The organism is Streptomyces sp. NPDC041108 (assembly GCF_055592645.1).
In genome coordinates this window covers 229,242-455,170 of the sequence record NZ_JBVIYK010000007.1, presented here as the reverse complement: position 1 = coordinate 455,170, position 225,929 = coordinate 229,242, and the positions used below count along the sequence as shown (strand labels likewise).

Genomic DNA, 225,929 nt, shown 5'->3' with positions numbered 1-225,929 from the left:
AGGACGGCCTCCTCGTGACCGAGCGCGCCGTCGCGGGCCAGGTCGGCCGCCAGGCACACCGAGGCCCGCAGCGGCGGCCGCTGCTGAGCGGACGCGGCGAGCAGGGAGATCTCGTCGTCGCGCACCTCGAAGTCGACGGAGACGGGCGCGTGCAGATGGCGTTCGAGGGTGAGCAGGGAGTGCTCCAGCAGCGCCCTGCCGCCGGCGAGACGGTCCAGCGGTTCCCCGGTGTGCGGTGGCGGGGCGCTGCGCCGCACCCCCCGGAAGAACGAGCCGTGGGGAAGGAGACGGCCGGTCTCGGGATGGCGGCTGACGGCCGTGCCGTGACCCGAGCGGTCGGCCGGGCCGATGCGCAGTGCCTGGACGTGCAGGGCGATTCCCAGCTCCGCGGGCAGCCGCTGTGCCTTGCGGGATCTCCTGGCCCGGGGGGAGTCCCACCGGGCGAGAAGGGCACGGGCGGCCAGGGCGAGCTGCCGGGCCGGGTCGTCGGGGAAGGGCTGTGTTCCGTGCCGGGCGACCAGGGACAGCAGCGCCTCGACCCGGGCCCGCGGCCCGGATGTGTCGAGGAGGGCGTCGTCGAGCACCGCGCCGGGTACGCCGAGGGCGTGCTCGGCGATCATCCGCACGGTGGCCGCCCACACCTCGTACAGGGCGTCCGACCGCCCGATGACGGCGCACAGGGCGTCGGCGCCCGTGGAGGTGACGCCGATACAGGCGAGGTCGGGCGGCAGCCCGGCGATCTCGGTGGGGGCGCTCGCCGACAGGCGCAGCAGCAGGGGGCGGGCCGTGTCGCCGATCCGCCGCCCCGAGAGCTGTTCGACCAGGCCGACGGCGGCTTCGGCGGTGCCGGGTTCGCACAGGGAGGCGGAGGCGCCGGCCGGCACGGTGAGCCCCGGGACGACCGGCAGCCCGAGGGCCACCAGACGGTCCATCGCCGCGCCGTGGGCGCCCAGCTCGGCGGCGTCGAGCCCTCGGCTGCGCCCCTGCCCGTAGGGCACCAGGACCCGGCCGGGTGCCTCGGCCGGGGCGGGCGTCTCGGCCGGGGCGGGCGTCGCGGGCCGTGCGAACGGCCCCGGCTCACGGTCGGTGACGCTCAACCCCGGCTCCCCGTGACCAGTTCCTCTTCCCGGGCCTCGTCCTCGGCCCGGCTGATCCCCAGGACGAGCAGCAGCTCCTGGTGCAGCCGCATCCACACGGTGTGGTACGACTCGCACAGCGGCGAGGCCAGCCACTTGACCGCGCCCTCGTCGAAGTGGTCGAGGGCCTCCTCCAGCTCGGTCAGATACCGCCCGCTGCCCGCGAGGACCCGCTCCAGCCGGCGCAGCACGGGCTGGATGGCCTCGTGCACGTCCTCCAGCGACTCGCGCACCCCCGCGTCGTAGACGCTGTCGGAGTGGTCGTTGACGCTGCCGTCGGGGCGGCACTGCCATGCCGTGCACACCTCGCGGATCTTCCGGTTGACCGGCAGGAACGCCTCGTACGCGGTGGTGATCTGCTGCTCCTCGGCCGATCCCGGCGGGATGCGCAGGATCCGTGCGGCGGTGGACTTGGCCCGCTCGGTCGGCAGCACGAGCGGGCCCTTCACCATCGCCAGCCCGGCGTCGACCAGCGGACGGTGCTCCGACTCGGGCCTGCCACGCCACATGCCCCGCAGAACGAGGTCGACGACCGCTGCGGTGAGCGTCTCGTCGGAAGCGTCCGGAAGGTCCACGGCAGCAGATTGCATCGCCACACCTTTTCCCCGGTTCTGTGGTGACCGGTTCCTCGGTTCTGTGTTGCCCGGAGGTTACGCTCCGACGGGCCTGTTAGTGAAGAGGGATTCAAGAAACACTTTCCGGGTCGCGGGGTCGGGCCCGGCTGTCGCCCGTCCGTGCGCGGTCCCGGGCGGCGAGGAACGACACCATGCGTTCCTGTGCCTCCGGCCGGCCCGCCAGGTCCGCGATCCGCCGCGCCTCCTCGGCGAGACGGGAGGTCAGGGAGCCCTCGTCCCGACCGCGCAGCAGGGCCTTCGCGGAGCGCAGCGCGTCACCGGCGCCGGCGGCCAGCCCGGCGGCGGTGCGATGCGCCGCGGCGTCCAGCTCCGCGTCCTCGACCGTACGGGAGACCAGACCCCACCGCTCGGCGTCGTCCCCGGTCAGGACCCGGTTGGTGAGGATCAGGTCCGCCGCCCGCCGGGGGCCGACCAGGCGTGGCAGGAACCAGGAGGCCCCGCAGTCCGGGGTGAGGCCGACGTCCGTGTACGCCAGCCGGAACCGCGCCGACCGGGCCGCCAGGACGATGTCCCCCACGAGGGCGAGCCCGACACCGCCGCCCGCGGCGGCGCCGCGCACGGCGGTCACCACCGGCACCGGCAGGGCGTGCAGGGCCTGTATCGCGGCGTGGGCGGCTGTCGCCACGGCGTGCACATAGGCACTCGTGCCGTCGCCGAGACCGGCGAAGGCGCGCAGGTCACCGCCGACGCAGAAGGTGCCGCCCGTCGCCCGCAGCAGAACCGCGCCGCCCGGGTCGGCCGCCACCCGGGCCGTCGTGTCCCGCAGTGCCTCGGCCGTCGCCAGGTCCAGGGCGTTGCCCCGCCCGGGATCGTCCAGCCGTACCTCGACGACGCCGTCGGGGTGGCGGACCACCCGGACCGGCTCGGGACTCGCGGAGTCGCTCATGGGACATGTCTCCTGTCGTCTTCCCGTCGCCGGGTTCTCTCGGCAAGATACTGAAGACGCTATACAGTTTCTAGACGCGGCGGGACCCGGTGCCCGTACGCCCTTCGGCGGGAGGCCCCGTGCCCATCCAGTTCGACGTCGACCCGACGGTCGCCCAACTTGCCGCGACCACGTCCGCGTTCGTCCGCGACGTGGTGATCCCCGCCGAACGCGCGTGCGGCGGATCCGTCCACGACGCCCCGGAGGACCTGCGGCAGACCCTGCAGAAAGGCGCCCGTGAGGCGGGCGTGTTCGCTCCGCACGTGCCGACCCGGTGGGGCGGACACGGACTCGACCTGCGCGGCCAGGCGGTGGTGTTCGAAGCCGCGGGCTACTCGCTCCTCGGGCCGCTGGCGCTGAACTGCGCGGCCCCCGACGAGGGAAACACGCATCTGCTGGAGAAGGTGGCCACCGAGGAACAGAAGGAGCGCTATCTGCGCCCGCTCGCCGCCGGCGAGATCCGGTCCTGCTTCGCCATGACCGAACCGGCCCCGGGCGCCGGCGCCGATCCCCGCTCGCTGCGGACCACCGCGACCCGGGTCCCCGGCGGGTGGCGCATCGACGGGCGCAAGTGGTTCATCAGCGGCGCCCGCGGCGCCGGCTTCGGCATCGTCATGGCCCGCACCTCCGGCAGCCCCGGCGACCCCGGCGGCGCCACCATGTTCCTGGTCGACGCCGGCACGCCCGGCATGACCATCGTCCGGGACATCGAGACCCTCGACGAGGCACTCTTCGCCGGCCACAGCGAGATCGTCTTCGACGGCTGCGTGGTGGCGGAGGACCAGGTGCTCGGCGCGGTCGGCGAGGGCTTCGCCGGCGCCCAGGTCCGGCTCGGCCCGGCCCGGATGACGCACTGCATGCGCTGGCTGGGAGCCGCACGGCGCGCCCAGGACGTCGCACTGGAACGGGCGGGCAGCCGGACCGCGTTCGGCTCCGTCCTGGGCGACCTCGGCATGGTGCAGCAGATGCTGGCCGACTCCGAGATCGACATCGAGGCGAGCCGCGCCCTGATCCTGCGCACCGCCTGGGAGCTGGACACCGGCTCGGCCGCCGCCGCCCAACTCACCTCGATCTCCAAGACCTTCGTGGCGGAGGCCGTGAACCGGGTCGTCGACCGGGCGGTGCAGATCTGCGGAGCCCTCGGCATCTCGGCCGCCGACGCCCCGCTGGCCCGGCTGCTCAGGGAGGTGCGCCCGTTCCGGATCTACGACGGCCCGTCGGAGACCCACCGCTTCGCCATCGCGCGCCGCGCGGTGCGGCCGTACCGGCAGCCGAGCGCGGACGCCACCGGCTGACGGCCTCGACGCCGGAAGACCCGCTCACTCGGCGATGTGCCGATGGATCCAGTCGGCGGCGGTCCGGCGGAACAGCCGGCGGCTGTCCGCGCGGAGGAAGTCATGGCCCTCGTCGCGGAGCATCAGCAGTTCGGCCTCCAGACCGCGTTCGCGGGCCGCGCGGACGAACTGCTCGGATTCGCCGAGCGGCACATTGGTGTCGTGCTCCCCGTGCACGGCGAGTACGGGGACACGCAGCGCGTCGACGCGGGTCATCGGGGACAGCGAGCGCAGCAGTTCACGGTCGTGTTCCGGGTGCCCGTACTTGTGCGCGGCCGATTCCGCGATCCACGGCTCGGTGCCGGCGTAGAAGGTCGCGAAGTCGGACATGCCGCAGGCCGCGACGCCGGTGCGGAAGAGGTCCGGGTGCCACACCAGGCAGGCCATCACCAGATAGCCGCCGTACGAGCGGCCCATGACGGCGAGCCGTCGCGGGTCGGCGAGGCCGGTCACGACGACGTGGGCCGCGCAGTCGGCGACGTCCTCGATCGCGGCGAACCTGCCGGTGCCGAGGTCGGCGTCGACGAACGACCGGCCGTGCCCCGACGAGCCGCGCACATCCGGCGCGAAGACGTCCACACCCCGGCCCAGCAGCTCGTGGTAGAGCGGGTTGAAGACCGGGCGCTCCTGTTCCTCCGGGCCGCCGTGCAGATGGAGGACGCAGGGCGCCGGCACCCCGGGCCCCCGGCCCGGCGCCCGGTAGTACCAGCCGTTCAGCGGCAGCCCGTCGCGCGCCGCCAGCCGCAGCGGAACGGGACGTACGGGGGGACGGCCGGGAGGCACGGCGTCCTCGTCTCGGGACGACCACCGCGTGCGCCGCGCCGTGCCGTCGGCGAACCACCACACACCCGGCCGGCGCTGCGAGCCGGACAGGGCCAGCACCAGTCCCGCACGGCCGCCGACCCGCGGGATACGGGTCACCACCTCGTGCGGCAGCGCCACCGTCTGCCGCGGCCCGGTCCGGGCGTCCTCGCCGGCCGTCGCCGAGACGGCGGTGACCTCCAGCTCACTGGCTCCGCGCACGTTCCAGGACAGTGCCGCGGTACGCCCGTCGTGCCCGAAGGCCAGCAGTTCCAGTCCGCAGTCCGCACGCTCCGCGGCGACGGACAGCCCGAGCCGCTCCCCACCGGGGTCCAGGCGCACGGCGAACAGCGCCGCGAACTCGCGGGACGCGTCGCTGCGCAGCCACAGCGTGCCGCCGTCGGGGGAGAACCGGCCGATCCACGGATCGCCGTCGGCGACCGGCAGGGCGAAGGTGGTCCGCAGATCGGTGGTGCGTACGACGAGGGCCTCACGGCGGCCGCGTGGGCCCCGGCGCACCAGGGCCAGGCGTCCGTCCCGGCTGATGTCGCACACGCGCAGGGTGGCGGCGCCGCGCTCGACCGCCAGCAGGGTGGGGGCCGCCACGCCCAGGGGATCGACGAGGTAGGCGGCCAGCCCTCCGCCGCCCGTGTCGGCGGAGGCCGGGTTCGGCCCTGGCGACGGACCGGACCCGGTCGGGTTCGCCGGATCGTGAGCGGCCCCGTCCGCCTCCCCCGCCGGTGCGTCCCCGGCGTGGGCGGCGGGACCGGCGTCGCCGTGGTGCGGGCCGCCCAGCAGCACCGCCCGGCCGCCCCGGGCGGCCCATCCCGGCGGGCGGCGGGCGGTGTACGTCCGGGGGTCGGCGAGGCCGGGCTCCGTGAGGGCCGGCCACTCCTCGGCCTCGCCCTCGCCCGGTGGGGGAACCGGCTCGGCGAACGTGACGGCCACCGCCGAGCCGTCGTGCTGCCAGCAGCCCAGGTACGCGGAGCTGCCGGGCTCGGCACCGGCGAGGATGTGGCGCCCGGTGCCGTCGGGGCGTACGCACAGCACGCGGGTGTGCTCGCCGCCGCCCGGTGCGGTGGTGTAGGCGATCCAGCGGCCGTCGGGCGACCAGGCCACCTCCTTGACCGGATGGGGATCGGAGTCCAGCAGATGGACCTCGTGTCCGCCGACCGGGCCGCTCCACAGCTGCGGCACGCCCCCGCGGTCGCAGATGAAGGCGACGTACCCGCCGCTCGGGTCCACCGACGGATACCAGCAGCCGTGGGACCTCAGCGGCTGTGGTGTGTCCAGCGGGCCGGCGTTGTCGGGCAGGGGGACCTGCGACGGCGCCGGAACCGTGGCGGGCGTCGTCGCGGCCTCGGCCGTCACCCCGACGGCCGAGGCCGCGCCGTGCTCCTCGACCCGCCACGGCACCCCGTCGACGACGTCCTCGCCGACGGGGGCGCGGGAGGGGAGGCCCGGCGGCGGAGGCGACACGGCGTCCGTCGCGGAGTACGGGTCCCTGGCCCCCTGCACGCCGGTCAACTGATTCCGTGCGTCTGCAGCCATATCTCCAGCAGAGCCACCTGCCACAACTGGTTCGCCCCACGCCTGGTGCGGTGCTCGTCCGGCGCCGACAGCAGCCGCTCCACGTACGCGTCCTGGAAGACGCCCCGTGACCTGGCCTCGGGAGCTGTCAGAGCCTCGCGGACCCGGCTCAGTACGGGGCCGGCCATGTGCTTGACGGCGGGCACCGGGAAGTAGCCCTTGGGCTGGTCGACGACCGCGGAGGGCAGGACCCGGCGCCCGGCGGCCCGCAGGACCCCCTTGCCGCCGTCGGCGAGTTTCAGCTCCGGCGGGCAGGCGGCGGCCAGCTCCACCAGCTCGTGGTCGAGGAAGGGGACGCGGGCCTCCAGCCCCCAGTCCATGGTCATGTTGTCGACCCGCTTGACGGGATCGTCGACGAGCATCACCTCGGCGTCGAGCCGCAGCGCCGCGTCGAGCGCGGTCTCGGCACCCGGGCGGGCCATGTGCTCCGCCACGAAGCGGCCGGACACGTCGTGGTCGGGCAGCAGACCGGGCCGGAGGATCCCGGCGAGATCGGTGTGCGAGCGGTCGAAGTACGTCTCGGTGTACGCCTCGTGCGCCCGCTCCCGCTCCACGGCGGCCATGTCCGGGTACCAGTGGTAGCCGGCGAAGACCTCGTCGGCGCCCTGGCCGCTCTGGACGACCTTGACCTCCTTCGCCACCTGCTCCGACAGCAGATGGAAGGCCACCACGTCATGGCTGACCATCGGCTCGCTCATCGCCTCGATCGCCGCGTCCAGCGCCGTCGACACCCGGTCCGAGGGAACCATCAACTGGTGGTGGTCCGTGCCGAAGTGCCGGGCGACCAGGTCGGAGTAGGGGAACTCGTCACCGATCTCGCCGCCCTCGGACTCGAACCCCACGCTGAACGTCGCGAGATCGCGCTGCCCCTCGTCGGCCAGCAGGGCCACGATCAGACTGGAGTCGAGACCGCCCGACAGCAGGACGCCCACGGGCACGTCGGCGACCATGCGCCGGCGTACGGCCGTGCGCAGCGCGTCCAGGACCGCGTCCCGCCAGTCGTCCGCGTCCATCCCCGCGTGCTCGGGGCGACGGGTGTAGGGAGGCCGCCAGTAGCAGAGGTCGCGGTGGCTCCCGTCCGGCTCGATGACGCGCACGGTGGCGGCGGGCAGTCTGCGCACGCCGGTGAGGACGGTCCGGGGCGCGGCGACGGTGGCGTGCCAGCTCATGTACTGGTGCAGCGCGACCGGGTCGAGCGAGGTGTCGACACCGCCGCCCGCCAGGAGGGCCGGCAGCGAGGAGGCGAACCGCAGCCGCCCCGGCGCCTCGGCCAGGTACAGCGGCTTGATGCCCAGCCGGTCACGGGCCAGCACCACGCGCCCGGTGGCCAGTTCGACGATGACGAAGGCGAACATGCCGTAGAAGCGGTCGACGCAGGCGGTTCCCCACTGCTGGTAGGCCTTGAGCACCACCTCGGTGTCGGAGCCGGAGAAGAAGCGGTGGCCGAGGCCGCGCAGTTCCGCGCGCAGCTCCTGGTAGTTGTAGACGCATCCGTTGAAGACACCGGCGATCCGCGCCTCGGGGTCGGTCATCGGCTGGGCACCGCACTCCGACAGATCGATGATCTTCAGCCGACGGTGCCCCAGCGCGACGGGGCCCTGGGACCACAGGCCCCTGCCGTCCGGTCCCCGGGGAGCGAGACGGTCGGTCATGCGCTCCACGGCCGCCAGATCGGGCCGTCCGCCGTCGAAGCGGATCTCTCCGCTCAGGCCGCACATCAGGCCGCACCCCCTCGCAGGGGCCGGCCGCCGGCCTCGCTCGGGGGCGGGCCCACGAGCGCGTACGAGCCGCTCGGATTAGCGTGCGTGTCGGTGTTGCTGCTGGGCATGCGAGCCACTCTCCTTGATCGCGGGCGGCACCGCACCACGGGCGGAGGACGGCCTTTCCGTCCGGTTTCCCCGCTCCGGGGCGTGTCATCGGGGGCGACAGCGGGTGCCTGCCCTTCCTGCATGACCACTCGGGTGTCAGCCGCCGAGGGTCCCCACCGAGAACGGCGCCGGAGCCCCGGGAGGGGCGGTGTCGGCCACCGTGACGGGTCGGCGTACGGCCTTGGCGGCGGGGCTCCGCCCGCGCTCCCCACGGGTCTCGGCGACCAGCGTGGCGACGCAGGCCGGCAGCCCCTGTTCCCCGGCCACGCGGCGCAGTCGGTGCGCCGCGCTGCCCCGGGCCAGGGCCTCCTCCAGGAGGCCGGGCACGGTGTCCCAGTCGCCGAGGGCTTCCAGGGTCGGCCGCAGCCGTCGGAGCATCCCGCGCAGGACGGCCGGCGCGGGCTCGGCGATTCGGGTGACGGGGTCGACCAGGTCGCCCTCCAGGCCGGACCGGGCGGCGCGCCAGACGGCGGACCGCAGCCACTCGTGCCCGCCCTCGCACACCCGTTCCGGTTCCCGCTCCAGCAGGCCGCGGGCGTCCTCGACCAGGGCCCGGAACAGTCCGGTGACGAGCACGACCGTCTCGGGGCGCGGGCTGGCGTCGCAGATGCGCAGCTCCAGGGTTCGCTGGTGCTCGCTCGGCCGGAGGTCGTAGTAGACCATTCCCGAGTCCTTGATCACGCCGGAGCGGATCAGACCCTGGACGGCGGCGTCGTACTCGGCGGCTCCGGCGTAGCAGCCGACCGGCCCGGCGGTGGGCCAGCGCTGCCACAGCATCGTGCGCCAGCTCGCGTACCCCGTGTCCGCGCCCAGCCAGAACGGTGAGCTGGCGGACAGGGCCAGCAGCGGGGGCAGCCAGGGCGAGACGGCGCACATGATCCGTACGGCGGTGTCCCGGTCGGGTACGTCGACGTGGACCTGTGCGCTGCACACCAGGTGCTCGTCCGCGACCCGCCGGTACTCGTCGGCCATGTACCGGTAGCGGAAGTCCGGGGTCGTGTCGCCGGACGTCACCCGCGCCAGCGGTACGGTCCCGGCCGCGACGACGGACAGTCCGAGCCCGGAGGCCGTCGCGGCGAGCCGTCGCCGGGCTCCGGTCAGGTCCGCGTGCAGGGACTCCAGCGAGGCGTGCACCGGGCTGTTCCACTCCACCGCCGACCGCTGCAGCTCGGCCTTGAACTCCGATCTGCGCATCCGGCCGAGAATCGCACCGGCTTCTGGCACCAGCCGCCCGTTTTCCGCGTCCAGAACATGGAACTCTTCCTCTACGCCCACACGAACGGTCACGGTCTCTCCCTCGTCCGTCGCCCGAGGTCGCCCGCCGGGCCGGAGCCCCACCGACGACCTGCGCACCCCGAGTTCCCACCAAATGCTCATATAAGCGTCATCGGTGTACATCTGTTCCGGTGTGCCCGTCCTGGGACACGCCAGGGCGCCGGCCTCTGCCGCCACCCGTGCGGGATGCGGTTTCCTGGGCCCTGCCGGGCCGGATGCAGGGGAGTGGGAGACAGATGCGCGTTCCGATGACGATGGCCGACTTCCTGGACAGGGCGGAGCTGGGGTTCGCCGACAGTCCGGGGGTGATCGACGAGCCGGACCAGCCCGCGGTGCCGGTGGCGCCGTCGACGTACGGGCGGCTGGGGGAGCGGGTGCGGGCCTGGCAGGCGGGGCTGGACGCCCTGGGAGTGGGGGAGGGCGAGCGGGTGGCGGTGGTCAGCCACAACTCGGCCCGGATGCTCGAACTATTGTTCGCCGTACCGATGAGCGGACGTATCTGTGTTCCGGTGAACTTCCGGCTGAAGGCGGAGGAGATCGAGTACGTGGTGCGCCAGAGCGGTGCCTCGGTGCTGCTCGCCGATCCGGAGGTCGAGGACGCGGTCGCCGGTGTCGAGGTGCCCCACCGGTTCACCCTGGGGGAGCGGACGGACGCCGAGCTGATGCGCTTCGGGGTGGAGCCGAGGCCCTGGTCGAGGCCGGACGAGGACGCCACCGCGACGATCAACTACACCTCGGGCACGACGGCACGCCCCAAGGGGGTCCGGCTCACGCACCGCAACATCTGGGTCAACGGACTGACCTTCGGCCTGCACACCAGGGCCTGGGAGCGTGACGTGTACCTGCACACGCTGCCGATGTTCCACTGCAACGGCTGGGGGATGCCGTTCGTGATGGCCGGCCTCGGCGCCAAGCAGGTGGTGCTGCGCAAGGTCGACGGGGCCGAGATCCTGCGCCGGGTGGACGAGCACGGCGTGACGCTGATGTGCGGCGCGCCGGCGGTGTGGAACGCGGTGCTGGACGCGGCGGCGGGCTGCGAGGGCCCGGTGCCGGGACGCGACCGGGTGCGGATCGTGTGCGCGGGAGCGCCGCCGCCCAGCCGCACGATCCAGCGGGTCGAGGAGGAGCTGGGCTGGGAGTTCACCCAGATCTACGGCCTGACGGAGACCTCCCCGCTGCTGACGTTCAACCGCGCGCGGCCCGAGGACGACGCGCTGCGGGGCGAGGAGCGGGCACGGAAGCTGTCGCGGGCGGGGCTGCCGGCGCTCGGTGTGCGGCTGCGCGTGGCGGACTCCGGTGAAGTGCTGGCGCGGTCCAACGTGGTCCTCGACGGGTACTGGGAGAAGCCCGAGGAGACGGCGGCCGTGCTGGAGGACGGCTGGTTCCGCACGGGCGACGGCGGGAGCGTCGACCCGGGGGACGGCCATCTGACGATCTCGGACCGCAAGAAGGACGTCATCATCACCGGCGGCGAGAACGTGTCGTCCATCGAGGTCGAGGACACCGTCTTCGGCCACCCCGGGGTGGCCGAGGTCGCGGTCATCGGCGTACCGGACACGCGCTGGGGCGAGACGGTCAAGGCGCTGGTCGTCCGGGCCGAGGGAGCGACGGTGACCGAGGCGGAGATCATCGCCCACTGCAAGGAGCGGATGGCGGGCTTCAAGGCCCCGACGAGCGTCGAGTTCCGGGACACCATCCCCCGGACGGCGACCGGGAAGATCCAGAAGTTCAAGCTGCGGGAGCCGTACTGGTCCGGGCGTGACCGGGGCGTCGGCTGACGGCGAGAACGCGTCGAGTTTCGTCGGGAAGCGGTGGATCTTCGGGATCGGGTCACCTGCAGCGCCCGCGGCGGCCTATGTTCACGGCGGCAACCGCTGTCGTACCCACCCCGCAGGAGGCCCCCATGCGCCGCACGCTCCGCACCGCCGTCGCCGGGGCGGTGACCGCAGCCGCCCTCGTTGCGGGCGGCACCGCCCACGCCACGCCCGCGGGCCCGGGGGTCTCGGGCCGGGTGATCAGCCGAACCACCGTCCACGGCACCGACTACATCCTGCGGGAGGTCACCATCCCGCCCGGCCAGGCGACCGGCTGGCACTACCACGACGGGCCGCTGTACGGCGTGGTCGAGCGGGGCACCCTCAGCCACTACGACTCCACCTGCGAGACCGACGGCGTCTACCGCACCGGCGACACCATCCAGGAACCGGCCGGAGCGGACTACGTCCACATCGGCCGCAACCTCGGCGACACCCCGCTCGTCCTGCGCGTCCTCTACGTCCTCCCGCACGGCTCCCCGTTCTCCGAGGACGCCCCGAACCCGGGCTGCTCCTTCGAGTGAGCCCCCGCCAGGCGGCCGAATCGCCGTGCAGCACACCGGAGTTCAGGCGCGGCGCCCCACGGCGATGTAGGTGTTGCCGAAGAAACGGAGTCCGGACATGGACCGTTCGGCCGCCCGGAACTCCTCGTCCCAGCGGGCGAGGTCGTCCGCGGTGACCAGACCCTCCGCGAGCAGGGTGTCACGGGCGGCCCAGGCGGGACCCCGCATGCCGGGCGGAGGCGTCATGACGTTGATGTGCCCCTCGTAGGCGCCGACTTCGAGGCCCGCCGCGGTGAGGAGTTCGTCGAGCCGGGTGCCGACGGCCAGGTCGTTGCCCTGACGCCGGTGCAGCGCGAGGTAGCGCTCGCTCATCTCCTCGTACGCCGCGGGCGCGCCCCGCAGCCGGAAGGCGGTCGCGTCGATGTCGACGAGGTACACCGTGCCGCCGCCGGGCCTGGCCAGCTCGGCCAGGTGGTCCACGATCGCCTGCTCCCGGCCGCCGTTGTGGGCGAGGACGTGCCGGAGCATCACCACGTCGAAGGTGCCCTCGGGCAGCGCGGTGGCGTCGGCGGAGCCGGTGGAGGTGTGCACGGGAACGCCGGAGCGTTCGGCGAGCGCGGCGGCGACGGCCAGCGCGCCGGCGTCGCGGTCCACGGCCCAGACGGCGCCCTCGGGGGCGGCGATGTCCGCCAGCCGCACCGAGAGCGCGCCCGGCCCGCACCCCACGTCCGCGATCCGCGCCCCGGACACCACCCCGGCGGCGGTCCACAGCTCGCGTTCCCGCCGCTCGGCGATGTCGGCCATGAGCCGGTAGCGCGCGATCTCCGATTCGTCGAGTGCCAGTGAGTAGTCGGCCACTGAAGGGTCCTTTCCCCTGTGCGTCGGTGGCTCATTGTGGTCCGGGGAGCCGCTGTCGCGGACCATGACGCACAGGACGTACCGCTGGTTGACGGGTGCCGGGGCGCACGGCGTGCCAGGCGCACGGCGTGCCGGGCGGCAGGCGCTCGGGCCGCGTACCGCTGCCGCGCGCGCCCGGTCAGAACATCGACCGGATGATCCCCACCGTGCGCGCCAGATGCGGTTCGGCGCGCTCGGCGCGGTGGGCCACGGCCAGCTCCACGCGCGCGTCGGCCCCGGCCAGCGGCAGGTAGGCCACTCCGTCGAGCGCCAGCGCGGTCACGGGTTCCGGCACCACCGCGACCCCCAGGCCCCCGGCCACGAGCGTGACCAGCGTCGACGTCTCGCCCACCTCGTGGCGGACGTGCGGCTCGACGCCGGCGTCACGCAGGAGTCCGACGACCACGTCGTACATCACCGAACGGCGGTCGGCGGAGTGCACGATCAGATCGGCGCCGTCGAGGTCCGCGACGCGCAGCCGCTTGCGGCGGGCGAGCGGATGGTCGACCGGCACGGCGACGACGAGCCGGTCCCGGCGCAGCGGCCGCACGGTGAGGGACGGGCCGGCCACCGGGGGACGCAGCAACGCCACGTCGATCGCGCCGGTGCGCAGCGCCTCGACCTGGTCGGGCGCCAGCATCTCGCCGCGGAAGGAGAAGTCCACGCCGGGCAGCTCCTCCGCGAGCCGCCGCGAGAGCGTGGGCAGGAGGCTGTACGTCGCCGAGCCCACGCAGCCGATCGCGAGGTGGCCCACCGTGCCGGCGGCGACCCGGCGCGCGTGGTGGGCGGCCTCGTCGACCTCGGCGAGGATCGCGCGCGCCCGCTCCAGGTAGGCCCGGCCGGCCTCGGTGAGGTCGACCCGGCGGGTGGTGCGCTGGAGCAGCTCGACGCCCAGCTCGCTCTCCAGCCGGCGGATCTGCTGGGACAGCGGCGGCTGGGCCATGTGCAGCCGCTCGGCCGCGCGACCGAAGTGACGCTCCTCGGCCACCGCCACGAAGTACCGGAGATGTCGCAGATCCATATGTCGTCCATATCAATCGGTCGGGATATGCGTACTTCAGAATATTGTGGCCGGGCAGTAGCGTCGCTGCCATGAGTGCTTTCCTGTACGCCGCGACCCGGACGCCCTTCGGCCGCTTCAACGGTGCGCTGGCCGGGGTCCGTCCCGACGACCTCGCCGCCGCCGCGATCACCTCGACACTCGCCGGGGTGCCGGGCCTCGACCCCGCCGCGATCGACGACGTGGTCTGGGGCAACGCCAACGGCGCCGGCGAGGACAACCGCAACGTCGGCCGCATGGCGGCGCTGCTCGCCGGGCTCCCGGTGAGCGTGCCCGGCACCACGGTCAACCGGCTGTGCGGCTCCAGCCTCGACGCGGCGATGGCGGCCAGCCGCACGATCGAGTCGGGGGACGCCGACGTGGTGCTGACCGGCGGAGTGGAGTCGATGACCCGGGCGCCGTGGGTACTGCCCAAGTCGGCGAAGCCGTTCCCGGCCGGCGATGTCACCGCGGTCTCGACCACGCTCGGCTGGCGGCTGGTCAACCCGCGGATGCCGAAGGAGTGGACGGTCAGCCTCGGCGAGGCCAACGAGCGGCTCGGGGAACGCTTCGGCATCTCCCGCGAGCGGCAGGACGAGTTCGCCGCCCGCTCCCACCGTCTCGCCCACGAGGCGTGGGAGTCCGGTTTCTACGACGATCTGGTGGTGCCGGTCGAGGGTGCCGACCTGACCCGTGACGAGGGCATCCGGCCCGGATCCACCTCCGAGGTACTGGCCGGGCTCAAGCCGGTCTTCCGTACGCCGGAACAGGGCGGCACCATCACCGCGGGCAACGCCAGCCCGCTCAACGACGGGGCCTCCGCCGTGCTGCTGGGCAGCGAACGGGCCGCGGCCGCCATCGGGGCCGACCCGGTCGCCCGGATCGCCGGCCGGGGCGTGATGGCCCTGGAACCGGAGGCCTTCGGCTACGCACCGGTCGAGGCCGCGAACCGCGCGCTGGCCCGCGCCGGTGTCGGCTGGGACCAGGTGGGCGCGGTCGAGATCAACGAGGCCTTCGCCGTACAGTCGCTCGCCTGCCTCGACGCCTGGAAGATCGACCCCGCCCTCGTCAACCAGAAGGGCGGAGCCATCGCGATCGGCCACCCGCTGGGCGCTTCCGGCGGGCGTGTCCTCGCCACACTGGCCAAGGTGCTGCGCGAGACGGGGCAGCGCTACGGCGTCGCCGCGATCTGTATCGGCGTCGGTCAGGGGCTGGCCGTCGTCCTGGAGAACTGCGACGCGACGGGGGCGGCGGCATGAGCCGGGCGGAGATCGTCGAGAGCGCCGACGCCGCGGTCGCCGGGGTCGAGGACGGCTCCACCGTCCTCGTCGGCGGCTTCGGCATGGCCGGAATGCCGTTCGACCTGATCGACGCGCTCATCCGGCAGGGCGCCAAAGACCTCACCATCGTCTCCAACAACGCCGGCAACGGCGATGTCGGGCTGGCCGCGCTGCTCGCCGCCGGCCGGGTGCGCAAGGTGCTCTGCTCCTTCCCGCGCCAGGCCGACTCCTGGGTCTTCGACGGCCTCTACCGCGAGGGGAAGGTCGAGCTGGAGGTGGTGCCGCAGGGCAACCTCGCCGAGCGGATGCGCGCGGCCGGTGCCGGCATCGGCGCGTTCTACTGCCCGACCGCCGTCGGCACACCGCTGGCCGAGGGCAAGGAGGTCCGGGAGATCGACGGCCGCAAGTACCTGCTGGAGTACCCGATCAAGGGCGACTACGCGCTGATCGGCGCCCACATGGCGGACACCCTGGGCAACCTCGTCTACCGCAGGACCGCGCGCAACTTCGGCCCGGTCATGGCGACGGCCGCGACGACGACCGTCGTCCAGGTGGACCAGGTCGTCGAGGCCGGGAAACTCGACCCCGAGGCCGTCGTCACGCCGTCCATCTACGTCGACCGGGTCGTCCAGGTGGAGGCCCGCCGCTACACCGTGCAGGGGGCCCGATGACCACCACGTCCCACGGACAGGCGTACGCCGGAGTGCCGAGGACCGCCGACCACCGGCTCTCGACGGACGAACTGGCCGCCGTCATCGCCCGCGACATCCCGGCCGGCGCCTTCGTCAACCTCGGTATCGGCCAGCCGACCCGGATCGCCGACCATCTTCCGGCCGACTCCGGGGTGGTGCTGCACACCGAGAACGGCATGCTCAACATGGGGCCGAAGGCCGAGGGCGACGCGATCGACCCGGACCTGACCAACGCCGGCAAGGTGCCGGTGACCGAGCTGCCGGGGGCGGCGTACTTCCACCACGCCGACTCCTTCGCCATGATGCGTGGCGGCCACCTCGACGTCTGCGTCCTCGGCGCCTACCAGGTCGCCTTCGACGGTGACCTGGCCAACTGGCACACCGGCGCCGCCGACGACATCCCCGCCGTCGGCGGTGCCATGGACCTCGCCATCGGTGCCAAGGACGTCTACGTGATGATGACGCTCTTCACCCGTTCCGGAGAGCCGAAGCTCGTACCCCGCTGCACCTACCCGCTCACCGGCGTCGGCTGCGTCAGCCGCGTCTACACCGACCACGGTGTCTTCGACGTCGGCCCCGAGGGCGTGCGCGTCCGGGAGACGTACGGCATCGACGCCCACGAACTCGCGGAGCGCCTCGGCCTCACGCCGGCCTAGGCCGCCGGCTCCCGTCCACCCGACCGCCGGCGCGTGCCCCGCGCCGGCGGTTTTTCGTGTTCTACCGGAAGCGTGTCCCGCTCCCGCACGGCGGAGCGACGTTCGGCGGCGACCGGAGTCACGCCCGACCCGGCAGCGCGCCAACCGCGGTGTCGAGAGTCACGCCTGACTCCGCGTCGGCGGCCACCGCGATGGGGACGGACCGCACGACCCATGTGGTTGAATCGTGGACATCCGGCCAGTGGCTCGAACCCTGTCGGCCGGTCCACCCGCTCTGCCCCGAGGCAGGGCTTTCACGTGGCCCGGTGACAGGTGTCAACCAGGCCGAGGCGCACCGCTCGTGCGTCGGGGGAGAGGTACAGGGGACAGGGGGCGTCTTCAGCCGGCTCTGCGGTCAGGCCCGTTGTCCGGGTGGCCGGCGGGGAGCCGGAAATTCCTGGTACCGCGTCGGCACGGCCCGCGACGTGGCAGACAGGTGCGCCACACCCATGTGCCGGCACACCCGTGCCTCGCCGCCGACTGCCGGCACGCCTGAGAAGGGAACCCGCCTTGAACGCCACCGTCTCCAATTTCTATTACGGCGCAGCGACCCCGGTCGCCGCCTACCTCATGGCATGCCTCGGCGCGGCGCTCGGGCTGCGGTGCACGACGCGGTCGCTGCGGCGACCGCGTCGCAGGGCCGGATGGCTGTGCCTGGGCGCGATCTCGATCGGCTGCGGCATCTGGACCATGCACTTCATCGCCATGATCGGCTTCAGCGTGCAGGGCGCCCTGGTCACCTACGACCTGACCAAGACGCTCCTGAGCCTCACGGTCGCCATCGGTGTCGTCGCCCTCGGCGTGTTCCTCGTGGGCTACCGGGGCGGTTCCCCGACGACCCTGGCGACGGCGGGCACGGTCACCGGCCTCGGCGTCGCGGCCATGCACTACCTGGGCATGGCCGCCGTGCACACCAACGGCACGGTGCACTACGACACCTGGGCGGTCGTCCTGTCCGTCGTCATCGCCGTCGTCGCCGCCACGGCGGCGCTCTGGGCCGCCGTCTCCATCCATACGCTGTGGGCCAGCCTGGGAGCGAGCCTGGTCATGGGCGTCGCCGTCACCGGCATGCACTACACCGGCATGGCCGCCGTCTCCGTCCACCTCACCGGCCGGTCCGCCGTCTCGCAGTCCTCCGCCGACCTGCTGTCGTTCCTGCTGGCGATGCTCGCGGGCCCACTCGTCGTCCTCCTGATCGCCGCGGTCATCGTCATGTTCGACCCCGACATGGTGCTCGGTGACGACGACTGGCGCCGGGCCGCACCCGCGTCCGCACGCGCCCGGCAGGACGGCGGGGACAACGCCTCCGCACAGCGGTCCGTCCCGCCCCACACCCCCTGGTGACCCCCTGGCCGTGAGCGACGCCGACGCCCCCGCCCCTCAGCTCTGGGTGGGCGCCCCGTAGTTGAGGTGCCGGTTGGAGCGCAGGTGCTCCCGCAGGGCCCGTTCGGTGTTGCTCACGTGCAGCAGGGCCGCTGCCTGGCTGAGGCCGGAGTCGCGGGTGACCAGGGCCGCGTAGATCGCCTCGTGCTCGGCGAGGGTCCGGCCCGCCGCCTCGTCGTCGACCAGGCCACGCCAGATCCGGGCGCGCAGCGTACGGCCCGAGACGCTCTCCAGCAGGGTCAGCAGGGTCTCGTTGCCCGTCGCCGCGACCACGGCACGGTGGAAGGCGGCGTCGTGCCGGTTGAGCAGTTCCACGTCGTCGCGGGCGTCACGCATGGCGTCCAGGTGGCCTTTGACCTCGGCCAGCTGATCGTCGCCGATCCGGAGCGCGGCCAGCCCGGTGGCGACGGGTTCGAGGAGCCTGCGCACCTCCATGAGGTCCTGCAGGGCGGCCGAGTCGCCCTGCAGCAGCTCCACCGCGCCGCCCAGCCCCTCCAGAAGCAGGCTCGGCTGCAGGCTGGTGACGTAGGTGCCGTCGCCGCGACGGACCTCCAGGACCCGCGCCACGGCCAGTGCCTTGACCGCCTCCCGCGCGAGGTTGCGGGACAGGCCCAGCTGCGCCGCGAGATCCGGTTCCGGAGGCAGCTTCGATCCCGGAGGCAGCGCACCCGTGCGGATCAGCTCACGGATCTGATCGATGGCCCTGTCCGTCAGAGACACTGCGAACTCCTCGCGCTACCGCCCCTGCCGGGCACGTCCGACCTGATCAGTCCCTGGGCACGGAGGTCGTCCCAGAGACGGTCGGAAATGTGCCGCTGATGGAGTTCCACGTTCCGTCCGACCTGTTCCGCAGTCCGCATACCGAGGGTGACATTGATGATAGTGGGGTGGGTGAGCGGGAAGGCGATCGCTGCCGCGGGCAGGGTCGTCCCGTGGGCCGCGCAGACGTCGGCGATCGCCCGCGCCCGTTCGACCAGGGCGGTCGGCGCGTCCTGGTAGTCGTACTTCATTCCCTCGGCGGGCCGGTCGCGGGAGAGCAGGCCGGAGTTGAAGACGCCGACGGCGACCACGCTCTTGTCGTGCTCCTGTGCGGCGGGTAGCACGTCGTCCAGGGCGGACTGGTCGAGGAGGGTGTAGCGGCCGGCGAGCATGACGACGTCGGCGGCTGTCTCGCGCAGGAAGCGGGCGAGCATGGCGGACTGGTTCATGCCGGCGCCGATGGCGCCGATCACGCCCTGGTCGCGCAGGTCGGCGAGGACGGGCATGGCCTCGTCGGCGGCCTGGCGCCAGTGGTCGTCGGGATCGTGGAGGTAGACGACGTCCAGCCGGTCGAGGCCCGTCCTGCCCAGTGTCTCCTCGACGGACCGCAGCACCCCGTCCCGGCTGAAGTCCCACTGCCGACGCAGATCGTCCCGTACGACGAAACCCTCGGTGTCGACACCCTGGGGCCGCTCGTTGGGGACGAGGAGCCGGCCCACCTTGGAGGAGACGACATACTCGGCGCGGGGGCGCTCGCGCAGCGCGGCTCCCAGGCGCAGCTCGGACAGGCCCAGTCCGTAGTGCGGGGCCGTGTCGAAGTAGCGGATGCCCGCGTCCCAGGCGGTCTCGATCGCGGCGCTCGCGTCCTCGACCGGGGTGACCCGGTACAGGTTGCCGATGACGGAGGCTCCGAAGCCGAGTTCGGTGAGTTCGACCGAGGTGTTCGTGATCTTCCGGCTTCCGATGGTCCGATGCCTCAACTGTGCTCCTGGTGAATACGGCTACGGCTGTTGCAGATGAGCGGGTCAGCGCCTGACGGCGGCCGACGCGCCCGCGACGAGTGCCTCGACCTCGGCGAGCGAGGCCATGGACACGTCTCCGGGGGTGGTCATGGTGAGGGCGCCGTGGGCGGTGCCGTAGGCGAGGGCCTGTTCGAGGGTGGTGCCGGTGAGGAGGCCGTAGACGAGTCCGGCGGCGAAGCCGTCACCGGAGCCGATGCGGTCCAGGACGTGCAGTCCGGGCATGCGGGGGCCGGTGACCAGGCCGGTCCCGGGCGACCAGGCGGCCGAGCTCCAGTCGTTGACACCGGCCGAGGGGACTGCGCGCAGGGTCGTCGCCAGCACCTTGGCGGAGGGCACCCGGGCGGCGACCTCGGCGAGCGCGTCCCCCACCTCGTCGGCGAGGACCTGGGCCGCACCCGGGCGGGGTCCGGCCAGGCCGAGGGCGCCGGTGACGACGTCGGCGTGGCGGGCGAGGCGGAGGTCGGTCTCGCGGGCGCGGTCGGGGCCGCCGCGGCCGGCCCAGAGGCTGGGACGGTAGTTGGGGTCGTAGGAGACGGTCACACCGTGACGGCGCGCGGCTGTCATGGCTTCGTCGGCGACGTCGGTGGTGGTGTCGGACAGGCCGGCGAAGATGCCGCCGGTGTGGAACCAGCGGACTCCGGCCGAGAAGACGGTGTCCCAGTCGATGTCGCCTGCGCGGAGCTGGGAGGCGGCGGTGTGGGCGCGGTCGCTGACGCCGAGGGCGCCGCGGATGCCGTAGCCGCGTTCGACGAAGTTGAGGCCGTTGCGGGCGGTGCGGCCGATGCCGTCGTCGGGGGTCCAGCGGATCAGGGAGGTGTCGACGCCGCCCTGGAGGATGAGGTCCTCGACGAGGCGTCCGACGGCGTTGTCGGCGAGGGCGGTGACGACGGCGGTGCGCAGTCCGAAGCAGCGGCGCAGTCCGCGGACGACGTTGTACTCGCCGCCGCCCTCCCACACCTGGAAGGTGCGGGTGGTGCGGATGCGTCCCTCCCCGGGATCGAGACGCAGCATGACCTCGCCGAGGGCGAGTACGTCGGTCACGAGGTGCTCCGTCGGACGGCTTCGGCGGTCAGGCGGCTGATCTCGGTGTAGTCGGCGTGTTCGAGATGGGCCGGGGTGGCCATCCAGCTGCCGCCCACGGCCAGGACCGGCGGCTCGGCGAGGTAGCCGGTCAGCAGATCGGGGCCGATGCCGCCGGTCGGCATGAAGCGCGCCTGGGGGAACGGGGCGGCCAGTGCGCGCAGGGTTCGCAGGCCACCGATCGCCTCGGCCGGGAACAGCTTGACCGTGCCGATGCCCATCCGCAGGGCGCGCATCAGCTCGGTCGGGGTGGCGATGCCGGGCACCACCGGTACCCTCAGCTCCCGGCATGTGGCGACCACCTCCTCGTCGAGGCCGGGGGAGACGATGAAGCGGGCCCCTGCCGCCACGGCACGTTCGGCCTGGTCGGGCGTGAGGATCGTGCCGGCGCCGACCACCAGCCCGCCGTGCGCTGCCATCGTCTTGAGGACCTGTTCGGCGTCCGATGTGCGGAAGGTGACTTCGGCGCATCGGGCGCCGCCGGTGGTGAGCGCGTCGGCGAGCGGGGCGGCCGTGGCAGGGTCGGGCACGGTCAGTACGGGCACGATCCGGGCACCGGCGAGCAGGTCGGTGATGTCGGTGTTCATCGGCCGAGCCATCCGCCGTCGACGGGCAGGACGGTGCCGTGGATGTAGGCGGCGGCGTCGGAGGCGAGGAAGACGGTGGCTCCGCCGAGGTCGGCGGCGTTGCCCCAGCGTCCGGCGGGGATGCGGTCGAGGATGGCCTTGCTGCGGGTGGGGTCGTCCTGGAGGGCCTGGGTGTTGTCGGTGGCGATGTAGCCGGGGGCGATGGCGTTGACGTTCACGCCGTGCGGGGCCCACTCGTTGGCCAGGGCCTTGGTGAGTCCGGCGATGCCGTGCTTGGCGGCGGTGTAGCCGGGCACGGTGATCCCGCCCTGGAAGCTGAGGAGCGAGGCGGTGAAGATGACCTTGCCGTGCCCCCGGGCGACCATCGTCGCGCCCACCGCCCGGGTGAGCGTGAACTGGGCGGTCAGGTTGACCTGCAGCACCGACGCCCAGTCGTCGTCGGGGTGGTGTGCGGCGGGTGCGCGGCGGATGGTGCCCGCGTTGTTGACGAGGATGTCCACGGGGCGCCGGCGTCCGGCGAGGTCGGCGCCGAGGGCGTGGACGGCGTCGGGGTCGGTGAAGTCGGTGCGGATGGCTTCGAAGGAGCGGCCCGTGGCGAGGACGTCCTTCTCCACGTCGCTGCCGGATTCCTCCAGTGTGGCGCTGACGCCGATGATGTCCGCGCCGGCTTCGGCGAGGGCGCGGGCCATGGCCCGTCCGATGCCGCGCCGGGCGCCGGTGACGACGGCGAGCTTGCCGGTGAGGTCGAAGGCGTTCATATGGCGGCTCCCTGGGCGTCGTCGGTGGTGTCGGTGCAGTCGACGAGGATCTTCATCACGTCTCCGCCGCCTTCCAGGGCCTCGAACGCGGCCGGTGCCTCGGTGAGGGGCACGACCTTGCTGATCAGCCGGTCGGCCGGGACGGTGCCGTCCGCCACCAGCACCACCGCCTTCTCGAAGTCGGCGCGGTCGTACAACCGGGCCCCGACGAGGGTGAGTTCACGCCAGAAGAAGCGGTGCAGGCTGATCTCACGGGGCCGGGGGTGGATGGCGACCAGACACAGCCGGCCCCGCACTCCCAGCACCTCCACGGCCGTGTCCACGCCACCCGCCGCACCGGACACCTCGAAGGCGACCTCCGCGCCCGCACCACCGGTCCACTCACCGACCAGTGCGGCCACGTCCTCGACGGTCGGGTCCCAGGTGATCAGGCCCAGTTCCTCGGCGAGTGCCCGCCGGTGCGCGCTCAGTTCCACCACGCGCACCTCGGCGCCGGCGGCCCGTGCGACCAGCGCGATGAGGATGCCGACGGGGCCGCCGCCGACCACCACGGTCTTCTCGCCCTCGCGGACGGCGGCCCGGCCCACGTCGTGGACGGCGACCGCGGTGGGCTCGACCAGTGCGGCCCGGTCGAGCGGTAGGGCATCGGGCAGTCGGATCAGGGTGGAGGCGGGTACGGTCCAGCGTTGCTGCATCGCGCCCGGGGAGTCGATGCCGATGAAGTCGAGGTTGTGGCAGATGTGCCGGTTGCCGGTCCGGCAGGCGGGGCAGGTGTCGTCCCAGCGCAGGGGCATCACGGTGACCGCGTCACCGGGCACCCAGCCCTCCACGCCCGGTCCGACCCGGACGATCCGGCCGGACATCTCGTGACCCAGGACCGCGGGCGCGGCGACCCGGGCGTCCATGTCGCCGTGGAAGATGTGCAGATCGGTCCCGCAGATCCCGACGTAGGCGGGGGCCAGCTCCACCTCACCGGGGCCCGGCGGCACATCGAGCGCCGGAGCCGTGTCCAACGTGCGGGCGGCCGTGTAACGGACAGCGAGGGTCATCGTGTTCTCAGGGTCCCTTCAGCGCGGACACCGACGGTCAGCAGCAGGTTGGCGTAGGTGCGGGTGTCGGCGGTGACGATCGCCAGCGCCAGATCGGGGGAGCGGGCGGCGTCGTAGAACGCGAAGCGGTCGAGCGTGCCGACCGGGACGGGTGCCAGACGGGCGCGGTACTCGGCGATGGCCGGTGGCTCCGGTTCGCCCTCCGGGGGAACCATCACCTGGGCGGACTCGACGGGCAGGGCACTGAGCAGGACGTCGAGCACGGTGGTGACGTCCAGCAGACCGGGGGCCAGGTTGAGGTGGACGGTCCGGGCGCGGTCGCCGGTGGCGGTGCTCGCGGGGTAGTGGCCGTCGGCGAGCAGGACGCGGGCGCCGTGGCCGGCTCCGGCGAGGGCTTCGAGGATGCCGGGATGCAGCAGGTCGGTCAGGAGCACGGTGTTTCCACCCTCCTCTCAGAAGCAGGGAAAAGACTCAACGGGTCCTCGTGGATGGGGAGTTCAGCCGGTAGAACTCTGTCGCGGTGCCGGTGAGGACCGCCTCGGTCTCGGCGGCGGAGCATGCGTTGAGCAGCTCCTCGACGGTGGCGGCCCACCGGTTCCAGCCGCCCGCGAGGACGCAGACCGGCCAGTCCGAGCCGAACATCAGCCGGTCGGCACCGAAGGCGGAGAGCAGGACGTGCCACACCGGACGGATGTCGTCCGTGGTCCACGTCCGGTGGTCGGCCTCCGTGACCAGCCCCGACACCTTGCAGCGCACCTGGCGATGGCCGGCCAGTCGCCGCAACTCCTTCTCCCAGGAGACCGGTTCACCCGAGGCGATGGGTGGCTTGCCGGCGTGGTCGAGGACGAGCGGCAGATCGGGGAAGCGTTCGGCGAGCCGGACCGCCTGGCCGAGCTGGTGGTGGCGCACCAGCACGTCGTACGCCAGCCCGCGATCGGCCACGGCCCGCAACCCCCGTTCCACGGACGGGCGTTGCAGCCAGCCGGGGTCCGGTTCGCCCTGGACGAGGTGCCGTACGGCCCGCAGGTGTCCGCCGCCGGGACCGGCCCGCAGCTCGTCGAGCACGTCGCCGATCGCGGGGGAGGTCAGGTCGGCCCAGCCGACGACCGCCCCGATCAGGGGATCACGCTCGGCGAGGGCGAGGAGTTCGCGGGTCTCCGGCACGGAGGTGACGCACTGGACGACGACGGTGCTGCCCAGTGACCGCCCGGCGACCTGCCGGGTCGCGGCCGTGCGCAGGTCGTCCGTGCCGAAGGTGCGGCGGATCGGTTCGTGGCCGGGCTCGTCCAGCCAGGGCTGTGGCCGGCGGGCGAGGTCCCACACATGATGGTGGGCGTCCACCAGCCGCGCGGTGTCAGACACGGGAGGACCAGACCGGGCCGTCGGGGTACGTGTACTTCTTGAGGGACTCGGGGTGCATCTCCGCGCTCAGGCCGGGGCGCTCGGGCGCCAGGTAGTGGCCGGCGGCGATGCGTACCGGGTCGACGAAGTGCTCGTGCAGGTGGTCGACGTACTCGATGACGCGGTCCTCGGTCGTGCCGGAGACGGCGACGTAGTCGAACATCGACAGGTGCTGGACCATCTCGCACAGGCCGACCCCGCCCGCGTGCGGGCAGACCGGCACGCCGAACTTCGCTGCGAGCAGCAGGATCGCGAGGTTCTCGTTGACGCCGCCGACCCGCGCGGAGTCGATCTGCACGATGTCCACCGCGCCGGCCTGGAGGAGCTGCTTGAAGACGACCCGGTTGGCGATGTGCTCGCCGGTGGCGACCTTGATGGGGGTCACCGCCCGGCGGACGGCGGCGTGGCCGAGGATGTCGTCGGGTGAGGTGGGCTCCTCGATCCAGTACGGGTCGTAGGGGGCCAGCGCCCGCATCCAGTCGATGGCGGGCTGGACGTCCCACCTCTGGTTGGCGTCGACCGCGATGCGGACGGAGTCGCCGACGGTCGCGCGGGCCGTGCGCATGCGGCGTACGTCGTCCTCCAGGTCCGCGCCGACCTTCAGCTTGATCTGGGTGAAGCCGTCGGCGACGGCCTCACGGGCGAGGCGGGCCAGCTTCTCGTCGGAGTAGCCGAGCCAGCCGGGCGTGGTGGTGTAGGCGGGGTAGCCGCGCTCCAGCAGGCGGGCGATGCGCTCCTCGCGGCCCTGTTCGGCACCGCGCAGGATCTCCCGTGCCTCCTCGGGCGTGAGGGCGTCGGACAGCCAGCGGAAGTCGATCTGGGCGACCAGCTCCTCGGGCGACATCTCGGCCAGGAAGCGCCAGACGGGCTTGCCGGCGCGCTTGGCGGCGAGGTCCCAGGCGGCGTTGACGACGGCCCCGGTGGCCATGTGGATGGCACCCTTCTCCGGTCCCAGCCAGCGCAGTTGGGGGTCGTGGACCAGGGAACGGGAGAACGCGCCGAGATCGCCGCAGACCTCGTCGACGGACAGGCCGACCACATGGGGGGCGAGGGCCGCGATGGCGGCGGCCTGTACGTCGTTGCCGCGTCCGGTGGTGAAGGCCAGGGCATGGCCCTCCAGTCCGTCTCCGGCGTCGGTGCGCAGGACGACGTAGGCGGCCGAGTAGTCGGGTTCGGGGTTCATCGCGTCCGACCCGTCCAGATGCTCGGACGTGGGGAAGCGTACGTCGAGGACGTCCAGGGCGGTGATACGGGGGGAGACTGACTCAGCGGAGGACATGGCAACTCCTGTGCGAGCAGGGGACGGAGGGCCCCTGCGACGAGATGGGGAAGACCGGGGCGCGGCGGCGTTGCCGGCATCGTGGTTCCGGGCTACTGCCGCCCGGCGTCACTCCTGGACCTTGCCGCCCGTGATGCGGGAGATCATGAGCGCGACCAGGATGATCAGGCCGTTGAGGGCGCCGATCCACTGGGCGGGGACGCCGGCCAGGGTGAGCACGTTCTGGATCATGAACAGCAGCAGGATGCCGCTGAAGGCGCCGAACATCGTGCCCTTGCCGCCGTTGAGGCTGATTCCGCCGATCACGGCGGCGGCGAAGACGGTGAAGATGTAGCCGTTGCCCTGTGCGGAGGCGACGGAGGCGAGCCGGCCGGAGAGCAGCAGTCCGGCGAGGGCGGCCAGCAGGCTGCCGGTGACGATGACGATCCACAGCACCCGGTCGGTACGGATGCCGGCCGCCTTCGCCGCGTCGACGTTGCCGCCGATGGCGTACAGGGAGCGGCCGAAGCTGGTCCAGCCGAGGACGACGACGGCGACCGCGAACAGGGTGAGGCAGAGCCAGATGGAGGCGGGCACCCCCAGCCACTGGGCCGTGCCGAGGTAGAGCATCGACTCCGGCAGCTGGAAGAAGGTCTGGCCGCCGGAGATCCCGGTCAGGACGCCGCGCAGGACGATCAGCATGCCGAGGGTGACGATGAAGCCGTTGAGGCCGAAGCGGATGATCAGCAGGGCGTTGATCACGCCGATCAGCGCGCCCACGGCGAGGGTGACGGGGATGGCCCAGGCGCCGGGCAGGAGCCCGAGTCCGTGTCCGGCGCCGGTCGGTACGACCAGCCAGGCCGCGACGCCGGGCGCGAGGCCCATGGTCGACTCCAGGGACAGGTCCATCTTCTTGACGATCAGGATCATCGTCTGGGCGAGGACCAGCAGGGCGATCTCGGACATGGTCTGCAGGACGTTGATGAGGTTGTCGCCCTGCAGGAAGACCGGGTTGACGATCTGGCCGACGACCGCGATGACCACGATCGCGGGGACCAGCGCGAGGTCGCGCAGCCGGGCCAGGGGGATGCGGCCGCCGAACAGCGCGGTCCCCTTGGCCCGGGGCCCGGTGGCCTTGGGGGCAGGTGTGTCCGCGAGGACGGTTTCAGGCATTGATGTCCACTCCTTCCATCGCGGCCACGAGGTCGTGGTCGTGCCAGCCGCGGGCGATCTCTGAGGTCACTCGGCCCTGGAACATCACCAGGATCCGGTCGCACATGCGCAGGTCGTCGAGTTCGTCGGAGGCGATGAGCACTCCGGTGCCGGTGGCCGCGGTCTCCTCGACCTTGCCGAGGAGGAACTCCTTGGAGCGCACGTCCACGCCCGCGGTCGGGTTGATCAGGACCAGCAGCCGGGGGTCGTCGGCGAGGGCGCGGGCCATGACGACCTTCTGCTGGTTGCCGCCCGACAGGGAGGAGACGGGGAGTTCGGGGCCGGGGGTCTTGATCGCCAGCTTCTCGATCATGCCCTCCGCGAGCCGGTCGCGGGTGCGGCCGCTGAGGAATCCGTTGTGCCCGAGCCGGTGCGGTACGGACAGCGTGGCGTTGTCCGCGACGGACATGTCGGGGACGTAGCCCTGGTGGTGCCGGTCCTGCGGGACGAACCCGGCGCCCGCGGCGAGCGCGGCGGGGACGCTTCCCGGACGGGGGCGCGTTCCGGCGATCTCGACCCGGCCGCCGTCGGCGGTCCGCAGCCCCACCACGGTCTCGGCGACCTCGGTACGGCCGCTGCCGGCCGCCCCCGCGAGGCCGACGATCTCCCCGGCGCGCACCTGGAGGGTGACCCCCTGATAGGCGTCGCCGTCCAGGTCGCTGATGTCCAGGGCCGAGGTGGTCCGCGTGTTCAGCGAACTCGGCCGTTCCTGGCGGCGGTCGGCGGCCGCCTCGCCGGTCATGGCGGCGACGAGTTCGGTGCGGGGGAGTTCGGTGACCGGCGCGGTCAGGATGTGCCGGGCGTCCCGGAACACCGTGACCATGTCGCAGATCTCGTAGATCTCCTGGAGGTGGTGGCTGATGAACAGGAAGGTGACGCCCTGGCGTTGCAGGTCGCGGATGCGGCCGAAGAGCCGGTTGATCGCCGCGCCGTCGAGCTGCGCGGTCGGTTCGTCGAGGATGATGAACCGGGCGCCGAAGGACAGGGCGCGGGCGATCTCGACGAACTGGCGCTGTTCCACGTCGAGTTCGCCGGCCGGTGTCTGCGGGTCCACGTCCACCGACCAGGTCGACAGCAGTTCCTGGGCGCGGCCGCGTACCCCCTGCCAGCTGATCAGCCGGTGCCGGCCGTGGTCGTGCCGGTTCAGGAAGAGGTTCTCGGCGACGGTCAGCGTGGGGATGATCGTCGACTTCTGGTAGACGCAGGCCACGCGCTGCCGCCAGGCGTCCCGGTCCGCGAGGCGGGGGGCCGGGGCACCGCCGAAGGTGACCGTGCCCTCGTCGGGTGCCTGGAGTCCGGTGAGGACGGAGACCAGGGTCGACTTGCCGGCGCCGTTGCGGCCGACGAGCGCGTGGGTCTCGCCGGGCCTGATGGTGATCCGGGCGCCGTTCAGGGCCACCGTCGGACCGAATCGTTTGACTATGCCCGTCGCCTCGACGACGGCCGGACCCGCCGGGGCCCGTCCGTCGTCCGCCGGGGCGGGCGCGGGAGTGACTGTCCGCTCCCCGTCGCTCATCTCAACCGCCTTGTGTTCGTGAGCCGTCGCGTTGCCTGACGATCCATCAGCCGAGGTTGTTGCCCCACAGGGAGGTGTCGTCGCTCTTGACGCTGGGCACGCCGCCGTAGGTGCCGCCGTCGGCGGTCACGAGCGGTGCGGAGAGCTGGTCCTCCAGCAGACCGTCCCGGACCTGGATGATCGTGCTGTCGTGGTCGGTCTTGCCGGGCTTGAACTTCTTCCCGTCGATCGCGGCCTTCAGGTAGTACAGGGCGTACTTGGCGTAGAGGTCGGCCGGCTGGGAGACGGTGGCGTCGATCTTGCCCGCCGCTATCGACTTCAGCTCCTCGGGGATGCCGTCGTTGGAGACGACGAACACATGCTTCTTGTTCTTCGGGTCGACCAGCAGGCCCTTCTGCTTGAGGACCTGGAGGGTGCCGGACAGGGCGAAGCTGGACTGCATGTAGATGCCCTTGATGTCCGGGTTGGCGGTCAGGTCCGTCTGCAGCTTCTGCGCGGCGACGGCGCCGTCCCAGTTGGTGGCCTCACCGAACACCTTGATGCCCGGGTAGTCCTTCTTCATGCACTCGTTGAACGCCTCGGTGCGGTCACGGCCGTTGATGGAGTCGAGGCCGCCCTGGAGCATGACGACCTTGCCCTTGCCGCCGAGCTTCGTGCCGAGGTACTGGCACGCCTTCTCCCCGTACGCGCGGTTGTCGGCGCGCACGACCATGTAGACCTTGCCGCTGTCGGGGCGGGTGTCGACGGTGACGACCGGGATCTTCTTGGCCCCCAGCTGCGCCAGGGTGGGCGCGATGGCGGCGGTGTCCTGCGGGGCCATCGCCAGGCCCTTGACGCCCTGGCTGATGAAGGTCTGGGCGTTGGCGGTGAGCTTGGCGACGTCGTTCTGCGAGTTGGTGGTCTTCAGGGAGAGGCCCAGTTCCTTGGCGTACTCCGGCGTGTACTTGATGTACGAGTTCCAGAAGTCGGTGTCGGAGCGCGGGTAGTCGACGCCGACCAGCGGCTCGGAGTCGCTCGACGCGGTGGTGCTGCCGGAGCCGCCGCAGGCGGTCAGCAGCGCCAGGGCGGAGAGGGCGGAGGCGGCGGAACAGAGGGCGGTTCTGACTCTCATCGATGATTCCTCACGCTGGTCCCGGAGCGGGAGATGTTTCGGGCGGGTGGCGACTGCGTGTCGCTACCAGGGAGAGATGGGATGTATTTTTAGGCCGGGATCGATCCCATGTCTAGCCCCTTGTGTGTTTCGCCTGTAAATGCCGGTTGATCGCCTGCTGCTTCACCGAGAAGGCCGCAGGAGGCGAATAAATCCATCCCATTAATCATGGCCGGTTCGTGATGTGGCCGAAACGAGCGGGCCCGTCGGCACGTGCGATGCCCCGACGAGACGAACGCGAGCAGAAGGCACGGGTCAACGCGAGCAGAAGGCAGTGGTCAAGGGGGCATGGCGGCGGCGACGCAGGCGCGTACCTCTGAGGCTCGCGCTCCCGCCGTCGACCCCCATTCGCTCGTGTCACGCCGGCCCCTCGGCGCGCGTGCGTGTCGGCGGTCCGGGCGGGGGAGAATGGGGGCCGAACCCTACGGTCGGCCATTGCGGAGGAGCGGGACATGCAGGACGCGCGAGCAGGGCAGGTCGCCGGACCCGAGGATCTCGTCGATGTGGCCCGCCTGGTCACGGCGTACTACGCACTCCACCCCGACCCGGCCGAGCCCGGGCAACGGGTCGCCTTCGGCACCTCGGGACATCGCGGTTCGTCCCTCGCTGCCGCGTTCAACGACGACCACATCGCCGCCACCAGCCAGGCCATCTGCGAGTACCGCACCGCGCAGGGCACCGACGGCCCTCTCTTCCTCGGCGCCGACACCCATGCCCTGTCCGAGCCCGCCCGGATCACGGCGCTGGAGGTGTTCGCCGCCAACGACGTGGCCGTCCTCATCGACCAGGCCGACGGCTACACGCCCACCCCGGCGGTCTCGCACGCCATCCTCGCCCACAACCGCGGCCGTACGTCCGGCCTCGCCGACGGTGTGGTGGTCACCCCCTCGCACAACCCGCCCGCCGACGGCGGCTTCAAGTACAACCCGCCGAGCGGCGGCCCTGCCGGCTCCGAGGCGACCTCGTGGATCCAGGACCGGGCCAACGAGATCATCACCGGTGGCCTGAAGGACGTACGGCGCATCCCGTACACCCGCGCCCTGGCCGCGCCCGGCACCGGCCGCCACGACTTCCTCGGCGCCTACACGGCCGACCTGCCGAACGTCCTGGACCTGGACGCGATCCGGTCCGCCGGCGTGCGCATCGGTGCCGATCCGCTGGGCGGCGCCTCCGTCGCCTACTGGGGCCGGATCGCCGAGCAGCACCGGATCGACCTGACGGTGGTGAACCCGCTCACCGACCCCACCTGGCGGTTCATGACGCTGGACTGGGACGGCAAGATCCGCATGGACTGCTCCTCGCCGCACGCCATGGCCTCGCTCATCGAGCGGCGCGACCGGTTCGACATCTCCACCGGCAACGACGCCGACGCCGACCGGCACGGCATCGTCACGCGGGACGGGGGCCTGATGAACCCCAACCACTATCTGGCGGTGGCGATCTCCTACCTCTTCGCGCACCGATCCCGGTGGCCCGAGGCCGCCGGGATCGGCAAGACCCTGGTGTCCTCCTCCATGATCGACCGGGTCGCCGCCGACGTCGGCCGGCGACTGGTCGAAGTCCCCGTCGGCTTCAAGTGGTTCGTCGACGGCCTGTCCGGCGGGACGCTCGGATTCGGCGGCGAGGAGTCGGCCGGCGCGTCCTTCCTGCGCCGCGACGGCTCGGTGTGGACCACCGACAAGGACGGCATCATCCTGGCGCTGCTCGCCTCCGAGATCACGGCCGTCACCGGCAAGACCCCCTCGCAGCACTACACCGCGCTCACCCACCGCTTCGGCGCCCCCGCCTACGCGCGCGTCGACGCCCCCGCCTCCCGTGAGGAGAAGGCGCTGCTCGCCAGGCTCTCGCCGCGCCAGGTCACCGCCGACACCCTCGCCGGTGAGCGGGTCACCTCGGTCCTCACCGAGGCCCCGGGCAACGGCGCCGCCCTCGGCGGCATCAAGGTCGGCACCGACAACGCCTGGTTCGCGGCCCGCCCTTCGGGCACGGAGGACGTCTACAAGATCTACGCGGAGTCCTTCCTCGGCCCCGACCACCTGCGCCGCGTCCAAGAGGAGGCCAGGTCCGTGGTGCTCGCCGCGCTCAGCGCGTGACGAGGACGGCTCCTCCGGCGCGGGGCGCCGCCGCCGGGCGCAGGTTGACATTCTTTCAAATACCGTCATTCACAAGGCTGTTGGCGGTCATGTTCCCGCGGTGAACGGGCACGCGCACGCCCCCCGGCGGTGTAGCTTCTACCCGTCAGTAGAGGCTTGAGCAAGGGTGGACGTGTGGGTGCCTCTCCGCATGCGGAAAAGTTTGCCGCCTGCCTTCGGATGCTGAAGGACCGCAGTGGCCGGGGCTACGACCGCCTCGGCAAGGAGGCCGGTGTCAGCGGCTCCAGCCTGCACCGGTACTGCTCCGGCCTGAGCGTGCCGACGGACTACCGGGTGGTGCACGCCTTCGCCAAGGTGTGCGGCGCCGGCGCGGAGGAACTGCGCGAACTCCACCGGCTGTGGGCGCTGGCGGACACCGACCGGGACACGCCGCCCGCGACGGCGGAGGCGAGCCCCGGCCCCGAGGCGCCCGCAGAACGCGGGCCGGTCCCGGACGCCACCACCGCACCGGAGATCATCGCCGGCGAGGCCGGGCGGCCGCGCCGGTTCCAGGTCACCGGGAAGCTCACCTCCCGTTTCGCGCTCCTGGCCGCCGTGGTCGTGGTGACACTGGTGGCCGGCCTGGTGTGGTGGCCGGCGGGGGCTCCGGCCGGAGCCTCACCGAAGGCCGACGACAGGCTGCTGTACTCGCCCGCCTGCGAGTCGGTGAGGATGGGGCAGCACGACGCGTGCGTACGCGAGGTGCAGGTCCTGCTGACGCGGGCGAAGGGCCGTCTCGCCGTCGACGGGGACTTCGGTCCGGAGACCCTGCGCCGGGTGACCGCGTTCCAGGTGCTGGCGGGCGTGCCGGCCAGAAGCGTCGTCGACGACGCCACGAAGAAGGCGCTCTACGCGGGAAAGGTCAGCATGGCGAGCTGGTCGCCGGCCGAGGTGACGAAGCGGATCCGTGAGGTGTTCGTCGAGGATCCCGACACCGCCGTGGCGATCGCCCGCTGCTCGTCGTTCCTCGACCCCCTGTGGGTGCTGCCCAACACCAACGGCAGCCGCAACTGGGGCGTGTTCCAGATCTCCGACGCCAGTCTGCGGGAGCTGGACGGCACACCGCGGCGGGCCTTCGACCCGGAGTGGAACATCGAGGCGGCCCACCGTCTGTGGAGCGTGCGGCGCGATTTCCACGACTGGCCCGCCTGCGAGGCCGCGCTGAAGGACACCCCCAAGAGCTGAGGCCCGGGAGGGCCGGCCACCGCCGCGGCGGTACCCGGCCCTCCCGGTCCGGTCGTCCGGGGAGGCGTCAGACCGTGCCGCTCTCCCACCACCAGTCGCGGCCGAGGTCCGCCCGGCTGTCGACGTGCTGGTGATCGACGGTGTACCGCTCCAGCCCGGAGAACCCGCAGGTCTCCGCCTTCTGGTAGACGGTCTTGGTGGCGACGCCGGGCACGTCGAGGTCGGCCGCGGTGCCGTACAGGTGCATGCTGTCACTGGCCCCGCCGATCTCGGCGTTGTGCGCGATGCTGCGGAAGCCGGAGTTGACCGTGATCGGCTTGTCGCCCAGCTTCTTGCGCAGCGCCTCCAGCTTGTACATGCAGCGGCGGGCGTTCTCCTTCACCTGCGCCGCGCTCGCCTTGCCCCCGTTGAAGGTGCCGCTCGACTGGTCCACGAACTCGCTCCAGTTGAAGTGGGCCGTGGAACCGTCCGACTGCTCCAGCGCGTTGAGCTTCGCCTGGGTGTTGGGGCCGGCGATGCCGTCGGCGGTGAGACCGTACGCGGCCTGGAATCTGCGCACGGCCGCGGCCGTGCCGGGGCCGAAGTCCCCGTCGATGCCGACCCGGCTGTGGCTGGGGCTGTCGGCGGCCCAGCCCGCGACCCTGATCTGCAGTTCGGTCACGTCGGCGCCCTTGTCGCCCTGGTTCATGGTGCGTGACCACGCATAGGCCTGTGCGGTGCCCGAGAACAGCAGCGGTCCGAACGCGATGCCGGCGCCGGCGGCCACGGTGCCCCGCAGCAGGGCACGACGGTCGAACGGGCGGAAGGAGGAGGTCATCTGGGTCGTACCTTTCGGGAACGGTGGTGAACGGTCGTGCGGTGGGGAACTCGGCAGGCTCAGTAGGCGATCTGGAACGTGACGTTCTGCGCGTCGGTGTCGTAGGCGTGCACGCGCAGGACGAAGTGGGTGCCGTCCCTCACATCGGTGGCGACGGTCGCCCAGTTGGTGCCCTGGGTGGAATAGGTGTCGCCGTGGTTGCACCTGGTGGTGTGGTCGACGAACACCACACAGGCGTCCAGGTACACCCCCGGCCGGTCGGTGACGAGACGCATGTTGATGTCGCCGCACCGCGAGGAGGTGGTGTAGGTGCCGTACTCCCTGGCCGCCGCGGAGTAGCGGTACGTCAGCGTCTTCGCACCGCCGTAGCAGCTGACGGCGGCGGCCGAGGACTGCGCGGAGGCGGGTGCGACGCCCGCGCCGAGCAGCGCGGCGGTGGTGAGCAGAGCCGAGGCGAACGCCTTGGTCCGGATCATGGTGGGTCTCCGTTCGGTGGGAGTGTCAGAAGGCGATCTGCAGGACGGCGTCGTCGCCCTCCAGGGGCACACCGGCGACGACCGTGAACCCGCTGCCGTCCAGGACGTCGGTGGCGATGGTCGTCCAGTTGCGGCCGACCCTGGTCACGCGGTTGCAGGTGCCGGTCCTCACGAACTTCACGCAGGCGTTCACGTGGTCGGCGGTTCCGCCGGTGACGCGCAGGTTGATGTCCTGGCAGCGGCTGGTGGTCCGGTAGGGGCCGAATTCGAGCGCGTCCCCGTAGCGCACGGTCACGGCACCGCCGTAGCAGGTGGTCGCCGCGGCGGCAGAGGCGGGAGCGGGCACGGTCGGACCCAGGGCCACGAGGACCGCGACGGGGAGCGCGCGGGCGAGACGGAGGGGCATACGGGTTCTCCTGTGAACGGTCGTGATCAACGATTGGCCAGCCGGTCCAGGTCGGCCTGCGTGCCGTTGAACACGTCCGCGGTGGCCGGGGCCTTGATGCCGGGGAAGATCGCGGCGTCGGTGTACTGCCACATCGCCCAGGTCGTCGAGCCCTTCGGCAGAGGCGGCTGGGTGATCGACTGGCGGTAGTCCGCGAGTTGCAGCGGATAGCGGGCGAAGGCGGTGGTCGAGCCCAGGCAGTCGTCCAGGAAGGACTTCTGCGTGTAGATCATCGGAGTGCGGCCGAAGGCAGCCTCCACCCGGTCGAGCCAGGCCTTGGCGTCGCCCACGGTGCCGTACGTGGGACAGCGGCCGCTGCCGTCGTCCATGCGCTCCAGGTCGAAGATCGGGGGCAGGTCGCCCGCCCGCTGCCCGGTGTAGCCGGTAGCCCGCACGGCGGCGATGAACCGGTCGGCCTGCGCGCCACCCGTGTCGGGCGCCGTGCCCGTGTAGAAGTGGTAGGGCGCGACGGCCAGCCCCGCCGCCCTGGCCCCCTGGAGGTCGGCCGTGAGGTATTCGTCCGTGACGTTCAGGCCCCGGGTGGCCTTGACCGTCGCGAACTCCACCCCCGAGGCCCGTACGGCCTTCCAGTCGATCGGCGCGCCGCCCGGGTGCTGGTACTTCGCCGTGTCCAGGCCGTCGATCGGGTAGCCGGCGGGGCGGGGCGGTGTGCAGTACGTGTCACGGCTGGACCAGTCCACCAGTTTCGCCCAGGTGTTCGGGCCCACGACGCCGTCGGCGCCGAGGCCGGCGCAGTGCTGGAACTCGATGACCCGGGACTCGGTCCCGCCCCCGAAGTCGCCGTCGATCGACAACGGCGGATGGTGGAAGGGTTCCATGGCCAGGTTCAGCCGGCACTGCACCTCCTCCACCTCGGTGCCCTTCGCGCCCTTCCGCAGCGACGGGCGCGTGTCGGTGTGGCCGCACACGGCCGTCTGCGCGGTGCCCGGGGTGCCCCGGTCGGCGCAGGCGCGCGGTTGCTCGGCCCAGGTGTTGAGGGCGGCCCAGGTGTCGGGGCCCAGCACGCCGTCCACGCTGAGCCCGGCACACCGCTGGAAGTCCCTGACGCGCGCCTCCGTCGCCGCCCCGTACGAGCCGTCCGCCGCGATCGGCGTGTACCGGCTCGGTTTCGTCGCGAGGTTCAGCTCGCACTGCGCCTCGGACGTCGCGTCACCTGTCGATCCCCGCTGCAGCGTGGGCTGTGCGCTGGTGTGCCCGCAGACCGCGACCGCGGTGACTGCGGACGGCGCCGCCTGCACCGCCGTGTGCCCGTACAGGGGCAGGACCGCTGCCACGGCGAGGGTCAGGCCCCGCAGAAGCGTCCTCTGTCCCATCTGGTGTTCCCCCTCTGGTGAGAGGCCGGTGGTCTCCGGCCGCCGGCCATGCTGGCAGGGGTCGCCCCGTGGCAGGACCCTCGGCCGACGGGCTGGGACGCCGGGACGGTCACGCGTCCCTGACCTGCGGCGACGAGGGACCGCTGGGACGCACGCGGGACACGGGCACCGGATCCCGGGTGCCGGGCGGGGAGCGGGACCGTCCGCGCGGCACCGCTTCCGGCGGCATTCGACGTCCGCCGGTGAACCGTGTCACCGCCGGGGACGTACTTCCGGGCGAGCGGATGGCCTCGATCTTCCGGCGCGGGCGTTGAGCACGGAGCCGCGGACGGCCGTATCGACCGTACGGAACAGGGAGGGGACCCAATTCATGGATGGTGCTCCCGTGGTGGCGGCTGCGAACAGCGGACCAGAGGGTGTGGCGCCCGGGGAGGACGTCGGCCACGAGCCCGCCGCGCCTCCGGAGTTCGCGCACGCGCAGTTCGCGCACGCGGAGTCCGTGGAGGCCGGGCGCGGAGCCGGGGTGCCCCCGGCCGGTGGCCTGCCGGCACTGCACGGCGCGTCGGTCCTGCGGTACGCGTCCCTGTGCGCGGAGCAGGACCGGGGCGCGGAGCAGAACCGGGGCGTTGCCGAGCGGCTGGCCGGTCTGGCCTTCCGGACCACCTATGGCGACGTGGCGGCCCATGCCGGAGCGGACTTCCCGTGGCGGCCGCGGCTGCTCTCCGCGGTCCTCGACGCCGCCCGGGAGTGGAACGCGGACGACCGGCGCTCCTCCCTCCACCCCGACCTGCGGGACGACGTGGCCGACGACGCCCGCCGGTCCCTGCCCGGCACCGACCGGGGCAGCGGTGCCAGGGGCCTGGTCCTGCGCGCCTTCCACAACCTGCCGCACCGCGCTCAGACGCTGCTGTGGCACACCGTCGTCGAGGCCGAGGACATCGAGGCGGTCGCCGCCATGGTCGGCACGGAACCCGCCCTGCTGAACCCCGAACGCGCCCGCACCCTGCTGCGCGACGAGTGCGTACGGCTCCACCTCGACCGCGCTCGCGACGAGCGCTGCCGCCGCCTCCACCGGCTCATCGACGTCCACGCCCGCCGGGGAGCCACGGAGACGATGGCGGAGGTACGCGACCACCTCGACGGCTGCTCCTACTGCCGCGCGGCCGTGGACCAGCTCGACCAGTCCCCCGAACGGCTCCCCACCCTGCTCGCGGAGGCGGTACTGGCATTCCGTGCGGCGGACTACCTCGCGACCCGGCCCGGCCGTCAGGAGCGGCCGGGACCGTCGGCCGACACCCTCAACCGGACATCGGCCGACGGACGGCCGGAGCCCGCCGCGCGGTCCGTGCGGGCGGAGGCCCGGCCCTCGGAGGGGGACCGTCCCGCGCCGCGGTGGCGCCGGTGGCCGCTGCCGGCCGCCCTGGGGGTGCTGCTGTGCGGGGTGATCGCGGCGTCTCCGATGGCCCTCGGCGGAGCCGGCGGCGACAGCGAGGCGGTGGGCGGTTCGGTGGCCGTGCCGACGGCGAGCCCGTCCCCGACCGCTTCCGCGCCGTCCGCCGTGGCTCCGGCCCCCGCAACATCTCCGTCCTCAGGCGCATCCCCCTCCTCAGGCACGTCACTCGCCCCGGGGGCGACCGAGGCCCCGGTGACGCGGCTGCGCAACGTGCGGACGGGGCTCTGCCTCGACCTGCGCGCTTCGGCCGTGGTGCCGGGCACTCCCGCGGTGACGGCCCGGTGCGAAGAGTCGGCGAGCCAGTTGTGGCGCTGGGACCGGAAGGGACGCCTGCGCAACCAGGCGGCTCCCGAACTGTGTCTGAACGCCGAGCCGCAGGGCACCGTCGCCCTGCGGCCGTGCGCGGCCGCGCGGGACGGCGAGGGGTCGGCGGACACACGCTACGACCTGGCGTCCGACGGCCTCCTCACGCTCGTCGCCGAGCCCGGTGTGGCCGTGACGCCGGTGCGCCGGGCCGAGGGGGCGATCATCCTCCTGGAGCCCGTCCCGCAGGACCGGGTCCGCAGGTCCCAACGCTGGCTCACCGACGAGGGGTTCCCCGACGCGGTCTCATGAGCGCCGACGCCGCTCGCCCCGTGCCCCGCTGATTGACGGATTCACCTCCGTCGCACGGGGCATGGACCCAATAATGTCATGAGCACGACTACCCCTTCCCCCACGAGGAGGTCGATCATGCACGTCCGCACGCTGACCGGTGCCCTGACCGCGGCGCTGGTGGTGTCCCTGTCCCTGACCGGTGGCCAGGCCGTGGCCGCTTCCGCCGACACGGCCGATGTCTCCGCGGCCGCCCGTGTCTTCACCTACGACGCCAGTGGTTCGGCGGAGTTCAGAAGCGCGGTCGACCGGGGCGCGGCGATCTGGAACGAGAGTGTCGACGCCGTCGAACTGCGGCCGGTCGCCACCGGGCAACGCGCGAACATCCGGGTCCTCGCCGACAACGGCTGGCCGCGCGCCCTGCCCACGACCCTGGGCAACGGCACCGTCTACATCGGGCGCCAGGCCGTCGACCAGGGCTACAACACGATCCGTATCTCCGCCCACGAACTCGGGCACATCCTCGGTCTGCCCGACCGCAAGCCCGGACCGTGTTCGAGCCTGATGTCCGGCTCCACGGGTGGCATCGCGTGCACGAACCCGTATCCCAACGCCGCGGAGAAGTCGGAGGTCGAGGGCAACTTCGGCGGCCTGCTCGTCGGGCGGGCCCCGGCGGCGCGCACCGAGGTGATCGTCGACTGACGCGTGCCGCACCGCGGGTGAGCACCGCCCGGCGCCCGTCGGCGCCGGGCGGACCCGCGCCGAACGCCCGCCCGGTGTGCCCGGCGGGCGTTCACGCGCCGGGCACACCGGGGGCGCGCATCACGCGGAGCGGCACCGCCGGGCCCGTCGCCCCCGCCTCGGTGCCGGGCGCCCCGGTGCCGGGCGCGTTCCGTGGCCGCTCAGCGGGCGAACACGTCCGCGAACTTGCGGCCCGCCACCACCGGGTAGCCGAAGTCCGTCGCGTTGAACGAGGTCGCCGACGTGGTCGTCAGGCCGGACGCCGAGCCCCGCAGCACCCAGGCCGCTCCGTCGTCGTAGCCGTTCGGCAGGATGTCCTCGCCGTCCGCGCCGATCGCCAGATCGGCCTTGCCGTTGCCGTTGATGTCGCGCAGGCGGAGCGAGGAGCCGAAGTGGTCCCCCGCCTCGGCCGCGCCCGGTACTCCCGCCGTGGCCTGGTGGAAGGACTGGGCGCCGGTCGTGGTCAGGCCGTTCGGGCCGCCCTTGAGGAGCACGACGTTGCCGACGTAGCGCTTGCCGTCCACGGTCTCGTCCGGGGCGCCGACCGCGAGGTCCGCGCGGCCGTCGCCCGTCACGTCGCCCAGGGCGAGCGCCGCGCCGAACCTGTCGTAGACCTCGTCGGTGCCCGGGACGCCGGGGGTGTCCTGGTGGTATGTGCTGCCCTTGTGCGGCAGACCGGACGCCGAGCCGTACCGCACCATGATCGAGCCGCCCTTGGCGCCCGCCTCGTCGGCGGTGACCAGGTCCTCGTATCCGTCGCCGTTGATGTCGCCCGTCGCGACGGCCGCCGACCGCCACGCGGCGGAGCCGGTCGTCCCGTCGTCGCTGAGGATGGCGTGGACGGAGCCGACGTCGCCGGGGCCACCGCGCAGTACGCCCACGTAGCCGGGCAGTGGGAAGCCGTCCTCGTCGTACCGGCGGCCGTGCAGGACGTACTCGTAGCCGTTGCCGCCGTCCTTGGAGGAGAAGTGGCCGGCCACGATGCCGTCGAGCTGGACGCCGTCCGGCAGGAAGTCCATCTCGGGGGCGAGCGCGCCGTCCTGCGTGGGCCCGCCGTCGCCGTACCACCAGAACGTGTCGCTGCCGACGACGGCCAGCTGCGGGCTGCCGTCCCCGTCGAGGTCGGCGAAGGCCGCGCTCTCGCCGAAGCCGTCCGCCTCGGCGGTGGGCGCGGTCAGCACCATGCCGCCGGAGGTGAACGGCTTCGCGCCGCCCCAGACGATCGTCACCGAGCCGCGCGGCTTGCCGGTGACCTCCTCGCCGGGCGCCCCGACGATCAGATCGGCGTAACCGTCGTGGTTCACATCGCCGCTGGTGACGTTCTCGCCGAACCTGTCCACGCTCTCCGAGGCACCGGGTACGCCCGGGGTGTTCTGGGTGACGTTCACCGACCGGCTCGGGCTGACGCCGGCGGCGGAGCCGAAGAGGACGGTGACCGTGCCGCCGCTCGCCTTCGGCGTACCGATGGCGAGGTCGCGGTAGCCGTCGCCGTCGAAGTCGTCCGCCAGACCGGAGGGTGCCGCGACGGCCGCGGGGACGCCGAGCCCGGTGACGGCGAGGGCGAGGGCGGCGGTGGCCGTGGCCACGGTCAGGGTGCGTCTGCGCAACGTACTGCTCCTGTCTGAGAATCCGACGCCCGTACGACCTTCTGGGTGCACAAACGGTTGTACGGGGCGGAGGACGAGGTCAGAGGGAGAGGGTGTCAGTGGTAGGCGTGGACCACGGCGTGGCCCCTGCCGCGTCCGATCATCCACTTGTTCACGGGCGTGGTGATCAGGAAGGCGACCGCGAACCCGCCCAGGAGCGCCGACCAGAAGAGACCGTCGTCGAGATGGGCGTCCATGGCTCCCGGGGTGAGGGCGATGATCGCGTTGTCGACCAGCTCCATCACGGCGATCGAGACGGTGTCGGCGGCCAGGGCCACCTTCAGCGCGCTCTTCCAGCCCAGTCCGGCCCGGCGCACCGCGAACAGGGTGAACGAATAGCCGAACACGAACGCGAGCGCGATGGCCAGCACCATGGTCGGCACATTGCCCCACAGCAGGGCCGTGCCGACCACCATGCCGAGGATCTCGCCGAGGGCGCACCCGGTCAGGCAGTGCAGCGTCGCCTTCGCCGCCATCGCCCAGGATGCGCCGCCGTGCCCCGGCTCATGGGGTGCCCCGTGGGCGGAGTGGCCCTGGTGGTGCTCGCCGGCGGTGTGGTCATGCCCGGCGCCGTCGTGGTGAGCGCTGTGGTCCATGCCCGTTCATCCCCTTCTCGTCCGTGTGGTCCTGTCCCTCGGTCGTCGCCAGAGTATACCCCTGGGGGGTATATGGCGAGGCCTGCTCGGCCCTTCCTTCCGAAACGTCACACCCGCCCCGGTGAGCCGGAACACCGATCAGTACGTACTAAGCAGATACGTAGTGGCCGACGAACGGAGCGGTGAGCCGGAATCCCCGGTGCCGCGAAGGAGTGGTGACATGACGGGAGACCTGCTCGGCTGGACGCTGACGACGCTGGGCGCCGGGGTGGCCGTGGGGAACCTCGTACGCACGGCACTGGTCGGCGGCCGGGCCCGGTTCGAGGCGGGGGCCGAGGCCGTGATGGGCGGGGGGATGGCCGTGATGGCGGCACCTCCGACGGCGGTCCTCTACGGGACGTACGGCATGTGGTGGGCGGCGGTGTTCGCCGCGCTCTGCCTCGGGGGTGTGGCGGTGTCCGTACGGCAGGCCGCCCGGAGCGGCGTGCGGCACCTCGGGCATACCGCCCATGTGGTGATCGGCAGCGCGGCCATGGTGCTGATGACGCTCGCCATGCCCGGTGCCGCCTCGGGCCCCACGCTCGCCCTGGCGGGCTCGTCGGGGCACGGGCACGGGCACGGAGCCGCGGCCGGGACGGCGGACGCGAGCGCCCACGGCGTGACCGAGGCCGCGGCCATGTCCGGTTCCGCGCTCGTGTGGCGCGCCGTCTTCTGGGCGCTGGCCGCCTACTTCGTGGCCGTCGTGGCCCTGGCCGTACGTGCCCGGACACGGCACTCGGGCGGACCGTCCGCTCCGCCCGCCGCGAAGGCCCGCCACCGCCGAGCCACCCGGACGCCCGCGGTGTTCTCCGCGCCGAACGCGCGCCTGGCCGGACATGTCGGCATGGGCGGCTCCATGGCGACGATGCTGCTGATGATGGCCGCGTGACCGTGCCCACGTGACCGTGCCCGTGTGACCGTGCCCGCGCGGGCCGGGGCCCATCACCCGAACCGCGTCCGCACCCCTCAGCCGACGCCGAGCGGGCAGGCGAACAGCAGGGGCAACAGCGGTACGGCGGCGGTCGCGGCCGCCATGGCGCCCCGGAGGGCGGGGTGCGGAGCGGTGCGCGGCCCGAGCACCCGCCGCATCCGGATCAGGACCGTCCGGCCACCCGCCGCGAACGCGTCCTGCGGCGTCCGGGCCGCCGCCATCGTGTACATCGCCGTCGCCAGGGCCCCGTCGGAGTGGGTTCGCAGGGCCCGGTCGTCGGCGATCATCTCCAGCAGGAGTGCGGTCTGTTCGCGGACCTGGCGGGCCAGGGGGAGCAGGGGGAAGACCGAGTGGAACGCCGCCGCGCCGGCGAGCGCCAGATGATGGCGGCCGGCGATGTGGGCCCGCTCGTGCGCCAGTACGGCCGCGAGCTGCTCCGGCGCCAGCTCCCGTACGGCCGCCTCACTGACCACGATCCTGGGCCGGCGGCCGGGCAGGCAGTAGGCGGCCGGGACGTCGTACGGCAGCACGGTGGCGCCCAGCCGGACCGAACGGCGGCCCACCAGGTCCACCGCCTCCCGGTGCCGGGTCCGCGCCAGCCTGGCTCGTGCGACATGGAAGGCGAAGCCGGCCGCGAGGGCGATCCCCGGTGCGGAGGGAAGCGCGACGGAGAGGCGTCCCGCGATGTCAGGGCCGGGACCGCCCACGCCCATGTCGAACCCGCAGGAATGCAGCAGCCCCGACAGCCCCTCGTGCGCGTGCTCCATGGGCATGAACAGGTGGTACGCGGTCAGTGCGGTCCCGAGCGCGAAGGAGAGCGCCAGGGCGTGCCAGACCGTCAGGGCCAGGACAGGTGCCCGGTGCGGCCAGCCCGACCGCAGAAGGAGGCGCGGGGCCACGAAGCCCACGAGGAGCGTGTAGGTGCCGAGAGCGAGGGCCGCGTTCACGGCTTCGCCTGCCGTCCCACCGCGCGCAACGCCTTGCGCAGGGCGGCCTGCTCCTCCTCGGTCATGTTCTCGACGAAGTGGACGAGGGCGGCCGGACGGTCCTTGCTCGCGCCCAGGCCGTCCTCCATCAGGGCGGCGGCATACGCCTCACGGCTGCGCACCGGTGAGTACAGCCAGGCGCGACCTTGCTTGCCCCGCAGCAACCAGCCCTTGTTGTAGAGGATGTTGGTGACGGTCATCACGGTGGTGTAGGCGACCGGACGGGTCCTGTTGAGATCGTCCACGACCTCGCGCACCGTGGCCGGACGGTTCCACGTCCACAGGCGGTCCATGATCTCCGCCTCCAGTTCCCCCAGCCGTCGCACGACCCCGACTCCCTTTCGCCGCCCACGCGCAGTGAATACGCAAGGGCATGGTAGATGGCGTCCCGGAGCGGTGAGCGAGTCGGCCGGCCCGCCGCTGCGGCGCGAGCCGACCGGGTCGGCTCGCGCCAGGGGTCCGTCAGAGCCGGTCGAGGATGTCCTTCAGCCGCTCGACCTCGGCGGACTGGCCCTTCACGATGTCACCGGCCAGGGCCGTCGCGTCGGTGTTCTCGCCGTCCTGCTGCTCCTCCCGGGCCATGGCGATGGCACCGTTGTGATGCTCGATCATCATCTCGGCGAACATCGCGTCGAACTCGGCGTCCTTCGCCCCCTTGAGGTGCTCCATGTCCGAGTCGGCCATCATGCCGTCCCCGTCACCGTGCTCCATACCGGGCATGGACGCGGCGTCGGTCGGCTCGTTCCAGGACTTCAGCCATCCCTTCATCGTCCTGATCTCGGGGTCCTGGGCCTTCTCGATCGTTCCGGCGATCTCCTTGATCTCCGCGTCGGACGCCCGGTCCTCGGCCAGCCGGGCCATCTCCAGAGCCTGTTCGTGGTGGGGGATCATCATCTGCGCGAACGCGACGTCGGCCTCGTTGAAGCCGGTGGACGCGGCCTCGCCGGTCGGGGACGCCGTCGTCGACGCGGAGGCCTTGCCGCTGCCGTGGTCCATGCCGTTCATGTCGTTGCCGCAGGCGGTCAGGAGCAGGGTCCCGGCTGCGACGATGCCGGCGGCGACGGCGCGTCGTACGTGCCGGAGGCGCGGGGTGTGCGGGAGTGCGGTCATGTGGGTTCACCTCGTGATGTGGGTTCATCGGCTGTTCGAGAGCAGGCGAAGCCGCGGGTCCGCGCATGTCGCGCGCCCGCGAGAGCGGTTCGGCCTACAGCCGCAGAACGGACAGACGGGTGAGATCGGGTCCGCGGGGTGGGGGGTTCGGCCGCGCGGCGGCGGCGACCCGTGCGAGAAGCCGGGCCGACCACGTCCGGCAGCGCGTGAGCGCCGACGCGAGCAGCGCGGAGAGCACCCAGCCGCCGAGCAGCACCGCCACACAGAGCGACAGCATGTCCATCGCCATGGCGGGCCCGTGCGAGGACGACGGATCCGGCGCGTCGGCGCCATGGCCGCCGGTGCCCCCGCCCACGGCCGCCCCCACCGGTTCGTGATGCGCAGCGGACACGCCGGACGGGTCCGTCGCGGCCATGGTGGACGCGCTGCCCGTGGTGGAGTGCGCCGACTCCCCGGGATGACCCATGCCGTGCATCGCGAAGACCCCCAGCGCGAGCACGACGACGAGCAACAGCTGCCCCAGGGCACCTCCTGCGCGCACGCACCTGCCGGCCCGCATACGGGACTCCTCAGCGACGGTTCGACATCTCCCGGTCCGACGGTATCCAAAGGGAGCCGTCTCTGCCGGAGGAGAGGGCGATTTCTACTGATCTACTAAGCGGTTTAGTGACGAAGCCCACTGGCCGACGGTGCCGCACCGGTCGCCCGGACCGGGCGCCCGCCCCCCGCGCCCTCGCCCGGCCGGTTCGGTGGGCAGGGACCGGCCCTCGACACCCCTGACCGGCCAAAACGGACGCACCATGTGATTCCGTGGAGTCTCGGGGAAGAAGTTGCGGCAACCGACGGGAGGTTGTCGTGGAGGGTGGAGATCTGGAGCTGGGTGAGTTGTTGGCCGCCGCGGAGGCGGCCCCGCCCGGTGAGTCTGTCGATGTGGTGGCACACGACCTGCAGAAGCGGTTCGGTGCGGAGCGTGTGTCCTTCCTGTTCGTCGACCTCATCGGTCAACAACTGGTACGGCTTGTCGCGGCCGGCGAAGAGACGGCGGACGGCGCCGGGCCCATACCTCTGCGGGGCAGCATCTACGACAGCGTCCTGCGCGCTCAGCGCCAGTTCGTGGAGGACGACGGCCAGGGCGGACTACGGGTCGTCACACCGGTCAGCAACCGCGGTGACTGCATCGGCCTCCTGGAAGTGACCCTGCAGTCCGCCGACGAGGCCGTGCTCCACCAGGTCCGTGACGCGGCGCACGCGCTGGCCTACATCATCGTCACCGACGGTCGTTTCACCGACCTCTACCACCTGAGCCGGCGCACCACCGATACCAGCCTGGCCGCCGAGATCCAGCACCAGTTGCTCCCCTCGGCCTCCTGCTGCGAGGCGCCGCAGTTCACCCTCGCCGCCGGGCTGGTTCCCGCCGACGACATCGGCGGAGACACCTACGACTACACACTCGACCGCGACCTGCTCCATCTGTCCATCACCGACGCCATGGGGCACGACACCAACTCCGCCCTGCTGGCCACGCTGTTGGTCGGCGCACTGAGACGCGCGCGGCGCAGCGGCTGTGACGCCCTCAAACAGGCCGACCACGCCCATCAGGCCCTGCTGCGGCACAGCCGGGGCCTGGCCACCGGCCAACTGCTCTGCGTCGAACTGGAGACAGGGCGGTGCGAACTGGTCAACGCCGGCCACCCCTGGCCACTGCGGGTGCGTGACGGCGTCGTCGAGGAGGTCGCACTCGCCGTCAACCTGCCCTTCGGGGTGGCGGCACCCACCCCGTACCGCCTCCAGGAACTGCGACTGCTCCCCGGAGACCGCCTGATCCTGCTCACCGACGGCATGCAGGACCGTGGTGCCGCGGCAGCCGATCTGTTCTCGGTCGCGCACGACACCCGCGCGCTGCACCCGCGGGAAGCCGTCCGGAGCATGACCGCCGCCGTGCTCGACGCGTGCCACGGCAACCTCAAGGACGACGCCACGGTGCTGATACTGGACTGGCACGGCACCCCCGACCGATCGGCCCACATCGCGCCGGAACCGCGCGGTTGAGCCGTCGCCCGCCCGGAGCCCCGCGCCGCACCCGTGACGGCGTGAAGGCCCGGGCTTTTTCGGGGATTCGTTCGCTCGGCTGCTCGGGCGGCCGCTCCGGTGACGCCGCCGGCCGCCGCCCACGACCGATGGTGGACGACGGCCGGGCGGGAGGCCAGGGCACACGGATCTGCGCGGCGTCCGCGGAGATCCGCCAGCAGGGCCCCTAACACAGCTGCAGGTGGGCGACGATCTGCTTGCCGGATTTCAGGGCGACGGTCTGCAGGTGGTCGCAGAGCCGGGCGACCAGGTACAGGCCGTGGCCGCCGACCCGGCGCGCGTCGTGCGCCCGCGGTTCGGGCCGGCGAGGGGAGCTGTCCCGGACGGCGATGCGCAGCAGAGCGGCGTCGGGCGTCACTTCCAGAGCCAGGGCGCCCGGGCCGGGCGCGTGGCGCAGCGCGTTGGTGACCAGTTCACTGACGACGAGCTGGGCGTCCTGACTCGGCCGGTGGCGGGGATCGTGACCGGCCCGCGCCAGCAGCGCGCGCACGGCTGTGCGGGCGTCGGCGATCGACGCGTCCGCCGTGTCCCAGGCGGCGCTGTAGCGCAGGGGCGTCGCGGATCCCTCTTCCTCCGATGCCCGATCTTCAAGCGGGGTGACCATAGAACTCTTCCCGTGGGTCGTTCCTTGTCTTTTCATCACGAGTTGCCGGTATCGCGTCATTCGCCTACCCGCTGGCGTCCCGTTCATGAGGCACTTGTCGTGGGGCCTCCTCCATGGACTCTTCATGAGTCGTCCACGGGGGCGCTCCTCCTCCTGGGACACCCCTCGGGACCTGCGAGACTGTCCCGATGGACATCGGTCGCAGGAACAACGTCAACGTCATCGGCAACCCGCAGGGGCGCACGGTGGTGCTGGCTCACGGGTTCGGCTGTGATCAGAACATGTGGCGGCTGACGGTGCCGGCTCTGGTGGAGCGGTACCGAGTGGTGCTGTTCGACTACGTGGGTTCGGGCCGTGCGGATCCCTCCGCCTTCTCGGAGAGCCGGTACGCCTCCCTCGACGGCTACGCCCGGGACGTGGTGGAGGTGTGCGAGGCGTTCGATGTCCGCGACGCGGTGTTCGTGGGTCACTCCGTCAGCGCGATGATCGGGGCACTGGCCGTCGGCATGGCCCCGGAGAGCATCGGGGCGCTGGTGATGGTCGCTCCGTCGCCGCGGTACATCGACGACGACGGTTACCGGGGCGGATTCAGCGCCGAGGACATCGACGAACTGCTGGCGTCGCTGGAGTCGAACTACCTGGGCTGGTCGGCCGCGATGGCTCCGGTGATCATGGGCAACGCGGAGCGGCCCGAGCTGGGGGAGGAACTGACGAACAGTTTCTGCGCCACCGACCCGGACATGGCGCGGGTCTTCGCACGGGCGACCTTCCTGTCCGACTCGCGGGACGACGTGAAGGCCGTGCGGGTGCCGACGCTGGTGATCGACTGCACCCAGGACGTCATCGCCCCGCGCGAGGTCGGCGCCTTCCTCCACCGGGTGATCCCCGGCTCGACCCTGGTCACGCTGGATGCGACCGGACACTGCCCGCACCTGTCCGCGCCGGAGGCCACCAACGAGGCGATCACCGACTTCCTGGCCGGCCTGCGTTGATGTGCCGGACCGGGCAGCAGCCCGACCCGCGGGGCAGGGGCGGCGAGGAGACGGCGAACGGGGCGTTCGCCGCGCTGCTGGAGGACTGCGCCGAGGAACTGTACGAGAGCGCGCCGTGCGGTTATCTGTCCACGCTCATGGACGGCACCATCGCGAAGATCAACGCCACCCTGCTCGGATGGCTCGGCCTGGAGCGCGAGGCGGTGGTGGGCCGGATGCGGTTCACCGACCTGCTGACCATGGGCGGCAAGCTGTATCACGAGACGCACTTCGCGCCGTTGCTGCGCCTGCAGGGCGAGATCGGCGGCATAGCCCTGGAGATCAGGCAGAGCGGCGGCGGACGCGTGCCCGTCCTGGTCTCCTCCGCGGTCAAGCTGGGCGGCAGCGGCCAGCCGACACTGATCCGCACCACCGTCTTCGACGCCCGGGACCGGCGCGCCTACGAGGAGGAGCTCCTGCGCGGCCGTAAAGCCGCCGAAGAGGCGCGCGCACAGGCCGAGGCCGACCGCGCCCGCCTCCAGGACGCGCTCGCCGTGCTCCAGCAGTCACTGCTGCCCGCCACCCTGCCGTCCCTGCCCGGGATGGAGACGGCCGCCTACTACCACACCGCCTCTCCCGACCGGCTGGGCGGCGACTTCTACGACGTCTTCCCCGTCGACGGCGAACGCTTCGCCTTCTTCCTCGGTGACGTGTGCGGCAAGGGCCCCCAGGCCGCCGCGCTCACCTCACTCACCCGCTACACCCTGCGCGCGGCAGCCCTGCACGACCCCGATCCCGTCTCCGCCCTGTCCACCCTCAACCGGGTGCTCCACGAGCGGTACGCCCAGGGCGGGGACCCCCGCTACTGCACGGCCGTCTTCGGCGTGCTCGAACCGGACCCCACGGCGGGCAAGGTCACCGTCCGGCTCGCCTCGGGAGGCCACCCCCCGGCCCTCGTCCTGCGTGCGGACGGCACGGCCGACTTCCTGTCCACCCCGGGCGGGCTCCTCGTCGGTGTCGTACCGTCCGCGCCCTTCGTCGGTGCCACCACCGTCCTCGCCCCCGGCGACACACTGCTGCTCTACACCGACGGCATCACCGAGGCCCGCACCGGTGAGGACCGCACGACCCTGTTCGGGGACGAAAGGCTCCTGGCGTTCGCCGCCGACCGGGCCGGCCTGGCCCCACGGGCCGTGGTCCAGGCCCTGACGGACCTCCTGCACGGCTTCGGCGACGGCCTCGACGACGACACCGCCCTGCTCGCCCTCGGCGTTCCCGCCCTCGACCCACAGACGACGAACCCACGATGAGCCCGCTGAAGATCACCACGCGACACACAGCCACCGGTCCCGTCCTGGAGATCGGCGGCGAACTCGACCACACCAGCGCATCCGAGCTGCGCGCGCTGCTGAGCACGCTCACCCTCCAGCCGGGCCGGCGGCTCGTCCTGGACCTGGCCGCCATGGAGTTCTGCGACTCCAGCGGAATCACCGCCCTGCTCGCGGCCCGCGGCCACGCCCTCGCCGCCGAGGCGGACATCGCCCTCGCGGCCGTCCCTCCGCACACCCTGCGCGTGCTGCGCATCGTCGGCCTCGACCAGATCTTTCCGATCCACCCCGACATCCACTCGGCCACCCGGCCCTGACCCCGGCGGTGTTCCGCACACGATCGAGGGCCTCCCCGCAAGACGTGCGGGGAGGCCCTCGATCGTGTGCGAGGCGTCAGTGCTTGAACGCGTCCTTGGTCTTCTCCTTGGCCTCGCGCGCGTCACCCTTGCTCTGCTGCGTCTGTCCCTCGGCGGCCATACGGTCGTTGCCGAGGGCGCGCCCCAGAACCTCCTTGGCCTTGCCCTCGGCCTGCTCGGTCTTCGCCTTGGCCTTTTCGCCGGCGCTCATGGAACATGCCTCCTCGTAGCGTCCTGTGCCGCTGTCGCGGTAGTGCTGCAGGTGCCCTGACCATGCCTTCACAAACAAGGAAATTGTGAGGAGTGGAGGAGTATCGGCAGGGCAGACGGAGCGCAGGAGGTTGATGACTATGGTTCCCCTGCTTCTGGTTCTGCTTCTCGCGGTGATCCTTTTCGGTGCGGGTTTCGCCCTGAAGATTCTGTGGTGGGTCGCCCTCGCCGTACTGGTGCTGTGGCTGCTGGGCTTCGTGATGCGCTCCACCAACGCGGGCGGTACCCGCGGCCGCTGGTATCGATGGTGACCTGAAACGCACCGCACCACGCGTGGGGCCCGGCCGTTCCGACGGCCGGGCCCCACGCGTGCGACCACCGCCCAGAGCCTGGCACCTGCCGCCTTCCGTCCACGTTTCCGCCACGTCTTTCGGGTTAAGGGATGTCATGACCAGTACGCAGGAACCGTCCGAGCTGACGTCACCTGTCCCCGGGCAGCCGGGCACACCGTCCGTCGAGTACCGGGTCACACGGATACGCCGACGCCTGGAGCGCCTGATCGGGGTCGCCGCGACCGAGGGCAACGCGCTCACCGCGTTGCGCAACGGAGACGAGATCTTCGCCGCGATGCTGACCGCCATCCGCCGTGCCGAGCACACGGTGGACATGATGACGTTCGTGTACTGGCGGGGAGACATCGCCCGCGAGTTCGCCGAGGCCCTCGCGGAGCGCGCCCGCGCGGGTGTCCGGGTACGGCTGCTGCTGGACGGGTTCGGCAGCCGGCTGATCGAGACCGAGCAACTGGAGACGATGGAGCGGGCCGGCGTGCAAGTGGCCTGGTTCCGCAAGCCGCTGTACCTCTCCCCGCTCAAACAGAACCACCGCTGTCACCGCAAGGTCCTCGTCGTCGACGAGGAGATCGCGTTCACCGGCGGGGTGGGCATCGCCCAGGAATGGTGCGGCGACGCGCGCGACGAGAACGAGTGGCGTGACACGCACGTCCAGATCCGCGGACCCGCCGTGGACGGTGTGGCCGCCGCGTTCGCGCAGAACTGGGCCGAGTGCCATGACGAACTCTTCGACGAACGGGACCGGTTCGTCGAGCACCGCCCGCAGGGCGACGCGATCGTCCAGGTGGTGCGCGGCTCGGCCAGCATCGGCTGGCAGGACATGCAGACCCTGATCCGCGTCATGCTGGAGTCCGCCGAGGAGCGCTTCCGCCTGGCCACCGCCTACTTCTCGCCCGACGCGTACTTCGTCGAGCTGCTGTGCGCCGCCGCCCGGCGCGGGGTCCGGGTGGAGATCCTGCTGCCGGGACCGCACACCGACAAGCGGGTCTGCCAGTTGGCCGGCCAGCACCACTACGAGGACCTCATCGCCCGTGGAGTGAAGATCTACCAGTACCAGCCCACGATGATGCACGCCAAGGTCATCACCGTCGACGGCGTCGCCGCGCTGATCGGTTCGACCAACTTCAACCGCCGTTCCCTCGACCACGACGAGGAGATCATGCTCGCCGTCCTCGACGACCGGTTCACCTCCACCCTCGACGGCCATTTCGACGCGGACATCGAGGTGAGCGAGCCGGTCCGGGCCGGTCGCTGGAAGAGACGATCCGTCGTGCAGAGAGCCAGGGAGATGGCGGTGCAACCCATCCGCCGTTTCCTGTGACACCGCCCCGCGCCGGGGTAGAGGGATGTCGATCTGGCCCCCGTGGAGAAAGAGCCGAGGATGACCGACGACGCCTATCTGTTCCTGCTCGACGACGTGTCAGCGCCGCTCGGCGTGGCCCCCGCCGCCGTCGACGGTCTCACGTGCATGGAGACTCCGGCGGTACGCGCCTGGCTGGACGCCCAGGGCAGCGCGCCGAACTCCCCGCACCTGCGCCTGCTGCCACCGGAGGAGACCGCCGCCATTCCCGAGGGCGCGGAGCGTCTGCCCGTCCCGCTGAGCGACGAGGAACTGAGCCGGGTACGCCACCAGCTGGCACCCGAACCGCTCGCGCAGGTCGAGGAGGAACTGCTCGCCTACCGCGACAGCGCGGACGGCCGGGACGGGCTGATCGCACGCGCGCTGGCCGCCGGTGTGCCGCCGCACCGCATCGTCGAGCTGACCGGGGTGGACCCCGCCACGGTGACGGCCGCAGCGAACGGCTGACGACGGGCCGCACGCGGCCCCTGCGGCCCGGTCGGCGGCTCGGGTGAGGAGGGCCGGGGCAGCCGGACTCGGGCGGAGACCGCGATGGCCGGGCGCCGCGCGGGCAGGTACGCCTCGGCGCGAAGTGGCCCAGGAAGAGGGGATGTTGTGCGCCCCGGCAGACCAGGCGGCCGAGGCCGCCAAGGCCCACTGTGCCCGGGGCGAGCGGTTCCTCGCGGACGGTGGGGGAGAGGCGTTCGCCGGAGCCGGAGCCGGAGCCGGAGCCGGAGCCGGCCGTGGAGCGGGCCGGATCGCGGAGGCCGGTGCTCTGCGTCGAGCCCGGCGCACGGTTCGGGAACGCCGCCGAAGCGGGTCGACGGTCTTCCGAGCGCCCGGCCCGGGCATCGGTCGGCGGTAGTGGCAACCTCCCAGGGACACGAGGCGCCGCCGGCAGGCGCGGGACACCGTCCGCGTGGACCTCGCACCGCGTTCAGCCGGCGCACGGACCGCCCCCTCCCCGGCCCGCGAGACCCCCGGGGGGAACTTCCTCGGCCGCCAGAAGCACGCGACGCGCCTCGATCTCGACCGCGACGATCCGTACCGACACCTCCTGGCCCACGCGGACGCTGTCCGCCGGGTCCTCGGACGCCCCGGTGACGGGTACGAGCCCCTCCACACAGTCGGCGACACCGACGAAGTATCCGATCGGCGCGAGTCTCGTGACCGTGCCCGGGATCACCTGGCCGACGCGCTCGGCGAATGCGGGAAGCAGGTCCTCGTGCTCGGCCCATTCGCGGAGTGCGATGCCCACCTGGTGCTGGTGCTCGGCGTGCCAGACCACCTCGCCGGTGACGCGCTGTCCCACGAGCGGCAGTTCACGGCACCTGGGCATCCTGTCGACGCGTGCCAGACCCACCGCCTCGGGGTGGCCGTCGACGGCGAGGAAGACGCCGAAGGGCTGTCTGCCGATGACCTCACCGGTGACCGCCGTGCCGACCGGCAGGGAGCGGACCGTCGCGGTCCAGGCCGCGTCGCCTCCGGCCGGCGTGGGGCGACCGTTCTCGTACGGCCAGGAGTACGCGGACATGAACCGATCATGACACGGGACGGCCGGGAGTGCGGGATGGTCAGGCGCCGGCCCGGGTGAAGCGCAGTGTCGCGGAGATCGTCGCCGAGCCGCGCATCATCCCCAGTTGGTTCCAGCCCATGCCGAACTGCTCGCGGTCCACGGTGAACGAGGTCTCCAGCGTGAGCCCCGCGGCGCTCGACTCCGTCAGGCGCGCGGTCAGGGAGTGCGACCTGCTGATGCCGCGCACGGTGAGCTGACCCACCACCTGCACGGTGTCACCGTCGCGGAGTTCGGCGCCGCGGACCGCGAAGGTGATCTCGGGGTGACGATCGACGTCGAAGAAGTCGGCGGAGCGCAGGTGTTCGTCGCGCTTGGCGTTCTTGGTGTCCAGGGAGGCGGCGTCGAAGGTGACCACGCCGACCGCGGAGCCGTCGGGCCGGACCTCTCCCTGGCCCCGGACGGTGCCGAAGGTGCCCTTCACGTTGACGAGGCCCCACATGGTCCTGTGCTGTACGGCGACGGTCGAGGCGGTGGTGTCGAGCTGCCACAGTCCGGTCTCCACGGCGACGGTCATGGTCTTTCTCCACTCGGCGAGGTCGTCCAAATTTGTATGACGGAAGCTAGCTCGTTATCCGAATTTGGACAACCCCTGTTATTCAAAATTGGACAACAGTTACACTTGGCGCATGGCCGACCCCGACAAGCAGCCCGCCCGCCTGCCCGAATGCCCGTCCCTGCGGGCGGACGGGCCGCTGCCCGCCGAGCTGCACGCCTGGATGCTTCTGCTGGCGGCGACAGGTGCGGTGGAGCAGCGGCTGCGCGCGGTCGTGAAGGAGCGGCTCGGGGTCTCGCACGACGAGTTCCTCATCCTCTGTCTGCTGGCCGCGCGACCCGAGGAGGGGCTGCGGATGACCCGGATCGCGGAACTCCTGGGCCGCCCCAAGACCCGGCTCACCTACCAGATCGCCTGCCTCGGCCACGCCGACCTGGTCACCCGCGAGTCGGTGTGCGGAGACAGGCGCGGCATCCAGGTCGCCCTCACCGACAAGGCGCGACGCCTGCTGGAGGAGGCGTCCGGCTCGCTCGCCGAGACGGTCACCCGCGCTCTGGGTGAGTTCATGGGACCGGCCCAGCGCGAGGCGCTGCGGGGACTGCTGCCGGGCCTCGTCGACGGGTCTGCCGCCGGGCCGTCGGGCCCGGTGCCCGCGTGAGGTGAACCCGCCTTCCCCGTCCTCCGCGCGGTCGTGGGGCCGTGGAAGCCGCCCGCCATGCGCTCACATAGACGGACGCCGACGGGGAACCCGTACGCTCCCGACCATCGAGGGAGACAATTCGTGATCATCGCCGCAGTAGTCGGAGTGTGTGTGGTCCTGGCCGTGCTGGCCTTCTTCGTCCCCCGCCTCTCCCGTCACCCCGAGCGCGGCACGCAGCGTTCGCTCGGTACCGGGTCGCGGGTCGGCGGCAAGGCGCCCGGCGTCCTGGGCAGGCTGTTCAGCAAGCCGTTCCGGACGAGTTCCCGCGCCGTCGGCCGTAGCGGCTCGGCGGGCCGCCGTACCCGAGGCCGTATGCCGTTCTGACCTCGGCAAGCCGTGCCGTCCGGCCCCGCCCGGATCGGGCGAGGTCTCCACGCGGGAGTGGTGTGATGAACGCTGAACATGCCGACGGGCTGCTGGACGGACTGACCGTGGACACCAGCCGACGGGAGCGGCCGGTCCTGCTCGACGGGACCGGCCGCCCCCTCACGACATGGCGCGAGAACCATCCCTACGGGCGCAAGGTCGGCCGCCAGGAGTACGAGCGGCGCAAGCGCGTCCTGCAGATCGAACTGCTCAAGCTCCAGCGCTGGGTCAAGGAGGCCGGCGCGCGCGTGATCGTGGTGTGCGAAGGGCGCGACGCGGCCGGCAAGGGCGGCACGATCCAACGTCTCACCGAGCGGCTCAACCCCCGCGGCGCCAGGGTGGTGGCCCTGGACAAGCCCACCGAACGTGAGGCGGGGCAGTGGTACTTCCAGCGGTACATCGCCCACCTGCCGACGGCAGGAGAGATCGTCTTCTTCGACCGGTCCTGGTACAACCGGGCCGGCGTGGAACGCGTGATGGGCTACTGCTCCAAGGACCAGTACGAACTGTTCCTCGAACAGTGCCCGGCCTTCGAGCGGATGCTCGTCGACGACGGCTTCCTGCTGTGCAAGTTCTGGTTCTCCGTCTCCCGCGCCGAACAGCGCACCCGTTTCGCCATCCGGCAGGTCGACCCGGTGCGCCAGTGGAAACTGTCGCCGACGGACCTGGCCTCACTGGACCGGTGGGACGACTACACGGAGGCCAAGGTCGACATGTTCCGGGCCACCGACACCGAACAGGCACCCTGGACCGTCGTCAAGAGCAACGACAAACGCCGCGCCCGGCTGGAGACCATGCGCAGCCTGCTGTCGCGTGTCGACTACGGCAACAAGGACCCCGAGGTGGTCGGTACCCCCGATCCGCTCATCGTCGGCGCCGCCAACACCCTCCTGGAACCGGGTGAGGAGGACACGGCCCTGTCCCCGACCCCCCTGTCCCCGCGCACCGACGGGCCCGGCAGCCACCCCGGATCCACCTGACGGCCGGGCACGCCGCCGTCGGCTGTACCGTTCTCCCGGCGGCAGGATCGCGTTCTCGCCCGGGCTGCGGGGAACGACGGGGAGGAGACGTTCTCGATGGGGACCGTCGTGCACGTCCCGCAGACGCGGGACATGATCGGCGAGGAGCTGTCCGGCGACGAGGCGCTCAGCGCGCTGCGCCACTACGGAGGCCGCCGGCTGCTCCTCGACGCGTTCGCCCGGTTCCGCTACGCCGACGGCTTCACCAACTCACGTTCGCTGGCGTTCCAGGTGGTCCTGGGGCTGGTGCCGTTCACCATCGCGCTGGTCGGCGTGGCCACCACCGTGCACACGGAGAGCGTGGGGCGGATCATCGAACTCACCCTGGGCCAGATCGTGCCGGGCGCGAGCGCGAGCCTGGTCGAGGACGCGCTGGACGGCACCGCGCGCAGCGCCGGGTCCGGCGTCTGGAGCGCCGTCGCGATGTGGGTGGGCCTGGCCTTCGCCGTCCTCAACCTCGCCTCGGCGATGGGGCAGGTGGAACGCGGCGCCAACCGCATCTACGGCATCGAGCGCGACCGGCCGTTCGTGCACAAGTACGGGCGGTCGCTCCTCCTGGCCCTCGCCGCGGGCATGCCTATGGTGCTGGGGTTCCTCGTGCTGGTCGCGGGGGACGCCCTCGGGAACGCGGTGGTGGAGGCGCTCGGCTGGCCCGAGAACAGGCTCGACTGGCTGCGTCCCCTCGAAGTGCCGTTGGGCGTGGTCCTGGCCTGGGTCGCCTCGGCGGTGATCTTCCGGTGGTCCCCGCGCAGGGACCAGCCGGGCTACACCTGGCTCGCGTTCGGCTCGGCGGTCCACCTGGTCCTGTGGATCACGGCCACCTGGCTGCTCGCCCTCTACGTCGCCGAGAGCGGCTCGTTCGGCGCCGTGTACGGGCCGCTGACCGCGTTCGTCGCCCTGCTGCTGTGGGCCAACCTGACCGGTGTGGCGCTGTTCCTGGGCATCGCCTTCGCCGCTCAGCTCGAAGCGGCCCGGGCCGGCATCACCGAGGCCGTGCGTCCGGACCCCGGACCGGGGCCGTGACCCCGGCCGCCGCGGGACGCCCGGCCGGGACGGGGCGAGGCGATCCGGAGTCCTCGCGGTCCCTGAGTCCGCGCAGGGCCTCACGGGCGGGATGCCCGGAGCCGCGCCGGACGCGTACGCGGTATGCCGACACGTAGCTGCCCCGGGCACGCGCGTGTCGAACCCGGCGGACGCCGGTGCCTCAGCCGCGCGGCAGGAACTCCTTGCGCCACTTCGTGAACTGGCGCGACGGATCACCGGTGAAGGACCACGGAGTCCGTGTGGCGCGCCGCCCGACGAGGTGGAACAGCGACCCGGCGATGTCCGTCAGCCCGGCCGAACAGGCCGCGTGGGTCAGGTAGTTGAGGTCGCGCACCTCGGCCGGGGGAGGGGGACCGTCCGGCCGTCCGGTGATCCAGCGCTGCCAGGTGCGCCGTACGTCGCTGGCGGCGCCGTCGTGGCTCCAGTGCTGACCGATGCCGACCCCCGTCGGCCGTGCCCCGTTCTGCTCCAGCAGGGAGCGGTACTCCTCGACCCGGGCGTACTGCACCAGCACCGGCAGCGGGGACCCCGGCGGGGCCACACCGGCCGCGTCCCGGGCGAAGTCGTACATCAGGCCGTGCGAGCCGTGCCAGCGTGACGAGTAGTAGTGCAGCACCTGGAGGTGGCCCTCCACGCTGAACGGGTCGCGGTCGTACAACTCGTCCCACCAGCGGGCCAGTTCCTGGCGACGCACCCCGCCGCTGTAGAGCCGGGCCACCGAGATCAGGGAGATCCACGGCGTGGGGTCGTCGGGGCAGGCCTCGGCCGCCTCGAAGCAGGCCACCGCCGCGCTGTCGATGCGCCGCGGATCGATGGGGACGCCCCGGCCGGCGGTGATGGCCAGGTTGAAGGCCCGAGCCGTCTCGGTGGCGGCCCGCAGCACCAGGGCGTCGGCGCTGCGGGGTTCGGCGGCGAGCCAGGACTCCACGGTCGAACTGCCGGCGCACGACTGCGCGAGCATCCGGACCCGGTGGCCCCGGGCGACCCACGCCGGGCCGGTCATGCGCAGCAGCTCGCGGGGGCCCTGCCAGCGGCCGATGACGATGTCCTGCCGGGCCGACGTCAGCGGCGCGTCACCGCAGTCGGAGTCGAAGTCGGGTGTGAAGCGTTCGCGCGCCATCGAGTCCCTCTCAGAAGTCGGTCGGGAGACCCTCATGGGCGTAGGAGCGGTCGGCCGCCGCCGCGGCGGCCGCGGCGTCGCCCGACGTGGCACCCCTCCCGACGGCCTCGGCGGCGTCGAGCGGGGCGGGCCGGTAGTACTCGCTGCCCTTGCGCCAGTACCAGAGCATCGGGACCACGCCGACCGCCAGGCCGCCGAGTCCGATCGCCACGGACGCGCTGCTCAGCTCGCCGAGCGACTCGACGAGCACCCAGAACATGAACAGGGCGCCGAGCAGCGGCCACAGCCCGCCGAAGACGAAGTTCGACACGGACCTCAGCAGCATCCTGCGGTAGGCGACGACGACCGCCAGCCCGGCCAGGCCGTAGTAGACGGCGATCTGCAGACCGATCGCGGAGATGGCGTCCGCCAGGATGTCGCCGACCGAGCCGAGCGCGTTGGAGGCGACGAACATCACCAGCGCCACTCCGCCCACCACGGTGATGGCCACGTAGGGGGTGTTCCAGGTGCGGTGGACGCGGCCGAGGGCCTCGGGCATCGTGCGGTCGCGGCCCATCGCGAACAGGGACCGGGTGACCTGGATGAGAGTGGTCTCCAGCGTCGCGATGGTGGACAGCATCACGGCCACGATGAGCAGCTTGCCGCCCAGCCCCGGCCACACCTCCTCGCCGAGCACCGCCAGGACGTTGGCGTCGTTCTGCTGGATCTGGGCGTCGGTCAGGATGACGTTGACCGCGATGGTGAAGACCTCGAACAGCAGGAAGACGACGCCGACGCCGATCAGACCGGCGAGACCGGTGGTGCGCCGGCTGTCGCGGGTCTCCTCGCTGAGGTTGCTCGTGACGTCCCAGCCCCAGTAGTAGAAGGCCGCGATCAGCGCCCCCGAGGCGAAGCCGCTCACCCCGTCGAACTGGCTGAAGCCCAGCCAGGACCAGTCGAAGGACCGGGCGCTGTCGCCGTGCAGCAGCGCGAGCAGGGCGAACAGGGCCAGGATGACCAGTTCCACGCCCGACATGATCAGCTGGGCGCGGACGGTGAGGCGGGCGCCGCCGAGGACGACGAACAGCATGACCAGGAACCAGAAGGCGCCGACCGTGGTGGCCAGCGCGGTGTTGTCGGCCAGGTCCTCGTCGAACAGGGACAGCGTCATCGCGCCGGCGGGCAGGGAGCCGGCCACCATGAAGATGGTCGCGGAGATCACCAGGGCCCAGCCGCTGAGGAACCCCAGGAAGGGGTGGAGGGTGCGCCCCACCCAGGAGTAGCTGGCGCCCGCGTTGACGTCGATGCGGCTGAGGTAGCTGAAGGCCAGGGCGATGCCCAGCATCGGTATCGCGCAGTACAACAGTGCCGCCGGGCTCGCGAGGCCCACCGCGCCGACGAGGACGGCGGTGGTCGCCGCGATCGAATAGGCGGGCGCGCTGCCCGCCACCGCCATGACCACCGTGTCGAACGTGCCGAGGACGTTGGCCTGAAGTCCTCTGCCCCTGGTGCTGCTCATGCGATGCGCTGCCTTCGTGAGGGCACGACGGACGGACGCCTTGGGCCGCCGGCGTGGAGGACTGGGAGGTGATGCTGCCTCGGGCCCGGAGGGGGGAGGTCTTCGGGCCCGGGGCGGGAACGGGGGAGCGCATCGTGCGCCGTAGCCGGCGACCGAATGATCACACCGTGTGTGCGTGTGATGATATCCGCGCTGTTTGAGCGTTCAAGATTGACCGGTGGGTAACCTTCCGAGTTGGCGAAAATTTTCACCACGCCGACGACCGGGGCCTTTGTGGGGCGGCAGTTACGGGTGGTGCCGTCGCCCGAGGAACGGCCACGCAGCCGCCGCCACAACCACGGCCCGAGGAAGTCCACGGCCCAGCGCACCTCGACGCCCCGTGTAGGGCAGGATCTCCAGGCGCTCGACCGGGATGAGCTTCGAGCAGCCCAGGCAGGTGCCGTAGGTGCGGTCCTGGACGCGGGCGAAGGCGGCCTAGGAACCGCCCGACCGGGGGTGCCCCCCGGGAGGAGGAGGTCCTCAAGCTCGTCGCCGAGGGGCACTCCTCCAAGGAGATCGCCGAGATGCTCTTCATCAGCATCAAGACCGTCCACCGGCACCGGGCGAACCTCCTGCACAAGCTCGGCCTGCGCGACCGTCCGGAACTCACGCGCTACGCCATCCGCGCCGGTCTCATCGAACCCTGACACCGCCCGCCCGCGGCCGGAACTCTCGCGCGGGGCAAGCGCGTTGGCACTGACGAAGCACTTACATCAGGCACCGGAACGGGGAGGGGACGGCGCATGGCACGCGGCTCGTCCACCGCCCCTCGCACGGGCGGACTCGGTCCGGCGGCGGCGCTCGCCGTCCTGTTCGCCGTCCTCACCACCCTGTTCCTGCCGCCTTCGTACGGCGCCGCCGAGCACCGTCCGTCCTCCCGCGTGGCCTCGGTGGTCGAGGGCCGTGTCACGTCGGCCTTCGAGATCGCGCGGGCCGACAGCGGGGCGCAGGCGGACGACGGGCACGGCGCGGCCCTGCTCCGCAGCCCCCGTGATGTTCCCGGGGAGCGGCTGTCGCCCCCGCACACGGCTGCCCTCGCCGTACCGCGCGAGACGGTCGGCCCGCCTCGGCGCGGGCCCACGGCCGCCCCGGCCGCCCCGGCCCCGCCGGCCTCGCCCCCTCCGACGGGCCGTCACCAGGGACGCGCACCGCCGCTCCGACCAGGCACCTGAGCTTCCCCTTTCTTTCCGTCGACCGCGGCCGTGTCCGGCCGCGGTGTGCCTGCCGGAGGCCCCTCTTGACCCGCGCCCCGCGCGTCCGAGGGCTGCTCGCCCTCGCCGCCGTCGCCCTGTCCCTCTTCATCGCCCTCACCACACCCGTCCACCTCGGACTCGACCTGCGGGGCGGCACGCAGATCGTGCTGGAGACCCGCCCCAACGCCACCACCGCTGCCGACAGCGAGGCCACCGACCGCACCCTGGAGGTGCTGCGCGGCCGCATCGACGCGCTGGGCGTCGCCGAACCCACTCTCGCGCGCTCCGGCGACAACCGGATCGTCGTGGAACTGCCCGGAGTGCAGGACCCGGCCGAGGCCGCCGAGGTCCTCGGCCGCACCGCCCAGCTCACCTTCCACCAGGTCCTCGGCACGACCACCGCCGACGCCACGGACAAGGCCAAGAACACGGACAAGAACACGGAAGAGGAGAAGGACGAGGAGGAGCGGTCGCGTCGAACCGTCCTGGCCGACGAGTCCGGCCAACTCCTGCGCCTGGAAGCGGCCGCGCTGACCGGCCAGGACGTCAAGGAGGCCGCCGCCCGGCTCGACCGGCAGACCGGCACCGGATGGCACGTGACCGTCGACTTCGAGGGGGCCGGCCGCGACGGCTGGGCCCGCCTCACCGGCCGGGCCGCCTGCGCCCCGGCGGGAGACCCGGCCCGACGTGTCGCCATCGTCCTCGACGACAAGATCATCTCCTCGCCCCAGATCGATCCCTCGGTCGGCTGCGACACCGGCATCAGCGGTGGCTCCACACAGATCACCGGCTCCTTCGACGCCGACGAGGCCAAGGAACTCGCCCTGCTCATCAACGGCGGCGCACTGCCCGTACCGGTGGAGAACGTCGAGCAGCGCACCGTCGGCCCCACCCTCGGCGCCGAGGCCATCAGGGCCAGCGCCTGGGCCGCCGCGGTGGGCACCACACTCACCGCGCTGTTCATCGTCGCCGTCTACCGGCTCATGGGCGTCCTCGCCACCGTGGCACTGCTCTGCTACGGCCTGATCTCCTACGCCACCCTCGCCGCCCTCGGCGCCACCCTCACCCTCCCCGGCCTCGCAGGTTTCGTCCTGGCCATCGGCATGGCGGTCGACGCCAACGTGCTGGTCTTCGAACGGGCCCGGGAGGAGTACGCCTCCCAGCGGCGGCCCAGTCCCCGATCGGCCCTGACGGCGGGATTCCGCGGAGCCTTCAGCGCGATCACCGACTCCAACGTCACCACCCTCATCGCCGCCGGCCTGCTGTTCTTCCTCGCCTCCGGACCCGTGCGCGGCTTCGGTGTCACCCTCGGCATCGGCGTCCTCGCCTCCATGTTCAGCGCCCTGGTCATCACCCGTGTGCTCGCCGACCACGCGGCCTCCAGGCCCTCGGTCCGCCGCCGTCCGCGCCTGACGGGCATCGCCCGGACCGGCGCCGTCCGCGACCGTCTGACGCGCACACCGCCGCAGCTGATGCGCCGGCCCCGGCGCTGGCTGGCCGTCTCCGCCGTGGTCCTGGCCGTCGCCGTGGCCGGGATCGGCGTACGGGGCCTGGACTTCGGGATCGAGTTCACCGGAGGCCGCCTCGTCGAGTACACCACCGCCACCCCGGTCGACCCCGACCGGGCACGCGCCGCTCTCGCCGACGCCGGGTTCCCCCGGGCGGTCGTCCAGACCTCCGGCGACAGCGGACTCACCGTCCGTACCGACCGGCTGAGCGAGGCGCAGGCGGCCGCCGTCACCGACACCATCGGCGCGCTCACCGACCGCGCCGACAAGGTCCGTGACGAGGCCATCGGCCCCAGCCTCGGCAAGGAACTGCGCAACGGCGCCCTGATCGCCCTCGTCGTCGCGCTCGGCGCCCAGCTGCTCTACCTCGCGGCCCGTTTCCGCTGGCTGTTCGGCACCTCCGCCGTCGCCGCCCTCGCCCACGACGTGGTGATCCTCGTCGGCGTCTTCGCCTGGCTGGGCAAGCCCGTGGACGGCGTCTTCCTCGCCGCCCTGCTCACCGTCAGCGGCTACTCGGTCAACGACTCCGTCGTCGTCTTCGACCGCGTCAGGGACCTCGGCCGCGCCGACCGCACCTCACCCTTCGCGGCCGTCGCCAACCGGGCGCTGCTGCAGACGCTGCCCCGCACCGTCAACACCGGCATGGGCGCCGCCTTCATCCTCACCGCCCTGGCGGTCCTCGGCGGAGACTCCCTCACCGACTTCGCCCTCGCCCTGCTCATCGGCCTGGCCGTGGGCACCTACTCCTCCATGTTCACCGCGACCCCCCTCGCCATCGAACTCCACAGGCGCCGCTGACGCGTCGGGCGCGCGGCCGGTGCCGCGCGCCCCGTGGGGTGGCCGTGAAAACCGCTGTCCGGGCGGCGGAGCACGGTGATAGACAGTGGGCGTGACGAAGACTGTGGCCGCGACCCCGGAGTTCCCCGCACTGCTGCGGCTGATCGAGGAGCGCTCCGCCGCGTTCCGGGCCGCGGTCGCTGCCGCGCCCGACCTGTCGGAACGGGTGCCGACCTGCCCCGAGTGGACGCTGCTGGACCTGGTACGGCACCTCGGCTCGGTGCACCGCTTCTGGGCCGCCACCGTCGCCGCCGGCCCGGCCGACGCCCCCTTGCCCGAGGCCGCCCCGGACGCGCCCCGGGAACGCGCGGCCCTGCTGGCCTGGTCGGCCGAGTCCACCGGACAACTGCTGGACGCCCTGCGGGAGTCCGGCCCGGATCGCGGCTGCTGGACCTGGTGGGGAACGTCGCAGTCACCGCGGACCAGTGGCGCGGTCGCCCGGCACCAGGTCCAGGAGGCCGCGGTGCACACCTACGACGCCCAGATCACCACGGGTATCCGGCAGCCACTGCCGGACGAGGCGGCACTCGACGGTGTCGACGAGTTCCTGTCCACCTGCTGCGCCGGGACGGCCCCCTGGCCCCACGAGCCCGTCGCCGTCGACTACCACGCCACCGAGGGCGCCTCCTGGCGCCTGACGCTCTCCGCCGACGGCGCACGGACCACGCGCCTGACCGCCCCCGACGCGACGCCCGCCGACGCCTCCCTGCACGGCACGGCGGGCGAGCTGGTCCTGGCCCTGTACGGCCGCATCCCGGTGGACTCCCTGAAGTCCGACGGAGACCGCCACCTCTTCGACCTGCTCCTGGCCTGGGACCCGGAGGAGGACGAGTAGCCGCACGAGCACCGTGTGAACGCCCTGCTCGGCGCCTGGAGGGACACAGGCCCCCGGGGGTGAGCCGGGGGCCTGCGTCCGGTTCAGGAGGCGTCACCCCCACCTGGCGGCCCGGTGGCCGTCAACGGGAGGGCGGCGCGGCGGCGGACCGGGGCGAGGGGACGGCATCGGCCCGCTTCACGCGATCGAGCCGCCCATCGCGGTGAGCGCCGACTGGTAGGCCTGCTTCTTGTTGCCGTTGCGGTCGAAGAGCAACGGGTTCTCCCCGCTGCGCCAGGAGTCGCTGTCGCGGATGCCCCAGACGGTGATGCCGGTGCAGCGTGGCACCTCCATGCACGCCCGGACCGTGTTCGCGTACGCGGACGCCGGTGCCTGCGCGATGTCCAGCTCGGTGATCTGCACGTCCACACCGAGCGCGGCGAAGCTCGACAATGTCGTCCGGAAGCTGCCGGGGGGACCGCCGGCGCCGAAGTGCGCCTGGAGTCCGACACAGTCGATGGGCACGCCCCGGGACTTGAAGTCGCGGACCATGCGGTAGACACCCTGGGTCTTGGCGGCGTTCCAGTCCTCGATGTTGTAGTCGTTGTAGCAGAGCTTGGCCGCCGGGTCCGCCGCGCGGGCGGTGCGGAACGCCTGCTCGATGAAGCCGGTGCCCAGCACGTCCCGGAAGACCGAGCTGCGCATCTGGCCGCTGTTGCCGTCGGCGAAGGCCTCGTTGACCACGTCCCAGGAGTGGATGCGGCCCTTGTAGCGGTTCATCACCGTGGTGATGTGGTTGTTCATCACGCCGCGCAGCGTGTTCGCGTCCCTGATGGAGTTGACCCAGCCGGGAAGCTGCTGGTGCCACACCAGCGTGTGGCCACGCACACGCTGGCCTCGGGAGGCCGCACGGTTCATGATCTGGTCGGCGGACCCGAAGGTGAACTGGCCCCGGGAACGCTCGGTCGCGTCCCACTTCATCTCGTTCTCGGCCGTGACCGAGTTGAACTCCCGGTCCAGGATGCCGGTGTACTGGCCGTCACCGAGGCGTCCGGCGGCCACGGCCGTTCCGAAGTACCGTCCGGACTGGGCGGCCTGGGCGCCCAGGGTGGACGCCTTGACCGCCTTCGGCGCGCCGGCCGCCGAGCCGGGATCCGCCTGCGGTGCGCCGTTCGCGATGCCGGGCGTCACGAGGGCCATGACCGCTGCCAGGCCCAGTACCGATGCCCGGCGTCGGCCGAGCCGTTTCCACTGGTTCATCGTTCTCCTCGTACGGTCGGGGTGCGGGTGCGGGTGCGGGTGCGGGTGTGGGTGGAGCGGGTGCGGAGGGTTCAGGGGGTGGACACCTCGAACCGGGTGACGCGGACCGAGCCGCCCAGTGCCCGGGTGGCGTGGTTGAAGAGGGCGAACCGGTAGCCCATGAAGAAGCGCCAGTCGTTGCCCATCGAGAAGGCGGGGCCGAGGCGGGTGAAGCGGGTGCCGTCGGTGCTGTAGGAGAAGGTGCCCGGCCGGGCCGATCCGGGGCGGATGTCGGCGTTCACCCGCAGCCAGAGGCGCCCGCCCGGCACGTTCGTGCTCGCCCGCTCGACTCCGGTGCCGGTGGTGTTCCAGTTGCCGTCCATGGTCAGCCCGTCGACCATGACCAGTCGGGTCGCGCCGCCGTCGCGTTTGAGTCCGATCCACGCGGAGGAGTCACGCAGCAGCGCGAGTCCGGCGCGGTCGCCGTCGCGCATGGCCGAGGGGTCGAGCTGGACGGTGGCGGTGGAGGTGGGGCCCTGGATGCGGTGGGTGAGGGTGTTGCGGGCCCAGTACAGGTCGTTGGTGACGGTCGCGGTGCCCAGCGTCAGACCGTTGTTGACCGACCACTTGGTGTTGTCCGGGTTGTGGTTCCACTCCCATCTCGGTTTGAGGGTCGTCCCGTCGAAGGTGTCGACGCCGATCATGGGGGTGACCGGGCGGGGTGGGGCGGGCACGGCCGGGGCGGGATACGAGGCGCCCCAGGCGCCGTTGACGAGTTGTACGACGGGCCAGCCGTCCGAGGTCCAGGTGACCGGCGCCAGGGCGGGCACCCGGCCGCCGGGGTAGGCGTCCACGAACGCCAGGTAGTACCAGGCGCCGCTCTGTGTCTGCACCAGTCCGCCCTGGTGCGGGACACCGCCGCCGGGGATCGGCCCGCGCAGGTCGAGAAGGACCTGCCGCATCGTGTAGGGACCGAAGGGGCCGCTCGACGACTTCAGGATGTACTGGCCGTTCGCGGGACGGGTCAGGAAGATGTAGTACTGCCCGTTGATCCGGTAGAAGCGGGAGCCCTCCAGGGTGCCGACACTCGACGGCGTGGTGAACACCTGCTGGGTGCGGACCTGGGTGCGGCCGTCCGGCGAGAGCTGGGCCACGCTGATGGTGGAGTTGCCGTACGCCACGTACAGGGTGTCGTCGGTGTCCACGAGCAACCCGGCGTCGTAGTAGGGCGTGCTGATGGTGGTGAGCCTGTTCCACGGTCCCTCGACGGCGGTGGCGGTGTAGACGTACGTCCTGGCGAAGTCGATCTGGCCGAGCCAGTAGAACGTTCCGTTGCTCGGGCGATGGGCCAGCGACGACGCCCAGATGCCCCGCACGTAGCCGCGGCCGCCGTTCAGGTCGTACTTGGCGCCGAAGTCGAGGGTCGGCACCGCGTGACCGGCGATCTCCCAGTTCACCAGGTCGTACGAGCGCAGGACGGGGGCTCCCGGTGAGTAGTGCATCGTGGAGGCGGAGGCGTAGTAGGTGTTGCCGACGCGGATGATGTCGATGTCCGCGAAGTCCTGCCAGACGACCGGATTCGCGAGGTCCGCGGCGGCCGTGACGGACGGCCCCCGCTCCGGACCGGGGGCCGCGACGGCGCGCGATGCTCCGCTCAGGGGGAGCAAGGTGCCCGTCACCAGACCGGTGGCTGCGGCCAGCGTGCGACGGCGATCCCAGAATTGATCAGGGCATGACATATCCATGTCGTTCTCCTCGCGCGGCCGGGCCGTCGTGGTGGGCGGGTGGCGCCGCCGAGCCTCACGGGTGAGGGACGGGGTGGGGGCGGGTGCTGTGCCGAGGTGTGTCGTGGAACGTGGTGGCTCGCCGAGAGGGCCTCCCGTGGCCGGGCGTGCCCGCTCCGTCCGGTTCGTGATGTCGGACATCGATCGGCACATCGAGCACTTTGGATGATAGGAGGCCGGTGGGGCCCGTCAATACCTCTCGCATGATTCGAGGTGTCTGGCGAAATATTTCGTTCGGTCCGTACGTCAGGATGCGGCTCTCCTGGGGCTCGGAAAGCTCGCCTGCCTGGTCCAGGTCTGCGTCGCCGGGTGTCACGTTCGCGCGGCGCCGAGGGAACGCCACGTGTTGACAAGGTCGACCGCCTCTCTACGGTCCCGGACTGTCTGGCGGCCGTAGATGTTCGATCGCGGACGTGGCCGAATCTTGCGTTACCTCTTGCTGCCAGGTGCACGACATTCATGGGGTCGGGTTGCCGGAAGCCGCCGGAGAGGGAGTCACATGATCACGAGGACCAGAACGTCCTTATGGCCCGCCATCGTCGCGTCGCTCGTGCTGACCCTGGTCGGTACCACGATCGCGGCCTCGGGCCCGGCCGCGGCCTCCGTACGTGCCCCCGCCGCCACGACGGCCGGCTGTGGCAAGGCGCCCGCGCTGGCGAGCGGAACACACACGATCCAGAGCGGCGGCAAGAACCGGAACTTCATCCTGCGGGTCCCGGACGGATACGACCGCAACCGCCCCTACCGGCTGGTCTTCGGGTTCCACTGGCTGGGCGGAACCTCCACCGACGTCTCCACGGGCCGCACCGTGGAAACGGGCACCTGGGCCTACTACGGGCTGCAGCGGCTGGCCAACAACAGCGCCGTCTTCGTCGCGCCCCAGGGCCTCAACAACGGCTGGGGCAACGCCGGCGGCGAGGACATCACCTTCGTCGACAACATGATCCGGCGGATCGACGACGCCCTGTGCATCGACACCGCCCAGCGCTTCGCCCTGGGATTCAGCTACGGCGCCGCCATGTCGTACTCGCTCGCCTGCTCGCGGGCGACGGTCTTCCGCGCGGTCGCGGTCCAGAGCGGCGGCCAGCTCAGCGGATGCAGCGGTGGTACGCAGCCCATCGCCTATCTCGGCGTGCACGGCCTGCGGGACAACGTCCTCGGCATCTCCGGCGGCCGTGCGATGCGGGACCGGTTCGTCAGGAACAACGGCTGCACCCCCCAGAATCCGCCCGAGCCGGCCCAGGGCAGTCTGACGCACCGGGTCACCACCTACTCCGGGTGTTCGGCCGGACACCCGGTCGCCTGGGCGGCGTTCGACGAAGGGCACATCGCGGCTCCCCAGGACCGGGCTCCCGGCGACAGCGGATCCAGGACCTGGCTGCCGGCCGAGGTGTGGCGGTTCTTCAATCAGGTCTAGTACCGCCAGGCACCGGGAGAGCGAGCGGTTCACCCCGGCGGTCGTGCCGCCGGGGTTCTGCGTGGGCGGGTGCCCGTGCCCGTGCCCGTGCCTGCGGCCGGGGTCGGGCCTGGCACGGCATGGCGTACGCCGCCCGAACCGACAGACCCCCGCAACTGGCCCGCAGAATGGGGTAGTTGCCCGAGCGTCGGCGTCGGCGGCGCTACGCTGCGGTCTCGTGCAGCAGACACGCCTCGACACCGCCCGGATCCGGGCCGCACGGCAGGTCATCGACCCGGTCTTTCTCGACACCCCGCTGTACCGCTGCGAAGCGCTGGAGCCCCGTCTCGGATGCGCGGTGAGCGTCAAGCTCGAAACCGCGAACCCGGTCCGCAGCTTCAAGGCCCGGGGCACGGAGGTCGTCGCGACCCGGCTCGCCGGCCAGGGCTCGCGGGCGGTGGTGTGCGCCAGCGCGGGAAATCTCGGCCAGGCTCTCGCCTGGTCCGGCCGTGAACGGGGGCTCGACGTGACCGTCGTGGCCTCCCGCTTCGCGACCGCGGCCAAGCTCGACCGGATCCGCGCGCTGGACGCCAGGCTCGAACTGATGGACGGCGATCACGAAATGGCCCGGGAGCGGGCGGCGGCCGTCGCGCGGTCCGACGGCATCCGGCTGGTCGAGGACAGCCTGGACATCGAGACCTGCGAGGGCGCGGCGACCATCGGCCTGGAACTGGCGGGTGCCGCGCCGTCGTTCGACACGGTTCTGATCGCTCTCGGCGGCGGGGCGCTGGCCACCGGTGTGGGACATGTGATGAAGTCCCTGGCGCCCGAGGCCGAGGTGATCTGCGTGCAGCCGCTGGGCGCGCCGGCGATGACGTACTCGTGGCGTCGACGGCGGGTCGTCACCACCGACTCGACCGACACCATCGCCGACGGAGTCGCCGGCCGGTGTCCCGTCCCGGCCGTCCTGGACGACCTCCTGCTGGTCGCCGACGACGCCGTGCTGGTCCGGGAGGCGTCGATCATCGCCGGTATGCGCCTGCTCCTCGAACATGCCGGCCTCGTCGTCGAACCGTCGGCCGCACTCGGCATCGCCGCGATCCTCGAGGACCGCGACCGCTTCGCCGGCCGGCACGTGGTCACCGTGATCTGCGGCGGCAACGTCGATCTGGACGCCTATCACCGCTGGGTCGGTGCGACTCCCCACGGCGGGCCCTGACGCCCGGCGCCCTGGAGGGCCTGCCGGAGGGGTCGGCGGTCGCCGTGAGCACACGCCGCGCGAGCTTGCCCCCGTGCCGCCGAGCCTTCGCTGCCGTGTGCCCTCGGCTGGGCCGGGATCGAGGCGAACACCGAGGAGAAGACGGTCAGCGCCGTGCTGTCGTACCCACCGGCCGAGTGACCTGACGGACACACCCGCCGAGCGCCCTGCCGTACACAGCGGCCGGACGGCCCGCCGGACACACGGGCGGGGACAACAGCCACCCCCGCCCGTCCTCGTCGTGATCGAGCAGCAGACCCCTGGAAGGGGTTCTCCGTGTCAGCACACATACTGGTCGCCCACTGCAGCGCCACCGGATCCGTGCACCGCCTCGCGCGGGCGGTGGCCGAAGGAGCCGAGTCCGCCGGCGCCGAGGTACGGCTGCGCAGGGTCGCCGAACTCGCCCCCCGCCCAGGCGATCGCCTCGAACCCGGCCCGGGCCGCACACCGGGAGGAGACGGAGTCCGCCGTCGAGGTCGCCGCACTCGCCGATCTGGAGTGGGCCCCAGGATGCCGGCCCCCCGCCCTCGCGCACCGATCACCGGCTTCCGGGCGCCACCTCCCGCGTGGCAGGATCCCCACGACCGCACACCACGGCCCAGACGGCCGGCACGTCAGGCCACACCGGAGGACCCGCCATGACCGCCACGTTCCACGTCCTGACCACCGGCTACGCGGACACACGGGTGGCGGGGACCGTCACCCTGCTCGTCGACGGCGCGACCGTCGCGGTCGTCGATCCCGGGATGGTCGCCCACCGCCGGCTCATCCTGGACCCGCTCGCGGACCACGGGCTGGCCCCCGAGGACGTCACCGACGTGGTCTTCAGCCACCACCACCCGGACCACACACTGAACGCGGCCCTGTTCCCCGAGGCCCGCTTCCACGACCACATGGCCGTCTACCGCGACGACATCTGGGAGGACCGGGACGCCGACGGCCACCGGCTCTCACCGTCGATCACGCTGATGACCACCCCCGGCCACACCGCCGAGGACGTCAGCACCCTCGTGACGGCGGAGGAGGGTCTGGTGGTCCTGACCCACCTGTGGTGGACCGCGGAGGGACCGGCCGACGATCCCTTCGCCCCCGACCGGGACCAGCTCCGGGCGGCCAGGGAGAAGGTCCTGGCCCTCGACCCGGTCCTGATCGTCCCCGGCCACGGCGCACCCTTCGCGCCGTCGGCCTCGACTCCGCTCTAGACGACATCCGGACCCCGCCCGAGGCCCGCGGGGTCGCGGATGCCCCGGGAGCCGGTTGAGCGGGTTGTGCCGTGGCGGGATGCTGGAGGCAGCGCCCGTGCAGGGTGACCCGTCGCCCGTGCCCGGGCGGCGCAGGGGACGAGGTCGGTAGACGCCCATGTACAACGAACCCGACACCAACACAGCGGTACCCGAGGACTTCGCGGTCGTCGTCGACGCCCGCGGGGCCGTCATGGTGTGGAGCGCGGGAGCCGCAAGGCTCCTCGGACACGGCCCCGAGGACGTGGTGGGCAGGCCCGCCTCCGGTCTGCTCGGCGGAACACTGCCCTTCGCGACGCGGCGCCACCTGGCCGCCGCCGAGCAGTGGACGAGCGATCTGGTGCTGCGCAAGCGCGACGGCGACCGTGTCACCGTGCGGCTGCGGGGCACTCCGCTGGCGGACGCGGACGCCGGCACGTACTGGGTCGTCACTCCGGCGGCGGTGAGCTATCCCTCCGGCCCGACGGAGGCGGAGTCGGCGGAGCTGTGGGACCTCACGCTGGCGCAGCTCCCGCTGCCCGTGGCCATCTACGACAGCGAGGCACGGTTCGTCACCTGCAACGAGGTCATGACCAAGGCCATGGGGCTGAGACCGGACGAGATGCGGGGGCGGACCCTGTGGGAGATCTACCCCGCACCGCCCCTGGACGAGATCGACCGCCTCCAGCACCAGGTGGTGCGCACCGGCGAGATGGTCTTCCGTGAGGAGCAGCCGTTCCGCGCCTCCGGCGAGGTCCGCGACCACGCGTGGTCGGTGTTCCTCTCCCCGCTGAAGAACCGCGCGGGCACGACACTGGGTGTGTCCGCGCTGGTCATCGACATCACCGAGCAGTACTGGGCCCGGCGACGCCTGGCCGTGCTCAACGACGCCAGCGTGCGCATCGGCAGCACCCTCGACGTCACCCGCACGGCCGAGGAACTGGCCGAGGTCGCGGTGACCGGGTTCGCCGACTTCGCCACCGTCGACCTGCTGGAATCCGTCGCCCAGGGGCATGAGCCGCAACCGGTGCCGCCCGACACGCCGGTCGTCTGCCGGCGCACCGCGCAACGGTCGGTGCTCGCGGGATGCCCCGAATCCGTGGTTCCCACGGGCGACACCGACATCTACCCGCCCGGCTCACCCCCGGCCCTGACCCTGATCACCGGCCGGGCGAACCGTTACAGCGCGGGCGACGCGTCGCTGCGCGCGTGGGTGACGGCCTCCCCGGCCCGCGCCGGGAGCATACGCCGGTTCAAGATCCACTCGGTGCTGATGGTGCCCCTGCGCGCGCGGGGAGTCACGCTCGGCGTCATGCACCTCATGCGGCACCGGACCGCGGACGCCTTCGGCCCGGACGACCTGATCCTCGCCGAGGAGATCGCCGCCAGGGCCGCGGTGAGCATCGACAACGCCCGCCGCTACACCCGTGAGCGCCGCACCGCGCTCACGCTCCAACGCAGTCTGCTGCCCGAACGGCTGCCCGATGTGGCGGCCCTGGACCTCGCCTACCGCTACCTGCCCGCCGGGCCCGGGGACGAGATCGGCGGAGACTGGTTCGACGTCATCGCGCTGTCGGGGGGACGGGTCGCGCTGGCCGTGGGCGACGTGGTGGGACACGGGGTGCGCGCCTCGGCCACGATGGGCCGTCTGCGCTCGGCGGTACGGACCCTCGCCGACGCCGACTTCGCGCCCGACGAGCTGCTCACCCGTCTGGACGATCTGGTCATCCGTCTCGACCGGGAGGAGGGCCCGGACGCGCGACGGCAGGCGGAGGAGGCCTCCGGGGAGGTCGGGGCCACCTGCCTCTACGCCGTCTACGACCCCGTCGCCGGCCGGTGCGACCTGGCTCGGGCGGGACACCCGCCACCCCTGCTGATGGACCCCGACGGCACGGTGCGCGTGCTGGACCTGCCGGCCGGGCCGCCCCTCGGTCTCGGCGGACTGCCCTTCGAGGCGGCCCGGATCGACATGGCCGAGGGCAGCGTGCTCGCCCTCTACACCGACGGTCTGATCGCGGCCCCGGGCCGTGACCTCGACGTCGGGCTGGACCTGCTGGGTGAGGCTCTGCGCCACCCCGCCGCCGGCCTGGAGGAGACCTGCGAGGAGGTCATGCGCAAGGTACGGCCCGACCCGCCGGCCGACGACATCGTCCTGCTCCTGGCCCGCACCTCCATGCTCGGCGCCGACCAGGTGCGCAGCTGGCCGCTCCCCGCCGATCCCGCCGCCGTGGCCGGAGCCCGTCGCGGGGCGAGCGAACAGCTGGCCGCCTGGGGACTGAGCGAGCTGGAGTTCGCCACCGAGCTGATCGTCAGCGAACTGGTCACCAACGCCATCCGCTACGGCACCCCGCCCATCCAGCTGCGCCTCGTCCGGGCCGACGCACTCATCTGCGAGGTCTCCGACGGCAGCGCCACCGCCCCGCATCTGCGGCGGGCCCGGACCTTCGACGAGGGGGGACGCGGACTGCTCCTCGTCGCGCAGGTGGCCGAGCGCTGGGGCAGCCGCCACACCTCCGCCGGCAAGACGATCTGGGCCGAGCAGTCCCTGCCGGCCGACGCGCGGGAGGCCGAAGCCGTCACCGCGCCGCCCGTCCCGGCCATGTAGCTGCCGGTCCTGCGCCTGCGCCCCATCCCTGCGGCGCGGGCGTGCGGCGGACGGCCCTTCCCGGCCCCGCGGGTCAGGCGGAGGCCAGCCTCCGGAGCACCGCGGCGGAGACGGGCGCGGGGAGGGTGCGCAGTGTGCGGACCAGCGCGGCCGTCGGCCAGGGGAAGTACGCCTGGGCCGGCTCGCGTTCCAGGGCGCGGACGACGTGCCGGGCCGCGCGCTCCTGGCTGATCTGGAAGGGCTTCGGCAGCCCGTCGCCGCTGATGCGCTTCGTGGCCACGAACCCCGGGTGGATCGAGGTGAACCGGATGCCGCGGGGCGCCAGTTCGACGCGTGCCGCGTCGATCAGCGTGCGCGCGGCGGCCTTCGCCGCCGAGTACGGGCCCTGGCGGGGTATGCCCATCAGTCCGGCGAGGGAGTTGGTGTGGGCGATCAGGCCGCCGTCCGCCTGGGAGCTCATCCGCTCGATCAGCGGGACGAGGTAGTTGACCACCGTGTCGTAGTTCAGCGCCATGATCCGGGCGACGTCCGCCACGCTCACCTGGTCCATGGACATGTCCGGGCCCTGGCCCGCGTTGAGCAGCGCCACGTCGATCGTCCCGAACTCCGCGGCGCCGGCCGCCACCACCTCGGCCGCGGCCCGCGGGTCGAGGGCGTCGGCGACGAGGTCCAGGCAGGCGCTGCCCGCCGCCCGCACCTCCTGGGCGACGTGGGCCAGTTCGGGGGCGCGTCGTGCCGTGAGGACGAGGCGGTTGCCGTCGGCGGCGAGTTGCCGTGCCACCTGCGCGCCGATGCCCGAAGAGGCGCCGACGATCAGAACGGTGTGGTCGGTGATGCGTGCCATGGTCCTCCTTCGCTCCGAGCGGGAACGCCCACCGGCTGTCCGGTGCCGGTCACCCTACGGCGGCCGCTTCTCCCGCGTCGTCCCCAGGACGTCCGGGCATCCGCCCCGGTTCCTGCATTCGACTGTGTCACCCAACACAATCGACCGACATTGTCACTCGACCATGTCGGTCGTAAGGTGGTGCCCGGCGACAGCCAGTGCGGATGAAAGGCAAGCCCATGACTCACGCGACCGAACGCGGAACCGAACCGATCCCCGAGCGTCCCGCCCTCCCCCTGGTCGGCCACGCGTTCGACATACCCGGTGGTGCCGACGGCCTGCTCCATGTGATGAAGGAGGCCAGGGAGCTCGGTCCGCTGTTCAAGCTGCGGGTCTTCGGCAACGAGATCGGCATCGCCTCCGGTCTCGACCTCGTCACCGAGCTGGCGGACGAGAGCCGCTTCCGCAAGAACGTGCACGCGGACCTCGTGCTGCTGCGGGAGATCGGTGGCGACGGACTCTTCACGGCCTTCAACGACGAGCCCAACTGGCGCAAGGCGCACGACGTCCTGATGCCCGCCTTCTCCCTCGGCGCGATGCGCGGCTACCACGCGACGATGCTCAAGGTCGCCCGTGAGCTGATCGGGAAGTGGGACGGGGCGGCCGGGACGGAGCCCGTGGACGTCGCCGAGGACATGACCCGGCTGACCTTCGACACCATCGGACTGTGCGGCTTCGGCTACGACTTCGCATCCTTCGCCCGGCAGGAGCCCCACCCCTTCGTCAACGCCCTGTCGCGCGCGCTCGGCTTCGCCCAGGCGAAGGGCGAGTCCATCCCCGGCCTGGACCTTTTCAGGTGGAAGCAGGCCGAACAGTTCCGGACCGACGTGGCCGTGATGCGGGACCTCGTCGACGACGTGATCCGGGAGCGCAGGGCCTCCGGCGACACCGGCACCGACGACCTGCTCGGGCGCATGCTGCACACCCGCGACCAGGTCACCGGCGAACCACTGGACGACGTCAACATCCGTCACCAGGCGATCACGTTCCTCATCGCCGGGCACGAGACCACCAGCGGGGCCCTGTCGTTCGCCCTGTACTACCTCACCAAGCACCCCGAGGTCCTCGCCCGCGCCCAGGCCGAGGTCGACGCCCTGTGGGGCGACACGGACGCCCCCGACCCCGACTACGGGGACATCGGGAAGCTGACGTACATCAGGCAGGTGCTCAACGAGGGCCTGCGGCTCTGGCCGACCGCCCCCGCCTACGCCGTGGAACCCCTGGAGGACACCGTCATCGGCGGCAAGTACGCCGTGCGCAAGGGCGAGACGATCCAGGTGCTCGTCCCGCAGCTGCACCGGGACCCCGCCTGGGGCGAGAACGTCGAGCTGTTCGACCCCGACCGGTTCCTGCCCGAGCGGGAGCAGGAGCGGCCGGTCCACCTGTTCAAGCCGTTCGGCAGCGGCGAACGCGCCTGCATCGGACGCCAGTTCGCGCTGCACGAGGCCACGCTCGTCCTCGCGCTGGTGATCCACCGCTACCGCCTGATCGACCACACCGACTACCAGCTGAAGATCAAGCAGTCACTCACGATCAAGCCCGACGAGTTCACCCTGCATCTGGCCCGGCGCACCGGCGGGGAGCGACGGCTGCCGCCCGTCACGTCGGGCCAGGCTCCGGTGGGGGAGGGCCGGCCCGCGGTCCGCAGGGCCGCCGGCACCACGCTGACCCTGCTGCACGGCTCCAACCTGGGCACCTGCGCGGGCATCGCGCGTGAACTCGCGACGGACGGCGAACAGCACGGCTTCGCCCCGACCGTCGCCTCCCTGGACACCGTCGCGGGCAGCCTCTCCGCCGACGGCGGGCCGGTGGTGATCGTGGCCGCCTCCTACAACGGCAGGCCCACCGACGACGCCGCGCGGTTCATGGAGTGGCTCGGCCAACTGGCACCCGGCTCCCTCGACGGGCTCCGGTACGCCGTGCTCGGCGTCGGCGACCGCAACTGGGCGGCCACCTACCAGCGCGTGCCGGCGCTCATCGACGAGCGGCTGAGCGCGGCCGGCGCCACCGCACTGCTGGAGCGCGGTGCCGCGGACGCCTCCGGCGACTTCGCCGGCACGGTGGACCGCTGGACCGGCGAGCTGTGGACCACACTCCTCCACCACCACGGAATCGCCCAGGACGCGGTGGCGGCGGCGCCGGACGCGGAGGCGGAGGGCGGCGGTCTCTACGTACTGGAGGACACCACCGACTCGGTCATCGGCGGCCTCGCGGCACGGCACGGCGTCCAGCCCATGGAGGTCCTCGACGCCCGCGAACTGGTCGACATGTCCCACGGTCTGGGCCGCTCCAAGCGCTTCCTCAGGCTGCGGCTGCCCGAGGGGGTCACCTACCGCACCGGCGACCACCTGGCCGTCCTCCCGAGCAACCCGGACCACCTCGTCCAGCGGGTCACCGACCGGTTCGGCCTCGACCCGGAGCGCACCGTTCGGCTCCGCGCCCGCCGGCGCGGCCGCAACACCCTCCCCGTCGACCGCCCGCTCACCGTCCGACGGCTGCTCACCGATTTCGTGGAACTCCAGGACCCCGCCACGCGGGAGCAGATCGCCGTGCTCGCCGAGCACACCGCCTGCCCGCCGGAGAAGCGCCCCCTGACGGAACTCGCCGCGGCGGACCCGGACAGTTTCCGCGAGCAGGTGACCGCCGCCGGACGCAGCGTCCTGGACCTGCTGGAGCGTCATCGCGCCTGCGAGCTGCCGTTCGAGCGCTTCCTCGAACTGCTCCCCGTGCTGCGCCCCCGCCACTACTCGATCTCCTCGTCCGCCGTGGCGGCACCCGGCGAGGTCGATCTGATGGTGTCGCTCCTCGCCGCTCCCCACCGGGCCGGCGAGGGCATGTTCCACGGCATCGGCTCGCACTTCCTGCAGACCGTGCGACCGGGCGACACCCTGCAGGCGCGGGTCCTGCCGTGCAGCGAGGCGTTCCGCCTGCCCGACGACACCTCCGCCCCCGTGATCCTGGTGAGCGCGGGAACGGGTCTCGCGCCCTTCCGGGGTGCCGTCCTCGACCGCCGGCACGCGGGCTCCACCGGGACGCTGCTGTGCTACTTCGGCTGCGACCACCCGGACGTCGACTACCTGCACCGCGCGGAGTTCGAGGCGGCCGAGGCCGCCGGAGCCGTCAGCATGCGGCCCACCTTCTCCTGCGTGCCCGAGGACGGAGTCCGCTTCGTGCAGGACCGGATCAGGAAGGAGAGCGACGAGGTCTGGGCGGTCCTGGAAGCGGGCGGACGCGTCCACGTCTGCGGCGACGGCCGCCGTATGGCCCCGGCGGTGCGCGAGGCGTTCATGGCGATCTACCGCGAGCACACCGGCGCAGACGAAGCCGAGGCCGCCGCATGGCTGGCCGCCCTGACCGAGTCCGGCCACTACGTCGAGGACGTCTGGGCCGGCTGACCGACCACGGCGGTGCGGCGACGGCACAGCGCCGCACCCGCCCTCCGGCGGGGCCTCGGACGTTCCCCTCGTCCGAGGCCCCGCACTTCGAAAGCCCCTGACTCCCGCCCCCGAACTCGTGAGGTTCCCATGTCTGTCGCACGCTCGGCACTCCGCCGAGGACCGACCGCCCCGCCCGGCCACCCGCACCGGAGCGGACGGTGACCGCGCGGGGCGGCTCCGCCCTCACCCTCGGCGTCGCGGCGGCGCTCGTCGCCGGAGTGACCCTGGGCAACGGGGGAGCGAACGTGATGCCCGTCTTCGTCGACGACTTCGCCTCGCGCTTCGCGCTGTCGGACTCCGGCGCGGGACTCGTCGCGGCGGCCCAGCTGACGGCGACCGCGATCGTCACCCTGCTGCTCGCCGGGCGCGCCGCGCGGCCCGGGCGGGCGCGGACGGCCCGACTGGGGCTGGCCGTCTCCGGGGCGGGCTTCCTCGGCGCGACGGCCGCCTCCGACCCCGTCGTGCTGATCCTGGCCAACCTCGTGATCGGAGCCGGACTCGGCGCGGTCTACGCCTCGGCCACCGCCGCCCTCGCCGCGACCGACGACGCCGACAGGACCTCGGCGGTCGCCGTCTCCGGCACGGTCTGCGCGACGGCGCTGCTGCTGATGGGCGTCGCCGCCGCCAACCACGACGTGGGCGCGGGCACCGGCTTCCTGCTCATGACACTGGGCTGCCTGCTCGCCTGGCCGCTGGTGCGCGGACTGCCCGACGGCCCCGGCGCACCCGGCGGCCGGTCGCTCGGTGCGGCCGAGCCCGTTCCGGCGAGACCGTCGGTGGTGCTGCTCGCCGGAACCGCGCTCCTGTGGGCCGTCACCCAGGGGGCGTGGTCGTACACCTCCGTCCTGGGGCGGGAGCACACCGGCATGTCCCACTCGCTCGTGTCGGGCGTTCTCGCGGCGGCCAGTGTGGTGGCGCTCGCCGGCGCGGTGGTGGGCCCCGTCGCCGCCCGGCGCTTCGGACGCATGCGGTCGATGGCGTGCTTCGTCACCCTTCAGGCCCTGTCGATGGCGGCCCTGATCATCACGCACGACCCCGTGCTCTTCGTCGTCGCGGCCGTCCTGTGGCAGGCCTGTCAACTGGCCGTCCTGGTCCAGATGCTGGCCGCCGCCTCCCTGATCGACGCGAGCGGACGGCTGGTGGCCTCGCTCAGCGGGGCGGGCGCGCTCGGTACGGGCGTCGGACCTCTGGCCGTCGGTGCCCTCCTCGACGGTGCCGGGGCGGACGTCCTGGGCGCCGTCCTCGCCGTCGGCACGTTCGTCGCCTCGCTGCCCCTGCTGAGGATGACGGTGGACGGCGCCACGGCCTACGGCGAGCGCCGGTCCGCCCCCGTGTCCGCGCCCTGACAGAGTCCGCGTCCGCCGCTCGGTCGCCGTCCCCACCGCACAAGGAGGGGACGGCGACCGTTTCGGTGGGCGCGGCCCGCGGCGGGCACCGTGGGTGACTCGCGCCGTCCCGGCCGTCAGAGCACGGGTACCGTCACCAGCTCCAGCCGGCCGCCCGCGAGGGCCACCACAGCCGAGACCAGGGCCTGGAGGCCGACGCGTTCGGCTTCCTCGTCGGGCAGGGAGAGGTGCTGGAGGGACAGTCCGTCGAAGCCGGCGAGGAAGAACCGGGCCAGATCCTCCGCGGGCTGGGCCAGCCGGTGACCGGTGCGTTCGGCCGCCTCGGTCACCAGCTTCGTCGTCGAGGCCGTCACCTCGCCGTAGTGGGCCTGGAGAGCCTCCTGGAGCCGGGGCGTGCGCAGGGCGAACATCGACAGCTCGGTGAGCAGCTGATGAGTGGTCGGCTGTTGGCGCACGGTCTTCCACAGGGCGGCGGCGAGGGAGGCGACACTCTCCTCGAAGCCGCCGTCCGAGGGCGCGGCCGCCTGGACCTGGGTGGTCAGGTCGTGGGTGAGCTGCTCCATGACGGCGCGGTACAGATCCTCCTTGGTGCCGAAGGTGTAGTGCACCGTCGCCTGCGCCACGCCCAGCTCGGCGGCGATGGCACGGGTGCTCCCGGCGGCGACGCCCTCCCTGGTCATGAGGTCGATGGCGGCCTTGATCAACTGGGGGCGGCGCTCCGCCGCGGACACATGAGCCATACACGTCATCATACGACTGAGTCGCCCGATCCAGTCGGCTGGGGACCGTACGGACGGCGCCCCGGGCCCCGCGGCGCCACCCGTAGGGCCCGGCGTCAGCCGCCGAGAGTGACGAAGAAGGAGCGGACCTCGGCGACGAACTCCTCGGGCCGCTCCAGCGACAGGAAGTTGCCGCCACGCTCCGACTCGCTCCAACTAGGTGATGTCGTGGTCCCGCTCGGCGAAGCGGCGGACGGCGACATCGGTGCTCAGGGCGACCGCCACGCCGGTCGGGACCGTACCCCGGGGCTTCGGGGCCCAGGCGGCCGCGTCGTGGGACGTCTCGTAGTACAGATAGGCCGACGAGCCCGCCGTCCCGCTGAACCAGTAGACGCTCACGTTCGTCAGCAGGCGGTCACGGCCCACGGCGTCCTCCGGGAGTTCCGCGGCGGTGTCCGTCCACTCCTGACGGTGATCGACAGGAAATGGGATCCGCGGTACCACCAGCACAACCCGCTGATCCCGAACGGCACGGGCCCGCTGAAGCGGCTGCTGCGGCAGGACACCCGGGACGCGCCCGCGGAGAAGAACGCCACCCCCGGCGCAAGCGCCTCACCCGACGCGAACGGCCGGACCCGGTTCGGCAGCACCCTCGCCGACGGGGACCCGGTGTGGGTCTTCAGCGCCGACTACGTCGTCGCGGACCTCTTCCGCGTGGTCGACGGGAAGATCATCGAGCACTGGGACGTCGTCGCCGACGGGCAGTAGCGGGACCGGACGACCGCCGCGGGAACAGGACCGGCTGGACGAGCCGACGCCGGTCCACACCGCCGCGGCCGTTGACGAGCGCGATCAGCAGGTCGACCGCCTCCTCGCCCAAGCGGTCCGGGCGGAGGCTGAGCGTGGTGACGGACGGCACCGTCGTCGCATAGTCCGCATCCTCGCTGACGCACGCCACCAGCAGGTCCTGGGGCACCCGGAGCCCATGCAGCCGCGCGGCCGCGAGGATGTTGTGACCGGAGTCGGAGTAGACGCCGATGACCGCGTCGGGCCGTGGATCGCGGTCGAGCAGCCGGCTCACCGCCTCGCGTTCGGCCCGGAAGTAGTCGGGCAGGGAGGCGTACTCCTCGACGAGACAGGGCAGGTCGTGTTCGGCGCACCAGGACGCGTAGGCACGTTCGATCAGGCGTGGATACTCGGCGTCATGGACGGGCAGGGAGAGCCCGATCCGGCGGGCGCCGGACTCGGTGAGGTGGTCCAGCAGGAGACGCAGTCCCGTGTCGTGGTCGGCGTCCACCCACGCGTCGCACCAGTGCGGCTGGGGCGGCCGGCCGTCGCAGACGACGGGGATGCCGCGCTCGTGCAGGAGGGCACGCACCGGATCGTCGGCACGCGGATCCATGTGGATGACGCCGTCGACCGGCGTGTTGAGCCACATCCACCGCGACAGCGAGTTCGGCATCACCATGAGCAGGAAGCCGCGCTCGTGCGCCGAGGCGGTGGCGCTCAGCGCCAGCTGTGCGTAGTACGGGATCTCGGTGTACGCGACGGGCAGATCGCCGTACGCCGTCATGGTCAGACCGAGCACGCCGTGGCCGCCGCGGGCCAGGGCCCGGGTCGTGCCGACCGGGGCGTAACCGAGTTCGCGGGCCGAGGCGAGCACGCGCTGCCTGGTCGCCTCGGACAGCCGGCCGGTTCCGTTGAGCGCGTTCGACACCGTGGCTGTGGACACCCCGGCGTGCGCGGCCACGGCGTCGAGCGTGGGGCGCTGCCAGACACGCGAGCTTCTCATATGTACCCCACCAGCGCCTGCTGTGCTCCAACAGCCCTGTGACGGCTTGTGATTAAGACCTTAATCACGCAGCGTACCGGGCGACGGAAGCCGGGACGGCCGACGGGTGAGGAGTGAGTCCGGGGGACCCGCGAAGCAGGGAATGCCGGAAGCAAGAATGCTTGAGGCCGAGCAGGGTCTCATTCGCGTCTGATTTTCTATCCTTGCCCCCGGTCGGGGGGCCGTATCCGGTCGGAACGCCCGGTCCTCGCGGCCTCGTGAGGGCCGGGCGCGAGTACATCACATGGACAGAGAAGGGAAAGCCCGTGGAGGCGACGATTTCAGGGGTGCGAAGAGCCGCCGTACCCCCTGTGGTTGCGGCGCGGTGGGTGCTGTGGACGTTCGTCATCGTCAACTTGGTGATCGTCGAGGTCCTGTTCCTCACCGAGGGGACCGGCAAGAACGGGGTGCTCACGGTCGCCAAGTTCTTCGGTCTGCACGCGGCCGTGCTGATGCTGTTCCAACTGCTGCTCGTGGCCCGGCTGCCGTGGCTGGACCGCCGTATCGGCATGGACCGGTTGACGGTGTGGCACCGGTGGGTCGGCTTCACCCTGCTGTGGACCCTCCTGACCCACGCCGTACTGGTGGTGCTGGGCTACGCGACGCTCGATGACGCGTCGATGACGAAGACGTTCTTCGCGCTGGCCGGAGTACCGGCCTCCCTGCTCGGCATGCTGGCCGCGGCGATCGTCGTCGTGATCGCCGCGGTCTCCGCCCGCCAGGTGCGACGGCGGCTGCGGTACGAGACCTGGCACGCTCTGCACCTGCTGCTGTACGTGGCGCTGGGCCTGGCGTTCGTCCACCAGCTGCAGGAGACCACCACCTTCACCTCCTCCGCGGCCGCGGAGATCTACTGGTGGGCCCTGTGGCTGTTCGCGTTCGGCTCCCTGCTCACCGGACGGATCGTGCTGCCTCTGTGGCGCAACGCCTACCACCGGTTCGAGGTCGTGGCCGTGGTGCCGGAGTCGGACGACGTCGTGTCTGTGCACGTCACCGGCCGCCACCTGGACAGGCTGCCGGCCCGGGCGGGCCAGTTCTGCTTCTGGCGCTTCCCGGGACACAACTCCTGGTGGACGGCGAACCCCTTCTCGCTGTCGGCGGCACCCGACGGCCGTACGCTGCGCCTGACGGCGAAGGCATCCGGCACCACCAGCGCCGGCCTGCGGCATCTCCCGATCGGGACGCGCGCGTTCGTCGAGGGACCGTACGGGGCGTTCACCTCGCTGCACCGCACGCGGCCCGGCGCCCTGCTGATAGCCGGCGGGGTGGGGATCACGCCCGTCCGGGCCCTGCTGGAGGAGGAGGCGGCCGGTGACGTCGTCGTGCTCTACCGGGTGCGCAGCGAGGACGACGCCGTACTGATCGACGAGGTGCGCACGCTCGTCGAGGACCGCGGTGGGCGGCTCCATCTGCTCACCGGCCGCCGGGGCGAGGGCAGCTCACCGTTCGAGCCGGAGAACCTGCGGGCCCTGGTCCCCGACATCACCGAGCGCGACACGTACGTCTGCGGCCCGCCCGCGATGACCTCGGCCGTGCTCGGCGGCCTGCAGCAGCTGAAGGTTCCCCGCTCGCAGGTGCACGCCGAGCGGTTCGGTCTGGCCTGATCCGGGCGGACCCGACCGACCCGGTCCGGTCCGACGACGCCGAGGCTCCGACGTGTGCGCGCGTCGGAGCCTCGGCGCTTCACAGGGCGCCGCGCGTCGCGCTGCCTGACACAGATGAACCGTCTCCCTGTCATCGACGGTCCCAAGTGATGTGGTGATCCGGCAATTTCGGGCTCGCTCGTGCAGTACCGGAACTTCGGGAGTCTCGGTCGGAAGCGCTTCGTAGGGTCCTTGCACCCGGCGGCGGAAGGGTGACACCCGAGCCGCGCATCGACCAGAGGAGACGCTGTCATGAGCAATGTGGAGATTTCCCTGAAGGAGATCATGACGTCGATCGAGGGCGCGTTGGGGACCGCGTTGGTCGACTACACCAGTGGTATGGCACTGGGCACGCTGGGGGGAGGCAAGGACCTCGACCTGACGGTCGCGGCGGCGGGCAACACGGACGTGATCCGTGCCAAGACCCGCACCATGGAGCACCTCGGACTCACGGGTGCGATCGAGGACATGCTGATCACACTCGGCGGCCAGTACCACATCATCCAGCCGCTCAAGGGCCGCGGCGGCAACGGGCTGTTCCTCTACCTGGTGCTCGACCGGACGAAGTCGAACCTGGCGATGGCCCGCCATCAGCTCAGGCGCATCGGGGCCGAACTCGACGTGTAGACCTCTCCGTGCTGCGCGGCGTCGCACGCCCATGACTTGAAGACTTCTTCAACTGGGCATATCCAGATCAGGTCAATCCCCTGGGTGTGCGGCGCCGGATCCACGAGGATGGACCGCACCACCGTCTTCCGCCCATCGACTTCCGCACCACGTCTTCCGCACTGCCGACCGCGCGGTGGCGCCCACGGGCCACCGCGCCCGGAATGAGCCCGTCACGCGCCAGGGAGTGAGCGAATCTCATGCAGGTCCCCCTCTACCAGGCCAAGGCCGAGTTCTTCCGCATGCTCGGACACCCGGTACGCATCCGGGTCCTGGAACTGCTGCAGGGCGGCCCCCTCGCCGTACGCGACCTGCTGAACGAGATCGACATCGAACCGTCCAGTCTCTCCCAGCAGTTGGCGGTACTGCGCCGGTCGGGGATCGTGATCTCCATCCGCGAGGGCTCCACCGTCAGCTACGCACTCGCCGGCGGCGACGTGGCCGACCTGTTGCGCGCGGCCCGGCGCATCCTGACCGAACTGCTCGCCGGTCAGCGGGAACTGCTGGCGGAACTCCAACAGGCGGAGAGCCGGCCGGCCCTCACCCCGGGCGGCGCCGGACGGCGGCCCTGACCGAGGTCCGGCGCCGTCAGCCGCGAGCAGGCGGGGCGAGGGGCCTACGCCGCTCGCCCCGCTCCACTGCCGTCGAATGCCGTCGTCAGAGCGGGTTGAGGCGCGCCTTGAGCAGGCAGAACTCGTTGCCCTCGGGGTCGGTCAGGACGTGCCACTGCTCGTCGCCGGTCTGTCCGATGTCGGCCGGGCGCGCACCGAGCTTCAACAGGCGTTCGAGTTCGGCGTCCTGGTCGCGGTCGGTGGCGTTGACGTCGATGTGCAGCCGGGACTTGCCCGGCTCCGGCTCCTCCCGGTAGCTGAGGATGATCGTCGGCTGGGGACCGCCGAACCCCTCGCGCGGCCCGATCTCCAGCGTGCCGTCGTCCTCGCGGTCGAGTACCACGTAGTCCAGGACCTCGCACCAGAACCGCGCCAGCACCTCGGGTTCGCGGCAACCGAGCACGAGTTCACTGATACGACATGCCATGGGACGAAACCTTCTCTCAGCCGGAGGACCGCCGCCGGCCGCACGCGCGCGTCGCACGGCCTCCGGCGGCGGAGAACAACCCGGCGACCGTACCCGACGAGGTGATCACGGGCGAGACGATTTCGGGGCCGCACCTGTGGGGGAGTCGCGCGAGGTCAGCTCTCCGCGGGATAGACGCGGGTCACCTTGCCCTTGGTGTCGGCCTCCAGATAGCCGGACTGGCTGTACTCGTCGCTGAAGTAGACGGCCATCCCGGCCGGGGTGTCGAAGATGTCGTTGGGCTGCCTCACCAGCAGGTAACGGTTCTCCGGGTCGGGGACGTTGAGCTTCTTCTCCGCCTCCTTCAGGAGCGCGGGGACCTTGTCCCAGTCGAAGTCGTCGAGGCTGACGGGCTGTTCACCGCCGGACAGGGTGCCCTTGATGATGCCCTTCTCGACGCCCTGCCCCGGACGGTAGGTGTAGGAGTCGTACCTCTTGTCACTGCCCTTGACCATCAGCTGGGCCGACACGAAGTCCGGGTAGACGGAGAAGTCGCCGAAGGTGTCCCGGCCGGTCTCCTTCTTGAACGCCTTGATCGCGGTGCGGATGCCGTCCGGAGTCAGCATGTCGCCGGGCTCCGCGGTGTCCTGCGTCCGCTCCTCCGTCGGGTCGGTGTCGGCCGGTGAGGCGGTCGACTTCGGGGTCGATCTGCCGGCCGACGCGGTCGGGGAGGTGGTGGGCGAGGCACCCGCGTCCGAGTCACCGTCGTCCCCCAGGGGCACCAGCCACCACAGCAGGAGCAGGGCACCGGCGAGCGAGGCTCCGGTCGTGCTCAGCAGGACACCGGTACGCCGTCCACGCCGGCGGGGCGGGCCCACGGGTGCGGTCACCGGCTGGTACGGGGGCTGCCCCACGGGTGACCCGTACGGCGAAGGCGGTGGGCCGAAACCGGCGGTCGTGGCCCGCGCCGGGTCGGCGGTGCTCTTGCCGAGCCCGACCGGGGGCGGCGGGGCGGCGGCGCCGGAGGGGGTGAACGCGGTCGGCGAGGTGAAGCCGCCCGAATGCGGAGCGGCCGGGCCGGTGACGGGCGTCGGCGGGGTCAGCGGGAACGACGTGGGCTCGGACCAGGCGGCGGGGGCGGCCGGGGCGGCCGGCCGGGCCTCGACCTCGGCGAGCCGCTGGTCGAACACGGCAGCAGACGGGCGTGCGGACGGATCCCGTACGAGCACGCTCATCAGGACGTCCCCGAGGGCGCCGGCGCGCACCGGAGGTACGACGTCGTCGTTGAGGACCGCGGCGAGGGTGGCCAGGGTGCTGCCTCGGCGCAGCGGGTGGTGGCCCTCCACCGCGGTGTACAGCATCATCGCCAGGGACCACAGGTCGGAGGCGGAGCCGCCCTCGTGCCCGGAGATGCGTTCCGGTGCCATGAAGTCGGGCGTGCCGATGACGGAGCCGGTGGCGGTGAGACCGCTCGTCTCACGGATCGCGGCGATACCGAAGTCGGTGAGGACGGGGCGCCCGTCGGGGCGCATGAGCACGTTGGCGGGCTTGACGTCCCGGTGCTGGATACCGGCGTCGTGCGCGGCGGTGAGCGCGGCCAGCACCTGCCGGCCGATCCGGGTCGCCTCGGCCGGCGGCATCGGACCCTCGGCCAGCCGGTCGGCCAGCGAGCCGCCGCTGACCATCTCCATCACCAGCCACGGGTAGGTGCCCTCACCGCCGTCGACTATGTGGTGGATGGTGACGACGTTCGGATGGTCGATGCGGGCCAGGGCGCGGGCCTCACGCAGGACTCGTTCGCGCAGCAGCCGAGCGCCGTCGGGGTCGTACTCGGCGAGGTCCCGGTCGGGCGGGCGGACCTCCTTGACGGCCACGAGCCTGTGCAGCACCAGGTCCCTGGCGCGCCAGACCGTCCCCATCCCGCCGCCACCGAGACGGGTCTCCAACTCGAAGCGCCCGTCGACGACTCGTCTTTCGGGCCCTCTGTCGTCCTCGTTCATGGGCGGGAGCATAGTTGCCTTTACCGACAGCTTTCGCCGTCCCTGGCACGGCGGGGAAAGGCGGCCCCCGCGCCCGGGACGACGGACGGGTCGGTTCCGCGCGCGGGGAGGAACGCGGCAGGTCGTCGCCGTGCCGCGTGGCGACTCGACGCGGTGTTCAACCGGCTTGCTTCGCCATCGAGTTGACGCCGCCTCGGAGCCGCGGGCGGTGAAGGTCGCTGCATGGCGTGAGGCCGGTGGCGGCACGGGGCCGGGCTCGCCCCGGCCGTGTCCCACACGCAGCGAGGGCATCGGGTATTCGGCGCCACCTCCCTCTAGACATCCGATCTATCGACCGGCGACGATGATCGCGCCCCAGTGCGGGGGTGATGTTGCTGGCACTTCCCCATGAAAGAGCCGATGAATGGGCTGGGAGATCTTACTGTGATCAATGAATCCGATCCGCAGCGACGGAGCATCCTCAAGTTCGGCGGCGCCCTCGCCTTCGCACCGTTGATCACCCAGCTGACCGGAGGTGCCCCCGTGGACCCAGCCGTCGCCGCCGGTACCGACGCCTCGGCGCCCGCCTCGTGGCCGACTCTCTCCCGCAAGGCGCTGACGTACCGCGTCCCCGCCACGGACTGGCAGTCGCAGGCACTGCCGATCGGCAACGGCCGACTCGGCGCCATGCTCTTCGCCGATCCCGACGAGGAACGCGTCCAGTTCAACGAACAGAGTCTGTGGGGAGGGGTCAACAACTACGACAACGCCCTCGCCGGCAAACCGGACAGCGACTTCGACACCGGCATGAACGGCTTCGGTTCCTACCGGAACTTCGGCGACGTCGTCGTCACCTTCACCTCCCGTCCGCGTCCGAAGGTCACGGCCCCCGGCGGCCCCTACGACAGTTCCCCGGCGGAGGGCGTCGACAAGTCGTACGACGGCGCCTCGGCCACCAAGTGGTGCATCGACGGGCCCGGTGCGAAGGTGCGGTGGCAGGTCGAGCTGCCCGATCCCGTCGCGGTCGCCTCGTACCGGCTGACGAGCGCCGACGACGTTCCGCAGCGCGACCCTCAGGAATGGACCTTCTCGGGTTCCGCCGACGGCGACACCTGGACCCCGCTGGACCGCCGCACCCTGGACGCGCCCTTCGAGAGCCGTTTTCAGACGAAGGAGTTCACCTGCGCCGACAGTGCCGCCTACCGCTTCTACCGGTTCGACTTCGTCCCCAAGGCGGGCGTCAGCCACTTCCAGGTCAGCGAGATCGGCCTCGCCGGCGTCGACCTGGGAGGGGCGGGCGCGACCTACCTGTCGTCGCCGAGCGGACACTCCGAAGGATCCGTACCGAGGGCCGGGGCCCGGACCACGGACATCTCCCGTTCGGTGGACGGTGATCCGGCCACCGTCTGGCGGGTCGGCTCCGCCGCACCGGCCGTCGTCTGGCAGGCCGACCTGACCCGTGCCGCCGTCGTCACCTCGTACACACTGACGTCGGCCCCCGACCGACCCCAGGAGGACCCCCGGCGGTGGCTCCTGGAGGCGTCGCAGGACGGGCACGCGTGGACGACCCTCGACACGCAGAACCCCCAGGAGCCCTTCGGTGGCCGCGGCGAGAGGCGGACCATCCGGATCGGCAACACCACGGCCTACCGCGTCTACCGGCTCACCCTGACCTCGGACGCCTCCGCGACCGGTCTGCAGATCGCGGAGATCGCCCTGACGGGCGCGGACTTCGACACGCGCGCGCAACGGACGGTCGTCGACTACGAGCGCGGCCTCGACCTCGTCAAGGGCCTCCACGTCACCCGCTTCGGCCCGCCCGGACGGCGTGTCCTGCGAGAGGCGTTCGCCAGCCGCTCGGCGGACGTCATGGTCTTCCGCTACACCTCCGACAGCGCACGGGGACTCTCCGGAGCGATCGCGCTGACGTCCGGACAGGACCGGGCCCCGGCCTCCGTCGACGCCGACGCCCGGCGGATCGCCTTCGCCGGCGTCATGGGCAACGGCCTCAAGCACGCGTGCACCGTCCAGGTCGTGGACACCGACGGCGACTTCAGCGCCGACGGCTCGACGCTCCGGTTCAGCGACTGCACCGCACTGACACTGCTCCTCGACGCCCGTACCGACTACCAACTCGACGCCGCGGCCGGATGGCGCGGAGGTGATCCGCGGGCGGCCGTCGACCGCGCGCTCGCCAAGGCGGCAGCCCGCCCCTACGACAGGCTGCGCGACCGGCACACCTCGCGGACACGCGCCCTGATGAACCGTGTCTCGGTCGCCTGGGGCACGTCGGACGCCGACGTCATGGCCCTGCCGACCGCCGCCCGGCTGGCACGCTACGCGGCGGGCAAGGCGGACCCGACACTCGAACAGACGATGTTCGACTACGGCCGCTACCTGCTCATCAGCTCCTCCCGCCCCGACGGCCTGCCCGCCAACCTCCAGGGCCTGTGGAACGACAGCAACCAGCCGGCGTGGGCATCCGACTACCACACCAACATCAACATCCAGATGAACTACTGGGGAGCCGAGACGACGAACCTGTCGGAGTGCCACAAGGCGCTCGTCGGCTTCATCGAGCAGGTGGCGGTGCCCAGCCGCGTGGCGACCCGCAACGCCTTCGGCGCCCGCACCCGTGGCTGGACCGCCCGCACCAGTCAGAGCATCTTCGGCGGCAACGCCTGGGAGTGGAACACCGTCGCGAGCGCCTGGTACGCCCAACATCTCTACGAACACTGGGCGTTCACCCAGGACATGGGCTACCTGCGTACCGTCGCCCATCCGATGATCAAGGAGATCTGCGAGTTCTGGGAGGACCATCTCAAGGAGCGCGAGGACGGCCTCCTCGTCGCGCCGGACGGCTGGTCGCCCGAGCACGGGCCGCGCGAGGACGGCGTCATGTACGACCAGCAGATCATCTGGGACCTGTTCCAGAACTATCTCGACTGCGAGGCGGTACTCGGGGCGGACCCCGCCTACCGGGCCAAGGTCGCCGACATGCAGGCGCGCCTCGCACCCAACAAGATCGGCAAGTGGGGCCAGTTGCAGGAGTGGCAGGAGGACATCGACAGCCCCACCGACATCCACCGCCACACCTCACACCTCTTCGCGGTCTATCCGGGGCGCCAGATCACGCCGAGGAACCACGACTTCGCGGCCGCCGCGCTCGTCTCGCTCAAGGCCCGGTGCGGGGAGAAGAACGGCGTCCCGTTCACGGCCGCGACGGTGTCGGGCGACAGCCGCCGCTCATGGACCTGGCCCTGGCGAGCGGCCCTCTTCGCCCGCCTCGGCGACGGGCGGCGCGCCCAGGTCATGCTGCGCGGACTGCTGACCTACAACACGCTGCCCAACCTGTTCTGCAACCACCCGCCCTTCCAGATGGACGGCAACTTCGGTATCTCCGGAGCCGTGGCCGAGATGCTCCTGCAGAGCCACGACGGTGTCATCCACCTCCTGCCGGCGCTCCCCGACGACTGGAAGGCCGAGGGCTCCTTCACCGGGCTCCGCGCACGCGGCGGCTACGAGGTCGGCTGTGAGTGGCGGAACGGCAAGGTCACGTCGTACGACATCGTCGCCGACCGGGCACCGGACCGGAAGAAGAAGGTGACCGTGCGGGTGAACGGCACGGAGAGAAAGGTGAGGCCGACCCGGCCCTGACGGGTGGTCCCGCGCCCGACGCCCGGTGCTCCGGATCAGCGGCAGGGGCGGCCTCACGAGGCCGCCCGGCCGCGCCCCGGCCGCGCGAGTACGGCTGCCCGGACGTCCAGCCCCGCGACGGTGGCCGCGCGCTCGGCCTCGCTCCGGCCGGTGGTGAGCAGGGCGGCATGGCGCCACGCCTCCGCGCGGGACCGGCGGACCCCGAGATCGAGGATCTGCTCGTCGGCACGGACGCCGACCGGGTCCGGCGGAGGGCCTGGGATCCGGCCGGCCCGATGGTCACGGTGTGGAGAACAGGCCGGGCCCCGAGGACGCGGGGCCGTCGGCGACGCCGGTCGTGACCCGCAGGAACTCCAGCTTCTCCGCGTCGGCGGAACCCGCCGCCACCGTGTAGACGACGAGCCGGATGTCGCAGCCCGGGACGGTGAGCACGCCGCAGTCGCACGTCACCTCGCCGACCTGGGGGTGTACGACGGTCTTGCGGGCCGAGACGTGCGGGCCTACCGTGCCCTCCTCCCACAGACGGGCGAACTCCGCACTGGCGGACCGCAGTTCCTCGACGAGGTCGGTCAGGCCGGGGTCGTGCGGGTAGTCGACGAGAGCCGTGCGCAGGTCGGCGACCAGGGCGGGTTTCAGGGCGTCGTCGTCCTGGAGCACGGGCCAGGACGCGAGGCGCCCGGCCCCTGTGGCGAAGACCGCCCGTGTCAGGTTGCGCTCGCGGTGGGTCCGTGTGCCGGGGTCGCCCATCAGTACCGACCACGCGGGGGTCCAGGACAGCAGGGTCCAGTCGGCGCTGAACACGCCCACGGGGAACTCCCCGAGACGCGCAGGCATCCGCTGGACCCCGGCCGGAACATGCGTGGAGACCGTTCCCTCCTGGGGAGGCAGAAGGCCAGCCAGCCGATAGGCGTGATCGCGCCCGCTTGATCGAGGCCGGCCACACCGTCCTCGTCGGTGCGCGTGATCCGGAGCGCGGCCAACCTCGCGCCGCTCTACACGGCGTCGAAGGCCGCCGTGACCATGCTGACCACGCAGTACGCGAAGTCATGGCCGGACGTGAAGGTGAACGCGGCCGACCCTGGCTACACGGCGACCGACTTCAACGGGCACAGCGGCCCGCAGACGGTGAGGGAGGGGACCGACGCGATCGTCGCACTCGCCACCATCGGGACGGACGGACCGACCGGAACCTTCCGTGACCGTCACGGTGAGATGGCCTGGTGATCCCCGTCTGAATTCGCACCGCCGGCGGCCCCGTCGTCGCAGAGCGCACTGGTTCTCCGGTCGCCACGGGCCGAGAGTGGACGCATGACACCGACATTCGGCACGGCGAAAGCATCACGAAAGAGGGCTCCGCGATGAACGAGAGCACGATCTCCAGCGGCTGGGACGTCCTGGACGCCTCCCACGAAGCACTCCGCACGGCGGTCCACGCCGTCCCCGCCGACGGCTGGCACCTGCCGACGCCCTGCGCGGCCTGGACCGTCGCCCAGGTCTTCCAGCACGCCGTCGGCGACCAGATCGGCTACGCCGCCGCCCTGACCGGCGAACCCGGCCCCGGCTTCAACCCGTTCGACCCGTCGGGCGAGATGGAAGGGGTGGACCCGGTGGTGTTCCTGGAGGACGCCCTGGCCCGCGCGGGGAAGGCATGGGCGGGTGTCGACCGGGACACCGCGGAAGTGCCCGTGCCGGTGCCGCCGCACATGTTGTCCCCGTGGTCCGGCTCTGCGGCGTGCGGGCTGGACGCGGCGGTCCACGCCTGGGACATCGCCCGGGCGACAGGGCGGCCGTCGCCGCTCACACCCGAGTTGGCCCGCCCGCTCCTGAAGGTCGCCAGGGAGATCGTCGAGCCGTTGCGCCCCCACGGCGCGTACCTCGCCGCCCTGGCCCCCGAGCAGGGCGACGACGACGTGGCGGTCCTCCTGCGCCACCTCGGCCGTGATCCCCGCTGGAGTGCCCAGCAGGACGACGACGGCGGCCGCGGCCGGGCCGCCAGGGCCGACAGCGCTCCCGGGGCCTTCCGGGGCAGGGCCCGGCGGGCCAGGGGGTGATCCGCTGGCCTTCCGGGCCAGGTCGGCTGTACCTGGAGGGCGGCATCCGCGGTGTCGAACTGGGGTCCCTCTATCCGGGACGGAGGACGCGCGGGGCACCCCTCCGACGAGCGCGCCGTACGAGCTGCTGCGACTGGCGACTCCCCGCCGCACCTACACCCGTGGCCACGGGGAGCATGTCGGACGGGCGCTGGCCCGCACGGTCCGTGACGCCTCCCGCATCCCCGGCCTGCGCATCACCGAACAGCCCGCCTCCCTACGGCAGTTCCGGGCCGGGCTCGCCCCGGTCACCCCGCAGGCGCACCCGACCCGTCGAACCCGCCCCGCCCCGCGAGGCCGCGGATCGAACGGAACGCGTGCCCGCGGCGTCTGAGGAGCATGAAGGTATCGCGCCGATCCGCCGTCCTGCTCCTGAGCGCCGGGCTGTTGCTCGCCGGGTGCTCCGCCTCGTCCGGCGAACCGGGTGACGAGGGGTACTCCGGGCCCACCCTGCCCGCCCGCACCATCACGGAGGGCAAGTGGCGGGAGGGCCCGGCCAAGCCCGAGGAGCACACTCCGTACCCGTACGACATCAATACGCACTGCGGGATCAAGTGGGTGCATTTCGGGGGCCGTTGGTGGGTGCTCGACACCGTCCTCCCCGGCGTCGAGCAGGTCCGGGGGGAGCCGGCCCCGCCGGAGAGGGAGAGGGTCGCCGGCTATATGACCCTGATCGGCCCGGACACCGCCGACTTCGACGCCGCCGGCATGCCGACGCTGCAGTTCGTGCCGGCCGACGACGAACCGCCGGGCTGCGCCTAGCGTGTCGTCCTGGAGCCTGCGGGGTTCAGCTGCTCGCAGCTGTCCTTGAGGTCGTTGAGGTCGCCGGTGCAGGTGTCGGTGGGTGTCGGTGCCGGCGTCTCCGTAGGAGCGGTCGTCGCCGGACGTGGAGTCCCCGGCGTTCAGGCGGTCGTCGCCGTTCCTGCCGAACATCGTCTCGTCGCCGGAGCCACCGGTGATCTCGTCTGGGGAGGGCCTCAGTTGCCGGAGGGCCGCTCGGGGAGGGGCGTCGGGGCCCCCGCTTCGGTTCCGGTGCAGGCCGCCGTCCGGCCCTCTACGGATCATGTCCGGCCGGGCCGGTCGCCGGATCCTCCGCGAGGACGACCGCGGCGGTCGTGCTCTTGCCGACCGGTTCCCGGCGCACCTCGTAGCTCTCGCACGCGGCGATGACGATCTCCAGTCCGTGCTGCCCGACCCGTCCCGGCTCCGGGGCCGAGGCCACCGGCAGGGTCGGGTCGCTGTCCCAGACGGTGACCCGCACCGAGCCGCCGCACACCTCCAGGTCCAGCAGACAGGGTCCGGGCGCGTACTTGCAGGCGTTGGTGAGCAGCTCGCTGACGACCAGCTGAACGGTCCCCACGGCTCTGGCGGACACCGGAAGATCCAGGACGGACTGCAGACGCCCCAGGAAAGCCCGGGCCAGGGCACGGCCCCGGGCGATGTCGCCGGGGTCACCGTGGTACATCGCCGAGCTTTTGATCAGCCCGTCGTCCAGCAGGGGGCTGTCGTTGTGGGCAGCCTCGTCCATGCGATCCGCCCGCTTCCTGAGCCTTGATCGATACACCGGCCCGTCTACCCCCAAAATCCCGGGAACACCAGGCTCGGCCGTACCGTCTCCGCCCTTCACCCGTCTGCCGGAGGCCGGGACGAGGCCCTGACGGCCGCCGCCTACCGGTTGCGCAGCAGGAGCAGGGCGACGTCGTCGGTACGGGCCTGGTGCGCGCCGCCGTGCTGGAGGAGGCTGTCGGCGAGCTCGTCGAGGGGCCGGTCGCCGTGGGCCGTGAGCCGGCGGGCGAGGGCCGCGATGGAGTCGGTGATGTCGGTGCCGGGGGTTTCCACGAGACCGTCGGTGTAGAGCGCGAGGAGGCCTCCCACGGGAAGCGGAAGGGTGGTGACCGGATAGTCGGCCTCCGCACCCGTGCCGATGCCCAGCAGCGGGCCCGGCTCCACCGTGAGCGCGAGGGTCCGCGGTACGGGCGTGGGCTCACGCAGGAGCGGGGGCGGATGTCCCGCGCTGGCCAGGTGCAGGCGCCCCCCGTCGAGGTCGATGTGGAGGTAGAGGCAGGAGACGAAGAGATCGGTCTCCAGGTCCGTCAGTACGCGGTTGGTGCGGGCCAGGACCTCGCCGGGAAGCGCGCCGGCGGTGGCGTGGACGGCCGTGCGGACCTGGCCCATGAGGGCCGCGGCGTGCATGCTGTGCCCCTGTACGTCCCCGATCACGGCGGCGGCGGTCGCATCGCCCAGCCGGATCAGATCGTAGAAGTCGCCGCCGACCCCCATGCCGTGCGCGGCTGGCAGATATCGGGCGGCGACGTCGAGACCGGGGAAGTCCGGCAGGGCCGCCGGGAGCAGGGCCTGCTGCAGACCATGGGCGAGGTCGTGCTTGGCGTCGTACAGGAGCGCTCGGTCCATGGCCTGGGCGATCAGTCCCGCCAGTGACACGAGGACCGCGCGGTCGTCGGCGCCGAAGGGGTGCGGGTCGTCGTACGACAGGACGCAGCAGCCGACGCGGCGGTCGGAGACCAGCAGGGGCAGGAACGCCCACGCCCGTTTGCCGCTGAGTTCCGCGGCCCGGGGGTAGGAGCGGGCCATCTCGGCGGGGTCGGCGAAGAAGGCGGGGATGCCGCTGTGCAGGACGTGCCCGGCGGGAGTGAGACCGGTGTCCAGGGGCAGGCCGTCCAGGCGGGCCACGTTGCGCGGGTCGTACCCCCGGTGCCCGGTGATCCTCAGGCGGCCGGCGTCGGCGGCGGACAGGACCATGCCCTGGGCACCGAACGCGGGCAGGATCTGGTCGGCCACCACATTGCTCACGTCGGCCACGGTGACGGTCTGGCTCAGGGCAGCCGCCAGGTGGATCAGCTGGTGGATCCGTCCGGTGCCGGCCCCCGCGGGCGAGGCGGCCGGGTTCGGGGTGACGCGGGGCGGCGACGTGTCCCCGGACGGCGTGCGGGGGTGGGGCGAGACGAGGGCGCTGATGCCGCTGTCGTCGGGGTAGAGCCGGATGTCGAGCCAGTGGTCGGGTGGGCGCAGTGCGGTGTAGGCGACGGGTTCGCGGGTGAGGACGGCGGTCCGGTAGTGGTCCTCGTGGAGCGGATCGTCGAGCCAGGGCACGGACTGCCACGGCAGCGTTCCCAGGAGGCGGTCGGCCCGCCGGCCGAGCAGGTGCGCGGCGGCGTCGTTGAGGAAGGTGATGCGGCCCTGCAGGTCGAAACCGATGGCGCCGACGGGCATCCGCTGCAGCAGGTCGGCGGCGGCGAGTCCGCTCTGGGCCGGGTCCGGTCCGGGCCGGTGCAGGGGGACGGCACGTGGCTGATCGGGGATCTCGCGGGATGCGGGCGCCTCGTCCAGCACCTGGGTGATGCGGCTCGCGCCGGCCAGAATGTTCCCGCGTTCCCGCCGGGTCAGCGAGGGTGGGTGGCTTTTGGGCCACACCAGAGCCAGGGCTCCCCAGCGCCGGACCCCGTGCAGGGGCGCGAAGGCCAGGGCGAACTGGTAGGGCAGCCCGGCCGCCGCGTTCGGGTACAGGCGGGCCATGTCCTCCTGCCGGCCCACCCAGACGAGGCGGTCCTCCCGCACCGCCTCGGAGAGCGGGCCCGCGGCCGACACCGCCACCCGCCGCCACGGGGCCACCGCCATGGCCGGCACCCCGCACACCGCTGCCAGGCACAACACCGAATCGGCCGCCGGCAGCAGGTAGACGCCCGCGGCCAGCGCCCCGGTCCGTCGCACCGTGCCGCTGAGCACCTGGTCCAGGGACGACTCGCCACCCGGTGTGACATCACTGCCCGCACTCACATATTCGACAGTAAGCCGCCGAGGGTCCGAGCGGGATGTGGGGCGCCACCCGCCACGAGGCCCAGGCGCACCCGGGAGAGGGGCCGCCGAGGGGCCGCTCCGGAAAGGCCCCGATCGGCCGGATGACGTCTGTTCAGCGGTGGGTGGACGCCAATAGCGTGTGCGACCTTCGCGTTCTGGGGGGTCTCATGAACGGTCTCCGTGCGGTCGCCGTCTGCCTGATGATCGTGTGCGCGGCGGTGGTGTCGCCGGCCGCGGCCGTGACTCCGAAGGGCTGGACGGCCCTGCCGGTGCCGGCGGCGGCCCCGCCGGTGACCGTGACCGATCTCGCCGCCCGCGGAGCGAGGGAGGCATGGGCGACGGGCTACGAGACCGCGGCCGACGGACTCCGACCGGTGCTGTACCGGTGGGACGGCACGGCGTGGGGGCGGGACGCGACCTTCCCCGGCGCCGGTGAGCCGGGCGGGCTCGAGAAGGTGCGCTTCGTCGGCCAGGAGGTGTGGATCCTCCGCATCCGCGCCGGGCAGGGGGAGATCCTGCGCCGGACGGCGGGAGGATGGAGCGTCCTCCCGGTGCCGCGCACCCTGTGGACCTACCAGGACTTCACCGCCGTACCGGGTTCCGCGTGGGTGGTCGGTGAGGACGACACCGGGCTGAAGATCCTTCGGTACGACGGTTCCGGCTGGACAACGCAAGCCGCCCCCGACGGTGTGCGGTACCTGATGGGGATCACCGCGCGCACCGCCACCGACGCGTGGGCCTGGGCGGACACCGACACCGGGACCGTCGTCCTGCGCTGGGACGGCACGGCGTGGCGGGACGCGGACGTGCCGCTGCCGCCGGACAGCAACGTGCACACCGTCCTGCTCGAACCCTCCGGCCGGGTCACGATCGGCGGCAGCCAGTACGCGGAAGGCGTGGCCCGCACGTACCTGATGACCGGCGACCGGCACACCTGGCGCACGACCCGCCCACCGCTGGGCGACACCGCCACCGAGGCGATGGTGCGCGGCCCGGACGGCGCGCTCTGGCTGCCGGTGCGCAGCGACCGCGCCTTCCGGTCGAAGTACGCGCGAGTGGACGGCGCGCGCACCACCTTCTCCTACGGCCCGGAGCGTCAGAACGCCATCGACGTCAAGCCGCGTGCCCTGGCGAGGGCCGGGTCCTCGCTGATGTCCTTCGGAACCGCCGAGATCTACGGCTCGAAACCGAACCTGATGAGCGAGCGGCTGGGAGGCTGACATGGCACGCCGATTCCTGGTCGCGGCCCTCGCCGCCGCCCTGACCCTCCTCGCCCTCATGACCTCGGCGGCGGCGGACACCCAGTCCTGGCGACACGTCCCGGTCCCCGCCCAGGTACGCCCACAGGCCGGGCTGAACGAGGCCGTGGCCTTCGGACCGGACCGGGCGTGGGCCGTGGGGACCGACGCCGTGGGGCGGGAGGCGCCGGGATTCCCGCTGATGCTGCGCTGGGACGGAACCGCGTGGCAGCGCCGGGCGCTGCCCGGGATCGGCTGGCAGGGAGAGCTGCTGTCCGTCGCCGGGACCTCACCCGCCGAGGTCTGGGCCGTCGGGCGCGACGCCGCGGGCGCCACCCACCTGCTCCGGTCCGACGGTGCCGCCTGGGCCGAGAGCCGGCCGCCGCGCGGTGTCGTCCTGACGAAGGTCGTGTCCGGGGGCGGTGAGACCTGGCTGATCGGTTCACGCGACGGCGCACAGGCGTTGCTGCGCCGGGACGGGCGGGCCTGGCAGGACGTGCCGGTACCGCCGGGAGCCGTGTACGGCCTGCACATCCTGGCGGACGACGACGTCTGGGCGGCGGGCGCGACCGGCGCGGGGGCGGCCGTGTCGCACTGGGACGGGCAGGCGTGGCGGCAGACGGTCGTGGACGGGTTCCCGCGGTCGGCCGTGGGCAGTGTGCTCGCGGTGTCGCCGACGGAGGTGTGGGCAGGCGGCACGGCGGGATTCGTCGGCGGCCCGGTGGGGCGGCCGATCCCACCCCTGCTGGTCCGCTTCGACGGACAGGCGTGGAGCCACGTGACCGTGCCCACCGACTTCGGCTCGGTCACGTCCCTGACCCCCGCCTCATCCGGTGAGCTGCGCTGGGTCGCGGTGGCGCGCTCGCAGAAGTGGGGCCCGCCGGGCAGCCGGCCGCCGTTCGTCCCCGGGCCGGACTTCCTCGCCTGGGACGGACAGGCGTTCACCGAGTACGGCGAACCGGCGGTGGCAGGTGAGGGCGACTCCTCGCGGCTGCAGCTGACGCCGGTGCCGGGCACCGGGGCGGTGTGGTCGGTCGGCCGCGCCGACGGCCCCGAGGGCACGTTCGCCCCACGCATCCTGCGCTTCGGCTGAACGGCGACACGGGCGATTCCCCGGCGGCCGGCGTCGACGCCGGCCGCCGCGGCCCGGTCACAGCACTGCCACCGGGTTGACGGGCGACCCGGTGCCGCCCGGCACGTTCAGCGGCGCCACGACGATCAGGAAGGCATGGCGGCCGGCCTCGGCGCAGGCGGCCGAGAGCGCCTCCAGGTCGAGGTTGTCCAGCAGGGGCACGCCCATGGCGGTGATGGCCAGGGCGTGCACGGGGGAGGACACGCCCTCCACGGGTGAGGGCCGCACGTCGCTGTCGCCGTCGCCGCCGAGCAGCGCGATGCCGCGCTCGGCGAGCAACGGCATGGCATCGACGTGCAGGCCGGCGGCGGCGTCGTCGGGATTCCAGGGCCCCAGCTCGCGACGGCGCCGGAAGTGGCCGGACCGCAGCAGGACCGCGTCGCCGTCGCCGATGGTCACGCCCAGGGCCCGCTCGGCCGCCAGGACGTCTTCGGCGTGCACGGCCGTACCGGGCTCCAGCCAGTCGCGGCCGAGCACGGCGGGCATGTCGATCAGCACACCCCTGGTCACCAACGGGCCGAGCGCGGCGACCGTGCCGAAGCGGGCGCCCCGGGCATCGACGGACCCACGCGCGTCCCGCCCCTCGTACAACCGGCCGCGGTAGGCGATGTGCGACAGGGCGTCCAGATGACTGACGCCTTTGCCGTGGTAGTCCGCGGCGATGAAGTCCTTGTGGCAGGTGGGCTCGGGGGGCTCGACGTCGCCCAGCTCGGTCATGTGATGCAGAGCGGGCTTGGCGTTGTCGGGACCGGGCACCGTGTTCCACGGCAGGGCCATCGGGACGACCGTCCCGGACCGCACCAGGGCGGACGCCCGTCGCACGTGGTCCGGGGTGATCCGGTTGACGGCACCGCGATCGGCCGGGGTCCAGCGGCCCCAGCTGCGCAGCCGGTCGAAGAGGGCGTCGAACTCCGAACGGGTCACGGCAAGGCCGTTGTCGGGCGGGCCTGACGGGAGGGTCGTCATGGGCGTACGTGCTCCAAGGGTCGGGAAGCCTCCGTGTGTCCACGGTGGACCAGGTTCGGGATTCCCACGAGCCGGACCGACCGTGGTGCCCTCCCGGACGCGAGTCCGGTCGCACCGCCGGTTCCCGCCGGCATGCCGCATCCCCGGACAGACACACCCCGGACCGAACGACCGCAGGGAAGGACGCCGCATGAGGATCGTCATCACGGGCGGCTTCGGCTTCCTGGGACGCCAGGTCGCCCGCGCGCTGCTCGGCACCCGGACCTTTCGGGGTGCACCGATCGACAGTCTGGTGCTCGTCGACCGGATCGTGCCGACCGGGCAGCCGCCCGTGATCGACCCGATCGTGTCCGAACCGACCTTGTCCGACCCGCCGGTCCTCGACCCGCTGGTGTCCGGCCTGCCGGTCCCCGAACCGCTCGTGTCCGGCCTGCCGGTCCCCGACCCGCTCGTGTCCGGCCTGCCCGTGTCCGACGCGCTCCTGTCCGACCCGCTCGTGGAGATCGTGCACGGCGACCTGACCGGTCGTCTCGACGAGGTGTTCGCACGGCCGGTGGACGTCGTGATCCACCTCGCCGCCGCCGTCTCGGCCGAGTGCGAGGCCGACTTCGACCTCGGGATGGGCGCCAACGTGGACACCACACGGGCCCTGCTCGACGCCGCCCGGGCCCAGTCGGCCGCCGGCGGGCCGACGCCGTGCCTGCTGTTCTCCAGCAGCGTCGCGGTCTACGGTCCGGACCCGGCCCTCCCGCTTCCGCCCGTCGTCAGCGAGGCGACCCTGCCCACGCCGCGATCCAGCTACGGCGTCCAGAAACTCGTCTGTGAGCAGCTGATCGCGGACTACACCCGGCGCGGGTTCGTCGACGGTCGTGTCGCCCGGCTGATGACCGTCGTGGTGCGGCCGGGCAGACCGAACGCGGCCGCTTCGGGCTTCCTGTCCGGCATCATCCGTGAGCCCCTCGCGGGCCGCACCGCCGTCTGTCCCGTCCGCCCGGACCTGACGGTGGCCCTGGCCTCGCCGGGGCGCACCGTCGAGGCGGTCCTGCGCATCGCCCAGGCGGAGCGCGGGGTGGGCAGGGGCCGGCTCGACGGCGCGCTGCCGGTCAACCTCCCGGCCCTCACCGTCTCGGTCGCCGAGATGCTGGCCACGCTGCGGAAGCTGGCGGGCGACGCCGTCGCCGACCTGGTGACGATCAGGCCCGACCCCGCCGTCGAGGCCCTCGTGGGTTCCTGGCCCTCCGCCTTCGACACCACGCGCGCCGCCGCGCTCGGGCTGGCTCCCGACCCGGACTTCGCATCGGTGCTGCGGGCCTACGTCGCCGACCACCCCGGCGCGGTGCTGTCCGGCCCGGCGCGCACGACGGGACAGCCGGACCCGGACCCACAGGCCGATCGCTAGGACGCGCTCGTGCTGCCGCCGGGTCGTCGGAGACCGGGATCGCGGACACTGGACACAGGAGAGGGGAGGCCGACCGTGTTGACCACAGTCCGTGCACAGCTGGGCCAAGCCCTGTTCCGCCGCGTCGCCGGGCCCGACGGGCCCGCCACGCGCGCCCGCATCCATGACACCCCCGGCCCGCGCTGGTTCGGTCCCGAGCGCCCCATCCGCACCGTGCACGGCGACGCCTCGATGTTCATCGGCGGGCTGAGCGCACTGCTGCTGCAGTCCCTGCATCCGCTCGCCATGGCGGCGGTGGCCGGGCACTCCGGGTACCGGGGCGACCCCTGGGGCCGGCTGCAGCGCACCAGCACCTTCCTCGCCGTGACCACCTACGGCAACGCCGCGGACGCCCAGCAGGCGGTCGACCAGGTCCGTGGCATCCACGAGCGGATCCGCGGGACGACCGCCGAGGGGGTGCCGTACCACGCGGCCGATCCGCATCTGCTGGGCTGGGTGCACGCCGCCGAGACGGACAGCTTTCTGCGCGCCCACGCACGTTTCGGGGCCCGCCCGCTGGACGCCGCCGACTACGACGCCTACGTGGCGGACACCGCCCGCGTCGCCGCCGCGCTGGGGGTGAGAGACCCGCCACGCGACCGCCGCGAGCTGGCCGAACGGCTGACGGCCTACCGGCACGAACTGAAGGCCACCTCCGAGGCCCGGGCCGCCGCCCGCTTCCTGCTGTTCCAGCCTCCCCTGCCCCTCGCAGTGCTGCCCTTCTACGGCGGGCTGGCCGCGAACGCCGTCGCGCTCCTGCCGCCCTGGGCCAGCGGCATGCTCCGGCTGCCCCGGGTAGCGGTCGTCGAGAACCTCGCCGTACGCCCCACCGGACAGGTCCTGACCCGGACCATCCGCTGGGCCATGACCCCACCAGGCCGGTCCCGGCCGACGTGAACCGCATGAACCGACGTGAACCGACAAGGACCACGTGAACCGACAAGGACCGAAAGGGACCGACGCGGACACGCGGACACGGGTCAGGAGGACAGGGCCTGTTCGGTGGTGGGATGACAGGGGATGAAGGTGTCGACGCCGACCAGTTGCAGCACCCGCAGCACGGACTCCTGGGCGGCGGCGATACGCAGCCAGCCCCGCTCTCCGCTCACGCGCCGGTGCGCGGCGACGAGGACGTTGATGCCGCTGGAGTCCATGAAGGTCACACCGCCGAGGTCCACCACGATCCGCGGAGGCGGCGCCGCGTCGCCCCCGGTCAGCAGGGCCTCGTCGAAGAGGTCCTTGACATCGTGGTCGATCTCACCCCGCACGGTCACGACGCGAACGCCGTCGACCACGTGGTGTGCGAAGGAGAGCCGGCCTGGCCCGTCCGCGTTCTCGATGGCGGTCACCGTCTCCTCGACTCGCTTAGGCTGGCCCCGGGGCAGGGCATGCACGGATGATTCTGCCCCACCGCCCGGGCCGGACACACCCGGCAGCTGTGTCGACCGGCGCCTCGGTGGCATAAGTGACGGTATGGCGGGTACTGGCGTGCGTGGGTACGGGGAATGAGGGCGAGGCTCGTGGGGTCCAATGCCGATGGTGACGGCTCGACCGAGCCGGACGGTTCGCTGCTGCGCGCCGGTTTCGCCCTGGACGGGGACGACGCCTGCATCGCCGACGCCCGCCATCACGCGGTCGCCTTCCTCGACCACGCCCGTACCGACCGCCACCTGCCCGTGAGCGCTCGCGCGCGGGACCTCACCCAACTGGTCGTCAGCGAGCTGGTCACCAACGCCCGTAAGTACGCTCCCGGACCCGTCCTGGTGGAACTGCGCATCACGGCCGACAGCGTCGAGATCGTCGTGTGGGACAGCGACCCCACCGTCCCCTCGGCCCGCGCCGCCGACCCGGACCGGGTCGGCCAGCACGGCCTGGAGATCGTCAAGGCGGTCGCCGAAAACCTGTTCGTCGAGCAGGCGTCGGTCGGCAAGCGCATCACGGCCCGCCTCGCCCTGGCCGACCCGCCCGGCGCCGGCAGCGCCGCCCGCGGCCCGGCGTGACGGCTCGACGCTCACCCGGTCGACCGGACGGGCCGAGGTGCCGGCGGCGGCGGGGAACGCCGTGTCGACGAGCCCTACGGGACCTTGAACTCGATCTGGGTGATGGCCGGTCCGTCGCCGGTGACCTGGCCCTCCTTGATGGACTCCGTCCAGGATCCGTCCTGCTGGAGCTTCGCCAGAACGGCGGGGGAGAGGCTGACCGTGATCTGGATGCCACCCCCGGCGGACGGGGCACGGTCGATGCGGATGTCATGGCTCATACCGACGAAGCTACCGCCAACACGTAGGCCACCATGAGCCGTTGACGTTTTACCCGGGGTCGTGAGGTTACGGGCCGATCGGTCCGGCCCCGCGCTCCGCTCACCCACAGGCAGGCGAAGCGCTGCCTCCGCCGACGCGGCACCCGCCGTCGTACGCGGCACCCGCCGTCGTACGCGGCACCCCCGCCCGTTCCGGCCGCGTGCCTCAGTCCGTGCTGAGGGGAACCCGCAGCCGTACCCGGTAGCCGCCCTCCCGAGCCGGACCCGACTCCAGGGTTCCGTGGAGGATGTCGGCGCGTTCCCGCAGGCCGACCAGACCGAGCCCGGCGCCCGGAAGGGCCAGGGAGGGGCTGGTGGGCGGGGAGTTGGTGACGGTCACTCCGACATGGTCGCCGTCGTGCCACAGCTCCACGGCGGCGGTGGCGCCGGGGGCGTGCTTGCGGACGTTGGTCAGTGCCTCCTGGACCGTGCGGTAGAGGGCCCGTTGGGCGGGCGTGCCGACGCCGGGCGGGAGTTCCCCCGTCAACCGCGCCTGGATACCGCTCGATCCGACCAGGTCGTGCAGGTCGGCGAGCGTGGGCTGAGGGGTCAGCTCGGTGGCATGGCCGCCGGAGGCGCGCAGCAGGGTGACCATGGTGCGCAGCTCGTCGAGCGTGGTGACGCTCAGTGACCGGATTGTGCGGGCGGCCTCCTTGGTGTCCGTGTCCCTGGTGGAGACCTGGAGGGCTCCGGCCTGTACGGCGATGAGGCTGACCTGGTGGGAGACCACGTCGTGCATCTCGCGGGCGAGCCGGGTGCGCTCGTGGGCGAGCGCGGCCTGGGCGTGCAGGGCCCGCTCCTGCTCCCTGGCCTCCTCGACCTCGGCCAGCCGCCGGCCCAGATCCCCGTGTGCCTGGACGAGTTGACCCACGAGGGCCGGGACCACGGCCATGGCCAGGTTGTACACGAGGGTGATCAGCGTCATCGTCCGGCCGACCTCGGCGAACCCGGCCAACGGCCAGGGCGTGCTGCTCGCGACGGCGACCAGGGCGACGCATCCCGCGAGGAGCCGGCGGTCGCGGGAACGTCCGGCCAGGCTGTAGAGGGCCAGCAGAGGCGCGAGGGCCACCTCCTGGGTGAGGGCGATCGGCAGGGTGAGCAGGAAGACGACGAGGGGGAACCTGCGCCGGAGGACCAGCGCGGCACACCCGAGCGCGGCCAGGGCGAGTCCGGTCCGCGACTTGTCCCACAGGTTCAGCCATACGTCGACGGCGGCCACGGCCGCCAGGGCGACGTCCACGACCGGCGGGGGCACCCGCTCCCACAGCGCGCGTGCCCGGCTCAACGGCCGGCCTGCGGCCGCCGGCCCTCGTCCAGGAGCCCGGCGCGTTGTGCCAGCAGCGCCGCCTGCACCCGGCTCGTCACCCGCAGCTTGGTGAGGATCGCACTGACATGGTCCTTGACCGTGCCGGCACCGAGATGGATGCGGGCCCCGACGTCGGCGTTGGACAGCCCTTCGGCGACCAGGACGAGGACGTCGCGCTCGCGCGAGGTGAGCAGGCGGACCCGGGCCGCGTCCTCGTCGACGGCCGACGCGCTGCCGGGGTGGCTGTGCAGCAGGGTCCGCGAGGCCTTGGGCGACAGCACCACGCCACCCGCGGCCAGGGTGCGTACCAGGTGGGCCAGTTGGTCCGGCTCGGTGTCCTTGAGGAGGAAACCGGCCGCGCCGGAGTGCAGCGCCGTGAGGATGTACTCGTCGGCGTCGAACGTGGTCAGCATCGCCACGACCGGAGCGTCCGGCATCGTCCGCAGCTCACGCAGCACGGTGAGCCCGTCGACGTCCGGCATCCGGATGTCCAGCAGCACCACGTCGGGCCGCTCCCGCCGTACGGTCTCCACGGCCCCGCTCCCGCTCGCGGTCGCGACGACCTCGATGTCGTCCGACGCGCCCAGGATGAGCCCGAACCCCGACCGGACCAGTGCCTCGTCGTCCACCACCACAACCCGGATCACGTGCGCTCGCTCTCGTTCTTCCCGTCCCGTCCTGCCGACACGACCCTAGAGTCCCCCATGGCCCCGGTCGCGCACGGAGCCGCAGGTCCAGCCACCCGGCGGGGTATCACCCTCCGATCGGCAGGGCCGCGGCGAGGGTCCGTCGGACGCCGCGGGGCGGCCCGGGGGACGGCCGACACGATCCACTTCTTCTCTTCGCCCCCTTGACCTCGAGCACGGTCGAGGTCGCAGAGTGATCCTCATGAACACCGAAACCGCGGATGCCGCGGACATGAAGGCCATCGAAGAGGTCGTGGCCACCGTCGAACGCACCCAGCGCGCGAGGGATGTCGAGGGCTTTCTCGCGCTCTTCCACCCCGAGGCCCTGTGGACGACCGCCCACGGAAAGGTCCTGATCGGGTTACCCGCGATCGCCGAGTTCACCCGTGCCGTGCTGCCCGGTGCCGTGTGGGACGGCGAGGTCACGTACGAGGTGGCGCACACGCAGTTCCTGCGCCCGGACGTGGCGGCCGTCAAGGTCCGGCAGGTCTACCACTCGGCGGAGGGCGACACGGAGGGCGCGCCGCTCTACGTCATGACCAGACAGACCGACGGGACCTGGCTGCTGCACGCCTGCCAGAACACCGCGGTCCGGGGGGACTAGCGCCGGCCGGGGCGGTCGTGCCCGGAGCGGATCACGCGTCCTCTCCGGGCTGCTCCCGCTTCCCGCCGGGATCGGACGACCTCGGTGGCCGACCCCGGCGGGGAAGCGGCCCCGCCGCCCCGGGCAGCCGCCCCGCGTCGGACAACGCCCTGCGCAGCAGGAACTCGATCTGCGCGTTCGTGGACCGCAACTCGTCTCCGGCCCACCGGGCCAGCGCGTCATGGACCAGCGGGTCGAGCCGCAACAGCACCTGTTTGCGCTGTGCGGCCGACCGCTTCGGGGCCGGGTCCCCACCCGGCCCACCGTCGGGCGAAGGGGGCGTCACTGGTACAGCGACCCGGTGTTGAGCACGGGCTGTGCGGCCCTGTCCCCGCACAGCACCACCATCAGGTTCGACACCATCGCGGCCTTCCGCTCCGAGTCCAGCTCGACGATGCCCTGTTCGGCGATGCGGGCGAGCGCGGCCTCCACCATGCCGACCGCCCCGTCGACGATCTGCCGCCGGGCCGCCACGACCGCACCGGCCTGCTGCCGCTGCAGCATCGCCGAGGCGATCTCGGGCGCGTACGCGAGGTGGGTGAAGCGGGACTCGATGATCTGCACGCCCGCCGCCTCCACCCGCGCGTGGAGCTCGACGGCGAGCTTCTCGGTGATCTCCTCCGCGTTGCCGCGCAGGGAGAGACCCTCTTCGTCGTGCGCGTCGTAGGGGTACTCGATGGCGATGTGCCGTACGGCCGCCTCGGTCTGGGTGGAGACGAACTCCAGGAAGTCGTCCACCTCGAAGGACGCCTGCGCGGTGTCCTCGACCTTCCACACCACGACCGCGGCCAGCTCGATCGGGTTGCCGTAGGCGTCGTTCACCTTCAGGACGGCCGTCTCGTGGTTGCGTACCCGCGTCGAGATCTTGACACGGGACGTGAACGGGTTGACCCAGCGCAGGCCGTCGGTGCGGATCGTCCCCCGGTAGCGTCCGAACAGCTGGACGACACGGGCTTCGCCCGGGGCCACCATGTTGAGGCCGCACATGGCGAGGAACGCCGCGAGACCCACCAGGATCCCGCCGACGATCAGTGCCGCCTTCACGCCGGACGAGGTGGACACGGCTCCGAGCACCACGAGGCCGACGCCGGCGGCCAGGCCCACCAGTCCGAGCAGCAGGGCGAGCCCGCCGCCGATGGAGTGGGCGGGGAACTCCCGTACGCGCGGCTCGGGCATGTCGGGGAGGTCCATCGCGTCCGGCACGTTCGGTGTGCGGTCGTGTGTGCTCATGGTGTTCTCCCCGATGTGAGTGGCCGGATGCGCGCGGCGAGGCCGGTCCCGGTGGGTTGTCCGCCTCGTCATCTAGCATAGTGATATCACTTTAATGGGCTACGGCCAACCTCCGCGTCACGCTCCACCTCAAGCACCGAGCCGCCGGACCAGGGCCCGCCCGGCGCGAGCTGCCGGGCAGGCCCTGTCCACGGATGGCGTCGACTACTGCTCACCCAGTCCGACGGGGCGCTGGTCCACGGCGATGTCCGAGCGAGCCGCGCCGACGAAGCGGGTGGGGCGGAAGGCCCCGAGGAGATCCTGCTCCTGGTCGGTCGTGATCTCGGCCGCGGCCAGGCGTCCCAGAACCGGTGCCAGGGTGACGCCGCTGTGCGAGACGAGACAGTAGACACGTGAGCGCGCGGAGGCGTAGCCGGCGACGGTGTGGCCGTCCGCGGGCAGCGACCGGATGCCGACGCGCAGCTCGATCCTCGGTGTCCCGGTGGGGTCGGGCAGCACCGAGCGGAACCGCCGGGCGAGGGCGCTCGCGAGGTCCCCGTCGGCCGACGGAGGATCCCGCGGATCGACGGCGGCGTTCAGATCGAGTGCCTGCAGGACGGTGCGCCCGTCGCCGGCCGGGCGGAGGTTGAGGCCGGGGCTGTGGATCACACACCGCAGGTCCAGGCGCGGCTCCCTGACGTATCCGAGCAGGCCGACGGTCTGCGCTCCGCGTCCGGTGTCCGTCACCATGGGAACCTCGATCCCGGCCCGTGCGGCGAGCTGGTGGGTCCAGCGGCCCGCCGCCAGGACGACGCGGTCCCCTGTGCACACCCGGCCTCCGGTCAGGGTCACGGCGACTGCGTCCGGACCGTCGTCGACGGCCTCCACCTCGCCGGTCGCGTACGTGGCCCCGTGCCGCTCGGCGTCGGCCAGCAGGTCCCTGACGAAGAGGTCCGGCAGGACGTAGCCCTCGGTGGGAAAGTGCGCGAGGGACGTGATCGTCGCCGGGATGCGCAGGTCGCCCGCGATCCGGCCGGCCTCGTCGGCGGTGACCCAGTGCGCGGGATAGCCGAGGGACCGCAGCCGCGTCACGTGGTCGGCGAGCCGCCGCTCGTTCGCGGAGTCCGCCCATTGCAGGGCTCCGCTCGGGAAGTAGGAAGGAGCGCCGGGCAGTTGCCCGGCGAGCCGGGCGTGCTCCTCCATGCCCGCGAGGTTCAGCCGGTGGTAGGCGGGATGCGGCTTCCGGCTGGAGTTGGTCCAGGCGAAGGTGGTGGCGGACGTGCCGGTGCCGGCTCCCCGCCGATCGAGCAGGAGAACGTCCGCGCCGGCGACGGCGAGGTGCCTCGCGGCGCTCACTCCCAGGACGCCGGCACCGATGACGATGACCTTCATGGTCTGTGTGTCTCCTCTCGGTTCGGGCGGCAGGACATGCCGCTCATGCCGCTCACACGGCCGGGACCGGAAGCTCCAGGAAGAACTCGGCGGTTCCCGGGCGGACGAGTGTCGTGACCACCTCGACGGTGCTCCCGTCATCGATGCGCAACTCCCTGCGCCGCATCAGCGCCGGCGTACCGATCTCGCTGTGCAGCAGCGCGGCGTCGTGCTCGTCGAGGACGACCGGGTCGAGGTAGAGCCGGACGGCGTCGACGGGCACGCCTTCGCGCAGCAGATACGGGAGGGTGACGAGGGTTTCGAGGTTCTCGCTCAGCAGGTCGGGGGCGGCCGCGAACAGCACCACGTGGCGCTCCACGGACTGTGGCTCCTCGCGGACGTCGAGCTTGCGGCGGACCAGTTCCACCACGGCGGTGTCCGCGGCGGCGCCGGGCAGGCGCAGGACGGCGTCGGCGGCTCTGACGACCCGTGCGGAGACGACGTCGTGTCTGCCCGGTGTGCCCTTGGCGGCCGTCGCGGGGGTCACGAAGTTCAGCAGGTTGATCTGCCGGGTCACATCGGCGACGAACGTGCCGTGGCGTCGACGGCGGATCGCCAGTCCCGCCTCTGCCAGGTCGTTGAGGACGCGCTGGGCCGTGGCGCGGCTGACGCCGTACTGGGTGGTGAGGTCCTTCTCGGTCGGGAGCCGTGCGCCGGGGAGCAGTTCCCCGGCGCGGATCCTGGCTTCGATCTCCCGCCTGATCCGGACGTACAGGGGTGCGGTCATGGAGGGTCCGTGGATTGGTCGGGGCCGTCTTTTGACCGTACAATTCTTCAATCAGCCGGTCAATTAGCCGACGGATCCCGTTCCCTGCCGCTCAGTAGGTGAGTGCGTCCTCGGCCGTGCCGAAGAAGCTGGTGACCTGGCCGTCGTTGACCGTCACGGGGCCGTCCACGATGTTCACGGTCGCCGGGCTCTCGGAGGCGGTGAGGGCGACCTCCACCTTGTCGGCGCTCTTGCCGCCCGCGGTGTCGGCGCGGGAGAACAGGATCCCGGCGTAGGCGGTCTCGCCGGGCTTCATGATCCAGTCCTTGCCCTCGGGGCCCATGTGCTCGGCGGCGCCGTCGAGCCCCGGGATCGTGATCACCAGCTCGTTCGCCGGCAGCAGGCACGGGTCGCCGCTCTTGTTGGTCGCGGCCAGCAGGGCGTGGTTGACGAGCTTGGACGCCACGGTGACCTTGTAGCTCAGGTCGGTCGTCTCGCACATGCCCACGCCGCCGTCCTGGCCGTCGTCGGTCCCGGGCTCCGAGGTCGCGGGGGTGCCTTCCGCGCCGCCGGACGACTCCTCGCCGCCGTCGCCGTCGCCCTGGCCGGCCGTCGAGGGCTTGTCGGCGTCCTTGCCGCCCGCCGTGGCGGACGGGCTCGCCGTCGTGCCCGGGGCGGACGCGTCCTGGTCGGCGTCGCCCTTGCAGGCGGTCAGTGCCAGGATGCCGAGCGAGAGAACGGCGAGTGCGGCGGTGGTGCGGCGTGAACGAACTGCGTAAGCCATGGAAGCCCCCCGGGAATCAGAATGTCCGGTGATAGTGCCGCACGGGAGCGGCTCTGTGACCGGCTGACATGGAGAGGGAACCGTCCTCGAACGGATTTGTGACACTGTGACGGAGCTACCCCGGTAGGGGGCGTGATGTCGCCCTCTTCGATCCGTCCGCGCGCCGTCCGCGCTGCCGCGCGCCCTGTGGCGGTCGGTGGGTGGCTGGTCAGAATGTCACCTCTCGGCTCACGGTTCTCGGCTCACGGCGATCGGAGCCGGGGCGGCACGGGGGCGCGGGTCTTCCGGCCCTGCCGCGTCCGTGGCCCGGCCCCGACCCCTCGGTCATGGCTCCCGGCAGACGGCGTGGCTGTCTCCGGGGACATCGACGGACGGGTGAGGGCGCAGCGTGGTGGAGCCGCTTCGGCATGGCACGGATCCTGGGCGGGTCGGCCCGTACGAGCTGATGGGCCGTCTGGGCGCGGGCGGCATGGGCAGCGTGTACCTCGCCCGCCGAACCGGCGGGGGTCGGCTCGTGGCGCTCAAGACGATCCGGCCCGAACTCTCGGCGGAACCCGGATACCGCGAGCGCTTCGCCCGCGAGATCGCGGTCGCGCGCGCGGTCCGCAGTCCGCACACCGCGCAGCTCGTGGACTTCGACGCCGAGGCGGACGTGCCCTGGCTGGCGACGGAGTTGGTCCACGGTCCGAACCTGGCGGACGTACTGTCCACGCACGGGCGGTTGCCCGACAGCAGTGTGCGCGTCCTGGCGGCCTGTCTGGCGGAGGCGCTGACGGCGATCCACGCCGCCGGCATCGTGCATCGCGATGTGAAACCGTCCAACATCCTCCTCGCCGAGGCCGGGCCACGCCTGGTCGACTTCGGGGTCGCACGGTCCGTGGGGCAGGTCGGGCTGACCGCGACCGGCCAGTTCGTCGGAAGTGTCGTCTATGCCTCCCCGGAGCAGTTGCTCGCCCAACGGGTCGGTCCCGGGAGCGACATGTTCTCTCTGGGAGTCGTGCTCGCGCAGGCCGCGGGCGAGACGGTGCTCTCCGCGCAGGGCACCCCGCTCGCCGCCGACTCCGCCGACGGCCGGCTCCCCTCCCTGGCCTCCCTGCCGCCGGACCTGCGGGCGATCGTACGGACGTGCCTCGCCCGCGACCCGGCAGGCCGGCCGTCACCGACCGAGGTCCCCGGCATGCTGACGGCCCTGCCGCGCCCGGACGGCCGTGACACCCACCGGTGGCTCCCGGACTCCGTCGCCCGTACGGTGCGCCGGAGTTCGGAGGGTCTGCTGGCCGTCACCCACCCGCCGACCGCGCTCGACCCGCGGTCCGCGCGCACTCACCAGCAGCCGACGGCGACCGCGCACGTCACCTTCGGCGGTCCGGCGGCCGCGCACGTCACCACCAGCCCGGTCGACCCGCCGCGAGGTCCCGCGCCCACCTCCGTCCCCGGCAGGAGGCTCGCTCTCACCGTCGCCCTGGTGCTCGCGGCGAGCCTGCTCGTGGTGACGGGCGTGTCGCTGGCCGGACAGGGCGGCGGGTCCGAGGACGGGGGAGGGGACGAGAGGGCGAACTCCGGGCCGACCGCGACGGTCACGGCCCCGGCCGAACCCTTCGGTGACGCGAAGCCGTCCGGCGGGACCACACGGCCCCGGAACGCGGGCACTCCCGAGGGCACACCGGCGTCGCAGGTCCGGGAGCCGTCGGCGGCGCCACCCGGCCCGCCGACGTTCACCGCAGGCGCGCGGGGTGTGTCCCGCTACCGGGACCCGGGGTACGCGGCCACGGTCACCGGGGTGAAGGCGGACGGCCATCAGCTGGCCGTGTCGCTGCGGGCGCGGGGTGAGGCCGATCTGCGCGCGGCGGACACCTCGTGCCTGGTGGTGCGGGGAGGGGACGGGACGTTCACGGTGCGTCCGACCGCGTGGGACGCCGAGACCGCCCGGCCCGGGGCCTTCGACGGGACGCTCACCTTCCCGCTGATCGTGTCCGGCGGATACGCCCTGCGCTACTCCTGCCGGGACGACTACTCGGACGCCGAACTGGGCACCGCGACCGTGCCCCGCATCGGCATCTCCCGCTACAGCGACGAGTTCTTCGCCGTCGTCCTCACCGCCGACCGCACGTCCGGCGGTCTGCAACTGGTCTTCGCGTCGGCCGGCGACGCCACGCTGCGCGACCCTCGGACATCGTGCCTGAACCGGAGCGGCGCGCCGGAGCGTCCGAGAGACGTCCGACTGGACCGCAGCGACACGACCCTGAACCACTTCCACTACGGCGTCATGGACTTCGCCTCCGGCACGCCGGGCAGCAGCTTCACCTATTCGTGCGCCGACGACTACAGCGACGTGGCCCTGCCGTGAGGGGCACACGCCGTGAGGCGGCGTCAGTGACGGGGGCGCCCGCGTCGGACCGGCCGGAGCGGCTTCACCCGCGGCGGTCGAAGGGGGCGGTCGGGCGGCGGGTGTCCGGGCTGTCGGGGGCGTAGGTGTGATCCGGGTGGTCGTGGGTGCGGCGGGACTCCTTCAGCTCCGCCTCGTACAGGTGGTCGCGTCCTGCTGCCAGCTGGTCCACCGCGTCGCGCTCCAGGTCCTTGAACGCCTGGTAGTACGTCCGGTCGTAGGCCTCGACGATCTGGAACGTCCAGTGGCCCGGAATGACATTGCGCCCCAGGATCTCCGTCTCGACGCGGCGGGCCCACTCGTGGTGGCCCGCCTCGCGGAGCAGCGACGTGGCCCGGTCCAGTTCCAGGTCCGCCGTCCCGGTCAGCTGATGGAAGGAGAACAGGTGCCCCCGGGCGCGCTCGGTGGTCTCCAGGGCCTTGGACAAGGAACCGAGCGCCTCGACCGTGGCGTCGCTGAGGCCCTCCGGACGCCGATGCGAAGCGTCGGGCCCGTCAGCTTTCTCGTGCGGGCGTGTCATGGTCGGCCAGCCCCTTTCGCGTGCGGCACATGACCGGCATCGCGGTCAGGACCGCAGGACCCTGACCGGTGCCGGTCCCTGCGGGTGCCCACCGGACGGCCGCCCATGCCGGACCGGCCCCCTGACCTGCCCTTCGTGCCTGCCGAGGGCCGGGCGCCTACGGCCTGCGGCGGTCGAGCCGCGCGAGGCGGCGCAGCAGCGGGCCACGGCCCCCGTCGGGCACGGTCCACAGGGTCTGGCCCCTGACCCCCCACCGTTCGAGCAGCGCGTTGGCGGCGAGGAAGCCGCTCGTGGCCGCGCGCTCCATCAGGGCGACCGGGAGGCCGGTGCGGACCAGGTCCCCGGCCACCACCAGCCCGGGATCGCTGGTACGGACGGTGGGACGGCCGTGGTACTCGCCGACCGGGAACAGCGGGCAGTCGGCCCGCCACTCGTGCCGTTCGTCCAGCACGGTCGCCTCGCGAGTCTCGGGGTAGACGCGGTGCAACTGCTCCAGCAGACGCTTCTGTCCGACATCGTGGGGCGAGCGGTCGGACAGGGCGTAGGCGTGCAGTTCCACGACGGACCCGCCGGTGCGGGCGGCCCACCGCGCGGCCTCGCCCTCCCAGCGGTCGAGGACGCTGACGTTGTCGAGCGTGCCGTAGCCGCCGGTGCCCAGGAAGCCGGGGCGGTCGGTGGCGACGGGCCGGTCCAGCCACAGGCGGGACACCAGGAAGGGCGGCGCGCTCCGCAGGCTCGCCACGCGCTCGCGCCACGCCGCGTCGGCCAGGTGCGGGGAGCGTCCGGCGAGTGAGCGGAGGCCGGTCGTGTCCAGGGCCAGGACGACGGCGTCGTGGCACCGCTCCTCCCCGCCGGCGGCGAGGACGAAGCCGCCGTCGGCCGTGGGTTCGACCGTCTCGACCGGGGTCCCGGTGCGCAGGTCGGCGCCGTGGCCGCGCAGATAGCCGGCGAGGGGATCCCACAGGGCGGTGGGGAAGGGCTCGTCGGGTACGTCGAACAGCAGCCCCTCCGACGAGCCGAGGAAGTAGATGTGGAACATGAGGACCATCTCGGCCGCGGACAGCTCACGGGGGTCGGCGAAGAAGCTGCGGGAGAACACCTCGAAGGCCAGGTGCTGCGCGGCCGCGGGGAAACGGATCGCGTCGAGGAAGTCGCGGGCGCTGACGTCGTCGAGACGGTCGTGGATCCCCGGGACCCGGACGTCCAGCAGGGGCAGCGCGGCGGCCGGGTTCATACGGAGCAGGTCCCGCGGGCCGAAGGAGGGACTGAGGGCGACGAAGCCGAGCGCGCTCCACGGCGGCGTGCGCGGGACGTGCCGGAAACTGTCGTGGAGCCCGTCGGCGTGCCGCAGCGGATAGTCGGGCAGCCCTCGCAGACGGGCGAGACCGGGGTCGGTACGCCGCAGCAGACCACGCAGGTTGTAGTACTGGCGGAAGAACGCGTGGAAGCCACGGCTCATGGTGACGGTCGTGCCGTCCGACAGGACGGTGGGCCACCCGGCCAGGCGCCCACCGAGGGCCGCCTCCCGTTCGTACAGCGTGACCCGGGCGCCGCGTTCGGCGAGGGCCGTCGCGGCCGCCAGTCCGGCGATGCCGCCCCCGACGACGGCGACCGCCGGGGGCCGGGCGCCCGTGAAGCGCGGGGCGCCCGGCACGGCGTCCAGCCTGCGGGCCCGGCGGTCCCTGCCGTGCCTCGTCGGGTCGGGGCGCCCGGCGGCCCTCATCGGCCGTCCTCGGCGGTGGCCGGCCGGCGGGCGACGATCGTGTGCGTGATGCCGGTCTGCCATCCGGGCAGGGGCAGCACCCGCACGGTGTCGAAGCCCTGGGCCCCGACCCGGGCGGCGAAGGCGTCCGCGGTGTCGAAGTCCACCACGCTGCGCCACAGATGGCGGTACAGGTCACCGTCGCCGAGGAGGGCGGCGACGGGCAGGACCATGCCGCGGCACACCCCCGTCCACACCGCCCGGTGGACGGCCCGGCCGCTGAGGGTGTACTCGTGCACCGCCAGGCGCCCCCGTGGTGACAGGACCTCGCGCACCGTCGACAGCACGGCGTCGGGGTCGGCGACGTTCCGGAAGAGATAGGCCGCGAACACCGCGTCGAACGGCCCCTCCACACCGGCGTCCACCAGACGTTCGGCGGGCGCGCGCACGAAGCGCACCCCCTCGCGCCAGTGTTTGCGGGCCGCCCGCTCCAGCATGCCCGCCGAGGCGTCCACGGCGGTGATCTCGGCACCGGGCAGCACGGCGCTGAGCGCGGCGGTGGAGGCGCCGGTGCCGCAGCCGAGGTCCAGGACGCGCAGGCCGGCGCCGGGCCGCGGCAGCCCGAGGCGGCGCGCCGAGCGGCGCAGATGGGCGTGGTAGCCGGGATTGGCGGCCACCAGCGTGTCGTAGCTGCGCGAGGCATGGTCGAACGCGGCGGCCAGATCCTCGTCGCGGAGCAGGGTCATGCGGTGTCTCCTCGGCTGGTGCACGGGGTGGGGCGGTGGGGTACGGGGCGGGGGTGATCTGTCCGTGCCGGTCACGGGCCGCCGGGACCACGGCCCGGGAACGCTCTGCCGGGGTCGGCGGGCGGGGCGGGCCTGCGGGGCAGCCAGGACAGCTCCGCGGCGGAGCGCAGCATGGGCAGCACGGGCGTGCGGATGCCGAGGGCGAGATCCTCGTGGAGGCGGGTCTCACCGTCCAGGAAGCGCAGCAGCCGCTCCGCCGGCACCCGTGCGAACAGTCGTGCGAAGAAGGCGGCACCGTCGACCCGGCCGCTGTCCAGGGCCCTGAGCAGTACGGCGTCCATCGCGCGGGAGCGCGCCGGGTGGGCGGGGGGAGGCAGCGGGTGCCGGCCGGCGCGCAGCGCGGCGGCGACCGCCCGCGTCTGCCGTTGGATCGCGGAGAAGGTGTAGCCCGTGGACGGCCGGGTGGCGCCGCCGGCCGCGCCGATGCGGAACACCGAAGGCCCCGACCGGCGGTCGAAGCGGGCGTCGGTCATGGGGATCACCCCGGTCTCCGTGGAGACGACCGCGAAGTCACCGAGTCGCAGCACCTCCTCGGTGTAGCGGCGCAGCGCGGTGTCGTAGGCGCCGGGGGACAGGACGGCACGGGAGAACTCGGTGTACTCCACGAGTGCCCGGCGGCTGTCGATGGGCAGGACGTAGCCGAAGGCGAGTCCGCCGGGCGGCTGGGGGACCCGGAAGTCCATGAACTCCACCGTGCCGCGATCGAACACCGGCCGCTCGGCGCGGACGTACCAGCCGTGGAAGTGCTGCAGCAGGGTGGTGCGGGCGGCGGGCAGGCTTCCCAGCGGCCGGGAGTCGAAGACCCAGCGGGCGCGTACCGTCACGGGAACGCCCCGGCCGGTGCGGGCCCGGATCTCGGCTCCCCCTGCGACCCCGTCCACCGTCTCGACGGCCGCCTCGACACGGCGGACTTCGTCGCTGCGGGCCAGATCGCGCGCGACGAGATCCTCGAAGTCGTCGGAGCGGATCATCTTGTACGTCAGGGGCGCGATGTCCTTGTCCAGGAGCCGCCCTTCGGGCGTGCGCATCCGCAGCCGCCGCCAGGCAGCGCTGAGGGCGACGTCGTACGGGCCCGCCCCCTCCTCCCAGAAGCACCAGGTACGGACCGGGGGGCGCAACGGTCCCGGCGGGGCGTCCACCAGCAGGACCGACAGACGGGGGCCGCGGGGGGCGCCGCGGGACAGCCGGTGAGCGAGGGACAGCCCGGCCGCTCCCGCGCCCACGATGGCCACGTCAGCCTCCAGCACCTGTGGCTCCCTCCCTGTCCGGCCGCACCGGCACGACTCCCGCGGCCGTCGGCCTCTCACCAGCTTTCCGCCCCGGGGACCGCGGCGGATGCAGGCTCGACCGGATTGTCGGCCGGGTGGCGGGCGGGTGGGGGACCGGGAGTACCTGGCGCATGGTCTCCGTCTGCCCCGGGGAAGCGACACGCACCGGTGTTCCGGCACCGCGGGAGAGCCTTGCCAGGCCCGTGGTTTCTATAGCGCACCGATCGTGCAGCGAATTACGCCGGGTGATCGTCGACGCCACCCTCCCGGAGGCTGCGGCTCAGGCGCTGCAGGCCGCGCCGGGCGTGGCTCTTGACGGTGCCCAGCGGCCAGCCGGTGACCTCGGCGATCTGGGCCTGGGTCAGGTCGCCGTAGAAGGCGAGGGTGAGCACCCGGCGCTGCGGGGCCGGGATCCTGGCGAACTCGCGGCCGATCAGCACCCGGTCGAGCACGGCGTCGGGCAGCGTGTCGCGGTTCACGGGCGCCTCGGCCATGCGCGTTCCGGCCGCCGCGACGAGTTCGGCCTGCCGCGTCCGTGCCGTCAGGGCGTCGGCGATCTTGCGCCGGGTGATGCCGACGAGCCAGGCGCCCAGGGCGCCGCGCTCGGGGGCATATCCGGCGCGTCCGCGCCAGGCCGCGAGGAACACCGACTGCCGGACGTCCTCCGCCTCCCGGGCGTCGCCGAGGGAGCGCCGGGCCAGGGTGTACACGAGCGCGCCCCACCGGTGGTAGGCGGCGGTCAGGCACCCCTCGTCGCCGGCGGCGAACCCGGCGGCCAGTTCCTCCTGCTCCAGGGAGTCCTCCGCCGGGGCCCAGTGCGCGACGCTGTCGTGGGTCTTCTCGGCGGCCTGCTGTGCACTCATGGTGTCTGCTCCTTGTGCGGTGCGGGCTGTGTCCGTCGCGCCCCGCGAGGGTGACGGGCGGGCTTCCGGGGCACCCGTCCCGTCCGTGTCGGGCGCGCGTCGCTCGGCTCCTGCAACTCCTCCACCCTGCGAGGACGAGGGAAGAGGTCACAACTTGCATCGCCTGTGCAGCGCTTTGCCCGGGAGCAGTGCGACCTCGTCGCACGGATGGCCCCCGGGCCGCGCACGGGCCGCACCTTTTCACTCCTCCGGCGCATCCGTGGGCGCCCCTGCCGCGGAAGGCGTTGAGGCAGGACCGCTGTGTCGGCGACGGAAGGAACCGTGATGGGCCCCAGCGACGCGAAGGACCACCCTGTGGCAGCGTCACCGCCCGCGACCCGCGCGGTGCCGCCGGGGGAGCCCGCGGGCGACGACCCGTGTTCCGGGGTGCGCGGCCCCTCATCCGGCACCCGGCGGGAGGAGCACCCGCACCCACCGCCCGGCGCGGACGAACCGCACACCGTCGACGACGACGTCCCGGGGGCTGTGCGCCGCGTACTGGAGAACCTGCTGGCGGAGCGCACCGAACACGCCGCCGCCCTCGACCCGGTGTTCGCCGCGGACCTGGCGGACCGCGTCGCGCGGTTCGCCCTGGACGGCGGCAAGCTCATGCGTCCACGCTTCGTGTGGTGGGCCCTGCGCGCGTGCGGGGGAGGGGCCGCCGAGACCGGGGCCGCCCTGCGCGTCGGCGCCGCACTCGAACTGATCCAGACCTGTGCGCTGGTCCACGACGACGTCATGGACGCCTCCCGGCTGCGCCGCGGACGGCTCGCCCTGCACGCCGACGTCGCCGCCCAGTACGCCGGCGGCATGGCCCCGGCGGACGGGGCGCGCTTCGGCGAGGCCGCCGCGATCCTCGCCGGCGATCTGGCCCTGGCCTGGGCCGACGACATCGTCGCGGCCACCGTCACCGCGCCGGACACCGACCGCGCGGTTCGCGAACTGTGGAGCACCATGCGCACCGAGATGGTGGCCGGGCAGTACCTGGACATCCAGGGCCAGGCCACCTCCTCCAGGTCGCTGGCCCGCGCCATCCGCGCCGCCTGTCTCAAGAGCGCCCTGTACTCCGTGGAGCGTCCGCTGGCCCTCGGAGCGGCACTGGCGGGCGCGGACGCCGCGCGGACCCGGGCCCTGTGTTCGGCGGGCCGGTGCGTCGGCATCGCCTTCCAGCTCCGGGACGACCTCGGCGATGTCTTCGGCGGCCCGCGGCACAGCGGCAAACCCACCGGGGGCGACATCCGCGCGGGCAAGCCCACGTATCTGGTCGCTGTCGCCCAGGCCCGGGCCGAGGCGGCCGGGGACCGGCGTGCCCTGACCGTGCTGCGGGATTCGCTCGGCGACGCCGCACTGCCGGAGAGCCGGTTCGCCGAGGTCGTCGACGTCCTCGTCCGCACCGGCGCACGCGACCTCGTCGAGGCGAAGATCGACCGACTGGTCGCTCAGGGGCTGCGCCATCTGGACTCCGCCCCGCTGGAGACGGAGGGCCGACTGCGCCTGCGGGAGCTGCTGCACACCACGGCCGGCGGCCCGCCGCCGGCGCCGCCCTTCGGCGCGCGCGGTCCCCTGGACGGCCTGGCGGTCCCGCTGCTGCCGGGTGCCGTCGAGGAGGTGGCGCGTTGAACCGCACCGTTCCCGGGCGCACGGATCACATCGTGGTCGTCGGTGCCGGACTCTCCGGCCTGGCGGCCGCACTGCACCTGCTCGGCGCCGGCCGCCGGGTCACCCTCGTCGAACGCGACGCCCTGCCCGGCGGGCGCGCCGGACGCCTGGTGCGCGGCGGCTACCGCATCGACACCGGCCCCACCGTGCTCACCATGCCGGACCTGGCGGACGAGGCCTTCGCCGCGGTCGGCGAGAACCTGCGCGACCGGGTCGATCTGATCCCCCTGCACCCCGCCTACCGGGCCCTGTTCGCCGACGGCAGCGGCATCGACGTGCACACCGACGCCGACGCCATGGAGGCGGAGGTCGAACGCTTCGCGGGCGCCGAGGAGGCCGCCGGCTACCGGCGGCTGCGCGGCTGGCTGGAGAAGCTGTACCGGGCACAGCTGCGACGGTTCATCGACACCAACTTCGACTCGCCCCTGCAGCTGCTCACCCCCGACCTCGCCCGGCTCGCCGCGCTGGGCGGCTTCGGACGGCTGGACGCGGGCATCGGCCGCCATCTGCGCGACGAACGCCTGCGCCGCGTCTTCTCCTTCCAAGCCCTGTACGCCGGTGTCCCGCCGGCGCGGGCGCTCGCCGCCTACGCCGTGATCGCCTACATGGACACGGTGGCCGGGGTGTACTTCCCCCGCGGCGGTATGCACGCGCTGCCGCAGGCCATGGCGGACGCCGCCGCCGACGCGGGCGCCGACCTGCGCTTCGGGCAGGAGGTCGTCCGGCTGGAACGCTCCGGCGACCGTGTCACCGCCGTGGTCACCGCACACGAACGCATCCCGTGCGACGCCGTGGTCCTCACCGCCGACCTGCCGGCCGTCTACGGCCTGCTCGGACGCACCCCGCGCCGCCCGCTGCGGATCCGGCACGCGCCCTCGGCGGTCGTCCTGCACGCCGGCACCGACCGCACCTGGCCCGGACTCGCCCACCACACCCTGTCCTTCGGGGCCGAGTGGCGGCGCACCTTCGACGAACTCACGCGCACCGGCAGCCTGATGAGCGACCCGTCGCTGCTGATCACCCGTCCCACCGCCACGGACCCGGCCCTCGCCCCACCCGGCCACCACCTCCACTACATCCTCGCCCCCTGCCCGAACACCGACATCGGACCGGGCGCCGCAGCCTGGGGCGACCTGGCCCCCCGCTACCGCGACAGCGTCCTGCGCGAGCTGGAACGGCGCGGCTTCGACGGCATCGCCGACGCGGTCGAGGAACAGGCCCTGGTCACACCGGCCGACTGGCACGCCCAGGGCCACGCGGCGGGCACCCCCTTCTCGGCCGCCCACACCTTCGCCCAGACCGGCCCGTTCCGCCCCCGCAACCTCGTACGCGGCACCACGAACGCCGTACTCGCCGGCTGCGGCACCACACCGGGCGTCGGCGTGCCGACCGTCCTGCTGTCCGGCAAGCTCGCCGCCGCCCGGATCACCGGACGGCACGCGGCCCCCGTACCCAGGCGCGTGCGCATCGCGCCGACCGCACCGGAAGGACCCACCTCATGACCGCCCGCGAACTCGACGCGGCGGGCATCACCGAGCCGGCCCTGCGCGACGCCTACACGCGCTGCCGCCGCCTCAACGCCCGGCACGGCAGGACCTACTTCCTCGCCACCCGGCTGCTGCCCGTGGAACGCCGCCCCGCCGTGCACGCGCTCTACGGCTTCGCCCGCTGGGCCGACGACATCGTCGACTCCCTGGACACGGACCTGTCGCGACACCGCCGCGCGGCCGACCTCAGCCTCCTGCACGAGCGCCTGGAGCAGGGCCTGCGCGACGGCGACAGCACCGAGCCGGTCGTCCTCGCCCTCGCGGACACCGCCCGCCGGTACGCCATCGACCACCAGCACTTCAGCGACTTCATGGCGTCCATGCGCAGCGACCTGGAGGTCACCGACTACCCGACCTACGACGCCCTGCGCGCCTACACGCACGGCTCCGCCGCCGTCATCGGGCTGCAGATGCTGCCGATCCTGGGGACGGTGGTCCCGCGCGAGGAGGCCGCCCCGCGCGCGGCCGCCCTGGGGCTCGCCTTCCAGCTGACCAACTTCCTGCGCGACGTGGGCGAGGACCTCGACCGCGGCCGTGTCTACCTGCCCGCCGACCTGCTGGCGGCGCACGGCGTGGACCGCGAACTGCTGTCCTGGAGCCGCCGCACCGGCGGGCGCGACCCGCGGATCACCCGGGCCCTGCGGGCCTTCGAGGACCTCACCCGCGGCGTCTACCGCGAGGCCGCCCCCGGCCTCGCCATGCTCGACCCCGTCTCCCGGCCCTGCATCCGTACCGCGTTCGTGCTCTACGGCGGCATCCTGGACGCCGTCGCCGACGACGGGTACACGGTGCTGCACCGGCGTGCCGTGGTTCCCCGGCGACGCCGTGCGGCGGTCGCCGCCGACGGGCTCGTCCGCCTGACGGCGGCCCGGCTGCGAGGGCGGGTAGGGGCGCGGCGCACACCGCCGGCGGTGGCCGTGCCGCCCACCGCCGGACCTGCGCGGGCCGGCGTGAGCGCCGCACCGGACCCGGTGCACGAGGAGGTCGCGTGAGCCCCCGACGTCCCGTCCGCCGCGGACGGTACCCCCTGTCCCTCAGGCGCGGACCCGTGGCCTGGGAGCGGCAGCGGCCCACCTGGCGCGAGGCCCGCCCGGCCGTGATCGCCCGCGCCCTCAAGCGCGCGCAGGCACGCCCGTCGGGCAACTGGTACGTCGTCGGTGCCACCCGGGACCTCCGCGACGACCGGCCCCTGGCCCGCACGGTCGCCGGCCGGGAAGTGGTCGTGTGGCGCGACGCCGACGGCCGACCGGTGGCCGGTCCCGGGGTCTGCCCCCACCTGGGCGCGCCGCTGAAGGACAGCCCCGTGCGCTGCGGCACGCTCGTCTGCCACTGGCACGGACTCGCCCTGCCCGGGTCCCCCTTCGCCGGCTGGGAGCCTCTTCCCGCCCACGACGACGGCGTGCTGGTGTGGGTGCGCCTCGACGACGTGGGCGGCGAGGCACCGCTCGACGCCCCGGTGGTGCCGGTGCGGCCGGCCCCCGCCGCGTCGCTGTCGGCGGTCTATGTCGGCATCGGCACCTGTGAGCCGGAGGATGTGGTCGCCAACCGGCTGGACCCCTGGCACGGCGCCTGGTTCCACCCGTACTCCTTCGTCGACCTGACCGTCGCCGACGTACCCGCCGGCGAGGAGGACGCCTTCGTCGTCGACGTGTCCTTCAAGCTCGCCGGGCGGCTCGTCGTACCGGTACGGGCGGTGTTCACCGCGCCCGAGCCGCGCACGGTCGTCATGCACATCACCGACGGCGAGGGACAGGGGTCGGTCGTGGAGAGCCACGCGACGCCGCTGGCCCCCGACGACCGGGGCCGGCCGCGGACGGCGGTGGTGGAGGCCGTGGTGGCGGCGTCGGACCGGCCCGGGTTCGCCGTGGCGCGCCGGGCGGCCCCGCTGCTGCGGCCGCTGATGCGGGCCGCCGCGGGCCGGCTGTGGCGTGACGACCTCGCCTACGCGGAGCGGCGCTGGCACCTGCGCTCCACCGGACGCTTCCCCGGCTGAGCGCCGGGATCAGGGGTGTCCTCGCGTGCATCCGTCCGGGCACGTCCATCGGAAGCATCGGAGCATCGGAAGCATCGGAAGCATCGGAAGCATCGGAAGAGGAACCGCGTGGCCCCCCGGGTGCGCGGCAGGCGGAAGGAGGCGGAGTCTCGTGCCGGAACACCACTCGCCGGGACCCGCCGACCCTCCCTCGGAGGGCCCCTCCCCGTCCGGCGCACCGGCCCCGCTGCGGTCGCCCTCTGGGCCCAGTCACGGCGCACCGCCGGCCTGGCGCTGGCCCAGCACACCGCCGCGACCCGGTGGGGGGTCCGCGGCGCACGGCGGCAGACCCCCGTCCTGCTGTGCGGCCCCGGCTGGGGCCGCCTTCCCCCGAGGAACTGCTGCGGCCCTCCGGGCTGCGCGAGGCGGTGACCACGCTCGTCGCGCTCTCCACCTCGGCCAGACCGTGACGGCCCTGCGGTGCCGCCTGTTCAGGTGGCGGCGCGGAGCAGGAAGTGCAAGTCGGTGCCATCGGCCGGCGCGGGCCCGCCCTGCGGATCGGTGACCGAGGCCACGGCCAGCCCGGCGGTCGTGGCCAGCTTCTCGAACCCGTCGCGGGTGTACCAGTGCAGGACCCACGGTCGCTCCACCACACTGCTGTCCGAGCCGTGGTGGCGTTCGTAGCGCAGCACCGTCGTACGGGTCCGCGCCGTCTCGTCCCGTTCCTCGGCGACGACGGAGACCCGGAGTTCGGCGCCGTCGGGTGCGGTGGCCGTGCGCACCCGGCCGATCTGGTCGGCGGGCGTCGGTTCGGGGACGAACAGGGGCACCAGGACGCTGCCGTCGTCCGTCAGATGGGCGCGGATGCCCCGCAGGGCGGCCAGCGCCGTGGTGTCGTCCGGGAGGAGGGTGAAGGTCGGGCCGGCGAGGAAGATCGCCCGGTAGCGGCGGGGCAGCCTCAGGGCCTCCATGCGCTGGTGGAACACGGTGGTGCGGACGCCCTGTTCGTCCGCCCGCAGCCGCAGTCGTTCGAGCATGTCCGCGGAGGAGTCGACGCCGTCGACCTCCAGCCCGCGCCGGCACAGCTCCAGCAGCGGGTCGCCGTCCCCGCATCCCAGCTCCAGTGCGGGAACCCCGGCTCGCCGGACGAAGTCCGCGTAGGGCTCGGGGTCCTGCGAGAAGGCTTTCAGGGGCCCGTACAGCTCCGCGACGATGCCGGTGTAGAAGTCAGCTGGGTCCATGGCCGTCACCCTAGGCCCGCCCGTCTCATGTGATCATCCGAATATCGGCCCCGGGCCCCCCGATTCCTTCGTTCCCGCCTCCGCCGACACCGCACGGAATCGACCATTTAGGATGTCGGCCGCGCGTCGATGTCACGCGTGGCCGTGCCTCTCGGACGGCCGGGCGGCCGCGTTCCTGAGCCGCGCGTCCGGCTGTGTCGGGTTGGCTGTATCTGCGGGGGAGAACTTCGGTGTTCGGAATCATCAGACCGTGCCGGCATCGCCTGGGCGACGGCATGCGAACCGAGTGGATGGCGCATCTGTGCGGGCTGTGCCTGGCGCTGCGCGGGGAGTACGGCCAGTTCGCGCGGGTGGCCACCAACTACGACGGCCTGATCGTCTCGGTGCTGACCGAGGCGCAGTCGGAGCGCACCGGCGACGGGCGGCGGGGCGCCGGCCCGTGCCCGCTGCGGGGCATGCGCTCGGCGGACGTGGCCCAGGGCGAGGGCGCGCGGCTGGCGGCGACGGTGTCGCTGGTGCTGGCCGCGGCGAAGATACGTGACCATGTGGCCGACGGCGACGGCCTGTTGGGACGCCGTCCGGTCACGTTGGCGGCCCGCAGGATCGCCCACGGCTGGGACCGTGCGGGCGCCGCGGGCGGCGAACGGCTCGGCTTCGACACCGCCGTGCTGCTCGCCGCGGTCGACCGTCAGCCCGAGATCGAGCGGGCGACCGGCCCCGGCGGCTCGCTGCTGACGGTCACCGAACCCACGGAGACGGCGACCGCCGCCGCCTTCGCCCACACCGCGGTGCTCGCCGGCCGGCCCGTCAACGCCGAGCCGCTGGCTGAGGCGGGCCGCCTCTTCGGGCGGCTGGCGCATCTGCTGGACGCGGTGGAGGACCTGGACGCGGACCGGGGGTCCGGCGCGTGGAACCCGATCGCCGTGACCGGCGCGGACCGCGCCGAGGTACGCCGGCTGTGCGAGGACGCGGTGCATGGCATCCGACTCGCCCTGTCCGACGCCGAGTTCGTGGACGGTCGGCTGGTGCGGGCGCTTCTGGGCGGTGAGTTGGAACGTGCCGTCGACCGTGCCTTCGACCCTCGGCACCGACACCACCGGCACCGCTCTCAGGGCCGGGGCGTACGGATGCTGCCCTGGCTGGGACTCCGTCCGACGACGGAACCCGCCGCGCAGACCGGCACGGACGCGGCCTGCGGCGTCGGCGCGCTCACGGACGCGACTCCCCAGGGCGCTCGGATGATGTCGGGCCGGCCGAGGGAGGGGGAGTGCAGGCGGTGCGGCCAGTGGCGCCGGCTGTGCGGATCCTGCGGCCTGTGCTCCCGCTGCTGCACCTGCGACGACGAGGGGCCGGACGACGGGGAGTTCCCGTTCGGCAACGACAACCGCGACGGCGGTTCGGGCCGCGACGGTTCCGGGGGCGACGGCTGGTCCGGCGGCTCAGGCGGCGGCAACTCGGGCGGCTACAGCGGCGGTTCGGGCGGCGGCGGCCATGGTTCCGGCGGCCACGGCTCCGGCGGCTCGGGCGGTTCGGGGGGCGGTTCGGGCGACGGCTGCGGCTGCGGTGGTGGCGGCTGCTGCAATCCGTGCAAGTGCTGCTGCGACTGCTGCGACTGACGTCGCGGTCGGGATCAGGTCATGCCTCCCTGTCTGGACGTCTATGTGTGGGTGCCGGGGTGCAGGCCCGACGTCCTCCGAACCTTCATCGACCGCCACGTCGACACGGCCGACCCCGGTGACGAGCGGCTGCGCGCCTTCGTAAGGACCCATGTCGTGGGGGAGCCGCACGAGGGTGACGCCGAGGCTCTCGCCGAGCTGCGGTCGGGCGACGGCTCCGGCAGCGGCTTCGCGCTGTACGTCCGGGCGCGTGCGTTCTACGGGGCCGTCATCGCGCTGACGCACGACGGCGCGACCGTGCTGGGCCTGAGCATCGACGATCCCGACGGCTCCCCCCGGACCCGGGACACGGCTCGCCACCTCCTCGACCGGCTCCGCCGGGAGTTCTCGGCCCCGGCCGGCATCGCGGGCGTGGAGGTGCCGCCGCCTCGTACCCGCGCGGAATGGGAGGAGGAGCCGGTCGAGCTGCGCATCGGCCGGGTGCCACCCGGTCGGGGGCATCCCGCCGAGGCGAGGGGCCCGGACGGCACCGGGCCGGGCGGCGGGTGAGGACGGTGCCGCAGGAGCCGTTTCGGGCTTCCAGTCCGGGGCGGGCCCGGCGGCACCGCGCGTCCGGCCGGCGGAGCGGGGGCCGCGTCAGGTCACGGGGTCGAGGAAGGTGAGCACCGAGGCGTCCTCCTCGATCAGCGGGGCGAGGGCCGCGTTGAACGGGCCGCCGTACGGGGCTTGGATGTGGGCCCGGAAGGCGTTCTCGTCCCGGTACACCTCGAAGATCCAGAAGGCGCGGGGGCGGGACGCCTTGGTGTAGACGTCGAAGGTGATGTTGCCTTCCTCCTCGCGCACCTTCTCGGCGTACTCCACGATCAGGCGGGTGACCTCGTCCTCGGTGCCCTCGCGGGCGGTGAACTCGGCGAGCAGGGTCTTGTTCACGGTGCGGTGCCTCCGGGGTCGGGGGTCGGTTCGGGGGCCGGTCACGGGCGGAGTGACGTCCTCCCGGGGCCGTCGACGTCGACGCCGACCGGATGTCATCGCCGACTCATGTCATCGATGACATCGCGTGGCCCGATGATGGGGTGAGTCCGGCCGGCGCGTCAACAGTCCGGCCGCGCCGCCGGGTGGCCGGCGCGGCCGGCCGTCAGACGAGGTCGGCCGCGGTGACCTGCGTCAACTGGCTCTCCCACGGCGGGTTGGGGCCCACGACCGAGCAGGTCAGGGCCGCGACCCGGACGGCGAAGCGGCACGCCTCCGCGACGTCGTCGAGGCTCAGCCGCGTGAGCCGGCCGCCGAGGAGACCGCGGGCGCCGAGGTGGTGCAGCAGCCCGGCGGTGAAGGAATCGCCCGCCCCGACCGTGTCGGCGACCGGTGTCCGCACGGCGGACACCCGCACGCGCTCGCCGTCGAGCGAGGCCAGTACGCCGTCGGCGCCGCGCGTGATCACGACGAGCCGCGCGCCGGCCGCGTGCCAGATGTCGCAGGCCTGCTCGGGCGCGGTGCCCGGCAGCAGCAGTTCCAGGTCGTCCTCGCTCAGCCGCAGCACATCGGTGAGGGCGCACCAGTGGGCCAGCCGGGCGCGGTAGACGTCGGGCCGCACCAGCAGCGGGCGGACGTTGGGGTCGATGCTGATGGTCGCGGCGGGGGCGGCCGCCGCCAGGAAGTCCTCCACCGCCGCCGCGCCGGGTTCCCGTACGAGGGCCAGTGACCCGGTGTGCAGACAGGCCGTGCCGGACAGGTCCACCCGTGCCAGCTCCGCGGCCGACCACTGCCAGTCGGCCGTGTTCTGGGCGTGGAAGGAGAACGCGGCCTGTCCCTGGGAATCCAGTTCCGCCACGGCCAGCGTGCTGGGCTCGGCGGCCTGGACGGCACTCGACAGGTCCACCCCGGACGCCTCCAGATGGGCCCGGAAGAGGCGGCCGAACACATCGCCGGACAACCGTGCGAGGAAGCGGGCCGGGGTCCCCAGCCGGGCCAGGGCCACGGCCGTGTTCGCGGGACCGCCGCCCGGCATGACGCGCAGGGCGAGTTCGTTCGAGGCGCTGGAGGGTTCGGCGAAGGCGTCCGCGACGCACTCTCCCAGAACGGTGATCTGACGCGGGCTCATGAGCTGCTCTTCTCTGACGAACGAACGGGCCTTCCGGACGCGCCCCGGCACCGCTGCCGGACGGCCGCGGGGGCGACGGGCGCCTACGTTGCCGATTTGTGACGAGTGCAGGGCATTGACGTTTCCGGGAGACGGAGTCCATCATCCTGGCCAGGCGGTGTCAACGATGACATAAGTCAACGATGACACCCCCGGACGGTACGCACCGAACCTGATCCCGTGCCGTCCGCTATCCCACAGGAGTCGCACATGTCTCGTACCGCTCGCCTGTCCTCCTCCCTCGTCAGAACCGCCGCCGTCGCGGGCGTCGCGGCCCTCACCCTGACGGCCTGCGGATCCGGCTCGGGCTCCAGCTCCACCGGCTCGGGCTCGGGCTCGGGTTCGGGCGAGGTCAAGGTCGGTCTGATCACCAAGACCGACACCAACCCGTTCTTCGTGAAGATGAAGGAAGGCGCCGAGAAGGCCGCGGACGCCGAGGGCGTCAAGCTGATGACGGCGGCCGGCAAGTTCGACGGCGACAACGCCGGTCAGGTCACCGCCATCGAGAACATGGTGGCCGCCGGTGTGAAGGGCATCCTGATCACCCCGAGCGACTCCAAGGCCATCGTGCCCGCGATCGAGAAGGCCAAGGCCAAGGGCGTCCTCGTGATCGCCCTGGACACCCCCACCGAGCCCGAGAGCGCCGTCGACGCCCTGTTCGCCACCGACAACCTCAAGGCGGGCGAGCTGATCGGCGAGTACGCCAAGGCCGCCATGAAGGGCAAGACCGCGAAGATAGCCGCCCTCGACCTCGCGCCGGGTGTCTCCGTCGGCGTCCAGCGGCACAACGGATTCCTCAAGGGCTTCGGCGCCACCGACAAGGACGTCGCCTGTGCCCAGGACACCGGCGGCGACCAGGCCAAGGGCCAGACGGCGATGGAGAACTGCCTCCAGAAGGAGCCGGACATCAACGTCGTCTACACGATCAACGAGCCGGCCGCGCTCGGCGCGTACACCGCGCTCAAGGCCAAGGGCCGGGAGAAGGACGTCCTGATCGTCTCCGTCGACGGTGGCTGCACCGGCACCCAGGCCGTCAAGGACGGCAAGATCGCCGCGACCTCGCAGCAGTACCCGCTGAAGATGGCCGCCGAGGGCGTCAAGGCCGTCGTCACGTACGCCAAGGACGGCAAGAAGGCATCCGGTTACACCGACACGGGCGTCACCCTGATCACCGACAAGGCACAGGACGGGGTCACCTCCAAGGACACCGCCTACGGCCTGGAGAACTGCTGGGGCTGAGCCGCCCCCCGAGGCCGTACGACTCGGCCTCACCCTTCAGCGGGGCGGCCGTCCCCTCCCTCCGACCGGGGCGGCCGCCCGCCCGTCCTCCTGTCCGCCGATCTCCCCGATCAGCGCGGGCGACGACCTCTGTCTTCCGACAAGGACTTCGCATGACTGCCACGACCACACCTCCGGGCACGTCCTCGCCGTACGCCGAGCTCAAAGCACCGAACACTGCCCGCAGGCTGCTCACGGCACCGACCACCGGCCCGCTGGTCGCCCTGCTCCTGGCCTGCGCCTTCTTCTCCCTCTCCTCCGACCAGTTCCTCACCGGCGGGAACTTCTCGCTGATCGTGCAGCAGGTCATGGTCGTCGGCACCCTCGCCATCGGACAGACCCTGATCATCCTCACGGCGGGCATCGACCTGTCGTGCGGTGCCGTGATGGCGTTCGGCAGCATCATGATCGCCAAGATGGCCGCCGAGGGCTCCCTGCCCCCGCTCGCCGCCATCGCCCTGGGCCTGGTCGTCTGCGGCGGCTTCGGACTGCTCAACGGGCTGCTGGTGCAGAAGATCCCGCTGCCGCCGTTCATCGTCACCCTCGGCATGCTCAACGTGGCGTTCGCCCTGACCCACATCTACTCCGAGGAACAGACCGTCACCAACCTGCCCGGCCCCCTCACGGCCCTCGGGCAGACCTTCCCGCTCGGCAAGACCGACATCACCTACGGCTCCCTGGTCACCATCGCCCTGTTCCTCCTGCTCGCCTACTCGTTGAGCAGCACCGGCTGGGGCCGCCACGTCTACGCCCTCGGCAACAGCCCGGAAGCGGCGCGCCTGAACGGCATCCGCACGGGCCGGCTCACCATCGGCGTCTACACCGTCGCCGGCATCCTCTACGGCATCGCCGCCCTGCTGCTCATCTCCCGCACCGGCGTGGGCGATCCGCAGGCCGGGCAGACCGACAACCTCGACAGCATCACCGCCGTGGTCCTCGGCGGCACCAGCCTCTTCGGCGGCCGCGGCTCGGTGCTCGGCACGTTCATCGGCGTCCTCATCGTCGGTGTCTTCCGCAACGGTCTGCAGCTGATGGGCGTCGCCTCCATCTACCAGACCCTGATCACCGGCGTCCTGGTGATCCTCGCGGTGACCGTCGACCAGATCTCCCGGAAGAAGGCCCGATGACCGCCACCAGCACCGTCACGCCCGTTCTGCAGGCCCGCGGCCTGGTCAAGCGCTACGGCCACGTCACCGCCATCGACGGCGCCGACTTCGACCTGCTGCCCGGTGAGGTCCTCGCCGTCATCGGCGACAACGGGGCGGGCAAGACCAGCCTGATCAAGGCCCTCACCGGAGCGGTCACCCCCGACGCGGGCGAGATCCGCCTCAACGGTGAACCGATCACCTTCTCCGGACCGCAGAGCGCTCGCGCCCACGGCATCGAGACGGTCTATCAGGACCTCGCCGTGGCCGCCTCCATGGACATCGCCTCCAACATGTTCCTCGGACGCGAACTGCGCCGGCCCGGTGTCCTCGGCAGCGTCTTCCGCATGCTCGACAAGAAGCGCATGCGCGACGAGGCCGCCGAACACATGGCCGACCTGAAGATCGGTCTGCGCTCGCTGACCCAGTCGGTCGAGACCCTGTCCGGCGGGCAGCGCCAGGCCGTCGCGGTCGCCCGCTCCGTGGCCTGGGCCCGTTCGGTCGTCGTGATGGACGAACCCACCGCCGCCCTCGGCGTCAAGGAGTCCGGTCAGGTCCTCGACCTCATCCGCCGGGTCCGCGACAAGGGTCTGCCGGTCGTCCTCATCAGTCACAACATGCCGCACGTCTTCGAGATCGCCGACCGCATCCACGTCCACCGGCTGGGCCGGCGGGCCGCCGTGATCAAGCCCTCCGACTACTCCATGGCCGAGGTCGTCGCCATCATGACCGGTGCGCTCACCGTCGACGAGGCCGGGGATACTGTCGTAGCGGATTCCGCGGCGGCGAAGGCCGCGGGCGTCCAGGCCGACTGACGCCGCCACGATTTCGAGACACTCACAGGTTCCGGCCGAAGGCCGCGGCCGGAACCGACGAGCGCAGGGAGACCGTTCCTCCATGGCAGCGAACCGCCGCCCCACCCTGGCCGACGTCGCCCGCGAAGTGGGCGTCAGCGCCAAGACCGTCTCCCGTGTCCTCAACGAGGACGGACCCGCCTCCGCCCAGACCCGGGAACAGGTGATGGCCGCCGTGGCCAAGCTGGGCTTCCAGCCGAACCTCATGGCCCGCAACATCCGGGTCGGCGGACCCGACACCACCGTCGGACTGGTCATCCCCGACCTCGGCAACCCCTTCTTCGGGGCCGTGGCCAGCAGCATCGAGGACACCGTCCGCGACCGGGGCCTGACCCTGCTCATGGGTTCCAGCGCCGACGACCCCGACCGTGAACGCGCCCTGACGGACAAGTTCCTGGCCCGCCGCATCAGCATCCTCATGGTCGTGCCGTCCGTCGGCGCCGACCACTCCCACCTCAAGTCCCACCGCGCGGCCGGGCTGCCCGTGGTGTTCCTCGACCGTCCGGGAGCGGCCCTGGCCACGGACCATGTCGTCAGCAGCAACCGTACGGGTGCCCACGACGGCGTCGCCCACCTGATCGCCCACGGACACCGCCGCATCGGCTTCATCGGAGACCTGCCCACCAAGCTGTACACCCGCCGCGAGCGTCTGGCCGGCTACCGCTCCGCCCTCCAGGAGGCCGGCCTCCCCGCCGACCGCGCTCTGGTCACCAATGCCCACGACCAGCGCGGTGCCTCCGTCGCCACGTCCCAACTCCTGGGCCTGGCCGATCCCCCCACCGCCCTGTTCGCCGGGAACAACATCGTCGCGCTGGGGATAGTGACCGAACTCGCCCGCACCGGACGCAAGGACGTGGCGGTCGTCGCCTTCGACGACGTGGCCCTCGCCGACGCCCTGGAACCGGCCCTGACCGTCGTCGCCCAGAACGCCGAGGAACTCGGCAGAACCGCCGCGACCGTCGCCCTGGCCCGCCTCGACGGCGATCGCACCCGCGCCCGCACCATCACGGTCCCCACCCGCCTCATCGTCCGCGGCTCGGGGGAGCGGCCCGCGCCGGCACCGCGGACGGCGTGAGGCGGGGCCGTCTTCCCCGACCGGGCGCACGCCCCCCGAGGCCGGTGGTGCGGCGATGAGCCGCGGCCCTCAGGCCGCCATCGCCGTCGTCGTGTTCCGCAGGCGTACGCCCTTGTTGAAGCGGCGGAGCAGCAGGAACGCGGTGGTGGCGAGGCCGGTGAGGAGGCCGAGCCAGATGCCCACGGTGTCCCAGCCCGTGGCGAAGCCGAGGAGCAGCGCGGCGGGCAGGCCCACGAGCCAGTAGCCGACCAGCGTGATGCGGAAGCCGCCCTTGGTGTCGTCGAGGCCGCGCAGGAGGCCGACACCGATGTTCTGGGCGCAGTCGAAGAACTGCATCACCGCGGCGATCAGCAGAAGGCTCGTCGCGAGGTCGGTGGCCGTCCGGCTCTCGCCCTCGAAGAACGGGGCCAGCACCAGATGCGGCACAGCGGCGTACAGGAGTGCCACGACCGCCATCACGGCGGCGGCGCACGCCAGGGCGGTGGACTTCAGCCGCTGGGCGGCCGCCGTGTTGCCGAGGGCGAGTTCACGGCTGACGCCGAGGGACGCGGCGTGGGAGAGGCCGACGGCGATCTGGAAGACGATGTAGACGAGCTGGTTGACGGCGGTGTGCGCGGCCAGCGCGGCCGTGCCGAAGCTGCCCACCAGCAGGGCGACGACGGAGAAGAACCCCGCCTCGGAGCCGTAGGTGGCTGCGATCGGCGCGCCCAGGCCGGTGAGGCGGCGCAGGGTGGCCGGGCGGGTCTTCCAGATGCTCAGCGACAGCACCGGCGCCAGCCGGGGATCGCGCCGGGCCGAGAGGTACAGCGCCAGGAACGACAGCGCGTACACGGAGGTCGTGGCGAGCCCGATGCCCGGCAGACCCAGCTTCGGCAGGCCCCAGGTGCCGTGGATGAAGACCCAGTTGAGGCCGGCGTTGACGGCGATCGAGGCGATGGTGATGCGCAACAGGGCCTGCGGGCGGCGCATGCCGACGGTGAACTGCCGTATCGCCTGGAACCACAGGCAGGGCAGCAGTCCGGGCGCCAGCGCGTACAGGACGGGCTTCGCCGCGTCGACGACGTCCGCGTCCTGGCCGAGATGCACCACGGCGTGCCCGATGCCCACCATCAGCAGCGCGCCCGCGAGACCCGCGAGCGTGGACAGCAGCAGGCTCGCCCGGACCAGGTCCCGGACCTCCTCGTGGGCGGCCTCCGCCGCGCCGGCGTCCGCCTCCGTGCCCTGGGACTCGGTGCGCGCGTCCGCCGCGGCGACCTGGTTGCCGACGGCGGTCACCAGGCCGACCCCCATGGTCCGCAGCTGGTTGAAGATGACCAGCGCGAGACCGCCGGCGGCCAGGGCCTCGGTGCCGAGCAGGCCCATCATGATCGTGTCGGTGGTGGTGAGCGCGACCTGGGCGAGCTGGGTGAGCGCGAGCGGGACGGCGAGCGTCGCCAGGGCGCGGCTGTCGGTGAGGAGACGGGTCAGGGCGGGTGGCATCAGGTGGTTTCCTGCGGGGACTCGGGTGCTGTGGTGCGGCGGAGCTTGGTCAGCAACTCGTCGATCTCGCGCTCCACCCGGGGGGAGAGGAGAGCACGGGCGGCCATCCAGTCGTCGTCGAAGACGGTGTCCATGTACTTCTCCCCGCCGTCGTTGATCAACGCGACCATAGTGGTGCCGGGCGGCAGTGCGGACAGCCGGGTCAGGGCTTCGTGCACGACGCCGCCGGCCGAGCCGCCGAGGAGCAGTCCGGTGCGCCGGGCGACGGCTCGCGCGGTGGCGAACGCCTCGACGTCGCCGACCTTCACGCCTTCGTCCAGCAGCGAGTAGTCGACCATCGCGCCGATCGTGGCGCCCTCGGGCGTGCCGGTGCCCGACTGGTGGTAGTCGTGCGCGGGCGGTCCGAACGCGATCGACCCCTTCGGTTCCACGCCGACGATCCGCAGTCCGGGCACGGTCTCCCGCAGCGGGCCCCCGGTCCCGAACAGTCCGCCGCCGGTACCCACCGCGCCGATGAGGATGTCGATACGGCCGTCCAGCGCGGCGTGGAGTTCCCGGGCCACCGGGTGGTAGCCGACGCCGTTGGCCATGTTGTTGTGCTGCTCGGTGAAGTAGGCGTTGTCGGACTCGGCGGCCAGCTTCTCCGCGAACTCCTCGCGGGCGGCGGTGGCCAGGTCCCCGTCGCCCTCCTCGGCGACGTACACCAGCTCCGCGCCGAGGGCCTTCATCGCACGCAGCTTGTCGACGGCGGCGTGGTGGTCGACGACGGCGGTGAAGGTGTAGCCGCGCTCGGCGGCCACGACGGCCAGGCCGAGCCCGGTGTTGCCGGAGGTCGACTCGACGATCCGGCCGCCGGGACGCAGCAGGCCGCGTTCCTCGGCGTCGATGACCATCTGCCGGGCCATGCGTATCTTGGCGGTGCCGGTCGGGTTGAACTGTTCCAGCTTCAGCAGCAGCCGGGTGTCGCTCTCCGTGCGGGCCAGCTCGAACAGCGGGGTGGCGCCGATGAGTTCGGAGACCTGCCGCACGACGGGCGGCCGGTACAGGGGGTCGTCCATGGAGGGCTCCTGGGGGGTGCTCAGTGGGGGTGGCGGTCGAGGCGCCAGCGGAAGGGGGAGGCCGAGGGCTCGACGACGACCTTCGGGGGCAGCGGGAGGTCGTGGAACGGCGACTCGTTGGAGTCCATCTGGTATCCCGCCGTGTTGAGGTACACGAGCAGGTCACCGGCGGCCGGCCGCAGGGGGAAGGGGACCTTCCGCCAGGTCAGCATGTCCGACTCCAGGCAGGTCGCCGCCCCCACGCAGGCCGGGTACGGTCCCGCGTCGGCCCTCGGGCCGGTGCCGGCCGGCACCAGCACCGGATCGGGCAGGAACTCGCTGTCGAACCACTGCTCCGAGAGGCTGAGGCTGCTGCCGTCGACCGTGAGGAGCGCGTAGCCGTCGCGTTCCTTGACGCCCTGGATCCGGAAGACGGTGAACCCGGCCTGGTCCAGCAGGGCCCGGCCCGGTTCGACGAGCAGGGCGACACCGGCCGCCCGCAGCAGCCCGGCGAGGGTGGTGCCCTCGCCCGAGCCGGTCGGGGTGGCCGTCAGGATCGTCCGCAGGGCGTCGGCGCCGGCGACGGGGGAGTGGTACGGGTAGAAACCCCCGAACGACTTCTCCGCATGGAAGTGCTCGGGGCGCCTGCTCTCCTCGAACCGTAGCCACTCCTCGGCGCCGACGTAGTCCACGGCGAAGCCGCCGCCGATGCTGATCCGGTCCGCACGCAGCCCGAGTTCGCGGGCACGCGTGCACAGGCCGATCAACTCGGCTGCCAGGTCGGTGCGTTGCCGCGTGTCGTAGCCGGAGAGGTGGAAGCTGAAGCCCTCCATGTCGACGGGGCCGGTGACGCACCGCCCAAGGGCCTGCTCCAGCTCGCCGTCGTCCAGGCCGAAGCGGCTGTGCGGCTGCTGCGGGGGCAGTCTGCGCAACAGCACCCGTGCGGTGCGCCCGAGGTCCGCCGCGAGCGACAGGACGCGGTCCAGTTCGTCGAGCGCGTCGACCGCGACGAGAGCGCCCTGGAGCACGGCCACGCGCAGCAGGTCGTCCGCCTTGGCGGGGCCGGTCACCACCAGGTCCTCGCCCCGGACGCCGGCGGCCAGGGCCTCGCGCAGCTCGCCCTGACTCGCCACGTCCACGCCCAGTCCGGCCACGGCGGCCCGCTCGGCGTGGACGGCGGCCTTGTTGGCCTTCTTCGCGTAGTACACCCGGCCGTCCACGCCCGCCTCGGCGAACGCCTGGCGGAAGGCGGCCGCGTTGGCGTCGAACCGCTCCGGCAGCAGCACGTGGTACGGGCCGCGCAGGCCGTGGCTCAGCTCGTGCAGCAGCGCGTCGCCGAGCAGGGCCCGCACCTCGGGCGTGGTGTGGGAGGGGAGTGCCGCCGTCACTTCCACAGGGGCACCGCCGTGCCCAGGCCCTGGGCGAGGGCCAGTTGGGCGAACCGGTGACCGAGGGCGATGTCGGTGACGACGAGCCCGCTGTTGTAGGCGAAGATCCGCTGCCCGGCGTCGGTGCGGCCCTCGGCGCGGCCGGCGAGGACCTCGGGGAACTCGGCGTCCACCTCCGGCAGTTGTCCGTCGGCGTCGGCCATGTCCACGCCGGTGACCCGCATCTGCGCGGCGCTGGTGGCGATCACCCGGTCGGCGCGGTGCAGGGTCGAGGGCGCGATGCCGTAGCCGATGAGCACGGACAGGGCGGCGGGCTTGAGCCACTCGGCGTCCACGGAGGCGGGGGTGTTGGGGCCCGCCGTGGCCAGCACGATGTCCGCGTCCCCGGCCGCCGCCCGCAGATCCGTGACGACCTCCAGCTCACGGTCGGGGAAGTGGGTGCGCAACTGCTCGCGCACGGCCTGTATGCCGTCCGGATGCGTGCCGAAGAGCATCAGCCGCTCCAGGTCGGGCAGCGTGGTCAGCAGGAACGGCAGGGCGAGCCGCCCCTGTGTGCCGGTGCCGACGACCAGGGCGCTGCGGGCGCCGGGCGCGGCCAGTTCGCGGGCCAGCAGTGCGGAGACCGCCGGGGTCCGCAGGGCGCCGACCCGGCCGCAGTCCAGCATGGCGACCGGCAGTCCGCTCTCGTCGTCGTAGAGCGTCAGCGTCGTGTAGTAGTGCTGCTTGTCTCGGTCCTCGTGCAGTCCGTACTTGTACGAGGTCTTCACCGCGACCACGCCGCGCACGCCGTCCCGGCCGAGCATCGCGTACGCCACCGAGTGGCCGTCCTGCGGTTTGACGGTGAGCTTGCGGGGGTTGTCGGACTGCCCGTCGGCGAGGGTGCGGTAGGCCTGTTCCACCACGGACACGACGTCGGCGAGGGAGATGTCGATTCCGGCCACGTCGCTGGTGCTGAGAATGCGCAGGGTCGTGTCGTCGGGCGTCATCGCGGTTCCTCCGGTGCTGTCGATGCCGGTCATGCGTGGGCCTCCACGGCGGCCTGCCCGTAGCCGTGCTCCGACTCCTCGGCGGGCGGCCGCGTCCGGCGGCCCTTCGCCCGTACAGAGGAACGTTTCAGCCAGCGGTCCGTGCCGTCGTACCGGGCCTTGAAGGGGACCCGTCCGTGCACGACCAGGTCGTTGTCCACGACCAGGACCTCGCCGGGCTCCAGGCTCACGGCCACGCTGACGCGGGCGAGTTCGTCCTCCAGGCGGGCGTAGGCCGCGCGGTGGTCCTCGGGCGCCTGGTCCAGCGGGGTGTAGGCCGGGTCGAAGCGCAGGGTCAGACCCTCGCGCGACTGCCACAGGGTGGGCACGGGCGGCGGGTCGCCCTGGTACGCCCGGGCCTCCTCGTAGGCGTCGTCGGGGAGGATCGGCAGCACCGGGCGGCTCAGCAACTCCACGTCGGCGTCCGAGAGTTCGACGTTCCTGATGCCGGCGGCCGTGGTGGCGACGGAGTCGGGGTTGCGCATGCACCCGAGGATCAGCAGATGGGCGCGGCCCGGATGGAAGGCGTCCTCGGTGTGCGGGCTGAGCAGCACGCTGCTGCTGGCGCCGGTCTGCTCCTCCTCGTGGCCGGGGCTCGGCACGATGTTGTGCACGAAACGGCCGTCCTGCTGTCCCTCCCAGGCGATGGGGGTGCCCATGACCGTCGACAGCAGGAGCAGGACCACGTCGTGGACGGCTCCGGCGTTCCCGGCGGTGGACCAGTGGTCCGGGGTGGGGCCCACCGCGTCGTCGTCGACGTGCAGGCCGCGCAGGACGAACAGTCCGTCGGCGGTGTCGACGGGACGGCAGGCGTGGCGGATCGGTTCGCTCAACGAGGCGGCGACGGCCGGGACCCTGGCCAGCAGGCCGGGGTGGGTGGAATCGCCGTCGTGTGCGGCGAGAAGGGTGTGGGCGGCGGCGGTCAGTTCCGCCGCCGAGTCGCTGTCGAGCAGGCGTACGGGAGTGCTACCCGTGGGCATGGGGGGTCCGTCCGTTCCGGTGCGGAATGCGTGTGCGGGCGCGGTGCGGTGATCTGCGGGTGGGGCTGTGTCGAGCGGTCGACGGGCATGGCGAAGAAGGCCGCCCGGGAGGGGCCGCGTGGTCGGGTGCGGCTCCGGTCGACCTCCGGAAACATAGCCAGCCCGAAGAATGCAGGGAAGGCTTGCCTAAGTTGATGAAGATCACATGCAGGGCGGTCTTGTCATACAGCCGCCGCACAAGATAGGTAAGGCTAAGCAAATTAAGTCAACAGCGGGAAATTGAGGGACAAGTGGACCTGACGCGACGTCAACTGCTCTGGGCCGGCGGTGCCATCGGCGCGGGCGTCATGCTCACCGCCTGCGGCGGCGACGACGACAAGCCCACGGCCTCGGCCACCGGCGACTCGGCCAAGCCCCGCAAGGGCGGCACCCTGCGCGTCGGAGCGCTCGGCCGCGCCGGTGCCATCACCCGCGACCCGCACGGCAGCCAGGCCAACGAGAGTGACTACCTCATCATCAGCCTGCTCTACGACACCCTCACCGTCCCCGGCGCCAAGCCCAACACCGAACCCCGCCTCGCCGCGAGCTGGAAGCCCTCCGAGGACCTGAAGACCTGGCGGTTCACCCTCGCCAAGGGCGCCACCTTCCACGACGGGACACCGGTCACCGCCGAGGACGTCGTCTTCTCGCTCAAGCGGCTGCGCGCCACCCCCTCCGGCGCCTCCCGCCTGCCCGGCATCCAGGCGAAGAACATCACCACCGACGGCACCGACACCGTCGTCATCGTCTCCGACTACGCCAACGCCGAACTGCCCCTGCTGGTCCGCCTCACCACCTTCGTCGTCCCCGAGGGCACCACCGACAAGGACATAGCCAAGGCCCCCGGCACGGGCCCCTTCAAGCTCGACTGGTTCCGCGGCGGCAACGCCCGCCTCGTCCGCAACGACGACTGGTACGGCGGCGAGGTCCACCTCGACGCCATCGAGGTCAAGATCTTCGAGAGCCCCCAGGCCATGGCGAGCGCCCTGCTCGCCGGCCAGATCGACCTCGCCTCCAACGTCGGCGCCGTCGCCGCCCGAACCGCCGCGAGCCGCAAGGACATCCAGGCGGTCCGCCGCCCCAACGACATGGCGATGCCCCTCGTCATGCGCACCGCCGACGGCCCCTTCGCCGATCCCAGGGTCCGCGAGGCGCTGCGCCTGGCCGTCGACCGCGAGGCCATGGTCAAGCAGGTCCTCTCCGGCTACGGCACCGTCGCCAACGACGTCCTCGGCACCGGCGACCCCGCCTACGACAAGGGCCTCCCGCAGCGCACCCGCGACCTCACCAGGGCCAAGGCCCTGCTGAAGGAGGCGAAGTTCGACACCTCCAAGACCTACGAGCTGTACACCACCGAGGACATCTCCGGCCTCGCCGAGTCGGCCACCCTCTTCGCCACCCAGGTCCGCGAGGCCGGCGTCAAGATCAAGGTCGTCAAGCAGGAATCAGCCACCTTCTGGGACAAGACCTGGCTCAAGGGCGACCTCTACACCACCTACTGGGGCACCAACGACTCCGTCGTCTTCTTCGCCAGCAAGACCATGGTCTCCGACAGCGGCACCAACGAGGCCGGCTGGAAGGACAAGGACTTCGACGCGGCCTACGAGAAGGCCATCGGCACCGCCGCCCCGGCCGAGCGCACCGCACTGCTGAAGGAGCTGCAGAAGATCGAGTACGACGGCTCCGGCTACCTCCTGTGGGGCATGGCCGACGGCATCGACCTCGCCGGGGCCAAGGTGCGCGGGCTGCCGACCCTGCCCGGGTACGGAAGGGTGCAGCTCGAAGGCGCGTGGCTGGCCAGTTGACCCCCGACATCACCGCGCCGGCCGCCTCCCGGGTCACCCCGGGCGGGCGGTCGGCGCGTACCCCTGTCCAGGTGCTCGCCCGGGTGGGCACGGTCCTGCTGAAGCGGGCGGTCCTGCTCGCCGTGCTCCTCGCCCTCGTCTTCGGCACCGTCGAACTGCTGCCCGGCGACGCCGCCACCGCCACCTCCGAACGCGGCGAGAGCGCCGCCGACGTCGACGCCCGCCGCGCGCTGCTCGGCCTGGACCGCCCGGTGCTCGAACGCTTCGGGGACTGGATGACCGGCCTGCCCACCGGCGACCTCGGCACCTCGGCGCGCGGCGAGAAGGTCACCGACCTGCTCTCCAGCGCCTTCCCCAACACCCTGCTCCTCGGCGGCATCGCCCTGCTGCTCACCGCGCTCGTGTCCCTCGCCGCGGGCTGCTGGGCCGCGCTGCGCCCCGGCGGCCGCCTCGACCGGGCCGTCTCCGGCACGGCGACAGCCGTCCTCGCCCTGCCCGAGTTCGTCGTCGCCGTCGCCCTGGTCCTGGTGCTCTCCCTGTGGACCGGATGGCTGCCCGCCGTCACCCTCACCGGCGCCGACGGAACCCCCGCCGACTGGACCATGCTCGTGCTGCCCGCCCTCGCCCTCACCGTCCCGCAGGCCGGCTGGAACATCCGCATCGTGCGCGCCGCACTCGCCGACGAGGCCCGCGCCCCCCACGTGGAGACGGCCGTCCTCGACGGACTGCCGCCCCACCGCGTCCTCACCCACCACGTGCTCCCCGGGGCCCTGCCCGCCATCGCCGCGGGCCTGGCCACCTCCACCGGCATGCTGCTGGGCGGCGCGGTCGTGGTGGAGACCATCTTCAACTATCCCGGGATCGGCTCCGTCCTGGCCTCCGCCGTCAGCGACCGCGACAGCCCCGTCATCGCCGGCGTCACGGCCCTCTCCGGCGCCGTCATCACCGCCGTCCTGCTCCTGGCCGACCTGGTCCGCGACCTCGCGACGGGAGTCCGACGGTGAAACTCGCAGCCGCCCTGCGCGCCACCCCCGCCCTGCTCCTCATCGGGCTGGCCCTCGTCGGCCCCTGGATCGCCCCGCACGCCGTGGACACACCGGTGACCGCCCCCTACGCCACCCCCGACTCGGCGGCGCTCCTCGGTGGAGACCAGCTCGGCCGGGACGTCCTCGCCCGACTGCTGGCCGGCGGCCGCGACCTCGTGCTCTCCTCCCTCCTCGTCGCCCTCCTCGTCACCGGCACGGCCGCGGTGCTCGGCGCCGTCGGAGCCGTACGCCCCGTGGTCGGACGCCTCGTGGAACGCACCGCCGACGTCCTGATGCTGCTCCCGGCCGTGCTCGGCATCCTCCTCGTCACCCTGTCCTGGCCCGGCGGCGGCCGCCTCGCCGTCATCGCCGCCGCCGTCGTCCTCGGCGTGCCCTACGCCGTCCGGCTCACGGCGAGCGCGGCCGGTCCCGTCGCCGAGGCGGGGTACGTCGAGGCGGCGGCCGCCGGCGGCGAACGCCTGTGGTACCTGGTCGTCCGCGAGATCCTGCCCAACCTGCGCGCCACCCTGCTGGCCCTGTTCGGCCTGCGCTTCGTCGCCGCCGTCTACCTCGTCGCCACCGCCGGATTCCTCCAGGTCGGCCCCCAGCCGCCGGCCGCCGACTGGGCGTTGATGATCCGCGAGAACTCCTCCGGCCTCCTCCTCAACCCCTGGTCCGTCGTCGCCCCCAGCATCGCCATCGGCCTGCTCGCCCTCAGCGTCAACCTCGCGGCCGCCACCCTCGCCCCCCAGACCGGCCGGAAGGCGGTGACCGTCCTGTGAGCCACACCCGCGACCGGTACGCGAAGGCGGAGAACCCCCCGGGCGACGAATCCCCGGCGGTCCGCGTCAGCGACCTCACCGTCGCCGCACCCGACGGCCGGCACCTGCTGAGCGAGGCGTCCCTGACCGTCCGCCCCGGCCGCCTCGTCGCCCTCACCGGACCCTCCGGCGCCGGCAAGACCACGCTGCTGCGCGCCCTCACCGGCCTCCTCCCGCCGGGCACCACCCGCACGTCGGGACAGGCCGACGTCCTCGGCCACGACGTCTTCGCCCTCACCGACCGGGAACTGCGCACCCTGCGCGGCACCCGTCTCGCCTACGTCGGCCAGGACCCCGGCTCCGGGCTCAACCCCCGGATGCGCGTACGCACCCTGGTCCGCGAACTCGCCGCCGACCGGGACCCGAAGGCGGTGGCCGCGCTCCTCGCCGAGGTCCGCCTCCCGGACGACGGCCGCCTGGCCACCCGCCGCCCCGGCGCCCTCTCCGGCGGACAACAGCGCCGTGTCGCCCTCGCCCGCGCGCTGGCCCGCCGCCCCGACCTCCTCCTCCTGGACGAGCCCACCGCCGGCCTCCACCCCGAACTGCGCGACGAGATAGCAGAGTTGCTGCGCCATCTCGCCCGCGAACACCACCTGGCCGTCGTCCTGTCCTGCCACGACCCCGCCGTGGTCGAGCGTTTCGCGGACGACATCGTGGAACTCGGCACGCGACCGCGCTCGTCGAACCCCGCACCCGTGCTCACGACCCGTACCGCTCCCGCTCCTGCGGTCCCCGTGACCCGGCCGGCCCTCGACGTACGGAACCTGCATGTGTCGTTCCGCGGAACGCCCGCGCTCACCGGCGTCGACCTCACCGTCGCCGCCGGCGCGGCGGTCGGCATCGTGGGCGTGTCCGGCTCGGGCAAGACCACCCTGGTCCGTACCGTCGTGGGGCTCCAGCGCAGCACCTCCGGCACGATCCATCTGGCCGGCACCGCCCTGAGCACCGGCCTGCGCGGACGCACCCGCGCACAGCGACGCGGACTGCAACTCGTCACACAGAACCCGCTCGGCGCGCTGAACCCCAGCCGCCGCGTCGGCGACGCCGTGGGGCGCCCCTTGCGTCTGCACCGACGCTGCCCGTCCGGGGAGACCGCGGAGCGCGTGGCGCACCTCCTGGAACAGGTCGGCCTGCCGCCCGCCTTCGCCGACCGCTACCCCCACGAGCTGTCCGGCGGGCAGCGGCAGCGGGTCGCCGTCGCCCGCGCCCTGGCCGCCGAGCCCGACGTCCTGATCTGCGACGAGGTCACCTCCGCGCTCGACACCGACACGGGCCGCGCCATCATGGACCTGCTGACGGACCTCCGCGAACGCAACGGCACCACGCTCGTCCTCATCAGCCACGACCTGCCGCTCATCGCCGACCGCACGAGCACCGTCACCGTGCTGGAGGCGGGCCGGGCCGTGGAATCCGGACCCACCGCCGACGTCTTCGCGGCTCCTCGGCACGCGGCGACGAAGGCCCTGTTGGGCACGGCCGTATCCGCCACGAGCCCCTGACTGCGCGGCGCCGCGGCGCGTACCGGCGAGATCTCCCGTTCTGCCCCGGCCCGGCGTGCAACCATCCCGCGCACCCAGCCGTCTCACTCGGCACCAGAGCTACACCGCAAAACATGATCAAGGGGTACGACATGCGACGTATCGGAGCGGCAGCGGCCGTGCTCGTGCTCGCGGGCACCACGCTGGGGACGGCGGCCGGCACCGCGGGTGCCGAGACCAGGACAGGGGCCGAGCGCGCGGTGGCGGCCTGCCCGACGGGCTGGGGCAGCGGCGCCAAGGGGGGCGCCGCGGTGGGCGCCGACCACCTGCGGGACATCAGGGCCGGACGGCACGCGTGCTACGACCGCATGGTGTTCGACGTACCCGGCGGCGACCGGATCAGCTATCACGTCCAGTACGTGAAGCGCCTCTACACGGACGGGGGCGGCCAGTACATACCGGTCAAGGGCGGCGCGATCCTCGACATCCGCATCGGCGCCTGGAGCTACGACCTGGAGGCCGGCGCGCCGACCTACCCGGGCGTGGTGGGCAAGCGCCTGCCCGGCGTCGACGTCAGCGGCTACAGCACCTTCCGGGACACCCGCTTCGGCGGCACCTTCGAGGGCCAGACCCAGGTCGGCCTCGGCGTCCGTGCCCGACTGCCGTTCCGGGTGCTCCAGTTGGACGACCGTGTCGTGGTGGACGTCGCCCACCGGTGGTGACGGACCAGCACGACACTCGGCACACCCCATGACGTCACCGGCGGCGAGGCCGGGCCCCTACCGGGTCCGGCCCGTCGGCGGGGTGTGGTCCCCGGCGTGTGCTGAAGTGGGGATCATGACGAGAAGCGACGCGATCGTGGTGCCGGAGCTGTACGTCGGCTACCCCGGGGTGGCCTTCGGCGGATACGTCGCCGGGGCGCTCGCGCAGAGGCTGGACGCGCGGACGGTACGGGTGGACTTCCGTGGGCCGGCACCCGTCGAAGTGGCCCTGCCCGTCGTGGAGACGGCGGACGGGGGCGTTCGGCTGGGCGAGGCGGAACGCCCCCTCGCCGCGGCCCGCCCCGCCGAGTTGTCGCTCGACGTGCCGGCCGCGCCCTCCTGGGAGGCGGCGGCCGCCGCGTCCGAGCGGTTCCGGTCCGATCCGCCGCCCGGTGTGGTCGACTGCTTCGGCTGCGGCCTGCGCGCTCCCGACCGAGGTCTGCGCGTGCACTGCGCGCCGGTGCCGGAGCCGGCCCTCGTGGCCGCCGCCTGGGTCCCGTCCCCGGTCTTCGCCGACCAGGACGGCCGGCTCCCGGCCCGACTGGTCTGGGGTGCCCTGGACTGCCCGGGAAACTGGGCGGGCCGCTTCCTGGGCACCCAGCGTCCGGGCGCGGTCACCGCGTCCCTGACGGGCTCGATCCTGCGGCCGGTCGCGACGGGCGAACCGCACGTCGTGTACGCCTGGCTGCTGTCGGAGTCCGGCCGCAAACACACGATGGGCGTCGCGCTCACCACGGCCGAGGGCGAACTGTGCGCCCTCTCCGAGGCGTTGTGGATCGATCCCCGGCCCGCCCCCGCCCCCGCCTGACGGACGGCCCGGGGGCGGCACGGATTCTCGCGGCGCCCCCGACTCGCCGTCCTACCTCTTGCCGCGCAGCCGTCGGGCACTGTCCGGGTCGAGCGCTCGGCGCGTCGTTCGCCGCCGCGAGGGCCGCCGTGTCGGGCGCGCCCCACACTGGTCCGCCGCTGAGAACGGTCGTGCTGGTGGAACCGGTCGCGAGACGACGCCGGAGTGCCCTGGACCTCCTGGCCGCCGTACGCCACGAGAACCGTCTGATCCGGCCCCACCTGGAACGGACGGCGACCGTTCCCGGCGCCGTCCGCCCCCTGGAGGACCGACCGGGCTCCGAGCTGGTCACCCGGCGCCGCGGCAGCGGGTCGGCGTGGTCCTGTCCGCGCTCGTCCACTGCACGGTGATCGCGCCGAGCAGTCCGTCGGGCACGTGGTTCGGCGCCCACGACGACGTGTGGGCCCGCGCCGCCACGGTCCTGCTGCACGCCGTCGCACCGGTCTGGGTGGTCGCGGAGTTCCAGCCCGTACGCCCCCACCCTGCCCCGGCGCGGCGACGATGCCGTACGAATTCCTGCGCCCGTCGCAGCTCGGCGGGACGGGCGTGGCGGTGGCCGTCGTCGTGCTCCACGTCCTCGCCCTCGGGCTCGCGACCGCCCTGCTCACCGCCCGCGCCCGTGTCCCGAGGCACCGCACGAGGCAGTGAAGGGCGGTGGGCGAACGCCTCACGGCTCCTCGGGCCGCCACCGCTCCACCGGCTGTCGCAGGACCGTCCTCAGCCTGGCCGGGTCGGTCCTGCGCGGGTCACTGAGGTAGATCTCGTGATGCAGCCCCGCCTCCCGCAGGCCGTTGGCGGGGAGGTAGTCGCGGTGCAGCCTGGTGAGGACGGGTGTCTCGTCGTCGTAGGAGCCGATGTGGAGGACCTGGGCACTGGTCCCCTCCCGCAGGATCTCCGGCCGGACGTCCCGGAGGGCGGGCCGGTCCTTCTTGGCCAGGGCGGCCCGACGGGCGTCCTCGATCATGGGGTCGGTGATCCAGTCGGGGACGTTGATGAGCATGCTCCACCGCCAGTTGTCCTTGCGTCTGGCCAGGAAGTCGTCCATGTCGTCGGCCCACCACAGCCCTTCGAGCGGGCCCACGACGAAGTCCTCGCCCAACTCGCGCTTGCTCGTGAACTTGACGGTGTAGGCGACCGCGTAGAGGGCCTCGACCGCGTGACGGTACGCGGCGGCCGTGTTCGGATCGCCGTGCCCGTCGACGGCGAGGTAACGGAGTTCGGGGACGTCGACGAGCTCCCAGTCGGTGTTCCTCGGCGCGTAGCACGCCTTGAGCGCGCGCTTGACGTCGTACTTGGTCGTCATGTCCGGAACCCTCCTGAACGTCACTGTCATGACGGTGTCCTGGGGGTGCGGTGGCGCGGGCTCGCGCTCGCGCCGGAGCGGTCCGGCTCCGCGCTTCCCGCCCTTCTCTCCCGCCCCCCGGCGCACTCGCGCCACCGCGCAACCTAACGTGTTCCCCACGTGGAGAACCGGAGAACACGTCGGCAGGTGCACGAGGGCGGGGAAGCGGCGACCGTCACGCTGCTCACCGGGGACCGTGCGGTCGTCGGTTCCGACGGCGCGGTGGTCCGGCCCACTGGACGACCTGAAGGACAAGCGCGGCAACCGTGCGCGAGACGATCGCGAACGCCTACCGGCTCGCAGGGTGAGGTGACGCCACGACAACCCTGTGCCGGGGGGAAGAGGAAGGGCCCGTGAGCGGAGAAGGCTCAGCGCAGTCGACGTGCGCGCAGGACCAGGTCGTCGGTGTGGTGGGCGCCGGCTCCACCGTCGGGGGCCACACGCGGCCGCTGCTCGTCCACTTCGATCTCCCAGTCGTCGTCGAGCAGTTCGGCGACCATCGAGGGCCACACGTAGTCGGCCGGATCGAAACCGCCCTCGTGCGCCTGCTGGGTCTCCATCCCGGCATGGTGCACGAGCAGCAGCACGCCACCCGGTGCGACGGCTGCGAGCAGCGCCCGTTCGGCCGCGGCGTCGGGGGTCCGCAGCAAGGCCGGGTACTGCGCGGAAACCAGATCGAAGGAGCCGGGCGGGAGCGCCGCTTCGGCGAGTTCGGCGTGTACCCAGCGAACGGCGAGGCCGGCGTCCCGCGCGTGCCCGGCCGCCCGCTCCAGCGCCACACCGGAGACCTCCAGCGCGGTCACGTCCCAGCCGCCGCGGGCGAGCCATACGGCGTCCGCGCCCTCGCCGCAGCCGACGTCGAGCACGCGCCCGGGGGTGAGCCCGGCGGTCTCGGCCACGAGTGCGCCGTTGGGCCGACCGCTCCACAACTGTGTCCGGTCGGCATAACGGCCGTCCCACTCCGCCCGCACCGCGGGGTCCCCGACGTAGCCGTCGGCAGAGGGGACGAGGTCGGACACGGGTGAGCCTGTTGCGATGTCGTCGGTCATGGATCCACCGTCGCCCACCGCGCTCCCGTCCGGCCACTCCTGTTGCCGGTCCGGCAAATCGTGCGATCACCCCCGGGGCAGGCCACCGTCCGCGGATCGAGCGACGGGAGGCCACCCACGACCTGAGCGAGACCCACCTGCGCCGCACCCGCGCCCCCGGGAGCCCGACGCCTCCGTCGCCGCCGGTCAGGGCAGGTGAGTCCGCGTCTCCGACCAGGTGAGCAGCAGATCCCGTACCGGCCCGGGGCGCAGGTGGCCGACAAGCCCGCGCACATGCGCCGTCAGGTTCTTGTGCCGCCTCAGCTCGCCGATCTCCTCGATCGGGAGGTCGCGCCAGCGACCGGCGAGAGCCCGGGCCGTGGCGGGAGTGAGCGCGAGTGCGGTGACGGTGTCGGCCGCGAGTGTCTCGGGGTCCCAGTCCGGGTCCGTGGGATCGGGGCCGAGCCGTTCGATCACCCACATGCGGAGCATGAAGTTCTGCTGTGCCGTGCGCGCTCGATCCCACGCACTGTCGCTGTTCAGCCGCTGGTTGGCCCGCAATGACAACGCGGCCCACCGGCGGCGGGCTTCGGGAGACCTGCCGGCGTCATAGGCATGCCGCTGCGCGACCACACGCACGGCCTCGAACTCCCCGTCCCGCGCCTGGTCGGTGAACGACCGGAGACGCTCGATCGACCAAGTGCTGATGTCGCGGCTCGGGTTGTCGTGAGCGGAGCCGGAGCCGGAGTCGGCGCTGGTGTCGGAGTGGGCGGCGTCGTCGGCGTTCAAGTGACCTCGCTTCCGTGGGTGGGAGAGATTCTCTCCGAGGCGGGCCTGAGCGTCTGACGCGGCGGGCACCGTGTGGGTGCCCGATTTATCGGCGTGGGACATCGCGGCATCCAGGGCCTGCGGGACGCCCTCCCCCCACGCGCGCCGGCACCAGGGGTCACGCCGTGGTCACTGTGGGTCCCCCGCGCGGCGACCACCTCGAGGTGATCTGAAACATACGTGTTCTGCGACATACGTCCCCGTAGTCCGTTATGGGTAGCTTGAGGTGTCCGACCCGCCCACGGTGCCGCGCCGCCGCGCGCACCGCCCGCCGCTACCCGTCCGGGAGCCCCATGCGTCTGCGAATAGCCTCCCTGCCGTCCCCCGTCCTGACGGGCGGTGCGCTGACTGTCGGCCTCGGCGGTCTCTACCTGGCCGCCCTGCTCGTCACGAGCGGTGACATCGAGGCGGGTACGACGGTGCGCGGGGTGGACATCGGGGGTCTCAGCCGGGCGGAGGCCATCCGCAAGCTGGACGATCACCTGGCCACGGGCGGCCCGCGAGAGCTGGCCGTGCGAGTCGGCGACCGCAGCGGCACCGTCGACACGCGGCAGGCCGGACTCGGCTTCGACAGCGAGCGGACCGTCGACCGGGCGACACGCACCGCGTCCGACCCTCTCAGCGTGATCGGCGGTTTCTTCCACTCGGGGGGAGACGTCGAGCCGGTCGTACGCCTCGACGAGGACAAGGCCCACACCGCTCTCGGGAACCTGGCGAAGGCGCTCGACCAGAAGGTCCGCGACGGTGCCGTCACCTTCGCGGACGGCCGGGTCGCGCAGGTCGCCGCCCACAGGGGTTACACCCTGGACGTGGACGCCGCCGTCGACACCCTGCGGACCTCCTTCCTGCACGGCGCGGAGGACAAGGTCACGGTCCTTCCCGCCCGCGAGACCGAGCCCACGGTGACGGCGGAAGAGGTACGGCGGGCGGTGCGCGACTTCGCTCAGCCGGCCATGTCGGCGCCCGTCACCCTCACCGCGGCCGGCAGGCGCTTCACGGTCGACCAGGCGGTCCTCGGCGAACACCTGAGGATGGTGCCGGACGGCTCCGGCCGGCTGGTGCCGAAGCTGGACGCCAAGGGCCTGCGCTCCGCCCCCGCTGTCGCCGGCCCCCTGGCCGCCGTCACCACCACGGCCCAGAACGCCAGGCTGAAGCTGGACGGCGACCAGGTCGCGGTGGCCGAGGACGCCCGACCCGGCGTCCAGATCAGCGACAGCGCGTTGAGCGAGGCGGTGCTGCCACTGCTCACCAGGACGGGCTCCGCCCGTACCGCGGACGTGGCCGCGCGACGCATCCAGCCCGAGGTGACCCGCGAGAATGCCGCACGGCTGGGGCTGACGCAGAAGATGTCCTCCTTCACCGTCAACTTCGAACCGGCCCCCTACCGCACGAAGAACATCGGGCGGGCCGCGCAGCTCATCAACGGCTCCGTCGTCATGCCCGACAAGACCTGGAGCTTCAACCGGACCGTGGGCCGGCGCACCGAGGCCAACGGCTTCGTCGAGGGCATCATGATCCTCGACGACCAGTTCACCAAGGCGGCGGGCGGCGGGGTGTCCGCCGTGGCCACCACCATGTACAACGCGATGTTCTTCGCCGGGGTCAAGCCCGTGGAGCACGGCGCGCACTCCTTCTACATCGAGCGCTACCCGGAGGGCCGTGAGGCGACGGTCGCCTGGGGCAGTCTCGACCTCCGGTTCACCAACGACTCCGGCAAGGCCGTCTACATCCAGGCCGAGTCCACGGACACCTCGGTGACCATCACCTTCATCGGCACCAGGCACTACGACGAGATCAGGTCGGTGAAGGGGCCCCGGACCCATGTGCAGCCGCCGGCCAAGAAGGTGCGCACCGACGACAAGTGTGTCCCCCAGACGCCGCTCGAAGGCTTCGACGTCACCGTGGAGCGCGTCTTCTACGACGACGGCAAGGAAGTGCGGCGGGAGCCGTTCCGCACCCACTACACCCCGCGCGACGAGATCACCTGCGAGACCCCCGAGCCGTCCGACAGTGCCCGCCCCACCACCGGACGGACGACACCGCCCGCCACCCACGGGTAGCCCCGGCAGCCCTCGGTCACCCGGCCCGGCCCCGCGCACCGGAGCGAATCGTCTCCACAGCCGACACCGGGTCGAAGGGCGGTGCGACGAGGGCCCTGGTGGCCACCGCGAGGAGACGGCCCGGGGGATCACCGTCCAGCAGCGCGCCCACGTACTCCAGAGCCTCGGCGGGCGCAGGACCGGCAGTCGCCGCCGCAGTGTCAGTACGGCGTGCACGCGTCCGCGCGCGGTGGCGACTGCGCGTACCGCGTCGTGGAGGTCGTCCACCGCCGTACGCACCGGCAGTCCACGTATCCGGGTTCGGTAGTCGGCCTCCCACGCCCCTGACTTGGCGGACACGACGCCGATCTGGTGCAGTGACCCGTCGACGCGATCGACCAGGTACGGTCCGTTGCCGACCAGCATGCGCTCCGGCCTCCGCGTGCGTACGAACTCCTCGGACTGCCAGGAGACGATCCACACCAGTTCGTGTTGTCCGACACCGAGCACTGCCATGCGCATCGCGTCCGGGTCGGTGGCCAGCCATGTCCTGTAGTCACGCACCAGCTGTTCCTCGACCAGGCGGACAGCTGCTTCTCGGGCGATCACGTACGCAGCATCCCGCACGGATGTACGGCACGGCCAACGCATTGTCCTGGCCGGGACACGGCAGCGGGCCACGCGGTCCGGGTGGGCGGTCGTGGCGCCGCGTTTCGGGGAACGCCGGCCGCGGTGGCCCGGGACAGCACGGCTGAGACGTATGGCGGACGGATAAACGCATCGCGCCGATTGTCACTGCTTCGAGGTAAGCATCTCGTCCGCCTGGTGGATGTGGCCGCTTGGGAGGCTAGGTTTCTGCAGGTGGAGGGATTCCCGTGATCCTTCTCGCCGCTGCCCACCCCTCCCTGTCTCCCGGTCGGCGCACCCGTGTGCGCCTGACGGCCCGTCGCGCAAGGAGAAAGCCCCCTCGATGTCCGTCGACAGCAGTCCGGAGGCGCAGACCGCCCCAGGCGTGCCGCAACAGGCTCTGAGTACCGCCGCCGCCCGCACCCTCGCCACCACCACCAAGTCGGCCCCGCAGATGCAGGAGATCACCTCCCGCTGGTTGCTGCGGATGCTGCCCTGGGTGGAGGTCGAGGGCGGCGCCTACCGGGTCAACCGACGGCTGCGCCATACCCTCGGCAACGGGCGCGTCGGCTTCGTCCAGGAGGGCGCCACGGTCCGGGTCATCCCTCAAGGACTCGGTGAGCTGGCCTTCTTACGCGGATTCGAGGACAGGGACGTCCTCACCGCGCTCGCCGACCGCTGCGCGCAGCGCGACTTCACGGCGGGCGAAGTCCTCGTCGAGCGAGGCAGCCCCGCGGACCGGATCCATCTCATCGCCCACGGCCGGGTCAGCGAGACCTCCGAGGGCAAGTACGGCGGTGAGACCGCCATCGCGGTCCTCGCCGACGGCGAGCACTTCGGCGCGAACGCGTTGTCGGACCCCGACGCCCGCCACGACTGCACGGTCACCGCCGAGACCGCCGGCACCCTCCTCACCCTCTCCCGCGCCGACTTCACCGCGGTCCAGGCCACGGCGCCCGCTCTTCGGGCCCACCTCGACCGGTTCGGCTCCCGCACGCGGCTGCCGCAGAACAAACACGGTGAGGCACGGATCGCCGTCTCGGCCGGCCACGTCGGAGAGCCCGAACTGCCGGGCACCTTCGTCGACTACGAACTGAACCCGCGCGAGTACGAACTCTCCGTCGCACAGACCGTGCTGAGGATCCACACCCGGGTCGCCGACCTCTACAACGGTCCGATGAACCAGAGCGAGGAGCAACTCAGGCTCACCGTCGAGGCCCTGCGCGAGCGCCAGGAACACGAGCTGATCAACAACCGTGAGTTCGGGCTGCTGCACAACGCCGACTTCAAGCAGCGGATCCAGCCCCGGCTCGGCCCCCCGACCCCGGACGACATGGACGATCTGCTCTGCCGCCGACGCGGCACCAGGATGTTCCTCGCCCACCCCAGGACCATCGCCGCCATCGGACGCGGCTTCAACGCCTGCGGTCTCCGCCCCGATCAGGTCGACCTCGACGGGCAGTCCGTCCCCGCATGGCGCGGGGTCCCCATCCTCCCGTGCGACAAGATCCCGATCAGCAGGGAGCAGACCAGCTCCATCATCGCGATGCGCACCGGCGAGAAGAGCCAGGGCGTCATCGGCCTGCGGCGGACCGGCCTGCCGGACGAGTACGAACCCGGGCTCTCCGTGCGGTTCATGGGCATCGACGAGCAGGCGATCATCTCCTACCTCGTCAGCACCTACTTCTCCGCCGCGGTGCTCCTGCCCGACGCCGTCGGCGTGCTGGAGAACGTGCAGATCGCCCCCGGTCCGCGCTGAAGCCCTGATCCGTCGCAGGGTCCACGCCTGACACGCACGCTCCGCGCACTTCGGAGCGCCCACCCCGCCGCAACAAGGAGCCCCCGACGATGCCCACTTCCGGGCCCCTCGGATCATTCACCCCTGAGCAGGGGCCGCCGCCCAGCGCCGTGCCGGACGCGGCGGCGCCGGCGGCCCCGGACCACCGTCCGGTCACCCCGACCGCCTCCGGCTTCCTGGCAGCACTGCATCCGCCGGTCGCGATCCTCCGCCCACCACCGCCGGGGCCCCCGCCGACGCCGTCACCGCCGGTGGAGCACTCCGCCGCCGTACCGGGCACGCCTGACACGACCGCGGCCGGCTCCGCCCTCCATCGGATCCTGCGCGGACCGACCGGACCGGGCACGGCCTCGCTCACCGTCGCCGACAGGTACCCGTCCCCGCTCCCCGGTCCGGTGTCCCCGGCACCCGCCGAGCCCGCCGCGGGACGAGCCGTCCCGGGCCTCTACCACCACCCCGTCCCTGAGCCCGACCCCGTGCGCGTCGAAGAGGTGAGCCGCCGCATCAAGCGCTGGGCAGAGGACGAGGTCCATCTCTACCCCGAGGAGTGGGAGGGGCAGTTCGACGGCTTCTCCGTCGGCCGTTACATGGTCGCCTGCCACCCCGACGCCCCGACGATCGACCACCTGATGCTCGCCACGAGGCTGATGGTCGCGGAGAACGCGGTGGACGACTGCTACTGCGAGGACCACGGCGGGTCCCCCGTCGGTCTCGGCGGGCGGCTGCTCCTCGCACACACCGCGCTCGACCACTTCCACACCACCGCGGAGTACGCGCCGGCGTGGCAGGAGTCTCTCGCGTCGGACGCCCCGCGCCGCGCGTACCGCAGCGCCATGGACTACTTCGCCGGCGCGGCCACACCCTCCCAGGCCGACCGCTACCGGCACGACATGGCCCGGCTGCACATGGGTTACCTCGCCGAGGCCGCCTGGGCACAGACCGGCCACGTCCCCGAGGTGTGGGAGTACCTGGCGATGCGCCAGTTCAACAACTTCCGCCCCTGCCCCACGATCACCGACACCGTCGGCGGCTACGAACTGCCCGCGGACCTGCACGCCCGGCCGGACATGCAACGGGTCATCGCCCTGGCCGGCAACGCGACCACCATCGTCAACGACCTCTACTCGTACACCAAGGAACTCGACAGCCCGGGACACCACCTGAACCTTCCCGTGGTGATCGCGGAACGCGAGCAGCTCTCCGTGCGCGATGCCTATCTGAAGGCCGTCGAGGTCCACAACGACCTTCAGCACGCCTTCGAGACAGCCTCGGCCGAACTCGCGGAAGCCTGCCCCCTGCCCCCCGTGCTGCGTTTCCTCAAGGGCGTGGCCGCCTGGGTCGACGGCAACCACGACTGGCACCGCACCAATACCTACCGCTACACCCTGCCCGATTTCTGGTGAAGAACGGATATCTCTGTGACCACTGAAACGACCGCCACCTCGACCGCCACCGCCATGATCCCGGCGCCGGCGACGCCGTACCAGGGGGACATCGCCCGCTATTGGAACAACGAGGCCCGGCCCGTCAACCTCCGCCTCGGTGACGTGGACGGTCTCTACCATCACCACTACGGCATCGGTGCCGTGGACAAGGCCGCACTCGGCGACCCGGCCCACAGCGAGTACGAGAAGAAGCTCATCGCGGAGTTGCACCGACTGGAGTCGGCGCAGGCGGAGTTCCTGCTGGACCACCTCGGCCCCGTCGGTCCCGACGACACCCTCGTCGACGCCGGCTGCGGGCGCGGCGGATCCATGATCATGGCCCACCGTCGCTTCGGGTGCGCGGTCGAGGGCGTCACCCTGTCCGCCGCCCAGGCCGACTTCGGCAACCGGCGCGCGCGGGAACTGCGCGTCGAGGACCGCGTCCGTTCCCGCGTGTGCAACATGCTCGACACGCCCTTCGACAAGGGCAGCGTCACGGCTTCGTGGAACAACGAGTCGACCATGTACGTCGACCTCCACGACTTGTTCGCCGAGCACTCGCGCTTCCTGAAGGTGGGTGGCCGGTACGTGACCATCACCGGCTGCTGGAACCCCCGCTACGGGCAGCCGTCGAAGTGGGTCTCCGAGATCAACGCCCACTTCGAGTGCAACATCCACTCGCGCAGGGAGTATCTGCGTGCCATGGCCGACAACAGGCTGGTGCCGCAGGCCATCGTCGACCTCACCCCGCAAACCCTGCCCTACTGGGAACTGCGGGCCACGTCCTCGCTGGTCACCGGCATCGAGAAGGCGTTCATCGAGTCCTACCGGGACGGCTCCTTCCAGTACGTCCTGATCGCGGCCGACCGCGTGTGAGTCCCGCCTCGCGGGGCACCGGCGACACCCCGTGCGCAGGGGTGTCGCCGGTGCCCTGAGGGCGGGTCCTGAGGGTCAGGGCGAGCGGTGGTGAAGTCGCAGTCCTCCGTGCGGCCGAGCAAGCGCAGGCGCGTCCTCGCCGGGTGGTCCGGTCAGCCGAAGGCGGGCGCGGCTGTCCCGTGCCCAGTCGGCGAAGGTGCGAGCGGACCGGCCCAGCAAGGCTTCCACAGTGTCGGTCGTGGGTCCCGGGCGGAGGGAGCAGTCGGCCAGGGAACCGAGCCGGAGCGCAGGAGCGCCGCCTCGGTGTGCCCCTGGTCGACCGCACCAGCCGCCGCGTGACCCTGACCCCCGTGGGCCGGCGTCTCCGCGAAGACCTGCAGCAGGCCCTCGACCTCCTCCACGCAGGACTCGCCCGGGCCCAGGCGGTCGGCCGGAACACGGGACGGACCCTGCGGCTGGGTGTCTTCGCCCATGCCGGACACGAACTACGGCCCCTGGTCGACGCGTTCCGTGCCCGTCACCCGGAATACGGCATCCAGTTCGGCGAGATCAACGGCAACGATGCGTTCACCGCTCTGCGCGCCGGCGTGCACGACGCCCGTGTGCTGTGGCTGCCCGTCGCGGAGCCGGATCTCACCGTCGGCCCCACCGAGCTCACCGGGGGCCGTGTGCTGGCCGTGTCGGCCGACCACCCGCTCGCCGCACGCGGCACGGCGTCCCTGGAGGACCTCGCCGCCAACCACGTCGTCGACCTGGGCCCCGATGCCCCCGAACACTGGGTCTCCTCCATGGTCCTCACCCGCACTCCGCTCGGCCGCCGCATCCCCCGTGGGCCCGCCGCGCGGACCTTCCAAGAGATCCTCACCCTGGTCGCCGCAGGGCGCTGCGTGCACCCGCTGGCGAGGTCGCGGCCCGCTACAACAAGCCGCCGGGCGTCGTCTTCCTTCCTCTGCACGACGCCCCCGCCCTCGATCGGGCGCTCACCTGGCGCACCACCACCGACAGCCCCGCTGTCCGCGCACTGGCCCGAACGGCGGCCGGCCTCGGCCCCATCACTCTGGGACAGTGGCGACGGACGGCCGGAGAACGGGCCGCGTACGCGGCGGCGCCCGCCGACGCGCATCCCGCAAGCGCGTGGGACTCCCTTACGCAACACGAGTGAATCCGACGGATTTGTCAGTCGATGCGGGTGTGAGTTCCGTACGGTCTGCGTACGGATCCGGCGGCCGGAGGGAAGCCCTGACGGCGGGCACCGCTCGAAGGGGGCACCTGTATGCCGAGGTTGGGGAGATAGGGGGTGCGGATGATGTCCCTCGGACCGTCCGTCGGCTGTTGGGTGTTGACCCTCTCCCTGCTGCTGCGGGTACGGGGGGCGCACGGACGAGCACGGACGCGTTTGTTGTTGGTGGCGGGCTCAGCGGCCGCCGGCGGTGTCTACCGTGCCGTGCTCGCCCGGCTGTCGGTTCAACCGGCGCAGGCACCGGATGCGGGTGGGCCGACTGGTCTGGCCGTGATCGTGGGCGTGACCATCACGGTCGGGCTGGGGATGGCCGGTCTGGTGGCCGCGGCGGATGCCGGTTCGGGATGGCGGGCTTGGCTGCGGCGCGTACTCGACGGGGCGGTCATGGCCGGGGCCGCGTTCATGGCTGGCTGGGTGTTCCTGGGCAGAGCGGGTGAGGGGTGGCGTCCGGGGACCGGAATGCTCGGCGTCCTGTGGGCCGCGGAGGTCGTGTTCCTCGGATTCCTGCTCGCCCTGCGACGTCTCGTGCGCGACGACCAGCGCGCGACGGTCTGGGCGGCGATCGTGGGAGTGTCTTTCATGGTGGTCGGTGACAGTCTGCCGCTGTCGCCGGCCGATCCGGGTGGCCGCGAGGTGCTGTCGTTCCAGTGGGCCGACGTCTTTGTCACCGCAGGACTGCTGACCGTCGCCGTCGGCCCGTGGGTGCCCGGCGGGGCGAGCGTCCTGGGCGCCGGACGGCCGGCGCTGCGCTCGGGGATGGAGGGCGCCGCCGCGTTCATCCCCCTGACCGTCTGCACGGTCACGGCGCTGGGATACGTGCTGGCGCCCTCCGCCGCCGATCCGGTGCCTCTGCTGGTCGGTGGTGTGGCTCTGCTGGGCCTGTGGGCCCGTCAGGTCTGCCTGCCGAGCGAAGCGAGAGCACAGGACGACTGATCGGCTGCCTGCTTCCAGCTGCTTCCTGTCGACCCGGCTGACCCGGACGGCGAGCGCCGCCCGGGAGGCCGGACCCGCGTCACGCGATGCCGAAGTCGGCCGTCGTACAGGCGAGTTGGGGGGTCGCTCTGCCCCCTCGTGCCTGTCTCCACGGGCATGCCCCCAAGGTGATCTGCGCCTCACGGGCAACCTACGTGGCGCGCACGGCATCTTGATCGGTAACAGATGAAGCTGAGGCCCCTGGGGTCACCGTGTTCATCTCCGACGCTCTATACGCACTGTGTATACGCGACGTGTAGAGATCGCATGTATAGACGACACGAGCTGACGCATGCGACCGGACCGAAAGGCAACCATGTACGGCAAGGCGTTCGCCCCCGAATACCAGGGCGCCCTGACCACCCTGTCCGTGAATTCCTCGCTGACCGAGGTACTGGCGGCCGGTACACGGCAGTTGAGAGAGGCCGAGCGTGCCGGGGAGCACGGCGAGGCGGCCCGCTCCGGGCTCGCGGTGGCCGAGGCGCACCGGCGGCTGGGGCAGATCGGCGATGCCGACCAGGCGTGGAAGGCGAGCTACCGGGCGGCCAGGGCGGCGGGAGACCAGGGAGCGATGGCCTGGGCGCTGTGGAGCGGCGGCACCCTGGCCCGGCAACGCGGCTCGTTCGCACTGGCCCGGAGGCTCCTCGGGCTCGCGGCCGACCTGGGCGCGCGGGGAGGCGACGTCGTCGTCCGCGGTTACTCCCTCGCGGGGCTGGCCGAGACCGGCAGGATCCAGGGCGACTACGAAGCCGTCGCCCGACTGCACGAGCAGTTGCTGGCCGAGGCCCGGCGGCGCGGCGAGGCGCGGCACACCGTCTGGGCGTTGGAGGGCATCGCGCAGATCCGCCGCCAGCAGGGGGCGTACGACAGCGCGTACGCCCTGTTCGAGGAGGCGGCCGGGATAGCCGCGGGCGCCGACGACCGGCGCGGTCACGCCTGGGCGCTGCGCGGGCTCGCCGACATCGTCTCGGCGCGGGACGGGGACGTGGAGCGCGCGCTCGCCCTGCTGTCGGAGGCGGAGGCCACCTGCCGGGCGATGCGCCTGTCGAGCGCGCTGGCCTACAACCACAAGATGCGCGGCAACGTCTACTACCGGGCCGGGCGTTACGTCGAGGCACGGGACACCTACGAGCTGGCACTCGGCGAGTTCCGCGAGATGAGCGAGCCACGCGGGCAGGCGCTGGCCCGGCTGGGGCTGGCCAAGTCACTCGCCCGGCTCGGCCGGGACCACGACGAGACGGCTGCCGAACTGGCCGCACTGGAGAAGGAGTTGGAGCGGATCGGGCTGCGGCACGCCCGGCAGATGGTGGCGCGGGCGCACGACGAACTCGGGGTTCGGGCCCACCCGCGGGGCGGCGTCCGGGTGGAGGCCGCACGGTGACGACGCTCTCCACGGCACTGCGGCCGCCGGTCGACGTCCCCTTCGTCCTGGATCGCTGCCGCGAGCTGGTGCGGCCCGCGCTGCGGGACGCCGTCGGACGGACGCACCCCTGGGTGGGCGAGATGGCCGCGTACTCGTTCGGCTGGTGCGAGGTGGGTGGCGCTCCCTCTGGCGGGTCCGGTGGCAAGGGAGTGCGGCAGGCGCTGGCCGTGCTGGGCGCCGAGGCGGTGGGCGCCCCCGCCCGGGCCGGGGTGCCCGCGGCGGTCGCGGTGGAACTGGTCCACGTCTTCTCGCTGTTGCACGACGACATCATGGACGGCGACACGGAACGGCGTCGTCGCCCGGCGGTGTGGAAGGCGTACGGCACCGGGCCCGCCGTTCTCGCCGGCGACGCCCTGTTCGCGCTGGCCGTCGAGACGCTCGCCACCGCGGAGGCGGGCGCGTCCGCGCTGCGGACCCTGTCGACGGCGCTGGGCGAGCTGGTGCACGGGCAGGCGGACGACCTGTTGTTCGCCGCACGCCCCTGGGCGGGGCCGGAGCGGGTGCGTCCGGCGGAGTACCGGGCCATGGCCGAGCGGAAGACCGGCGCGCTGCTGGGCTGCGCGGCAGCGCTCGGCGCCCTGCTCGGCGGCGGCTCGCCGGCCGCGGTCGCGGCACTCGACCGGGCCGGTCGCCGCCTCGGCCTGGCGTTCCAGATCGTCGACGACGTGCTGGGCATCTGGGGCGACCCCGAGATCACCGGCAAACCCGTGCACGGCGACCTTCGCGAGCGCAAGAAGACCTTCCCCGTGCTGGCCGCGCTCGATTCGGCGTCCCCCGAGGCGCGGCGGCTGGCCGAGCTGCTGACGTCGGAAGCGGATCCGCGGGAGGCGGCCGTACTCGTCGAGGCGGCGGGGGGCCGGGCGGCGGCGGTCGACGAGGCACGCCGTCACATCGTGGCGGCGGAGGCCGCACTGGCGGACCTCGCGCCGCGGAGCGCGGCCGTCGACGAGCTGCGCGCGCTGTCGGCGTTCCTCCTGCGCCGGAACCTCTGAGGCCCTCGGCCGCGTCCCGGGACCTGCCCCCTCGGTCTCGGGACTGCCGGAGGGGGCGGGCAGCCCCCACCGGTCGGCCACAGGGGCCGGAAGACGACCCCGACAGTGAGGGGCATATCGGGCAAAGAGTCCTGATGCGGTGTATCGGCCTTCGGCAGCCGATGAGTGAATTCGTCATCCCACTGCGCGCCCGCCTTCGCACTCCTATGCTGACGCCGAGGGTGGAGACGATCTGGGGGGATGCCTGATGAATGCGGTGGGCAAGGGTCCGTCAGTGGTCAAGTCCGGTGTCAGGCGCCTCCTGGGGCGCGCCGGATTCGACATCGTGCGCAGCACCAACAATCTGGGTGGCGTCGACGACTTCCTTCCGTTCGAGGCGACGATGCGGGCCGCGCGCGCATCCGGCATGTCGATCGGCGACCACATCGACGAGGTCATGAACGGGACGCCCGGCGCCACGCAGAAGACCATCGACGAACTGCGCGCCCGCGGGGTCTTCGCCGGTTCCCCGGGCAGGGTGCTGGAGATCGGTCCCGGGTCCGGGCGGTACCTGGAGAAGACACTCAAGGAGTGCTCGCCGGACCGCTACGAGATCTACGAGACGGCAAAGCCCTGGGCCGACTACCTGGTGGAGACGTTCGGTGTCGTCGCCCAGCCGACCGAGGGAAGCAGTCTCGCCCCGACGCCCGACGGCAGCGTGGACCTCCTTCAGGCCCACAAGGTCTTCAACACCGTGACCTTCCTCTGTGCCTCCCGCTACTTCCTGGAGATGGCACGGGTCACCCGGCCCGGTGGCCGGATCGTCTTCGACGTCATGACGGAGAACTGCCTGGACCCGGCGGCGGTACGCGCCTGGGCGGCGGAGGGCGGCTCGGGACACGACTCCTATCCGGCCCCCATGCCGCGCCAGACATGCGTGGACCTCTTCGAGACCCTCGACTGCACCCTGGAGGGCGGCTTCCTGGCACCCATGGGCGTCGGGTCCACGGAGGTGCTCGTCTTCGCGAAGAAGACCTGACCCTCGCACGGCACCTGTCCGTCGGCCCGCCGGACGGAGCCGACCGCCCCGAGGCAGGCCGGCGCGGTCGGCACGGCGGTCACGCGGTCCCACCACACCGGTCATCGGCGCGGTGGGACCGCCCGCGGTTGCTCAGCTGTCGGAATAGCTGAAGTCGCCCACCGTCCAGGCGGTGACGTCCTCGATCGCCACGCGGTACATCCCTCCCGTCTCCGGGATGCCCACAGTGCCCTGCAGGATGCGGGCGACGTGGAAGTGCAGATGAGTGGGCGCCTCGTCCGTCCCGTCAGGGGCGTCGAACATGGCGGAGAACTCGCCCAGGCGGTCGGAATCCCTGAGCACATCCGACACCCGCTGTCTCCACACCGTCTCGGGGGCCAGTCGGCCGGTGATGACGGCACCGCTGGTGACCACGGTCAGGGACATCTGGGTGCTCTTCTTGGACTCGACCAGGGCGGCGACGTCTACGAGCAGCTTGTCAGGCTTCGACATGGCGCAGAGTGTATTCGCCCGCCGGGGAGTGCAGTGGCCCGGCCGCAGGAATGCGGCACCTTTGGCGCACGAGCGCGGGGCGGGCGGGCGGCGCCCGGCACCGGCGCGTCGAAGAATGGCTCGATGTGGTGTCGCCAACGGCGGGTGGGAGCGCTCCCATGGTGGGGCGGGAGGGGTCCGAGCCGGGTGGCAGCCAGGAGGAGATCACATGACCGAGCGTCAGAACGAGCCCGAGTGCGGACACGGGGGATCACCGAGCCGTAGAACCGTGCTTGCGGCGGTGGGCGCCCTGCCGATCCTCACCGCCGTCGCGGCGCCGGCCGCCGCGGCCACGAAAGCCGTGGCCGCGACGGCGGTCATCGATCCGGCCGCGCGCCGCCAGACGATCCGCGGCTTCGGCGGCATGACCCACACGGCGTGGATCGGAGACCTCACCCCCGCTCAGCGGGACACGGCGTTCGGGGCCGGAGAGGGGCAACTGGGTCTGTCGCTGCTGCGGATCCCCGTCCCCGAGGACCGGGCGGCCTGGAGCCGGGACCTGGCGACCGCGAAACGCGCGGCCCAGCTCGGCGCGGCCGTCATCGCGTCGCCGTGGAATCCGCCCGCCCGCATGGTCGAGACCTTCGTGCGCGGCAGCCAGACCGACGCCCGACGCCTCAGGTACGACATGTACGGCGCCTACGCCCAGCACCTGAACGACTTCACCACGTACATGCGGGACAACGGAGCGACCCTCTACGGCATATCGGTGCAGAACGAGCCCGACTACGCGCACGACTGGACGTGGTGGACCCCCGCCGAGATGGTCCGGTTCCTGCGGGAGAACGCCGGCTCGATCGGCACCAGGGTCATCGCGCCGGAGTCGTTCCAGTACCTGAAGAACATGTCGGACCCGATCCTCAACGACCCGGCCGCGCTCGCCAACGTGGACATCGTCGGCGCACACCTCTACGGCACCTCGTTCTCGAACTTCCCCTACCCCCTGTTCAAGCAGAAGGGCGCGGGCAAGGAACTCTGGATGACCGAGGTCTACCACCCCAACAGCAGCGACTCGGCGGACCTGTGGCCCCAGGCCCTCGACGTGGGAGAGCACATGCACCGCGCCATGGTCGACGCCGAGTTCCAGGCGTACATCTGGTGGTACATCCGGCGCGGATACGGACCCATGCGCGAGGACGGGAGGATCAGCAAGCGCGGCGCCTGCATGGCCCACTTCGCCAGATTCGTCCGGCCCGGCCATGTGCGGATCGACGCGACGCCGAGGCCGGCGACGGACGTGTACGTCTCGGCGTACCGGAACACCGGCTCCACGGTCGCCGTCGTCGCCGTCAACAAGGGGGCCTCGGCGGTGAGTCAGCAGTTCACCCTGACGAGCGGTTCGCCGTCCCGCGTCTCGTCCTGGCTGACCGACGCGAGCAGGAACGTCGCACCCCAGGCCGCGATCGGTGTGGCCAACGGGACGTTCACCGCCACGCTGCCCGCTCGCAGCGTGACGACGTTCGTGACGGGCTGACCGAGCGGGAAGGGTGCCAGGGGCGCGCCCCGCGGGCCGGTTGCGTGCGTCGGGGCGGCCGCCCTGCCGGACCGGACCCGCCCGTGGGGCACGCTCTCCGCCTCCCGTGTATGCCGCACGCGCACCCCGCCGACACCGATGTCCGATTCTCGCCGTTCCGCGTTAAATGCCTGGACTGGAAACCGCTCCGGACGGGACACTTCCGACTTCCGAACCTCCGGGAGTGTGATGGGGACAACAGAAACGCGAGGACCGGCGCCGGGCAGGAGCGCGGTCGTTCTCGCGCTGCGCCACTACGGCCGGGAACTGCTGCGACTACGACGACTGGCCCTACCCGCGCTGCTGTTGCCGGCCGTGGGCAACATCGGCATCCGCTACGTCGCCCCCCTGCTCATCGCGAAACTGGCGGCACAGGCGGCCGACGACGGTCTCACGCTCGGCGCGGCTCTGCCGTACGTGCTGGGCTTCGGCGTGACGCTGCTGCTCGCCGAGGCCGTGTGGCGTGTCGGGCAGCACTGCCTGAACCGAGTGGACGCCCTCGGCATGGAACACCTGTACGTGAGCGGCATGGACGAACTCCTCGCCAAGGACGCGGCGTTCTTCCACGACAACTTCGCCGGTTCCCTGACCAAACGGGTCCTCAGCTTCGGCAAGCGCTTCGAGGACTTCGTCGACACGCTGACCTACCGGATCGTGGGCAGCCTCGTTCCGCTGCTGTTCGGTGCCGTGGTGCTGTGGAGCTACGAGCCGATGCTCGTCGTCGGCCTCCTGGTGATGATCGCGCTGACCGTGGTGGCCGCGACACCGCTGATCCGTCGTCGGCAGAGACTCGTCCACGACCGTGAGGCGGCGATCGCCCGGGTCTCCGGCCATGTCGCCGACAGTCTGATGAACATGGAGACCATCCGGGCGTTCGCGGCCGAGCGGCGGGAGGCCGACGAACACCGCAGCCGGGTCGCGGACTCCCGGCGACTGACGCTGCGGTCCTGGGACTACGGCAACCTGCGCGTCGACACCCTGATCGCCCCCATGTCCGTGCTGACCAACGTGCTGGGCCTGCTGGTCGCCATCGTCTTCGGCAGTTCGGGCCAGGGGGTCGAGGAGATCGTGGTCGCGTTCACCTACTACTCCAACGCGACCCAGATCATGTTCGAGTTCAACCAGATCTACCGGCGGCTGGAGAGCTCGATGACCGAAGCCGCGCAGTTCACCGAGCTGCTGCTGGATTCCCCCACCGTGCTCGACCCGCCGGAACCCGAACCGCTCGCGCCGAAGGACACCGGCATCCGTTTCGACGCGGTGACCTTCGCCCACGCGGGCGCGAAGCCGATCTTCCAGGGCCTCGACCTGGACGTGCCCGCGGGCGCGCGGGTCGGACTGGTCGGCAGGTCGGGCGGCGGCAAGACCACGCTCACCCGACTCCTGCTGCGCATGGCGGACATCGACCGGGGACGCCTGGCCATCGGTGGGCAGGACATCAGCCGACTGCGTCAGGCCGACCTGCGCTCACTGATCGCCTACGTCCCGCAGGAGCCCGCCATGTTCCACCGCAGCCTGCGGGACAACATCGCCTTCGCCCGGCCGGGGGCCACCGACGAGGAGGTCCGCGCGGCGGCGGCGGCCGCGCACGTCACGGAGTTCGCCGACCAGCTCCCCGACGGCTTCGCCACGCTGGTGGGGGAGCGGGGGGTGAAACTCTCGGGCGGCCAGCGCCAGCGCGTCGCCCTCGCCCGCGCGATCCTGCGCGATGCCCCGATCCTGCTGCTCGACGAGGCGACCAGCGCGCTGGACTCGGAGAGCGAACTCCTCGTCCAGGACGCGCTGTGGCGGCTGATGGACGGCCGTACCGCCCTCGTGGTCGCCCACCGCCTGAGCACCGTCGCCGGCATGGACCGTCTCGTCGTCCTCGACCGCGGGAGCGTCGTCGAGCAGGGAACCCACGAGGAACTGCTCGCGTCGGAGGGCGCCTACGCCAAGCTGTGGCAGCACCAGTCGGGCGGTTTCCTCGGCGAGAGCGACGAGTCGGCCGACGGGTGCCCGGCCCCGGGGACGGGCACCGACAGGCTGCCCGGACCGGCCGACCCTGCCGCGGACGGGGAACACCGGAGGTGGTCCGACACCCGTACGAGGACCGGGTCCATGTGAGCGAGTCGATTCCCGGACATTCTCGATCGCCGGCGGCGTCCCGCTGAGACGTCCCGCCTTGCTCACCGGACTTCGCGGGCGCAGCCGTCGGCCCTCCCGTGGGGAGGGCGGGAGGGGCGACGCGGCCCCGCCCGGGCAGGAGCGCGCGGGCGGGGCCAGGCGTGGTGGCCTCCAACGGGGGAATGGAGGTCACCGCCGACACAGCTTTGCACTGGATTCGGCCACGCAACAGAGGTGTGGCCGTAATTCGTCGCATCGAGCCCGGTGCTCGGTGATGTCCGAGGCCCCCGCGAGCAAGCCGGCCGGCCGCGTGTTCGTCCCCGGCGAAGACGGCGGCGGACCGTGGCCGCCGCCGACAGGCTGTTCGCATGACGACGACACCGGACGGACGACCCGTCCCACCCGCACACGCCGACGAGCCGGCCATGCTGGAGGCATGGCTGGACTTTCACCGTGCGACGCTCGCCCTGAAGTGTTCCGGCCTCACGGACGAACAGTCACGCCGTGCGGCGGCGGCACCGTCGGCGATGACCCTGCTGGGTCTCGTCCAGCACATGGCCGAGGTCGAACGCAACTGGTTTCAGCGCGTCTTCGCAGGCCGGCCCGTCCCACCGGTGTTCGGGCAGGACAACACCGACGGGTTCGCCCTGCGGCCGGAACGAGGCATCGACGAGGCGACGGCCGCCTGGCAGGAGCAGGTCGCCCGAAGCCGTGAGCTGATCGCCGACGTGTCGCTGGACACGGTGGGCCGTCTGTCCGAGCAGGAAGCGGGTCACGTCGGCGACCACGGGGTCTCCCTGCGCTGGATCATGGTGCACATGATCGAGGAGTACGCCCGGCACAACGGTCACGCCGATCTCCTGCGCGAGCAGATCGACGGGGTCATCGGCGCCTGAGACCCGCGTACGCCCTCGGGCGGTCGGAAGGGCCGGGCGGGAACCCGCCCGCGACCGTGCGGGGCAGGAGCGATGCGGACGTGAGCCGTGGGGCGGCGCGGGAGGTCATCCGGAACATACGGGCCGACCACCGCGGCCACGACGACCGTGGCCGCCTTTCGTGGACGGTTCCCCGGCCCCCACTGGCGACCCGTTCGCCGACCTCCCGGCCTCCCACCCGGTAGCCGGGCGTCAGCCGCTCCAGGGGATCGCTGGAGTTCACGTCGTCCTCGCGCTGTCCCGGCCCGCCGTTGACAACGTTTGCCGTGAGCGGTGTTCCGACGAACGGGGCCAGTGGGAGGAGGGGCATCCGCGGTCACTGATTCACGCGCGCGAGAGCGCTCTGGTCGCACGGCAGTGGTGCCTCCTGCGCACCAGGTGCCCCGGCGTGGCCCCGGCCACGGCCGGGGGCTGGACCCCCGTGTGACCGGTGCGCGCGATGACCCGGCTGAGGCGGATCGTCACCGTCCGACCGGGCGGTCGGCGAAGGACACCTCGGACAGACGGACACGTGCCCACGAGGACCAGCACACTGAGCGGCATGCGATACGACGAAAAAGCGAAGCTCACCGCGGCGAGGATCCTGATCCCGGTCGCCCTCCTCGTCGCCTCACCGGTGCTGCTGACAGCGGGAGCGCCGATCCGCCGCCACTATCTCCGCCACGTCCACCGGGACGATGCCCCGCCGATCCTGGACAAGACGCAGGGCCGTATCAGCGTCCACTGGTTCGTGGTCACCAGTCCACTTCTCGCATGGCTCTGCCGGCCCACGGAGTCGTGCGCCCGACTCATCTCCCGCCGACGCCGAGCAGGAAGCTGAACGGGCGGCGGCCGGTCAGTCGGCGAAACCACCGTTGCTCATCAGGAGCTGCCCGTTGATCCACTGGCCCTGCGGCGAGCACAGGAACTCCACGAGATGGGCGGTGTCCTGAGGGCTGCCCAGACGTCCCAGCGGCGTCCGACGCAGGACGTGCTCCCGGACGCCGTCGGACATCCAGCCGGTGTCCACCGGTCCCGGGTTGACGACGTTGGCGGTGATCTTGAGGTGGGAGAGTTCGCGGGCGGCTGCCAGCGTGATGCGGTCGAGTGCGCCCTTGCTCGCGCCGGAGGGCAGGTTGCCGACCGTGTGGTCGCTGGTGAGGCTGATGACACGGCCGGTTCCCTCCGTCCCGTGGAAGCGTCGGCCGTACTCGCGGATCAGCAGCCAGGTGGCACGCGCGTTGACCGCGAAGTGGCGGTCGAAGCTCTCGACGGTGGTGTCGAGCAGGCCGGAGTCGACCGACTCGCAGTGGCACATCACCAGAGCGGTGACGCCGCCGAGACGACGCTCGGCCTCGTCGAAGACACGCGCCGCCGCCTCCGGGTCGGCGAGGTCCGCCTCCACCGCCACCGCGTCGGCGCCCCGTTCGGCCAACGCCTCGGTGATGACGTCGGCTGCGCCGGCCTCGGCGCCCCAGGCCATGCGGGCGTCGTACGGAGTCCAATAGGTGAAGGCCACGTTCCAGCCGGCCTCGGCCAGCCGGTGGGCGATGCCCGCGCCGATGCCGACGGTTCGGCCGACGCCGGTCACGAGGGCGACGGGGCGTGCCGCATCACCGGGCGGAGTCTGTCCATGAGGTGTCACGAAGAACCATCGTTCGGCCCGGGCTGTGCGCATGGCAACTCGATTCCGTGCCCCTGGTACCTTGCTGCCGGCACGCGGGTGCCGGCCTCAGAGGGCGGCCTGCCGACCGAGCGGTGGGCACACGGTCCGGGGCCAGTCGTTCAGTCGGGCGAACTGACGCATGAAGCGTTCACAGCGTGCGGCGAAGTCGTCTCCTCGGTCGGGCAGCCCCGTCAGCTCGATCATCCGCCCGGGATTCGGCTCGGGCGACGCCAACATGCGGATCTCGGCGTCGACGAACTCGCCCCTGCCCAGGCCGGCGACAGCCAGCGCGAGGGCCGTCGCGGTCACGACGCCGACACACGTCCGCGAGGGACTGAAGACTGCCTCCACCGGTTCACGCTGCTCGTCCGCGACCTCATGACTGTCATGGCCCAGCACTTCGCTCGGGTCGAACACGAGCAGTCGGACGACGTCCTGGCCTCCGGCAACGAGGAAGTCGAAGTCGCGCTCGCCCGGCCTCTCGTCGGGAGAGCCGCCGACACGCTCGCCGATCAGCTCGGTGTCCAGTTCGCGGCGGGAGAGACGTCTGCCTTCGTCGACCACGCGCCCCTGGTCGATCCTGCGGTCGGCGATCACGTCGATGACACGAGCAGTTGTCAGACCGAGCAGTCGCGCCAACGTCTCCTCGGCCGCACGGACGAGTCCGCCCAGAGGCACGGGCATGTGCGCTGTTCCCACGAGGTCGACGGACATGCCGACCAAGATAGACGCCCGCGAGGTGCGGCCCGAGACGACGCCGACCGCGCGATGCGGAGGCCCGGCGCCCACCCGCGACCGATCCGCCGCTCTCACAACTCCCCGCAAGATACGCCGTATCCGATCACAGGACGAGCAAAGTGAGTCCTACAATGCCATCTGCATCCGCACGCCGTCGTCGCTGACCCACGACCCGGGGCGCGGTTGGAACCGGGGGGTTTGGTGGGGGAGCGAGCGGTGCCTGCGGGCACGTTGCGATTCATTGTGCTGCGGGCGTGGGCGTATCGCGCCCTCGTCGGTGCGGTGCTGCTGACCGTGCTGCTGACCACGGCCGTGTTGGCCGCGCTCACCGCCTACTCGGGAGCGATGGGCGACGCGGCGCTGCGGCGGACGCTCGCCGAGCAACGGACCGCCGCCGAGACCGCCTTGGTGCTCAAGGCCGACGTGCCGGCCGACGAGCGGCGGGCGGCCGACGACGCGGTGCGGGCCGGGGCCCGCGCCGTCTTCGACGGGCTGCCCCTGCGCGTGCGGACCCTGCTGCGGTCCGGCCCCTACGCCCTGCCGCCCGCGCTGCGGCCGGCCTCCGAGCGGGACGAGAATCCCGACCTCACCTTCTTCGCCGCGCTGGATCGCACGCAGGTGCGGACCGTCGCCGGGCGGCTGCCCCGGGAGACGGTGAGGGGCGGGACCGTCGAGGCCGCACTGCCGCAGAGCGCCGCGCGGCGGCTCGGGGTGGAGCCCGGCGCCCGGCTGACCGTCACCGACCAGCTGGACGGTCCGGCGGTGCGTGTGCTGATCACCGGCGTGTACCGGGCGGTGGACGCCCGGGCACCCTACTGGCAGTTGGACGACCTGGGCGGGCGCGGCGTGCAGGCGTCGAGCTACACGACGTACGGTCCCCTGCTCACGGCCGCCGCTCTGCCGACGTCGGGGCGGGTGAGCGCCGGCGCGTCCGGCTGGCTGGTGTCGGCCGACTACTCCTCGCTGACGACGGAGCGGATCGGCGCACTGCGTGAGGCGGCCCGCTCGGGCAGCGCCGAGCTGCGCAAGAGCCCCGCGCTCAGCAGCGCGACCGCGGCGGACACCGCGTTGCCGGAGGTACTGGACCGCGTCGAACGCTCCCTGCTCGTCACGCGTTCCAGCATGCTGATCGTCGCGGGCCAGCTCGGACTGCTCGCGGCCTGCGCCCTGTTGCTCGTGGCACGGCTGCTCAGCTCCGAGCGGACGGCCGAGACCCGACTGCTGCGAGCGCGCGGTGCCACCCGGGCACGGCTGGCCGGCCTGGCCGCGCTGGAAGCCCTGCTGATCTCGCTGCCGGCGGTGGTGGTGGCGCCGCTGTTGTCGGGACCCTTGACGCGGCTGCTGGCCGCACAGGGTGCGCTGGGCGGGACCGGGGTGCGTGTGGACGTACCGGACGGGGGCCGGCCGGAGGTGTGGGCGGTCGCCGCGGGGGTGGCCGCGGTGTGCGCGCTGGCGGTGGCCGTCCCGGCGTGGCGGGCCTCGTTCGCGGGCAGCGTCGGCACGCGGGCACAGGCACTGGCCGCACCGCTGCGGGCCGGGGCGGATGTCGGTCTGCTCGCCGTGGCCGGTGTCGCTCTCCGGCTGCTCGGCGACCAGGACTCCGGAGCCGTCACCGCCGACCGCGGGGGCGTCCTCGGCGTCGACCCGCTGCTGGTGGTGGCGCCCGCCCTGGTGCTGCTCGCCGGCACGGTCCTCGTCCTGCGGCTGCTGCCCCTGCTGGCGCGCGTCGGCGAGCGGCTCGTGACCCGCGGGCACGGGCTGACCGCGGCCATGGTCGGCTGGCAGTTCAGCCGCCGCCCGATGCGGGGGGCGGGTCCGGTGCTGCTCCTGGTCATCTCCGTGGCACTGGGCGTGATGGCGATCGGACAGAACGCCTCCTGGCACCGTTCCCAGGCCGACCAGGCCGACTTCCGGGTGGGCGCCGACGTACGCGTCCTGGCCTCCGGGAGCGGCGACGTGGGCCGGACGGACGTCTACGCGGACCTTCCGCATGTCGACGCCGTCGCCCCCGCGTTCCGTGGCACGGTGTCGCTCTCCGGCAGCCGCAACGCGACCGTCCTGGCCCTGAACACGACGGAGGCCGCCGGGGTGGTGCCGGCCCGGCACGACCTGACGGACGGTCCGGTGTTCGCCGGGCTCGCGCCGCGCGGAGCACCCGCCGGTGTCGAGGTACCGGAGGGCACGACCCGGCTCACCCTGACCGCCACCCTGCACAGCACCGGGCCGGCATCGGACGCGGACGTCACGCTGACCGTGCGGGACCGGCACGGAACCACCTACGAGATACCGTCCGGCAGCCTCGCAGCCGACGGCCGCCCGCACCGGCTGACCCCGGATCTGAACGGCGCCCGGGGCCCGTTGGCGCTGACCGGGCTCACCCTCGGCACGCCGCAGCCGACCGACCGTGCCGACCGGCACCGCCTGGTCCTCGGCGCGCTCACCGCGACGGCGGGCGACGGCGACGTCCGGCAGTTGTCCCTGCCGACGAAGTGGACGACCGCGGTGCAGGCCGACCTGGCCGGCGCGCCCGAGGACGACGCCCGGCCGACCCGCCCCCGGCTCACCTCGACCGCGCCCGTCACCCTCACGTACAGCACCGGGTACCAGCCGTCCGGCATCTCGCCGCCCGCCCTGCCGCTGGAGGTCCGCCTCAAGGTCGCCCAGCCCCGGCCGCCCGAGATCGCCGCGGTCGCCACCGACCGGTTCCTCACCGCCTCCGGCGCGCGCGAAGGACAGCGCGTGAAGGTGGCGTTCGACGGCCGGTCCGTGCCCGTCCGCATCGTCCGCACCGCGAGCGCCCTGCCCACCACCGAGGCCACCACACAGGACGGCGGGGCCCTGCTGGTCGATCTCCGGGCCGTGAACCAGGTGCTGCAGGCCCGCCACGGGGCCAGCCTGAAGCCCACCGAGTGGTGGCTGAGCACGGCCGCGCCCCGCGCCACGGCAGCGGCCGTACGAGCCCTGCCCGACGTCGATCCGGAGCAGGTGATGGTGCGCGACGAGACAGCTGCGGAACTGCGCGGCGACCCGTTCGGGGCGGCCCCGGAGGCGGCGCTGACCGCGGCTGCGGCGGTGACGGTGCTCTTCGCCTCGCTCGGCTTCGCCGTGAGCGCGGCAGGCGCGATGCGGTCCCGGGACGCCGAGTTCGCCGTGCTCCGCGCCCTGGGGACACCGCGCCGACGGCTGGCCCGGCTGGTCGCCGTCGAGCACGGCGTGCTGGTGACCCTCACGCTGCTGGTCGGTACGGCCCTGGGCGCGGTGCTGACGCATGCGCTGGTGCCCCTCGTCGTCCTGACCGGGCGGGCCACCCGCCCGGTCCCGCCGGTGCTGGTCGAACTGCCGCTCCTGCCGCTGACCGCTCTGCTGGTGGCCCTGGCGGCGGGTCCCGCCCTCGTCACCGTGACCCTCGCCCTGCGCCGGGCGAAGCCCGTGACGACGCTCAGGGACGAGGTGACGCAGTGACCGCGCAGCCGGTACCCCCTCAGGACGAGGGAACGAAGGCGGTGCCGCCACGGGTTCGGGCCGGTTCGTGGACCCGGCTGAGGACCTTCGCCGGTACGTCCGTGGCCCTCGCGCTGCTGGTGGCCGTGACCGCCGCGCTGGCCGCCGCGTACCCGCGTGCCGTCGACCGGTACGGGGACGCGGGACTGCGCCGGGCGGTCGAGCAGGCCCTGCCCGACCAGACGACCGTGCAGCTGCAGGTGCCCCTGTCCTGGATGGACACGGTCAAGGAGATGGAGGCCGCCCTGCGTGTCGGTCCGCTGGCCGCGGCGCGGGCCGAGGTTCTCGCCGCCGCCGAGGCGCCGCTGGTACCCGACCGCGCGCAGTCGTCGTACGGGGTGCGTACGACCGTGCCCCTGGAGGCGCCCGACCGCTGGCTTCCCCGGCCCGCCGGATATCCCGCCCAACTGGTGCTCGCCGCCCAGCAGGACCTGGCCTCCCACGCCCGGCTCAGCGCGGGCCGGCTGCCGCGCACCACGGGCGCGCCCGTCACCTCGGCGACCTCGCGGGTCGAGGCGGCCGTCACCGTGGAGACCGCCCGCGAGCTTCACATCCGGGTGGGCTCGGTGATCCACATACCGGGCTCGGGCAACGCCACGCTCGCCGTCAAGGTCACCGGAATCGTCGTCCCGCGCGCCCCCGAGCGCGCCTACTGGTCAGCACTGCCGGTGCTGCGCACCCCCGTGCTGAGCCGCCGGCCCGACCTTCCGCCGGGGGAGGTCCACTGGCTCGGCGGCCTGCTTCTCGCCCCCGACGCCGGCCCGGCGCTCCTGGGCACCCCCGGCCGTCCGGAACGGTACTGGCATGTGGCGCCCGACATGGCCACCCTGCACGGCCGCGATCTCGACCGTACGGCGTCCGCCGTGGCCGCCCTGGAGTCGGGCCCGGGAGTGCAGGGACTGCGCTCGGCCGTCGACGACGGCCTGGAGGCGCAGACGAATCTCGACGAGGTCCTCGCGGACCATGCCCGACTGCGGTCGGGGATCGTCCCGTTGCTGCTCCTCGCCGCCGTCGGGGCCGGCAGCCTCGCCGTGATCGTCCTGTCCATGGCCGGTGGTGTCGCGGCCGATCGCCGACGCGCGGAACTGGCTCTGCTGCGGGCCCGCGGAGCCTCACTGACCGGCCTGGCCGGCCGACTGCTCGCGGAGACCGCGGTCGTCGCCGTGCCGGCCGGCGCCCTCGGACTGACCGCCGCGCTGCTCGCCCTGCCCGGCGCGCGCACCGGGCCCGCCCTCGCGGCCGCCCTCGCCGTCACCCTGACCGCCTGCGCCGCGCTCCCCCTGCGGGCCGTTGTCGCGCACCGCACGGTGCGGATGCACGAGGGGCGCGAGGACGCCGCTGCCGCACGGCCGTCGCGGCGCCGTACCGTGGCGGAACTGACCGTGCTGGTGATCGCCTCGGGGGCGGTCGTCGCACTGCGCCGCCAGGGATCCGGCAGCACCGCTCTGGTGGCCGCCGCACCGCTGCTGACGGGTGTGGTCGCGGCGCTGCTGCTGGCACGCCTCCACCCGCTGCCGCTGCGGGCGCTGAGCGGGGCGGCCACGCGTATGCGCGGTCTGGTGATCCCGCTGTCGCTGGCCCAGGTGGCCCGCGCCCCCGGGTTCGCCGTGCTGCCCCTGCTCGCCCTGCTCAGCGCCCTGACCACGGCGGCGTTCGGCGGCTCGGTCCTGGCCGGGGTCGCGGAGGCCCGCGACCGGGCCGCACTCCTCGACGTCGGCGCCGACGGCCGCGTCGAGACCATCACCGGCGAACTCCCTCGAACCCTGCCCGACCGTGTGGAACGGATGCCCGGTGTACGGGACACGGCGGAGGCGAGCGTCAGCTACGACGCGAAGCCGGAGCAGGGCAGCCGGCCGCTGCCGCTGGCCGGGGTGGACCCCGACACGTACGCGCGCCTGTCGCGCCACACGGGCCTGGGGCCGTTCGACGCGGCACGCCTGGAGCATGAGGACGGCGGAACGGCGGGCAGCGCCGGCCGCCCCCTGCCCGCCCTGGCCTCGTCCGGCGTGGTCGACGAGTACGGCACCGGCCCCCACTCCGTCCTGCTCCCGGACGGCACCTCCGTCACCGTCCGGATCGTCCTGGTCCGGGACCGCACCCCGGCCGTGTCCGGCGACGAGTTCCTGATCGTGGACCGTGCCGGCCTGCCCCGCGGAGCGGCGCCCACGACGACCCTGCTGCTGACCGGTGACGCCCTGAACGGCAGGGCTCTGCGCGCGGCGACGGAGGGCACCGCGGCGGCCGTCCGGCTGCGCACCGAGGAACGCGACCGGCACGTCGACTCACCGCTGCAGTCCGGCGCGGAGCGCCTGTACGGTGTCGCGGTCGCCGCGGGCGCCGGGTACGCGGTCCTCGCCCTGGTGCTGACCGTGCTGCGCACCGCGCCCGAACGCGCCGCCCTGCTCGCCCGGTTGCGCACGATGGGCATGACACGGTCCCAGGGCCGCCGGCTGCTGATCCTCACGGCCTTCCCACAGGCGTTCCTGGCCGCGGCGGGCGGCGTGCTCACCGGCTGGGTCGGCATTCACCTGCTGTCGCCCGGCGTCGACCTGTCGGCCCTCGCCCTGGCGTCCCCGTCCGCTGCGGAGGGGGCCGCGCTGCGCACCGATCCGCTGTCCCTGGCGGTTCCGGCGCTCACCGTGCTGCTGCTGGCCGTCGGTGTGCCCGCCGGGCAGGCATGGTGGACCGGCCGACGCGGTTCGGTGCGCGAACTGAGACTGGGTGACACGTAGATGGATCACCTCATGCGCAGGGACGACCCTCGACCGCGTCAACGACCGGACCGCGACCGCATGCACGATCCGCGACGTACGGGACCGGACAGGAGCAGCCGATGACCAGCAGCCCGACCTTCCACGAACTCGCCGACCGTGCCCTCGCCGAGCGCGACGCCGCCGCGTACGGGCACGACGCCCTGATCACCTGTGACCGGGTGGTACGCGTCTTCTCCGCCGACGGAGTGGAGGTCCAGGCGCTGCAGGGTCTCGATCTCCTCGTCCGTCAGGGGGAACTCATGGCCCTGGTCGGTGCCTCCGGCAGTGGCAAGTCGACCCTCATGAACATCCTGGCGGGACTGGACAGACCCACCGCCGGCGCCGCCCGCGTCGCCGGTCACGACCTGGCCGCGATGTCCGCCAAGGAACGCCTGACCTATCGCCGCAGGACCGTCGGCTTCGTGCGGCAGCAGACCTCACAGAACCTCCTTTCCTATCTCACCGCCGCACAGAACGTCGCCCTGCCCCTGCAGTTGGCACGTACCGCGGGCGGACGTCGGGCCCGGGCCGAGCGGGCCATGGAACTCCTGGAGTTGCTCGACGTCGCCGGATGCCGCGACCGCCGGCCGTACGAGATGTCCGGCGGCCAGCAGCAGCGCGTCGCCCTCGCGGTGGCCCTCGCCAACGATCCCGCGGTCCTGCTCGCCGACGAACCCACCGGCGAACTCGACTCCCACACGGGCGAACAGGTCTTCGCCGCGTTCCGCACGGCCAACGAGGAACTGGGGACCACCATCGTGATCGTCACCCATGATCAGTCCGTCGCCGGGGAGGTCCGCCGTACGGTGGCCATCCGGGACGGCCGTACCTCGACGGAGGTCCTGCGCCACAGCGAGGTCGACTCCGCCACCGGTCAGGAGAACATGGTCGCCCGCGAGTACGCGATGCTCGACCGGGCCGGCCGCCTGCAGCTGCCCGCCGAGTACACCCGGGTCCTGGGGATGCGCGACCGCGTCGCCCTGGAACTGGAGCCCGACCACATCGCCGTCCGCCCGGACGACACCCGGAACGACCGTCACGGCCCGGGGTCGGCCGCGGACGCCGAACCGCCGGGGCGCTGAGACGACGCCCCGTCCGCCGCCACCGGTGAAACGCGCCCCCTCGGGCTAGCTCTCGGAGATCTCCGTGATCTCGCCGTCCTTGAGTTCCAGGACACGATCCGCGAGGTCGAGGAGTGTCGCGTCGTGGGTGGCCACGAGAGCCGTGATCTGTTCGCTGCGGACGACCGCGCGCAGCAGTTCCATCACGGAGTGCCCGGTTTCCGCGTCCAGTTGGCCGGTCGGCTCGTCGGCGATGAGGATCGAGGGGCTGTTGGCCAGGGCGCGGGCGATGGCGACGCGCTGGCGCTGTCCGCCCGACAACTCGCCCGGGCGCTGCTCCGCATGGTCCGCGAGCCCCACGAGAGACAGCAACAGGTCGACGCGCTCCCGCCGTTCGCGCGGGTCCGTCCTGCGCATCCGCAGCGGTACTCCCACGTTCTCGGCGGCCGTGAGGATGGGGAGGAGCCCGAACGACTGGAAGACGAAGCCGATGCGTTCCCGGCGCAGCGCGAGGAGAGCGTCCTCACCCTGCTCCCGCAGGTCCAGCCCGTCGACGGTGACATCTCCGCTGTCCGGCTCGTCCAGACCACCGACGATGTTGAGCAGGGTGGTCTTGCCCGAGCCCGAGCGCCCCTTCACCGCGACGAGTTCCCCCCGCGGAACCTCGAAGGAGACGCCACGCAGCGCGTGCACGGCCCCGGCGCCTCGGCCGTACGACTTGTGTACATCCCTCACCCGCAGCATGGCTGCGGTCACCGCCCGGCTCATCGCGCCCCCGTATGCTCCGCTGATTCCGCAGCGCACCACTATCCCACCCGGCGCGACCACCGGCAAAGGCACGGTGTGGTCAGGGGCGGGCGTCTTCGCCGAGCGCGTGACGGTAGGCCCGTTCGTCGTCGTCACCGAACACGGTGAACACCACGAGGTCGAAACGGTCCTTGTCCCCGAACAGCTCGGCGGCGGTCTGAAGGACGGTGTTCTTCGCGTTGCTCACGACTGTCTTCCCTGGGGTGGAGCCTGACAGTGTGCACGGTAGGCGCGTTCCGTCCTGTCAGCCTCCCGCGCCGCGGATGACGTCGGCGAGGGGCGTGGCGGGGTGGCCGGTGAGGCGGGGAACCGCGTCGCTGACCCCGTCCAGCCCGCCGGCCGCGATGGCCGTGTAGGTGGACACCCAGGCGTCCAGCTGCCATCGCGGAGCGTTGTAGGAGGTACGGGAGGCGTAGGCCTCCTCGACCGTCTCCGGCTGGTAGGTGACGGTGCGCCCGGACAGCTCGGACAGGATGGCGGCCGCCTGGTCCAGCGAGAGGGACTCGGGCCCGGTGAGGTCGTAGGTCGAGCCCGCGTGGTCGTCGGGCCGGAGCAGCACCGCCGCGGCGGCGTCGGCGATGTCGTCCTGCCCGACGAACGCTGCGCGTCCCTGCCCGGCCGGGCCACGGATGACGCCGTCCTCGCCGACGAGGTCGGGGACGAACTCCGCGTAGATGTTGTCCCGGAGAAAGGTGTACGCCAGGCCGCTCGCGCGGATGTGCTGCTCGGTGTGGAAGTGGTCCCGGGCCAGGGTGAAGGTGGCGTCGGGCGCCGCGCCGTAGAAGGAGACGTAGACCAGGTGCCGGACGCCCGCCTCCGCGACGGCGTCCACGAACGCCCTGTGCTGCGCGAGCCGGTCGGCGCTCTCCGAGGCGGACACCATGAAGACGGTGCGGGTGCCGGTGAGGGCCTCCCGCACGGCGTCCCGGTCGGCGTACTCGGAACGTACGGCCACCGCGCCGGGCAGCCGTGGGGCGCGTTCCGGGCTGCGGACCAGGAGTTTCTGCGGTACTCCTCGCGCGGCGAGCCGCTGGGCGACGCGCCCGCCGAGCCGGCCGGTGGAGCCGGTGACGGCGAGGGCGGGGACGGAGGTGCCGGATGCCTCGGACATGACGTTGCCTCACTTCCTGTGGTGACGAGGGGGCGCTGCCGCCGGTGTCAGGGACGGAGCCCGTCGAGCAGCAGGTCCGCTCCGAAGGGTACGGACAGCGCTCGGGCCCCCAGGTCCGACGGGACGTCGGGGTGGTCGGGATCGATCCGGACGAGCCGGGCCCGACGGGTGCGGCGCGGGTTCTCCGTGGGCCGGCGGATCACGCCGGGCGTATGGAATCCGGCCCCGATCTCCACCACCAGCAACGCGCTGTCCGTGGGCGCGTCGTCGAGCCACCGGACCAGCCGCCGCCCCGCGGACAGGTGGGCGTCGTCGACGAACTCCGGACCGACCCGGACGTCGGGGAAGACGTCGGCGCCGCACCGGGGACAGGCCGGCAGCGCCCGGGGGTCGGCCACCCGGCCGGTGTCACGGTCGTAGGCGGCCAGGATCGCGTCGAGGAACGGTCGGCCGGGCCAGGTCTCCCGCGAGCACGGGACGGTGCACTGGAAGCGGCCGTGGTCCCCCTGCGGGGTGAACACCCGGTCCGCCTGGAAGCCGTTGCGGGCGAAGAGGGCGTCGACGTCGACGTCATCACCCAGTGGTCATGGTCACCGACCCGTTCTCTCAGCGCGCGGTACAGAGGGTTGGGCTCGGAGCCGTAGCGGATGTCGTCGATGTGAACCGCCCAGTAGCCCTACCTGAGGTCCGCCGGCAGGGGCGCACCGAGCAGGTAACGCGAACGCGGGTCGAGCCGGTACAGCGCCGGGAACAGGTCCCGGAAGCGTTCGGTGTCGCCGTAGTCGCAGCCGGCGGCGGCGCTCAGACCAGCGCCGGCCGCGATCAGGGCGCGGTCGGCCTCCTCCAGCCAGGCACGGACGGCCTCGCGCGCCGATGCGATCGGGGCGGGGGTGCTGTTCGCCGCCGGGGCGAGGGGACGAGGCACGGTACGCACGGCGCACGGGTTCTTTCCGGTGCCACGGATCGCCGGGTTCGGGAACGTGTCGAGGGCCGTGGTCAGTTCCTCGACACGGGTCGGCGGCGACCGGGCACACCGCGTCGCTCCGACGGCCGCAGGGTGTGCGCCCCGGGCGAAGCCGTGGCAGCCCGCGCGGCAGGTGACGAGGCGGTAGGTCGGCGCGGCATCCACGTCCGTCGTCGCCACGCGTCGCGCTTTCCCCTTTCCGTCAGGGAGAGGTTCCGGTGGCGCGGCGGCACGACCGACGTAGTGCGACCTCGCGGAGGAAGCCCGATTCCTGCGAGGGTGCCCGGCGGAGTGCCGGGCGCCCCCCTCGCGGAGGCCCGGCACTCAGCCGAGCCGGCGGACCACGGCCTCGGCGACCGCCCTGGCGCTGCCCGGGTTCTGGCCGGTGATCAGACGGTCGTCCTCGACGACATGGGTGTCGAAGGGCTTCGCCGCGATGCTGTAGTGCGCGCCGAGTTCCTTCAGCCGGTCCTCGAGGCTGTAGGGGACGGCGTCGGCGCGCTGCGCGAGTTCCTCCTCCCGCCAGGAGAAGCCGGTGACGTTCCTGCCCCTGACCAGGGGTTCGCCGTCGCTCAGGGTGACGTCCAGCAGACCGCACGGTCCGTGGCAGACCGCCGACACGATCCGGCCGGACTCGTGGAACCGGGCGATGAGCGTCTCCAGTGCCCGGCTCTGATGGAAGTCGAACATCACGCCGTGACCGCCGGTGAGGTAGATGGCGTCGTAGTCGTCGACGTCCACCTCGCTGACGGGGACGACGTCCCGCAGCCCGTCCATGAAGGCGCGGTCGGCGTACCGCTTGTCGGTGCCGAGATCGCCGAGGACGTCGTGGGCGAGGCTCTCCGGGTCCAGCGGTACGGCGCCGCCTTCGATGCTCGCGACGGTGAGCTCGAAACCTGCCGCTTCGGCGACGTCGTAGAAGTGGGTCAGCTCGCCCAGCCAGAGGCCGGTGCGGTAGCCGACCTTCTCGTACTCGCCGGTGCTGGTCACGATGATCAGGATGCGTTTCGTGGGGGACATCAGTGGTCCTTCTGTTCAGAGGGTCCGGGCCGCCGTGCGGACATGCGGCCTCGCGCGCCGTCTCCCCGGCGACACCGGGTCGGAGCGCTGTTCCCGTTCAGGCCGCTACCACGATAGGACGTGATCACGGGTCCCACCCGGTACCGGGGAAGCACACCGGCGGGTGGCGGCCGGTACCGCGGTACTACGTTCCCGCGGCCGTCGAAGAAGGACCGGGCCGCCCCTCGTGCCCGCCCCTCGTGCCCGGCCGTTCCTGCCCGGCAGGGCCGCCGGAGCGCCGCGCGACCTCGCGGAACGCCTCGTGCAACCATCGGGTCGCCTCGGATGTCTCTGATGATGCCGGACATTCACGCATCTGGGGGCACACAATGGAAGCGAACAGGACAGTCTGGACGACCGCGGCCCTGGTGACCGCCACACTGGGCGCGGTCGCGATGCCGACCGCGGCCACGGCGGCCACCCCGCGGGCCGCGTCGGTCGCCTGCCCGACCGGCTGGGGCAGCCTCGACAAGGTGGACTGGTCCAGCACGGCGGGCGAGTACATCACGAATGCCAGGACCGGTCGCCACGACTGCTACGACCGGTTCGTCGTCGACGTCCCGGCCGCGTCCGCCGACCAGATCGGCTACACCGTGCACTACGTCGACCAGCTGATCCAGGACCCGACCGGCGACCCCATCCCGATCAGCGGCGGCGCCATCCTCGAAGTGATCGTCAGGGCCCCCGCCTACGACTCCGGCGCTCCCACGTACCCCGGCCAGGCCGGACAGCCGCTGCCGGGCGTCAACCTCACCGGATACCGCACGTTCCGGGACGCGAAGTTCGCCAGCTCCTTCGAGGGCCAGTCACAGTTCGGCCTCGGGCTCCGAGCCCGACTGCCCTTCCGGGTCGTGCAGTTGGACGGCCGCCTCGTGGTGGACGTGGCCCACACCTGGTGAACCTCCGGCGGCTCCGGTCGGGCCCACCGCAGTCCGACCGGGCAAGCAGCGAGCCCCGAGAGAACCGCCTCCGGCGCAGTCGCCGGAGGCGGTTGTTCGGCCCGGTGGCCGGTCAGCCGGTGGTGAGGAACTCCAGCGTGTCGATCACACGGTTGGAGAAGCCCCACTCGTTGTCGTACCAAGCGACCACCTTGATGTGGCGGCCGTCGACGCGGGTGAGGGCGGAGTCGAAGATCGACGAGGCGGGGTTGCCCGTGATGTCGGACGACACGAGCGGGTCGTCCGAGTATTCGAGGATGCCGGCAAGCGGTCCCTCCGCCGCGGCGCGGTACGCCGCCAGCACGTCCTCGCGCGTCACGTCGCGAGCGACGGTCGTGTTCAGCTCGACGATCGAACCCACCGGCACCGGTACGCGGATCGAGTCGCCCGACAGCTTTCCGTCGAGGTTCGGCAGCACCAGGCCGATCGCCTTGGCGGCGCCCGTCGTGGTCGGCACGATGTTGACGCCGGCGGCCCGGGCGCGACGGGCGTCGCGGTGCGGGCCGTCCTGCAGGTTCTGCTCCTGCGTATAGGCGTGCACCGTCGTCATGAACCCGTGCTCGATCCCGGCGAGTTCGTCGAGCACCTGGGCCAGTGGCGCGAGCGCGTTGGTGGTGCACGAGGCGTTAGATACGACCGTGTGCAGGTCCGGGTCGTAGGCGTCGGTGTTGACGCCGAACGCGAGCGTGACGTCGGCGCCGTCCGACGGCGCGCTGACGAGCACCTTGCGCGCGCCCGCGTCGAGGTGGGCCCGGGCGGCCTTGGCCGAGGTGAAGCGGCCGGTGGCTTCCAGGACGATGTCGACGCCGAGTTCTGCCCAGGGCAGCTGCGCCGGTTCGCGTTCGGCCAGCACCGTGATCCGACGGCCGTCCACGACGAGGGTGTTGCCGTCGACGGTCACCGGACGCCCGAGGCGGCCGGCCGTCGAGTCGTAGGCCAGCAGCCGGGCGAGAGTCGCGGGCTCCGTGAGGTCGTTGACGGCGACGATCTCGAGGGCGCTGTCGCGCTCCAGCAGTGCGCGCAGCACATTGCGTCCGATGCGGCCGAATCCGTTGATGGCGATGCGAGTCATGAGTGGTGTCCCTTCCCTTCGCCCCACCAGGCTCGCCCGCGGCGCACATCGCTACCAGTGGCGAGATCGCCACGGTTCACAAGGATCCCGCCAGGGGTCACGCGCCGCGGGTGAAGGTGCGCCGGTACTCGCTCGGCGTGGTGCCCAGAATGCGCTGGAAGTGCAGGCGCAGGTTCGCGCCGGTACCGAGACCGACGTCGGCGGCGATCTGTTCGACGCCGCGCTCGGAGCGCTCCAGCAGCTCGCGCGACAGGTCGATGCGGGCGCGCATCACCCACTGCATCGGCGTGTAGCCGGTCTCCTCGACGAAGCGCCGGGAGAACGTGCGCGGCGACACCCCGGCCTGCCGCGCCAGCGTGTCGAGGGTGAGGGGTTCGCCGAGCCGGTGCAGGGCCCACTCGCGGGTGGCGGCGAACCGCTCTCCCAGCGGTTCGGGGACGCTGCGCGGTACGTACTGGGCCTGGCCGCCGCTGCGGTAGGGGGCCGCGACCAGGCGGCGGGCCGCGTGGTTGGACGCGGCCACGCCGAGGTCGCCGCGCAGGATGTGCAGGCACAGGTCGATACCGGAGGCGGCACCGGCCGAGGTCAGCACGCTGCCCTCGTCGACGAAGAGCACGTTCTCGTCGACCCGGACGAGCGGATGTCTGCTCGCGAGCGCCCGCGCGTAGTGCCAGTGGGTCGTGGCGCGTCTGCCGTCGAGCAGCCCGGTGGCGGCGAGGGCGAAGGCGCCCGTCGAGATGGCGGCGAGCCGCGCGCCGCGCTCGTGGGCGGCGATCAGCGCGTCGACGACGGTCGGCGGCGGGTGGTCACGGTCCGGGAACCGGTAGCCGGGGACGAAGACGATGTCGGCCCAGACGAGCGCGTCGAGGCCGTGCTCGACGAAGTAGGCGAGGCCGTCACCGCCGGTCACGAGACCGGGCGCCGCCCCGCACACCCGCACCTCGTACGGCATGCTCGCGCGGGTCGTGAAGACCTGCGCGGGGATGCCGACATCGAGCGGCTTCGCGCCTTCGAGCACGAGGACGGCGACGCGACGCAGGTGGGAGTCCGGCATGGGGAGAGGTTACGTGGGGTGCGGTCCTCGGTCGGCGACCTGCAGCAGTGCTTTGGGAAAGCGCTCCGCACAAGTCTTCCTGCGCGCAGTGCCGTTGGCGACCGGGGTGAGGCGGCGAGAGGGTGGGGAGCGGATGACCGATCAGCCGGTGTTCGTCCTGGCGGAGGAACTGCAGGCGCTGGAGCTCGCCGGGTTCGAGACGGAGCAGGAGTTCCAGGAGCTGCTCGCTCGGCATCCTCGGGTGCTGGATTTCGGCTCGCTGGCCGATGGCCGACCCCTGCCCGCGCTCGCTTCGGAACCCGGCGCCCTGGAAGGCGTTCTGTCCGCGATCCAGTACCTCATGGACGGTCGGGAATCCGGCGTCTGACGGCACTGCCGTGGCAGGTCCGGGAAGCAGTACGCCCCGGCCTGCGTCCATGAGTAAGGACCGGGACATCCTGCCCCCCCGCACGCCGGTGCCTACCGCCCCCAGATCTTGCGATACGCCCGGCGGTAGCCCTCGGAGTCCCAGGACAGGGCGCCGCCGCTGTTGGCCGAGGTGGTGATGTGGACGGGGGCGACATAGGTGCTGGCCGGTTCGTTCGTGAAGGCCCGGTTGAACTCGTCGATGATCTGCCATCCCTGTTCGGACAGCGGTTCGGGCACGGTGGCGGCCTGGTACTGCTTGCCGTTGATCCGCTGGAAGGCCGACGGGTCGCCGTCGCCGGCGCCGATGTTGAAGGGCGCGCCGTCGCCCTTGCGGCCGGCGGCGCGCAGGGCGGGCGCGGCGTGGTCGAAGTACAGGTCGTTGATGGCCGCGGAGTAGGTCCACCGGTCACCGAGTCGGGTGCGCAGGGCGGAGACCCTTTCGACGGTGCCTCTGTTGGCCTGGGGGATGGGGATGTCCTCGTAGCTCAGCAGGTCGACGTCGGAGCAGGTGGCGAGCTCCTTCTTGATCAGCTCCGACTTTCGTTTGGCGAACGGTATGGAGGCGTCGGTGAACAGGACCACGCCCGCACGGCCGTTGGACCGGGCGATGATCCAGTCGGCGCTGATCCTCGCCACGTCCTTCACCTCGGTGGTGATGTTGGTGAAGAGCTTCGGATCCTTGCTGGGTCCGGGAGAGGCGGTGGCGTGCCAGCCGATGAGGGGTATCCCCGCGGCGGCCGCCTGCTCCACCTGCCTGGACACGGAAGCGGGGTCGAAGCCGCCCACGACGATGCCTGAGGGCTTGAGGGCGATTGCTTCGGTGAAGGCGTTGCGGATGCCGGCCGGGGTGCCCCGGCCGTCGATGGTGCGTACGTCCCAGCCGATGATCCTGGCCGCTTCCTCGACGCCCTTGGCGACGCCGGAGACGCCGGGGTTGGTCATGGTCTGCGCCACGTAGACGATGGTTCTGGAGGGGACCGCCTCGGGTCCGCTGGTGGGTCCGCTCCAGGGGGCGTTGACGTCCTCGGCCTCTTTGACGGCCCGCTTCGCCTTGGCGAGGACGGTGGGGCAGCCGGGTTCCCGGGAAGCGGTGGCGGCCGCGGGAGTGGTGGCGGCGCTCTCGCAGCCGGTGGCGGCGGTGGCCACGGCCAGGAGCGCGACGGCTGCCGCGGTCGCCTTGCGGGTGGAGTGCACGAGGTCTCCTCAAGTGGGCGCGAGGGGGTACGGGATGGGAGTGGGGGAGGAGACCGATGCGGCCGGTGGCTGGATGCGCAGGGGTCACGACAGTGCCCCCGGACCGTGGCCGGGGAGGCTGTCGGGGTGGGAATGTAGCAGGGCTCCGGCGCGGTCATCCACGCCGAGGACATCGTTCGGTAGGCGTGCGTGAACAATTTGTAATCACGTATTGGTTACGTACAGGTTCAAGGCGATCACAAAAGCGATAGTCTCCGGCCGACGAGATCCGGACACGTGACGCGATTTGTACCTGCGTCACGGGTCTGGCCGCTCACGCCCGATGGCCCTTCGCGAGAGCGCCGGGCCGGTTCCCCGGTCGTCGACGGTCCGGCGGCACCAGCGACTTGACCGCCGAGCAGCACACACCCAAGGAGACCAGCGTGCCTGCGAACACCGTGGTGCGGCCGCCCGGACACAGAGACCGGACTTCTCCGTTCCGCCGGAAGACGGGCTCCGTTCTCGCCCGGTGGCCCTTCCGGAGAAAGCTCAACGTCCTGGTCGTCGCGCCCGTGGCCGTCGTCGGTGTGCTGCTCGCCGTCGGCGTCGGCGGACAGATGGAGCAGGCCCGTGACGCCGGCCGGATCGCGGAACTCGTCCGCGACAGCGAGCAGGTCACGAAGCTCATCAACGACGTACAGGCCGAACACCGGCTGGCGCTGCTGCTGTCCGTGCAGTACGAGGCGGCCCGCCCCGGTGCCGCCCGACCGTCGACCGCCGCCTACCGCGAGGCGCAACAGGCCACCGACGCGCAGGTCGGTGCCGTGCGGACCGCCTTCGGGGCGAGTCTGCCGGCCGCGGAGGAGCAGGCACTCGGCTACATCACCGGTCTGGACGTCCTGCGGGAGAAGCTCGGCCGTGACTACGTCCCCGCCGCCAACATCGACCCGGCCTACGCGGCGGCGGTCGGCTACCTCATCGACGGCATCGGGCTCGACCGCTTCTCCGTGACCTCGGCCTCCTCGGCATCGTCGGTCACCAGTCTGCTGGACGCGATCCTGCGCGCCGACGCGGCACACGCGGCCTTCGAGAGCGCCGTGTTCTCCGCCCAGACACGTGACGCGAACGCCCTCACCGAGTACACGCGCGCGGCCGGCGCCCATGAACTCTTCGTCCACCAGTCCGAGCGCTTCGGCCGCATGGCCGCGCCGGCGCAGGTGCTCCGCATGGCGGGCATCGAGCGCGGCGCCGAACAGAACGACCTCACCTCCCAGTTCGCGGAACTCCAGATCGATCCGTCGGCCCTGCAGTCGCAGTCCGCGCGGGAGCTGCGGGCGAAGATCTCCGCGGGTGAGCGGCAGGCCGAGACCCGCCTCGCCATCACCCGGACCCTGATCGAGGAGACCGCCGCCCAGGCTGACTCGGCCTCCGCCGACGCCCTGCGCAAGGCATGGATCCTGCTCGGTGTGGCCCTCCTCGGGTTCGCCGTCTGGCTGGCGTTCTGCGTCCTGGTCCGGCGCTCGGTCGTCCGCCCCCTGGTGGCCCTGACCGGCTCCGCCCGGCAGGTGGTCGAAGCCGCGGACGAGGAACTCGCCCGGGTCGCGGACGACGAACTCGCCGACACCACGCCGTTCAGTCCCCGGCCCATACCCGTCCCGGTGCGCGACGAGATCGGTGAACTGGCCGAGGCGTTCAACCGGGTGCAGGACACCGCCGCCGCACTCCTGGAGCGGCAGGTGCTCAGCCGCCGCAACATCGCCGAGATGTTCGGCAACGTCGGCCGCAGGGTCAGCAACCTGACCACGCGGCAGCTGCTGCTGATCGACGCCGTGGAGCGTGAGGAGACCGACCCCGACCTCCTGGACCGGCTCTACCGCATCGACCACATCGCCGTACGCCTCCAGCGCAACGCCGACAGCCTGATGCTGCTCGCCGGCATCCGGGAGACCGACGTCGAGGCGCGGCCGATCACCCTGACCGACGTCATCCGTTCGGGCCTCGGCCGGATCGAGGGATACCAGCGGGTGTCCCTGCGCTCCGAGACGGACATCACCGTCGGACCCGACATCACCGGTGACCTGACCCTGCTGCTGGCCGAACTGATGGAGAACGCGGTCGCGTTCTCCCCGTCCGACTCTCCCGTCGAGGTGGTCGTCCGGCCCGGCACCGACATCACCAGGGACGGCGGCGCACTGGTCGAGGTCATCGACCACGGACTCGGCATGAGCGCGGAGCGTCTCGCCGAGGAGAACGCCCGCCTCGTCCGCCGCGAACGCCTCGACCTCGTACCGACCAAGGTGCTCGGCCTGTTCGTGGTCGGCAGCCTCGCCCGCCACCTGAACCTGCAGGTGACCCTGAGCCGCACACCGGGCGGCGGCGTCACCAGCACCGTGCTGATCCCCGCCGCGCTCCTGCTGGCCATGAGCCCCGTCGACGCCGCACCGCCGGCCGCGGGCCGGGGCCGGACCACACGGGAGTTCACTCCGCACGCCGTGGCGGCACCATCGGCCGCCACCACAGTGGCCACCGCCACCGCCACCGCCCTCGCCCCCGAACGGCGGCCCGTGGCCCCGTCACCGGAGGGCGAACTGCCCCGCCGCGTCCCGCTCCGCCCCCACACGGCAAGGACCGAGGCCCCCGACACCACCTCCTCCTCCACGACCGCCCGGCCCTTGCGCCGGCGAGTCCGGGGCGCCACGCTCACCGTGACCGCCACGGCGGCCGAACGAACCGTCCCGACGGCACGGCAGCCCGCGGACGCGGAAGCCGTCCGCGCGGAACTCGACGAGTTCGAAGCCGCCGTCCGCAGAGCCGAACAGGACAGCGCCGCACGGGACGGCGCCGCACAGGACAGCGCCGCGCAAATCGGCGCCGCGCCAATCAGCGCCACGCAGGACGGCGCCGAGCCCCCGAACCCAGCCCGCACGACCGCGACACGCGAAAACCCCAGTAGGCCAGAAGGAGACGGGCAGTGACCACGTCGGCAGATGACAGCACCCCCGAAGAGACGAAGCCCACCGACCTGCGCACCGCGGCGGCCGACTTCACCTGGCTGCTCGACCGTTTCGCCACGGAGACCGCCGGTGTCGTCGACGCCATCGCGGTTTCCTCCGACGGCCTGCTCATCGCGGTCTCCCAACTGCGCGAACGGGCCGACTCCGAGCGGCTCGCCGCGATCGTCTCCGGCGTCACCAGCCTCGCCGCCGGCGTCTCCGGCAACTACGGCCTCGGCGGCCTCAACAAGGTCATCATCGACCTGGAGGGCGGCCACGTCCTGGTCTCCGCCATCGGCAACGGCGCGGTCCTCGGCGTGGTCGCCTCCAAGGAGGCGAAACTGGGCAACATCGCCTACGAGATGACCCTCTTCGCCAACCGCGCCGGAGCCGCGCTCACCCCGCAACTGGTGATGGAGCTGAAGAACAGTGTCGGCTCCCCCGTGGCCGGCTGACCCATCCCGCGAGGCAGGAGGTCGTCATGGCCGATGGTGGACCAGAACCACACGAGACAGCGGAAGGAACCCGGCAGGACACGGGGGACCCGGTCGGTCGCGCCCCGGTGGTCCGGCCGTTCCTGCTGACCGCCGGGCGGGTGTCGGGGGCGGGCGCGGCCGCGCCGCTCCCGATCGAGACCCAGATCGTCGCGACGGCGGCCGGGCTGTCCCTCCTCGGCCGGCTCGCCTTCGAACACCATGACATCGTCGCCGCCTGCCGACGCCCGCAGTCGGTCGCGGAACTGGCCGCCCGCCTGCGACTGCACCTCAACGTGGTCCGGGTGCTCGCCGAGGATCTGTGTGCCGCGGGGCACCTGGCGATCTACGTACCGCACGCCAGGATCGCCCAGGACATCTCCGTACTGCGAAGGGTTATCAATGGTCTCCGTGCCGTCCCCGACTCACGGGGCACACTCCGCGACAGCGGTTGAACAGCCGCCGCTGCCGGTCAAGCTGGTCGTCGCCGGCGGCTTCGGGGTCGGCAAGACCACCACAGTGGGCTCGATCTCCGAGATACGCCCCCTCACCACGGAAGCCGCGATCACCGAGGTCGCCGCGGGTGTGGACGACCTCACGCACACGCCGGAGAAGACCACCACCACCGTGGCGCTGGACTTCGGCTGCATCACCCTCGACCCGACCCTCAAGCTGTACCTGTTCGGGACACCGGGCCAGGACCGCTTCGGCTTCATGTGGGACGACATCGTCGACGGTGCCGTCGGGGCCCTGGTCATCGTCGACACCCGGCGCCTGGACGACTGTTACGCGGCCGTGGACTACTTCGAGCACAAGGGCATCCCGTTCGCGGTCGCCGTCAACGCGTTCGACGGAGAGGTCGCGCACGACCTGGACGAGGTGCGGTGGGCTCTGGACATCGCCGAACACGTCCCCCTGACCGTCTTCGACGCCCGCCGGAGGGGCTCGGTCCGCGACGCCCTGCTCGTCGTGCTCGACGTGGCCCTGTCCCGGGCCGAGGCGATCACGACGACCTGACTCCCTTGCCCCGACGGCCGAGCTGTGGCTGACTGGCAGCAGTGCGAGGGGGAGTGGGCATGGGCAACTGGGTCGTGATCGCGCAGTACGGCCACGGCGAGATGTACAGGACCGACTTCGTCTGCCGTGGGAAGGCGTCGAAGGAGGAGGCGTTGCAGGCACTGCGTGCGGCCGTCCACACGTATGTGCCGAGCAAGCACATCGTGGAGAAGCGGCGCCAGGTGTACCGCTTCGCCGACCAGGAGTCCTGTCTGGTGGTGATCAAGGGCAAGCTGACGGAGTGGGAGTGCACGCTGCGCGTCGCGGAGCTGGTCTCGGACTCCACCGACCCGGCCGTCGCCGAGCGGGCGCGATGGGACGGCGGCGCTCCGGAGGCGGGGGACGAGCCGCGAGACCGGACCCCGTTCGGCCCCTGACGGGCGAACCGCACTCCGGACTCAGGCGTTCCGCCGGAAACAGCGGTCAACTCGGCGTTGTGCGGGCCGAGTTGTGGCAGGATCCGATGACATGTCGCTGCCAGTGAGGTCATGGCCCAGGTCGGTTCGCCGTCCCGCAGGTGTGGTGTTGGTACTGCTCGCGATGGTCGTGCAACTGGTCGTGGCCGGCCCCGGCGCGCATCGGGCGGACGCGGCGGCCGGTGCGGCGACGGCCAGGACCGCGACGCCGGATCGCGCACGCTACGACGTCTCCCTGCGCGCCGACGCCGACGGCAGCCACTGGAAGGGACGCCAGAGGGTGTCGTTCCGCAACGCCTCCCGTCAGCCGCTGAGCGAGGTGTACGTGCGTCTGTGGGGCAACGGGCAGGACGGCTGCGGCAAGCCGGGCGCGCCGTCCCCCGTCACCGTGTCGAAGGTCCGGGGCGGCAGGCCGGACAGGCTCACCGTACGGTGCACGGCCCTGCGCATCGCCCTGCCCAGGCCCGTCGCGCACGGCGAGCGGACGTCCGTCGCCTTCGACGTCTCCCTCGCCGTGCCCGACCGCACCGACCGTTTCGGCCGCGACGGCGCACACCGCTTCCTCGGCAACGCCCTGCCCGTGCTCGCCGTCCACGACGCGCGCGGCTGGCACCTCGACCCGTACGTGGCCGTCGGTGAGAGTTTCTACGCGCTGGCGAGCGACTTCCGGGTCCGCCTCGACCATCCGTCGGCCCTGAAGGTCCCCGCCACCGGTCGCACCCGGGCACTGCCCGCCGGCCGCGGCCGCACCGTCACGCTGAGCGTCGCGCACCGTGTACGGGACTTCGCCTGGGCGGCGGGACCGTTCCGCACGGCGACGCAGACCACCCCCGCAGGCGTGCGCCTGAAGTCGTACTGGGCGGCCGACACACCTGCCGAGGGCGTACGCGTCAACCGCGCCGACGCCGTCGCCTCGATCGACCGCTTCGGCAAGGAGTTCGGCCGCTACCCGTACGGCGAGATCGACCTTGTGATGACCAGTCGGTTCGGCGGCGGCATGGAGTACCCGGGCCTGGTCCTGGTCGGCACCACCGAGGAGGGCGGCGCCGTCGTCCACGAGGTGGCGCACCAGTGGTGGTACGGCATCGTCGGCAACGACGAGTACACCTCACCGTGGCTGGACGAGAGCTTCGCCCAGTACGCCAACGCCCGCTTCTACGGGTGGGAGACGCGCGACTGCTGGTCGGAGGTGTACTGGCCGGACGACACCGCCGAGCTGACCGACTCCATGGCCTACTGGTCCCGGCACCGCGGCGAGTACCACCTCGTCTACACGGCCGGATCCTGCGCCCTGGCCGATCTGGAACGCACGCTCGGCGCCGGCACCATGGCCCGGATGCTCAAGCGGTACGCCGAGGACCACTGGTACGGCGTCTCCACCACGGCCGCCTTCAAGAAGGCCGCGCAGGCGGCGACGGACAAGGACCTCGGCCCGTTCTGGAGGACCCACCGCATCCGGTGACCGTGCTCTTCGGGCCCTCCCTCGCGTACGGCAGTATGCGCGTACGCGAGGGAGGGGATCACGGTGGGAATCGGGTACAAGACGTCCTGGCTGGCTGTGCCCGGCCGGGACGATCGGGAGGTCGCCGACGCGCTCGGCCTGCACACACGCGTGACGATGGACTGGGAGACAGGGACGGAAACCGCGTACCGGCGGGGCGTCTTCGTGGCCTCTCCCGTGGACGGCTGGACACTGGCCCACGGCCGGATCCACCTCGCGGCGGGACTGCGGGACAACGGTCCGTCCCTCCTGGCCTGGCTCCGGTCGCTCGGCTCGCTGCTGGGTGATTTCCAGTACTTCCGCACCGACCGCATCGTCGAGTGCCATGCCTGGGCGCGGGTGGAGGCGGGCCGAGTCGTCCGTGCCTACTGCTACGACGGAGACGTGCCCCTGCGCTTCGGCGAGCCGACCGGGATCGAGTGCCGGCTCGGCGTCGGAATCAGGGGGAGGGAGGAGGGGATGGACTCCTGGGACGAGGCGGCATGGGACGACTGGTTCGCCGACATGCCGTCCGAGAGCCACGTGATGGCCATCGCCGAGGAGTGGGGCGTCTGTCCCCTCGCCATCCCGGACGAACCGTCGCCGGGCGACGGTGTCCACGGCTTTCCCCCGGGGGTCGAGTGACCCCAAATGCTCTGTGAGTGTGGCACTACGCCTTCACCAACACCTTCTCCGAGGAGGAGTCCCGGGCGCTCTACGAGCGGTACGCGATCCCCGCCTCGGGCCGCATCCTGAGCCCGGCCACCAGGACATCTGGGTGAACTACCACAACGACGGCCGCGCCCCGCTGCTGTTCCTCTCGGGCGAGCCGGACCATCTCATGCCGCCCGGCGTCCAGCAGTCCGACCTCGAGCACTACAAGTCGAAGACCGTCACCGAGATCAAGGTCTGTCCGGGACAGCCGCACCTCATGCCGGCCGCACCCGGCTGGGAGGAGATCGCCGGCCACGCCCTGTCGTGGGCCCTTTCCCGCGCCCGCTGATCACCGGTCACCCCGGGGTGACCGACAGGCGCCGGGTCCGTCGGTGCGACGGATCCGGGCGCCTGCTCGTGGCACCGGCGGCGGGGTGGTCGTGCTCGCGCGGGCGGTGGTCGGGACGCGGTGTGCTCCGCTGCCCGGCCCCCGCGAGCGTCACCTCGCCGCCGGGCGCCGCTCACCTCATCGCACCTCCCTCGCGTACGGCGCGACGGTGATCCGGTCGATCAGCGGCGCGTAGCGGGAGCGGAGCAGTACGCCGGGGAAGGTGTCCGAGGCGTAGGTGGTGCCGTCGAAGTTCGGGAGTTCCTCGGAGCGGAAGGTGATCGTGTTCTGTCCCTTCTTCAGCTGGACGGGGACGGTCAGCTCCCAGAAGTTGTTCTCGTGGAAGGTGTGCGGGAAGGTGACCCGCCGCGACTCGCCGCCGTTGACGGCGATATCGGCATGGCGGGCGAGCGGGTCCGGGTTGTAGTGCGTGGCGGGGGACTGTTCGGGGTTGGAGTAGCGGATGCGCAGCGCGTGCGTGCCCGCCTCCTCCGCGGTGACGGTGAACGTGGCCGTGTTGCCGTTGCCCGGGGCGCCGCCGATCCCGGTGATCGCTGTGCCGTCGGTGGCCAGGGAGAGGGGAGCGAGGGAGGCCGAGCCGGCCAGCTCGGCGCTCTTCCCCTCGTACGTGCGCGTCGGGAGCGTGCCCTCGGTCGCAGTCACGGAGAGGCGGTCGACCATGGTGGTGTGCGAAGTCCCGGTCACCGTCACCTTGTTGACACCACCGGAGAGGGAGACCGCGACGCTGTTCCCGCCCTCGTCCAGGCGCAGCACGTCCTGGCCGTTGACGGAGACGCGGGCGCCGGAACCCTTCAGGGTGTCGACCCTGAGGGTGGCCTCGCGGTCGGCGGGGGAGTAGACCCAGAACGTGGCGGTCCCGTTCTTGGGGAGCCGGGCGGCGCCCGATCCGGTGGCCGGCCGCTGGGGCGGGTCGTAGGCGGCGCGCGCACGGCCGCCGAGCCAGGCCAGTTCACCCTCGTACACCTGCGTACGGGCGGAGGTGTCGGGCAGGGACAGGGTCAGCCGGTCGACGATGGCGTCGCCCTTGGTCGTGCGCCTGCCGTCGAGACTCTTCGCGGCGAGGGTCAGTGTGTGCTTGCCCTTGGTGAGCTTCACCGTGATGTCGGTGTGGTCCCACACCACCCACTTGTAGCCGAGCGGCAGGTACAGCTCCCGCTCGCTGTCCGCCTTGCCGTCCACCCGTAGGAAGACGTTGGTGGGGCCCTGCTCCTTCACCTTGTCGAAGGTGTTGAGGGAGTTGGCGAAGACGCTCAGGTCGTAGGTGCCGTCCTCGGGCACGTCCACGGTGAAGTCGAGCGTCACGTCCGAACCGGTGCGCAGACCGCCGACGTCGTAGCCGCCGGAGGTGTAGAACTTCGACACGTCGCGCGGTGAGCCCTCGGGGCCGTTCTTCGAGTAGCCGGATCCGGTGTGGGCGGCGTCCTCCGCCTCGTAGGAGTCCTGCCAGCGCACGGGCGCGGTCCGGGTGGCCTTCGCCTTCCCGGCGGGGCTGAGGACGATCTCGTACGCCGAGGACTCCTTAAGCCGGGGCAGGGTGCCGTCGCCGAAGTCCACGGAGACCGTGCCGTCGGCACCGACCTCCAGGTTCGTCTCCGTGAGGAGCTTCGGGCCCGAGCTGTCGCCGACCTGTCCGCTCCACTCGATCTCGCGGACCCAGGCGTGGACACTCCTGCCGAAGATCTTCCTCGGGACGTCCGCGAAGGTGATGTGGCCCTTGCCCGCGGACCCGCCGAAGATCAGGCGGGCCTGCTTCTTCTTCTCGTCGAGCGTGCCGACACCCTGCATGGTGTAGTTCTCGCCGGGGGACGGCGGGTCCACCTTCACCGTGTGGCCGGTCATCGAGGCGTACGAGTTCAGCAGCCACCACTGGCCGTTGCCCCGGCCCGACTGCACCGCCGAGTCGGAGAGGTTGCCGTCGATGTTCCAGTACGCGATGTCGGCGTCCACCTTGGACTCCTCGATCGCGGACACCCACTGGATCATCTGGCCCGGGACCGAGGTGTGGTAGTTGAAGGCGTATTCGTTGATGTTGATCGGGAGCCGGGTGCCCTCGCGTGAGGTGCCCTTGAACAGGTCCTTCTCCCAGTCCCGGTACTTGGCCACGCTGTCGCGGACCGCTTCCGGGTGGCTCAGCTCGTGCCAGGTGACGACGTCGGGGAGGGTGCCGGCGGCCAGTGCGTGGGACATGAAGCCCTTCACCTGGTCGTACAGGATGCTGGTGTTGGGGCCCGCGATCCGGGCGTCCGGCATCCTGTCCTTGATCAGCTTGTACGCGGAGTCCCAGGCGGCGAAGAAGGCGTCGGGGTCGTCGAGCCAGCTGACCTTGTCGTAACTCCACTGGCCGGTGCCGAACATGTTGCCCTCGGGCTCGTTGAACGGCACGAAGACGATGTTGTCCTGGTACTGCTTCGGCAGCCGGAGAACCTGGTCGACCTGCTTGGCCATCTTCTGTTCGTAGAGCCTGAGTTTCTCGGCGGGGCTGTCGCCCGGCCATTCGTACGGGAAGCCGCGGTGAATGTCGGTCATGTAGATGTACACGTCGCCGTCGGTGGAGTCGGCCAGCGGCTTCACCACCTCCAGTGCGTCGGCGCCCGGGTGCTGCGGGCCGTCCTGCGCCTTGGTGGAGACCGTGCGCAGGCCCATGCCCTCGATGAGGTTGTTGGTGGGGACGTCCGGACCGTAGACACCGTAGAGGGTGCCGGAGGCGCCGCCGTGGAATTCGCCGGTGTCCGAGCCCAGGTCGACGTTGAGCTGACCCTCGCGGACCACGGTGACCGTCGCCCTGACCGCACGCCCGGCCGCCGTGCCCGCCACGGTGAACGTTCCGGGCCGCTCGTACTTCCCGGCCGGTACGGCGTCCCAGGTGACGGGCGTGTCGCGGTCGTAGCCGTCGGAGAAGGAGGCGCGGACGGCGACGGGGAGGGAGGGGGCGGTCCCGGTCGTGGTCCGGACCTCGAAGGACGTCTTCGACAGCTCACGCAGGGTCGGCACGTCCGCGACGGTACCGGCCACCTGCTCGGGGCTGAGCGCCGCGTGCCACACGGTGAAGTCGTCGATCGCACCCTTGAGCAGCGGATCCGGCCAGAAGGACTTGCCGATGTAGCCGGCCGCGGTGGCCGAACCGTCCAGCAGTTCCTTGGCCTTGATGCTCGTCGCGGCGGAGGAGACCGCCACGCCGTCGAGGTAGGTGGTGACGCGCCCGGCGGCGGTGTCGAGGGTGACGGTGACCGTGCGCCAGGCGTCGGCGGGCAGCGCCGCGTATCCGGAGACCTGGGCCTCCGCGCCTCCTCCGCCCGTGGTCACGGCGGTGCGCAGCAGCCCGCCGTTGTGCGACGGCGTGGTGAAGAGGTACTTCGTGGTGTCGGTGCCCAGGTCGAAGATCCGCTGCCAGGACGACTTGTCGCTGCCCCACTTCACGCGCGCGGACACCGTCAGGTCGGTGGCGTCACCGAGCACCGCGCGGGGCAGACGGACGTACGCGCCGTCGGAGGTGGGTGCCCCGCCGGGCAGGGCGAGCGCCTTGCCGCCGCCCGTGCCCTCGACGGCCTTCGCGGTGGCGGCATTGACCAGGCTCGCCGTCAGTCCGTTGCCGGAGCTGTCCGTGATCTTCCCGGACGTGAGGTCGTCCTCGTCGAAGGTGTAGTGGGCCGTGGGCTTGGGCGTGTCGGCCGCCTGGGCGGGCACGGCCGGCGCGACCAGCGCGCCCGCGCCCAGGGCCAGGGCGACGGCGGCCGGGGCCCGGCGCCGTGCTGATCTGTCAGCGGATGACATGGAGTGCGTCCTCAATCCTTTGGGTGACGGGTCCCGGCCGGTCCGGTCTCGGCCCCGGCCGCCCGTCGTGGGCCGCGGCCGGTGAGGCGGATCCGGGGAGGCGCGGCGCGGAATCGGTTCGATCGCGCGCGCTCCCGAGCCGGGGCGGTCGGCCCGGGCGGCCGTGGTGGCGCCCGCACAGCAAGGGCTGCGGGGCACGGAGCCCGGGTCGGCCGGAAGGATCACTTCATCGAACCGGTTCGCAGGAAGCTAGCACCGCGGATTTCTCACAGCAATACATCTGACACATCCGAATCGGCGGCGACGCGGGTGCCGCCCGGATCGCGGTCTGTGACTGGTAATCCCGTTTCAGGTGTTGACACTCGCCCGGCATGTTCCTACCTTCACTTCACGCGAACCGGTTCGACGACCGGGAGTCGCACTCTCCTCACCCCACTACCTACACGGGTCGGACGCGCCGCCTGGTCGGAGCGTCGAACCGGTTCGAGCAAGGAGTTCTCCGTGAACATCGGTGAGATCGCCCGGCGGGCCGGTGTCTCGCGGAGCACCGTGTCCTACGCCCTGAGCGGCAAACGCCCCGTGTCCGACGACACCCGCCGGAAGATCCAGCACGTCATCGACGAACTGGGCTACCGCCCCAACGCCAGCGCCCGGGCCCTGGCCAACGGACGGACCAGCACGATCGGGCTGGTCTTCCCGCCGGCCGGGAACCACTACACGGGCATGCAACTGGACTTCATCGGCAGTGTGGTGGAGGCGGCCGCCGCCTACGACTACGACGTGCTGCTGTCGCCCAGCGGCGTGGACAGCGACCGTTCCTTCCAGCGGCTGCTGGGGGAGCGGCGGGTCGACGGCGCGATCCTGATGGAGATCAGACTGGCGGACGACCGGGTCGATCACCTGGCCGAGCTGGACTTCCCGTCCGTCGCCATCGGCCGCACGGCCCGGCCGGAGGGCAGCTGGTGGGTGGGCCTGGACCACACCGCGCTGGCGGAGGCGTGCGTGCACCATCTGGCGGACCTCGGCCATCGCAGGGTCGCCTTCGTCAACCGGCCCGAGCAGCTGCTGCGGGCGGGTTACGAGTCCGCGCACCGCGGGCTGGACGGCTTCACCAAGGCAGCCGCCGAACGCGGACTGACCGTGCGCTCGTACACCTGCGGGGACGACGCGGCCTCGGGGCAGGCGTGCCTGGAGAAGATCCTGCGTGACGACCCGGCGACCACGGGCCTCGTCACCCTGAACGAGGCGGCGCTGGGCGGGCTCTACCGGGGGCTGGCCCTGGCGGGCCGCCATGTGCCGCGCGACTTCTCCGTCACCGGGATCGTGGCGGGCCGCTGGGCGGAGACGGTGACCCCGCAGCTCACCGCCGCGGACGTGCCGGCGGCCGAGATGGGCCGGCTCGCCGTCGACCTCCTCGTCGAGCGGCTGGACAGCCCCGGTGCATCCGCCCGGCACCACCTCCTCGTACCGCCGATCTCCCTGCGCGCCAGCACCGGCCCCGCCCTCGGCGCCTCCTGACCCGCCGTAGGACCCGGCCTTCCGACACCGCCACACGGCCACACCCCGAACACCGCCACACCCCGGGACCGTCGACACAGAGACCGTCCGACCGCCACCCCTCCGACCCCGACCCCTACCCACAGGCCCACCGCCGCCCCCGCACCCCGGCGGCCACCCGGTCATGCCCGGAACACCCCCGAACCCGGAGCACCGGTCACCCGATCCCGCACCGACGCCCTCGGTGTGCCCGGCTCCTGCCCCGTCACCCTCCCTCTCAGGGCACACCCGTGCCAAGAACGAAGGAAGCCGACATGCACAGCACCTCCAGACAGCGCCGTCTGACCGCCGCGGCCCTGACGGCCCTGGCCGTGGCCGTCAGCGCCACCGCCTGCTCCTCCGGCTCGGGCAGCACCGGCGCCAAGGACGCGGACAGCGGCACGTACACCGTCTGGGACCCGTACCCGCAGTTCGCCAAGGGTTCGGCCTGGACGAAGCTGCTGGACAAGTGCGGAACCGACGCGGGCGTGAAGATCAAGCGGACCGGCTTCGACACCAGCGACCTGGCCAACAAGACGCTGCTGGCGGCCCAGCAGGGCAACTCCCCGGACGTCCTCATCGTCGACAACCCGGTCGTCTCTACCCTGGCCGAAGCGGGCGTTCTCACCACGACCGAGGACAACAAGCTGGACACCTCGAAGGTGGACCCCAACCTCCTCGCGGCGGGTCAGTCCGGCGGCAAGACCTACGGCACACCGATCGGAGCCAACACCCTCGCCCTCTACTACAACAAGGAGGTACTGAAGGAGGCCGGCGTGGACATCGCCTCGGTCAAGGACTGGAAGTCGCTGACGGCGGCGCTGGCGAAGGTCAAGAAGGCCGGCAAGAAGGGAATCACCTTCTCCGCGATCGGCACGGAGGAAGGCAGCTTCCAGTTCCTGCCCTGGTTCTGGGGCTCCGGCGCACAGCTCACCGCACTCGACACTCCGCAGAGCGCCTCCGCGCTGTCCCTGTGGAAGGGCTGGCTCGACAAGGGCTACGCCCCCAACTCGGTCCTCAACAACACCCAGACCACCAGCTGGCAGGAGTTCGCCACCGGCGACTACGCGTTCAGCGAGAACGGCACCTGGCAGCTCGCGAACGCCGAGAAGGCCGGGTTCGACTACGGGGTGATACCCGTGCCGGCCGCCACGGGCGGCAACGCGGCGGCCCCGACCGGCGGCGAGTTCGTGACCGTCCCGGTCCAGAAGGACGCCGGCCGCTACGCCACCTCGCAGAAGCTGGTCACCTGTCTCACCAGCACCGACAACCTGTACGACACCGACACCACGCTGTCCTACGTCGCTCCCACCGGCGAGGTCCAGGACAAGCAGGTGGCCGCCAACGCCGAACTGAAGCCCTGGGTCGAGGCGGTCAAGGCGGCCAAGGGCCGTACCAGCGACGACCTGGGCACCAAGTACCCGAAGATCTCCGAGCAGCTGTGGAAGGCCGTCCAGTCCGCACTCAGCGGTGCCGAGTCGCCGAAGGACGCGCTGGCCAAGGCCCAGTCGGCCGTCAAGTAACCAGGGATTCGCGGTCCGCCGATGAACGACACGAAACAGGTCTCGGACCGCCGGTCCGCGCACGACCGGAGCGGGGCGGCCACCGCCGCCCCGGCCCGGCCCTCCGCGCGGCCACGGCGCCGTCCGACCTCCCCGCAGTGGGCCGCCTGGGCCTTCCTCGCCCCGGTCACCCTTTACCTCGCCCTCTTCTACGCCTATCCGCTCTACCGCAACCTCGACCTGAGCCTGCGCGACTACACCGTCCGCTCCTTCGTGCAGGGCGACGCCCCGTTCACGGGCCTGGCGAACTACCAGAAGGTCTTCGACGACCCGACCTTCGCGCCCGCCCTGCTGCACACCGTCCTCTTCACCGCCGTGTGCCTGGTCTTCCAATACGCCATCGGCCTGGCGCTCGCGGTCTTCTTCCACCAGCACTTCCGGCTCTCCACCACCCTGCGGGCCCTGTTCCTGGTGCCCTGGCTGCTGCCGCTGATCGTGTCCGCCTCCACCTGGTCGTGGATGTTCAACAGCGACTCCGGCATCGTCAACGCCGCCCTGCACGCCGTCGGCATCGGCCCGGTGAACTGGCTGACCTCCCCCGACTGGTCACTGACCTCGGTGATCATCGCCAACATCTGGATCGGCGTCCCCTTCAACCTGGTGGTGCTCTACAGCGGCCTCCAGTCCGTCCCCGCGTCGCTGCACGAGGCCGCGGCCCTCGACGGCGCCAACGCCTGGCAGCGTTTCTGGCGCATCACCTTCCCCCTGCTGCGCCCGGTCTCCGCCATCACGCTGCTGCTGGGCCTCGTCTACACCCTCAAGGTCTTCGACATCATCTGGATCATGACCAAGGGCGGCCCCGCCGACTCCTCCACCACCTTCGCCACCTGGTCCTACCAGCTCGGATTCGGCAACCTCCTGCCCGCCTTCGGCCCTGGCGCGGCCGTCGGCAACCTGCTCGTGGTCGCCGCGCTGGTGTTCGGCCTGGTCCACGTCCGAGTCCAGCGAAAGCAGGCGCTGTCATGAACCGAAGTGCCTCCCGCACATGGTGGAAGACGGCCGTCGGCCTGCTGCTGACCGGGGTCATGCTGTTCCCGGTGTACTGGATGGTCAACGTGTCCCTCACCCGTGACCAGGACATGCGCAAGAGCCCACCGGACCTGTTCCCGACCGACGGCACCCTGGCCGGCTACCGCACCGTCCTCGACGAGCAGCTGCCCTACCTCGGCACCAGCCTCGTGGTCGCCCTCGGCACCGTCGCGCTGACCGTGGCCCTGGCCGCGCCCGCCGGCTACGCGCTCGCCAAGCTGCGCCCGCGCGGCGGCGGCCTGCTGAGCTTCGCCCTGCTGGCCGCGCAGATGATCCCCGGCATCATCATGGCGATGGGCTTCTACGCCGTCTACCTCCAGCTCGGCCTGCTCCAGTCCGTCCCCGGCCTGATCGTCGCCGACTCCACCCTGGCCGTCCCCTTCGCGGTGCTCATCTTCACCGCGTTCATGTCCGGCATCCCCGGCGAACTGCTCCAGGCCGCGCAGATGGACGGAGCCAGGGCCCTGCGCACCTTCTGGTCGATCGTCCTGCCGATGAGCCGCAACGCCGTCGTCACGGTCTCGCTGTTCGCCTTCCTGTGGTCCTGGTCCGACTTCGTCTTCGCCAACACTCTGGTCAACGGCGGCACCCACGAACCCATCACCCTCGGCATCTACCACTACATCGGCAACAACAACCAGGAGTGGAACGCCATCATGGCCACCGCCGTCGTGGCGTCACTGCCCGCCGCGGTCATCCTCGTCCTGGCCCAGCGCTATGTGGCGGCCGGTGTCACCACCGGCGCCGTCAAGGACTGAGCCCCCCGACCCAGCCACGACGACCGGCGCCCTCCCGCGCCGGCCGGCACCCCCTGCCCCAGAAACGAGTCACGCCACATGACCGCCGCCCGATCCGGTCCCGCCTTCTCCGTCCACGACATCCCGTTCAGCGCGTACGGATCCTGGTTCGACATCTCCCCCGTCGTGGCGGAGAAGACCTACGCCGAGGACCTCCACCTCGTCTCGCACCAGAACGGCATGCACGGCGTCCTGCGCCTGGTCCCCCTGGATCCGGAGAGCGGCGAGCGGGCCGGGACCCGCGTCGAGGCGACGCCGGGCCTGCTCACCTGGACCGGCGGGTCCGGACGCGTCGAACTCGCCTACGAGACGCCGGACACCGTACGGCTGCGGGGCAGCGGCCTGGACCTCGGCGTTCTCGCCGCCGCGCGGACCCTGACCCCGTTCAGCGGCACGTACTTCTTCCACGACCCGGCGGCGAACGCGCATGTGTTCACCTCGTACGAGACCGGCCGCCGCTACCGCCTCACCGTGCTGTCCGGTGTCCTCGCCGGAACGGCCGGGGCCCAGGCCCTGGCCGCCGGCGACCGCGGGGTGACCGTGACCGCGTCGGGGGACGGCCACTGGGAGATCGCCGTCGAGGAGATCGACACCGCCCGCCCGCCCTACAGCTCCTCGGCACCCTTCGACACCGTCGTCACCGCCGCGCGCACCGCCTTCGCCGCCTTCGCCGACGCCGTGGCCCCCTGGCGTTCGCAGGCCACCCCCGCCGCCGAACTCGCGGCCTACGTCCTCTGGTCGGCGACCGTGGCGGCGAAGGGCCTGGTCACCCGGCCCGGGGTCCTGATGTCCAAGCACTGGATGGACAAGGTCTGGAGCTGGGACCACTGCTTCAACGCCCTCGCCCTGGCCGAGGGTTCGCCGGAGCTGGCCCGGGACCAGTTCCACCTGCCCTTCGACCACCAGGACGAGAGCGGCGCCCTGCCCGACTCGGTCACCCACTCCGAGGTCCTCCACAACTTCGTCAAGCCGCCCATCCACGGCTGGACCTTCGGCCGTCTGCGCCGCACCCTGCCGACACCTCCGGGCCCGGCCGAACTGACCGAGGTGTACGAGCGCCTGGAGCGCTGGACCGGCTTCTGGCTCACCGCCCGGCGCGCCCCCGGCGCCGACCTGCCCTACTACCAGCACGGCAACGACAGCGGCTGGGACAACGCCACCACCTTCGATCCCGAGCGTGTCGTCGTCACCGCCGACCTCGCCGCCTTCCTCGCCCTCCAGCTCCACGAACTCGCCTCGCTCGCAGACGAGTTGGGCAAGCCGGACGAGGCGGCGCGATGGACCCGGACAGCAGGGGAGATCCAGACGGCGCTGCTCGACCAGCTGTGGACCGGAGACAGGTTCGTCGCCCGGTCCGCCGCCACCGGACAGACCTGGAGCAGCGCCAGCCTCCTCGACCTGATGCCCATCGCGCTGGGCGAGCATCTGCCCGCCGAGGTCGGCAGCGCGCTCGCCGACCACATCAAGGGTCATCTGACCCCCTACGGCCTCGCCACCGAACTGCCCACCTCCCCGCACTACCTCGCCGACGGCTACTGGCGGGGCCCGATCTGGGCCCCCGCCACCGTCCTCATCGAGGACGGCCTGCGCCGCGCGGGCCACCAGCGGCTCGCGGACGACATCAGCGCCCGCTTCCGCGCCCTGTGCGAGAACCACGGGTTCGCCGAGAACTTCGACGCCCTCACCGGCACCGGCCTGCGCGACCGCGCCTACACCTGGACCGCGAGCAGTTACCTCCTCCTCGCCCGTGACCACCACCTGCGCACGCGGCCCGGGACCGGCGACACCGACGCCTGACCCAGGAGCGGGAGCCCGCCCACACGTCCGGCACGGGGGCCGGCGCGGCACCGACAAGTCCCTCCCGACCAGGGCCGGTCCGGCGCGGGCGCCGTGAACCTCACCTCCGGCCCGCCCGCGAGGACAGCGCCCGCACCGGCACCGCCGCCGTCTCGACCTCATACCAACGGGCCGACGGCGGAGTCGTGACCGGGATCGGCGACGGAACCGGCGACTCCGTCACGCTCGACGTCGACGCGCCCTCGTCCGGCGCCCCGCCTGGACCAGGTCTCCTTCCTCCGGCGAGCCTGCACTTCGGGGCCCCGGCCGGCTTCTCCTCCACGGCACGGCAAGGACCGAGCCGGTGGACCGGATCGATGACCCCGGGACCGTGCTGCTCACCGTCGAGAACACGGGCGAGCGGCTCACCCCTCAGCTGGCGTCGACGCTCACCGAACCGTTCCGGCGAGGCACCGAACGCGTCCACACCGACCACACCGACCACGCCGGTGTCGGTCTCGGCCTGGCGATCGTCCATACCATCGCGCACGCGCACGACGGGACCCTCACCCTCATCCCGCGCCCGGCAGGCGGGATTCGTATCACCGTGGAACTGCCCGCGGAGTCCCCGCGCTCGGACGCGTAGCGCGGCAGCTCCGGCGGCGATCGGCGTGCCGCCTGAGGGGGTTGATTTTGCGCCCATCGTGACGTGTACCTGTCCAATTTGGGAGTGGGCTGGCACTCTGCGTAGCGCGCATTCGTCCTCGTCCCCCACCGCGCAAGGAGTACGCGTGAGAGACATACGCCGCTCGTCCCGCTCCCCCCGTACATCCCGACCCGTCCTCGCCGCCCTGCTCGCCGCCGCCGCGATGCTCGGCACCGCCGTGTCCGCCTCGCCTGCGGGGGCGGCCACGTCCGCGGTGGACCCCGCCGCTTTCTGGACCGCCGAACGGATGCGGCAGGCAGCCCCGTTGGAGCTGCCGGTCGCGGACCGAGGCCAGATGAAGGCGCCCTCTCCCGCCAAAGGCGCGGAGCGTACCGTCGCCCCGACGCTCCCGGGCACGGCGAGCAAGGTCGGGGCGCTGGCCTTCCCCAACGGGGGCGGGGCCTGGACCGGTGGCGGAGCCGTGGTGTCCACGGCCGGACGGGTGTTCTTCTCCTACCAGGGGCGAACGGCCTCGTGTTCGGGCAACGCCGTCACCAGCGCCAACAAGAGCACCGTCATCACCGCCGGGCACTGCGTGAAGCTGGAGGGAGCCTGGCACACCAACTGGGTCTTCGTGCCCGGCTATCACGACGGACAGGCCCCGTACGGCAGGTGGAGTGCGAGGAAGACACTGTCCACGCCGCAGTGGACCGCGAGTGAGGACATCAACTACGACATCGGCGCGGCCGTCGTCGCCCCGCTGGACGGGAAGCTGCTGACGGATGTCGTCGGCGGGCAGGGACTGGCCTTCAACACCGGTTACAACAGGGCGATGTACGCCTTCGGGTTCCCCGCCGCCGCCCCGTACGACGGGGAGAAGTTCGTCTACTGCAGCGGAAACACCAACCGTGACTTCCTGCTCTCCAACGACCACGGCATGAACTGCAACCTGACCGGCGGCGCCAGTGGCGGCCCCTGGTTCACCCAGTTCGACGAGACCACGGGCACCGGCCTGCAGTCCTCGGTGAACAGCTTCAAGTACAACTTCCTGCCCAACCGGATGTACGGGCCGTACTTCGGCACCGACGCGCAGAACCTGTACCAGACCGCGCAATCCTCCTGAGGCTCGTACAGCGACCGGCTGCCGGCTGCGGGCTTCCGACTGTTCGGAGACCGGCAGCCGGGGCCGGCGGCGAACCCGTCCCGGGGGTGTCGGCGGTCGCCGCTTGCCGGGCACCGGACCTCTCCTTGCGCAACGACGGCCAGGTCACCACCGTGCGCCTGCGCGACACGTGGACGGATCCGGTGCGACGGGTGACCGGCGCCGACGCGCTCGACCGCGTCACCGTCGGCGCACGCCGGCCGAGTCGAGCAGGGTCGTCACGGTGGGTGCGACGAGCCCGGTCAGGTCGTCGGCCTGAATGCCCGCGCGGGCACTGGCGCCGTCGAAGACCAGACTGAGCTGCCGGGCCAGCAGATCGGGATCGTTCGCCCCGCCCCGCTCGGCCTCGCCGCGGAAGAAGGCGGTCAGGTTCTCCTTGACCTGACGGGCCACCCGGCTCGCGGGGTGATTCTGGTCCTTGAGCTCGATCTGCACGGCCAGATACCGGCAACCCCGGTACTCGGGCACCCCCGCATGCGATTCCACCAGCTCGAAGACGTGCAGGATCCGCTCGCGGGGGGAACGGGCGTCGTCCGCCGCGGGCAGGAGTGTCGCCACGTAGGCGGAGGCGCGCTCCTGCAGACTCGCTGCCAGGAGTTCGTCCTTGCTCTCGAACAGCTGGTACATGGAGCGCTTCGACACCCCCGCCGCCTTGCACAGCGCATCCACGCCGATGCCGACACCGTCTCGGTAGGTGAGCGTGGCCGCCGCCTCCAGCAGCCGCTGCCTGGGGCTCGGTTTCACTTCGGTGGTCATGCCGTGAGGTTAACTCGAAGCGGACAAGATAGAAACCGATCGGTTTCCCGGGCGTTCAGGGCTCTCCGGGTGTTCCAGGCGTTCCGGGTGTTCCGGGCGGATGGTCGGCGAGGGCCCGCGCCCGACGCCAGGACGCGGAAGGGGAGGCCACTCATGACGCGCTCATGAGGTACGTGCCTCTCGGTCCGTGGAGGCGGAGCGTGGCGCAGGGGACTGCCAGCCTCCGGTGACGTGACCTCCTTGACACAGGAGTGCTACGACGTCGGTGACGTGCCCGTGCTCGGCTCGTCCGCCTCGACGCGCTCGTCCCGGACCCCGCCCAACTCCGCGGCGAACTGCGCCCCGGTGAGCAGGGCGAGATTCGACAGCCACAGCCAGACCAGGAACACCACCACGCCGGCGAGGGAACCGTAGAGCCTGCTGTAGGCACCGAGCGCCGAGGCGTACGACGAGAAGCCCGCGGAGACCACCAGCCACAGCGCGGCGGCCAGCACCCCGCCGGGCAGGCTGCGCCCGCTGTCGCGCGCGGGCGCGGGGCCGGTGTGGAAGACGACCACGACCAGCAGCGCGACCAGGCACAGCAGCACCGGCCAGCGCACCAGGCTCCACACCCAGGCCGCGGTGGCGTCCAGGCCGAGGGCCCGGCCGAGGGCCTCCGCGAGCGGGCCGGACAGCAGCAGGGTCAGCGAGCCGACGAGGAGCAGACCGAGCAGCGCGAGCGCGGTGAGCACGATGCGGTGCGCCTTGCGCCAGGGCGAACGCCGGTCTGCGACGCGGTGCATACGGTGCAGGGCACGGCGGAAGACGGCGAGATAGCTGGAGGCGGACCACAGCGCACTCGCCACACCTGCCGCGAGCAGGGGCCACCCCGTATGCCCCGCACCCAGCATCCTCGCCAGGACGGCGTGCAGTTCCGCGCCGGAGCCGGCCGGCGCGTACGCGGTGACGTGGGTGACGAACTCCTCGGCCGTGCCCGGGCTGATCAGGCCGAAGGCCAGCACGGTGGCCAGCATCGCGGGTAGCACGGCCAGGATCGCGTAGTACGTCAGCGCCGCCGCGTAGTCCGTGACGTCGTCCCGCCACAGTGTCACCGGCGTGCGCCGCAGCGCGGGCCACCACGCCGCGGGCAGGCGCGGCAGGCGCGGCCGCAGGAACCGGCGGACACCGCCGACGCACGGGTCAGCGGACATGGGTGCCACGGTGCGGGGCGGCGGCGCTGAGCCGGACCCGGGCGTGCGCCGTGTACGGGGCCGCCGCCCGCTCGGCCTTCGCCGCCACCGCGCAGAGGGCGGGCAGGAGGGACTCCGGGGCGGTGCCCGGTTCCAGCCAGACCCGCAGGCCGATCTCCAGCCGCCGTCCGGGACGGGGAAGCATCCGGCCACGGTCGCGGGCGACGCCGGGAAGTGCCGCCACGCGGGCCGACAGCGCCTCGGACAGTGCCCGGGGGAGCACCGTGCCGCCGGGGGAGGGCAGGGCGATCGGCCGCGTCCGGCCCGAGCGGAACCGCACGAGGGACCGGTACGCGAACGGCACGGTCAGAGCGATCGCCGAGGCCATGACGGTGAGTGTCCACCAGCCGTCGCCGCGCAGGTTCGCCGGCTCGCCCCGGTCCAGCAGGACCGAGTCCGTGGACGCGGAGGGCCACCAGGACGGCAGCCGGTCCGTGACGGCCCGGTCCGTGCCGGCGAGCCATGATCCTGCGAGGGCCGGGGACAGACCGGCGAGGCCGAGGTCCGTCCGGTCGACGGCGGTACGCGTACGGCGCGTCATCCCTCGCCTCCGGCAGCGGGGGCCGTCACCGGTACCGGAGCGCCGGGAGGGGGCGGCGCTGTCGCCTGGTCCGGCACGGGTGGGCGCCAGACCGGTTCCGGCACCACGGCCACCCGCAGTCGTGGGACGCGACGCAGGTGACAGGCGGCCAGCGCGTGGTGGGCGGCAGCCGTGACGGCGGCACGCGCCTGACCGAGGTCGCCGAAGGCGAGGCCGACCCGCACGGCCACCCGGCGGCGTCGCACCCTCACCCGCACCGCCCCGACGCCCTCGACGCTGTCCAGCGCGTCCCTGAGCAGGGCTGCGACCACCGAACGGTCCATCGCAGCGTCCACGCGAGGCGCCATGGAGAGGACGGTGGACCGGCGACGCCTGCCCGGGGTGAGGGCGAGTACGACCATCCAGACGCCGGCCAGGCCCATCAGCGCACCGCCGGCGACGACGGCCGGGTCGGCGGGCCCGTGGCCGGACAGCCAGTGCACGGCGGAGGTGCGCCAGGCGGCGGGCGTCCGGCCCGCGAGGTGCACCCGAACCAGGTCGAGGGCCGGTGCGCCCCAGCCCACGGCGATGGCCGCGGTGAGCAGGGTGACCTGCAGCCGGCGCGCGGACCACCGGCGCCGCGGCGTGCGAGCGTTCGGCCCGGCGTCCGGCAGCGGTGCCTCCGGGGCGTGGGGCGGCGACGGCGGCAGCGACGGGACGAGCGCGGTGGCGGTGAGGCGCGCGCCCGGTACGTCGAGCCCTGTCAACTGCCGGGTGCGCTCCGCCACATGCGGCTGGACGTGTCCGACGGTCTCGGCCGGCGGCACCGGGTAGGGCAGCGTCACCCCGAGAGTCAGTTCTGCCCTTCCTCCGCGCACGGACGCCGCCGGCCGCGCGGACGGGACGCTCCGGCCGTCGCCGGGGCCGGGAAGCGTCTCGCCGACCGCCCGCTCGGCGATCGTGCGCACCGCCCGCTCCGACACGGTGGTCGTGCCCCGCTGCGCCGCGGCGGTCATCGCCGGCTCCGCTCGAACACGTCCCGTACGTCCTGGACACCGGCGCCGGCCTCGACCCTCCGGCCCAGTGCCCAGCCCAGGCCGCCGAGCGCGGCCACCGGCAGGAAGGCACCGACCCCGCCGACGAAGCCCGCGAAAGCCAAGGCCATTCCCGCGATCATCCCTACGAACGCCGTGCTCATGCCCGTCCACCTCTCACCCGGATTCGCTCCCGTCCTCTCGTGCCCCGGCGTGGCCGTGCCACGCGGGTCTCGGTCATCGCCGTGGGATCGTCCTCGTCCTCAAGGCAGCCGGACGGTGCGGGAACGGGTGCGGGAGGCCGCGACCGGAAACTGGGCCTGGTCCTAGCGGCCGTGGACATCCGTGTCACCGACCTCGACCCCGTAGCGGCCGACGACGGCAAGGAAGGTCGTACGCCATGACCGCGCCCCTCGCGAGCAGTGCTCGCTCGGCACTCGCGGCGAAGGTCGCGGCGACCGTGGAGAGCGTGCCGGGGGTGGCCTCCCTTCGACCGGGACGGGCCGACCGGCTGCGCTCCGCGCTGCCCTCGTCCGCGCTGTCCTGGTCCGCGCCGGACACCGGGAGGTCCGCACCGGGCGCCGGGAGCGTGCCCTCGGCCGGGTACGGATGACCCGGCCCGAGGGCGGCGGGCGGCCCCTGGCACGTGGAGATCCGCGTCGCCGTGCTGCGACAGGCCAGGACCGTCGAAATGGCCCGCGTGGTCCGTGACGGTGTCGAACGCCGCCTGGCCGCCCTGCGGCCCGCGCACCCCACGCCCCTCGTCACCGTGAGGGTCACGGGCATGGTCTGACGTCCCCACCCGCCGGATCACGGCCGCGCGCGAGGACCCCGTGCGTCGCTCACTGTTCGTCGTGGTGCGTGAGACGGCCGTCGGTGAGCTTCCAGTAACGACGGTGGTCGCTGGAGCGCCAGGTCTCGGGTGCCGCGAGCGCCTGGTCGATCCACTCGCCGAGCCGGGGCAGGGCGTGCGTCCGCAGGGCGGTTCGAGTGTCGTTGCGGTCGGCCGCGGAGACGGACAGGACATCGACGCGCAATCCGGCCGCATCGGGGTGAACTCCGCGCCCGTACTGGAAGGGCTGTGCCGCGGTCCATGCGACTCCGAGGACATATCCCTCGTCGCTGTGCCCGGTGAGGAACCTGACGTCGCCGACATGTGCTATTCGATCGCCGAGTGCCTCTCTGATGTCCGTGGCCGACAAGGGCCAGGAGCGATTCCGGGGGAGCCGGCGATTCCGTGAAGTCATGCGGGGAAGTATGCCACGGTGAGATCGATTCCAGGGCCAGTATCTGGGGGCGAGATACCCCTCGAAATGCGGGAAGGCAGCCGGCGCGAACCGGCTGCCTTCCCGTTCCTACTCTACTTCCTGGTCAAATGCTTCTTGATCTTCTTCCATTCGTGTCCGTTTCGGCGCTCCTTGGGAGTGGGATTACGCCCGTAATGCTCGCGGAATATTCGATCCACAGCCTCGTCGATCGATTCTCCCGCACGCTTTCCCTTTCCTCGGGCCCAGGAGGGAATGTCACTCGCGGTTTCTTTCCCTGACTTCTTGGACGCTTTCGACCAGAGGACCTTGATCTTGTTGATGGCCCACTTCTTGCCCTTCCACCAGATCAGCCCGATGATCGCGACGACCGCGCTCACACCGATCACGGCGAGCACCGTGCCGGCGCTGACGCCGAGCCCGGCCATGCCGACCAGGGCGATCGCCGTCATCCTGCCGTCGAGGTCGACCAGGTTCACGGGGTCGCCGCAGACGTACTCGTAGCTGTTGCAGCTGCCGCCCGTGACGGGGTCGACGGACAGGAAGCGGCCGGTGGTGGGGTTGTAGAGGCGGGCCCCCATGAGGAGGAGACCGGTGGGCGTCTCGGCGGAGCGCTGCTCGGCGCCGAGCCAGCCGTAGCGGCCGGCGCCGCCCTCGCGGACGTTGCCGTACTCGTCCGTGTCGACGACGACGGGTGCCTGGCTCACGTCCAGCGGGAGCTGGAGCGCCACGTCGCCGTGGAGCGTCGTGAACTGAAGCTCCGTGCCACCGGTCCTGCCCGTGATCGCGGCCAGTTCGCCGGAGACGGACGCCACGTTGCGGCTGACTGCTCCGCTCGCGGTGTCCTCGACGAGCCAGCGGGGGTTGTCGCTGTCGTCGCCGTAGTGGTTGACCTTGGACCCGGTCTGGGTCCAGGTGGTGCCACCGCCGGTCTCGGTCTTGAAGGAGCGGAAGCGCATGGCCGCGTCGAGCTGCCAGGTCTGCCGCTTGCCGTTCGCGGTCTGCCGGTAGGCGAGGTCGTTGGCGTAGTAGTCGACGGTGCCGCCCGGCAGGGCGGTTGTGCGGCCGAACGCGTCGTAGGAGTACCCGGAGTCGACGAGCCGGTCGGCGCTGTCGTAGGTGTGTGTGGTGGAGGTGCCTCCCGAGGTGGGGCAGGCGCCCGAGACCTCGCCCGTCGCGGTGGTCAGACCGGTGCGGTTCGACCGCTTGTCGAAGGCGTACGTGCGCTTGGTGCACACCTCGCCGACGGTGTCCTCGACCGTGGTCAGACGCCCGGCCCTGTCGTAGCCGTAGCGCTGGTCGGACCAGCCGGAGTGGCTGGTCGTCCGGCCCTGGGCGGAGCGGGTCACCACGTCGGTGTAGACGGTGGTGCCGTCGCTGTCGCGGGTGTAGGCCCTGGACGTCGGGGCGCCGGTGGCGTCCTCGGTGACGTTCAGGGTGTATCCGCCGGGCAGCTTCTCGGAGCTGACCGAACCGTCCGCGTCGTACGTGGCGGAGAAGTCACCGGCGACGGAGTCGCTGACCTTGGTGACCAGTCCACGCGGCTCGGCGCCGTGGTCGTAGGTGTAGGTGACGGTCGACGGGACGGAGTCGCTGACCTTGACCGCGCGGTCGAGCGCGTCGTACGCGGTGGTGGTCCGGCCCCCGTCGGCGTCGGTGTACGACATGAGGCGGCCGAGCCTGTCGTACGCCTTGGTGATGGTGCCCGCCGTCGGAGAGGAGATCTTGGTGATCGCCCCCGTCACCGGGTCGTACTCCAGGGTGGACTCCGGGACCGCCTGGCCGAGGCCGCCGGTCACCGTGGTCCTCAGCGGGCGGCCCGCGTCGTCGTAGGACCGGGTGGTCGTGCGCGACCGGCCGTTGGCGGTGTCGGTGATCTTGGTGGGCTGACCGAAGTAGCCGTACTCGACGGTGGAGTCGGTCACCTCGTCGGGCCGGCTGCCGCCACCGGTGATCTTTCCGGCCGGTCCGCTCCAGCAGACCTGGTCGGCCCACTCGGGGCGGCCCTTGCAGAAGCCGGTCCCGTCGGCCGCCCAGTACTCGGTGACCCGCGTGGCGGCGTCGTCGCCGGTGCCGGCCGGAGGCACGACATCGGTGATCCGGCCCTGCGCGTCGTACGCGGCGGAGGTCGTCAGGTTCAGGCCGCCGGAGTCCTGGATGACCAGCTTCGGAAGCCCCTTGGCCCAGTCGTACTGGGTCTCGGTGACCCGCTTCTCACCCATGACCGAGAAGTAGTCGCGGACCCGGGCGCCGACGATCTTCAGCGTGACCTGGTCCTTGACGTTGGCCGTGCCGTCGGTGGGCCGTCCCTCGTCGTACTCGTTGACCGTCCAGGTGCGGGCGGGCACGGAGGTGCCCGCCTTGACCAGCACGGTGCTCCCGTCCTTGAGGTCCTCGGTCAGGTCCACCCGGTGCAGCGGACCGAACTCCTCCAGCTCCCGGGTGCCGTCCCCGTCGAACAGGGAGGTCGTCGACAGCAGGTGGGCCCGCTCGGCCGAGGACCGGGAGACGATGCCCAGATCGGTCAGCGCGTCCTTCTGCGCGTCCGTCGTGCCGAGCGCCAGCGCCCGGTCGGTGGCGCTCAGTTCACGCACGGTGTTGCCGAACCGGTCGTACTCGGTGGCGCTGATGTGCCTGCCGGGCTCCGCCGTGTTGACGGTGCGGCCGGACGGGTCGAGGTAGTGCACCTCGGCGCGCGTGTATCCGCCGCCGGCCAGGTCCGCGCCGTCGTGGGACGAGGGCACGGAGTCGGCGGGGAAGACGGCGGTGGCGTCGCTGGGGGCGTCGAGCTGTCCCCACTTCGCGACGTCCCCGCTGCCCATGGCGTGCGGAGCCTTGGTGCCGGTCAGCGGGACGCCGTACACGACACTGGTGACCGCCTTGCCGTCCGTGACGTCCGCCGAGCCCTGCTTCAGGGCCGGACGCGAGACGCTGAGCAGCATGCCCGCGCCGGGAGCGGTACCACCGCCGGCGTTGCCGTAGTCGAAGGTGTACGGCAGCACGCCCGACGGCTGGTACCAGGTGACCCGGCCCTCGTCGTAGGCGTACTGCGTCTCGGACTGCTGACCGATGCGCGGGTCCCAGAACTGACGCAGCCGACCGGCGGAGTCGTACCGGTACGTACCCACGGCGGTCGCGGTCGCGGCGTTGGCGCCGGGAGCGGTGGCCCACAGCCTCAGCTGCTTGACCTGGCCGGTGACGTCACCGAAGTCGGCGTCCGACGCGGTGCCGGTCGCCGTGGTCGCGGTGGCGTAGACGAACTCCAGCACCCGGCAGCCCCGGGTGGCCGGATCGGCCTCGCACGCGGCGGCCGTGACGGCCGAGGTGGGGGAGATGATCCGCTTGGGACGCGACAGCGTCCTGCCGCCCGAGGTCACGGTCTCCGAGACCACCTTGGTGGTGGTGTTGCTCAGACCGTCGATCAGGGCTGTGGAGACCTGCCACGTGGTGGCCGCCGCGCCCGCCTTGGCGAACGTGGTCACCGAGCCCTCGGTGTCCGACAGCGTGAACGACCCGGTGACCCCGCCCTTGAGGGTGAGCGCCTCGGCACCGGGCTCGGGCACCCAGCCGGTCTTCGCCGCGTCGGCGGTGAAGTGCACGGCGTCGCCCTCGGACATCACCACGTCGACGGCCGTGTCGGAGACCCTGCGGATGTGGCTGTAGTCGGAGGTGGTCTCGTCCGCGACGGTGCCGGCGACCCACTCCTTGCCGAAGATCGCGGCCTGCCCCTCCTGCTCCGCGCCCCGGTCGGGGTCGCGTGAGGAGGCGGTACGCGTCATCTCCATGCCGAAGAACGACGCGTCGGTCTCCGACAGGGTGTAGTCACCGGTGAGCAGGTTGAGCGAACCGGGACCGGTCTGGGTGCCTGCCGCGCCGTCGGCGTCGCGGTCCACGACCACCGTCAGCGGTGCGGAGCTGTCGGCGGCGGAGTTCGGGCCGGTGAAGTCGGCCTTGATCTGGATCGTGCCGTCGGGGTCGACGGTACCGGTGGCGTTCCAGACCAGCGCCGCGTTCCTGCCGTTCGTGAGCCCGACCGGCCAGGCGGTCAGCGCCGCTCCGCCGGCGGTGACGTCCCCGACGGGGATCTTCACCCAGGAGTCGGCCTCGGAGCGGCGCCAGGAGAAGGAGACCTTGTCGTACTTGCCGGCCTCCGCCTCGGCCACCAGCGGCAGCCGGCGCGCGGTGCGCTCACCGTCGGCCGGCTGCAGGAAGCCACCGGAACCGGCGTGGAACGTGTACTCCTTGGCCTCGGACTTGTTGTCCGCCTTGTCGACGGCCCGCACCTGGAGGGTGTGGGTGCCGTTCCTGGGCGGGGTGACGGATATCGCCTTGGCCGCGCCGGCGCCGCCGGTGGCGACCTTGGTCCAGGTCACGCCGTCCAGCGACCACTCCAGCCAGTTGTGGTCCGAGGACGGCGGGGTCACGGTGAAGGTGCCGGCCTTGCCGGCGCCCTTGACCCACTGTCCGGCCGGGTAGTCCGTGGACGTGATCTGCGTCGGGGCCGACGGGGCCGAGGTGTCGACGGTGAACGTCTTCCACGCCGACCAGCCGATGTTGTAGTGCTTGCCGTCGTAGGGGTTGGTGCGGAACTTGTACGTCCTGCCGTTGCTGAGCACCCCGGCGGGGACGGTCACCGACGCGGCGGACCCGGAGGGCACGTACTTCGAGACGATCACCTCGCCGACCTGCGCGTCGGTGGCGTTGTCGAAGATCTGGAAGGTGCCGTTGACCTTGTCGCCGTCGGCGTCGACGAAGGTGTCACGCAGCGTCGGCGTGGCGGTGTTCACCACGTAGGCGCCGCCGTAGGAGAAGAACGGCGGACCGGCCTCCTGCCGGGTGCCCGTCTTCGGCCGGAAGTTGTAGTCCAGCACGAGCTTGGGCGGATTGGCCGCCGCGTTCGCCGAGTTGACCCGCTTCCACTGGGCCATGGCCGACTCGCTCGCCGCGCGCACACCCATGTGACCGCGGGTGGCCTTGGCCGAGGCCCACTCCTGGGCCAGCGTGGTCACGTCGGCGTTGATCCAGCCGTCCGGCTGGGAGGCGCACGAGGCGTTGCCGCGGGTCTCGGTGGAGGTGGCCTTCTTCGCCGTCATCGAGGGACGGTTCGGCCACCGGGAGGACGTCGAGGCGGCCCCGGCGGACCACACCTCCCACGGCTGCGCCGCGCACTCCGGGTGGTTGCCGGAGTGGAAGTTCCACAGGCTCAGCTTCGCGCTGGTGACCAGGGCGTCGGCGATGGGCGAGGTGTTCCAGCTGAGGAAGGACTGCGCCGTGCGGGGCGTCCCGTCGGCGTTGGTGGTGCCCGGGTTGCCGAAGTCCAGCTCGGTGTCGGAGGACCAGTCGACCGTCTCGCCCTGCTGCACATAGGTGTCGAAGACGCTCGACAGCGTGGACGTCGACGGGTCCACCGTCACGGGGTACCGGGTCTCGGGGTCGGCGAGGAACTCGGGGTCCGGGGTGACGACCAGGTCGACGCCCGTGTCGTGCTCGTCCCTCTCGACCACCTTCATCGACACCGGCACCCGGCGGGTGTGCTCGCCGGAGCGCTTGTCGACGGTGGAGTCCCACATCACCGGCGCGGGCATGACGGCCCGCTTCTTGTTCTTCTCGTCGGTGAACTGCAGGCTGCCGTTCTTCAGCTGCTCGACCTTCAGCCCGTCGGTCTCCAGCGGCAGCGTGTAGGAGAACCCGGCGGCGGGCTGCTCCTTGATCTCGACGTACTGCTCGAAGCCGGTGCGGGTCGCCTCGACGACCACGTCCGCGCCGGGCACGGCATCGACGTACTCGGCGCGCGTCCCGTCCAGCTTCGGCTCCGGCAGGCCGCCCTTCCAGCGCAGGGTGATCTGCTCGTCGCCCTCGCCCAGGGTCACCAGATCGACGGCCTTGGCCTCCTGCGCCGCCTTCAGCGACTTGGCGGGCGTACCCGTGCGGCCCGCCAGTCGCAGCCCGCGCGGGTGCGCCACCGGCTCCACGCCGTCACCGGACTCGCGCAGCTCCACGTCGACGTCGACCCAGGTGCCGTCGCGCTCGAAGCGCACCGGCCCGGCGGCCATCTCCGTGGTGAGACTGCCGTCCTTGTTCACCCAGGTCGTGGAGGTCTCGGTGCGCTCCGACAGCGCCTCCACCCGCTTGCCCGACAGCCGCGCCGCGACCTTCGCGGACGCGATGTCGCCCGCGGTGGTCGCCGCCGCGGGCTTGGCGGGCTTCTGCCGCGGAGCGGCCACGGCCGGCCCCTGCAGCAGGGTCACGGACAGGGCGGCCGCGAGGCCGCCCGCCGTCCAGCGCAGATATCTGCTGCGCCCATGCCGAACAGTCCTTCTCCGGAAAGGAGAGGACGAATCCCCCTGTGGTCTCAACATCCACCCGTATTCGATTCTGCGCAGCCCGATGCGGGGCTGCGGTGAAGAATGTGGTCGATGTGCAACCTAGCTGCCGCCGCAGGAGACAAAAGGCTTGATCATCACAAAGGGCGTGCGGGGTTTCCCTACCGCTTCCTGTGACGTGGCCCACAAGACTGCTTGAAGCTGACGTACCACGCTGAGGCCGACATCCGTCGGCCCGCCGGCAGGTTGCCGCTCCGGTGAGGGCGATCTGCCGGTCGGCTTCCGGGGCGCGTCGCGCACGCGGCGGGTTCTCGCAGCGGGACGGTGTGCGGCGCTCGGAGCCACCTCACCGACCGTCAACTCCGGCTGTCACCAGCCCTGGCCCTCCGCCCCGCTCGACACGGCCTGGATCGCCATCGGCCTGACCGTGCTCAGCCGCCGCCCGGGACGAGACGCCGCGACCCCTCCAGGGTGTGCACCCGAGGTGCCGTGACCATGTCCTGTGCTGCAGGCCGGTCTCAGCGAACACCGCCGCCGCCGTAGGGGGCGTACAGGTCCAGCAGTCGGGTCCGTGCGGCCTGGAGGCGATGGGCGAGCACCTCACCGACCCACAGGCCGACGGCGCGGCCCATGGCCGGGTCCTCCTGGCACATCAGACGGACGGCCGTGGCGTCGAACTCGTACGCCCTTACCGGCGTCGTCGCCTCGGCGCCCAGATGCCACACGTGCGGGGTGAACAGCCAGGACCAGCCGACGAGTTCGTTGTGCCGGAGCGACTCGATGACGGCCGGCCGACGGCCCGGCACCCGCATGTCGAGCTCGACCGTGCCCGTGCGGACGATCCAGAAGCGGTCGGCACGGCTTCCCTCCTCGAACAACCGTTCCCCTTGCGTGAACGCCACCTCACGGGCGACGCGCATCAGCCGCTGCCGATGTTCGGCGGGCAGCGCCCGCAGCATGCTGGGCGTGGGTGTGGTGATCATGGCGCGCCTCCAAGCCGTCTACCGGAACTGCCATGCCCAGCCTGTGCCCCGCCGCTCCCCGTCCGCCATGGGCCGTCCGGCCCCTCGCCCCGGGCCGGTCGGCACGTCGGAGAAGCCTTCCGGCCCGGTGCGTCGGATCCGGGCCCTGCGGTTCCATGAGGCCATGGGACGACCCGCCCGAACGAGGGGACGACCGCCGTGCGCACCTCACCGCCTCCCGGCCTGCGGAGGCCGTTCGCCGTGCTCCTGGCCGTGTCCGCGGCCGCCGCGTTCGTAGCGGTCGCCGTGCACGACGCGCTGGTCGTACGGCGGCTGCGGCGACGGCCGGGCCGGCAGCCGGCCGCTCGTACGGCCCTGACCGCGAACCGGCCGTACGACACCCCCGGATCACTCGCGCCGGGCCCCGGCCCATCGGACCCCGCACCCGCGCCGGCCCGCGCGCCCGCCTACTGATCACGGCTCCGGTTCCGGTACGCGTCCACCGCCGTCGGAAGTGTCGGGAAGATGTGCTCCGTACCGACCGAGTCCAACAGGCCGTACGCCGTCAGGTCGTCCAGCAGGTCCTGCTTGACGCGGGCGAGGGCGAACACGATGCCGCGGCGGGCGAGTTCGCGGCGCAGTTCGTCGACGGCGTCCAGAGCGGTGATGTCGACCTCCACGTTCGCCTCGGTGTTGAGGACGAACCAGTGGACGGCATCGGTCTGATCGTCGACGGCGGCCAGGGCGCGGCGCAGGAAGTCCTCGGCGTTGGCGAAGAACAGCGGGGAGTCGTAGCGGTAGACGAGCAGGCCGGGGATCGTGCGGGCCGTCGGATAGTCGTCCACGTCGTGCATGCCCGCCAACCCCGGCACCAGACCCTGGACGGCGTCGTGCGGCCGGGCCACCCGCGTCAGCAGTTCCGCCACCGACAGTCCCACCGCGACCAGCACGCCGTACAGGATGTCCAGGGCCAGCACACCGGCCAGGCAGCCCAGGGCGAGCAGCAGTTCGCGGCGGCGGAACGCGGCCAGCCGGCGGAATCCCGCGAGGTCGACCATGCGGACGGCCGCGTAGAGGACGAGCGCGCCGAGCACCGCGGAGGGCGTACGGGTGAGCAGCGGACTGAGCAGGAGCAGGACCGCGAGGACGGCGGCACCCGCGACCAGGGAGTACGCCTGACTGCCGGCGCCCGCCGAGGAGGCCAGCGCGGTCCGGCTGGCGCTGCTGCTCACCGGGAACCCGTGCACCGCGCCCGCGCCCAGGTTGACCGCACCGAGGGCGAGGAACTCCTGGTTGGCGTCCAGGGCGGGGCCTTCGCCTCGCGGGCCGTCGAACGCCCGGGCGGTCAGGATGCAGTCGGTGTAGGCGACCAGCAGGACGCCCAGCGCGGGCAGGATCAGCTCGGGCAGTACCCCCAGGTCCGGTACCGCGAGGCTCGGCAGTCCCGAGGGCACCTCGCCGATCACCGCGAGGCCGTACCGGCCGTCGAGGTTCAGGACGACCACGGCCGCCGTGCCGAGGACGACGGCCAGCAGCGGTCCGGGCACCGTGCGAAAGCGCGCCACCGAGAAGAGGAGCACGAGCATGGCCGCCGAGAACAGGACCGTGGGCACGTCGGCCTCGCCCAGGCTGGTGAAGAAGGACCACAGCTGGGCGAAGAACCCCGAGCCGGTGGTGTCCACCCCGGTGAGCTTCGGCAGCTGATCCACCGTCATGATCAGGGCAACCCCCGCCAGATAGCCGATGAGCACCGGCCGGGAGAGCAGGTCCGCGAGGAACCCCAGGCGCACCGCCCGCGCCAGCAGACACAGCAGCCCGACCGTCGTCGCGAGGGTGGCGGCCAGCACGGCGTAGCGCCCGGGGTCGCCCGCGGCGAGCGGGGCGACCACCGTGGCCGTCATCAGGGCGGTCGTGGACTCGGGGCCGATCGACAGCAGACGCGAGGAGCCGAACAGCGCGTACAGCGCCAGCGCGGGCAGGATCGCCCACAGTCCCGCGACCGGGGGCAGCCCTGCCACCCCGGCGTACGCCATGACCTGCGGAACGAGGTAGGCCGCCACGGTCGCCCCGGCGATCAGATCACCCTTGAGCCAGGCCCGCCGGTAGCCGAGGAGGGCGACGAGGCCGGGTGCGAGGTCGCGCCACACCGGACCACCCCGCCGGTCTCCGCCGAGTTTCATGCCGTGCCCTTCTCCGTTGCCCACAGGATCCACCCACGGCCGTCCGGCGGCGGGACGCCCGTCGTGCCCCGCCACGGCCTGTCGCCCAAAGGGCCCTGCCGGCAGGGCCGTTCAGCCCGACGAGCGCGGACCTTCGGCATCCCACCCCCTGACGGTGGACGCGACGAGAGTGAGGGCATCACACCATGTCCGGAGTCTGCCCGTAGGGAACATCACCATGGCCGTGCACGAGCACCGTGCTGACGGCGCCGATGCGGATCCGGCGGAAGGGGATGGCCGGCCCTGCGAGCAGGTCCGCCGGGCCCGTCCGGACGCCGGACAGGGCCGATCGGCCCCCCGAAGGGACCTGCGGCCCCTGCCCAGGGACCGGCGGGCGGAAGAGGCTCGAACCGGGACCCCGGCGCCCCGGCTCGAACCAGTCGCTCAGTACCCCGACCTCACAAGGTGGAGATCATGAACCGCACCGTCACCGTCGGTCTCGACGGATCCCGTGAGAGCCGCTCGGCAGCCGAGTGGGCGGCCCGCGAGGCGCAGCTGCTCGGTGTGCCGCTGAAGCTGGTCCACGTCCGCGAGCCCGTCCCGGCCCCCATGGCGCAGGCACCGCTGCTCGGCACACAGACCCAGCAGCACTGGACCGAGAGCATCCCCCGCGAGGCGGCCGAGGGGGTGCGCCTGCGCCACCCGGGGCTGGAGGTCGTCACCGAGCACGCCTCCGGCCGGCCCTCCGAGGTGTTGCTGGACGAGGCCGAGGACGCCGAACTGCTGGTCCTGGGCTCCCGCGGACTGAGCGGCATCGGCGGCTTCATGGTCGGCTCGGTCGGACTGGCGGTCGTGGCCCACGCCGAACGGCCGGTCGTCCTGGTCCGCGCCGCGGAACTGGCCTCGGACGAGCACGAGATGGACCCCGCCGGCATCCCCTCCGCGGCGGCACCCTTCCGGCCCGTCGTCCTGGGCCTCGACACCGACAGCCCCGACGAGGAACTGATCGAGTTCGCGTTCGCGGCGGCCGCCCGCCGCAGGACCTCCCTGCGCGTGGTCCACGGCTGGAACCCGCCCCCGTACTACGCCTACGGCCTCGCCGCCGACCCCGAACTGCACCGCGCACTGGCCCGCCAGGAGAGCACCGCCCTGACCGAGGCCCTGCGCCCGTGGCGGGAGAAGCACCCGGACATCGAGGTCGGCGAGGAGTGCCCGTACGGCAGCCCCGGCAACCACCTCGCCGACGCCTCCCGAGAGGCTTCCCTGGTCGTGGTGGGCCGCCGGATCCGCCGGAACCCCTTCGGCTCCCACATCGGCCCCGTCACCCACGCCGTCCTGCACCACAGCTCCGCCCCCGTCGCCGTCGTCCCGCACCACTGACGCCACAATCGGAGGAGGAGAACCCATGGAGGCAGCGGTAGTCCGAGCCATCGGCGAGCCCCTGATCACCGGGGAGCGCCCCGATCCCGACACGGGCCTCAGGCGCGGCGGCAAGCTCGTCACGGTCGCCCTGCCCGCCCATGGCTGTGTCCAGGTCCCGGTCCTCGACACCGTCCTGAACGGCACGCGTGTGATCGGCTCGATCGTGGGCACCCGGCAGGACCTCGCCGAGGTCTTCCCGCCGCACGCGGCCGGCCGGACCCCGGTCGTCCGCGAGACCCGCCCGCCGGCCCCGGTCGACGACTCCCTCGACGAGGCGCTGCGCGGTCAGGTCAGGGCCCGGATCGTGTTCGACCTCGGCGCGGGACGGTGAGCGGGATGACGAAGGATCTGCCGATCGTCGTCGGTGTGGACGGCTCCGGGCCGAGCCTGCGGGCCGTGGACTGGGCCGCCGACGAGGCCGTCCTGCGCGGGGCGCCGCTGCGGCTGGTGTTCGCCTCGCTGTGGGAGCGCTACGAGGGTGGCGTGCTCGCCGACGACCCGGGCGAGCCGTCCGAGGAGACGGGGATCGAGGAGATCGTGGAGACCGCTGCCCTGCGTGCCCGTCTCCGCCGCCCGGAGGTGAGGATCACCACCGAGGTGGTGCCGGAGGAGCCCGAGTACACCCTGCTCAGGGAGAGCCGTACCGCCTCCCTGCTGGTGACGGGCACCCGGGGCCGCAGCAGCCTCACCGAGGCGCTCGTGGGCTCGGTGAGCCTGACGGTGGCCGCTCACGCCCACTGCCCGATGGTCGTCGTACGCGGCAGCCACGACAACCGGGCCCTGCCCGCCACGCACGGCCGGATCCTCGTCGGCGTCGGCGAGGGGCCGGCGTCCTCGGCGGCCGTGCGCTTCGCCTTCGACGAGGCGCGGCGACGCGGCGCCGAGGTCGAAGCGGTCCGGGCCTGGCGGTGCCCCGCGCACACGGCCACCGACCACCCCCTGCCGGCCGGGGAGCCCGCCCGGCTGCACGAGGAGCGAGCCGCGCAGGGTCTGGAAGCGGCTCTCCAGGACGCCCCCGACGACGTGCGGCTGCACCGCCGTACCGTCGAGGGCCACGCCCGGACCGTGCTGTCGGGGGCCTCCCAGGACGCCGACCTCCTGATCGTGGGGGCCAGGCGCAGGCCGCGGCATTTCGGCCTCCAGCTCGGCCGGGTGACGCACGGCGTGCTGCACCACTCCGCCTGCCCGGTCGCGATCGTGCCCGAGCGGGAGTGAGCGCGGTGACCGGCAGCTCAGAGACCCGCCGCGTGATCCGGGACGTAGGTCCGCAGATCGCGCGGTGGACGCTCGTATCCGGTCGACGCCGGCCGCTCGGGCAGCTCCAGCACCGGCGGCGGCACCTCCTGGTACGGCACCGACGCCAGCAGATGGGCGATCATGTTCAGCCGGGCCCGGCGCTTGTCGTCGCTCTCCACGACGTACCACGGTGCGTCGGTGATGTCGGTGTGCACCATCATCTCGTCCTTGGCGCGGGAGTACGCCTCCCAGTGCGTGAGCGACTCCAGGTCCATCGGCGACAGTTTCCAGCGCCGCAACGGGTCCTCCAGGCGGCGCCGGAAGCGCTCCTGCTGCTCGGTGTCGCTCACCGAGAACCAGTACTTGCGCAGCAGGATCCCGTCCTCGACCAACATGCGCTCGAAAATGGGGCATTGACGGAGGAAAAGCTGGTATTCCTCCTTGGTGCAGAAGCCCATGACGTGTTCGACGCCGGCCCGGTTGTACCAGGACCGGTCGAACAGCACGATCTCCCCGGCCGCCGGCAGCTGTTCGACGTACCGCTGGAAGTACCACTGGGTGCGCTCGCGCTCCGTCGGCTTGGGGAGCGCCGCGATCCGGGCGACACGGGGGTTCAGATGCTCGGCGACCCGCTTGATCGTGCCGCCCTTGCCCGCCGCGTCCCGCCCCTCGAAGACCACGACCAGACGGGCGCCCTCGGCCCGTACCCATTCCTGGAGTTTCACCAACTCCGTCTGCAGCCGCAGCAGTTCCTTCTCGTACGCCGCGCGCGACACCTTCGTCGCCTTCTTGCCGGCCATGCCGTCCTCCACCGCCCGACGACCCCCGTCGATGAGTTCCGGAGTCACCCATGACCCAGGTCGAACACCAGAACGTCACCGTACTTTCCGACGACGAGCTGCGCACCCTGGACGCCCACTGGCGGGCCGCCAACTACCTCGCGGCCGGACAGATCTACCTGCTGGCGAACCCGTTGCTGACCGAGCCGCTGCTCCCGGAACACATCAAGCCGCGGCTGCTCGGTCACTGGGGCACCTCGCCGGGCCTGAACCTGATCTACACCCACCTCAACCGGGTGATCACAGCGCGCGACCTGGACGCCCTGTGCGTCTGGGGACCCGGGCACGGCGGGCCGTCCGTCCTGGCCGGCTCCTGGCTGGACGGCAGCTACAGCGAGACCTGTCCGGACGTCACGCGCGACGCCGACGGCATGGCACGGCTCTTCCGGCAGTTCTCCTTCCCCGGCGGCGTACCGAGCCATGTGGCGCCCGAGGTGCCGGGCTCGATCCACGAGGGCGGTGAACTCGGCTACTCCCTCGCCCACGCCTACGGCGCCGCCTTCGACAACCCCGACCTGCTGGTGGCCTGCGTCATCGGCGACGGTGAGGCGGAGACCGGACCGCTGGCCGCCTCCTGGCACTCCAACAAGTTCCTCGACCCGGTCCACGACGGCGCCGTCCTGCCGATCCTCCACCTCAACGGCTACAAGATCGCCAACCCGGCGGTGCTGGCCCGGATCCCCGAGTCCGAACTCGACGACCTGCTGCGCGGCTACGGCCACGACCCCCTCCACGTCACCGGCGACGACCCGGCCACCGTCCACCGCGCCCTGGCCCACGCCTTCGACGAGGCGCTGGACCGCATCGCCCTGCTGCAGCGCACCGCACGCGAGGACGGTGTCGCCGAACGCGCGCACTGGCCGATGATCGTGCTGCGCACCCCCAAGGGCTGGACCGGCCCCGCCGAGGTCGACGGCCTGCCCGTCGAAGGCACCTGGCGCGCCCACCAGGTCCCGCTCTCCGGGGTACGCGAAAACCCAGAACACCTCAGGCAGTTGGAGACCTGGCTGCGCTCGTACCGGCCCCAGGAGCTGTTCGGCCCGGACGGCCGGCCCGTCGCCGAGGTCCTCGCCCACGTCCCCGCCGGCACCAGGCGGCTGGGCGCCACCCCGCACGCCAACGGCGGCCTCCTCGTCCGCGACCTCCCCATCCGCCCCCTGGACGACTTCGCCGTACCGGTGGACAAGCCGGGCACGACGCTCCACGAACCGACCCGGGTCCTCGGGGGCCTCCTGGCCCAGATCATGCGGGACACCCGCTCGCGCCGGGACTTCCGGGTCGTCGGACCGGACGAGACCGCCTCCAACCGTCTGCAGGCCGTCTTCGACGCCAGCGGCAAGGCATGGCAGGCCGAACGCCTTCCGGTCGACGAACACCTCGACCGGCACGGCCGGGTACTGGAGATCCTCTCCGAACACCTCTGCCAGGGCTGGCTGGAGGGGTACCTGCTCACCGGCCGCCACGGTCTGTTCTCCTGCTACGAGGCGTTCGTGCACATCGTCGACTCCATGGTCAACCAGCACATCAAGTGGCTGAAGACATCCAGGGAGTTGCCGTGGCGCGCGCCCATCGCCTCCCTCAACTACCTGCTCACCTCGCACGTGTGGCGCCAGGACCACAACGGCTTCTCCCACCAGGACCCCGGCTTCGTCGACCACGTCCTCAACAAGAGCCCGGAGGTCGTGCGCGTCTATCTGCCGCCGGACGCCAACACGCTCCTGTCCGTGGCGGACCACGCGCTGCGCAGCCGCGACCACGTCAACGTGATCGTGGCCGGCAAACAGCCCTGCTTCGACTGGCTGTCGATGGACCAGGCCCGCGGCCACTGCGCACGCGGCGCCGGGATCTGGGAGTGGGCGGGCAGCGAGAACGGCGGTGAACCGGACGTCGTCCTCGCCTGCGCCGGCGACGTGCCAACCCTGGAGGTGCTGGCCGCGGCGCAGCTGCTGCGCCGCCATCTGCCCCAGCTCGCCGTCCGTGTCGTCAACGTCGTCGACATGACCCGGCTGCTGCCGCGCGAGGAACACCCGCACGGGATGAGCGACTTCGAGTACGACGGCCTGTTCACCACCGACAAGCCGGTGATCTTCGCATACCACGGCTACCCGTGGCTCATCCACCGCCTCGCCTACCGCCGCACGGGCCACCGGAACCTGCACGTGCGCGGCTACAAGGAGTCGGGCACGACGACCACACCCTTCGACATGGTCGTCCGCAACGACCTCGACCGCTACCGCCTGGTCATGGACGTCATCGACCGCGTCCCCGGCCTCGCCGTCCGCGCCGCCGCCGTACGCCAGCAGATGGCCGACACCCGTACCCGCCATCACGCCTGGATCCGCGAGCACGGCACCGACCTGCCGGAGATCGCCGACTGGCACTGGGCCTGACACCGTCGCGGGTGGCGGCCTCACCCCGGTGCGGCCGCCACCCGAACCACCACCCCGCGTCGGCGAGGGCCTCGTCCAGCTCCGCCCCAGGCACCGGTCGCGTGGGTACGGGCGGAGCGACACCGCGGGGGTCGGCGCCGCCCCTGTTCCCACTGTCCCTCGGAACGGCGGCCCGCGCAGGTGCCGACGGTCCCGGAACCGGGGGGCGCTCCTCTTCCGATCGTGCCGTCAGTGCGCCGAACCGCCAGGACGCCGGGGCGTCGAAGGTCGGAGCACCTGGCGCGGGCCCACGAGTCGCGCGCACGACGGCTCCGGCGTCGCGCCGCACCGGGCCCTCTCACCCCCTCCGGCGCCGAGCGAGGTCCGACCGGCCCGTGCGCGGTCCGGCCCGGAGGCACAAGCTGGATCTGTGGGGTGAGAACGGCACCGCCCCGCCGACACACCCGGCCCGCGAGTGGAGCAGCCGGATCGCGGGACCGGGGGAGACACAGAAAGGCAGGGATCGCCATGAAGGGCTTCGTCTTCCACGGCCCCGGACAGTCGTCCTGGCAGGACGTGCCCGACCCGGGGATCAAGGACCCCACCGACGCGATCGTCCGCGTCGACACGGTCACGATCTGCGGGACGGACCTGCACATCCTCAAGGGCGACGTGCCCGAGGTCCGCCCCGGCACGGTCCTGGGGCACGAGGCCGTCGGCGAGGTCGTCGAGGTCGGCGGCGACGTACGCACCGTGCGGCCGGGCGACCGCGTGCTCATCTCCTGCATCACCGCCTGCGGCCGCTGCCGCTTCTGCCGTGAGGGCGCGTACGGCCAGTGCCTGGGCGGCGGAGGCTGGATCCTCGGGCACCTGATCGACGGCACCCAGGCCGAGTACGTCCGCGTCCCGTACGCGGACCTGTCCGTGCACCCGCTGCCCAGCACGCTGGACGGCGAGGAGGCCGTCCTGCTGGCGGACATCTTCCCCACCTCCTACGAGGTGGGCGTCGTCAACGGGCGCGTGGGCCCCGGCGACACCGTCGCCGTCGTCGGCGCCGGTCCCATCGGCCTCGCCGCGATCGCCACCGCCCGGCTGTACTCGCCCGAGCGGATCGTCGCCGTCGACCTGGCCCCGGCCCGGCTGGAGGCCGCCAGGCGGCTCGGGGCGGACGCCGTGGCCGACGCCCGGGAGGCTCCGGAGCAACTGGTCGCCGACCTCACCGAAGGGCTCGGCGCGGACGTCGTGATCGAGGCCGTCGGCGTGCCGGAGAGCTTCGAACTCTGCACCCGTATGGTGCGCCCCGGCGGACACGTGGCCAACATAGGCGTGCACGGCAAACCGGCGACGCTGCACCTCGAAGACCTGTGGATCAAGAACGTGACCATCACCACCGGCCTGGTGGACACCCACTCCACACCCACCCTGCTGCGGATGGCGGCCGCCGGCCGGCTGCCGACCTCCTCCCTGGTCACGCACACCTTCCCGCTGGACGGGATGGAGGAGGCGTACGACGTCTTCTCCCGCGCGGCCGACACCGGCGCGCTCAAGGTCGTGCTCGGCGGACCCCGCCACGACGTCCTCGCCGTTCCGGCGTGATCGGCTCCTGAACCGGGCCGGCAGACACCGGGGCCGGGCCCGTCCGTAGCTGATCCACCGGCCAAACAGGGCCGGCCGGCCCTGGCCGTCCGGCCCCGGCAGGACGAGGATCGCCGGGTGGAGGCCGTCCTCTCCGAGTCCTTGACGAACGTCGCCCGGCACGCTCACGCGTCTCGGGTCGACGTGGTCCTGGAGGCCGGTGCCTCGGAGGTGTGCCTCACGGTGTCCGACAACGGGGTGGGCATCCCCGCCGGAGGCCGCCGCGGCGGCCTGCGCAACATGGCCGAACGCGCCTGCCAGGCGGGCGGCGAACTGGAGACGACCGGTCCGCCCGGCGGCGGGACGACCCGGGTGTGGCGGGTGCCGTCGGCGTACGGACGGTGACGGCAGGACTCCCGGTGGGCGGCCCGTCATGAGCGGGGTGCCGGTGGCGTCCGGACGTACGCGGACGGCACGTATCAGCCTGGCTGGGATCGGTTCGGGGACACCGCCCGGCGGTCCGGCGTCCTCCGGCCGCCGGCCGGAAGGCCGCACTGCCGGAAGGCCGCACTGCCGGCCGGTCGCTGCCGGGCGGAACACGGGCCGGTACCGGCGCCGGGTTCGCGGGCTCTCCGGGACCGGTGTGTTCCGGTGCTCATGCCTCCAGGAGCCTGCGCTTCTGTTCCTCGA

199 protein-coding genes and 9 pseudogenes (2 of these 208 cut by a window edge) are annotated in these 225,929 nt (G+C 72.3%); 107 read left to right on the top strand and 101 right to left on the bottom strand.

Features of this window, described 5'->3' with window-relative positions:
• The 3 genes from ACZ6BB_RS22695 to ACZ6BB_RS22685 form a co-directional block, all read right to left on the bottom strand.
• Window positions 1-1,097 carry the 5' end (the start) of a putative PEP-binding protein gene (locus tag ACZ6BB_RS22695; RefSeq protein ID WP_471616958.1) on the bottom strand. 1,525 nt of this gene lie to the left of the window's left edge, so 1,097 of the gene's 2,622 nt are visible here — the first part of the coding sequence; its start codon is at window positions 1,095-1,097; its stop codon lies beyond the left edge, outside the window.
• Entirely contained in the window at window positions 1,094-1,726 is a 633-nt protein-coding gene (locus ACZ6BB_RS22690; RefSeq protein ID WP_471616957.1) for a hypothetical protein, read from the bottom strand. Before ACZ6BB_RS22690 ends, ACZ6BB_RS22695 begins: the two co-directional genes overlap by 4 nt.
• A 94-nt stretch (window positions 1,727-1,820) precedes the next feature.
• Window positions 1,821-2,657 carry an enoyl-CoA hydratase/isomerase family protein gene (locus ACZ6BB_RS22685; RefSeq protein WP_471616956.1) on the bottom strand — a complete coding sequence of 279 codons (837 nt, stop codon included), beginning with the start codon at window positions 2,655-2,657 and terminating at the stop codon, window positions 1,821-1,823.
• Window positions 2,658-2,776: 119 nt separating this feature from the next.
• On the opposite strand from ACZ6BB_RS22685, the gene ACZ6BB_RS22680 reads away from it, so the two are divergent.
• On the top strand, window positions 2,777-3,991 hold the full coding sequence (locus ACZ6BB_RS22680) for an acyl-CoA dehydrogenase family protein (protein ID WP_471616955.1): 1,215 nt from the start codon (window positions 2,777-2,779) through the stop codon (window positions 3,989-3,991).
• Window positions 3,992-4,015: 24 nt separating this feature from the next.
• Here the strand turns inward: ACZ6BB_RS22680 and ACZ6BB_RS22675 are convergent, their stop codons facing one another.
• From ACZ6BB_RS22675 to ACZ6BB_RS22665, 3 genes are all read right to left on the bottom strand, one after another.
• On the bottom strand, window positions 4,016-6,382 hold the full coding sequence (locus ACZ6BB_RS22675) for a prolyl oligopeptidase family serine peptidase (RefSeq protein ID WP_471616954.1): 2,367 nt from the start codon (window positions 6,380-6,382) through the stop codon (window positions 4,016-4,018).
• Window positions 6,355-8,139, bottom strand: coding sequence for an N-acetylglutaminylglutamine amidotransferase (locus ACZ6BB_RS22670; protein WP_471616953.1), 1,785 nt, complete (start codon window positions 8,137-8,139; stop codon window positions 6,355-6,357). The genes ACZ6BB_RS22675 and ACZ6BB_RS22670 overlap by 28 nt, the downstream gene beginning before the upstream one ends.
• Before the next feature lie 246 nt (window positions 8,140-8,385).
• Window positions 8,386-9,576: a carboxylate-amine ligase gene (locus ACZ6BB_RS22665; RefSeq protein WP_471616952.1), complete on the bottom strand. Its 1,191-nt coding sequence runs from the start codon at window positions 9,574-9,576 to the stop codon at window positions 8,386-8,388.
• A 224-nt stretch (window positions 9,577-9,800) separates the two neighbouring features.
• Here ACZ6BB_RS22665 and ACZ6BB_RS22660 point away from each other — a divergent pair, with 224 nt between their 5' ends.
• Window positions 9,801-11,342 carry an AMP-binding protein gene (locus ACZ6BB_RS22660; RefSeq protein WP_471616951.1) on the top strand — a complete coding sequence of 514 codons (1,542 nt, stop codon included), beginning with the start codon at window positions 9,801-9,803 and terminating at the stop codon, window positions 11,340-11,342.
• A gap of 125 nt (window positions 11,343-11,467) precedes the next feature.
• Window positions 11,468-11,902 carry a cupin domain-containing protein gene (locus tag ACZ6BB_RS22655; protein ID WP_471616950.1) on the top strand — a complete coding sequence of 145 codons (435 nt, stop codon included), beginning with the start codon at window positions 11,468-11,470 and terminating at the stop codon, window positions 11,900-11,902.
• Between the two features lie 42 nt (window positions 11,903-11,944).
• Here ACZ6BB_RS22655 and ACZ6BB_RS22650 read toward each other — a convergent pair whose 3' ends face one another.
• Window positions 11,945-12,739, bottom strand: coding sequence for a methyltransferase domain-containing protein (locus ACZ6BB_RS22650; RefSeq protein WP_471616949.1), 795 nt, complete (start codon window positions 12,737-12,739; stop codon window positions 11,945-11,947).
• Window positions 12,740-12,917: 178 nt separating this feature from the next.
• Window positions 12,918-13,799, bottom strand: coding sequence for a LysR family transcriptional regulator (locus ACZ6BB_RS22645; RefSeq protein WP_471616948.1), 882 nt, complete (start codon window positions 13,797-13,799; stop codon window positions 12,918-12,920).
• 71 nt (window positions 13,800-13,870) lie between these two features.
• Between ACZ6BB_RS22645 and ACZ6BB_RS22640 the strand changes: the two genes are divergently transcribed.
• The 4 genes from ACZ6BB_RS22640 to ACZ6BB_RS22625 all read left to right on the top strand — a co-directional run bounded on the left by ACZ6BB_RS22640 (window position 13,871) and on the right by ACZ6BB_RS22625 (window position 17,828).
• Window positions 13,871-15,076 (top strand): thiolase family protein, encoded by a 1,206-nt coding sequence (locus tag ACZ6BB_RS22640; protein WP_471616947.1) that lies wholly within the window; start codon window positions 13,871-13,873, stop codon window positions 15,074-15,076.
• On the top strand, window positions 15,073-15,768 hold the full coding sequence (locus ACZ6BB_RS22635) for a 3-oxoacid CoA-transferase subunit A (protein ID WP_471616946.1): 696 nt from the start codon (window positions 15,073-15,075) through the stop codon (window positions 15,766-15,768). Before ACZ6BB_RS22640 ends, ACZ6BB_RS22635 begins: the two co-directional genes overlap by 4 nt.
• Complete coding sequence (locus ACZ6BB_RS22630; RefSeq protein ID WP_471616945.1) at window positions 15,765-16,445, top strand: 3-oxoacid CoA-transferase subunit B; 681 nt, start codon at window positions 15,765-15,767, stop codon at window positions 16,443-16,445. Before ACZ6BB_RS22635 ends, ACZ6BB_RS22630 begins: the two co-directional genes overlap by 4 nt.
• A gap of 549 nt (window positions 16,446-16,994) precedes the next feature.
• A complete protein-coding gene (locus tag ACZ6BB_RS22625; RefSeq protein ID WP_471616944.1) occupies window positions 16,995-17,828 on the top strand; it encodes an MHYT domain-containing protein in 834 nt (277 codons plus the stop codon).
• Window positions 17,829-17,864: 36 nt separating this feature from the next.
• Here ACZ6BB_RS22625 and ACZ6BB_RS22620 read toward each other — a convergent pair whose 3' ends face one another.
• The 12 genes from ACZ6BB_RS22620 to ACZ6BB_RS22565 form a co-directional block, all read right to left on the bottom strand.
• On the bottom strand, window positions 17,865-18,587 hold the full coding sequence (locus ACZ6BB_RS22620) for a FadR/GntR family transcriptional regulator (protein ID WP_471616943.1): 723 nt from the start codon (window positions 18,585-18,587) through the stop codon (window positions 17,865-17,867).
• Window positions 18,578-19,591 (bottom strand): aldo/keto reductase, encoded by a 1,014-nt coding sequence (locus tag ACZ6BB_RS22615; RefSeq protein ID WP_471617019.1) that lies wholly within the window; start codon window positions 19,589-19,591, stop codon window positions 18,578-18,580. The genes ACZ6BB_RS22620 and ACZ6BB_RS22615 overlap by 10 nt, the downstream gene beginning before the upstream one ends.
• A 60-nt stretch (window positions 19,592-19,651) precedes the next feature.
• Complete coding sequence (locus ACZ6BB_RS22610; RefSeq protein WP_471616942.1) at window positions 19,652-20,689, bottom strand: PfkB family carbohydrate kinase; 1,038 nt, start codon at window positions 20,687-20,689, stop codon at window positions 19,652-19,654.
• Window positions 20,686-21,315, bottom strand: a complete 630-nt coding sequence (locus ACZ6BB_RS22605; protein ID WP_471616941.1) for a bifunctional 4-hydroxy-2-oxoglutarate aldolase/2-dehydro-3-deoxy-phosphogluconate aldolase — start codon at window positions 21,313-21,315, stop codon at window positions 20,686-20,688. The genes ACZ6BB_RS22610 and ACZ6BB_RS22605 overlap by 4 nt, the downstream gene beginning before the upstream one ends.
• Complete coding sequence (locus ACZ6BB_RS22600; protein ID WP_471616940.1) at window positions 21,312-22,073, bottom strand: SDR family oxidoreductase; 762 nt, start codon at window positions 22,071-22,073, stop codon at window positions 21,312-21,314. Before ACZ6BB_RS22600 ends, ACZ6BB_RS22605 begins: the two co-directional genes overlap by 4 nt.
• Window positions 22,070-23,122, bottom strand: coding sequence for a zinc-dependent alcohol dehydrogenase (locus ACZ6BB_RS22595; RefSeq protein ID WP_471616939.1), 1,053 nt, complete (start codon window positions 23,120-23,122; stop codon window positions 22,070-22,072). Before ACZ6BB_RS22595 ends, ACZ6BB_RS22600 begins: the two co-directional genes overlap by 4 nt.
• Window positions 23,119-23,556, bottom strand: coding sequence for an RbsD/FucU domain-containing protein (locus ACZ6BB_RS22590; protein WP_471616938.1), 438 nt, complete (start codon window positions 23,554-23,556; stop codon window positions 23,119-23,121). The genes ACZ6BB_RS22595 and ACZ6BB_RS22590 overlap by 4 nt, the downstream gene beginning before the upstream one ends.
• 37 nt (window positions 23,557-23,593) lie before the next feature.
• A complete protein-coding gene (locus ACZ6BB_RS22585; protein WP_471616937.1) occupies window positions 23,594-24,484 on the bottom strand; it encodes an amidohydrolase family protein in 891 nt (296 codons plus the stop codon).
• On the bottom strand, window positions 24,477-25,802 hold the full coding sequence (locus tag ACZ6BB_RS22580) for an L-fuconate dehydratase (protein WP_471616936.1): 1,326 nt from the start codon (window positions 25,800-25,802) through the stop codon (window positions 24,477-24,479). Before ACZ6BB_RS22580 ends, ACZ6BB_RS22585 begins: the two co-directional genes overlap by 8 nt.
• 108 nt (window positions 25,803-25,910) lie before the next feature.
• Window positions 25,911-26,954 carry an ABC transporter permease gene (locus tag ACZ6BB_RS22575; RefSeq protein WP_471616935.1) on the bottom strand — a complete coding sequence of 348 codons (1,044 nt, stop codon included), beginning with the start codon at window positions 26,952-26,954 and terminating at the stop codon, window positions 25,911-25,913.
• Entirely contained in the window at window positions 26,947-28,509 is a 1,563-nt protein-coding gene (locus ACZ6BB_RS22570; protein WP_471616934.1) for a sugar ABC transporter ATP-binding protein, read from the bottom strand. The genes ACZ6BB_RS22575 and ACZ6BB_RS22570 overlap by 8 nt, the downstream gene beginning before the upstream one ends.
• A 46-nt stretch (window positions 28,510-28,555) precedes the next feature.
• Window positions 28,556-29,620 carry a sugar ABC transporter substrate-binding protein gene (locus ACZ6BB_RS22565; RefSeq protein ID WP_471616933.1) on the bottom strand — a complete coding sequence of 355 codons (1,065 nt, stop codon included), beginning with the start codon at window positions 29,618-29,620 and terminating at the stop codon, window positions 28,556-28,558.
• 491 nt (window positions 29,621-30,111) lie between these two features.
• Here ACZ6BB_RS22565 and pgm point away from each other — a divergent pair, with 491 nt between their 5' ends.
• Together pgm and ACZ6BB_RS22555 are read left to right on the top strand one after the other, a co-directional pair.
• Window positions 30,112-31,752 carry a phosphoglucomutase (alpha-D-glucose-1,6-bisphosphate-dependent) gene (gene pgm, locus ACZ6BB_RS22560; RefSeq protein ID WP_471616932.1) on the top strand — a complete coding sequence of 547 codons (1,641 nt, stop codon included), beginning with the start codon at window positions 30,112-30,114 and terminating at the stop codon, window positions 31,750-31,752.
• 174 nt (window positions 31,753-31,926) lie between these two features.
• Window positions 31,927-32,976, top strand: coding sequence for a helix-turn-helix domain-containing protein (locus tag ACZ6BB_RS22555; RefSeq protein ID WP_471616931.1), 1,050 nt, complete (start codon window positions 31,927-31,929; stop codon window positions 32,974-32,976).
• 67 nt (window positions 32,977-33,043) lie between these two features.
• Here ACZ6BB_RS22555 and ACZ6BB_RS22550 read toward each other — a convergent pair whose 3' ends face one another.
• The 4 genes from ACZ6BB_RS22550 to ACZ6BB_RS22535 are packed head-to-tail and all read right to left on the bottom strand — an operon-like array spanning window position 33,044 to window position 36,048.
• On the bottom strand, window positions 33,044-33,793 hold the full coding sequence (locus tag ACZ6BB_RS22550; protein WP_471616930.1) for a D-Ala-D-Ala carboxypeptidase family metallohydrolase: 750 nt from the start codon (window positions 33,791-33,793) through the stop codon (window positions 33,044-33,046).
• 59 nt (window positions 33,794-33,852) lie between these two features.
• Window positions 33,853-34,269, bottom strand: a complete 417-nt coding sequence (locus ACZ6BB_RS22545; protein WP_471616929.1) for a hypothetical protein — start codon at window positions 34,267-34,269, stop codon at window positions 33,853-33,855.
• A 25-nt stretch (window positions 34,270-34,294) separates the two neighbouring features.
• Window positions 34,295-34,675 (bottom strand): hypothetical protein, encoded by a 381-nt coding sequence (locus ACZ6BB_RS22540; protein WP_471616928.1) that lies wholly within the window; start codon window positions 34,673-34,675, stop codon window positions 34,295-34,297.
• 26 nt (window positions 34,676-34,701) lie between these two features.
• Window positions 34,702-36,048: a GH25 family lysozyme gene (locus tag ACZ6BB_RS22535; protein WP_471616927.1), complete on the bottom strand. Its 1,347-nt coding sequence runs from the start codon at window positions 36,046-36,048 to the stop codon at window positions 34,702-34,704.
• Between the two features lie 68 nt (window positions 36,049-36,116).
• Between ACZ6BB_RS22535 and ACZ6BB_RS22530 the strand changes: the two genes are divergently transcribed.
• The 3 genes from ACZ6BB_RS22530 (at window position 36,117) to ACZ6BB_RS22520 (ending at window position 38,797) form a co-directional block, all read left to right on the top strand.
• On the top strand, window positions 36,117-36,362 hold the full coding sequence (locus tag ACZ6BB_RS22530; protein ID WP_471616926.1) for a hypothetical protein: 246 nt from the start codon (window positions 36,117-36,119) through the stop codon (window positions 36,360-36,362).
• Window positions 36,363-36,418: 56 nt separating this feature from the next.
• Window positions 36,419-38,116, top strand: coding sequence for a ricin-type beta-trefoil lectin domain protein (locus ACZ6BB_RS22525; RefSeq protein ID WP_471616925.1), 1,698 nt, complete (start codon window positions 36,419-36,421; stop codon window positions 38,114-38,116).
• A gap of 117 nt (window positions 38,117-38,233) precedes the next feature.
• Window positions 38,234-38,797 carry a snapalysin family zinc-dependent metalloprotease gene (locus ACZ6BB_RS22520; RefSeq protein ID WP_471616924.1) on the top strand — a complete coding sequence of 188 codons (564 nt, stop codon included), beginning with the start codon at window positions 38,234-38,236 and terminating at the stop codon, window positions 38,795-38,797.
• A 200-nt stretch (window positions 38,798-38,997) separates the two neighbouring features.
• Here the strand turns inward: ACZ6BB_RS22520 and ACZ6BB_RS22515 are convergent, their stop codons facing one another.
• Both ACZ6BB_RS22515 and ACZ6BB_RS22510 read right to left on the bottom strand, forming a co-directional pair.
• A complete protein-coding gene (locus tag ACZ6BB_RS22515) occupies window positions 38,998-40,443 on the bottom strand; it encodes an FG-GAP and VCBS repeat-containing protein (protein ID WP_471616923.1) in 1,446 nt (481 codons plus the stop codon).
• Between the two features lie 95 nt (window positions 40,444-40,538).
• Window positions 40,539-41,078, bottom strand: a complete 540-nt coding sequence (locus ACZ6BB_RS22510; RefSeq protein ID WP_471616922.1) for a DUF4396 domain-containing protein — start codon at window positions 41,076-41,078, stop codon at window positions 40,539-40,541.
• A gap of 220 nt (window positions 41,079-41,298) precedes the next feature.
• Here ACZ6BB_RS22510 and ACZ6BB_RS22505 point away from each other — a divergent pair, with 220 nt between their 5' ends.
• Window positions 41,299-42,006: a DUF5134 domain-containing protein gene (locus tag ACZ6BB_RS22505; RefSeq protein WP_471616921.1), complete on the top strand. Its 708-nt coding sequence runs from the start codon at window positions 41,299-41,301 to the stop codon at window positions 42,004-42,006.
• A 77-nt stretch (window positions 42,007-42,083) separates the two neighbouring features.
• Here ACZ6BB_RS22505 and ACZ6BB_RS22500 read toward each other — a convergent pair whose 3' ends face one another.
• From ACZ6BB_RS22500 to ACZ6BB_RS22485, 4 genes are all read right to left on the bottom strand, one after another.
• Complete coding sequence (locus tag ACZ6BB_RS22500; protein WP_471616920.1) at window positions 42,084-42,995, bottom strand: M56 family metallopeptidase; 912 nt, start codon at window positions 42,993-42,995, stop codon at window positions 42,084-42,086.
• A complete protein-coding gene (locus tag ACZ6BB_RS22495) occupies window positions 42,992-43,360 on the bottom strand; it encodes a BlaI/MecI/CopY family transcriptional regulator (RefSeq protein WP_012998562.1) in 369 nt (122 codons plus the stop codon). The genes ACZ6BB_RS22500 and ACZ6BB_RS22495 overlap by 4 nt, the downstream gene beginning before the upstream one ends.
• Window positions 43,361-43,496: 136 nt before the next feature.
• Entirely contained in the window at window positions 43,497-44,144 is a 648-nt protein-coding gene (locus ACZ6BB_RS22490; RefSeq protein WP_471616919.1) for a DUF305 domain-containing protein, read from the bottom strand.
• A gap of 94 nt (window positions 44,145-44,238) precedes the next feature.
• Window positions 44,239-44,703 carry a DUF6153 family protein gene (locus ACZ6BB_RS22485; RefSeq protein WP_471616918.1) on the bottom strand — a complete coding sequence of 155 codons (465 nt, stop codon included), beginning with the start codon at window positions 44,701-44,703 and terminating at the stop codon, window positions 44,239-44,241.
• A gap of 296 nt (window positions 44,704-44,999) precedes the next feature.
• Between ACZ6BB_RS22485 and ACZ6BB_RS22480 the strand changes: the two genes are divergently transcribed.
• Window positions 45,000-46,193, top strand: coding sequence for a PP2C family protein-serine/threonine phosphatase (locus ACZ6BB_RS22480; protein ID WP_471616917.1), 1,194 nt, complete (start codon window positions 45,000-45,002; stop codon window positions 46,191-46,193).
• Between the two features lie 205 nt (window positions 46,194-46,398).
• On the opposite strand, the gene ACZ6BB_RS22475 is transcribed toward ACZ6BB_RS22480, so the two are convergent.
• Window positions 46,399-46,836: an ATP-binding protein gene (locus ACZ6BB_RS22475; RefSeq protein WP_471616916.1), complete on the bottom strand. Its 438-nt coding sequence runs from the start codon at window positions 46,834-46,836 to the stop codon at window positions 46,399-46,401.
• 188 nt (window positions 46,837-47,024) lie between these two features.
• Between ACZ6BB_RS22475 and ACZ6BB_RS22470 the strand changes: the two genes are divergently transcribed.
• From ACZ6BB_RS22470 to ACZ6BB_RS22460, 3 genes are read left to right on the top strand one after another with little or no spacing between them, the layout of a single operon-like run.
• Entirely contained in the window at window positions 47,025-47,828 is an 804-nt protein-coding gene (locus tag ACZ6BB_RS22470) for an alpha/beta fold hydrolase (protein WP_471616915.1), read from the top strand.
• Complete coding sequence (locus tag ACZ6BB_RS22465; protein ID WP_471616914.1) at window positions 47,828-49,117, top strand: PP2C family protein-serine/threonine phosphatase; 1,290 nt, start codon at window positions 47,828-47,830, stop codon at window positions 49,115-49,117. The genes ACZ6BB_RS22470 and ACZ6BB_RS22465 overlap by 1 nt, the downstream gene beginning before the upstream one ends.
• Window positions 49,114-49,452, top strand: a complete 339-nt coding sequence (locus ACZ6BB_RS22460) for an STAS domain-containing protein (protein ID WP_471616913.1) — start codon at window positions 49,114-49,116, stop codon at window positions 49,450-49,452. The genes ACZ6BB_RS22465 and ACZ6BB_RS22460 overlap by 4 nt, the downstream gene beginning before the upstream one ends.
• 76 nt (window positions 49,453-49,528) lie before the next feature.
• On the opposite strand, the gene ACZ6BB_RS22455 is transcribed toward ACZ6BB_RS22460, so the two are convergent.
• A complete protein-coding gene (locus ACZ6BB_RS22455; protein WP_471616912.1) occupies window positions 49,529-49,702 on the bottom strand; it encodes a CsbD family protein in 174 nt (57 codons plus the stop codon).
• 139 nt (window positions 49,703-49,841) lie between these two features.
• Between ACZ6BB_RS22455 and ACZ6BB_RS22450 the strand changes: the two genes are divergently transcribed.
• The 3 genes from ACZ6BB_RS22450 to ACZ6BB_RS22440 all read left to right on the top strand — a co-directional run bounded on the left by ACZ6BB_RS22450 (window position 49,842) and on the right by ACZ6BB_RS22440 (window position 51,858).
• Window positions 49,842-50,012 (top strand): hydrophobic protein, encoded by a 171-nt coding sequence (locus tag ACZ6BB_RS22450; protein ID WP_471617018.1) that lies wholly within the window; start codon window positions 49,842-49,844, stop codon window positions 50,010-50,012.
• Between the two features lie 136 nt (window positions 50,013-50,148).
• Window positions 50,149-51,372, top strand: coding sequence for a phospholipase D-like domain-containing protein (locus ACZ6BB_RS22445; protein WP_471616911.1), 1,224 nt, complete (start codon window positions 50,149-50,151; stop codon window positions 51,370-51,372).
• Window positions 51,373-51,432: 60 nt separating this feature from the next.
• Window positions 51,433-51,858, top strand: coding sequence for a DUF6003 family protein (locus ACZ6BB_RS22440; protein ID WP_471616910.1), 426 nt, complete (start codon window positions 51,433-51,435; stop codon window positions 51,856-51,858).
• A 469-nt stretch (window positions 51,859-52,327) separates the two neighbouring features.
• Here the strand turns inward: ACZ6BB_RS22440 and ACZ6BB_RS22435 are convergent, their stop codons facing one another.
• Both ACZ6BB_RS22435 and ACZ6BB_RS22430 read right to left on the bottom strand, forming a co-directional pair.
• Entirely contained in the window at window positions 52,328-52,924 is a 597-nt protein-coding gene (locus ACZ6BB_RS22435; RefSeq protein WP_471616909.1) for a S1 RNA-binding domain-containing protein, read from the bottom strand.
• Window positions 52,925-52,964: 40 nt separating this feature from the next.
• Window positions 52,965-53,480, bottom strand: coding sequence for a YceI family protein (locus ACZ6BB_RS22430; RefSeq protein WP_471616908.1), 516 nt, complete (start codon window positions 53,478-53,480; stop codon window positions 52,965-52,967).
• 112 nt (window positions 53,481-53,592) lie between these two features.
• Between ACZ6BB_RS22430 and ACZ6BB_RS22425 the strand changes: the two genes are divergently transcribed.
• The 4 genes from ACZ6BB_RS22425 to ACZ6BB_RS22410 all read left to right on the top strand — a co-directional run bounded on the left by ACZ6BB_RS22425 (window position 53,593) and on the right by ACZ6BB_RS22410 (window position 56,567).
• Complete coding sequence (locus tag ACZ6BB_RS22425; protein ID WP_471616907.1) at window positions 53,593-54,117, top strand: MarR family winged helix-turn-helix transcriptional regulator; 525 nt, start codon at window positions 53,593-53,595, stop codon at window positions 54,115-54,117.
• A gap of 123 nt (window positions 54,118-54,240) precedes the next feature.
• On the top strand, window positions 54,241-54,483 hold the full coding sequence (locus ACZ6BB_RS22420) for a DUF6411 family protein (RefSeq protein WP_471616906.1): 243 nt from the start codon (window positions 54,241-54,243) through the stop codon (window positions 54,481-54,483).
• A 65-nt stretch (window positions 54,484-54,548) separates the two neighbouring features.
• Window positions 54,549-55,505 (top strand): polyphosphate kinase 2, encoded by a 957-nt coding sequence (gene ppk2, locus ACZ6BB_RS22415; RefSeq protein WP_471616905.1) that lies wholly within the window; start codon window positions 54,549-54,551, stop codon window positions 55,503-55,505.
• A gap of 96 nt (window positions 55,506-55,601) precedes the next feature.
• A complete protein-coding gene (locus ACZ6BB_RS22410; protein ID WP_471616904.1) occupies window positions 55,602-56,567 on the top strand; it encodes a YihY/virulence factor BrkB family protein in 966 nt (321 codons plus the stop codon).
• A 181-nt stretch (window positions 56,568-56,748) separates the two neighbouring features.
• Here the strand turns inward: ACZ6BB_RS22410 and ACZ6BB_RS22405 are convergent, their stop codons facing one another.
• From ACZ6BB_RS22405 to ACZ6BB_RS22395, 3 genes and pseudogenes are all read right to left on the bottom strand, one after another.
• Window positions 56,749-57,708, bottom strand: a complete 960-nt coding sequence (locus tag ACZ6BB_RS22405) for a hypothetical protein (RefSeq protein ID WP_471616903.1) — start codon at window positions 57,706-57,708, stop codon at window positions 56,749-56,751.
• A 10-nt stretch (window positions 57,709-57,718) separates the two neighbouring features.
• The gene (locus ACZ6BB_RS22400; protein ID WP_471616902.1) at window positions 57,719-59,206 is read right to left on the bottom strand and encodes an APC family permease; all 1,488 of its coding nucleotides are present in this window, start codon (window positions 59,204-59,206) and stop codon (window positions 57,719-57,721) included.
• Window positions 59,207-59,491: 285 nt separating this feature from the next.
• A pseudogene (locus tag ACZ6BB_RS22395) lies at window positions 59,492-59,677 on the bottom strand (hypothetical protein); the annotation flags it as partial.
• A 29-nt stretch (window positions 59,678-59,706) separates the two neighbouring features.
• Here ACZ6BB_RS22395 and ACZ6BB_RS22390 point away from each other — a divergent pair.
• The 4 genes and pseudogenes from ACZ6BB_RS22390 to ACZ6BB_RS22375 all read left to right on the top strand — a co-directional run.
• Window positions 59,707-59,892: pseudogene (locus ACZ6BB_RS22390) on the top strand (response regulator transcription factor); the annotation flags it as partial.
• Window positions 59,893-59,988: 96 nt separating this feature from the next.
• Window positions 59,989-60,417 (top strand): hypothetical protein, encoded by a 429-nt coding sequence (locus ACZ6BB_RS22385; protein ID WP_471616901.1) that lies wholly within the window; start codon window positions 59,989-59,991, stop codon window positions 60,415-60,417.
• A gap of 65 nt (window positions 60,418-60,482) precedes the next feature.
• Window positions 60,483-62,744: a protein translocase subunit SecD gene (secD, locus tag ACZ6BB_RS22380; RefSeq protein ID WP_471616900.1), complete on the top strand. Its 2,262-nt coding sequence runs from the start codon at window positions 60,483-60,485 to the stop codon at window positions 62,742-62,744.
• Between the two features lie 103 nt (window positions 62,745-62,847).
• On the top strand, window positions 62,848-63,618 hold the full coding sequence (locus ACZ6BB_RS22375) for a maleylpyruvate isomerase family mycothiol-dependent enzyme (RefSeq protein ID WP_471617017.1): 771 nt from the start codon (window positions 62,848-62,850) through the stop codon (window positions 63,616-63,618).
• A 180-nt stretch (window positions 63,619-63,798) separates the two neighbouring features.
• Here ACZ6BB_RS22375 and ACZ6BB_RS22370 read toward each other — a convergent pair.
• Together ACZ6BB_RS22370 and ACZ6BB_RS22365 are read right to left on the bottom strand one after the other, a co-directional pair.
• Window positions 63,799-64,857 (bottom strand): annotated as a pseudogene (locus ACZ6BB_RS22370) (glycoside hydrolase family 10 protein); the annotation flags it as partial.
• Window positions 64,858-64,928: 71 nt separating this feature from the next.
• The gene (locus ACZ6BB_RS22365) at window positions 64,929-66,575 is read right to left on the bottom strand and encodes a glycoside hydrolase family 43 protein (RefSeq protein ID WP_471617016.1); all 1,647 of its coding nucleotides are present in this window, start codon (window positions 66,573-66,575) and stop codon (window positions 64,929-64,931) included.
• A gap of 544 nt (window positions 66,576-67,119) precedes the next feature.
• On the opposite strand from ACZ6BB_RS22365, the gene ACZ6BB_RS22360 reads away from it, so the two are divergent.
• The 4 genes from ACZ6BB_RS22360 (at window position 67,120) to ACZ6BB_RS22345 (ending at window position 73,099) form a co-directional block, all read left to right on the top strand.
• Window positions 67,120-68,037 (top strand): CE1 family esterase, encoded by a 918-nt coding sequence (locus ACZ6BB_RS22360; RefSeq protein ID WP_471616899.1) that lies wholly within the window; start codon window positions 67,120-67,122, stop codon window positions 68,035-68,037.
• 217 nt (window positions 68,038-68,254) lie between these two features.
• On the top strand, window positions 68,255-69,235 hold the full coding sequence (locus ACZ6BB_RS22355) for a threonine ammonia-lyase (protein WP_471616898.1): 981 nt from the start codon (window positions 68,255-68,257) through the stop codon (window positions 69,233-69,235).
• Window positions 69,236-69,912: 677 nt separating this feature from the next.
• Entirely contained in the window at window positions 69,913-70,476 is a 564-nt protein-coding gene (locus ACZ6BB_RS22350; protein WP_471616897.1) for an MBL fold metallo-hydrolase, read from the top strand.
• A 157-nt stretch (window positions 70,477-70,633) separates the two neighbouring features.
• On the top strand, window positions 70,634-73,099 hold the full coding sequence (locus ACZ6BB_RS22345) for a SpoIIE family protein phosphatase (protein WP_471616896.1): 2,466 nt from the start codon (window positions 70,634-70,636) through the stop codon (window positions 73,097-73,099).
• A 73-nt stretch (window positions 73,100-73,172) separates the two neighbouring features.
• On the opposite strand, the gene ACZ6BB_RS22340 is transcribed toward ACZ6BB_RS22345, so the two are convergent.
• Window positions 73,173-73,943: an SDR family NAD(P)-dependent oxidoreductase gene (locus ACZ6BB_RS22340; protein WP_471616895.1), complete on the bottom strand. Its 771-nt coding sequence runs from the start codon at window positions 73,941-73,943 to the stop codon at window positions 73,173-73,175.
• 218 nt (window positions 73,944-74,161) lie between these two features.
• Between ACZ6BB_RS22340 and ACZ6BB_RS22335 the strand changes: the two genes are divergently transcribed.
• Together ACZ6BB_RS22335 and ACZ6BB_RS22330 are read left to right on the top strand one after the other, a co-directional pair.
• Window positions 74,162-77,377 (top strand): bifunctional cytochrome P450/NADPH--P450 reductase, encoded by a 3,216-nt coding sequence (locus tag ACZ6BB_RS22335; protein ID WP_471616894.1) that lies wholly within the window; start codon window positions 74,162-74,164, stop codon window positions 77,375-77,377.
• 200 nt (window positions 77,378-77,577) lie between these two features.
• Window positions 77,578-78,765, top strand: coding sequence for an MFS transporter (locus tag ACZ6BB_RS22330; RefSeq protein WP_471616893.1), 1,188 nt, complete (start codon window positions 77,578-77,580; stop codon window positions 78,763-78,765).
• Window positions 78,766-78,881: 116 nt separating this feature from the next.
• Here ACZ6BB_RS22330 and ACZ6BB_RS22325 read toward each other — a convergent pair whose 3' ends face one another.
• Window positions 78,882-79,505, bottom strand: coding sequence for a TetR/AcrR family transcriptional regulator (locus ACZ6BB_RS22325; protein ID WP_471616892.1), 624 nt, complete (start codon window positions 79,503-79,505; stop codon window positions 78,882-78,884).
• Between the two features lie 195 nt (window positions 79,506-79,700).
• Window positions 79,701-79,910, bottom strand: a complete 210-nt coding sequence (locus ACZ6BB_RS22320) for a hypothetical protein (protein WP_471616891.1) — start codon at window positions 79,908-79,910, stop codon at window positions 79,701-79,703.
• 45 nt (window positions 79,911-79,955) lie between these two features.
• On the opposite strand from ACZ6BB_RS22320, the gene ACZ6BB_RS22315 reads away from it, so the two are divergent.
• Window positions 79,956-80,252: a nuclear transport factor 2 family protein gene (locus ACZ6BB_RS22315; protein WP_471616890.1), complete on the top strand. Its 297-nt coding sequence runs from the start codon at window positions 79,956-79,958 to the stop codon at window positions 80,250-80,252.
• On the opposite strand, the gene ACZ6BB_RS22310 is transcribed toward ACZ6BB_RS22315, so the two are convergent.
• Window positions 80,215-81,276, bottom strand: a complete 1,062-nt coding sequence (locus tag ACZ6BB_RS22310) for a LacI family DNA-binding transcriptional regulator (RefSeq protein ID WP_471616889.1) — start codon at window positions 81,274-81,276, stop codon at window positions 80,215-80,217. The two genes, ACZ6BB_RS22315 and ACZ6BB_RS22310, sit on opposite strands and share 38 nt — an antisense overlap.
• A gap of 350 nt (window positions 81,277-81,626) precedes the next feature.
• Here ACZ6BB_RS22310 and ACZ6BB_RS22305 point away from each other — a divergent pair, with 350 nt between their 5' ends.
• From ACZ6BB_RS22305 to ACZ6BB_RS22295, 3 genes are all read left to right on the top strand, one after another.
• Complete coding sequence (locus tag ACZ6BB_RS22305) at window positions 81,627-82,919, top strand: ferredoxin reductase family protein (RefSeq protein ID WP_471616888.1); 1,293 nt, start codon at window positions 81,627-81,629, stop codon at window positions 82,917-82,919.
• A 291-nt stretch (window positions 82,920-83,210) separates the two neighbouring features.
• Window positions 83,211-83,585 (top strand): roadblock/LC7 domain-containing protein, encoded by a 375-nt coding sequence (locus ACZ6BB_RS22300; RefSeq protein WP_319365332.1) that lies wholly within the window; start codon window positions 83,211-83,213, stop codon window positions 83,583-83,585.
• A gap of 239 nt (window positions 83,586-83,824) precedes the next feature.
• Window positions 83,825-84,196 carry an ArsR/SmtB family transcription factor gene (locus ACZ6BB_RS22295; RefSeq protein WP_471616887.1) on the top strand — a complete coding sequence of 124 codons (372 nt, stop codon included), beginning with the start codon at window positions 83,825-83,827 and terminating at the stop codon, window positions 84,194-84,196.
• Window positions 84,197-84,281: 85 nt separating this feature from the next.
• On the opposite strand, the gene ACZ6BB_RS22290 is transcribed toward ACZ6BB_RS22295, so the two are convergent.
• Both ACZ6BB_RS22290 and ACZ6BB_RS22285 read right to left on the bottom strand, forming a co-directional pair.
• A complete protein-coding gene (locus tag ACZ6BB_RS22290) occupies window positions 84,282-84,662 on the bottom strand; it encodes a VOC family protein (protein WP_012998511.1) in 381 nt (126 codons plus the stop codon).
• Between the two features lie 155 nt (window positions 84,663-84,817).
• Window positions 84,818-86,641 (bottom strand): serine/threonine-protein kinase, encoded by a 1,824-nt coding sequence (locus ACZ6BB_RS22285; RefSeq protein WP_471616886.1) that lies wholly within the window; start codon window positions 86,639-86,641, stop codon window positions 84,818-84,820.
• A gap of 423 nt (window positions 86,642-87,064) precedes the next feature.
• Between ACZ6BB_RS22285 and ACZ6BB_RS22280 the strand changes: the two genes are divergently transcribed.
• Window positions 87,065-90,277 carry a glycosyl hydrolase family 95 catalytic domain-containing protein gene (locus tag ACZ6BB_RS22280; protein ID WP_471616885.1) on the top strand — a complete coding sequence of 1,071 codons (3,213 nt, stop codon included), beginning with the start codon at window positions 87,065-87,067 and terminating at the stop codon, window positions 90,275-90,277.
• A 279-nt stretch (window positions 90,278-90,556) separates the two neighbouring features.
• On the opposite strand, the gene ACZ6BB_RS22275 is transcribed toward ACZ6BB_RS22280, so the two are convergent.
• Complete coding sequence (locus tag ACZ6BB_RS22275; RefSeq protein WP_471617015.1) at window positions 90,557-91,165, bottom strand: MmyB family transcriptional regulator; 609 nt, start codon at window positions 91,163-91,165, stop codon at window positions 90,557-90,559.
• Window positions 91,166-91,258: 93 nt separating this feature from the next.
• On the opposite strand from ACZ6BB_RS22275, the pseudogene ACZ6BB_RS22270 reads away from it, so the two are divergent.
• The 3 genes and pseudogenes from ACZ6BB_RS22270 to ACZ6BB_RS22260 all read left to right on the top strand — a co-directional run.
• A pseudogene (locus ACZ6BB_RS22270) lies at window positions 91,259-91,501 on the top strand (SDR family NAD(P)-dependent oxidoreductase); the annotation flags it as partial.
• Window positions 91,502-91,635: 134 nt separating this feature from the next.
• The gene (locus ACZ6BB_RS22265; RefSeq protein ID WP_471616884.1) at window positions 91,636-92,328 is read left to right on the top strand and encodes a TIGR03086 family metal-binding protein; all 693 of its coding nucleotides are present in this window, start codon (window positions 91,636-91,638) and stop codon (window positions 92,326-92,328) included.
• A 378-nt stretch (window positions 92,329-92,706) separates the two neighbouring features.
• The gene (locus ACZ6BB_RS22260; RefSeq protein WP_471616883.1) at window positions 92,707-93,129 is read left to right on the top strand and encodes a hypothetical protein; all 423 of its coding nucleotides are present in this window, start codon (window positions 92,707-92,709) and stop codon (window positions 93,127-93,129) included.
• 292 nt (window positions 93,130-93,421) lie between these two features.
• On the opposite strand, the gene ACZ6BB_RS22255 is transcribed toward ACZ6BB_RS22260, so the two are convergent.
• Together ACZ6BB_RS22255 and ACZ6BB_RS22250 are read right to left on the bottom strand one after the other, a co-directional pair.
• Window positions 93,422-93,895: an ATP-binding protein gene (locus ACZ6BB_RS22255; RefSeq protein WP_471616882.1), complete on the bottom strand. Its 474-nt coding sequence runs from the start codon at window positions 93,893-93,895 to the stop codon at window positions 93,422-93,424.
• A gap of 140 nt (window positions 93,896-94,035) precedes the next feature.
• Window positions 94,036-96,162, bottom strand: coding sequence for a PP2C family protein-serine/threonine phosphatase (locus ACZ6BB_RS22250; protein WP_471616881.1), 2,127 nt, complete (start codon window positions 96,160-96,162; stop codon window positions 94,036-94,038).
• 188 nt (window positions 96,163-96,350) lie between these two features.
• On the opposite strand from ACZ6BB_RS22250, the gene ACZ6BB_RS22245 reads away from it, so the two are divergent.
• Together ACZ6BB_RS22245 and ACZ6BB_RS22240 are read left to right on the top strand one after the other, a co-directional pair.
• A complete protein-coding gene (locus ACZ6BB_RS22245) occupies window positions 96,351-97,403 on the top strand; it encodes a hypothetical protein (RefSeq protein WP_471616880.1) in 1,053 nt (350 codons plus the stop codon).
• A gap of 1 nt (window position 97,404) precedes the next feature.
• Window positions 97,405-98,514 carry a hypothetical protein gene (locus ACZ6BB_RS22240; RefSeq protein WP_471616879.1) on the top strand — a complete coding sequence of 370 codons (1,110 nt, stop codon included), beginning with the start codon at window positions 97,405-97,407 and terminating at the stop codon, window positions 98,512-98,514.
• Between the two features lie 57 nt (window positions 98,515-98,571).
• On the opposite strand, the gene ACZ6BB_RS22235 is transcribed toward ACZ6BB_RS22240, so the two are convergent.
• Window positions 98,572-99,519, bottom strand: coding sequence for a cyclase family protein (locus ACZ6BB_RS22235; protein ID WP_471616878.1), 948 nt, complete (start codon window positions 99,517-99,519; stop codon window positions 98,572-98,574).
• 190 nt (window positions 99,520-99,709) lie between these two features.
• On the opposite strand from ACZ6BB_RS22235, the gene ACZ6BB_RS22230 reads away from it, so the two are divergent.
• Together ACZ6BB_RS22230 and ACZ6BB_RS22225 are read left to right on the top strand one after the other, a co-directional pair.
• The gene (locus tag ACZ6BB_RS22230; protein WP_471616877.1) at window positions 99,710-100,918 is read left to right on the top strand and encodes an NAD-dependent epimerase/dehydratase family protein; all 1,209 of its coding nucleotides are present in this window, start codon (window positions 99,710-99,712) and stop codon (window positions 100,916-100,918) included.
• A gap of 75 nt (window positions 100,919-100,993) precedes the next feature.
• Window positions 100,994-101,854, top strand: coding sequence for an oxygenase MpaB family protein (locus tag ACZ6BB_RS22225; RefSeq protein ID WP_471616876.1), 861 nt, complete (start codon window positions 100,994-100,996; stop codon window positions 101,852-101,854).
• Between the two features lie 83 nt (window positions 101,855-101,937).
• On the opposite strand, the gene ACZ6BB_RS22220 is transcribed toward ACZ6BB_RS22225, so the two are convergent.
• On the bottom strand, window positions 101,938-102,306 hold the full coding sequence (locus ACZ6BB_RS22220; RefSeq protein WP_471616875.1) for an STAS domain-containing protein: 369 nt from the start codon (window positions 102,304-102,306) through the stop codon (window positions 101,938-101,940).
• 171 nt (window positions 102,307-102,477) lie between these two features.
• Here ACZ6BB_RS22220 and ACZ6BB_RS22215 point away from each other — a divergent pair, with 171 nt between their 5' ends.
• Complete coding sequence (locus tag ACZ6BB_RS22215) at window positions 102,478-102,957, top strand: ATP-binding protein (protein ID WP_471616874.1); 480 nt, start codon at window positions 102,478-102,480, stop codon at window positions 102,955-102,957.
• A gap of 74 nt (window positions 102,958-103,031) precedes the next feature.
• Here the strand turns inward: ACZ6BB_RS22215 and ACZ6BB_RS22210 are convergent, their stop codons facing one another.
• The 3 genes from ACZ6BB_RS22210 to ACZ6BB_RS22200 form a co-directional block, all read right to left on the bottom strand.
• Complete coding sequence (locus tag ACZ6BB_RS22210) at window positions 103,032-103,217, bottom strand: hypothetical protein (protein WP_471616873.1); 186 nt, start codon at window positions 103,215-103,217, stop codon at window positions 103,032-103,034.
• A gap of 205 nt (window positions 103,218-103,422) precedes the next feature.
• Window positions 103,423-104,541, bottom strand: coding sequence for a sensor histidine kinase (locus ACZ6BB_RS22205; protein WP_471616872.1), 1,119 nt, complete (start codon window positions 104,539-104,541; stop codon window positions 103,423-103,425).
• Window positions 104,538-105,197 carry a response regulator gene (locus tag ACZ6BB_RS22200; protein ID WP_471617014.1) on the bottom strand — a complete coding sequence of 220 codons (660 nt, stop codon included), beginning with the start codon at window positions 105,195-105,197 and terminating at the stop codon, window positions 104,538-104,540. The genes ACZ6BB_RS22205 and ACZ6BB_RS22200 overlap by 4 nt, the downstream gene beginning before the upstream one ends.
• 253 nt (window positions 105,198-105,450) lie before the next feature.
• Here ACZ6BB_RS22200 and ACZ6BB_RS22195 point away from each other — a divergent pair, with 253 nt between their 5' ends.
• Window positions 105,451-105,852, top strand: coding sequence for an SgcJ/EcaC family oxidoreductase (locus tag ACZ6BB_RS22195; RefSeq protein ID WP_471616871.1), 402 nt, complete (start codon window positions 105,451-105,453; stop codon window positions 105,850-105,852).
• Window positions 105,853-105,883: 31 nt separating this feature from the next.
• Here the strand turns inward: ACZ6BB_RS22195 and ACZ6BB_RS22190 are convergent, their stop codons facing one another.
• The 5 genes from ACZ6BB_RS22190 to ACZ6BB_RS22170 all read right to left on the bottom strand — a co-directional run bounded on the left by ACZ6BB_RS22190 (window position 105,884) and on the right by ACZ6BB_RS22170 (window position 110,021).
• Window positions 105,884-106,177 carry a type II toxin-antitoxin system antitoxin gene (locus tag ACZ6BB_RS22190; protein ID WP_471616870.1) on the bottom strand — a complete coding sequence of 98 codons (294 nt, stop codon included), beginning with the start codon at window positions 106,175-106,177 and terminating at the stop codon, window positions 105,884-105,886.
• Window positions 106,174-107,121 (bottom strand): SPFH domain-containing protein, encoded by a 948-nt coding sequence (locus tag ACZ6BB_RS22185; RefSeq protein ID WP_471616869.1) that lies wholly within the window; start codon window positions 107,119-107,121, stop codon window positions 106,174-106,176. The genes ACZ6BB_RS22190 and ACZ6BB_RS22185 overlap by 4 nt, the downstream gene beginning before the upstream one ends.
• 204 nt (window positions 107,122-107,325) lie before the next feature.
• Window positions 107,326-108,492, bottom strand: coding sequence for an NAD(P)/FAD-dependent oxidoreductase (locus ACZ6BB_RS22180; RefSeq protein WP_471616868.1), 1,167 nt, complete (start codon window positions 108,490-108,492; stop codon window positions 107,326-107,328).
• Window positions 108,493-108,544: 52 nt separating this feature from the next.
• The gene (locus ACZ6BB_RS22175; protein ID WP_471616867.1) at window positions 108,545-109,258 is read right to left on the bottom strand and encodes a GntR family transcriptional regulator; all 714 of its coding nucleotides are present in this window, start codon (window positions 109,256-109,258) and stop codon (window positions 108,545-108,547) included.
• 91 nt (window positions 109,259-109,349) lie between these two features.
• The gene (locus ACZ6BB_RS22170) at window positions 109,350-110,021 is read right to left on the bottom strand and encodes a DUF4232 domain-containing protein (protein WP_471616866.1); all 672 of its coding nucleotides are present in this window, start codon (window positions 110,019-110,021) and stop codon (window positions 109,350-109,352) included.
• 388 nt (window positions 110,022-110,409) lie between these two features.
• On the opposite strand from ACZ6BB_RS22170, the gene ACZ6BB_RS22165 reads away from it, so the two are divergent.
• Complete coding sequence (locus ACZ6BB_RS22165) at window positions 110,410-112,368, top strand: serine/threonine-protein kinase (RefSeq protein ID WP_471616865.1); 1,959 nt, start codon at window positions 110,410-110,412, stop codon at window positions 112,366-112,368.
• A gap of 64 nt (window positions 112,369-112,432) precedes the next feature.
• Here the strand turns inward: ACZ6BB_RS22165 and ACZ6BB_RS22160 are convergent, their stop codons facing one another.
• From ACZ6BB_RS22160 to ACZ6BB_RS22140, 5 genes are all read right to left on the bottom strand, one after another.
• Entirely contained in the window at window positions 112,433-112,927 is a 495-nt protein-coding gene (locus ACZ6BB_RS22160) for a hypothetical protein (protein WP_471616864.1), read from the bottom strand.
• 157 nt (window positions 112,928-113,084) lie between these two features.
• Window positions 113,085-114,650 (bottom strand): FAD-dependent oxidoreductase, encoded by a 1,566-nt coding sequence (locus tag ACZ6BB_RS22155; protein WP_471616863.1) that lies wholly within the window; start codon window positions 114,648-114,650, stop codon window positions 113,085-113,087.
• Complete coding sequence (locus tag ACZ6BB_RS22150) at window positions 114,647-115,375, bottom strand: methyltransferase domain-containing protein (protein ID WP_471616862.1); 729 nt, start codon at window positions 115,373-115,375, stop codon at window positions 114,647-114,649. The genes ACZ6BB_RS22155 and ACZ6BB_RS22150 overlap by 4 nt, the downstream gene beginning before the upstream one ends.
• A 71-nt stretch (window positions 115,376-115,446) precedes the next feature.
• Window positions 115,447-116,682: a lycopene cyclase family protein gene (locus ACZ6BB_RS22145; RefSeq protein WP_471616861.1), complete on the bottom strand. Its 1,236-nt coding sequence runs from the start codon at window positions 116,680-116,682 to the stop codon at window positions 115,447-115,449.
• Window positions 116,683-116,939: 257 nt separating this feature from the next.
• On the bottom strand, window positions 116,940-117,566 hold the full coding sequence (locus ACZ6BB_RS22140) for a sigma-70 family RNA polymerase sigma factor (protein WP_471616860.1): 627 nt from the start codon (window positions 117,564-117,566) through the stop codon (window positions 116,940-116,942).
• A gap of 324 nt (window positions 117,567-117,890) precedes the next feature.
• Here ACZ6BB_RS22140 and ACZ6BB_RS22135 point away from each other — a divergent pair, with 324 nt between their 5' ends.
• The 4 genes from ACZ6BB_RS22135 to ACZ6BB_RS22120 are packed head-to-tail and all read left to right on the top strand — an operon-like array spanning window position 117,891 to window position 122,804.
• The gene (locus ACZ6BB_RS22135) at window positions 117,891-119,225 is read left to right on the top strand and encodes a polyprenyl synthetase family protein (protein WP_471616859.1); all 1,335 of its coding nucleotides are present in this window, start codon (window positions 117,891-117,893) and stop codon (window positions 119,223-119,225) included.
• Window positions 119,222-120,766 (top strand): phytoene desaturase family protein, encoded by a 1,545-nt coding sequence (gene crtI / locus ACZ6BB_RS22130; protein WP_471616858.1) that lies wholly within the window; start codon window positions 119,222-119,224, stop codon window positions 120,764-120,766. The genes ACZ6BB_RS22135 and crtI overlap by 4 nt, the downstream gene beginning before the upstream one ends.
• Window positions 120,763-121,803 carry a phytoene/squalene synthase family protein gene (locus ACZ6BB_RS22125; RefSeq protein WP_471616857.1) on the top strand — a complete coding sequence of 347 codons (1,041 nt, stop codon included), beginning with the start codon at window positions 120,763-120,765 and terminating at the stop codon, window positions 121,801-121,803. Before crtI ends, ACZ6BB_RS22125 begins: the two co-directional genes overlap by 4 nt.
• Window positions 121,800-122,804, top strand: coding sequence for a DUF5914 domain-containing protein (locus ACZ6BB_RS22120; RefSeq protein WP_471616856.1), 1,005 nt, complete (start codon window positions 121,800-121,802; stop codon window positions 122,802-122,804). Before ACZ6BB_RS22125 ends, ACZ6BB_RS22120 begins: the two co-directional genes overlap by 4 nt.
• 470 nt (window positions 122,805-123,274) lie before the next feature.
• On the opposite strand, the gene ACZ6BB_RS22115 is transcribed toward ACZ6BB_RS22120, so the two are convergent.
• Window positions 123,275-124,024, bottom strand: a complete 750-nt coding sequence (locus ACZ6BB_RS22115) for a class I SAM-dependent methyltransferase (RefSeq protein WP_471616855.1) — start codon at window positions 124,022-124,024, stop codon at window positions 123,275-123,277.
• Window positions 124,025-124,254: 230 nt separating this feature from the next.
• On the opposite strand from ACZ6BB_RS22115, the gene ACZ6BB_RS22110 reads away from it, so the two are divergent.
• Window positions 124,255-125,640: a DUF5685 family protein gene (locus ACZ6BB_RS22110; protein WP_471616854.1), complete on the top strand. Its 1,386-nt coding sequence runs from the start codon at window positions 124,255-124,257 to the stop codon at window positions 125,638-125,640.
• Window positions 125,641-125,661: 21 nt separating this feature from the next.
• Window positions 125,662-126,189: a hypothetical protein gene (locus ACZ6BB_RS22105; RefSeq protein WP_471616853.1), complete on the top strand. Its 528-nt coding sequence runs from the start codon at window positions 125,662-125,664 to the stop codon at window positions 126,187-126,189.
• A gap of 87 nt (window positions 126,190-126,276) precedes the next feature.
• Here ACZ6BB_RS22105 and ACZ6BB_RS22100 read toward each other — a convergent pair whose 3' ends face one another.
• Together ACZ6BB_RS22100 and ACZ6BB_RS22095 are read right to left on the bottom strand one after the other, a co-directional pair.
• Window positions 126,277-126,570: a putative quinol monooxygenase gene (locus ACZ6BB_RS22100; RefSeq protein ID WP_471616852.1), complete on the bottom strand. Its 294-nt coding sequence runs from the start codon at window positions 126,568-126,570 to the stop codon at window positions 126,277-126,279.
• 205 nt (window positions 126,571-126,775) lie between these two features.
• Window positions 126,776-127,738, bottom strand: a complete 963-nt coding sequence (locus tag ACZ6BB_RS22095; RefSeq protein ID WP_471616851.1) for a carbohydrate kinase family protein — start codon at window positions 127,736-127,738, stop codon at window positions 126,776-126,778.
• Window positions 127,739-127,987: 249 nt separating this feature from the next.
• Between ACZ6BB_RS22095 and ACZ6BB_RS22090 the strand changes: the two genes are divergently transcribed.
• The 4 genes from ACZ6BB_RS22090 (at window position 127,988) to ACZ6BB_RS22075 (ending at window position 132,129) form a co-directional block, all read left to right on the top strand.
• A complete protein-coding gene (locus tag ACZ6BB_RS22090; protein WP_471616850.1) occupies window positions 127,988-129,016 on the top strand; it encodes a substrate-binding domain-containing protein in 1,029 nt (342 codons plus the stop codon).
• 152 nt (window positions 129,017-129,168) lie between these two features.
• The gene (locus ACZ6BB_RS22085; RefSeq protein WP_471616849.1) at window positions 129,169-130,182 is read left to right on the top strand and encodes an ABC transporter permease; all 1,014 of its coding nucleotides are present in this window, start codon (window positions 129,169-129,171) and stop codon (window positions 130,180-130,182) included.
• The gene (locus ACZ6BB_RS22080; RefSeq protein WP_059078042.1) at window positions 130,179-131,015 is read left to right on the top strand and encodes an ATP-binding cassette domain-containing protein; all 837 of its coding nucleotides are present in this window, start codon (window positions 130,179-130,181) and stop codon (window positions 131,013-131,015) included. The genes ACZ6BB_RS22085 and ACZ6BB_RS22080 overlap by 4 nt, the downstream gene beginning before the upstream one ends.
• An 82-nt stretch (window positions 131,016-131,097) precedes the next feature.
• Complete coding sequence (locus ACZ6BB_RS22075; RefSeq protein WP_471616848.1) at window positions 131,098-132,129, top strand: LacI family DNA-binding transcriptional regulator; 1,032 nt, start codon at window positions 131,098-131,100, stop codon at window positions 132,127-132,129.
• A gap of 69 nt (window positions 132,130-132,198) precedes the next feature.
• Here the strand turns inward: ACZ6BB_RS22075 and ACZ6BB_RS22070 are convergent, their stop codons facing one another.
• Genes ACZ6BB_RS22070 through ACZ6BB_RS22050 form a run of 5 tightly spaced genes read right to left on the bottom strand, consistent with a single transcriptional unit; the run spans window position 132,199 to window position 138,038 of the window.
• Window positions 132,199-133,608, bottom strand: coding sequence for an MATE family efflux transporter (locus ACZ6BB_RS22070; protein ID WP_471616847.1), 1,410 nt, complete (start codon window positions 133,606-133,608; stop codon window positions 132,199-132,201).
• Window positions 133,608-134,666 carry a cysteine synthase family protein gene (locus tag ACZ6BB_RS22065; protein WP_471616846.1) on the bottom strand — a complete coding sequence of 353 codons (1,059 nt, stop codon included), beginning with the start codon at window positions 134,664-134,666 and terminating at the stop codon, window positions 133,608-133,610. Before ACZ6BB_RS22065 ends, ACZ6BB_RS22070 begins: the two co-directional genes overlap by 1 nt.
• Before the next feature lie 20 nt (window positions 134,667-134,686).
• Entirely contained in the window at window positions 134,687-136,033 is a 1,347-nt protein-coding gene (locus tag ACZ6BB_RS22060) for an alanine racemase (protein WP_471616845.1), read from the bottom strand.
• Complete coding sequence (locus ACZ6BB_RS22055; protein WP_471616844.1) at window positions 136,030-137,052, bottom strand: ornithine cyclodeaminase family protein; 1,023 nt, start codon at window positions 137,050-137,052, stop codon at window positions 136,030-136,032. The genes ACZ6BB_RS22060 and ACZ6BB_RS22055 overlap by 4 nt, the downstream gene beginning before the upstream one ends.
• Entirely contained in the window at window positions 137,049-138,038 is a 990-nt protein-coding gene (locus ACZ6BB_RS22050; RefSeq protein ID WP_471616843.1) for a TauD/TfdA family dioxygenase, read from the bottom strand. The genes ACZ6BB_RS22055 and ACZ6BB_RS22050 overlap by 4 nt, the downstream gene beginning before the upstream one ends.
• A 290-nt stretch (window positions 138,039-138,328) precedes the next feature.
• Between ACZ6BB_RS22050 and ACZ6BB_RS22045 the strand changes: the two genes are divergently transcribed.
• The 6 genes from ACZ6BB_RS22045 (at window position 138,329) to ACZ6BB_RS22020 (ending at window position 144,775) form a co-directional block, all read left to right on the top strand.
• Window positions 138,329-139,882, top strand: a complete 1,554-nt coding sequence (locus tag ACZ6BB_RS22045) for an ABC transporter substrate-binding protein (RefSeq protein ID WP_471616842.1) — start codon at window positions 138,329-138,331, stop codon at window positions 139,880-139,882.
• Window positions 139,867-140,886 carry an ABC transporter permease gene (locus tag ACZ6BB_RS22040; RefSeq protein ID WP_471616841.1) on the top strand — a complete coding sequence of 340 codons (1,020 nt, stop codon included), beginning with the start codon at window positions 139,867-139,869 and terminating at the stop codon, window positions 140,884-140,886. The genes ACZ6BB_RS22045 and ACZ6BB_RS22040 overlap by 16 nt, the downstream gene beginning before the upstream one ends.
• Complete coding sequence (locus tag ACZ6BB_RS22035; protein WP_471616840.1) at window positions 140,883-141,689, top strand: ABC transporter permease; 807 nt, start codon at window positions 140,883-140,885, stop codon at window positions 141,687-141,689. The genes ACZ6BB_RS22040 and ACZ6BB_RS22035 overlap by 4 nt, the downstream gene beginning before the upstream one ends.
• On the top strand, window positions 141,686-143,227 hold the full coding sequence (locus tag ACZ6BB_RS22030) for an ABC transporter ATP-binding protein (protein WP_471616839.1): 1,542 nt from the start codon (window positions 141,686-141,688) through the stop codon (window positions 143,225-143,227). Before ACZ6BB_RS22035 ends, ACZ6BB_RS22030 begins: the two co-directional genes overlap by 4 nt.
• A 131-nt stretch (window positions 143,228-143,358) precedes the next feature.
• Window positions 143,359-143,928 (top strand): AMIN-like domain-containing (lipo)protein, encoded by a 570-nt coding sequence (locus ACZ6BB_RS22025; RefSeq protein ID WP_471616838.1) that lies wholly within the window; start codon window positions 143,359-143,361, stop codon window positions 143,926-143,928.
• A 115-nt stretch (window positions 143,929-144,043) separates the two neighbouring features.
• On the top strand, window positions 144,044-144,775 hold the full coding sequence (locus ACZ6BB_RS22020) for a PaaI family thioesterase (protein WP_471616837.1): 732 nt from the start codon (window positions 144,044-144,046) through the stop codon (window positions 144,773-144,775).
• A gap of 327 nt (window positions 144,776-145,102) precedes the next feature.
• Here the strand turns inward: ACZ6BB_RS22020 and ACZ6BB_RS22015 are convergent, their stop codons facing one another.
• From ACZ6BB_RS22015 to ACZ6BB_RS22000, 4 genes are all read right to left on the bottom strand, one after another.
• Window positions 145,103-145,447 carry a hypothetical protein gene (locus ACZ6BB_RS22015; RefSeq protein ID WP_471616836.1) on the bottom strand — a complete coding sequence of 115 codons (345 nt, stop codon included), beginning with the start codon at window positions 145,445-145,447 and terminating at the stop codon, window positions 145,103-145,105.
• A 34-nt stretch (window positions 145,448-145,481) separates the two neighbouring features.
• A complete protein-coding gene (locus ACZ6BB_RS22010; protein WP_471616835.1) occupies window positions 145,482-146,117 on the bottom strand; it encodes a GyrI-like domain-containing protein in 636 nt (211 codons plus the stop codon).
• A 407-nt stretch (window positions 146,118-146,524) separates the two neighbouring features.
• Window positions 146,525-147,205 (bottom strand): class I SAM-dependent methyltransferase, encoded by a 681-nt coding sequence (locus tag ACZ6BB_RS22005; RefSeq protein WP_471616834.1) that lies wholly within the window; start codon window positions 147,203-147,205, stop codon window positions 146,525-146,527.
• A gap of 186 nt (window positions 147,206-147,391) precedes the next feature.
• Window positions 147,392-147,973 (bottom strand): hypothetical protein, encoded by a 582-nt coding sequence (locus ACZ6BB_RS22000; protein WP_471616833.1) that lies wholly within the window; start codon window positions 147,971-147,973, stop codon window positions 147,392-147,394.
• Between the two features lie 332 nt (window positions 147,974-148,305).
• Here ACZ6BB_RS22000 and ACZ6BB_RS21995 point away from each other — a divergent pair, with 332 nt between their 5' ends.
• Window positions 148,306-150,072 (top strand): VanW family protein, encoded by a 1,767-nt coding sequence (locus ACZ6BB_RS21995; RefSeq protein WP_471616832.1) that lies wholly within the window; start codon window positions 148,306-148,308, stop codon window positions 150,070-150,072.
• 366 nt (window positions 150,073-150,438) lie between these two features.
• Here the strand turns inward: ACZ6BB_RS21995 and ACZ6BB_RS21990 are convergent.
• A pseudogene (locus ACZ6BB_RS21990) lies at window positions 150,439-150,702 on the bottom strand (YrhB domain-containing protein); the annotation flags it as partial.
• Window positions 150,703-151,021: 319 nt separating this feature from the next.
• On the opposite strand from ACZ6BB_RS21990, the gene ACZ6BB_RS21985 reads away from it, so the two are divergent.
• From ACZ6BB_RS21985 to ACZ6BB_RS21950, 8 genes are all read left to right on the top strand, one after another.
• On the top strand, window positions 151,022-152,437 hold the full coding sequence (locus ACZ6BB_RS21985) for a family 2B encapsulin nanocompartment shell protein (RefSeq protein WP_471616831.1): 1,416 nt from the start codon (window positions 151,022-151,024) through the stop codon (window positions 152,435-152,437).
• Window positions 152,438-152,526: 89 nt separating this feature from the next.
• Complete coding sequence (locus ACZ6BB_RS21980) at window positions 152,527-153,879, top strand: family 2 encapsulin nanocompartment cargo protein terpene cyclase (RefSeq protein WP_471616830.1); 1,353 nt, start codon at window positions 152,527-152,529, stop codon at window positions 153,877-153,879.
• Between the two features lie 54 nt (window positions 153,880-153,933).
• Window positions 153,934-154,776 (top strand): geranyl diphosphate 2-C-methyltransferase, encoded by an 843-nt coding sequence (locus ACZ6BB_RS21975; protein WP_471617013.1) that lies wholly within the window; start codon window positions 153,934-153,936, stop codon window positions 154,774-154,776.
• Between the two features lie 143 nt (window positions 154,777-154,919).
• Window positions 154,920-156,083: a LysR family transcriptional regulator gene (locus tag ACZ6BB_RS21970; RefSeq protein ID WP_471616829.1), complete on the top strand. Its 1,164-nt coding sequence runs from the start codon at window positions 154,920-154,922 to the stop codon at window positions 156,081-156,083.
• Window positions 156,084-156,298: 215 nt separating this feature from the next.
• On the top strand, window positions 156,299-156,949 hold the full coding sequence (locus ACZ6BB_RS21965) for a hypothetical protein (protein WP_471616828.1): 651 nt from the start codon (window positions 156,299-156,301) through the stop codon (window positions 156,947-156,949).
• Between the two features lie 355 nt (window positions 156,950-157,304).
• Complete coding sequence (locus ACZ6BB_RS21960) at window positions 157,305-158,369, top strand: tetratricopeptide repeat protein (RefSeq protein ID WP_471617012.1); 1,065 nt, start codon at window positions 157,305-157,307, stop codon at window positions 158,367-158,369.
• Complete coding sequence (locus tag ACZ6BB_RS21955) at window positions 158,366-159,403, top strand: polyprenyl synthetase family protein (RefSeq protein WP_471616827.1); 1,038 nt, start codon at window positions 158,366-158,368, stop codon at window positions 159,401-159,403. Before ACZ6BB_RS21960 ends, ACZ6BB_RS21955 begins: the two co-directional genes overlap by 4 nt.
• A 247-nt stretch (window positions 159,404-159,650) precedes the next feature.
• On the top strand, window positions 159,651-160,421 hold the full coding sequence (locus ACZ6BB_RS21950) for a methyltransferase domain-containing protein (protein WP_471616826.1): 771 nt from the start codon (window positions 159,651-159,653) through the stop codon (window positions 160,419-160,421).
• 132 nt (window positions 160,422-160,553) lie between these two features.
• Here ACZ6BB_RS21950 and ACZ6BB_RS21945 read toward each other — a convergent pair whose 3' ends face one another.
• Window positions 160,554-160,913, bottom strand: coding sequence for a hypothetical protein (locus ACZ6BB_RS21945; RefSeq protein ID WP_471616825.1), 360 nt, complete (start codon window positions 160,911-160,913; stop codon window positions 160,554-160,556).
• 208 nt (window positions 160,914-161,121) lie between these two features.
• On the opposite strand from ACZ6BB_RS21945, the gene xynC reads away from it, so the two are divergent.
• From xynC to ACZ6BB_RS21925, 4 genes are all read left to right on the top strand, one after another.
• Complete coding sequence (xynC, locus tag ACZ6BB_RS21940) at window positions 161,122-162,426, top strand: glucuronoarabinoxylan endo-1,4-beta-xylanase XynC (RefSeq protein WP_471616824.1); 1,305 nt, start codon at window positions 161,122-161,124, stop codon at window positions 162,424-162,426.
• A 228-nt stretch (window positions 162,427-162,654) separates the two neighbouring features.
• Entirely contained in the window at window positions 162,655-164,571 is a 1,917-nt protein-coding gene (locus ACZ6BB_RS21935; protein ID WP_471616823.1) for an ABC transporter ATP-binding protein, read from the top strand.
• Between the two features lie 368 nt (window positions 164,572-164,939).
• Window positions 164,940-165,467 carry a DinB family protein gene (locus ACZ6BB_RS21930; RefSeq protein ID WP_471616822.1) on the top strand — a complete coding sequence of 176 codons (528 nt, stop codon included), beginning with the start codon at window positions 164,940-164,942 and terminating at the stop codon, window positions 165,465-165,467.
• A gap of 580 nt (window positions 165,468-166,047) precedes the next feature.
• Window positions 166,048-166,326, top strand: coding sequence for a hypothetical protein (locus tag ACZ6BB_RS21925; protein WP_471616821.1), 279 nt, complete (start codon window positions 166,048-166,050; stop codon window positions 166,324-166,326).
• A 15-nt stretch (window positions 166,327-166,341) separates the two neighbouring features.
• Here the strand turns inward: ACZ6BB_RS21925 and ACZ6BB_RS21920 are convergent, their stop codons facing one another.
• Together ACZ6BB_RS21920 and ACZ6BB_RS21915 are read right to left on the bottom strand one after the other, a co-directional pair.
• Window positions 166,342-167,163, bottom strand: a complete 822-nt coding sequence (locus ACZ6BB_RS21920) for an SDR family oxidoreductase (RefSeq protein ID WP_471616820.1) — start codon at window positions 167,161-167,163, stop codon at window positions 166,342-166,344.
• A 54-nt stretch (window positions 167,164-167,217) separates the two neighbouring features.
• The gene (locus ACZ6BB_RS21915) at window positions 167,218-167,865 is read right to left on the bottom strand and encodes a hypothetical protein (protein ID WP_471616819.1); all 648 of its coding nucleotides are present in this window, start codon (window positions 167,863-167,865) and stop codon (window positions 167,218-167,220) included.
• 264 nt (window positions 167,866-168,129) lie between these two features.
• Here ACZ6BB_RS21915 and ACZ6BB_RS21910 point away from each other — a divergent pair, with 264 nt between their 5' ends.
• The 3 genes from ACZ6BB_RS21910 to ACZ6BB_RS21900 all read left to right on the top strand — a co-directional run bounded on the left by ACZ6BB_RS21910 (window position 168,130) and on the right by ACZ6BB_RS21900 (window position 175,225).
• Window positions 168,130-171,351, top strand: a complete 3,222-nt coding sequence (locus ACZ6BB_RS21910; protein ID WP_471617011.1) for an FtsX-like permease family protein — start codon at window positions 168,130-168,132, stop codon at window positions 171,349-171,351.
• A complete protein-coding gene (locus tag ACZ6BB_RS21905) occupies window positions 171,348-174,122 on the top strand; it encodes an ABC transporter permease (protein ID WP_471616818.1) in 2,775 nt (924 codons plus the stop codon). The genes ACZ6BB_RS21910 and ACZ6BB_RS21905 overlap by 4 nt, the downstream gene beginning before the upstream one ends.
• A 101-nt stretch (window positions 174,123-174,223) precedes the next feature.
• Window positions 174,224-175,225, top strand: coding sequence for an ABC transporter ATP-binding protein (locus ACZ6BB_RS21900; protein ID WP_471616817.1), 1,002 nt, complete (start codon window positions 174,224-174,226; stop codon window positions 175,223-175,225).
• A 45-nt stretch (window positions 175,226-175,270) separates the two neighbouring features.
• On the opposite strand, the gene ACZ6BB_RS21895 is transcribed toward ACZ6BB_RS21900, so the two are convergent.
• The 6 genes from ACZ6BB_RS21895 to ACZ6BB_RS21870 all read right to left on the bottom strand — a co-directional run bounded on the left by ACZ6BB_RS21895 (window position 175,271) and on the right by ACZ6BB_RS21870 (window position 179,106).
• A complete protein-coding gene (locus ACZ6BB_RS21895) occupies window positions 175,271-175,972 on the bottom strand; it encodes an ABC transporter ATP-binding protein (RefSeq protein ID WP_471616816.1) in 702 nt (233 codons plus the stop codon).
• A 79-nt stretch (window positions 175,973-176,051) separates the two neighbouring features.
• On the bottom strand, window positions 176,052-176,198 hold the full coding sequence (locus ACZ6BB_RS21890; protein WP_471616815.1) for a hypothetical protein: 147 nt from the start codon (window positions 176,196-176,198) through the stop codon (window positions 176,052-176,054).
• Window positions 176,199-176,255: 57 nt separating this feature from the next.
• A complete protein-coding gene (locus ACZ6BB_RS21885; protein ID WP_471616814.1) occupies window positions 176,256-177,122 on the bottom strand; it encodes an SDR family oxidoreductase in 867 nt (288 codons plus the stop codon).
• Window positions 177,123-177,169: 47 nt separating this feature from the next.
• Entirely contained in the window at window positions 177,170-177,643 is a 474-nt protein-coding gene (locus tag ACZ6BB_RS21880; protein ID WP_471616813.1) for a hypothetical protein, read from the bottom strand.
• A gap of 155 nt (window positions 177,644-177,798) precedes the next feature.
• Window positions 177,799-178,266 (bottom strand): hypothetical protein, encoded by a 468-nt coding sequence (locus tag ACZ6BB_RS21875; RefSeq protein WP_471616812.1) that lies wholly within the window; start codon window positions 178,264-178,266, stop codon window positions 177,799-177,801.
• A gap of 144 nt (window positions 178,267-178,410) precedes the next feature.
• Entirely contained in the window at window positions 178,411-179,106 is a 696-nt protein-coding gene (locus tag ACZ6BB_RS21870; RefSeq protein ID WP_471616811.1) for a type 1 glutamine amidotransferase domain-containing protein, read from the bottom strand.
• Window positions 179,107-179,474: 368 nt separating this feature from the next.
• Between ACZ6BB_RS21870 and ACZ6BB_RS21865 the strand changes: the two genes are divergently transcribed.
• Window positions 179,475-180,044 (top strand): AMIN-like domain-containing (lipo)protein, encoded by a 570-nt coding sequence (locus tag ACZ6BB_RS21865; RefSeq protein WP_471616810.1) that lies wholly within the window; start codon window positions 179,475-179,477, stop codon window positions 180,042-180,044.
• Between the two features lie 112 nt (window positions 180,045-180,156).
• Here ACZ6BB_RS21865 and gap read toward each other — a convergent pair whose 3' ends face one another.
• Together gap and ACZ6BB_RS21855 are read right to left on the bottom strand one after the other, a co-directional pair.
• On the bottom strand, window positions 180,157-181,155 hold the full coding sequence (gene gap, locus ACZ6BB_RS21860; protein WP_409089241.1) for a type I glyceraldehyde-3-phosphate dehydrogenase: 999 nt from the start codon (window positions 181,153-181,155) through the stop codon (window positions 180,157-180,159).
• A gap of 97 nt (window positions 181,156-181,252) precedes the next feature.
• Window positions 181,253-182,209: a GlxA family transcriptional regulator gene (locus tag ACZ6BB_RS21855; RefSeq protein WP_471616809.1), complete on the bottom strand. Its 957-nt coding sequence runs from the start codon at window positions 182,207-182,209 to the stop codon at window positions 181,253-181,255.
• A 133-nt stretch (window positions 182,210-182,342) separates the two neighbouring features.
• Here ACZ6BB_RS21855 and ACZ6BB_RS21850 point away from each other — a divergent pair, with 133 nt between their 5' ends.
• Window positions 182,343-182,576, top strand: a complete 234-nt coding sequence (locus ACZ6BB_RS21850) for a hypothetical protein (RefSeq protein ID WP_471616808.1) — start codon at window positions 182,343-182,345, stop codon at window positions 182,574-182,576.
• 92 nt (window positions 182,577-182,668) lie between these two features.
• On the opposite strand, the gene ACZ6BB_RS21845 is transcribed toward ACZ6BB_RS21850, so the two are convergent.
• Entirely contained in the window at window positions 182,669-183,811 is a 1,143-nt protein-coding gene (locus ACZ6BB_RS21845) for a substrate-binding domain-containing protein (protein ID WP_471616807.1), read from the bottom strand.
• A gap of 596 nt (window positions 183,812-184,407) precedes the next feature.
• Between ACZ6BB_RS21845 and ACZ6BB_RS21840 the strand changes: the two are divergent.
• Window positions 184,408-186,135, top strand: a pseudogene (locus ACZ6BB_RS21840) (HAMP domain-containing protein); the annotation flags it as partial.
• 228 nt (window positions 186,136-186,363) lie between these two features.
• On the opposite strand, the gene ACZ6BB_RS21835 reads toward ACZ6BB_RS21840, so the two are convergent.
• Window positions 186,364-186,684, bottom strand: coding sequence for a hypothetical protein (locus tag ACZ6BB_RS21835; protein ID WP_471617010.1), 321 nt, complete (start codon window positions 186,682-186,684; stop codon window positions 186,364-186,366).
• Between the two features lie 77 nt (window positions 186,685-186,761).
• On the opposite strand from ACZ6BB_RS21835, the gene ACZ6BB_RS21830 reads away from it, so the two are divergent.
• The 7 genes from ACZ6BB_RS21830 (at window position 186,762) to ACZ6BB_RS21800 (ending at window position 191,211) form a co-directional block, all read left to right on the top strand.
• Window positions 186,762-187,238, top strand: a complete 477-nt coding sequence (locus ACZ6BB_RS21830) for a roadblock/LC7 domain-containing protein (protein WP_012998406.1) — start codon at window positions 186,762-186,764, stop codon at window positions 187,236-187,238.
• A 26-nt stretch (window positions 187,239-187,264) separates the two neighbouring features.
• The gene (locus tag ACZ6BB_RS21825; protein ID WP_471616806.1) at window positions 187,265-187,711 is read left to right on the top strand and encodes a DUF742 domain-containing protein; all 447 of its coding nucleotides are present in this window, start codon (window positions 187,265-187,267) and stop codon (window positions 187,709-187,711) included.
• Window positions 187,659-188,273, top strand: coding sequence for a GTP-binding protein (locus tag ACZ6BB_RS21820; RefSeq protein ID WP_471616805.1), 615 nt, complete (start codon window positions 187,659-187,661; stop codon window positions 188,271-188,273). The genes ACZ6BB_RS21825 and ACZ6BB_RS21820 overlap by 53 nt, the downstream gene beginning before the upstream one ends.
• A gap of 59 nt (window positions 188,274-188,332) precedes the next feature.
• On the top strand, window positions 188,333-188,689 hold the full coding sequence (locus ACZ6BB_RS21815; RefSeq protein WP_471616804.1) for a hypothetical protein: 357 nt from the start codon (window positions 188,333-188,335) through the stop codon (window positions 188,687-188,689).
• Between the two features lie 163 nt (window positions 188,690-188,852).
• Window positions 188,853-190,190 carry a M1 family metallopeptidase gene (locus tag ACZ6BB_RS21810; RefSeq protein ID WP_471617009.1) on the top strand — a complete coding sequence of 446 codons (1,338 nt, stop codon included), beginning with the start codon at window positions 188,853-188,855 and terminating at the stop codon, window positions 190,188-190,190.
• A 63-nt stretch (window positions 190,191-190,253) separates the two neighbouring features.
• Complete coding sequence (locus ACZ6BB_RS21805; protein ID WP_471616803.1) at window positions 190,254-190,853, top strand: hypothetical protein; 600 nt, start codon at window positions 190,254-190,256, stop codon at window positions 190,851-190,853.
• Between the two features lie 133 nt (window positions 190,854-190,986).
• Window positions 190,987-191,211, top strand: a complete 225-nt coding sequence (locus tag ACZ6BB_RS21800) for a hypothetical protein (protein WP_471616802.1) — start codon at window positions 190,987-190,989, stop codon at window positions 191,209-191,211.
• A 177-nt stretch (window positions 191,212-191,388) separates the two neighbouring features.
• On the opposite strand, the gene ACZ6BB_RS21795 is transcribed toward ACZ6BB_RS21800, so the two are convergent.
• Entirely contained in the window at window positions 191,389-195,042 is a 3,654-nt protein-coding gene (locus ACZ6BB_RS21795; RefSeq protein WP_471616801.1) for a LamG-like jellyroll fold domain-containing protein, read from the bottom strand.
• A 501-nt stretch (window positions 195,043-195,543) separates the two neighbouring features.
• Here ACZ6BB_RS21795 and ACZ6BB_RS21790 point away from each other — a divergent pair.
• The 7 genes and pseudogenes from ACZ6BB_RS21790 (at window position 195,544) to ACZ6BB_RS21760 (ending at window position 203,511) form a co-directional block, all read left to right on the top strand.
• Window positions 195,544-196,560: a LacI family DNA-binding transcriptional regulator gene (locus tag ACZ6BB_RS21790; protein WP_471616800.1), complete on the top strand. Its 1,017-nt coding sequence runs from the start codon at window positions 195,544-195,546 to the stop codon at window positions 196,558-196,560.
• 293 nt (window positions 196,561-196,853) lie between these two features.
• Entirely contained in the window at window positions 196,854-198,101 is a 1,248-nt protein-coding gene (locus ACZ6BB_RS21785; RefSeq protein ID WP_471616799.1) for a sugar ABC transporter substrate-binding protein, read from the top strand.
• 21 nt (window positions 198,102-198,122) lie between these two features.
• Entirely contained in the window at window positions 198,123-199,106 is a 984-nt protein-coding gene (locus ACZ6BB_RS21780; protein ID WP_471616798.1) for a carbohydrate ABC transporter permease, read from the top strand.
• Complete coding sequence (locus ACZ6BB_RS21775) at window positions 199,103-199,927, top strand: carbohydrate ABC transporter permease (RefSeq protein WP_471616797.1); 825 nt, start codon at window positions 199,103-199,105, stop codon at window positions 199,925-199,927. Before ACZ6BB_RS21780 ends, ACZ6BB_RS21775 begins: the two co-directional genes overlap by 4 nt.
• A 78-nt stretch (window positions 199,928-200,005) precedes the next feature.
• Complete coding sequence (locus tag ACZ6BB_RS21770) at window positions 200,006-201,763, top strand: amylo-alpha-1,6-glucosidase (protein ID WP_471616796.1); 1,758 nt, start codon at window positions 200,006-200,008, stop codon at window positions 201,761-201,763.
• Between the two features lie 361 nt (window positions 201,764-202,124).
• A pseudogene (locus ACZ6BB_RS21765) lies at window positions 202,125-202,388 on the top strand (sensor histidine kinase); the annotation flags it as partial.
• Between the two features lie 145 nt (window positions 202,389-202,533).
• Window positions 202,534-203,511 carry a trypsin-like serine peptidase gene (locus ACZ6BB_RS21760; RefSeq protein WP_471616795.1) on the top strand — a complete coding sequence of 326 codons (978 nt, stop codon included), beginning with the start codon at window positions 202,534-202,536 and terminating at the stop codon, window positions 203,509-203,511.
• 219 nt (window positions 203,512-203,730) lie between these two features.
• Here ACZ6BB_RS21760 and ACZ6BB_RS21755 read toward each other — a convergent pair whose 3' ends face one another.
• From ACZ6BB_RS21755 to ACZ6BB_RS21735, 5 genes are all read right to left on the bottom strand, one after another.
• Window positions 203,731-204,306, bottom strand: a complete 576-nt coding sequence (locus ACZ6BB_RS21755; RefSeq protein ID WP_471616794.1) for a TetR/AcrR family transcriptional regulator — start codon at window positions 204,304-204,306, stop codon at window positions 203,731-203,733.
• 254 nt (window positions 204,307-204,560) lie between these two features.
• Window positions 204,561-205,496, bottom strand: coding sequence for a YihY/virulence factor BrkB family protein (locus ACZ6BB_RS21750; RefSeq protein WP_471616793.1), 936 nt, complete (start codon window positions 205,494-205,496; stop codon window positions 204,561-204,563).
• Window positions 205,486-206,076: a hypothetical protein gene (locus ACZ6BB_RS21745; protein ID WP_471616792.1), complete on the bottom strand. Its 591-nt coding sequence runs from the start codon at window positions 206,074-206,076 to the stop codon at window positions 205,486-205,488. The genes ACZ6BB_RS21750 and ACZ6BB_RS21745 overlap by 11 nt, the downstream gene beginning before the upstream one ends.
• A complete protein-coding gene (locus ACZ6BB_RS21740; RefSeq protein WP_471616791.1) occupies window positions 206,073-207,071 on the bottom strand; it encodes a DUF6286 domain-containing protein in 999 nt (332 codons plus the stop codon). Before ACZ6BB_RS21740 ends, ACZ6BB_RS21745 begins: the two co-directional genes overlap by 4 nt.
• Window positions 207,068-207,253 (bottom strand): hypothetical protein, encoded by a 186-nt coding sequence (locus ACZ6BB_RS21735; protein ID WP_471616790.1) that lies wholly within the window; start codon window positions 207,251-207,253, stop codon window positions 207,068-207,070. The genes ACZ6BB_RS21740 and ACZ6BB_RS21735 overlap by 4 nt, the downstream gene beginning before the upstream one ends.
• Before the next feature lie 236 nt (window positions 207,254-207,489).
• Between ACZ6BB_RS21735 and ACZ6BB_RS21730 the strand changes: the two genes are divergently transcribed.
• Window positions 207,490-207,702, top strand: coding sequence for a hypothetical protein (locus tag ACZ6BB_RS21730; protein ID WP_471616789.1), 213 nt, complete (start codon window positions 207,490-207,492; stop codon window positions 207,700-207,702).
• 33 nt (window positions 207,703-207,735) lie between these two features.
• Window positions 207,736-207,882: a hypothetical protein gene (locus ACZ6BB_RS21725; RefSeq protein WP_471616788.1), complete on the top strand. Its 147-nt coding sequence runs from the start codon at window positions 207,736-207,738 to the stop codon at window positions 207,880-207,882.
• A 49-nt stretch (window positions 207,883-207,931) separates the two neighbouring features.
• Here the strand turns inward: ACZ6BB_RS21725 and ACZ6BB_RS21720 are convergent, their stop codons facing one another.
• From ACZ6BB_RS21720 to ACZ6BB_RS21710, 3 genes are all read right to left on the bottom strand, one after another.
• The gene (locus ACZ6BB_RS21720; RefSeq protein WP_471616787.1) at window positions 207,932-208,126 is read right to left on the bottom strand and encodes a hypothetical protein; all 195 of its coding nucleotides are present in this window, start codon (window positions 208,124-208,126) and stop codon (window positions 207,932-207,934) included.
• Between the two features lie 323 nt (window positions 208,127-208,449).
• Window positions 208,450-214,608 (bottom strand): DNRLRE domain-containing protein, encoded by a 6,159-nt coding sequence (locus tag ACZ6BB_RS21715; RefSeq protein ID WP_471617008.1) that lies wholly within the window; start codon window positions 214,606-214,608, stop codon window positions 208,450-208,452.
• A 587-nt stretch (window positions 214,609-215,195) separates the two neighbouring features.
• Window positions 215,196-215,660, bottom strand: coding sequence for a cyclic nucleotide-binding domain-containing protein (locus tag ACZ6BB_RS21710; protein ID WP_471616786.1), 465 nt, complete (start codon window positions 215,658-215,660; stop codon window positions 215,196-215,198).
• Between the two features lie 198 nt (window positions 215,661-215,858).
• On the opposite strand from ACZ6BB_RS21710, the gene ACZ6BB_RS21705 reads away from it, so the two are divergent.
• Window positions 215,859-216,113: a hypothetical protein gene (locus ACZ6BB_RS21705; RefSeq protein ID WP_471616785.1), complete on the top strand. Its 255-nt coding sequence runs from the start codon at window positions 215,859-215,861 to the stop codon at window positions 216,111-216,113.
• On the opposite strand, the gene ACZ6BB_RS21700 is transcribed toward ACZ6BB_RS21705, so the two are convergent.
• A complete protein-coding gene (locus ACZ6BB_RS21700; protein WP_471616784.1) occupies window positions 216,107-217,819 on the bottom strand; it encodes a SulP family inorganic anion transporter in 1,713 nt (570 codons plus the stop codon). The two genes, ACZ6BB_RS21705 and ACZ6BB_RS21700, sit on opposite strands and share 7 nt — an antisense overlap.
• Before the next feature lie 453 nt (window positions 217,820-218,272).
• On the opposite strand from ACZ6BB_RS21700, the gene ACZ6BB_RS21695 reads away from it, so the two are divergent.
• The 3 genes and pseudogenes from ACZ6BB_RS21695 (at window position 218,273) to ACZ6BB_RS21685 (ending at window position 220,435) form a co-directional block, all read left to right on the top strand.
• A complete protein-coding gene (locus ACZ6BB_RS21695; RefSeq protein WP_471616783.1) occupies window positions 218,273-219,178 on the top strand; it encodes a universal stress protein in 906 nt (301 codons plus the stop codon).
• 91 nt (window positions 219,179-219,269) lie between these two features.
• Window positions 219,270-219,551: pseudogene (locus ACZ6BB_RS21690) on the top strand (zinc-dependent alcohol dehydrogenase); the annotation flags it as partial.
• Window positions 219,552-219,556: 5 nt separating this feature from the next.
• Window positions 219,557-220,435, top strand: a complete 879-nt coding sequence (locus tag ACZ6BB_RS21685) for a universal stress protein (protein ID WP_471616782.1) — start codon at window positions 219,557-219,559, stop codon at window positions 220,433-220,435.
• A 17-nt stretch (window positions 220,436-220,452) separates the two neighbouring features.
• Here ACZ6BB_RS21685 and ppk2 (ACZ6BB_RS21680) read toward each other — a convergent pair whose 3' ends face one another.
• A complete protein-coding gene (ppk2, locus tag ACZ6BB_RS21680; protein ID WP_471616781.1) occupies window positions 220,453-221,256 on the bottom strand; it encodes a polyphosphate kinase 2 in 804 nt (267 codons plus the stop codon).
• Between the two features lie 50 nt (window positions 221,257-221,306).
• Between ppk2 (ACZ6BB_RS21680) and ACZ6BB_RS21675 the strand changes: the two genes are divergently transcribed.
• The 3 genes and pseudogenes from ACZ6BB_RS21675 to ACZ6BB_RS21665 form a co-directional block, all read left to right on the top strand.
• Entirely contained in the window at window positions 221,307-223,685 is a 2,379-nt protein-coding gene (locus ACZ6BB_RS21675) for a phosphoketolase family protein (RefSeq protein ID WP_471616780.1), read from the top strand.
• 507 nt (window positions 223,686-224,192) lie between these two features.
• Window positions 224,193-225,260: a zinc-dependent alcohol dehydrogenase family protein gene (locus ACZ6BB_RS21670; protein ID WP_471616779.1), complete on the top strand. Its 1,068-nt coding sequence runs from the start codon at window positions 224,193-224,195 to the stop codon at window positions 225,258-225,260.
• A 117-nt stretch (window positions 225,261-225,377) separates the two neighbouring features.
• Window positions 225,378-225,644: pseudogene (locus ACZ6BB_RS21665) on the top strand (ATP-binding protein); the annotation flags it as partial.
• A 250-nt stretch (window positions 225,645-225,894) separates the two neighbouring features.
• Here ACZ6BB_RS21665 and ACZ6BB_RS21660 read toward each other — a convergent pair.
• Window positions 225,895-225,929, bottom strand: the 3' portion of a protein-coding gene (locus ACZ6BB_RS21660; protein ID WP_471616778.1) for an SHOCT domain-containing protein. Its footprint extends 259 nt past the window's final position; the window shows 35 of its 294 coding nt (coding positions 260-294); its start codon lies beyond the right edge, outside the window; its stop codon occupies window positions 225,895-225,897.

What these genes read in the sequence shown, in the direction of transcription:
- ACZ6BB_RS22675 (WP_471616954.1), bottom strand. Translation starts at nt 6,382, where the DNA reads ATGGCTGCAGACGCACGGAATCAGTTGACCGGCGTGCAGGGGGCCAGG.
- ACZ6BB_RS22430 (WP_471616908.1), bottom strand. Translation starts at nt 53,480, where the DNA reads ATGACCGTCGCCGTGGAGACCGGACTGTGGCAGCTCGACACCACCGCC.
- ACZ6BB_RS22055 (WP_471616844.1), bottom strand. Translation starts at nt 137,052, where the DNA reads ATGACCGGCATCGACAGCACCGGAGGAACCGCGATGACGCCCGACGAC.
- ACZ6BB_RS22265 (WP_471616884.1), top strand. Translation starts at nt 91,636, where the DNA reads ATGAACGAGAGCACGATCTCCAGCGGCTGGGACGTCCTGGACGCCTCC.
- ACZ6BB_RS21950 (WP_471616826.1), top strand. Translation starts at nt 159,651, where the DNA reads ATGAATGCGGTGGGCAAGGGTCCGTCAGTGGTCAAGTCCGGTGTCAGG.
- ACZ6BB_RS21700 (WP_471616784.1), bottom strand. Translation starts at nt 217,819, where the DNA reads ATGAAACTCGGCGGAGACCGGCGGGGTGGTCCGGTGTGGCGCGACCTC.
- ACZ6BB_RS22550 (WP_471616930.1), bottom strand. Translation starts at nt 33,793, where the DNA reads ATGACCTCCTCCTTCCGCCCGTTCGACCGTCGTGCCCTGCTGCGGGGC.
- ACZ6BB_RS22170 (WP_471616866.1), bottom strand. Translation starts at nt 110,021, where the DNA reads ATGGCTTACGCAGTTCGTTCACGCCGCACCACCGCCGCACTCGCCGTT.
- ACZ6BB_RS22640 (WP_471616947.1), top strand. Translation starts at nt 13,871, where the DNA reads ATGAGTGCTTTCCTGTACGCCGCGACCCGGACGCCCTTCGGCCGCTTC.
- ACZ6BB_RS22520 (WP_471616924.1), top strand. Translation starts at nt 38,234, where the DNA reads ATGCACGTCCGCACGCTGACCGGTGCCCTGACCGCGGCGCTGGTGGTG.
- ACZ6BB_RS21755 (WP_471616794.1), bottom strand. Translation starts at nt 204,306, where the DNA reads ATGACCACCGAAGTGAAACCGAGCCCCAGGCAGCGGCTGCTGGAGGCG.
- ACZ6BB_RS22670 (WP_471616953.1), bottom strand. Translation starts at nt 8,139, where the DNA reads ATGTGCGGCCTGAGCGGAGAGATCCGCTTCGACGGCGGACGGCCCGAT.
- ACZ6BB_RS22350 (WP_471616897.1), top strand. Translation starts at nt 69,913, where the DNA reads ATGACCGCCACGTTCCACGTCCTGACCACCGGCTACGCGGACACACGG.
- ACZ6BB_RS22425 (WP_471616907.1), top strand. Translation starts at nt 53,593, where the DNA reads ATGGCCGACCCCGACAAGCAGCCCGCCCGCCTGCCCGAATGCCCGTCC.
- ACZ6BB_RS22540 (WP_471616928.1), bottom strand. Translation starts at nt 34,675, where the DNA reads ATGCCCCTCCGTCTCGCCCGCGCGCTCCCCGTCGCGGTCCTCGTGGCC.
- ACZ6BB_RS22685 (WP_471616956.1), bottom strand. Translation starts at nt 2,657, where the DNA reads ATGAGCGACTCCGCGAGTCCCGAGCCGGTCCGGGTGGTCCGCCACCCC.
- ACZ6BB_RS22185 (WP_471616869.1), bottom strand. Translation starts at nt 107,121, where the DNA reads ATGAGCACACACGACCGCACACCGAACGTGCCGGACGCGATGGACCTC.
- ACZ6BB_RS22490 (WP_471616919.1), bottom strand. Translation starts at nt 44,144, where the DNA reads ATGACCGCACTCCCGCACACCCCGCGCCTCCGGCACGTACGACGCGCC.
- ACZ6BB_RS21865 (WP_471616810.1), top strand. Translation starts at nt 179,475, where the DNA reads ATGGAAGCGAACAGGACAGTCTGGACGACCGCGGCCCTGGTGACCGCC.
- ACZ6BB_RS22075 (WP_471616848.1), top strand. Translation starts at nt 131,098, where the DNA reads ATGGCAGCGAACCGCCGCCCCACCCTGGCCGACGTCGCCCGCGAAGTG.
- ACZ6BB_RS22260 (WP_471616883.1), top strand. Translation starts at nt 92,707, where the DNA reads ATGAAGGTATCGCGCCGATCCGCCGTCCTGCTCCTGAGCGCCGGGCTG.
- ACZ6BB_RS22295 (WP_471616887.1), top strand. Translation starts at nt 83,825, where the DNA reads ATGCAGGTCCCCCTCTACCAGGCCAAGGCCGAGTTCTTCCGCATGCTC.
- ACZ6BB_RS22470 (WP_471616915.1), top strand. Translation starts at nt 47,025, where the DNA reads ATGGACATCGGTCGCAGGAACAACGTCAACGTCATCGGCAACCCGCAG.
- xynC (WP_471616824.1), top strand. Translation starts at nt 161,122, where the DNA reads ATGACCGAGCGTCAGAACGAGCCCGAGTGCGGACACGGGGGATCACCG.
- ACZ6BB_RS22345 (WP_471616896.1), top strand. Translation starts at nt 70,634, where the DNA reads ATGTACAACGAACCCGACACCAACACAGCGGTACCCGAGGACTTCGCG.
- ACZ6BB_RS22135 (WP_471616859.1), top strand. Translation starts at nt 117,891, where the DNA reads ATGGGCCCCAGCGACGCGAAGGACCACCCTGTGGCAGCGTCACCGCCC.
- ACZ6BB_RS22600 (WP_471616940.1), bottom strand. Translation starts at nt 22,073, where the DNA reads ATGAACGCCTTCGACCTCACCGGCAAGCTCGCCGTCGTCACCGGCGCC.
- ACZ6BB_RS22570 (WP_471616934.1), bottom strand. Translation starts at nt 28,509, where the DNA reads ATGAGCGACGGGGAGCGGACAGTCACTCCCGCGCCCGCCCCGGCGGAC.
- ACZ6BB_RS21780 (WP_471616798.1), top strand. Translation starts at nt 198,123, where the DNA reads ATGAACGACACGAAACAGGTCTCGGACCGCCGGTCCGCGCACGACCGG.
- ACZ6BB_RS22565 (WP_471616933.1), bottom strand. Translation starts at nt 29,620, where the DNA reads ATGAGAGTCAGAACCGCCCTCTGTTCCGCCGCCTCCGCCCTCTCCGCC.
- ACZ6BB_RS21795 (WP_471616801.1), bottom strand. Translation starts at nt 195,042, where the DNA reads ATGTCATCCGCTGACAGATCAGCACGGCGCCGGGCCCCGGCCGCCGTC.
- ACZ6BB_RS22125 (WP_471616857.1), top strand. Translation starts at nt 120,763, where the DNA reads ATGACCGCCCGCGAACTCGACGCGGCGGGCATCACCGAGCCGGCCCTG.
- ACZ6BB_RS22435 (WP_471616909.1), bottom strand. Translation starts at nt 52,924, where the DNA reads ATGTCCGCGTACTCCTGGCCGTACGAGAACGGTCGCCCCACGCCGGCC.
- ACZ6BB_RS22115 (WP_471616855.1), bottom strand. Translation starts at nt 124,024, where the DNA reads ATGGACCCAGCTGACTTCTACACCGGCATCGTCGCGGAGCTGTACGGG.
- ACZ6BB_RS22080 (WP_059078042.1), top strand. Translation starts at nt 130,179, where the DNA reads ATGACCGCCACCAGCACCGTCACGCCCGTTCTGCAGGCCCGCGGCCTG.
- ACZ6BB_RS21925 (WP_471616821.1), top strand. Translation starts at nt 166,048, where the DNA reads ATGCGATACGACGAAAAAGCGAAGCTCACCGCGGCGAGGATCCTGATC.
- ACZ6BB_RS21985 (WP_471616831.1), top strand. Translation starts at nt 151,022, where the DNA reads ATGTCCGTCGACAGCAGTCCGGAGGCGCAGACCGCCCCAGGCGTGCCG.
- ACZ6BB_RS21695 (WP_471616783.1), top strand. Translation starts at nt 218,273, where the DNA reads ATGAACCGCACCGTCACCGTCGGTCTCGACGGATCCCGTGAGAGCCGC.
- ACZ6BB_RS21735 (WP_471616790.1), bottom strand. Translation starts at nt 207,253, where the DNA reads ATGAGCACGGCGTTCGTAGGGATGATCGCGGGAATGGCCTTGGCTTTC.
- ACZ6BB_RS22545 (WP_471616929.1), bottom strand. Translation starts at nt 34,269, where the DNA reads ATGATCCGGACCAAGGCGTTCGCCTCGGCTCTGCTCACCACCGCCGCG.
- ACZ6BB_RS21770 (WP_471616796.1), top strand. Translation starts at nt 200,006, where the DNA reads ATGACCGCCGCCCGATCCGGTCCCGCCTTCTCCGTCCACGACATCCCG.
- ACZ6BB_RS22580 (WP_471616936.1), bottom strand. Translation starts at nt 25,802, where the DNA reads ATGTCCTCCGCTGAGTCAGTCTCCCCCCGTATCACCGCCCTGGACGTC.
- ACZ6BB_RS22360 (WP_471616899.1), top strand. Translation starts at nt 67,120, where the DNA reads ATGATCACGAGGACCAGAACGTCCTTATGGCCCGCCATCGTCGCGTCG.
- ACZ6BB_RS22335 (WP_471616894.1), top strand. Translation starts at nt 74,162, where the DNA reads ATGACTCACGCGACCGAACGCGGAACCGAACCGATCCCCGAGCGTCCC.
- ACZ6BB_RS22065 (WP_471616846.1), bottom strand. Translation starts at nt 134,666, where the DNA reads ATGGACGACCCCCTGTACCGGCCGCCCGTCGTGCGGCAGGTCTCCGAA.
- ACZ6BB_RS22525 (WP_471616925.1), top strand. Translation starts at nt 36,419, where the DNA reads ATGGATGGTGCTCCCGTGGTGGCGGCTGCGAACAGCGGACCAGAGGGT.
- ACZ6BB_RS22635 (WP_471616946.1), top strand. Translation starts at nt 15,073, where the DNA reads ATGAGCCGGGCGGAGATCGTCGAGAGCGCCGACGCCGCGGTCGCCGGG.
- ACZ6BB_RS22455 (WP_471616912.1), bottom strand. Translation starts at nt 49,702, where the DNA reads ATGAGCGCCGGCGAAAAGGCCAAGGCGAAGACCGAGCAGGCCGAGGGC.
- ACZ6BB_RS21930 (WP_471616822.1), top strand. Translation starts at nt 164,940, where the DNA reads ATGACGACGACACCGGACGGACGACCCGTCCCACCCGCACACGCCGAC.
- ACZ6BB_RS22095 (WP_471616851.1), bottom strand. Translation starts at nt 127,738, where the DNA reads ATGAGCCCGCGTCAGATCACCGTTCTGGGAGAGTGCGTCGCGGACGCC.
- ACZ6BB_RS22090 (WP_471616850.1), top strand. Translation starts at nt 127,988, where the DNA reads ATGTCTCGTACCGCTCGCCTGTCCTCCTCCCTCGTCAGAACCGCCGCC.
- ACZ6BB_RS21895 (WP_471616816.1), bottom strand. Translation starts at nt 175,972, where the DNA reads ATGAGCCGGGCGGTGACCGCAGCCATGCTGCGGGTGAGGGATGTACAC.
- ACZ6BB_RS22180 (WP_471616868.1), bottom strand. Translation starts at nt 108,492, where the DNA reads ATGAAGGTCATCGTCATCGGTGCCGGCGTCCTGGGAGTGAGCGCCGCG.
- ACZ6BB_RS22050 (WP_471616843.1), bottom strand. Translation starts at nt 138,038, where the DNA reads ATGCCCACGGGTAGCACTCCCGTACGCCTGCTCGACAGCGACTCGGCG.
- ACZ6BB_RS21750 (WP_471616793.1), bottom strand. Translation starts at nt 205,496, where the DNA reads ATGTCCGCTGACCCGTGCGTCGGCGGTGTCCGCCGGTTCCTGCGGCCG.
- ACZ6BB_RS21815 (WP_471616804.1), top strand. Translation starts at nt 188,333, where the DNA reads ATGGGCAACTGGGTCGTGATCGCGCAGTACGGCCACGGCGAGATGTAC.
- ACZ6BB_RS22105 (WP_471616853.1), top strand. Translation starts at nt 125,662, where the DNA reads ATGCCTCCCTGTCTGGACGTCTATGTGTGGGTGCCGGGGTGCAGGCCC.
- ACZ6BB_RS22450 (WP_471617018.1), top strand. Translation starts at nt 49,842, where the DNA reads ATGGTTCCCCTGCTTCTGGTTCTGCTTCTCGCGGTGATCCTTTTCGGT.
- ACZ6BB_RS22005 (WP_471616834.1), bottom strand. Translation starts at nt 147,205, where the DNA reads ATGACCGACGACATCGCAACAGGCTCACCCGTGTCCGACCTCGTCCCC.
- ACZ6BB_RS22255 (WP_471616882.1), bottom strand. Translation starts at nt 93,895, where the DNA reads ATGGACGAGGCTGCCCACAACGACAGCCCCCTGCTGGACGACGGGCTG.
- ACZ6BB_RS22230 (WP_471616877.1), top strand. Translation starts at nt 99,710, where the DNA reads ATGAGGATCGTCATCACGGGCGGCTTCGGCTTCCTGGGACGCCAGGTC.
- ACZ6BB_RS21675 (WP_471616780.1), top strand. Translation starts at nt 221,307, where the DNA reads ATGACCCAGGTCGAACACCAGAACGTCACCGTACTTTCCGACGACGAG.
- gap (WP_409089241.1), bottom strand. Translation starts at nt 181,155, where the DNA reads ATGACTCGCATCGCCATCAACGGATTCGGCCGCATCGGACGCAATGTG.
- ACZ6BB_RS22020 (WP_471616837.1), top strand. Translation starts at nt 144,044, where the DNA reads ATGACGAGAAGCGACGCGATCGTGGTGCCGGAGCTGTACGTCGGCTAC.
- ACZ6BB_RS21900 (WP_471616817.1), top strand. Translation starts at nt 174,224, where the DNA reads ATGACCAGCAGCCCGACCTTCCACGAACTCGCCGACCGTGCCCTCGCC.
- ACZ6BB_RS21710 (WP_471616786.1), bottom strand. Translation starts at nt 215,660, where the DNA reads ATGATCACCACACCCACGCCCAGCATGCTGCGGGCGCTGCCCGCCGAA.
- ACZ6BB_RS21945 (WP_471616825.1), bottom strand. Translation starts at nt 160,913, where the DNA reads ATGTCGAAGCCTGACAAGCTGCTCGTAGACGTCGCCGCCCTGGTCGAG.
- ACZ6BB_RS22340 (WP_471616895.1), bottom strand. Translation starts at nt 73,943, where the DNA reads ATGGCACGCATCACCGACCACACCGTTCTGATCGTCGGCGCCTCTTCG.
- ACZ6BB_RS22405 (WP_471616903.1), bottom strand. Translation starts at nt 57,708, where the DNA reads ATGGCGCGCGAACGCTTCACACCCGACTTCGACTCCGACTGCGGTGAC.
- ACZ6BB_RS21810 (WP_471617009.1), top strand. Translation starts at nt 188,853, where the DNA reads ATGGTCGTGCAACTGGTCGTGGCCGGCCCCGGCGCGCATCGGGCGGAC.
- ACZ6BB_RS22070 (WP_471616847.1), bottom strand. Translation starts at nt 133,608, where the DNA reads ATGCCACCCGCCCTGACCCGTCTCCTCACCGACAGCCGCGCCCTGGCG.
- ACZ6BB_RS21825 (WP_471616806.1), top strand. Translation starts at nt 187,265, where the DNA reads ATGGCCGATGGTGGACCAGAACCACACGAGACAGCGGAAGGAACCCGG.
- ACZ6BB_RS22085 (WP_471616849.1), top strand. Translation starts at nt 129,169, where the DNA reads ATGACTGCCACGACCACACCTCCGGGCACGTCCTCGCCGTACGCCGAG.
- ppk2 (WP_471616781.1), bottom strand. Translation starts at nt 221,256, where the DNA reads ATGGCCGGCAAGAAGGCGACGAAGGTGTCGCGCGCGGCGTACGAGAAG.
- ACZ6BB_RS22410 (WP_471616904.1), top strand. Translation starts at nt 55,602, where the DNA reads ATGGGGACCGTCGTGCACGTCCCGCAGACGCGGGACATGATCGGCGAG.
- ACZ6BB_RS22475 (WP_471616916.1), bottom strand. Translation starts at nt 46,836, where the DNA reads ATGGTCACCCCGCTTGAAGATCGGGCATCGGAGGAAGAGGGATCCGCG.
- ACZ6BB_RS21915 (WP_471616819.1), bottom strand. Translation starts at nt 167,865, where the DNA reads ATGTCCGTCGACCTCGTGGGAACAGCGCACATGCCCGTGCCTCTGGGC.
- ACZ6BB_RS22210 (WP_471616873.1), bottom strand. Translation starts at nt 103,217, where the DNA reads ATGAGCCATGACATCCGCATCGACCGTGCCCCGTCCGCCGGGGGTGGC.
- ACZ6BB_RS22300 (WP_319365332.1), top strand. Translation starts at nt 83,211, where the DNA reads ATGAGCAATGTGGAGATTTCCCTGAAGGAGATCATGACGTCGATCGAG.
- ACZ6BB_RS21960 (WP_471617012.1), top strand. Translation starts at nt 157,305, where the DNA reads ATGTACGGCAAGGCGTTCGCCCCCGAATACCAGGGCGCCCTGACCACC.
- ACZ6BB_RS22140 (WP_471616860.1), bottom strand. Translation starts at nt 117,566, where the DNA reads ATGAGTGCACAGCAGGCCGCCGAGAAGACCCACGACAGCGTCGCGCAC.
- ACZ6BB_RS21870 (WP_471616811.1), bottom strand. Translation starts at nt 179,106, where the DNA reads ATGTCCCCCACGAAACGCATCCTGATCATCGTGACCAGCACCGGCGAG.
- ACZ6BB_RS22535 (WP_471616927.1), bottom strand. Translation starts at nt 36,048, where the DNA reads ATGGGACAGAGGACGCTTCTGCGGGGCCTGACCCTCGCCGTGGCAGCG.
- ACZ6BB_RS21980 (WP_471616830.1), top strand. Translation starts at nt 152,527, where the DNA reads ATGCCCACTTCCGGGCCCCTCGGATCATTCACCCCTGAGCAGGGGCCG.
- ACZ6BB_RS22025 (WP_471616838.1), top strand. Translation starts at nt 143,359, where the DNA reads ATGCGACGTATCGGAGCGGCAGCGGCCGTGCTCGTGCTCGCGGGCACC.
- ACZ6BB_RS22160 (WP_471616864.1), bottom strand. Translation starts at nt 112,927, where the DNA reads ATGACACGCCCGCACGAGAAAGCTGACGGGCCCGACGCTTCGCATCGG.
- ACZ6BB_RS22175 (WP_471616867.1), bottom strand. Translation starts at nt 109,258, where the DNA reads ATGACCGCACCCCTGTACGTCCGGATCAGGCGGGAGATCGAAGCCAGG.
- ACZ6BB_RS22440 (WP_471616910.1), top strand. Translation starts at nt 51,433, where the DNA reads ATGACCGACGACGCCTATCTGTTCCTGCTCGACGACGTGTCAGCGCCG.
- ACZ6BB_RS21885 (WP_471616814.1), bottom strand. Translation starts at nt 177,122, where the DNA reads ATGTCCGAGGCATCCGGCACCTCCGTCCCCGCCCTCGCCGTCACCGGC.
- ACZ6BB_RS22485 (WP_471616918.1), bottom strand. Translation starts at nt 44,703, where the DNA reads ATGCGGGCCGGCAGGTGCGTGCGCGCAGGAGGTGCCCTGGGGCAGCTG.
- ACZ6BB_RS22465 (WP_471616914.1), top strand. Translation starts at nt 47,828, where the DNA reads ATGTGCCGGACCGGGCAGCAGCCCGACCCGCGGGGCAGGGGCGGCGAG.
- ACZ6BB_RS21745 (WP_471616792.1), bottom strand. Translation starts at nt 206,076, where the DNA reads ATGACGCGCCGTACGCGTACCGCCGTCGACCGGACGGACCTCGGCCTC.
- ACZ6BB_RS22630 (WP_471616945.1), top strand. Translation starts at nt 15,765, where the DNA reads ATGACCACCACGTCCCACGGACAGGCGTACGCCGGAGTGCCGAGGACC.
- ACZ6BB_RS22245 (WP_471616880.1), top strand. Translation starts at nt 96,351, where the DNA reads ATGAACGGTCTCCGTGCGGTCGCCGTCTGCCTGATGATCGTGTGCGCG.
- ACZ6BB_RS22240 (WP_471616879.1), top strand. Translation starts at nt 97,405, where the DNA reads ATGGCACGCCGATTCCTGGTCGCGGCCCTCGCCGCCGCCCTGACCCTC.
- ACZ6BB_RS22660 (WP_471616951.1), top strand. Translation starts at nt 9,801, where the DNA reads ATGCGCGTTCCGATGACGATGGCCGACTTCCTGGACAGGGCGGAGCTG.
- ACZ6BB_RS22195 (WP_471616871.1), top strand. Translation starts at nt 105,451, where the DNA reads ATGAACACCGAAACCGCGGATGCCGCGGACATGAAGGCCATCGAAGAG.
- ACZ6BB_RS22400 (WP_471616902.1), bottom strand. Translation starts at nt 59,206, where the DNA reads ATGAGCAGCACCAGGGGCAGAGGACTTCAGGCCAACGTCCTCGGCACG.
- ACZ6BB_RS22325 (WP_471616892.1), bottom strand. Translation starts at nt 79,505, where the DNA reads ATGGCTCATGTGTCCGCGGCGGAGCGCCGCCCCCAGTTGATCAAGGCC.
- ACZ6BB_RS21820 (WP_471616805.1), top strand. Translation starts at nt 187,659, where the DNA reads ATGGTCTCCGTGCCGTCCCCGACTCACGGGGCACACTCCGCGACAGCG.
- ACZ6BB_RS21935 (WP_471616823.1), top strand. Translation starts at nt 162,655, where the DNA reads ATGGGGACAACAGAAACGCGAGGACCGGCGCCGGGCAGGAGCGCGGTC.
- ACZ6BB_RS22010 (WP_471616835.1), bottom strand. Translation starts at nt 146,117, where the DNA reads ATGACGACCAAGTACGACGTCAAGCGCGCGCTCAAGGCGTGCTACGCG.
- ACZ6BB_RS22310 (WP_471616889.1), bottom strand. Translation starts at nt 81,276, where the DNA reads ATGAGAAGCTCGCGTGTCTGGCAGCGCCCCACGCTCGACGCCGTGGCC.
- ACZ6BB_RS22385 (WP_471616901.1), top strand. Translation starts at nt 59,989, where the DNA reads ATGGCACGCGGCTCGTCCACCGCCCCTCGCACGGGCGGACTCGGTCCG.
- ACZ6BB_RS21775 (WP_471616797.1), top strand. Translation starts at nt 199,103, where the DNA reads ATGAACCGAAGTGCCTCCCGCACATGGTGGAAGACGGCCGTCGGCCTG.
- ACZ6BB_RS21785 (WP_471616799.1), top strand. Translation starts at nt 196,854, where the DNA reads ATGCACAGCACCTCCAGACAGCGCCGTCTGACCGCCGCGGCCCTGACG.
- ACZ6BB_RS22365 (WP_471617016.1), bottom strand. Translation starts at nt 66,575, where the DNA reads ATGTCATGCCCTGATCAATTCTGGGATCGCCGTCGCACGCTGGCCGCA.
- ACZ6BB_RS22155 (WP_471616863.1), bottom strand. Translation starts at nt 114,650, where the DNA reads ATGAGGGCCGCCGGGCGCCCCGACCCGACGAGGCACGGCAGGGACCGC.
- ACZ6BB_RS22605 (WP_471616941.1), bottom strand. Translation starts at nt 21,315, where the DNA reads ATGAACACCGACATCACCGACCTGCTCGCCGGTGCCCGGATCGTGCCC.
- ACZ6BB_RS22655 (WP_471616950.1), top strand. Translation starts at nt 11,468, where the DNA reads ATGCGCCGCACGCTCCGCACCGCCGTCGCCGGGGCGGTGACCGCAGCC.
- ACZ6BB_RS22595 (WP_471616939.1), bottom strand. Translation starts at nt 23,122, where the DNA reads ATGACCCTCGCTGTCCGTTACACGGCCGCCCGCACGTTGGACACGGCT.
- ACZ6BB_RS22235 (WP_471616878.1), bottom strand. Translation starts at nt 99,519, where the DNA reads ATGACGACCCTCCCGTCAGGCCCGCCCGACAACGGCCTTGCCGTGACC.
- ACZ6BB_RS21995 (WP_471616832.1), top strand. Translation starts at nt 148,306, where the DNA reads ATGCGTCTGCGAATAGCCTCCCTGCCGTCCCCCGTCCTGACGGGCGGT.
- ACZ6BB_RS22505 (WP_471616921.1), top strand. Translation starts at nt 41,299, where the DNA reads ATGACGGGAGACCTGCTCGGCTGGACGCTGACGACGCTGGGCGCCGGG.
- ppk2 (WP_471616905.1), top strand. Translation starts at nt 54,549, where the DNA reads ATGAACGCTGAACATGCCGACGGGCTGCTGGACGGACTGACCGTGGAC.
- ACZ6BB_RS22290 (WP_012998511.1), bottom strand. Translation starts at nt 84,662, where the DNA reads ATGGCATGTCGTATCAGTGAACTCGTGCTCGGTTGCCGCGAACCCGAG.
- ACZ6BB_RS21730 (WP_471616789.1), top strand. Translation starts at nt 207,490, where the DNA reads ATGACCGCGCCCCTCGCGAGCAGTGCTCGCTCGGCACTCGCGGCGAAG.
- ACZ6BB_RS22460 (WP_471616913.1), top strand. Translation starts at nt 49,114, where the DNA reads ATGAGCCCGCTGAAGATCACCACGCGACACACAGCCACCGGTCCCGTC.
- ACZ6BB_RS21740 (WP_471616791.1), bottom strand. Translation starts at nt 207,071, where the DNA reads ATGACCGCCGCGGCGCAGCGGGGCACGACCACCGTGTCGGAGCGGGCG.
- ACZ6BB_RS22510 (WP_471616922.1), bottom strand. Translation starts at nt 41,078, where the DNA reads ATGGACCACAGCGCTCACCACGACGGCGCCGGGCATGACCACACCGCC.
- ACZ6BB_RS21975 (WP_471617013.1), top strand. Translation starts at nt 153,934, where the DNA reads ATGATCCCGGCGCCGGCGACGCCGTACCAGGGGGACATCGCCCGCTAT.
- ACZ6BB_RS21685 (WP_471616782.1), top strand. Translation starts at nt 219,557, where the DNA reads ATGACGAAGGATCTGCCGATCGTCGTCGGTGTGGACGGCTCCGGGCCG.
- ACZ6BB_RS22575 (WP_471616935.1), bottom strand. Translation starts at nt 26,954, where the DNA reads ATGCCTGAAACCGTCCTCGCGGACACACCTGCCCCCAAGGCCACCGGG.
- ACZ6BB_RS22150 (WP_471616862.1), bottom strand. Translation starts at nt 115,375, where the DNA reads ATGACCCTGCTCCGCGACGAGGATCTGGCCGCCGCGTTCGACCATGCC.
- ACZ6BB_RS21855 (WP_471616809.1), bottom strand. Translation starts at nt 182,209, where the DNA reads ATGCCGGACTCCCACCTGCGTCGCGTCGCCGTCCTCGTGCTCGAAGGC.
- pgm (WP_471616932.1), top strand. Translation starts at nt 30,112, where the DNA reads ATGCAGGACGCGCGAGCAGGGCAGGTCGCCGGACCCGAGGATCTCGTC.
- ACZ6BB_RS22285 (WP_471616886.1), bottom strand. Translation starts at nt 86,641, where the DNA reads ATGAACGAGGACGACAGAGGGCCCGAAAGACGAGTCGTCGACGGGCGC.
- ACZ6BB_RS21920 (WP_471616820.1), bottom strand. Translation starts at nt 167,163, where the DNA reads ATGCGCACAGCCCGGGCCGAACGATGGTTCTTCGTGACACCTCATGGA.
- ACZ6BB_RS21670 (WP_471616779.1), top strand. Translation starts at nt 224,193, where the DNA reads ATGAAGGGCTTCGTCTTCCACGGCCCCGGACAGTCGTCCTGGCAGGAC.
- ACZ6BB_RS22445 (WP_471616911.1), top strand. Translation starts at nt 50,149, where the DNA reads ATGACCAGTACGCAGGAACCGTCCGAGCTGACGTCACCTGTCCCCGGG.
- ACZ6BB_RS21850 (WP_471616808.1), top strand. Translation starts at nt 182,343, where the DNA reads ATGACCGATCAGCCGGTGTTCGTCCTGGCGGAGGAACTGCAGGCGCTG.
- ACZ6BB_RS22690 (WP_471616957.1), bottom strand. Translation starts at nt 1,726, where the DNA reads ATGCAATCTGCTGCCGTGGACCTTCCGGACGCTTCCGACGAGACGCTC.
- ACZ6BB_RS22645 (WP_471616948.1), bottom strand. Translation starts at nt 13,799, where the DNA reads ATGGATCTGCGACATCTCCGGTACTTCGTGGCGGTGGCCGAGGAGCGT.